Here is a 218,577-nt window from a genome sequence, read left to right as displayed (position 1 = left end):
CCGCGGCGGCGCCGACGTGATCGAACTCGGCCTGCCCTTCTCCGAACCCATCGCGGAGGGGCCGACGATCCAGAGCGCCATCGTCCGGGCCCTGGAGAGCGGGATGACTCCCGACCGCTACTTCGAGTTCGTCGAGGACCTCGACGTCGACGTCCCGCTGGTCTGCATGACCTACTACAACCTGATCTACCAGTACGGTGAGGGCGAAGGCCCGCGACCCTTCGTCGAGAAGGCCGCCGACGTGGGGCTGACCGGGTTCGTCGTCCCGGACCTCCCGGCGGAGGAGGCCGACCCCCTGCGAGCGGCCTGCGACGAGTTCGACCTCGACCTGGTGTTCATCGTCGCGCCGACGACCCGCGGCGAGCGCCTCGACCGGATGCGCGAGCAGGTGTCGGGCTACGTCTACGTCCAGGCCCGGCTCGGGACGACCGGCGCGCGCGACGACGTGAGCGACCAGACCGACGAGAGCCTGGCCCGCATCGACGACTGGGCGGTTCCGAAGGCCGTCGGCTTCGGGATCAAGGAAGGCGACCACGCCGCACGCATCGTGCGCGCCGGCGCGGACGGGATCATCGTCGGCTCCGCCCTGGTCGACATCGTGGCCGAGGGCCACGAGAACGGCGATTCGGTCGAGACAGTGGCCGACCGGCTAGAGGCCAAGGCTCGCGAACTGAAAGCGGGGGCCGTGCGGGGCGCGGCCGAGAGCGCCGAGGCCGACGGCGACTGAACGGCGACGTTTCGCGGCCCTGACACGGCCCGGCGGGTGATTCCTGCGGTGTCAAACCGCCGCGAGTGACGGCGCTCACAGGAACGGCCTGTCGCAGTCTCGCAACGCTTATGTCTGTACTTGCCACACCTCCCCATATCATGAGCACGGGGAACGCAGCGCGCCTGGCCCGCATCGGGACAGGGGGACGTCACCTCATCGTCCCCATGGACCACGGCCTCACACTGGGAGCCGTCAAGGGCCTCAAGGACATCGAATCGACCATCGACGCGATCACCCGGGGCGGGGCCGACGCGGTCCTCACCCAGAAGGGCGTCGCGGGACGCGTTCACGAGAACAAGAACGAGGCTGGCTACATCTGCCACCTCAACGGCTCGACGGTCATCGGACCGGACGAGAACGACAAGCGCACGACCGGGACCGTGGAGGACGCCATCCGCGCGGGCGCCGACGCCGTCTCCTTCCACATCAACGTCGGCTCGACCTACGAGCGCGAACAGATCGAGGAACTCGCCGCGGTCACGAGCGAGGCCGACCGCTACGGGATGCCCGTCCTGGCGATGACCTACGCCCGCGGCCCGGACATCGACCCCGATTCCGAGGACTACAACCAGGCCGTCGGCCACGCCGTCCGCCTGGGCGAGGAACTCGGCGCGGACGTGGTCAAGACCGGCTACACGGGCGACGCGGACAGCTTCCAGCACGTCGTCGAGTCGACCAGCCTGCCGGTCGTCATCGCGGGCGGTGCGAAGGGGACCGACCAGGAGACCCTCGAGATGGTCCGCGGGGCGATGGACGCGGGCGCGGCCGGCGTCTCGATGGGCCGGTCCATCTTCCAGCACGACGACCCCGAGGCGATCACGCGTGGCGTGGCGGGCGTCATCCACGACGACGCGAGCGCCGAGGAGGCCGCCCGCGAGGCCGGACTGGCCGTCGAGGCCTGAGAACGTACCTTTTTCGTCGAGTCGCGGTGGTTCGAGAGACCAGTGGCGTCTCTCGTCGTTGCGGGAAATCGGAACGTTCCCGCCTGCAGCCAGAAATCGGAGACGTCTGGGGACATCACGAACGAGCGCGTAGCGCCTTTCGACCGACTTCGCGTCGCGGATGCTGAGTAACCCACCGATGGTGGCACAGAGCAGCTCACACACCCGTTCTTCGCTCCTCTCAATTCGATCAGTACAGTGTGTTGCTTGACCGGAGCCATCCGCCGTGACGTTGTTTCTCCGAGGTGCTGTTCGACGAATTACTAGCAGTCGAGAACCACGCAAACGACGACCGCCGCAGATAATCACTCGTGATCGGTAGCGTCAGTGGCATCAACACCGTCGAGATGTTCTCGCAGAGCCAAATCGATCCCGGCGCGAAGTCGTTCGGACGCTTCGACGTCCGAAATGTCGTGTGCGTCCGCGAGGGCTACTAACGTCGTTCGCCGAGGGACCCTGAAATACCCCTCCTCGACGGCGGTCGTGAGGAGGTCCGTGTCTGTTTGGGTCGATTTCATGCGAAGGAATAGTCGCTCTGGTCGGCTACTTCTGCGTGGTCGTCAACCCATTCGAGCAGCGGACGAGTTTCCTCGAACCGTGGCCCTTTGGCGACTTCTCGGGCGTCCTTTTTCCGCTCGATGTAGCCGTACTGTTCGAGTTTCGGCAGGTGCATGTGGTACAGGGCCGCGCGCATCTCCGTGACGGTGTCCTCGTCGACGGCCTCCGGGGTGCTGTCGGTGTGCCAGGCGGCGACCCGAGTGGCGAGACGGTCTATGGAGACTGGAGCCTCCTCGTCGAGGTAGTACAAGACGTACCGACGAAGGGGATCTGACAGTGAAGTGAACGTCTTGGTTACCGCCTCGGTCGTTTGGGCCATATCGTGGAAAGCGCATGCTACCGTTAAGCTCTTTTTTTTTCATATATATTATAAATTTGCAATATCCAACTCAAATCGGCTTCTGGTGGATATATTGAGATGGGTTTGCGAGAAGAGCGGCGGTGGCTCTAATAAATTTGGATTTTTCAAGTGATATCCCGATTATCCTTGATCGGTGACCGAGCCATCGTCGGCGTCGTCGTCCTGGCGCGCGTCGGGTTCCGGACGTGGATAGAAGTGGTCCCATGACTGGACCTGCGTCTCGGAGATAATCTCAGAACTGTTGATCGTCAGGCCCAGGTCCGCCAGTTCGTTGCGGATCTCTTCGATTTCCCTGACCGTGTCGGCGACGACCTCGACGTGGACGTTCCGTTCGCCCCCAAGCAAATCGCGGGTGGTCACCACACCGCGAACCTCGAGGATCTGGTCCGCCAGCGATTCCAGCTCATTTGGATTGACCGTACAGACGAACATCACGTGGAGGGGGTAGCCCGCTTGCTCGTAGTTGATTTCGGGGTAATAGCCCCGAATCACGCCCCCGTCTTCGAGTTTATCGAGTCGATTCCGGACCGTCGTGGAGGTCACATCCACCTTCTCGGCGATCTCCGTATCGGTCTGGCGGGCGTTGAGTTGGAGTTGGTGCAGGATACTTCGGTCCACCTCGTCGAGTGGGTTGTCGTCCATACCGTGTCCTTGAACGGGACGACTGAAAAGTCCGTATGGGCCCGTCACCGGCATAGCGTGACGTAGTCCGTCCGATACCTTTGCACGCACACTGGGCAGTCGAGTCATCCTCGGCGGTCCTGAAACCAACCACCTTCCGAACTGTTCTCTGCTACCCTGGCTCCCAACTGCAAGCACTGTGGAATGCATACTGCAGGCCAGCATCCGCGCGCCCCCGGCGCGCGGTTCACCGGAAGACGGTTCTGCTCGCACCTCCGGTGCTGCGCGGACTGCGACTTCCGAGCTCCCCTTCGTTCCCTGCGGTCACTCACGGGAACACTCCGAGCGAGCGCAGACGCTCGCTCGGAGGAGTTTTTCGCCCACGTTTTTACAAAAGGGGTGCGCGACCGAAGGGAGCGCACCCCTTGCAGTAAAAAGGTGGTTTAGAAGAGGAATCGCTTGTCCGTCTCGGCCGCCGTCTCGACCATAACCAGCTGTGCGTCCATGTACTGCAGGACGTTCTTCATGTCGGCGGTCACCTGCAGCGTCCCGCCCATGACGGCTTCGAGGAGGCCCAGGTCGCCGGAGAGCAGGCGTTTCCAGTCCTCGTACTCGCCGGTGAGGCGGACGCGGTGTGCCCGTTCGTCGACGGACTGCATCGTCGCCGTCTCGCGGCAGTCGCCGTCGACCATGTTGAGCCAGGCGTAGATGTGGCCCTCGTCCGTGACGTGCTCGTCGAGTTCGTCCACGAGCGCGTCGAGCACTTCCGGCATGATGTTGCGGAGGCCGGGCCAGACCTTCTCCGGGGATTCGGCGATCGGCGTCTCCAGCAGTTCCGCCGCCGCGCGGTCCTGGAGGGTCCCGGTCCGGGCCGCGATGTTGTCCTGGATCTCCTCGGGCGCGGTCTCTACGACGGCTTCGAGCGTGCTGTCGGGCAGCGACCGGATGGCGTCGCCGAGGTTCCGCCACAGCTCTTCGGGCAGGTCGTTGACGGCGTTCTCGAAGATGGGCAGGTTGCGGATCTCGAAGACGAAGTCGCCGTTCCAGTCGGTCCCCCAGCCGTTCATCTCGTGGTCGAGCGCCTCGCTCTTGGTCAGCGCCTCGGCGTAGGTCTCGAGCCACGCCGTCGTCGGAAAGTACTCGTCCAGTTCGTAGTAGGTCAGTTCGTCGGCTGGCGTCCCCGTCTGTTGTGCACTCATGTGTCACCCTCCCCACGATCGCCGTGCGTGGCACCAACCGCGGCCCCGCCGGCGTCACAGTTTCAATCGCCACACGACGTATAATAAAGGCTCGTTCCCCTCGTATGAAACGTTTCTCCGATCCCTCTGGCGGGCGGCGCCGCGCGTTCGGTTCGCGCCCGCCGCTCGCAATCGACCGGTAGCTACCCTGCGAGGACGCTTATGCGTCTGAGGCCGCCGGTAGAAACTATGGGACCCGTGCAGGAAGACCAGGCCGAGGAAAGCGAGTCGGAGTCGGCAGCGCCGCGACCGGTGACGTCGCGACTCGAGGACCTCGCGGCCGTCGTCACGGACGCGGAGTCGCTCTGTATCGTCTGCCACGACAACCCCGATCCCGACTCCATCGCGAGCGCGCTGGCGCTCGAACTGCTCGCCGATGCCTGGGGCGTCCCGGAGATCGAGATCGCCTACGGCGGTTCGATCAGCCACCAGCAAAATCGCGCGTTCGTCAACCTGCTCGATCTGGACCTGGTCCACCTCGACAATACGGATCTGGACGCGTTCGACTGTATCGCCTTCGTCGACCACTCGATCCCCGGCGTCAACAACAGCGTCCCCGCCTCGATCACCGTCGACGTGGTCATCGACCACCACGACTTCCCGGAGCCGCCCGAGGCCGAGTTCGTCGACGTGCGCGACCGCTGTGGCGCGACCGCGTCGATCCTCGTGGGCTATCTCACCCAGAGCGACGTCCCCATCTCCGAGCCGGTGGCGTCAGCGCTCCTCTTCGCCATCCACCGCGAGCGCCTGGACTACGTGCGCTACCCGACCGCCGACGAGTACCAGGCCGCGCTCACCGTGTTCCGGCAGGCCGACGTGCCGCTGGTCGAGGAGATGTACGGGTCGGCCTTCACCCCCGCCATGCTCGACGCCATCGGCGAGGCGATCCGGAGTCGCACCGTCCGCGGGTCGAGCATGGTGGCGAGCGTCGGCCAGACCAGCGAGAGCGGCGCCATCCCGCAGGCCGCCGACTACCTCCTCAACCTCGAAGGGATCACGACGGTGCTGGTGTTCGGCCTCGTCGAGGAGACGATCCGACTCAGCGCCCGCTCGATGGACTCCAGGGTCGACATCGCCGACACGCTCGAGATCGCCTTCGAAGACGTCGGGCAGGTCGGCGGCCACGGCGACATGGCCGGCGGGCAGATCCCACTCGGCCTCTTCGCCGACCATGGCGAGGACGATCCCGACCTGCTGCGGTTCGTCTCCAGCCGGATCCGCGATCGTTTTTTCGACGTGATGCACCTCGAAGACGAGGGGTAGTGACGGCGACGTGTGTCGCCGGGCAAAGTGACGGCGGCGTGTGTCGCCGGGGATAGTGACGGCGAGTGTCGCCGGGGATAGTGACGGCGAGTGTTTCGCCGGGGATAGTGACGGCGAGTGTTTCGCCGGGCAAAGTGACGGCGGCGAGTGTCGCCGGGAGCCGTCATGTTCAAGCGGGGCGCCTGTGAGAGGGCACACATGACACGTTCCGTGTGGTTGAAAGCCGACGACGAGGTCGGCGACTGGGAGGCCCGCAAGCGCCGCGTCACGGCGGGCCTCGAGGCCGGCGTCGACTGGGTGCTGGTCGACGAGGCCGACGTCGAGCGCGTCCGCGAACTCGGCGAGGTGAACGTCGCCGCCTTCTCGAACGGCGACGTCCACGTCATGGACGCCGAAGCGAACGAAACCGACGCCGACGCGGTCGTCGTCGGCAAGGACGGCGAGGGCGACGGCACCGTCGACCTCCCCACCGACTTCTCCGGGTCGGCCGACCTCTCCTCGCTGCGATCGAACGGCGAAGGCCCCCAGGGCGGGTACGTCCGCATCCTGAACGAGGACTACGAGGCCTTCGCCGAGGCCGTCGCCACCGAGGCCGAGTACACGCTGGTCGTCGGCGAGGACTGGCAGATCATCCCCCTCGAGAACCTGATCGCTCGCATCGGGTCGGAGACCGACCTGATCGCCGGCGTCCAGACCGCCGACGAGGCCCGGACCGCCTTCGAGACGCTCGAACTCGGCTCGGACGGCGTCCTGCTGGACACCGACGACCCGGACGAGATCCGCAAGACCGTCGACGTCCGCGACGAGACCCAGCGCGAGTCCGTCGACCTCCAGTGGGCCGAGGTCACGACCATCGAGCAGACCGGGTCCGCCGACCGGGTCTGCGTCGACACGGGCAACCTCATGGAACACGACGAGGGAATGCTCGTCGGCTCGATGTCCCGCGGTCTCTTCTTCGTCCACGCAGAAACCGCCGAATCGCCCTACGTCGCCTCGCGGCCCTTCCGGGTCAACGCCGGCGCGGTCCACGCCTACGTCCGCACGCCCGGCGGCGAGACGAAGTACCTCTCTGAGCTCCAGAGCGGCGACGAGGTGCAGGTCGTCGACGTCGACGGCAACACCCGTGAGGCCATCGTCGGCCGCGTCAAGATCGAGAAACGACCGATGTTCCGGGTCCAGGCCGAGACCGAGTCGGGCGACCGCATCGAGACGCTGCTCCAGAACGCCGAGACGATCAAGGTGCCCACCCGCGACGGCCGCAAAGCGGTCACCGACCTGGAGGTCGGCGACGAGATGAAGGTCTACTACGAGGACACCGCCCGGCACTTCGGCGAGGCCGTCGACGAGAGCATCATCGAAAAATAGGGCGTTTCCCCGCGCCGCTTCAGTTCCGAACCCGTTTTTCCCAGCTCGCACGTAACCGACAGTGTTTCCGCTACCTCGGTGTTTTTGGCTGTTCGTAACGGATACTCGTTGATGGCACAGACGCCCCAGACCGAGCGAGCGGAACCGGACCTGTCCGCGGACGCGGACTGGAACTGCCTCTACGTCGACGGCGACTGGCACGGGCCGGGCGACCGTGAGGAGCTCTCGGTCACGGATCCCTCCACGCGCGAGGAGTGGACGCGGGTCCCGGCGGGGACCACGGCGGACGTCGACGACGCGTTCGCGGCGGCGAAACGCGCCCAGGAGCGCTGGGCCGAGAAGGCCCCCGATCAACGGGCACAACTCCTCCAGCGCGTCGCTGGCTTGCTCGAGGAGTACGAGGACGAACTGCAGGAACTGCTCGTCACCGAGTCGGGCAGCGCACAGCTCAAGAGCACCGTCGAGTTCCAGACGGCGGCGGCGGACGTGGCCGAGGCCGCCACCTACCCCTCGCGGGCCGGCGGCGACGTGCGCGAGTCGACCATCGCGGGCAAGGAGAACCTCGTCAAGCGCGAGCCGGCGGGCGTCGTCGCGGTGATCCCGCCGTGGAACTTCCCGTTGCACCTCTCGATCCGGGCGGTCGCGCCCGCGGTCGCGCTGGGCAACGGTGTCGTGATCAAGCCGGCCTCGGACACGCCGGTCACGAGCGGCCTCGTGATCGCCAAACTGTTCGAGCTTGCCGGCGCGCCCCCGGGCCTCGTCAACGTCGTCCCCGGCAGGGGCTCGGAGATCGGCGACCGCGTCGCGGGCCATCCCGACGTGGACGTGGTCGCCTTCACCGGGTCGACCGACGTGGGCCGGCAGGTGGCGAAGCAGGCCGTCGACACGCTGGCCTTCCCCGCGATGGAACTGGGCGGCAACGGCCCCAACGTCGTCCTCGAAGACGCCGACCTGGAGAACGCCCTCTCCGGGAGCGCCTTCGGGACCTTCTCTCACCAGGGACAGGTCTGCATCTCGATCAACCGCCACCTCGTCCACGAGTCGATCTACGACGAGTTCGTCGCCGGCATGGTCGAGAAAGCGGAGTTGCTCCCGAAAGGGAGTGCCCACGAGGGCAACATCGTCGGGCCGATCATCAACGAGTCACAGCGCGACCAGATCCTCGCGTACGTCGAGGAGACGGTCGAGCAGGGCGCGACGCTGGAGACCGGCGGCGGGACGGTCGACGTCGACGGCGTCGAGGACTCGCTGGTCGTCGAGCCCACGGTCCTCTCGGACGTCGAGCAGGAGATGACCGCGGCCTGCAACGAGCACTTCGGGCCGGTCGCACCGATCATCCCGGTCGAAGACGACGAGGAGGCGATCGAACTGGCCAACGCGACGGAGTACGGTCTGGCGGCGTCGGTCTGGTCGGGCGACCGCAACCGCGCCGAGGACGTCGCGGACGCCATCGACGCGGGGATGGTCCACGTCAACGATCAGCCGATCAACGAGGAGCCGAACGTGCCCTTCGGCGGGATGAAGGCCTCGGGGATCGGCCGGTTCCACGGGGACGCGATCATGCGCGAGCTGACGGAGACGAAGTGGATCTCGGTCCAGCGCGAACCGCGCCAGTTCCCGATGTAGGTCAGTTCTCCGCGTCGACGCTCCCCTGGAGTTCGGTCGTACACCAGTGACAGAACTCGAGGTCGGGGTCGACCTCGCGGCCGCAACTCGGACACTGGCCGCCCTCGGCGACGCGCTGGCTGGTCCGGTTGTTCCGCGAGGCCAGGACGTAGGCGTCGACCATGTTCATCCCCGTAACGGCCGAGAGCGCCACCAGCGCCTCGAGGGGCATCGCCTCGGACATCGCCATGAGCGAGTCGACGGTCAACGTCGACGGGTAGACCGAGTCGGGGATCAACAGCGACCCGGTCAGGACGATGAGGCCGAACCAGAGCAACGCCCGCACCCACTCCCGCAGGTAGACGTGACCCAGTCCGGGGTAGAGCAGACCCAGGACGGCGGCGAGTATCGGCCGTTTCCGGGAGCTTTCAGCCACTAGGTCGAACGTCCGTGTCGCGCGATTGAAAAGGTTCCGCCTTCGCGATCGCCGCGATCGGACCCGTGCGGCCCGCACGAGCCCGTTCCCGGCCGTTCAGTCGTCGGTCGGCCGCGCACTGAGGTCGTCCACGAGTCTCCGGAGCGTCGCCAGGTCGTACTGGCCGGGGGCGGTCGCGTCGGCCGGATCGACGGGCGCGTAGCCGATCTTCGAGCCGTAGAGCGGCGCGACGACCCGGGAGTGGCGACCGGGTTCGCCCATCGCCATCGTCGCGACGCGGTCGCCGCCGGCGACGGAGGCCCGGGTCGCCGCCAGCAGTTCGAGCACGTCGTCGGGCGAGCGGGCCGTCACGGCGAGTTTCCCCACGTCGCCGTAGTCGCAGGCCCGGTCGAGCAACTGCCGGAGCTTCGGCGGGTCGGGCGTCGTCGCGAAGTCGTGCGTCGAGACGATCACCGCCGCGTCGTGCTCGCGTGCGTGTTCGATCACCAGGTCGCCGTCGCCGTCGGCGGCCGTCTGCAGTTCCACGTCGACCGCCTCGACGAAGTCGTACTCGACGGCGGTCCGGAGCGCTGCCAGCCGATCGGCATCGTCCGCGGCCTCACCCCCCTCGAAGTCGGCGCGGTTGGTGGCGATCAGCGGCAACTCCCCATCGTACGCATCGAGCGCGGCCAGCGGCTCGTCAGCCAGATCCAGCCGGAACTCGACGGCGTCGGCGTGCTCGCGGGCGGCGGGCTCGTCCCCCAGGTCGGCCGTCGCCGCCGCCAGCACGAACGACTCGAAGTCCATACGCCCGGTAGGGCCGAGTCCGGACAAAAAGCTATCCACTCGACAGCCCGCGCTGCGGGCGATCCACGCCGGAACCGCGGTCCGGCACCACACCGAACCGCCGCTCAGTAGGGGTCGTGTGTCGCCAGATAGCGGTGACCGTCGGCGGTCTCGTCGCGGTCGACGTCGCTGACCGCATAGAGTTGCAGCCGTCGCTCGTGTTTCGTCGTCACGGGGAAGTCGTAGTTCTCGGCCTCGTAGCCCAGCGACTCGCCGGCGGCGCGACGGCGGTCGACGAACTCCCGGTGGGCGTCGAGTCGCTCTTCCGCCAGCCGCTCGGAGAGGGGCGGCACCCGCGCAGTGGCGTCGCCGATGGCCTCGGCGAAGGCGGGATCGAGTTCGTAGCCGACCGACTCGCGCCCGGCGACCATCGCGGCGACGGTCGTCGTCCCGGTGCCGAGGAACGGATCGAGAACCTGGTCCCCATACGTCGAGAACATCCGGATCAGCCGGAGCGGGATCTCGAGCGGGTAGGCGGCCGATCGCTCGCGTGCCCCGTCGTCGGCCGCGAGGCGCTGGTCCTCGCCGCGGATCTCCCACAGGTCCGAGAACCACTCGTTGCGCTCCTCCCAGAAGTACGCGCTCTCGTACCGGTCGTCGTCGCCCGGCGGGAACGAGCGGAGATCGCCGTTGCGGAAGACGAGGATGTGCTCGTGTTCGAGCGTCGGGTAGGCGTTGGGCGGCAAGGTACCGGAGCCCATGAACTTGCTCGGGCTGTTCGTGGGTTTGCGCCAGAGGAGTTCGGGGAGCGTGGAGAATCCCAGATCGCGCATCCGGCGCACGATCTCGACGTGGTTGGGCCACAGCTCGAACTCGCCGTCCACGGTGCGAGTCGCGTCGCCGACGTTGACGCAGGCGATCCCGCCGGGCGCGAGGACGCGTTCGAGTTCGCTCCAGACCGACTCGAGGACGTCGTGCATCAGCCCGAACGCGCGATCGCCGTCGCCGTCGGCCAGGGCACTCTCGATAGCGGGGTCGAGGTCGGCGAAGAGGTCGTCCCACTGCTCGACCAGCGGGTAGGGGGGCGAGGTCACCACGAGGTCGACAGCGTCGTCCGCGACGGCGTCCATCGACCGCGCGTCGCCGAGGACGACCCTGTGCTCGGTCTCCATGCGGGTGGGGACGCCCGGCCCCCTTTTCTAGCTCACGGAGACGGGGCGTCCGGGTCCTCCATCTTCGCCGCCATGTGGTCGAAGACCTCGCGGTGTTCCTCCTGGGGACTGAACAGGACGATCTCCGAGTCCTCGTCGACCGACACGCTGTGTCCCGGCGGCCAGTAGAACAGGTCGCCCGCCGCGTCCACTTCCTCGGTGCCGTCGGCGTACGTGACGTCCATCGCACCCGACAGCACGTATCCCCAGTGGGGGACCTGGCAGGTGTCGTCCTCGAGGCCCTCCAGTAGCGGGGCGATGTCGGTCCCGGCCGAGAACTGCATCCGCTCCGCGCTGAACTTCGTGAAGTCGCTCGCGTCCCCGAAGTCCGATTGCTGCTGGACGACCGCCGCGTCCGTGTCCATCACGGTCGGCATCTCAGTCGCTGGTTCGTGCATTCAGTTTCACCACTGCTACCGTATGCCACGCGGAGGAAAGAAAGGGTAGAGCCACTTGCGGGCGCTTGGCCACGACCTGCGTGCCGATTCTCGGCCCTCCTCAGGCCATCGGGAGGTCCTGCTCGGCCTCCAGCAGCTCGTGGTAGCGGTTGCGGATGGTGACCTCGGAGATGTCGGCGACCTCGCTCACGGCGGCCTGAGTCGTCTTCTCGTTGGTCAGCAGGGCGGCGGCGTAGACCGCGGCCGCCGCGAGGCCGACCGGCGACTTCCCGGAGTGGACGCCCTGCTCCTTGGCGTTCTGGAGGAGCTGGCGGGCGCGGTGTTCGGCCTCGTCGGAGAGTTCGAGCGACGAGGCAAAGCGCGGGACGTAGCTCTCGGGGTCGGCCGGCTTCACTTCGAGGCCGAGCTCGCGCACGACGTAGCGGTACGTGCGGGCGATCTCGCTCTTCTCGACGCGTGAGACGTCGGTGATCTCGTCGAGGCTGCGGGGCACGCCGGCCTGGCGCGCGGCGGCGTAGACCGAGGCCGTCGAGACGCCCTCGATGGAGCGGCCCGGCAGGAGGTCCTCGTCGAGCGCGCGGCGGTAGATGACCGACGCGGTCTCGCGGACGTTCTCGGGCAGGCCCAGCGCGGAGGCCATGCGGTCGATCTCGCCGAGGGCCTGCTTGAGGTTGCGCTCCTTGGAGTCGCGGGTGCGGAAGCGCTCGTTCCACTTGCGCAGGCGCTGCATCTTCTGGCGCTGTCGGCTGCCCAGGGAGTTACCGTAGGCGTCCTTGTCGCGCCAGTCGATGTTGGTCGAGAGCCCCTTGTCGTGCATCATGTTCGTGGTCGGGGCGCCCACCCGCGACTTCTCGTCTTTCTCGCTGGCGTCGAACGCGCGCCACTCCGGCCCGCGGTCGATCTCGTCTTCCTCCACCACCAGCCCGCAGTCTTCGCACACGGTCTCGCCGTGCTCGTTGTCCATGACGAGGTGCCCACTGCATTCCGGGCAGTCCACTTCCGTCTCCTCGTCCTCGGTCTCTGTCGTCTCCTCGGTCGTGCGCGTTCGCGCTCTCGTGTTCTCGCTCATTGGTACGAAGGCAAATGCTATCCGGGCAGGGTCCGACCTGAAAATTCCCGGACAGTCGTCGGTAGATTATGGGTTTCGGCGAAAATTATTTAAACGTTTCGGTAACCGTTTCTGATCCCCGGGTAACGGGGTCCAGATATCTGATTTCGTCTGTGCAAAAGGAGTATTAATATATTGTCATAGGATGGCACGGCCCGCGAGAGGGCGGTGGCGGTCACTCGACGGCGCGCTCGACGTGGTCGACGAGGCGGTCGGCGAACTGCTCGCCCGCCTCCTGGCTGAACTGGCTGCGCAGGTACCGGAAGGAGAGGTTGACTCGGCCCTGGAAGGTGGCGACGCCGATGGCGACCGGCGTCCCGCGCCAGGCCGGTGGCGAGAACCAGGGGCGCTCCTCGGCGTCTTCCTCCAGCGACGGCATCGCCGGGATCCGGCCCAGGTTCGACAGCATGGCCGTATCGAGCAGCCGCCGCCCGGGCCCACGGAGCAGGCGCGGGAGCTGGCGTTTCAGCTCCACCGGCAGCCCCGGCGGCAGCATCTCGAGCATCTTGTACATGGCCGCGGCGCGGTCGCGCTCCGTCAGTTCGTCCGTCTGCTCGGCGATCTCGCGCGCCGCCGTCATGTGGTCGGTCCGGTGTCGCGATCGGGTTTCGACGCTCTCGAACACGGAGTACATCGCGGCGACCTGGTAGAACCAGTCGTCGGGCCGGAGGTTGATCGGCATCATGACGCTGATCTTCCGCGCGGACTCACCGCGCTCCTCGTTCCACTCCGCGATGGCCATGTGCAGCGCGGCCAGCAACACGTCGTTGACCGAGACGCCGTCCGGCCGGTCGCCGATCAATCTGGCCGTCAGCTCCTCGTCCAGCGTCCGGCGGGTGAACCGCCAGCCGGGGTCGTCGTCGCCCCCGACTTTCGCGATGCGTGTGGGCGAGTCCACCGCGTTCTGGAGCTGTCTGGTCGCCGACCCGAGCAGGTTCAACCCGTCGTCGAGCGACGACGGCCGGAGGTCCTCCAGCATCGACCTGGACTCACGGAAGCTCACCGAGTCCTGCATCGGTTCCTCGCCGCGATAGGCCTCACAGAGCGCCTGCGCGATCCGCAGCGTGCCGACGCCGTCGGCGGCGACGTGGTTCATGCTCAACAGCATCCGATCGCCGCCGTCCATGCCGGCGCCCCGGACCACGAGCAGGCGGAAGGGCGGTTCCTCTGTCAGGTCGAATCGCCGGTAGTAGAGCTTGTTCTGGATCTCCTCGAGTTCCCGGCCCTCGCCGTCGATGGCCCCGACGTCGACCTCGTAGGTGTCATCCGGGATCTCCCAGACGTAGCGCGAGTCCGTGAGCTCCGTCGACCGCTGGCGCGCCCCCGCGATCGGGTGGACCGAGCAGGCGACGATCGCCGCCTCGCGCAGGCGATCGAGGTCGATGGTCGCCGTCGTCTCGATCTCGGCCTGGATGTTCCAGGGCTGGAACTCCGTTTCGATGTGCTGGACCGCCTCCTCGATCATCGAGAAGGGAACTGTCGTACTCACCGTCGTTCACCCCATCGAGCTCCCCACATACGACAGTCTTGGACGCTCCCCCACATAAATTCACATTTTTCGAGCGGAGAGGAAGGGCGGCCGGCCCATCGGCCGCGGACGCAACGCCCAAACCCCGGGCCACCAACCGACGACTATGCGCGTCGCAGTCGGCAGCGAGAATCCGGTGAAGGTCACGGCGACGAGACGAGCGTTTCCCGACACGGTGGTCGAACCGATCGGCGTCGACTCGGGCGTCCCCGAGCAGCCCCGCGGACGCGAAGAGACGATCACCGGCGCGCGGAACCGTGCCGGGGCGGCCCTGACGCAGACCGACGCCGACCTCGGCGTCGGTATCGAGGGCGGCGTCGCCCCAGTCGACGCCGCCGCTGGACACTTCCTCATCATGTGGGCGGCCGTCACCGACGGCGATCGGTGGGGCGTCGGGGCGGGACCGAGCCTCCGACTCCCCGACGACGTGGCCGAGCGCGTGGCCGCGGGCGAGGAGCTCGGGCCGGTGATGGACGACCTGCTGGACACCACGGGCGTCGCGAAACGGGAAGGTGCGGCCGGGATTCTCACCGGGCACGCGATCGACCGCGAGTCGGCGCTGGTCCACGCCGTCGCCGGGGCGGCTGGTCCCTTCCTGACCGACCGCTACTAGCCCTCCGTGGCGCCCTCGACGTCCTCGGTGTCGCTGCTCTCGCTGACGGCCGTCGTGAGCGAGACGTTGAGCCAGGCCATCGAGACGAGGCCGCCCGCGACCGTCACCAGGTTCTTCACCGCGTGATCGACGATCGAGATCCCCAGCACCGTCAGCACTGTCAGCTCGGGGTCGGCCGTCAGCCCGACGACGATGATCGTGAACGCGCCCTCGTAGAGGCCGATGCCGCCCGGCGACAGGGGCAACACCTTCGCGAGGTTGCCGACGCTGACGGCGAAGAAGGCGACGGCGACCAGATACGGGGTCACGCCGATGCCGAAGGCCGCGAACACGATCAGCGCCGTCACCACGTCGAGCGTCCAGATGACCAGGCTGCCGACCCCGACCCGGAGGAAGGCCCCGCGGTCGCTGACGACCCGCTCGACGTCGCCGACGAAGCGCTCGATCACGCCCGCGACGTACTCGGCGTAGGAGTCGCTGCTGAGCGCGCCTACCACCTGCCTGACGAGGTTCGAATCGCGGCGGGCGTTCACGACGATGACCGCGACGGCCAGGATGGCGGCAAGCCCGACGCCCGCGGCGACGCGCATCGCCGTCCCGGCCGCCGCGGCGGGGTTCAGCGTCTCCCCGCCGATGGTGACCGTCCCCACGTCGGCGGCGATGGCCGCGACGACCTCCTCGGTCCCGCCCGTCGCGACCAGGCCGACGAGGACGCTCCCGCCCAACACCGTGATCGCCAGCAGGTCGAACACCCGCTCGACGGCCAGCGACGCGAATCCCGTCGGGTAGGGGATCGACCGCCGCGCCTTCACGACGTAGGCCCGCACCGCGTCACCCGCCCGCGCTGGGAAGACCAGGTTTCCGGTCTGACTGATGAATATCGCGCCGGTCAGGAACCACGTCTCGCCCTCGTAGTCCAGGCGTCTGAGGATGTCGCGGTAGCGCAGCCCCCGCAGCGGCCAGGAGAGGAGGTACACCACCGCCGAGGCCCCGACCAGCGCCGGGTCGGCCCCGGCGATGGCCTCGAGGACCGCACGGGGTTCGAGGTACAGCAGCATGAGCCCCAGCGCGAGGAGGACGAGGATCGAACCGGCAGTCATGCTCACGCGGCGCGTGAGTCGAGGGCTCACGGTCAGTTGCCACCAGGTCCGCACGATCTGACTCCCCATGCCGAAGACGTCCCGCACGAGGTCGACCTTCGAGTCGCCCTTGGGCGTCCACTCGACGGGGAACTCCGCGACGCGGTAGCCCGCGCGCTGGGCGCGGACCAGGACTTCCGTGTCCCAGAACCAGTGCTCGTCCTCCACGTCGTCGAGGAGCGAGAGGAGGGCGTCCCGGTCGAAGGCCTTGAATCCGCACTGGTGATCCAGCAGGTCCGACCGGAGAAACAGCCGGACGAGCCCGTTGTACCCGCGCGAGGGGATCCCCCGTTTGGCCGGTCGGTCGGCATCGGCCCCGGCGACCCACCGCGAGCCGGTCGCGACGTCGTACTCCCCGGACCGCACCCGCTCGACGAGTTCCTCGAGGTGGCGCATGTCCGTCGCGAGGTCGGTGTCGAAGTAGACAAGCGTCTCGCCCGAACTCTCGCGGAAGGCGCGTTCGAGCGCCTTCCCACGGCCCAGTCGCTCCTCGCTGTGGACGTGGCGGACGCGGTCGTCTTCGGCGGCCAGCCGGTCGGCGATCTCGGGCGTTCGATCCTCGCAGCCGTCCTCTGCGACGATCACCTCGAAGGCGCCGGCCGGCAGGAACGAGGCGAGCGTCTCCAGCGTGACGCTCACGGTCTCCTCGATCGTGGCCGCCTCGTTGTAGGCTGGGAGGACGACGCTCACCTCCCGGTCCTGACTCATTGCCGGTCGTTCCACGAGCGCGCAAAAGTACCTTCTGTTAGCCCGCGAGCCCGCCCGGTCCGCGTCCGCCCGCCCGGAGCGCGGCACCGCCTCGCCGACGACCCGCCGTCAGGTTTTCCCGTTTCCGTGGCGCACTCACGTCCATGAACGAAGCGTTCGTCCAGTTGCGCTGTCCGGCCTGCGAGAAGGACTGGGAAGCGGCACCGACCGACCTGCCCGCGACCGACGCGGCCTTCTCCTGTCCCGACTGCGGCGACCAGCGCCGGACGGCGGAGTTCATGCGGACCGAGCGGGACCTGGAGATCCTCGAACAGTTCGAGACGGCCTGAAACCTCGGACCGGCGCCGTTGCGGTGGGCAGTACGGTTAAGTGGGCCCGTTTCGATTCGCTGGCAGGTACGACATGGCGCTGCGCCCAGGCCGGACGACCGAGGACGGCGGTACGGACGTCGGTCTGTGGCGACACCTCGGCCACGCGAGGACGATCGGCACCAGCGCGTTCGTCGGGCTGGCTGTAGTCTATCTCGTCCTGTTCGTCGGGTTCGTCGTCCGACTGCTCGCCGCGGCCGGATCGGCCCTCGGTCTCGGGGACCCGTTCTTCGGAGTGTCGCCGGTCGGCGCCGCCGCCGGCCTCGGGGGGCTGCTCGTCGCGCTCGCGCTCCTCCTGCTCGTGGGGGTCTTCCTGGTCGGCTTCTTCGCCGTCTTCGTCTTCGTGACCCTGCACGCCGCCGAAGTGGAGCTCGTGCTGGCGAGCACCGCCTCGCCGTCGATCGGCTTCTTCGGCGTCTTGCCCCTCTCTCCCACGGTGACCGAGACGGGCATCGCCCCGATCACGCCCGCGGCGCTCACCGTCCCGTTCTCGGAGCTGGGCCTCCTTCTCCCGCCGCTACTGCTGTGCTGGTACGGCTTCAGGATCGGCGGCGACGTCTCGGATCTGCGGGCACTGGTGCGCACGTCCCTCGCGCTCGTCGTCGGCTACGGGACCGTGACGCTCGTCGTCGTCCTCGGGACGACGTGGCTGTTCAACCTGTTCGTCGCGGATCTCGTCGTGAGACTGTTCTCGCTGACCCCGGCCGTCGACTCGGTCGCGCTGACCGTCCAGTTGCCGGACTTCCGGCGAACGCTGGTGCGGATGTGTCTCGGCTACCCCCTGCTGTTCGGCGGGACCGGCACGCTCGCCGGCGCACTCGTCGAACGGCTGGATGACGACGGTGACGGAAACGAGGCCGACTGAACAGCGCAGGGAGGGCCGCTAGTCGGCGCCTTCCGGCGTCTCGACCGTCGCGAACCGGTCGAGGTCGATCTCGGCGGCGACTTCGCCGACGGAGTCGTGGGGTCGATCGACCACGATGTCGCCGGCGGTCCCCTGACCGATGCCGGGGATCGCGGTCAGTTCGTCCAGCGACGCCGCGTTGAGGTCCAGAGGGTAGGGAACCCCCGAGACCGACCGGTAGCCGTGGCCGGTGATCGCCACGTCGATCGTCCGCCCGAGTTCGCGTTCGCCCGGAATCCCCACGAGCAGCGGGTACGTCCCCAGTTGCCGGCCGAAGGTCGTCCCGTCCTGGTGGTACTCCAGGTGGACGTCCGGTAACACCGTGCCCGGCGGCGCCACCCGCTCGAGCATCGGGTTGTCGATCGTCTCCCGGACCTCCTGCTTGTATTTCTTGAACTGTTTCTTGTGGTCGTTGGCGATCTCGGCCCCGGTGTCGGCCATGTCTGTCCCCTCGAAGGCCATCACCTGCCGGATGTTGACCCGCCGGAGCATCAGCCCCTCGTCGTACACCCGCTGCAGGAACCGCCTGTTGTGCTCGAAGGTCTCGGACCGTTCGCCCTTGAGTCCGTGGACGAGGTTGATCCCCGGCAGGAGTTTGGGCAGTCGCCGCGCCGCGTCGTCGCCGAAGTTCGGAGCCGTCTCCCGGTCGCCCCCCGGCCGGAAGCCCGCCTCCTCGTTGACGATCTTCACGGCCTCGAAACACTCGTCGGCGGAGACGTTGAGGTTGTTCTCCTCTTGCACCAGGGGATCCGCCGACTCCAGGCCGAACGCGGCCGTGTCGCCGGGCGTGTTGTGTTCTGCGATGACCCGGATGCCCTCCCTGGCCAACTCCTGCCACTTCACGACCGTGATGGGGTTCATGTTGTCCAGGTGCAGGGTGTCCAGATCGGGCGCGACCTCCCGGATCCCGGCGTACAGCGACCGGAGGGCGTCCGGATTGGGTTTCTCGCCGTCCCCGCCGTAGGCGAGGATGTCGGCCTGACGGCCGAGGCGGAAGTCGCTCACGCCGTGGTCGGCCAGCGCGGCCACCTCGTCGACGACGCTCTCCGGCGGCCGGAAGTCCGGGTCGCCGTACATCGGTTCCGTGCAGAACGAGCACCGATAGGGACAGCCCCGCGAGGTCTCCAGTTCCGCGAGGATGTAGTCGGGGTGGTTCGGGTGTTGCTCGACGACGAACGCGCCCTGTTTGGCCCAGCGGGTCTCCTCGGGGACGCCGCGGTAGCGGTCCTCGAACCCCTCCAGTCCGTTGCGGACGAGGTCGTAGGCCGCCGTCTCCACGTCGGCCATCGCGAGGAAGTCGAAGTCGAGGTCGTCGCGCGCCGTCTCCGAGGCGCCTTCGTTCTGCTCGCCGACGCCGAAACGGACGGGGCCGCCCATCACGGAGACGCCCTCGGCGGTCCAGGCGATGCGGCGGACCTCGTCGGGTTCGGCGGGCGTCCCCCCGACGTACTTTCCGGGGACGGTCATCCCGCCGACGTAGACGAGCAGGTCCGCGTCCTCGACGTCCCGCCAGCGCGATTGCTCGTCCCGCAGCGCGTCGATGGTGTGGTAGGTGATCCGCTCTTCCGGAACGCCGGCGTCCACCAGCGCCCCGGCGGTGTAGCGGGGGTAGGTCGAGATGTAGGGGGGAACGCCGAAGTGAGCCGGCTCGTCGACGTACCCGTCGACGATGGTGACGTCGATGGTGGCCGGATCGGTCATACGCGTTCGTTGCCGGTCGACGCGTATAACGATGACTGACTCGCCATACTCTTGGAACGGGCCCGCGAACCCCCCTTGCATGTCCGCTGCGGTCTCCTGGCGGTACGACTACGGTACCGAGCCGTGGCTCCGCTGGCTCGTCCGGGCCGGAATGGCTGCCCTGTTCGGGGTCTACGTGGGGTTGCTCGCCACGCTCGCGGTCGCGTTCGTCACGTTCCTCGTCGCCGGCGGGACCGAACTCCGGCTCTTCGTCGTCCTCCTCGCGCTGGTCGGCGGTCCCTTCTCGCTGCTCTACCTCCTGCCGATGCTCCGCGACCGGTCGCAGCGCCCGACGACGTTCACCGGCCAGGAGCGGGTGATATCGCCCCGGGAACAGGTCGCCTGTGCCGTCACCGGCGCGCTCGTCCTCGGTGGAGCCCTGCTGGTCGAACCCCTACTCGCCGCCGGTGTGTTCGTCGCCGGAGTCGCGGCGGGGGTCGCGGGCGTGGTCTGCTCGACGCGGGGCGAGATCGATCCCGAATCGGGGACCGGCGAGAACCGGTCTCGCGAGTGGGACCTCTCGCGCGTCACCGACTACGGAACGCGCCGGATCGGCCCGCTCGTCCTCGTCTCCCTCTCGGCGTCCGGGCCCGGGAGCTTCGGGACGGTCCCCTCGTGGCTCCTGGTTCCGGCGAGCGCGGCGGCGGAGGTGACGGCCGCGCTCGACGAGACCGTCGCGACGGCCGAGGACGAACCGGGGCGAGACCCGAACCCTGCGGTCCGGGCGGTCGCCGTGGCCCTGTCCGTTCTGCTGTTCGGGACTGGCGCCGCCGCTGTGACGCAACTGGGCGGCCCGGTCGGCTGGTGGGCCGGGGTTATCACGGGGCTGTTCGCCGTGCTCTTCCTGTTCGTCGCGCGGGAGGGCTAGACGTAGATGTAGCCCTCGACCGGGTTCCAGGGCCGATCCGGCTCGAAGTCGGCCTCGCGGGCGCGGTAGGCCGCGAGCGCGGCGACCGTCGCGTCAAGCGCGTCGCCGCCGGCGTCCTCGATCAACTCGGCGCGCACGCGACCGGCGAACGCCAGCGGCGTCTCCGCCTCCAGTCCCTCGACGATGGCGCGGCGGCGCTCGCGGGCGCGCTCGTTCCCTGACTTGTACTCGGCGGCGGGCAGGTCGCAACTCGCCAGCGTCGCGGCGGGGTAGACCTCACAGAGCGCCACGTCGCCGCCTTCCTGCATGGGCCGGACGGCGACCGCGTCAGTGCGCGCGAGCGGGGCGAGCACGTCCCGGATCCCGTAGAAGGTCTGCTTCCAGACGTGGCTGCCGTACGGCGAGAGCGCGCCGACGGGGCCGTCCGTCTCGCGGCGCAGGTCGGCTCGCTCGCCGTCGGTCGCCTCGCGCGCCCGGGAGCGACAGGTCTCCTGGAACCCGTCGGCGCCGGTCGCGACCGTGGCGACCCACTCGACGGCCCCCTCCCAGGAGTCGCGGTCGTGGATCGTCGCCGGGACGCCGAACGGGAAGTCGAGGCCGACCGTCTCGGTCTCCCGGAGGAACTCGACGAGTTGGCCGAGACAGGGCGCGCGCTCGGCGACGCCGAAGCGGTCCGCCGCGGAGCGGCAGGACTCGATCCGGAGGTCGCCGTCCGATACCGAGGCCTCGGCGATCCAGGTGCCGTGGCCGGCCTGGGCCGCGCCGCTGAAGTCGACGCCGTGGATGGACATGCCGGAACGTGGGCGCGACGGGCGCAAAAAGCCGGGGCATTGATAGGCCGGGCGACCCTAGGAACGTGTATGCCCAAAACGCTCGAAGTCCGGTGCACGAGCGGGGACTGCGAACTCGACATGTTCCAGCTACACTACACCTACGACATGCCCGACGAGGTGGGGGTCGCCGATTTCGCCTGCCCCTACTGCGGCGAGACGGACGACCTGGAGGAGATCGAACTATGATTCGGGAACTCGGCCGTTCCATCGGGACCACGGTGATGGAGACCGTCGGCCGCGCGGCCAGTCGCGTCCAGGAGCGCCGGCCGCTCCCGGTCGACCTGCTCGAGTCCGACGACGCCTACCTGGCGGTGTTCGACGCCCCCGGTGCCACCAGCAGCGACGTCCAGGTCCGGTTCGACGACAACGCCGTCGTGGTCCGGATCGACCGCTTCCGCGACTTCTACGAGGGCTTCGAGATGCTCGTCCCCGGCCGCGGCCTCTCGCTCGACGGCCGCGTCTCGCTGCCCGCTGACACCGTCGTCGACCCCGACGACGCCGACGCCACCCTGCGACGGAACGGGACGCTCGAGGTCCGCGTCCCCAAGGACGGCCGGGCCGCGCCGTCGACCGCCGGCGAGGAAACGCCCGTCGACGAGGAGTCGCCGTCCGACCCCGGAGACGCGACGGTGCCGACGACGGACGCAGACGCAGACGAGTAGACTCCCCGCTAGTCGACGGTCATCCCTTCCACGACCGCGAACGCTTCGTCCCCGTCGAACCGACGCGGGTCGAACGCGTCGATCCCGTCGTCACCGAGCATCTGCCCGGCGACGGTCCGCCCCAGCGCCGGAGCGCGCATGAACCCGTGGCCGTGCCAGCCCGCGGCGACGAACAGGTCCGATTCGAGTTCCCCCTGCAGCGGGTCCCGGTCCGGCGTCGCGGTGCAGAGGCCGGCCCAGGCCCGCCCGCTCCCCGCCGGCCCGTCGGCGTCGGATGCGAGCGCCGCGTCGACCCGGTCTATCGCCGACGCGACGAACGCGTCGTCGGCCGTCCGGTCCCAGTCCTCGGGGTCGAAGTCCCGCTTCTCCGTGCCGTCGCCGACCAGCAAACCGCCCTCGCGCGGACGCCGACGGCCGCCTGTCGGACGGCCGTCGTGCCCGCCCTCGCACACCTCGCGCGGACGCCAGTAGAACTCCTGCGTAGCGTCGTACAGCGTCGGAAGCTCGGCACTCGCCGGGAACGGGTCGGTCACGGTCGCCTGTACGCGGTAGGCCTTGATCGGCACGGCGACGCCCGCCTCGGCCAGCAGGTGACGCGTGTGCGCCCCTGCCGCGACCAGCACCGCGTCGAACCGCTCCGTGCCCGCGGCGGTCTCGACGGCCGGGTCGGTCTTCACCCTCGCCTCGGTCTCCGTTCGGATCGTCGCCCCGGCCGCACGCGCTCGCTCCGCGACGACGGCGGCGTACTCGGCGGGGTCGGCGAGCGCCGCGTCGCGAGCGATCGCCGCGACCGCCACGTCGTCGGTCGCCAAGCCGGGACACTCGGCGGCCAGCGCAGACGGGTCGAGGAGCGTCACGTCACGGCCCCGCTCGCGCATTCGCGGGACCTGTTCGCGGATGGCGTCGGCTCGCGTCTCGTCGCCGGTCCGGGCCAGCCAGACGTAGGGGTGGTCGGTGAACGCGAACCGGGTTTCGGCGGCCAGGTCGCGAAAGTGGGTCATCGCTCGACCGGCCACGGTTGCGTCGGTCCGGCCGGCGAAGGCGTCGTAACAGATGCCCGCGGCGCGGCCCGTGCTCTCGGCGGCGATCTCGTCCCGCTCGAACAGCGTCACGGCCGCGCCGCGGTCGGCGAGTGACAGGGCGGCGGTCACGCCCACCGCCCCGCCGCCGACGACGGCCACCGAGTCGGTCATGGTCGCACTCGCACCCGGTCGCACTTAGCCCCGGCGTCGGCGGACGGCGTCCGCGGCCCCGAAGACCGTCAGGGAGCCAAAGACCGCCAGACTCCCGATGAACAGGGCGGTCTCGGGGAGGTCGACGCCCGTCCGTGCCAGGACGCCGCCGACGGCCACGAGCAGTTCGTCGAGAACGACCAGGGGGAAGAAAAGCGAGAGCGCCAGCACGGCGGCCACGCCGAACGCGATCCGGCGCGCCCGCGCCTCGTCGACGTTCCCCCGGCGCTGGTGCCAGACGGAGTAGACGATGACCACGAAGCCGAGACAGAACACGGCGATCACGGCGATCCGGAACGCGACCCCGACGAACAGGTCGACGAGCCGCGCGACGGTGGCGGCCAGCTCGGGCACCCGCTGGAGATACCCGGCCACAAGCGTCAGCGTCACACCGACGAGGCCGACGACGCCCGCGACCTTCGCGCGGCCGCCCCCCCGACTCATCGTGTGAGAGCGTCGATTCCGCGCGCCGGGTAGCCGACTACGGTGTCGGCGCCGGCCTCGCGCAGCGCCTCGACTCGGCGAGCGACCGTCGCGGCGTCGCCCACCAGCGCGTAGTCCTCGACGGCACGCGCGAGCACCTCCCGTGCCCGCCCCTCGGCCGTCGCGTCGGTCGGGGCGCCGTCGGGAAGCGCCTCGCGGACGGGCTTTCGGCGGGCCGCGTAGGCCCCGACCGCGTCGAGGATCGCGTCCTCGTCGTCCGTCACGACGGTCGGGGCGTAGACGGCCAACGAACCCGAAAAGCCAGCCGCCCTGAGCCCGTGGAAGTCGCGCTCGGTCGACCGTCCCAGCAACTCGAACTGCGTCCCGCCGGCAGCGAGGGCCATCCGCTCGATGTTCTCGGTTCCCACCCACGCCTCCGGGTCGCGCTCGCGGGCGGCACCGAACCGGGGGGCCACCGCCCGCGACTGCTCCGTCTCCGTCAGGTAGGCCGGGTGGCCCGCCACCAGGATCCGACCGACGCCCTCGGGAACCCAGTCCCAGCGGCCGTCGTCACCGAAGAGGTCGAACCCGTCGGCGCGCACCGGGACGGTCACTCTGACGCTGCGATCCGACGCGAGGTCGGCCAGCGCGTCGGCGTCGGGCAGGTGCTCGACCCCCTCGTAGTCCACGATCACGTCGTGGTCGAGGGCGGCCGCTCGCGAGAGATCCGTCTCCGCGGGTTTGATCGCGACCGCGTCGATCCCCGTCGTCGCCAGGGCGCCCTCTCGTAGCATGATCTTCGTCGGCCGCGGTCGCCCGCGGCTCGGTTGTGCAAAGCTGTGGCGGAGAGCCGCAAAACGCTGTCGCTTCCCCGCGAGTCCACTCACTCCTTCCGTCGCTTCGCTCGGTCAGTCGATCGTTCCCTCGCGAGGTCTCACTCGCTCCGTCGTCACCAGAACGCAGAGCGTTCTGGTTGGCTCACGAGAGCTATGCTCTCGTGAACGCCGGCGCGTTGCGCCGGCTGCCAGAGGGACCTGTGGTCCCTCTCTGCTCGCGAGACCCCCGCGAGTTCGAGTGCTCCGTAATGGTCACATCGGGAGGTCGGCGTCCGGGTCGACCTCCCGGTCGGCCTCCGCCGGCATCTCCCAGTCGGTGGTCAACTCCAGCAACTGCACGAGGATGCGGGCGGTCGCGCCCCAGACGGTGTAGCCGTCGACGTGGAAGAAGTGCAGGCGAATGTCGCCGTAGTGGGGGTGGTCGCGCCGTTCGGACTCGTAGTTCGCCATGTCCGTCAGCGCCGCGACCGACAGCACCGCGATCTCGGCGACTTCGCGCTCGTCGGGCGTGTACGTCCGGTCCGGGATCGTCCCGACGAACGGGCGGACGGAGTAGCGCGTGACCGTGCGGATGTCGTCGATCCGGCCGACGATGTCCGCCTCCGACGGGTCGAGGCCGATCTCCTCGTTGGCCTCCCGGAGTGCGGTCTCCTGGAGGTCGGCGTCGCTTGGCTCCCGGCCGCCACCCGGGAAACTCATCTGGCCCGGGTGCTCGCCGAGGTGGTCCGCGCGCTTGGTGAAAAGCAGGTGTTCACTCCCGTCACGGACGATGACCGGCGCGAGCACGGCGGCCTCGCGCTCCTCGTCGCTCACTCCGGTCGCCCGGAAGTTCCCGACCCGCTCCAGGTCCATGCCCCCCAGTTTGGCCCGCGCGCTCTTAATTTGCGTGGGGTCAGTCGTGTGTCATGCTAACGCGTCGTCCAGTCGCTGCCGGGTCTCCCCGACGTCGACCGGCGCCCACACCTCGAGTTCGTAGCTCACGTCGAGCAGTTCCCGGATGCGCTCCTCGTCCCCGGCGTCGATGGCCTTCTCGGCGTCGGCCCGGAACCGGTTCTCGGCGGCCGTCGCCAGGTCCGCGCGGTCGACGCTTCGGTCGGGCACGTCCAGCATGTGCGGCAGGTCCGTCGCGTCGCCCGGGAGTTCCGGGAAGGCGACCGGCCCGGCGACCAGCAACGGCTCCTCGGCGTCGGCCGGCTCGACCGCGACGAGGTGGTAGGTCGCGAGCGCCGCCGCGACGTCACCGTCGAAGTACTCCGGTTCGACCTCCTCGCCGCAGCGATAGGCCAGTTCCGCCAGCGCCCGCCGCAGTTCCGTACTCGTCAGCGCGTCGAACAGGTCGACGACGCCGGCCAGCTCGTCGCCCGTCACGTCCATGTCGGAACCGGCGCGGGGCTCCCCCTTTAGCCTTCGCACGCCCGCCGCGACCGGTTACCGATCGGCTGCGCGGTCCAGCCCCCGCCGGGCCGCCCGCCGCACCGTCTCCGGATCGAGCGACGTCTCGGCCCACGCTGGCAACCGGTCGTCCTCGCCGGGCGGCGAGACGGCCTCGGCGTAGGTGGCGACCTGCTCGCGCTCGCCCGCGGCATCGAACTCGAACCCGTTGAACGCCGCGTCGGTCCCGTAGTGGTCCACGAGGTCGTCCGCCGTCTCCCGGTAGCGCTCACGCAGCCGCTCGTAGTCCGGGTCGACGCCGGCGTCCTCGACGGCGTGGAACAGGGCGGTCGCGACCTCGCGACACATGTCCCCCAGCCCCTGCGGGCCGCCGACGGCGCGATGGTCGTGCTCGTGGCGCCCGAGGTCGACCTGTGCGGTACCGGAAAAGCCCGCTGCGTCGAAGGCGTCGCCGAGCGTCCCGACCTCCAGTCCCCAGCCTCGTGGGGGCCGGAGCCGGCGTACGAGGTCGCTCGTGGCCGCGAACTCTCCGGCCAGCGCGTACCGGAAACTCGCGAGGTAGTCGACGATCGGCGCGTCGGCCTGGTCGCCCAGCGCCCGCACCAGCGGCGTGTAGAACAGCCGGAAGAGGCGGCCGTAGAGCCGCTCGTTCTCGACGCGGGCGTAGTAGCCCTTCGAGAAGTCGTAGCCGTTCGCGAGCGGGAAGAGCAGGCGGGGGACGTGGGCGCGTGAGTAGGTCGTCGCGTCGGCGTCGTGGACGGCGACGTACTCCTCCTGGGCTGCGAGTCCCAGCGCCAGCCAGACGTCACGACCCTTCCCGGCGGGGCCGTTCAGCCCGGCCTCGCCGAGTGCCTCCTGGACTTCTGGCGCGTTGCACCAGAGCACTTCCGGCCCCAGCTCGAAGGAGTCGAGCCAGCGCGCGACGGTGTCGACGCGGTCCTCGCTGGCCCGCAACGCGACGACGACGCGTGCGGGGTCGACCCGGTCGAGCGTCGTGAGCACGCGTTCGGCGGCGAGGCTGGCGTGCTCCCGCTCGGTCAGTGGGACGACGACGGCGGCGCTCTCGGTGGGGGCCTCCGGAACCCGATCCGCGAACGCGTGGAGCGTCGCCACCCGCTCCTGGACGTACTCCATTTGCCCATCGTTCGGACCGGTGCCGAAAAAGTCCGCCGCTCTCGGCCACACGCCGGGCGTCTGCGGTGCTGGTCGCCCGTACTCGTCACACGCGCGTCTGACACGTCGGCACGGGGTTTTTGGTGGGGCCGCAAGAAGGTCCGGTTATGGAATCCGTCCGCAAGGGGCTACGCTCGGGCGACATCGAGAAAGACACCTACGAGCGACTAACCTGTGCGGAGTGTGGGGAGCAACTCGGGACCAAGAACGATCCCGACGAACTCAACACCGTCAGGTTCTGTCCGAGCTGTGACCGTGAGTGGAAGAAAGTCGGGTGATCACTCGAAGACGTCGTCGAAGGCGTCGGCACCGAGCGGTTCGTGGGTCCCCGCCGCGACGTTCTCCGCGACGTGCTCCGGCGACCCCGTCCCGACCAGCGCGCTCGTCACGCCCGGCGCGCTCCGCGCGAAGTTGATCGCCCGCTGCGCCCGCGTCTCCCCGTCGAGTTTCGCTTCCACCTGTTCCGGCATCTCCGATGCCAGCCGGCCCTGCATGATGGACGCGCTCGTGAACACGTCCAGTCCCGCGTCGTTCGCGAACCAGAGCGCGCTCTGTGGCCCCGCCGCGCCCTCGTGTGATTCCACGGTGAACGCGTCGGCCATGAAGACGTTGAACGGCAACTGGATCGCCCGGAGGTGGGTCGCCTCCGTCCCCGCCCGATCCGAGGCCCTCCGCGCCCGCGAGACGACTTCCGGCAGCGAGAGGTAGCTGTCGTGGTCCGGCCCGACCCGGAACGACTCCCATGACGCCACGCCGTAGTGTCTGAGGTCGCCCGCCGCCGCCCGCTCCTCCAGTCGGACGAACGCCGCCTCGAGCTGGTCGTAGACCGCCTCGCGCGACCGGACCTCGAGTTGCGTCTCCGGGTTGTGGACGTAGTAGCAATCGATCGTCTCTACTCCCAGATTCTCGAGCGACCGATCCAGTTGATCGTCGAGGTAGTCGGGTGCGATGCAGTGCTGTCCCATCGCCAGGTCCTCGCGGTCGACGAGCCCCGGCTCGACGTACTCCTCGCGGATGAACCGTCCGGGGTCGTCGGGGCGCTCGCCGTCGAAGGGGACGAACCCGCCCTTGGTCGCGATCAGTACCGCCTCGCGATCGACGTCGGCCGCGTCGATGGCCGCGCCGACGACCCGTTCTGAGCGCTGGCAGCGGTAGTTGATCGCCGTGTCGACGACGTTGATCCCCGATTCGAGGGCGTCGACGAGCGCCGCCTCGTAGTTCTCGTCGGCCGCGTCGGTCGGATCGCCGAGGTAGGTGCCGACGCCGATCGACGAGACGACGCAGTCGCCGAACGCGCGGAAGTAGGTGCGGGCGAACCGCTCGTGATGGCGGTCGCGATAGTCCCAGGTTGCCTCGCGGGTAGCCATGTGCTCCGATTGGGTAGCCGGCGGTAAAGTCGAGGCGGTACTGTGCGGTCGCCATCGGCATCCGGCACGCGGAGCGTGCCGGTTCACTCGGCGCGAGAGAAACGAGCGCCGAGCAGTTTTTCCCCAAGTTTTTGCGAGGAGTGGTCGCGCGTAGCGCGACCCGACGAAGTAAAAAGTGGGTGTGTTAAATATCGCCTGACATCGCGTCGAACAGGCGATCGGTCAGTTCCGGCATCGTCAGGCCGGAGGATGGGCCCAGCCCCTCCATGTGATCGAGCGAGATCTGTCCGCCGCCCATCCGGGCGTGGCCGCCGGCCTCCGCCATGGGGATGTCCTCGACGGCCGATCGGAGGGTCTTGCCCATGTGGACGCGGTCGTCCCGGGAGCGGCCGGAGAGGTGGACGGTCCCCTCTTTCTCCCCCGCCACGACGACGGCGGTGACCCCTTCCAGCCTGAGGAGTTCGTCCGCGGCCTGCGGGATGGCGTCGGCGTTGTCCACCGAGCCGACGTTTGCGAAGGCGAAGGCGTTGCGCACCTCGCGGTTGGTGATGGCGCGGGCCTTGACCTCCAGCACCTCGGCGTCGACCTCGGGGTTGGCGATGCGGTCGAGGACGTCCTCGTCGACGCCCTCGAAGAGGTATGACGCGGCCTCGAACTCGGCGGCCGAACAGCCCTTGGTGAGGCTCTTTGTGTCGGCCTGGATACCGTAGACGAGGCCGGTCGCGAGGTCGGTCGGAAGCTGCATCGTGCCGGCTTCGTCGTCGGGGTCGCTCGGCTCCCAGTTCAGGTCCTCGAAGTACTCGGCGAGGATCGACGCGCAGGCGCCGTTGTCGGTGCGGACGTCGGTGAAGTCGGTTCCGGTGCCGTCGCCGGGGTGGTGGTCGATCACCGCGAAGGGCGAGACGCCGTCGGCGCCGGAGAACCCGCGGGCCGCGTTGTGGTCGACGAGGACGACGTTCTTGCTCGTCAGTTCGCTAGCGTCGTCGACCCGCTCGAAGTCCAGATCGAGGACGGTCTCGAAGGCGCGGTTCTCCTGGTGGCGGATCTGCCCGGAGTACTGCATCGTCGCCTGGGTGTCGACGGATTCGGCCAGTGTCCGGACGGCCATCGCGCAGGCCATCGCGTCGGGATCCGGATTCGGGTGCATCAGCACGGATATCTCGTCGCGATCGGCCAGCAACTGTTTGAACGTCGCGCCCTTCGGTCGTCGGAGGCGGGCGACGATCCAGCCGGCGACGCCGAGTACGACCAGCGCCGCGACTGCGAGGACGACGAGCGGCGGATCTTCGAGGGCGACCGCCGCGGTGGAGTCGACGACCTCGGGGACCCCGACGCCACCCGCGGCTGCAAGCGGCATACTCGCGTTGTGTCACGCCCGACTACCAAGAATGTTCCCCATCAGCACACGGCACGGAATACGCCACTACGGTGCCGTGTGCGTGTCCCTCCCCCGCGTTCTACGCCGACCCCCCGCGCCGATACGCGTCGACCGCGGCCCGGTATCCCTCCCGGTAGGTCGGGTACGCGAACTCGTATCCGAGTTCCCGGAGCCTGTCGTTCGAACACCGCTTGCTCGTCTCGATCCGGCGTCGCGCTGCGTCGGATAGCGAGTCGTCGGCCAGCCGTTCGGCTTTCGTCCGCTTCGGCGGGTCCGGTACGCCGCACTCCGCCGCGAGCCAGTCGGCGAACTCCCACTTCGAGACGGGCTCGTCGTCGACCACGAGCACCGGCTCACCGCGCGCGGCGTCGCGCTCGAGCAGGTAGCGCACCACCCCCGCCGCGTCGTCGCGGTGGACCATGTTCAGGTACCCCTCCGTCACCGGTCCATCGACGTACCGTCCCAGCCGATAGCGGTCGGGCCCGTAGAGGCCAGCGAACCGTGCGACGGTCCCGTCGATGCCGTACTCTGCCGCCACGTCGATCGCGATCCGTTCCGCCTCGACGAGCACCTCGGTCTTCGGCGTCGTCGGGTCCAGCGGTGTCTCCTCGTCCACCCAGTCGCCGTCGTGATCGCCGTAGACCCCCGTGCTCGAGGTGTAGATCAGTCGATCCGGTGCCTGGTCGCGGGTCCCGAAGGCGTCGATCGCCGTTCGCAGCCCGTCGACGTAGATCTCACGTGCCGCGTCGGCCCCGCGTCCGCCCGAACTCGCCGCGAACACGACGGCGTCGGCATCCGGAACTCGCGTCAGTTCGTCGGGGTCGGTCACGTCCGCTCGCACGCTCTCGAAGCCCGCGGCCTCGATCGCCTCGATTCCCGCGTCGGAGCGGCGGACCCCGATCACGTCGTGGTCGGCTGCGAGCTGCCGGCCCAGTTCGAGGCCGACGTAGCCACAGCCCAGGATCGCCACCCGCATTGTCACTTCCGGCTCTCGATGAAGCCGTGCAGTAGTGCGTACTCGTCGATGGTCATCGGGTGGCGGCCCTCGACTTTCTGCTGGATCTCCTTGGCTTCGAGCCGGCTGTCGATCCCCGACTGGATCGCCTCCACGTCGAGGACCGCGCTGCTCATCCCCATCAGGAGCACGTCGCGGGCGTCCGCCTCCAGGAAGTCGGCGTCGGGCCGGTCCGGGTCGGTAGCGAGGATCGCCGCCGCCTCCTCGAGGGTCACCTCGGGGGAGTCGCCGTCGACCAGCGCCTGCAGCGTCCCCTCGTCGACACCGGTCTCCTCGGCGACGGTCCCGACGCCCTGCTCCTCGATGGTCTCGGCCAGTACCGACTCGTAGGCCGCCAGCAACTCCTCGGGGTCGCGCTCCCCGGGATTCTCGAACGCGTCTCTGAGCATGCCGACGGATAGGACGTCCCAACACAAATGGCTGTCAGTCCGTCCCGCGAGGGTTCGCTCACGGAGACGAGGTCGGTTCGTCCGCCCGCCGGTCTGGCCAGGACTCCGGAACCGACGGCTCGCCCTCCCCGTCCGCTCCGGCGGCCTCCCAGTCCGACCAGCTTTCCGACCGCTCGTCCGGAGTCCCGTCCTTGTCGCCGACGCCCTGTGGACCCTGTGGCACCGCGATCGCGACCGCCGTCCGAGATTCGAACGAGATCCGCGGTGCGCGTCCCAGTACCTCTGCCGCGCCGTCGCCGTCGTAGTCCACGGTGGCCGCGCCGCCGTCCCTGACGTACGTGAGCGCCCCGCCTGGGCTCCCCGCGGCGCCGGTTCCGGCTCGAACCGCGAAGCGGTCGTAGCCACCCCGGACCTGGACGATCCAGACGTTCGTCGTCGTCCACCAGGCCGGGCCAGCAGGGACGAGCGGCAGTCCCGCCGGGACCCGGTTCACGGACCGCGTCAGTCGGTCGTCGAGCCTGTCAGCGATCCGCTCTCCCGCCTTCCGTGTCCCCTTCTCACCGGCGTCGGATACTCGGTCACTGACCTTCCGGCGGACCAGTTCCGACGTGTCGTTGACTTTCTGCCTGGCGATCTCCGTGCTCCCGTCGGTCGCCCGGCGGTGCAAGAGCGATCGGAGGTGCGCCCGGACCAGCGTGCGATTCGTCTCGTCGTCGACCACTGCCCGCTCGGCCACGGCCTCGGCCGCGGAGCCGTTCGTCACCGCGAGCGCCGTCGCCCCGGGCCCGTCCCACCGCTGGAGGGCGTCGGCTACGATCCGTCGCCGGTCGGACGCCGTCTCCCCGACCCCCATGCTCGCGAGTGAACGCCTGAGCCGCTCGCGAGCCGATTCGAGCTCCCCCTCGACTTCCGTTTCGAGAGTCTCGGACTCGCGCTGGAGGACCGCTTCGAGGGTGCCGTTATCCGTCGGTACCTCCCGGGCGGCGCGCGCTGCCCAGAGGGTTCGCGCGGCGGTTCGGAGACCGACCGTCTCGTTCGGACCGCCGGCACCGATCACCGCGTCCGCGACGTGCCCGTGGGGTGACGCGAACAGGTTGACGTTCCGTGCCCCCAGCGGCCTGATCCGGGTCCCGTTCGGGAGCGAGTCGACGTCCTCGGGACCGACCTCGGCGACCGTCAGATACGGCGGCGCGCCCTCGACGGATCTGATTTCGAGGCCGTCGACACGCGTCTCGTCCCTTTCTCTTTCGACGCCGCTACGGTTCCCCAGCGCGTCCCGCAGGAGGTCGGTCGAGCCGACGCCGACAGCGTCGAACGCATCGTCCAGATTCCGGCCCCGCCGTTCCTGGCGTCGTTCCCGCGCCGCGAGCCGCGCTCGCGTCCGTTCGATGTACATCCCGCGGGCGGCGAATCGGGCTTTCTCGGCGACGCTGTCGTACGTCGCGGGCGGGTCGACCAGTCCTCCGAGCGTCCGGTGCAGCTCACCTGCGGGGTTGGCCTCGAAGGTGCCCACGCGACCGCGCCGGACGGACGCGGAGACGTTCGCGACGCGGTCGCTGAAGCGGACGAGGTCCGCGCGGAGCCTCTGGCGGATTCCCGCCGGTACCGGCCCCCGAAGCGTTCGTTTCCCCGTGATGTTCCGGTCCTCTCGGACGGCGAGCGCCGCGAGTCGGTCCCGGCCGCCGCGCCGGTCGATCAGTCGGGCGCGCGCCCGGTCCTCGATGCTCGCCAGATTCGGCCCGTCGAAGGGGCCTTTCCCGGACTCGTGGACGGTCTCGATCTCTCGGTCGGGTGCGTAGTCGCTCCGCGCGTGGCGACCCACCAGCGCCACCTCGACGTCGAAGCGGAAGGTATCGCTGGCCCGCGTGACCGTCGTCTCGTTGCCGTGGACCCAGCGACAGATCTTCGTCCGTTCCTGGGTCACCCGCCGCCCGAACGAGGCGAACGCGTGCCAGCCGACGGGCGCCGACAGCGCCGCGCTCCGGTTCCCCCTGACCTCGGGGTCGTCCCCCGCGACCCCTTCCGAATCGAGCCGCCAGAACCCCTCCGGCGCGATGCTGTAACAGGGCGGGAGCGAGCCGCCGGTTCTGTCGACGTCCCGGATCGTCTCGACCTCGGCGCTGTACACCGACTCCAGCACATCCGAAAGGCGCTCCCGAGACGTGGCGTGAGCCAGCGCCCGGTCGGCTGTGCCGTCGACGCCGACAGTCATCTCGTCGCTAGCTCGCGGCCCGCCCGTCGCGGTATCGAGGCTCGGGATCTCGACCGGGACGTTCGGGCCCGATCGCTCGTCCCCGAAGATGGCGTCCACGTCGGCCCCGGAGGCGCCGGCGCCGCGGAGGAGGTCGGTCGTTCCGACGCCGAGGAGCGCCCGGCGCATCGCACGCCGACCGGACGCGTCGCTCCGTCCGAACAGGTGACGCTGTTCCCGGAGAATCGCTCCGTTGGTCATCAGCTCGACGTGGCGGTTGGCGAGCACGTTCTCGACGACCGCTCCGCCCGTCCCGTACTGGGCGTAGCCGCGCGCCCAGACGACCCCGTAGAGCCGGCCGGTCAGCCGTCGCGTGAGCCCCGGCCGGGCCAGCCCGGCGTCGAGACGCTCCTCGAATCGACCCACGCGCTCGTGGACGGCCAGGACTGGCGTCCGGACGACGACGGTCGGGCTCATCCGCTGCCGCACGACGGTCTCGTTCCCGCGGCTGGCGGTCACCGTGACGTTCTCGACGCGAACGCGCAGCTTCGTTCGATTCTCGGTCACCGACTCGACGCGGACGCGCTCGATCGCGCCACGGAGGTCGCTCGCGTTCGGCGTCGCCGGGAGCGACGCGGTCGCTGTCACGTCCTCGCGGCTGGCGGTCACCTCGTCGAGGCGCTCCCTCGCCCGCAGATAGATCCGGAGCCGCAGGGCATCGCGGAACGACGAGTCGGCGTCGAGGACCCGCCCGGCGGACGTGTTCGCGGGGGCGAGCACGGGGTCCCGCGCGGCGTCGTCGCTGGCGTCCACGACCGCCGCCCGGAGCTCGGTCTGTGTCTCGCCGACGACCCGTTCGACGGCGACGTCGGTCGCGGGTTCGGCGGCCGGTCTGTCCGGCTGGAGTCCGACGAACAGGCCGACGCTCCCCACCAGGACGACCACGCCGACGAGCGCGAACGGGAGCCATCCCCGGTCGTCGTCGGCGAACGATCGGTCGGGACTCATGGCGACCACGTCCTGACGGTGATCCTGACGCGTCCCACCGACACCGCCTCCGCGGCGGCGTCGGGCGACCGGTAGCGCGTTCGCAGGTCCGCGGCCAGCGTCTCGCCGAGCGCTCGCTCCAGTTCGGCATTGGCGCCCGTCGCGTCGTCCGCGAGCGCCCGCCCTGTCGCGTTCGTCCCGAGTAACCGCCCCAGCCGTTCGTACCGGTAGGTGACGAGTTCCTCGACCGGGTAGTCCGCGAGCAGGGCGCTACGGGTCCGATCCGGCGGGAAGAGTCCGCGGACGACCCGCTCGGCGACGATCGATCCGAGGCGCTCGAAGGTGGTGTTCGAGTCGGTTTCCGCCAGTCGGCGGGCGTCTTCCCGCGCGGACGGGAACCCGCTCGCGACCGTCACGGTCTCGGCGTGGACCTCGGTGTCCGGCGGGGGCGTGGGACCGACGGCGAAGACACCTCGAACGGGTGCGTCCGGATACGGTTCCCAGCGAGCACGGATCCGTGCGAGGTAGTCGCGCTCGCGAGTCAGGTTCCGCGTCGCGTTCGTGACGACCCGCTGGTAATCCGCTCGCGTGTGCGCGACGCGCTGCCCCCGAACGCTGAGATTCCCCAGCGTCGCGGTGGCCAGGTGGCTCGCGAGCGTGCCGTGAGACGTCCGGCGGAACGTCGCGCCCTCGGTCACCGGGAAGTCGACGACGCGAGAGGACGCCCGTCGCGCACCCGGCGCGAGCGTGTATTCGACCGACGCAGTGCTCGTGGTGAGCGCGTCGGCGACGCCGTCGGCCGCGTCGTCGGCCGCCGTCGGTGGCGGACTCGTCCCCAGCGTGAGCGTGCCGACGGCGGCCCCGACGAGAAGCAGGAAGAGCGCGGCGTCGAGCACGGTGCTGGTCGCGCGCATCACCAGACCCTCACCGTGAGCCTGCCGGGCCGGATCGTCCCGGGGCGGAGCCTGACGCTCGCTCGCGTGCTCGCCTGTCTGGCCGACTCTGGCGGTCGCGGGCCGATTGCCCAGCGTCGGTCTCCGACCCGCAGCGTCGCGTTCAGGGTTCGGCCGTCCGGTGCGTGCTCCGTCGACTCCCGCAGCCGTTCTGGATCGATCACGCCGGCTTCGGAGATATGGTCCTCGACGGCCGACAGCGTGGGCTGGGCGACGTTCCGCGGCTGGGTGCCCGGGAGCGCGTCCTGGACTGCGCCGGTGTAGATCGTCAGTCCCACGCCGACCGCGAAGACGGCCACGATGGCGGCGATCGGCTCCACCTGTCCCCTACACGCCGACGAGCGTGACATCGATCCCCTCCCAGGAGAGCCGACGGACGACGAGCCGCCCGTCCGTCTCGCGCCACGTACGCGTTCGATTCCGTGCTGATTCGGCGGCCGTCGCCAGCGCCGAGGCGTTCTCGAAGACCACCGCCGGCGGTGTGCCACGGAGGACGGCTGCCAGGTCGGTTCCGGTCCGGACCGGCGTGACGGGGCCGTAGGCGACCGACGCGTGCGTGGTTCCGCCCTCGTTCCGGAACGCCAGCCGCCGACTGCCGAGTTTGACGGCCGTCGCATCGAGCGCGTGCTCGCCTGTCGCGTTGTGCGGACTGGTGGCCACGGCGTCGACCGTCGCCGCCGCGCGTTCGGCGTCCGGCGGGACCGTCGACGGCAGCGAGATCGCGACACCGAACGCGACTGCGCTGGCGGTCGCGACCCCGAGCCAGAGATACCAGGTGTCGACCGGTGCGTCGAACATGGACGGGCCTGGTCCCGTTCCGGTACTTAAGCATTCAGACGAAGAGGCCGACCGCGTGGATCGCGGCGAGATAGGTGCCAGTGGCGACCAGCAGCGCCCAGCCGACGCGGTAGCCGACCAGCGAGCGGTCGAGGCCGTGGGCCAGCCCGGTCGAGAGCGTCGTCAGGATCGCCGCCAGGACGAGGGCGTACGCGCCCACGGCGAGGCCGAGGCCGGCCGTTCCGTACCCCGGCGCGGTGCCGAACGCCGCGCCAGCGTCCATCCCGGAAGCCAGCGCGACGGTCGCACCGGCCACGAGCGGCCCGAAGAAGGCGGCCGTGTTGGCCAGCGTCCCGGTCACGGACCCGATCTCGCGGCGCGCCTCTCGTTCGACCGCGGCCAGTTCCTCGACGTTGTCCGCCATGGCGACGATGGCCCCACCTGCCGGTCGCCCCTCGCTCGCCGCCAGCGCGAGCAGCGTGGCCGTGCTCCGGGCCCGCGTGCTGGGGACGGTCGCGAGCGCCCCGCGTTCGCCGAGGAAGGCCTCGCGGACCCCGATCTTGAGCCGGCGCTGTCGCCTGGCAGCGTCGGTTAGCACCGTTCCCGTGGCACCGCCGACCTCCTCGGCCGCGGTCGCGACCGCGCGCTCGACGGCCTCGCCCTCCTCGACCCGGCGCCCGATCTGGTAGAGCGCGTCGGCCAGTCCGTCCTCGACCGCCCGGACGCGCTCGCGAACGGCCGTGATTGGGCGGTAGTATATCACGAGCGCGGCCCCACAGCCGCAGCCGACCGCTGCCAGCGGCCCCGTCCACGGGGCGACGAGGCTGCGTGCCAGGACCCACGCACCGGCCCCGGCAACGATTCCCGTAGCTGGCGCGGGCCAGCGACGACTCGGCACGTCGGGGTGCTCTCGACCGACCGCAGGGGGCGGAAACGTGACCGGTCGCCGGATCAGTATCCAGCCGCTCGCGGCCACGAGCACGGCGGGCAGGAGTAGGTCGTAGAGGGCGACGATCGCGGCCAGTGGGACGGATCCACCGGTCATCCCGACCGCCGGGAGCATCGCCACCAGCGCGAGCGGGAGCAGGACGCCGAATGCGTAGAGTCCCGTGGTGGGGCCCTGTAGCCCGGCGGCGAACTCGGCCATCCGGTCGCGGGTCCCGTCGAGCACCGCCGCCATCCCGCGGTCGAGTGCCCGGCCGCGCTCCCCCTCGGGGGCAGTGCCCGCCGATTCGACGAGCAGGAGGCTCCGCCGCAGCGCAGGGAACCACTCGTCCCACTCCGCGGTGAACGCGGGGAACCCGGACCCCGCGCGGCCGGCGGCGCGGCGGACGTGTTCGCCCAGGCTGTCCGCCAGCGGTCCCTGACCGGTCTCGGCCGCGAAGGCCGCCGCTGTCTCCGTCGCGGGCGAGATCCGCATCCGGAGGACCGCGCGGCTCACGAGCGCCGGCGCTTCCCCGAGCGCGCGTGTCCGCCGGGCCGTCGCGAGCACCTGCGGGCCGGCGTGGACGGCGTGGACGACCCCGAGAGCGAGGGCCCCACCGCCAGCCAGGACCAGCGGCGTCGTTCCCGCCGGCGCGAGAACGGTGGCGAGGACGACGAGTGGCACGCACAGCAGCGCCGCCCCGTACCCGGCCCTGACCACCGTCTCGGGGGACAGGTCGGACCCGACGAATCCCAGCGCCCGGTCGAGGTTGGCGCTCCCTTCGGCGTCCCAGGGGTAGAGCCGTGCGATCAGTCGGACGGCTCGTTCGAGATCGCCCGTCATCACTCTCGCCGCCGTGCGTGGGCCGCACAGACCGTTCCGGGCTCGGTTCGGCCGCTGTCCGCGAGCTCGGACAGCCAGCGCGCCCGGTCGTCCATTCGATCCCGGACGGCCGCGTAGCGCTCCGTCGAGCGGGCCAGGCCCTCGAGCAGGCGACTGTTTCCGCGGTCGATCCGACCGGTCGGGACCAGCTCACCGTCGGCGAGTTCGAAGAGGGGCTCGAAGACGACGCCGTCACCCTCCCGGGTCACGACCTCTTCGATCCGTTTGACTCGGCGGGCGCGGCCGGCTGGAGATTCGTAGGGTTCGAGCGTCACGAGCAGGTCGGTCGCGCCGAAGGATGACTCGGGGACGCCGAGGTCGGTCACGACTCGCTCCCGGACGGCCCGGCCGCCGTCGCCGTGGATGGTTCCGAGTACCGCGCTGCCGCTCGCGCCGACTCGCATCGCTTCGTAGAGGACGCCGGCCTCCTCGCCGCGGACTTCGCCGAGCACCAGCGCCCCCTCCCCGAGCCGGAGGGCCGTCCTCAGGGCGGCAGCCGGGGTGAACGCCGCCCCGTCGCCGTCCCCGACGCGGAGGGGCTGCACGTCCCGGCCCGTCTCCTGCAACTGCTCGACGGGTAACTCCGGCGTGTCCTCGATGACGACCGTCCGGGTTTCGGCCGGCAGTTCCCACAGCAGGGCGCCAAGCAGGGTGGTCTTGCCCGCACCGCGGGTGCCGGCCAGCAGCGTCGCGGCGTCGCGCTCGACGGCCAGCGAGAGGAGCGCGGCCGCCTCGGCCGAGAGGGTCTCGTTCGCCACCAGCGCCGGCAGCGTCCACGCCTCGCGCTCGTGGGCGCGGAAGGCGAAAGCCACGCCCTCACTGACCGGTTCGGTGACGCCCGCGACCCGGACCCGTCGGTCCCCGACCGTCGCCGTCGCGTCCAGCGACGGGGTCGCCCGGGAGAACGCCCGCCCGCTCTCCCGGCGGAAGCGCGAGGCCAGCGCCTCGACGCCGGCGTCGGTGAGCCGGACGTTCGTCGTCAGCGTCTCGCCGTCGACGTGGGCGCGGATCCGGTTGTGCGTCGCGGGTGCGGTCACGAACACGTCGGAGACGCGCTCGTCGGCGAAGAAGTCCGCCAGGACGCCGTACCCCCGGGTGTGTTTCTCGAGGACGGCTCCCAGCTGCCGAACCGTCGCACCGGTCTCGGGTCCGGTCGCGTCCCGGCCCACGACGCGTCTCACGGCCCGACCCGGTGCCCGCTCCCCGCCTGACACCGCGCCGCTGGCCAGCCGGTCGTAGGCCGCCGCCAATCGCTCGGTCGACGCTGCGTCGAACCCGTGTTCGAGCGGTTCCAGGTGGTAGGTTCGCCGCTCGCTCGACGGCTCCTCGTAGATCCGGACGACCGCGCCGGTGTCGAGTTCTCGTCGGGAGACGAACTGCGCCGTCGGCGGCGGCTGGAGTCGCACCCGCGACCGGCCGATCGTCGGCCCCACTGCGGGGGCGAGCAAGTCCTCGTAGCCCTCGGCCCGGGCGGCCAGTTCCGACAGTCCGGTCTCGGCCGCGAGTGTCGCGACCGGCCCCGCTCGCCCGGTTGCGGCCCGGGCCGCTTCAAGCGGGTCACGGAGCGCCCGATCGGCCAGCGACTCGTCGTGGAACGCGGCGGCGTCCGCGAAGCGTCCCGCGGCGACCAGTGCGGCCGCCGCGTCGTCCTCGTAGGCCCGTTCGAGGCCCGCGGCGCGCGTCAGCACCGTCTCGGCGTCTCGGTCCCGGAGCGCTGCCACGACCGCTGCCCGACAGGCCGGTTCGGTTCCGAGTCGGCCCTCACCCGGACAGTCGTCGGCGTCCACCGCGAGCCGGTCGCCGTCGAACGACGCGTCACAGCGACAGGCGTCGTTCTCGTCGGTGCCGCGAACGCGACTGAGCACTCCCATGGCCGTCGCTCGTCCCGTTCCCGGACTTAAACCTCCGGGAGCCGGCGGACACCGACGACCGGTCGGTCGTCGCGCTCGAGGAGCGTCAGCGCCAGCCGGTGCTCGCCCGGCGATTCGAGTACCAGCGGCTCCGCGACGAGGTCGCCGTCCCGGAGCCAGGCGATCCGGATTTCGGGGAGACGCCTGGTCGCCGTCGCTCCCTCTGCGACTCGCCACGCGAGGTCCACGCCGGTCCGATTCGACGACGCCGAGCCGTCAGGGATTCCCCCGATGGCGAGGACGTCGACGCCGGCTGCCGTCCGGGACCTCGCGGGGAGGTCGACGGTGACGATCCGTCGAGCACCCGGCGACCCGGTCGTGGCGCTCTCGCGCTCGCGCAGGTCCGCGACCGCCGTCTCGAGTCGGTCGGCCTCGGCGGCGAGCTGTCCCCCCGTGCGCTCTCGGGCCGCGCTCTGGACCCCGGGTGCGCTGGCCGCCAGGAGCGCCGTCGCGAGGAGCACCGCCAGGACGGGCCGGAGCATCACAGCGCGTCGCGCAGTCCCGCGAGCAACCCGTCGCCGTCGTCGCCGTCCGTTTCGGACGGGGTGGCGTGTGAGTCCCGCGGCCGTCCGCGTGCGGAGCGGTGTCGCTCTCGGGCTGGGTCAGGTCCGGGTCGCCCGCGCGCAGCATCTCGGCCCCGCTGGTCGCTGGTTTCGGTGATCCGTCGTGCCACCTCGCCGGGCGTCTCCTCGCGACGACCCTCGTCGGTTCGCTCGTCCACCGTGTGTTCCTCGCGCGGGGGTGTCTCCCGTCCGCTGGGCCCGGGAGTCGAATTTCTGGCCGGGTCCGCGCTGCCGTCCGGTCGGCGGTCGCCGGATCCGTCGACCCGTTCTTCGAGGGCCTCGGCCTTCGCGAGCGCCGCGTCGGCTCGCCGTTCGACGTCCCGGTTGACGGTGCGCACGTTCCCGACGTATCCGCGGACCGCCTGGACGCTCGCCGCCAGGTCGTCCAGCCGGGATTCGAGTTCTTCGACCCGGTCCGTCAGGGAATCCAGTTCCCGGCCGTGGTCGGCCGCCCCCGCGACCCCAGAGAGGTCGGCCTCCCCGTCGGCCAGCGCCCGTTCGACCGCTTCGAGCCGCGCCTCGATGTCCTCATCGACCATGTGTGCGGCTGCTCCCGTCCCGGTATTTGAAGGCTCGGGTCCCCCAGGGGCTCCGATCTGGGGCCGGTCAGGTGCGACCCGTGGACGCTTTTTTCACCCAACCTTTGATTAGTCGCCCACACGTCTGTGGCGATATGAAAGTCGTCCTGATTGGTGTCGGACAGGCGGGGGGCAAGATCGCCCAGGCCCTCGCCGAGTTCGACTACGACCGCGGGTTTGGGGCGGTACAGGGGGCCTTCGCCGTCAATACGGCCCGCGCGGATCTCCAGAACCTCGAGATAGATACGATGCTGGTCGGCCAGGACCGGGTGAAAGGCCACGGCGTCGGCGGCGACAACGAACTCGGCGCCGAGATCATGCAGGCCGAAGCCACCGAGGTCATGGACGAACTCGACGGCCGGGTCACCAGCGAGGCCGACGCCGTCTTCGTCGTCGCGGGGCTCGGCGGCGGCACCGGGAGCGGCGGCGCGCCGATGCTCACGCGCGAACTCAGCCGCGTCTACACCATGCCGATCTACGGCATCGGCGTCCTCCCCGGACGGGACGAGGGGGCCATCTACCAGGCCAACGCCGGCCGCTCGCTCAAGACCTTCACCCGCGAGGCCGACTCGGTGCTCGTCATCGACAACGACGCCTGGAAGTCCTCCGGCGAGAGCGTCGAGGAGGGATTCTCGGCCATCAACGACCGCATCGCCGAGCGCGTCGGCCTCCTGCTCGCCGCCGGCGAGGTCGTCGAGGGCGTCGGCGAGTCCGTCGTCGACTCCTCGGAGATCATCAACACGCTCAAAAACGGCGGCATCGCGTCGCTGGGCTACGCCTCCGCGAAGGCCGACGAGGACGCCGGCGAGAACATCAACGCCATCACCTCCACCGCGCGGAAAGCCCTCCTCACCGGGACCAGCCTCCCGCAGGCGGTCAAAGCCGACAAGGCCCTCCTCGTCATCGCGGGCCACCCCGACCGCATCGCCCGGAAGGGCGTCGAACGCGCGCGCAAGTGGCTCGAAGAGGAGACCGGCAGCCTGGAAGTCCGGGGCGGCGACTTCCCCCTTTCGAGCGACCGCATCGCCGCCCTCGTCCTCCTCGGCGGGGTCGAGCGCTCCCAGCGCGTCCAGGAGTTCATGGACCGCGCTCGCGAGGCCAGCAAGCGGCAAGAGGAATCGGCGGGCACAGCGAAGGACGCCTTCCAGAACGACCAGCTCGACGACCTGATGTAGTCAGGCCTCGTCGACGGGCGTGTACGTCTCCGGGTTGATGTCGGTCACGTTCGGCGAGCCCACGGCGAGGACGACCCCGCCGTCCGCGCTGGTGCAGACGTGCCCGTGACCGACCCCCGGCCCGGCCGCGAAGAAGGTCCCCTCCTCGGCGACGACCGTCTCGGTCTCCCCGGCGTCGCCGAGTTTCACCTCGAACTCGCCGTCGAGGACGTAGTACAGTTCCTCCTGGTCCTCGTGTTCGTGGTGGACCATCTCCTCGCCCTCCTCGAAGTACCAGAGGCTGGCGACGAGGTTCTCGGTCCCGAGTTCGGCCTGCACGCGGCGCACGTCGGGGTCGAACATGCCGTTCAGCGCCTCGTCCAGGTCCACTTTCGGTATCTCCTCGGTGTCGACGACTGCGTACTCCATGCACCGTTGACACCGGCGAGTAACAGATTCGTTGTCCCTCTGCAATGGGGTCGCTTATGGGCCCGCCGGCGCGCGGCATCGAAAAGCATAATCAGCGGCCCCGAGAACCCCCACGCATGGCTGAGGACGAGGAATCCGACGAGGACGAGGCGCCCGCCGTCGAACTCGGTGACGGCGAGTCCGTCGAGGGCGTCCCCCTCGCGCAGGTCTCCGCGCGGCTCATGTGGGGTATCGAGAAGAGCTACGTCCGAAAGCGCGAGGGCGACACGACCATCCGGACGCCCGACGGGCCCCGGGACCTCGGCGACGTGCTCGACGAGGTCGACCTCGCCTACTTCGAGAAGCGCCAGGAGTTCGAGGACGCGGTCCGCGACGTGATCGGCACCGGGCCGGTCCCGACCGCGGAGTGACGCCCTGTTCGCAGGTCGAGTCACCTTTTTCCCCGCCGCCAACTGATTATCTACGATGACGCTTCCGATAGACCCCAGTCTGATCGCGTCCGGTGACATCGGCGAGAAACGCGCGACCCTGGAGATGGACCACGAGGCGGCGATCGAACACACGCGCGAGACGTTCGCCGACGCCGGGTTCGGCGTCGCCGTCGAGTTCTCCGTCTCGGACATGCTGGCCGAGAAGATCGGTGCCGACCGCGACCCCTACTACGTGCTGGGGGCCTGCAACCCGGAGGTCGCCGACCGCGCGCTCGACGAGTGTATCGAACTCGGTGGGCTGATGCCCTGTAACGTGATCGTGCGCGAGGTCGAACCCGGGACACAGGAGGTCTACCACCTCTCGATCATGCGCGTCGCTTGCCTGATCGGACTGGCCGACGACGACGAAGCATGGGCCGACATCGTCGCGACGACGGGCGAATTCGTCGACGAAGCCTTCGAGAACCTCTAGGAATTCTCGCTGTCGCCGGTCTCGGCCGACTCCCGGCCCGCCCGTTCTGACTCGAGATCCGCGATCCGTTCTTCCAGTTCTTCGATCGTCTCGTCGCGGCGGAAGTACACTACTGCGCCGGCGACGATCAGCAGCGGCAGGCCGAACACGACGATGCCGACGAGCAAGATCACCAGCAGTTCCGGCGCGCCCGGCACGCCGGGGACGACGAGCGGGGACGAGACCAGGGCGGCGAACGACGACGGGACCATACGCGGCGGTACTCCCGGCGGGCGTTTCACTCTGTCGACGGGAGGGCGGTTTGGTCGGCGCCGTCCACGCTACGGCCACCGATCCGTCAGAAGTCCGTGATCTGTGCCTGCAGGCCCGAGACCATCTCGGACTTCCGGCGGAGCTGGGCCAGCGACACCGGGAAGTGCGGCGCGAGTTCGGTGAGCGCGTCGCGGAAGCTCTCGGCGACGCCGAGTTCCTGATCGAAGGCGTGGCGGATGCCCTCCCGGATCTGCCAGACGCCGACGGGGGCCCAGTACTCGGGCGTCGCGTGGCGGACGACGAACACCTTCGCCTGGCGGTCCCGGTCGCTGAGGTGTTCGAGGACCGCCAGTCGGGTGGCGTAGTAGGCACCGGAGGTCTCGTCGACGTAGGACGTGCGGCCCTCGTAGCCCTCGCTGTCTGCGGCCATGTACATCCCGGCGTCGGGGTCGGGGTTCCAGATGCTTCCCGGCGCTTTCAGCTCCACGAGCTCGAATTCCCAGTTTCCGGGGGTCATGATCACCCAGTAGGTGTTGCCCATGTACTCGTTGATCCGGACCTCCGTCTGGTCGATGGAGGGGCTGTTCCGGACGGTCCCCCGGAGGTACTGGCCCACCGTGTCGTCGACGGCCGTGATGGACCAGCGGGTGGGGACCAGCCGGCGATTGGCGCCCTGGCCCAGCGCGCCGGCCGAGAGGATGGTGTTGATCTCGTAGACGTCGAACCCCCGGCGGTAGAGGTAGGTCATCGCGCCGTCGGCCCGCCAGTCGTCGTCTTCGAGCGTCTTCTCGACCTCCAGGGGAACGGAGGGGTTCTCCGCGAGTTCGGCGTCGCGAGCGCGGGCCCGCGGGCCGCGGGGTGCGCCGATGTCGTCGAGGTCAACGTCCAGATCCGGCTGGCCGTCGAGGCCGATCTCGACGTCGACGGGCGTGTCGGCGATGGCCACCTCGCGCTGGACGCCGACGAAGCCGTCCCAGACGTCCTCGACGTTCACGTTCGATGAGCGGGTGGAGTTGAGCAGGCCGGTCCGGCGCTGGAACACCTCGTCGATGCCGTACCCCTGCTGGTACCAGTCGCCGCTCGTCACGTAGTCGGTCGGGTCGGTGTCCGGGCCGGCGACGGGGGAGAGCAGGCCGGTCGAGACGTCGGGGTAGTTCGAGCGCCCGACGAAGATCTCGGGCGCGGTCGACCCGAAGAGGGCGTCCCCCTGCACCGTCTCGTCTATCTGGCGCTCGACGTCGTCCAGGTACTCCGTGATGGCGTAGGACTTCTCCTCGGCCAGCCGCCGCAGGTCGGCCGACTCGTCGCGCTGGAAGTCCTCGATGAACTCGTCGAGGCGCATCTGGTTGGGCTTGGGGGCTCCGGGCTATGAATCTGTCCCGTTTCGGGGGCCCCGAACCGAGACTAGAACTAAGAACCCGCCATCCCTCTATCCACTGACATGGTGCTGGGTGTCTCGTGGCTCGTGCTCGCCCACGCCGCGACGGGGCTCGCCATCCTCGGGCTCTTCGCGCCGGTCTGGACGTTCAGGGAGCGGCCGGGCGCCCAGCTCTGGGCCGGCGTCGTCGCGCTGATGGCGGCGACGACGTTCGCCTTCGGGGCCGCGCTCCTGGTGTTCGATCCGGCGCTCCGGGTCGTGATGGAGGCCGTCTCGCTCGCGGGTCTGGTCTGGACGGCGCTGCTCTTCCTCTGTTTCGCGCTGGCGTACACGGGCCGGGCCCATCTGCTCCGGAGCTGGTGGCTGCGCGGCCTCGTCGTCGTCCAGGGCCTCGGGACCGCACTCTTGCTCTCGAACCCGAGTCACCACCTGCTGTGGACCGACTTCCGACTCGATCCCGTCTTCGGCGCCGCGGCGGTGGCGTACGCCGCCGAACCCGGACTCTACGTCCTCGCCGGCGTCACCTACCTGACCGTCGGCATCGGCATCGTCATGCTCGTCGAGACGGTCGCCAGCTACGGGCCCGCCTACCGTCGGCAGGCCATCGCCATCGCGACGACGCCGCTCTTTCCAGTGGGCGCGAGCCTCGTCTGGCTCCTCGAGATCGGGCCGTACCCCCAGCTGAACCTCATCGCGCTCTCCTTTCTCCCCCACCTCGTGCTCGACGTCTACGCCCTCTTCGGCCGGGACATGTTCGACCTCCCGCCGGGGTTGCGCCGGGCCGGCGAGCGCGCGGCGCTCGACGACCTCGGGAGCCCGGTGTTCATCGTCGCGGCCGACGGGCGGATCATCGAGACGAACTCCGCCGTCGAGCGACTGTTCGGACTCGACACGGCGGCCGCGCTGGCCCGACCCCTGAGCGACCTCCTGGGCCCGGACGTGGAGATGACGGCGGGCGAACAGCGGGTCGAACTGCGCGCCGACGGCGAGCGCAAGACCTTCAAGCTCGTCTTCTCGCCGTTCGAGACGCGGAGCGGGCTCCACGGCGGCTACACCGTCATCGCCCAGGACGTGACCGCCGAGATCCAGCGCAAACAGCGTCTCGAGGTCCTGAACCGCATCCTCCGGCACAACCTCCGGAACGACCTCAACGTCGTCCAGTTGCACGCCCAGGAACTGGAACTGTCGCTGTCGGACCCCGAGTCGCGCCGCCACGCCGCGGCCATCGAGGACGTCTCGAGCGACCTCGTCTCCCTGGGCGAGAAGGCCCGCTGGGCGGCCCAGGCCCTCGAAGCGGTCAGTTCCCACCCCGTCACGATCCGGGACCTCCTCGAGGACGTCGTCGCCGACGTCGGCGAGACGTACCCGGACGCGAGCGTCGAACTCGACGTGCCGGCGGACGCGACGCTCCACACCGATCCCGAGGTGCTGACGCTCGTGTTCACGAGCGTGCTGGAGAACGCCATCGAACACAACGACGGCGACCCGAGCGTCACGATCACGGTCACGGACGACGGCGCCGATTCGCTCCGGGTCCGGATCAGCGACGACGGCCCCGGCATCCCCGCCCACGAGCGCCGCGTGATCGAGGACGGCGGCGAGACGGCGCTCGACCACGGGAGCGGCGTCGGCCTCTGGCTCATCCACTGGGGCGTGACGCTGCTGGGCGGCGACGTCTCGTTCGAGGTCGACGGGGACGGGACGACCGTGGCGATCAGGCTCCCGACCTCTGGCGATCCGGACGGGACCTGACCGGCGAAAACGGCGGGTGGGCGTTAGCTGTGGATTCCCATGGCTTCGATCTGTTCCTGGTAGCGATTCCGGATGGTGACTTCGGTGACCTGGGCGACGTCTGCGACCTCGCGCTGGGTCTTCTTCTCGTTACAGAGCAGGGAGGCGGCGTAGATGGCCGCGGCGGCGTAGCCCGTCGGGGATTTCCCCGAGAGCAGGCCCTTCTCGGCCGTGGTATCGATGATCTCGTTGGCTTTCGACTGGACCTCTTCGCTGAGGTTCAGTTCCGAGCAGAACCGGGGGACGTACTTCTGGGGGTCGACCGGCTCCATCTCGAGTCCCAGTTCCTGGGAGATGTAGCGGTAGGTCCGCCCGATCTCCTTGCGCTCGACCCGGGAGACCTCCGAGATCTCCTCCAGACTGCGTGGGATCCCCTCCTTCCGACAGGCCGCGTAGAGGGCGCTCGTGGCGACGCCCTCGATGGAGCGGCCGCGGATGAGGTCCTCGCTCAGCGCCCGCCGATAGATCACCGACGCGACCTCGCGGACCGACCGCGGGACCCCGAGCGCCGACGCCATCCGATCGATCTCGGAGAGGGCGAACTGCAGGTTGCGTTCGCCGGCGTCCTTGGTCCGGATGCGCTCCTGCCACTTTCGCAGCCGGTGCATCTGGCTCCGCTTCTTCGAGGAGATCGACCGCCCGTAGGCGTCCTTGTCCTTCCAGTCGATGGTCGTCGTCAGCCCCTTGTCGTGCATCGTCTTCGTCGTCGGGGCGCCGACGCGCGATTTCTCCTGGCGTTCCTGATGGTTGAACGCCCGCCACTCCGGGCCCGGATCGATGTTCTCTTCCTCGATCACGAGGCCGCAGTCGTCACAGATCAACTCGCCGCGGTCGGCGTCCTTGACCAGGTCGTCCGACTCGCACTCCGGACACGCGCGGACCCCCTCCTGGTCCCGGGATTCGGTCTCGGCCGAGGCATCGCGCTCGCGCTCCCGCTGACGGGTGGACCGTGTCATCGCACTTTTATAGTAGTACCACGAGACGGCTTAAATCCTTGGACAAATACTTTATGGTTCGTCCCGCGTGCGTCTGACGCTCGTTCCGGGCCGCTGCCCGCCGAATCTGGGGTCACGGGCGGTTTCCACTGGCGTCGGACGCGGCCGACGCCGACCACAACAGGTAAACCCGATCACCGGCGAGTCATCGCCAATGCCGGTCATCGAGTGCGACGTCGCCGCGGCCCGCGAACGGCTGGTCGAGGCCGGCGTCGACGTCCAGGAGGGCAACACCGAGCACGAACGCTGGCGGGCGTCCCACGGGGGCGCGACGGCCGTCGCCTACGACGGCAAAGTCGTGATCCAGGGCGACTCGCCCGCGGTGATCCAGGGCCTGCTCCGCGAGGACGGGGGTCGCGCGCACGTCTACTTCGACGGGGCCGCCCGGGGGAATCCGGGGCCCGCCGCCGTCGGCTACGTGATCGTCACCGGCGACGGCATCGCCGCCGAGGGCGGCGAACGGATCGGCCGCGCGACGAACAACCAGGCCGAGTACCAGGCGCTCATCACGGCCCTGGAAGTCGCCCGCGACCACGGGTTCGACACCGTCGAAGTACGGGGCGACTCGGAACTCATCGTCAAGCAGGTCCGCGGGGAGTACGACGCGAACGACCCGCAACTGCGCGAGCACCGGGTGACCGTCCGGGAACTGCTCGCCGGCTTCGACGACTGGTCGCTGTCGCACGTCCCGCGGGAGATAAACGACCGCGCCGACGACCTGGCGAACGAGGCCCTCGACGATGACTGACGAGACCCGCGATCCGGACCGGTCCGACGTCACCGACGTCGCCGTCGACGACGCTACGGACGTCGAGGAATCGACCGCCGGAGAGGGCCCCGACGACGCCGGGGATGCGGCCGACGTCCCGCCCGAGATCGTCGACGAGGTGGAGCGATTGACCCGCCTCGCCGACGACGCAGTGGACGACGCCGAGGCCGAGGCGTACCGGGAGCGACGCGCGTCGCTGCTCGACGAGTACGAGTACCGGGCCCGGGTGCGAGAGGACGACGCCCACGACACGCTGGTGCTCCACCCCGAGGAGTGGCTCGAGGACGGCGTCGCCCGCCTCGAAGCGATCGAGGACACCGACCGCGGGATCGAACGACCGCTGGGCGGACCGGGTGACGGCGAGGACTGGGAGGCGATCGACGACCGCAACCGCGAGATCGCCGCCGCGGTCGCCGAGGCACACGGCACGGTCCACGGCGAGAACGCCGCGGCGCTGGCCGACTTCATGAGCAACCATTACGCGAAACCGATCGACGCGGCGACCGAAGAAGAACTGGCGGAGTTCGTCACCGACTACTTCCGGCGGAACGCGTGGCCGAGCGACGAGCAACGCGACCTGGTCGATCGCTCGGTAGAACTGGCGCGCGAGACCGCTGACTCCCTCAGCGGGCCTGATCGATGAGCGCTTCGAGTTCGTCGGCGCGGCCGTCGTCGGTGACGAAGCGACCGAACACCCACGAGAGCTGATCGAGCAGGACGTCGTGACCTTCCTCGGTCAGGGCGTACTGGTTGGTCCGCTTGTCGAGTTCGCTCTTCTCGACGAGGCCCATCTCGACGAGGTCGTCGAGGTTCGGGTAGAGCCGCCCGTGGTTGACCTCCGAGTCGTAGTAGGACTCGAGTTCGCGCTTGATGGCCAGCCCGTATCGGGGCTCCTCGCTCAGGATGACCAGCACGTTTCGCTGAAACGCCGTGAGTTCCCGTGCGACCTCCAGGTCCGCGTCTACAGTTTGTGACTCTGACATGCTTAGCTAAATGTCACCACGATATTTAACGCTTGTCAACTCAGATCGAATTGTCGGCGTTTCGCCCCCAGCGTCCTGTGATTCCTCCGGACTATTCCGTCCCGGAATGAACAGGTCCGTGCGTCGGTCGTGTGATTCCATCGCCCTCTTGTCTGATTTGTTATTAGTATTCGGTACAAGCCAGTGATGGGCTTCCGGAGCGGTCGTGACCGATACCTACGACTCGGTACGGATTACGAAAGTACTTTTTGGCCGCCTGTCGCACGGGCAGGTGATGACGAACCTCTGGGAAGACCTCGAAACCGGGCCGAATCCGCCCGAGGAGATCCACGCGGTCGTCGAGTGTCTCAAAGGCGAACGCAACAAGTACGAGTACGACAAGGACGTCCCGGGAGTCGTCCTGGACCGGGTGCTCCACAGCAACGTCCATTACCCCTCCGACTACGGTTTCATCCCGCAGTCGTACTACGACGACGAGGACCCCTTCGACGTGCTCGTCCTCGTCGAGGACCAGACGTTCCCCGGCTGCGTCATCGAGGCTCGGCCGATCGCCCTGATGAAGATGGACGACGACGGCGAGCAGGACGACAAGGTCATCGCCGTCCCCACCGAGGACCCGCGCTTCGACCACCTCCAGAACCTCTCCGATATCCCCCAGCAGACCCTCGACGAGATCGACGAGTTCTTCGCGACCTACAAGAACCTCGAGGAAGGCAAGGAAGTCGAGACGCAGGGCTGGGAGGACAAGGGGGCCGCGATGGACGCCATCGAACACGCGATGGACCTCTACGAGTCGGAAGTCTAACCCAGCTTCCCCGCTTTCTTGGGATCCTCGGTCGTCGATGAGCGGTCGCCCTGCTCGTCGAGTCGGTCGCTCCCCGATCGGATCACCTCTCGGACGCCCTCGAGGAGCTTTCTCGGGAGCTGACTCAACAGCCAGGCCGTCGGAACCGGGTCCGAGGCCGAGACGAACGTGTGATCGGCCCGGACTACGTCGGCGAGAAACGGGGCGAGCGCGCGGACGTTCCGGTCGCGGAGCTGGTGGCCCAGCCACTCGACATCCTGTGTCGTCCGCCGCTGGACGACGTCGGTCCGGTAGTCGCCGTCGTGAGAGACCCACTCGCCGCACAGCTGTCGGTAGTGGAGCCAGGGGAAGTCGACGCCGCAGTTGATCGCGAAGGGGAGCGACCCCCAGTAGCGGCCGTTGACCTCGATGAGGACGTACTCGCCGTCGGGGCGCTGCATGAACTCGACCTGCGCGGGGCCAGTCCAGTCGAACGCGCCGATCACGCGCTCGGCGTAGCGTCGCATCTGGGGGTCGTCGACGACCCCGAGCAGCGCGGAACTCCCGCCCGATGGAGGAACGGTGCGGAGCCGACGCTCCTGGAAGTGCGCGCGGACGTCGCCCTCGTCGGCGAGGACCACCGTCGTCGTCGTCTCGCCGGGGACGTACTCCTGGACGATGGGCGGCCAGTCGCGCAGTTCCGGTTCCTGCGCGAGCAGCGAGCGATAGGTCGCCGTCAACTCGGCCGGGGAGTCCGCGTAGTTGCTGTCGCCGACGAGGTGGGTCGAGTACTCTCCCTCGTCGTTCCAGTAGGTCTTGCTGCGGGGTTTGACTACGACCGGGTAGGACAGGTCGTCGGCGATCGCCTCGACTTCCTCGATCGAGGACGGGGCGTGGGTCTCCGGACACGGGACGTCGACGCCGCGAAGGCGCTCGAAGAGACTGGCCTTGTCGAAGACCGTGCGGAAGGTGTCCCACTCCTCGACGGCCGGGACGGTTCCCGTCGCCGCGACCTCCTCGCCGTGTTTCGAGAGCAGGAACGTCATCCAGTCGGTCGGCCCGAACACGAACTCGTGCTCGGCGTCCTCGAGGTACGTGAGGAGGTGATCGAGAAATTCCCGGGCCCCATCTGCCGGACTGGGGTAGACGTACCGCCCGTCGCTGTGCCGCGAGAGCATCCCCAGCGTCGGCGCCTCGGGGCCACCCGCCACGACCCGGACGCCCTGTCGGCCCAGCGACCGCACGATGGAGAGTCCGCTCTGTTGCTGCGTGGTCAACACGAGCACGCTGCCAGTGGCCATACCCACTCGCGGACGCACGGCCGGATTAGTATTCGTTCGTTGTCCGGTGCAACGATGGCGCCCTTCGCTCGCCTGCCCGACACGACCCCGTTACGACCGTTCTACGCCTGACAGGAACCAGCGACCCGAACGCCGGCGTGCGCTGGCGGTCGGCGGTGTGCGGGGCACCGCCGACGAACACGCAGCGTATCCGCACGCGGGAAGCAACCTACCCGAGATCGCGGCAAGGGAAACCGGGACCGTGTCGTACCAACCCGCATCCAGCAGGCCGGTTCCCGGCCCGCGCCACCCGACCGATCGCCGTCCCCGGCGATACCCCAGGGTTATCACCGCCCCCACCGGCCATGTATTATGATTATGGGTAATTATTAGGGCGTGGGGCTCCCATTCTAGGTGTGATGGCGACCGAACAACGGCCAGTCGGCCTCTCCCACGTGACGGTGATCCCCGAGAACTTCGACTCTGCGGGCGAGCCCGCCCCAGCGGACGACGAGGCCCGCGAGTAAGGACAGGTTTTGCCGGTGTCGCGGACGGGGGTCTGTATTCCACCGCGAAAAGAAGCTTCTTGTGCCCGGTCCCGGTAACGAGCGGTATGGGTCTGTTCGACCGGCTTCGTGGCGACGACGGTCCCCGTGTTGCCTTCTTCGGCATCGACGGGGTCCCGTACAGCATGCTCGCGGAGCATTTCGACGAGTTCGAGAACCTCGCGGCGCTGGCCGAGGAGGGCAGCGCCGGGGCGATCGACAGCATCGTGCCGCCCGAGTCCAGCGCCTGCTGGCCCTCGCTGACGACCGGCGTCAACCCCGGGGAGACCGGCGTCTATGGCTTCCAGGATCGAGAAGTCGGCTCCTACGAGACCTACGTCCCGATGGGTCGGGACGTCCAGGCGACGCGCATCTGGGACCGCGTCCACGACGCCGACCGGCAGGCGACCGTGATGAACGTCCCCGTGACCTTCCCGCCCCAGCGCGACGTCCAGCGGATGGTCTCGGGCTTCCTCTCGCCCGGCATCGACAAGGCGGCCTACCCTGACGAACTCCGCGACCACCTCGAAGAGATCGATTACCGGATCGACGTCAACGCCAAACTCGGTCACGACGAGGACAAGTCGGAGTTCATCGAGGACGCCCACGAGACCATCGACCGCAACCACGAGGCGTTCAAGAACTACGTCGAGGAAGACGACTGGGATCTGTTCTTCGGCGTCTACATGACGACCGACCGGGTCAACCACTTCCTGTTCGAGGACTACGAGCACGACGGCGAGTACAAGGAGGAGTTCCTCGAGTTCTACCGGAAGGTCGACCGCTACCTCGGCGAGATGCGCGACCTGCTGCCCGAGGACGTGACGATGGTCGTCGCCTCGGACCACGGGTTCACCACGCTGCACCACGAGGTCCACTGCAACGAGTGGCTCGCCCGGAACGGCTGGCTCAGCTACGAGGACGACGACCACGAGGAACTGGGCGACATCGCCGAGGAGACGAAGGCCTACTCGCTGATCCCCGGCCGCTTCTACATCAACCTCGAGGACCGCGAACCCCGCGGCAGCGTCCCCCAGGACGAGTACGAGGCCGTCCGCGACGAACTCCAGGCCGAACTCGAAGCGCTAGAGGGACCGGACGGCACCAAAGTCGCCGAGCGCGTCGTGACCAAGGAGGACGCCTTCCGCGGCGACCACGCCGACATCGCCCCCGACCTGGTCGTCGTCCCGAACCACGGCTTCGACCTCAAGTCCGGGTTCAAGGGCGACGAGGACGTCTTCGGGAAGGGTCCGCGTAACGGGATGCACAGCTTCGACAACGCCTGCCTGTTCGTCGACGACCCCGACGCGCGCATCGAGGACGCCGACCTGCTGGACATCGCGCCGACGCTGATGGACCTGCTCGATCTGGACTACGACCGGACGGCCTTCGACGGGTCGACGCTGCTGTCCTGAGCGGCGGCTCGTCCCCTCGTTCTCACCGGACGACCGTCACCGGCACCGGCGACCGCCGGAATATCTTCTCCGCGACGTTGCCGATCACCAGCTGGTCCGCCACCGAACCGCCGTGACTCCCGATGACGACCGTATCGTAGTCCCCGGCGGCGTCGAGGATCGCCCGTGCCGGGTGGCCGGTCCGGACGTCCACGTCGACCTCCATGTCGTGTTCGGCCGCGATTTCGCCGGCCCTGTCGGCCACCGCTTGCCCGTGTTCTTCGGCCACTTTTTGCATGTCGTCGGCCAGGGCTATCGCCACCGCCTCTCCCCACATGAACGAGGGCTCGCCGACGACGGTCAGCACGGTGATCTCGGCGTCGTCGTGCACGTCGAGTGCGTATTCGAGCGCCCGTTCGGCCATCTCCGAGTCGTCCATCGGAACGAGAACGCGCATGTCTCCCCCTTCGACCAGCACGGGGAAACCCCTTGGGTCACAGCAGGAAGGCAAAGAGGAGATAGGAGCCGACGACGGACAGCACCGGCGAGAGCACCCACAGCGTGACGATTCTGGCCGTGGCGGCCGGGTCGAACAGGCTCTCGGCGCTCACTTCCTCGGGCGCCTCGGCACCGATCTCCGGGACCGCCACGTCGTCGGGAGCCTCGGTCGGTGCCTCGGCCGCTCCCGTGGCCAGGTCGCCGACGGTCGGGCCCGGTGACTCCTCGGCCGCCGGCGAGGCGGTCAGCGACCCCGTGGTCAGATCCGTCCCGCTATCGTCCCGGGGCTTCGGGTTTGCCAATTCGACGATGGTCGCCGTCCGGCTGGCCCGGCCCCAGCCCAGACCGATGATACAGCAGGTCGTGCTCACGGCCAGGCTCGCCGGGATTCCCAGCTGTGAGAGGACGGTGATGATGGTCGCGCCGACCAGCGAGACGATCAGCGCCGCCAGGATCGGCAGGTCGGTGATGTCGTCGCCGACCGTCGCGAGGGTCCGCCGGGCGATGGTGAACCCACCGAGGCCGATGGCGCCGACCGCCAGCAGGATGCCCTGTCCCATCGTGATCGACCCGTTCCCGACCAGCGGCGCGACGGCGTTGGCCGCGTTGGACGCCCCGGCACTGAAGCCCATGTAGCAGGCGATCACCAGCACCAGTGCGGCCCCGACGAGGTCCCGCGGCGCTGCGTTCTCGTTGAGCCCGGGCCGGGGGATGGTCCCCGAACGGTCGACGCGAAGCAACGGATCGCGCATCCGGCCGAAGGAGAGTCGGGCGTCGAGGTGTGGATAGAGGTACCGGCCGATGACGCCGCCGATGGCGAAGCCGATCAGGGGGGCGACGATCCACGCCGAGACGATGGTGAACATGAGTTCGGCGTTCAGCGTCCCCGTCGCCAGGCCGAGGCCCACGATGGCCCCGACGGCGGTCATCGACGTCGAGGCCGGCACGCCGTAGATGTTGGAGACGAGCAGGGCCAGACCCGTGAAAAAGAGGACGCCGACGCTGGCGGTCGGGGAGAACTGCGCGGCGGGGACGATCCCGTCGCTCATCGTGTCGATGACGTTCCGACCGACCGTCCACGCGCCGGCGAAGGCGAAAATCGTGAACAGCCCCGCGGCGGTCGTCTTGCGCACGATCCGGCTCCCGACCGCCGGGCCGAAGGCGACCCCGGTCGAGGAGCCCCCGATGTTGTAGCCGACGAACGCGGCCACCGCGATTCCGACGAGGACGAGTGTCGAGACCATGTTCGTGAGAATCCCGTTAGGGGTTGGTATCGATACACGACCGTGCCCCTTCGGTCTGTCGCCGGTCACGACGTCCCGAGCAGGCCCACGGTGTGCAGAGCACAAAGGGTACGATATCTGAACAAATATAGTCGCGGTGGAACGTCCGCTCCTCGGTCCCCCCATATCGTCTTTTGTGGTACTACGGTGCCTCTATCCTGGATATAAGAATTATCAGACTGGAGTTTGTGATATCCACTCGGCAACTTATGTCAGACAACAGAGTTAATGCGCTCCGAGGCTTCTAGATGCCCGTTATGCTCGAAGAGATACGACGCGTGAACCGGGAGACGCGCGTCCAATACGCCCTCATGTTCATCTTCGGGGCGCTCTGTATCGGCGTCGCGTTCGCGCCGCTCGAAGAAACCATACGCATCACGACCGTCGGGACGCTGTTCGGGTTCACCGCTGGTCTGTGGGTTTCACACCTCGTCCAGGTGCTCCGGCGTGCCGCCGAGGCGAAAAAGGCCGACGTCACGGGGGTGTCTGGCCAGTGAGCCAGCGAGAACGATCCGGGGACCGACCCGATTCACCGCCAGACGCGGCGGCCGACTCGGCGTTCCTCGACGGCATCGAGTTTCTCACCGGGAAAGACCCCAATCTCGGCTCGTTCCTCCTCGTCGTCGGGATGGTGACCTGCGTGTTCATCGCGCTGTTCCAGTTCACGCTCCCGCCGCCGGTCTCGCACCTGCTCACGGCCGGCGTGATCTTCGTCACCGTCCTCAGTGCCGTCTTCGGGTCGATTCTCGACGGCCTCGGCTACTTCGAGCGGATCGCCGCGTCCGCCCCGCCGGAGGCTGTCGACCGTCTGCCGGCCGCCAGGCCGTGGGTTCCCGCGGAGGGACGTTCTGCACCCCTGCCGCCGTTGATAAACTTCGACGCGGAACTCCGGGCCTACGCCGACATGTACGATGGGGCCCTCCCGAGTGAGTTCGACGCGTTCGTCAGCGACTACCTCCGTTTGAAGACCAACACGCAGAACCGTGGGACCATCGCCAGCGACCTGCGGGCCGACCTCAATCCGATCGGCACCCTCTTCGAGGACGGCTCCGAAGGGGACAGGATATACGAGGACATTTCAGACCGACTCTTCCGGTACATGAGCTCCAGGAGCGACCATCTCACGCTCGAGCGAGTCACGTTCTACGACGGGGATGGCAACGAGGCCGACGTGACGGCACTCCAGAGCCAACTCGCACAGGTCGAACTCGGCGTAACCAACGAGGGTGAAGCAGCCGAGGTGGAAGCCACTGTCACGTTGCAGGACGCCGACGACGCTCCCATCATCAGTCGGACCTGTGACGTCGGCCTCGTCAGACCAGGCGCCACGAAAGCCGTCGACGTCGACATCTTCGTCCCCGCAGACGCCGAGCGCGCCAGCACGACCGTCCGGATCACGGGCCCCGGACGGACCGTTGCGGGGGCCTGAGACCGCTACGCTGCCGTTCTCCCCGGTACCCAACTGCCCGGTCGCGATGCCTGACGGCGGCGCACCCGTTCGTCTGCCGGGCGTCTGACGGGTTGTTTTGTGGATCGGTCACGTACCCGCCCGTATGACCAACATTGCGGACGTCTACGACGGCGGCGTGGGCGGCGTCGCGGGCCGACGGCAGCGAGCCGTCGGCCTCTCGCTGTTCGGCGTCGGGGCGGCGATGGTCGTCGCCGCGATCCTCGTCGCGACGACCGGCCTCGCCGACCTGTTCGGGCTGACGACCTTCGGTGCGCGGGAACTCGCCGGCGTGCTCGCTGGCCTCGGGTTACCGGCGGCCTTCCTCGGTAGTTTCGTCCTGCTCCCCGCCTCCCGTCGCGCACGGGCGGCGGCGGTGATCGGCGCGAGCCTCTCGGTGTTCGGCGTCGTCCTCTTCCGCGAAGCCTACCCCTACCGCTGGGTCGGCGCGACCGGTGGGACGGACCTGACGCTCCCCGTCGTGGTCGTCTACTTCCTGGGAACCAGCACCCTGTTCTGGTGTCTGTTCCTGGCCGTCGCGAAGTTCAAGACCCGGACCGACCCCGGCGGCACAGTACGAATGGAAGTCACCGACGAAGGGACGACACGGATCCTGGAAGTCACCGGCTCGGTGCCCGGCCTCGGCGGCGTCGGCCTGTTCGGTAACGAACCCGACGGCGAGGTCGAGACACAGACCAACCGCGCTGACGAGGGCGACGTCCTCTACAGCCGCGAGGAGCCCGAGACGCCGGTCGGTGCCCAGCAGGCCGCCAGTGACGGGGGCGCAGCGACCCAGAGCGCAGACGGGATGGCCGACGCGGAGCCGGTCCCCGACGAGGTCGTCGAAGCCGCCTCGACCCGCGGCCAGCCAGACCCCTACTGCGGGAACTGCGAGCACTTCCAGTACGTCCGCGTGGACGGCGAGATTCGCCCGGCCTGTACGCTCCACACCGAGGTCATGTCGGACATGGAGTCCTGCGACGACTGGCAGGCCAACAACTGATCAGTCCGCCGTCGTCCCGTCGGCCGTTTCCCCGTCCGCCGCGTTCTCGTCTGATTTCTTCGTCCACTTCGTCTCGACGTCTCGATTGGCCACGATCAGACGGTCGCCGCTCTCCAGGTCGAAGCGGCTCTTCCGGAGCCCGATGTCGACGACGACGCCCGTCCCCGCGCCCATCGTGACGGTGTCGCCCGGATTGAAGTCCGGATCCTTGAGCAGATAGACGCCGGCGACGGTGTCCTCGATCATCTCCGAGAGGGCGTAGGAGACCCCCAGGGCGATGAACCCGACGGCGGTGCCGAGACTCGCCGCGAGTTCACCGAGGCCGACGACGTTCAGCAGTGCGAGGCCGGCCCCGAACCAGAGGAAGATGCTCGCGATCAGGACCGCGAGATCCACCACGAGTCCCTGGTCGGCGGGCGTCGTCCGGGAGAGTACCGACCGGAGGACGGTCGTGACGATCTTGATAGCCACGTACGCGAGGACGAGGAAGAGTGCGCCGCCGAGCAGCCGGGGGATCGCGGCGACGAGGCCGGCGGCGAACGACTCGAGCGATCCGACGAGCAGGTCCGGGAGTTGCGCCATCTGGCTCACGGGCGTGACGAGCGACGGCAGCCCCAAAGCCGTTTCCCGGCTGCGGGATCCGAGGGGGTTTTAGGGGCCGATACTGTATCCGGAGCATACCAATGGAGTTCTGTGACGAGTGCGGTTCGATGATGAAAACCGACGACGGGATGTGGATCTGCGGGAGCTGTGACTTCGAGAAGCCGCGAGACGCCGCGAACGAGGCCGCAATGACGTCCACGCAGGCCCAGGAGGAAAGCGAGGTCGTCGACACCTCCGAGGTCGACGCCGAGGACATGGGGCCGACGACCGGGGCCCGCTGTCCGGAGTGCGGCAACGACCGCGCCTTCTGGGAGATGAAGCAGATCCGCGCCGCCGACGAGAGCGAGACGCGATTCTTCACGTGCACCGAGTGTGACCACAAGTGGCGTGAGGACGACCACTGACGGATGAGCGGTGACGGGACTCCCCGGGTGCCAGCGGACCACCTCGACGGGTGGGCCGTCACCGATCGGTCGAGCGAGACGGTGTTCGAGTTGCCCGTCGCACGCGTCGTCGGCCACACCGCCGTCTACGACGACGAGGACCTCCGGTCGACCGTCAACGGACTCACCGCTGGCGCCGTCGACCGGATGTGGCGCTTCTTCTTCGCGACCCGCCTCGAGTTCACCCCGGCGCTCCCACCGACTATCGGCCCGGCAGCCGTGTTCACCACCGTCCGCACGCAGGCCGACGCCGTATTCCGGGACCGCCTCCGCGAGCGCGGGTTCGGCGACGTCTCGAAGGCCGGCCACGAGCGCATCAGGGTCGAGACCGGCGACCGCGCCTCCCTCCAGGCCTACGAGGCCGCCATCGAGACCAGCGTCGTCGACGTCCCCGTCGAGGGGTACCTCGCCGTCTGGTCGACCGGGGGCGAGTTCCGCCTGGCCGGCGGCGCCTACCCCGCCGCGTCGCTCGACGACCTGCTCGGCATCTCGATCCCGGGCATCGACATCGATCCCGCCTCCTTCCGCGAGGAACTGCTGAACCTGGTCAGAGTCGTCCGCTAGGGGTCCCTGACCGCCGCGCGGAGCACCCCGCCCGCGAACAGTTCGGTCCGTCCGTCGGCGAGTCGCCGACTGACGCGTCCGGGATCCGCTTCGGCCCCGAGCAGCGCGACCTGTGTCTCGCCGACGTACACCTCGGCGGTGTAGCCGCCCGCAGTCAGCGTCGCGTCCAGTCGCTTCAGGGTCTCCTCCTCGGTGCGAACGATCCGGACGGCCTCCCGCAGCCTGTCGATCCGGATGTGGACGGGCCCGGCCACCGACGGCAGGTGCAGGCGCGCGTCGTCGAGGTCGACCAGCAGGTTGGCGACGACTTCCACCGTCGGCGCCGTCGCGAGCGTCAGCGCGCCGTCGACGACACCCGCGAGTCCCCGTCTCTCTGGCTCCGTCATCCTCACTCCCGTCGGGCGAACGTCAGGAACCCGGTGTGGCCCACGCCCGCAGTGGATGGGCGCGACCCCCGGTCGTCGAAGTCCATCTCCCGCTGGATCGTCTCCAGCGTCTCGATCCCGCTCAGTCCGGCCTCGCGCGCGGTCCGCGCGACGTCCCGGGTCCCCTCCACGAACGGCGAGTAGACCGCCAGATAGCCCCCCGGCGTCAGGAGATCCACGGCGTGCTCGACGACCGCCGGCGCGTCCTCGGTGTCGAGCGTCAGCACGTCCACCGGGCCCACGTCGAGGTGCTCGGTCACGTCCCCGGTCCGCACGTCCACCCGGTCGTCGACGCCGGCCAGTTCCATGTTCTCGCGGGCCACCTCGGCGAATTCGGCGTCCTGTTCGTAGGTCACGACCTCCGCACCGGCCCGCCCGAGGTAGGCCGCCAGCACGCCGGTCCCCGTCCCGGCGTCGAGGACCCGATCGCCTTCGGAGACGCCCGTGTGGCCCATGATCAGCCCGATGTCGCGGGGCATCATCGGCGCGCCCGTGCGCTCGAAGTGGTTGAAGCAGTCCGGGCCCCGGAGTTCCCGCACGGTGAAGGGCTCGCCGAGGTGCGTCGAGACGACCTCTCCCGCCGCGGCGTCGTCGGGCACTTCGAGGATCCCCAGATCCGTCTCGAGGGTCTCGCCCCGTTCCAGGAGGTACTCGCGGTCGTCGTGGACCAGGAGCAGCGCCACGCTACTCCAGGCGCTCGACGGCCGCCGCGAGGTCGCCGTCCTCGGCTTCGAGGGCCTCACGCGCGTCGTCTTCGCTCACGCCCGCCCGGTTGGCGACGATCTCGATGTCGGCGTCCGGAATCCCACCGCTGCCGCCGTCGTCGGCCGCCGTCACCTCGCCCGCCGCGCCGCCCTCACCGGGCGCGCGACTCTCGGGCGTCCCGATGACCTGGTAGGTCTCCTGGCCCTGGGCGTCCATCCGCTGGACTTCCGCGTCGGTGAAGACGAGTTCCTCGTCCGGCGTCCGGATTATGACCTCCTGCGCATCGAGCTCCTCGATGTCGATGCCGAACTGGTCCATCATCTGTTGCATCTTCTGCGGATCGAAACCGCCGCCTCCTCCGAACATACCCGGAGGCTCGCGCCCCCGGCTGAAAACCCCTTCGGCACCCACTTCGTCCGTTCGTAGGTGCGCGCTGCGCACCTCGTATGCTCAGGGGCGCGAAGTCGTTCGAAAGGCGCGAAGCGACTTTCGTGATCACGAGAGAGCTCCGCTCTCTCGGACGACGCCCGTTCACATGGTATGAGGGACCTTCGGTCCCTCACTATCGCAAAAACGTGGGGAAAAAGCCGGACGCGAGCCGTCGGCTCGCGTCCGGCACAATACGTAGCAACTACCGCCTCCGCGCCGCCACCGCACAGTACGGCACACCGCTCAGCTCTCGGCGACCGATTCGTCGCCCTCGGCCGCACCCACGCCGTGCCGGACGAACACCGCCATCCCCGTCCCGAAGTCGAGCATGTCCTCGCCGGCGAGTTCGGCGCGACCGACCCCGAGGAGAGTGTCGTCGTCGCGCACGACCGCCACTTCGTCGCCCGGGCGGACGCCCGGATCCGCGCGCTCGACGAACTTCGCGAAGGCGTTGCGTCCCTCCCGGACGAACGGGTCGCTGTCCTCGCCGACCACGACCCGGTGGGCCGGCTCGTCCAGTGCGTCGAGCAGCCGTCGGGCCCCGGCCGCGCTCAGCGTGAACCGGCCGTCGACGGCGTAGGTGACCAGTCGACCCTCGTCGGCCAGTACCTGCTGTGGTCGGCCGGAACTCGTCCGGTAGACCTCCAGGTCCTCGTCGGCGGGGAACAGCGCCGCGCCGGCGCCCGCGCCGAACTGGTAGTCCGCGATCCGGCGGAGCATCCGACCGTCCTCGTCGTCCATCTGATCGGGCCTTCCGGGCCAGCGATTAAACACCTTCCGCCCGCCGCCGAAGCTGTGGGTTACGGTACCAGTGGGCGTTCTAGTGTGTGCCTTTCACGTGGCGTGGTGCCGGTAGCGGGCGGTTTCGGGTAGATTTATAGGCGAGAATTACATACCCCGCGGTACATGCTTTCACGAACGACGCAGATCGCGGTCGGTGCGGTCCTGCTCCTGGTCGGGTCGGCGCTGATCCTCGGGGTCGGGCTCCAGCAGGTCGAACTGCCCGGCGCCGTCGGCGGGGTCGCCGCGATGGTCATGGCAGTCGGCACATTGCTGCTCGGCACGTCCGAAGGCGGGCGGCCGGTCTAGAGCAGAAACGTCTCCTGTTCTTCGCTGAGATCGCGGAAGGCGTCGGCCGCCTCGATCAGCTCGTCGGCGGTCGACTCGCGGAAGGCCATGATCTCGACCTTGCAGCCCTCGTGTTTCAGGTGCCGACAGAGTCGCGAGAAGTCGCCGTCGCCGGTGCAGAGCACGACGGTGTCGACGTGGTCGGCCAGCGTCACGGCGTCCAGGCTCATCCCCACGTCCCAGTCGGCCTTCTTCGAGCCGTCGCCGAAGGTCTTGATGTCCTTGATCTTCGTCTCGAAGCCGATGTCGACCAGCGCCTCGAAGAACGTCTCCTCGTCCTCGGCCTCGGCGCGGATCACGTAGGCGATGGCGCGGGTGAGTTCGCGACCGTCGACTCCCTCCTCGAGGAGCGAGGCGTAGTCGATGTTTCGGGTGTAGAGGCTCCGGGCCGTGTGGTAGAGGTTCTGCGCGTCGGCCAGCATGGCCACGCGTTGCCCGGGATGCACGTCGGTCATGCGAGGACGTAGCGGTCGGCGTAGTATAAATACTGGTACGTGTCCCGCTGACAGTGACTCGGCCCAGACCGCGCGGACGCGTTGCTCCGTCTCGAAACTTCTAAGTCGTCTCGTATCGGTGTCACGCCTATGCAACGGGCCACTCCGGGTCGCGCTGGCGTCTCCGTCAGCTCCTGGTGTGGCGCGGTCCGTTCTCGGGGCATTGCGAAACCCAAACGCGCGCGGTAGGCTCACGGCGGGCGTAGCGCCCCGTCGCGGGCCGTCCTCGTTGTCTCGCGCGCGAACTATCACACCCCAGCGATCACACCACGACACACCACAGCCATGACACACGACACATTCACCGGCGTGTTCCCCGCGATGACCACGCCGTTCCACGAGGACGAGAGCATCGACTTCGAACGGCTCCGCGAGCACGCCCAGTGGCTCGAGGCCCGCGGCGTCGACGGCGTCGTCCCGATGGGCACCACCGGCGAGAGCTCGACGATGTCCCACGACGAACACGTGGAGGTCATCGAGGCCGTCATCGACGCCCTCGACGACGTCCCGGTCATCGCCGGCTCCGGCAGCAACAACACCCGCGAGGCCCTGGAACTTTCCGAACGCGCCGCCGACGCCGGCGCCGACGGCCTCCTCCTCATCTCGCCGTACTACAACACCCCCGAGCCCGCCGGGATGGAACACCACTTCCGCCAGGTCGCCGACGCCGTCGACCTGCCCCAGATCATCTACAACGTCCCCTCGCGAACGGGCCGCAACATCGCCGTCGAGACCGCGGTCAACCTGGCCGAACACGAGAACGTCGTCGGCTACAAGGCCGCCTCCGGCGACATGAACCGCATCACCGAAGTCATCGAGCGCACACGCGAGGAGAACTACGCGGTCCTCTCGGGCGACGACGCGATGACGCTGCCCATTATCGCCACCGGCGGGAGCGGCTGTATCTCCGTCTCCGCGAACATCGAGCCGGCCCGGACCTGCGCGATGGTCGGCGCGGCCATCTCCGGCGACTACGAGCGCGCCAGGGAGTACCACCACGAACTCGGCGAGCTCTTCAGGGTCCTGTTCACCGAGACCAACCCGATCCCGGTCAAGGAGGCCATGGCGATCCGGGGCCACTACGACTCGCCCCGGATGCGCTCGCCCCTCTCTCGCGCGACCGACGAGACGCTCGCGGCGTTGCGCGAGACGCTCGACGACCTGGACGACGGGTCGGCCCCCGAACCGGCGGAGGCCCAGCGATGACGCGGGTCGCGGTCAACGGCGCCGCGGGACGCATGGGCCGAACCGTCGTCGAGACCGCGGCGGACCGCGACGACGTCGAGGTGGTCGTCGGGTTCGACGTCGACGGCCCCGACGAAGTCCAGGGCGTGCCGGTCGTGGACGCGGCCGAGACCGCCGACGCGCTCGCCGAGTACGAGCCTGCGGTGGTCGTCGACTTCACCGTCCCGGAAGCCACCCGCTCGCTCGCCGACGCCTGCGCCGAGGCTGGCGTCGGGATGATCGTCGGCACCACCGGCTTCGACGAGGACGGGTTCGCCGCACTGGACGAGACCGCCGAGTCGGTCCCCCTCCTGAAGGCCACCAACTTCGCCCGCGGGATCCACGCGCTCCTGCGCGCGATCGAGGAGGCTCTGCCAGCGGTGCCCGACTACGACCTCGAACTGATGGAGACCCACCACAACGGGAAGATCGACGCCCCCTCCGGCACGGCCAAGACCATGCTGGAGACCGTCCAGGCACAGCGAGACGTCGAGCCGGTCTACGGTCGCGAGGGCCACGCCCCACGCGACGAGGACGAGATCGGCGTCTTCGCCCGCCGGGCCGGCGACATCCGCGGCGAACACGAACTGATCGCGGCGGGCAACGACGAGGTGCTCTCGCTCTCCCATCACGCCGAGGACCGGAGCGTCTTCGCGGCCGGCGCGCTCGACGCGGCGGTCTGGATCGAGACCCAGGACCCGGGCCGGTACGACTTCGGGGACGTTATCGGGGACGCCTGAGGAGTGTCCAGTATGAGTCTGCAAACCGACATCGAAGCCCTGTGGAACCGCTACGACGACGGCCTCACCGCCGAGGACGCGACGGCCGACGACGCCGACACGCTCGACGCGTTACTCGAAGCCCTCGAAGGGGGCGAGGTCCGCGCCGCCGAACCCGCGAACGGGGACTGGCAGGTCAACGAGTGGGTCAAGCAGGGCATCCTGCTCAACTTCGGCCTCCGACAGATCGAGGCCCGCGAGTACGGCGACGTGGCTTACCACGACGTGCTCCCCCTGCGCGACACCGCCGACATCGGCGACCGTGGCTCCCGCAACACGCCGGACGGGACGGTCATCCGCCGCGGTGCCTACGTAGGCAGCGACGCGATCATGATGAGCCCCTCGTTCGTCAACATCGGTGCCCACGTGGGCGACGGGACCCTCGTCGACTCCTGTGACACCGTCGGCTCCTGCGCGCAGATCGGCGAGAACGTCAAACTCGGCGCCAACACGCTGATCGGCGGCGTCCTCGAACCGGTCGAGAACGACCCCGTCATCGTCGAGGACGGCGTCTCGCTGGGCGCGGGCTCTCGCGTCACCTCCGGCTTCCGCGTCGGCGAGAACTCCATCGTTGGTGAGAACACGCTCCTCACACCTCGGATCCCGGTCTACGACCTGGTCGAGGACGAGGTCCTGTACGGCGAACTGCCGCCGGAGCGCCGTGCCTTCGCCCGCTACGTGGAGTCTTCGGTCAGCGACGAGGACCTGATCCCGGGCGCGGCCTACAAGCCCGCCGTCGTCGCGACGGACATCGAGACCGAAACCCTCGAAGGCACCGAGCGCGAAGACGCACTGAGAGAATGAGGTCCGGGCCCGCGGTCCGCCGGCTGTCCGACTGGGACGCCGAGCGACTGCGCGCCCTCGCCGGCGAGTACGAGACGCCGCTGTACGTCCTCGATCTGGACCGGGTGCGCGAGAACGCCGCTCGGCTCCGGGCCGCCTTCGACGCGGAAGAGATCAGCTACGCCGCCAAGGCCAACACCACTCGCCCGGTACTGGAGACGATCGAGTCCACGGGCGTCGGGGCCGAATGTGCCTCCGCGGGCGAAGTCGAACGCGCGCTCGCCGCGGGGTTCGGTGGAGGAGACGTGCGGTACACGGCGGTCAACCCGCCGGACGAGGACCTCGATTACGTGGTCCAGGCCGCGACCGAGCACGACCTGATCGTGACGATCGGCGCGGCGGACACCCTCGATCGGCTGGCCGAACGGGGCTTTTCGGGTCGGCTCTGCATCCGGGCAAACCCCGGGGTCGGTGCCGGCCACCACGAGAAGGTCTCGACCGGCGCGGCGCCGAAGTTCGGGGTCCCGCTGGATCGCGTGCCCGAACTCGCGAGCGAGGCGGTCGACCGCGGGTTCGACCTCGTGGGCCTCCACGCCCACGCCGGCAGCGGCATTTCGGGCGAGGACCTGCAGGCCCACCGCGAACTGGTCGCACGGATGGGTGACCTGGCGCGGACCGTGATCGACGAGGTGGGACGTCTGGAGTTCGTCAACGTCGGCGGCGGCCTCGGCGTCCCCTATCGCGAGGACGAATCGCCGCTCGATCTGGAGGCGGTTGCGGCTGCGACCAGGGAGGCGTTCGGCGACGTCGAGGCGACGCTCGGTATCGAACCCGGTCGCTATTTCGTCGCGGACGCGGGTGTGCTCCTGACTCGGGTGAACACGGTCAAGCCGACGCCCGAGACGACGGTCGTCGGCGTCGACGCCGGGATGACGACCCTGGTTCGCCCGGCGATGTACGACTCCTACCACGCGATCCGTTCGCTGGCTCCCGACGCGGGCGCGCGGGAGACGACCTCGGCGACCGTCGCCGGCCCGATCTGCGAGACGGCGGACGTGCTGGGCGAGGATCGGTCGCTCCCCGACCCCGAGCGCGGGGACCTGCTCGCGGTCGGTAACGCGGGTGCATACGGGTACGAGATGAGCAGCAACTACAACTCCCGGCCGCGGCCGGCGGTCGTCGCCATCGACGGCGAGACGGCTCGGCCCGCTGTCCGGCGGGAGACGGTCGCGGACATCACAGAACTGGAAACATGGTCCAAGTAGCGAAGTACCACGGGACGGGCAACGATTTCATCATCGTCGACGCGACGGAGACGGTTCCGGATCGACGGGCGTTCGCCGCCGAGCTGTGCGACCGAGAGACCGGCCTCTCGCATCCGAACGCGCGCAAGCGGGGCGCCGACGGCGTCCTCTTCCTGGCGCTCGAATCGGAGTACTCCCCGCCGCGGGTGGTCATGACCCTCGTCCAGCCGGACGGTAGCGTCGCCGCCATGTGCGGCAACGGCGCCCGCTGTGCGGCGAAGTGGGTCGCCGAACGCGTCGGGGCGAACGAGGTCATGATCGACACGCAGGCCGGCACGCGCCGCGCCCAGGTCGGCGACCAGGGCGTCACCATCGAGATGGGCGCGCCAGTGTTCGACCCCGATCGGGTCCCGGTCGTCGGGGACGAACCGCTGATCGAACGCGAGGTCGAGGGCCTGACCGTCACGGCGGTCAACACCGGCGTCCCCCACGCCGTCGCCTTCGTCGACGACGTGACGACGGTCGACGTCGAGGCGGTCGCACCCGCGGTTCGGGACGCCGACGTGTTCCCGGAGGGGGCGAACGTCAACTTCGCCGCACCACGCGCGGACGGTTCCGATGCGGACGGCACGGTCAGAGGCTTCGACCAGCGGACCTTCGAGCGCGGGGTCGAGGCCGAGACCGACTCCTGCGGGACCGGCGCGGTCGCCATCGTCGCGGTCGCCGAGCGCCTCGGGAAGGTCGAACGGGGCCAGCGCGTCCCCGTCCACCCGCCGGGCGGTCGGCTGGTCGTCCAGTTGACCGAGCGAGACGCCCTGCTCCAGGGCCCCGTCGAGCGCGAGTACACCGGAACCGTCACCGTCGTCGATCCGACGACGTTCGACGTCGAACTCGACGGCGTCACCGGTGACGACTGATGACGTTCGACCCCCTCGCCTTCCACGAGCGAGCCGTCTCGATCCCCTCACACGAGGACGTCACCGAGATGCGCGAGTTCCTCGTCGAGACGCTCGAATCGGCGGGCGCGGACCCCCGCGTCGACGACGCCGGCAACACGCTGGCCACTCGCGAGGGGGCCGAGGGCGACGACAGACCCCATCTCGTCCTCAACACGCACATCGACACGGTGCCGCCCCACGTCCCCCTCGACGTCGACGGGGACGTGGTCCGCGGGCGGGGCGCCTGCGACGCGAAGGGGCCGCTCGCGGCGCTCCTGTCCGCCTTCCTCGGGGCCGAGATCGAATCGGGGACACTGACGCTCGCGATCACGCCCGACGAGGAGGTGTACTCGACGGGTGCGGCGGCACTCGACCTGGACGCGGACAGTTATATAGTGGGCGAGCCGACGGGGCTGGACGTCTGCACCGCCGCGAAGGGCCGCTTCGAGGGGACCGTCACGATCCGCGGGACGGCCGCCCACGCCGCCGAACCGGAGAGCGGCGCGAACGCGATCCGTGCCGTGGCACCCGTCCTGCAGGCCATCGAGTCCTACGACGAGACGGTCGGGCCGCCGGAACACGACTCGCTCGGACGGCCGACCCTCGAACCCACGGTGATCGAAGGCGGCGAGGCGACCAACCAGATCCCGGCGGCGTGCCGGATCACCGTCGACCGGCGGAGCGTGCCCCCCGAGACCCAGCAGGGCTTTCGCGAGCAACTGGAGGCCCACCTCCAGGGATGGATTCCGGACTCGATGACCCTGTCCTTCGAGTACACCGAGCGCGAGACGCCGTTCCTGGAAGCGTTCGCCACGCCTGCGGATGCGGACGTGGTCCGGGCGCTCCGGGAGGCCGGCGCGGGCGAGGCCCGCCCGTTCGGCGCGGCGACCGAGGCCTCCTACTTCGCGAATGACGCCCCGACCGTCGTGTTCGGCCCCGGCGATCTGGCAGACGACGAGGGGGCGGTCGCCCACGCCGAGCGCGAGTACGTCCACCGGTCTGACGTCGAGCGCGCGGGCGAGATCGTCACGGCCGCCGTCGAATCGCTGCTCTCCTGATTCCCAGCGCTGATACTCTACGGCATTCGGCCGGCAGACGCCCGTCAGACGCCGCGTAAACGTTTTTGTCGGCCAGTCGGAGAGGTAGCGTATGGCGACTGCACGCGGGCGGCGGTTCGACGCGGAGTCGATCGGACGAGCGGGCGCGCTCGTCGCGACCTGTACCCTGATACTCACGGCGAGTTTCGTCGGGCTGGTGGCGCTCGTGTCGGGCGAGACGGCCGGCCTGAGCCAGCGACTGCCGGTGTACGTCCTCGGGATGGCGACGGCGTTCGTCGGCGCGGTGCTGTTGACGGAGGCCCAGGGACTGGACGGGCGCACAGTCATCGCGGCCGCCGGCGCGACGGCGCTCGGGACCTTCGTCGTCCTGACGCTTGGCGGCGAGGGCGTGCTGCACGCGATCCAGAACCCGGAGGCGCTGGTGACCTCCCACCTGCTCTTTTACTTCCTCGCGGCGGGGATGATCGCTACCGGCTTCGGGTACTGGGGCATCAACCACTGGAACGAACTGTCGATCCGGTCGCAGAAGAAGAGCGGTTTCGGCCGCTAATCAGCCGAGTAGCGCGTTCAGCAAGCGGGACTCGACTTTTCTGAGGATCTCGCCGACGGTGCCCGGCGCCACGTCGACGGCGTCGGCGATGTCGTCGTAGGTGACCTGCCGGGGCGTGTCGTAGTAGCCCATCTCGACGGCGATCTCGGCCACCTCGCGCTGGCGGTCGGTGAGCCGTGAGAGGAGGCGTTCGTTCTCGGGCGCGTAGTCGCCCAGTTTCTGAAGTTCGACGGAGATTCCGTCGGGGACGGCGTTCATGGCCTCGCGGATCTGGCCCTCGTCGCCGACGACGGTCAGCTTGATGCCGCCGTTGCTGGCGAACTCGATGGGGAAATCGGGGACGATCTGGAACTTGTGGGGCAGTTCGAGCAGGCCGGTGAGCATCTCGTTGGATTCGAGGTGGGCGTAGGTGATGATCCGGTCCTGCATCGGCGACACCTGGTAGGTGATGAGTTCGGGGACGTACTCGGCGGCGAACTCGATGACCTCGCGGTCGCCGCTCAGCTCGTACATCGTCGTCACCGTGCCGTCGTCGAGCAGTTCCATCTGGAGGATGCGTTCGTTCTTGATCCCCGGCGCCTGCTGGATGCGCCGTTCGATGGGGTGGATCCACCCCCGTTCCGGCGTCAGCAGACCCTCGACGTAGCGCATTTGCTCAGTGATTGCGCCCGACCAGCATATGCGTTTGGTACCGCGTCGGTCCAGTTAGTCCTCGATCTCGTCGACCAGTTCGCTCCCGACGCCGACGTAGCCGGTCGGGGTCAGCGCGGTCAGTTCCGCCCGCACGTCCTCGCTCACGTCAAGATCCGCGAACAGGTCCCGGAAGTCCTCGATGGTGACCCGCCGGCCGCGGGTCAGGTCCTTCACGCGCTCGTAGGCGTCGGTGTGCCCCTCCCGCCGGAGGATGGTCTGGACGGCCTCGCCGATGATCTCGGGGGTCGCTTCCAGTTCGTCCCGCATCACCTGCTCGTTGGGAACGACCTTCCCCAGACCCGTCTCGCACTTCCGGTAGCCGATCAGGCAGTGGGAAAGCGCCGCGCCGACGTTGCGCTTGACCGTCGAGTCCGAGAGGTCCCGCTGGAGCCGCGAGGTCGTGACGTAGTCGGCCAGGAAGACAAGATCCGAGTTGGCCTTCGAGAGGTTCCCCTCGCTGTTCTCGAAGTCGATCGGGTTGACCTTGTGGGGCATCGTCGACGAGCCGGTCTCGCCCGCGGCGGCCTCCTGTCCGAGGTATCGGTCCGAGACGTAGAGCCAGACGTCCAGATCCAGATCGAGCAGGACGTCGTTGGCGCCGCGGAGCGCGTCGAACAGCGCCGCCAGGTCGTCGCAGGGGTTGACCTGCGTCGCCAGGGGGGTGTGCTCGAGTCCCAGCCCCGTCACGAACGACTCGGAGAAAGCCGGCCAGTCCACGTCGGGGTAGGCGGCGTCGTGGGCCGCGTAGGTGCCCGAGGCGCCGGCGAGTTTGCCGGAGAGCCCGTCAGCAGCGGCTTCGATCCGCCCCAGGGCTCGGCCCAGGCGGGCGGCGTAGACGGCCATCTCCTTGCCGAACGTCGTGGGGGTCGCCGGCTGGCCGTGCGTACGGGCGAGCATCGGCAGGTCCCGGTGTTCGCGGGCCATCTCCGCCAGCGCGTCCCGGACGTCCCGGAGCGCGGGGACGAGCACGTCCTCGACGGCGGGCTTGACCAGGAGGCGCTGGGCCAGGTTGTTCACGTCCTCGCTGGTGAGGCCGAAGTGGATCCACTGGGCGGCGTCGAGACCCTCCGGCAGGTGTTCCCGGACGAAGTACTCGACGGCCTTGACGTCGTGGTTGGTGGCCGAGTAGCTCTTCCAGCCTTCCGTCTCGAGTGCCTTGACGATTTCAGCGTCCTCGTCGTCGAACTTCTCGTAGAGCGCGCGGAGGTGCGCGCGCTGGCCGTCGTCGATTGCGAGCGGCGTGGCCTCGAGGTCGGCGAGTGCGATCAGGTACTCCACCTCGACGCGGACGCGAGCGCGGATCAGCGCGGCCTCGCTCGCGTAGGGGACGAGCGGCTCCGTGTAGCGAGCGTACCGCCCGTCCAGCGGCGAGACGGCCGAGAGCGGACTGCGATCTGTCATACCTCCGGATGGGCGGCAACGGCCCATAGGGGTGTCGAAGCGGGCCGCCGACCACGATCCGGTGCGCGCGCCGCCGGTCGGAGACGTTCCGGGACCACCGTCCCCGGAACTATGTCTTCCACAATCTATCGTTCGGCATCTTATATCGAACAGTGTACGGTGAAATCAACGGAGTTAGAAACAATGATAAGTGCTCGGCAGTAGGTCTCGATGGGGTTACGGACACCCCGAGTGCGGTTCACTCCCCTCTCTCTCGTTCCCGCTCCCCCCACACCTCCGTCCCCTCGTTTCCGTTCGACGCCAGCGACGCCGACAGTGAGCGATTCGCAACGCCTTTGCGCCCGGCCCGCCCCCCTCCGCACATGAAGCTAGCGGGCATGGCCAGCAATCGCGGCCGCAATCTCCTGAACGTTCACGACCTGGCGCCCGGCGGGGCGGAACTCGCCGTCGTCCTCACGAACAGCGAGGACGCGCCGGTCGTCGAGGCGGCCACCGAACGGGACATTCCGACCGAGACCGTCGTCCGGGGCGAAAACGAGAGCCGACGCGAGCACGAAGCGCGCGTCGTCGAGGCCCTCTCGGGCTACGACGTCGACCTCGTCTGCCTCGACGGCTACATGCGCGTCCTCTCCGACACCTTCCTCGACCCGATGCCGACCACGCTGAACGTCCACCCGTCCCTGCTCCCCGCGTTCCCCGGCACGGACGCCTGGGGCGACGCGCTGGAGTACGGCGTCGACGTCGTCGGCTGTACGGTCCACGCCGTCACCAACGCCGTCGCCGAGGACGGCTCTCTCATCGAGGCGGAAGTCGACGGCGGCCCCGTCGTCACCCAGGAACCGATCCCCGTCTACGAGGGCGACGACGTCGAGACGCTCAAAGAGCGCGTCCTCTACCAGGGCGAGATGAAGGCGTACCCGCGAGCGGTGAAGTGGTTCGCCGAGGACCGCGTGGACGTCGACTGGGACGCGAACCGGGTCAGCGTCGCGGACGACGACGGCGGCCAGTTCCCGGCCCGCCGACTCACCAGCGAGGACCGCCACGCCGACCTGCGCTACGGGGAGAACCCCCACCAGGACGCGGCCCTCTATGCCGACCGCACCTGCGAGGAAGCCAGCGTCGTCGGCGCCGACCAGTTGAACGAGGGCGCGAAGGGGATGTCCTACAACAACTACAACGACACCGACGCCGCCCTCAACCTGGTCAAGGAGTTCGACGAACCGGCCTCGGCGGTCATCAAGCACACCAACCCCGCCGGCTGTGCGACGGCCGACTCGCTTGCCGAGGCGTACGCCGACGCCCTGTCGACCGACGCCAAGAGCGCCTTCGGCGGCATCGTCGCGCTCAACCGCGAGTGCGACGAGGCGACCGCCACCCAGATCGTCGACTCGTTCAAGGAGGTCGTCGTCGCCCCCGGCTACACCGACGACGCCCTCGAGACGCTCTTCGAGAAGGAGAACCTCCGCGTCCTGGACGTCGCGGACAGCTACGACGTCTCCGAACCCGTCACCGAGAAGGACCTCGTCGGCGGGACCCTCGTCCAGGAGCGTGACACGCAGGCCCCCGAGCGCGAGGACCTGGAGGTCGTCACCGACCGGGAGCCTACGGACGAGCAGATCGAGTCCATGCTGTTCGCCTGGCGGACGATCAAACACGTCAAGTCGAACGCCATCCTGTTCGCGGACGGCACCGAGACCGTGGGCGTCGGGGCCGGGCAGGTCTCCCGGGTCGACGCCGTCGAGATCGCGAAGATGAAAGCCGAGCGAGACGCCGACGGCAAATCGGCCGACGGCGCCGTGATGGCCTCGGACGCCTTCTTCCCCTTCCCGGACGGCATCGAGGCCGCCGCCGAGGCCGGCATCGAAGCCGTGATCCAGCCCGGCGGGTCGGTCAACGACGACGACGTGATCGCGGCCGCCGACGAACACGACATGGCGATGGTCTTCACCGGCAGTCGGGCGTTCCGCCACGACTGAATCGTGGCCGAGCCGCGGCCCCGGGTCGTTCCGCTTCACTTGCAGGGACAAGCGGTTTGTGACTCTGCCCGGACGTAGATCCATGTCCGACGGTGGCGCCGACCGAGAGGAGGGCGTGAACTTCGAGACCATCGACCCCGTCCTCGACGACATCGACTATCCAATCGAGATGGCGGAGTTCGTGGCCGAGTACGGCGACCAGACCATCGAACGGACGAACGCCGACCCCATCACGATACAGGAGGTGTTCGCCGGCACCGGCGAGGACACCTTCGAATCAAAGGAGGAGGTCCGCCAGAGCGTCCTGAACCTGATGCCAAGCGACGCCGTCGGCCGCGAGGGGTACTCCGACCGCGGTGGTTCCAGCCCCGATGCAACCGAGGTCGACGAGGACGAGTCGGCGTAGCACCACCTCGAATCGGGCCGGTTCCCGGATTGCCCCCAGACGGAGCGGACTGGCCCGACCGTTCGGGTTCTGTCGGCCGCCGATCAGGCGTACGCCGACAGGTCGGTCATCTCGTAGCCGACGATGAGCTTCATGATCTCCTCGGTCCCGTCGGGGATGGTCATGGTCTGGGCGTCGCGGTAGTAGCGCTCGAGCGGGTAGTCGGTCGAGAGGCCGTTACCGCCGTACAGTTCGACGCCGTGGCGGGCGGTCTCGACGGACTTGTCGCAGGCGTAGCCCTTCGCCAGCGAGGAGTACATTCTCGATTCTTCGTCGGCGTTCGAGAGCTTCTCGACGGCCTCGTGGGTCAGGAGGCGCGAGGTCTCGACGTTGGCCTTCATCTTGTAGAGGCGGTTCTGGACGAGCTGGTGCTGGGCGATGGGCTTGCCGAAGGTTTCGCGATCCGTGGTGTACTCCAGGGCGTCCTCGTAGGCGGCCTGCTGGATGCCCACGGCCATCGCGGCCATGCCGGTCCGCATGAACGAGAAGATGGCGTTCAGCGGCTTGTGGCTGAGGAACAGGTCGACCATCTCGTTCGGGAAGGGCAGCGCCTCCGCGAGGTCGCCGTGTTCGAGGATCAGGTTGCGGATGGCGTTCGAGAGCTTGTTGTCCTCGGGCACGCGCACGTCGTCGAAGAACATCTGGCCCGTCGGCGACCCCTTCCAGCCGAGTTTGTCGAGTTTGCGGGTGTCGAACGGCGAGTTCTCCTGGTCGACGATGAACATGTCCTGGGCGTCGTTCTCCTCGTCCCAGGCGACGATCATCGTCAGGTCACAGATCTGGGCGTTGCTGACCCAGGTCTTCTCGCCGTTGATGACGTACTCGTCGCCGTCTTTCCGTGCGACGGTGTTGGGCTTGCTGGAGTGGCTGCCCGATCCGGGTTCGGTGACGCCGAGCGCGCCGATGGCCTCGCCCTTCTCGAGTTTGTCGCCCAGCGCGTCGCGGGTCTCCTCGCTGGCCCAGTTGGCGAACATCGCCGGGAACGACATGTTGAGCATGACGTTCAGGCTCGGCCAGACGCGGGCGATCTCCTCGGAACCGATGACGTAGTACGAGAGGTCGCCGAAGTAGTCCTGGGCGGTCTCCTTGTCGAAGCCGATCCCCAGTTTCCGGAGGTCCCGCAGGTAGCCGACGGCCTCCTCCTTGGTCATCTCCTGTTTGTCCAGTTTCTGGACGTCCGGTGCGATCTCGGTCTCGAGGTAGTCCCGGAGCGAGTCCCGGAACATCTCGTGTGTCTTGTCGAATTCCATGGTATCGTCTCCCCCGTGGCGTCTCGACGCGCGACGCGTCGAACTGCCGGGTTAGACACTCGTTGTCGTGCAACCGCGTAATGCCTGCCCCGTCACATACGAGGGGGCTTTATACTCGCCACCCGGCCCCAAGCGTAATGCACTGGCCGTCGTATGCTCCGGCATGCAGCGACCCGACCTCCGGGGCCGCCTCCCCGACCCGCTCGCCAGCCGCCTCCCGGGCGGGGATTCCGACGCGGACGACGACCCGACCGAACCGACGATCGACGACGTGACAGTCCAGGCGAGCGACGGCGGTGATAGCGACAGCGGGAGCCGACTGCCGACGCTCCTGACCGTCGCGGGCCTCGGCCTCGCCGCTGTCGGGGTCGGGCTGCGATATCTGCAGGGTCGGGGTGACGAGTCCTCGACGGACACTCCCAGGGCCGACGCCGGGTTGCCCGGGTCGGACGAGGACGTGGCCGGTGGCACCGTCGAGATCGTCGGCGAGGCCGACGCCGAAGCCGGCGAGACCGATCCCGAAGCCGGCGAGACCGATCCCGAAGCCGGCGAATCCGCCGCCTCCGCGAGCGAATCCGAGGCGGCCGCTTCGACGGACGACACCGGTGACGTCGAGGCGGAGTCGGGGACCGCCGCGGGGACGACGATCAGAACGTTCGAGGCCGACCGGACCACCGATGCGGACGAGCAAAGGGGGACGGAGGCCGACGGCACGACGCGCGACGAGACGACGCGGGAGGGACCGCCGCGGATCGCGCCGCTGGTCGGGATGGCGGCGCTGGTCGCGATGCGACTGGTCGTCGAACGGGTGCGAAAGAGAAGCGCGTAAACCGACGTGGAGTCCCAGGTTCAGGTCGCAGATCGATCCGGGAGCGCCCGGACCGGTCGGAGAGGCGTGCCGACGTGCCCGATCAGCTCGGGACGTTGTCCGTGATCTCGCCCATGACGGAGGCGAGCTGGGTGCCCTTCTGGACCGAGCCGTCGAGCTCGTACTGCTGCTGCATGAAGCCCTGCACCGGGTCGATGCCGCCGGTGATGAGGCCCGTCAGCGTGTCGGCGGGACCCGAGAGCGTCAGGTCGGCGTCCGAGACGGTCCCGGAGCCGCCCGTGATCGTCTCCTCGCCGGCGTCCACGTCGAGGTGGCCCTCCATCGGGCAGTCGTCGGCCTCGAAGTTCGCCGTGATGTCCGCGGCGATCTGGTCTTTGATCTCGGGGTTCTCCTCGACGAGCATGTTGACGCCCGTCCAGAGCAGGTCCTGGAACTGGTCTCCCGCTTCGGGCTCGTCCTCGTAGAAGGCCGCGATGTCGATGTCGCCCATGCGGCCGATGACCTGTGCGAACAGGTCCGGGTTCTCGCTGATGAGCTCCTCTTCCTGACCCTCGATGTCGTCGAGCAGGTCCGGCAGGTCCTCCTTGAGCTGTGCTTCGTCCTTGTCGAGCGTTGCTTCGACGCGTGTGATGAGTTCGTCTGTCATAGTTTCGCCCTATCCCCACCGGCACCCTGTGGCCGATGGCTACCCATAGGTATCCCGGCTATCCCCGTAGGGGTACCCCATCGCATGTGAGGCGGCTTTATATGCGGTCGTCCGAAACGTCCGATTTGTTGCAAAACACGTGGGAAATTTACCGCTCGGTCGCGCTGATAGCGGCGATCACGTCGAAAGAAAATATCTGGTATCCGACAGTCAGAACAGGAACCGCTTGTCCAGGCCGCTGGCCACGTCGGTCATCGACAGGGCGGCGTCGGAGTACTGGAGGATCTTCTGCATGTCCCCGTCCAGTTCCAGTTTGCCGGACATGATCGCTTCGACGACGTCCAGGTCGCCGCTGACCAGGTCGACCCACTCGTCGAAGTCACCGGTCAGGACGAACCCGTAGTCGCGTTCGTCCAGGCTCCGCATGGTCGCCGTGTCGTAACAGCCCCCGTCTTCGAGGCCGATCCAGGCGTAGACGGTGCCGTCGTCGGTGACGTTCTCCTCGAGTTCGTCGAGCAGGTCGTCCATGATGTCCGGCATGACCCGGCGGAGTCCCGGCCAGACCTTCTCGGGCGCCTCCGAGACGCTCGTCTCGAGCAACTCAGCGGCTGCGCGCTCGGGCAGCGGCCCCTCGCGTGACTCGATCCCCTCGCGGACGTCCTCCGGAGCGTCCTCGAGGACGGTCTCGAGCGTGTCCTCCGGGAGCTGGGTGATCCCCTGTTCGAGGGCCTCCCACACCTCCTCGGGCAGGTCGTTCACCGTCCGCTCCTCGATCGGCAGGTTCTCCATCTCGAAGACGAAGTCCCCGTTCCAGTCGACGCCCCAACCGGCGCCGGTCTCCTCCAGCTCCTCGCTGTCGTCGAGCGCCTGTTGGTACCTGTCGAGCCATGCCGTGGTCGGGAAGTAATCGTCGAGTTCGAACTGCTGTCCCTGTGTACTCATGATATCACTCCCGTCGTGCGGTCGCGTCCCCCATCGAGCGTCCGCCAACGGATCCACCCCAACGAACACCGACCATCCCGAAAGTACTGGCCCCGTCTATCTGAGGTCGTTTAAGTCCGCTACCGCGGGGCGGCGGTTCTACGTATAAACGCCGGTCCGCCGATACGAGGATACTGAAACCCGATGCCAGCGAATCTAGAGGATGTCGCCGCCGAACAGGTCGCTCTGCGTGTCGGTCTCGACGCTGCAGTCCGATTCGGGGTAGGCGACACAGAGCAGTGCGAACCCGTCTTCCTCCTGGGAGGGGTCGAGGGCTGCGCCCTCGCTCTGGTCGATCTCGCCCTCCTGAACCGTTCCGACGCAAGAGGTGCACTGGCCCATCCGGCAGGAGTAGGGCAGTTCCAGGCCCGCCTCCTCGGCGGCGTCGAGGATGTACTGGTCCTCGTCGACGCTGAGCGTGATCTCCTCGCCCTCGTGGACGAGGTCGACCTCGTACTCGCCACCGTCGGTGGCGGGCTCGGGCGCAGCCTCGTCCGGCGTGTCTGCGCGTCCGCTCATAGTTCCTGGCGCAGCTTGTACATCTCCAATGCCTCGAGTCGGGGGTCGTTGTTGGTGTCGACGTTGTCGCTCGCCGCCGCGCCGGCGACGCCCTCGTTGTTGGCCCGGCCGGTGCCGGAGTCGAGGATGTAGGCCACCTCTTCCTGGAGTTTCTCGGGCGTCATGCCGAGTTCCTCGGCCGCTTCCTCGACTGCCTCTTCGATCTCCTCGTCCGACGCCGTGAAGTCCGCCCCTTCGATGTCTGTGAGTGCCGTCATGATCAGTCACCCGCCATCTTCTGCGAGTAGATGTGGTCGTATTTCTCGATGACCGCTTCGTAGTCGCTGCCCTGTGCCTCCTCCATCGCGTCGGCGGAGGCGCTCATGAACTCGTTCGCGCTCCCGGCGTCCAGGTCGAGCGTGTCGAACATCATGTCGCCGGCCAGGCGCGCACCGCGGTTGACCAGTTCGGAGAAGTCCACGTTGAGCGGGTCACCCACCGACTCGGTGATGAAGTACGCCGTGTCGGTGATGTAGCCGATGTCCTCGATGGCCTGCTCCCAGATGGCGTTCTCGACGCCCTGGTACTCCGGGATCCCCTCTCGCTCCTTCTCGATGAGTTCGTTCAGCACTTCGAGGCCGAAGGTAATGTGTCGGCCTTCGTCGGTGCTGATGAACTGGAAGCCCTTGTTGAGCAGCGTCAGCGGCGCTTCCTGCATCATCCGGTTCTTGGCGAAGTACCCACCGCGGGCGAGGATGCCCTCGACGCCGATGTGGTAGTTCGTCGCCGCACGCGCGATGTCGGTCGGGTCGCCGCCGTCGGCGGCCTGTGCCTGGAGCGTCCCCTGGCGCTCGAACATCTTCCCGGCCCCGCAGGCCTCGGTCCGCGGGATCTGGATGCCCCCGCGGCGCGTATCGAGTTCGTACTGCGGGAACTTGTCGACCATCACGTTCGTCAGGTACAGGTCGAAAAACTGCGTGTGCTTTGCCTCCTCCAGCGCCAGCGCGGAGGCGAACATCTCCTTCTCGATGGACCGGTCGAACCACGGCGAGGACACCGTCTTCATGATGCGACGCGCGTCCTGTGCCACCGCGTGTTCGCCGTCGATGAAGTACGAAATGAGCCGCGCCCACTGCTCTTTCTCGTCGTCCTCGAGCGAGTTCCAGACTTCACGGTCCCCCTCGAAGCCGACCTTGTGCATCAGCTTCTCCGCGTCCCAGGTCCCCAACTCGACGGACTTCTGATACAACTCGTAGTACGTATTGTCGGTGTCGATCCGCCCCGCCTTGATTTGATCGGTACTGGCGTCCATACCCGTGTCACCGTACGACAGACGCATCCATACATATACCCCCGATAATGTGGGGATATTTTTAAGCAGCGGGGAAATGGCGGATGCAGCCGTTGAGAACCCGATACGTCCGGCCGTGCTGATAAGTGTCACGGGACGGGATCGCCACGTGCCGGCGAGTCTTTCATCATCGAACGGGAGAGTAAGCGCCCCTGTCGCCCGGTACCGGGCCACTCACCTCACATCACGGGCGAACCCCTTTTGTCCTCCTGGTTAGAACTGACGCCCATGCGGGAGTTCAATATCGTCCTCCGTGCGGAGGACGGCACGTACAACCCGCTCGACGAGGCCATCGTCGAGCACCCTGAGTTGTCCCGCGAGGCCGCGCTACATTTCGACCTGATGCCGGACGGGACGAGCGTCCTGCTCTACCACATCGACGGCGACGCCGAGGACCTCGAGGCCATCCTCGCCGCGGAAGACAGTGCGCTCTCCTACGACGTGTTCGAGGTCGAGGGGGACGGCCTCCGCGCGCACGTCCGCTTCGCGGCGAACACGGTCCTGTCGGCGATGATCCAGTTGATGGACGAGTACGACCTGATCGTCGACCCGCCCGTCGATATCGACGACGAGGGCGGGCTCCACATGCAGGTCGCGGGCGAGTTCAAGAAGATCAGGGAGGCCGCCCAGATGCGGCCCGGGCAGCTCGATATCGAACTCGAAGAGGACGACTCGGGGGGCGTCGACCGCGTCGACGTCACGACCATGCTGACAGAGCGCCAGCTCGAAGTGCTCGAGGTCGCCCTCGAGAAGGGGTACTACGAGATTCCCCGCCAGGCGACCAACGAGGACATCGCCGCGGACCTGGACTGCTCGACCAGCACCGTCGGCGAACACCTCCGGAAGATCGAATCGCGCATCATCTCCCAGGTCGGCCCGGACTGAGAGTCCGACAGTCTAAAGCGCGCTGCAGCGCTCGGTCGCCGTATGGAGTTCCACGACGCGGCGAACTTCTTATTCGACCTCCGGCGGTATCCGCCGCGGCCCGGTATCGCGGCCACGCGGGACTTTCTCGCCCACCTCGACGACCCCCAGGAGTCGGTCCGGGCGATCCAGGTCGCCGGCTCCAACGGGAAGGGCAGCACGGCGCGGATGACCGAACGCGTCCTCCGTGAGGCCGGCCTCGACGTCGGCATCTACACCTCTCCGCACCTCGACGACGTCCGCGAACGCGTCCGGATCGACGGCCACAAACTCACCGAATCAGCCCTGGTCGAGTTCGTCGAGACGGTCGAACCGTACGTCACCGAGCGCGCGGCCGACGGCGAGGCGCCCACCTTCTTCGAGACGCTGACGGTCCTCGCGCTCTGGGCCTTCGACCGCGCCGACGTCGACGTCGCCGTCCTCGAGGTCGGCATCGGCGGCGAACACGACGCCACGAGCGTCGTCGACCCCGTCGCCAGCGCGGTCACCACCGTCACCCTCGAACACACCGACCTGCTGGGCGACACCGTCGCCGAGATCGCGCGCGACAAGGCTCACGTCGCGCCCGCCGACGGGCCACTCGTGACGGGGGCGACCGGGGACGCCCGCGCGGCGGCCCGCGACGTCGCTGGCGACCTGCTGACCGTCGGCACCGACTCGGCCGAGGACTGTACCGTCGCCTACGGCGGCCGCGAGGGGCTGGAAGCCGCTGTTTCCCTCGAAGGCGACGACTGGGCCGTCGAGACCAACCTCCCCTTGCTGGGCGAACATCAGGCCCGCAACGCTGGCGTCGCCGCCGAACTGGCCCGGCAGGTCACCGACGTCGCGCCCGCGGATATCGCCCGGGGCCTGCGCAACGCCCACTGGCCGGGCCGCTTCGAGGTGATGGGACGGGACCCCCTCGTGGTGCTCGACGGCGCGCACAACCCCGGCGGCTGCGCGGCCGTCGCCGAGACCCTCGACTCCTTCGACTACGACGACCTCCACCTCGTCGTCGGCGCGATGAGCGACAAGGACCACCGCGGGATCGCCGCGGCGCTCCCCGAGCCCGACCGCGTGATCGCCTGCGAACCGGATCTCGACCGGGCCGAGGCCGACGACGTACTCGCGCGCGCGTTCGAGTCCGAGACCGACGCGACCGTCGAGACCCGCAGCGACGTGGCCGGTGCCTTCGAGACGGCCCGGAACGCGGCCGGCCCCGACGACTGCGTGCTCGTCACAGGCTCGCTCTACTGCGTCGCCGAGGCCCGGACCGCCTGGACGCGGCCGAAGATCCCGAAACGCGTCGACTCCGTGGCCGAGGCCCGCGAGGCGCTCGACCGCGCACACGTCACCGACGCCGGCGCCTGGCGGATGGGCGGGAAGGGCGTCCACCGCGTCCTGCAGACCCGCGTCCAGCCCCGACAGGCCCGGTACCTGAAGGAGGAACTGCTCTCGCTGGGCGGGGAGTGCGCCGTCTCCGGACTGGCAGACCAGGACCGCGAACTCGTCGACGTCGTCGCGATGGGGACGCTGGCGCAGTTCAAGCGCCTCGTCGCCAAACTCGACGACCAGCCCTACGGCCTCTCGCCGCTGGCCGACGAACTCCGGACGGCCCTGGAGATCGAAGGTCACGGGCCGGAGTCGCGGGGCTACCCCTGGGAGGACGGCACGGCCGTCATGGGCATCCTCAACGTCACGCCCGACAGCTTCCACGACGGCGGGGAGTTCGACGGGAGCGACGAGGCCGTCGCCCGCGCCGAGGAGATGGTCGCCGCCGGCGCAGACATCGTCGACGTCGGTGGGGAGTCGACCCGCCCCGGTGCGGACCCGGTCCCCGCCCAGGCCGAGATCGACCGGATCGTTCCGGTGATCGAGCGGATCGCCGATCTCGACGCGATGATCGCCGTCGACACCCGGAAGGCCGACGTCGCCCGGGCGGCCCTGGACGCGGGCGCGGACCTCCTCAACGACGTCTCGGGCCTCGACGATCCGGAGATGCGCCTGGTCGCGGCAGCGCACGACGTCCCCGTCGTCGTGATGCACAGCCTGGACGCGCCGGTCGACCCTGCCACCGAGCGAGAGTACGACGACGTGGTCGCGGACGTGCTCGACGAACTGACCGAGCGAATCCTGCTGGCCGAGAAGGCCGGTCTGGACCGGGAACAGATCGTCGTCGACCCCGGACTTGGGTTCGGCAAGTCCCCCGCGGAGGACTTCGAACTGCTGGGCCGGATCGACGAGTTCCGGGGCCTGGGCTGTCCGATCCTGGTCGGTCACTCTCACAAGTCGCTGTTCGGGCAGATCGGTCGCGGGCCCGACGAACGCGGCGCAGCGACCGTGGCGGGGACGGCCCTGGCCGCCGAGCGCGGGGCCGATATCGTCCGGGTCCACGACGTGCGGGAGAACGTGGCCGCCGTCCGGACCGTCGCGGCGGCCGACGACCACGACCCCACCGGGGAGTGAGCGCTGGGCGGTCCGCCGCCCCGCGACGAGCGGTGGATCGCCGGCCTGCTCCACGCCCCTGCGCCCCGTTCCGCCTTTTCGACTCGCGTTTTCGGCCGTGCTACTTTAACAGGTCCGCTGGACGACACGAACGAGATGCAGCGGAGCGACGCGACCGAGATCTGGCTCGACCGGTTCGCCCGCCGGCTCGGCTGCGGGTGGCTCGCCGACCGACTCCCGGGGGACCTGCCGCCGTCGTACGTCTACGCGATCGTGACGGTCGGCCTCCTCTCGATCGCCCACACGACCTGGAAGTACTTCGCCGGCTATCCGATGACCTACGTCAGGAACCCCTACATGCTCGCTCAGCCGGTCGTGCTGTTCGCGGCGGTGTACGGGTCCCGGCGGCTCACCATGCGCGCCCGCCGCGCGCTGGACGAGATGGCGGTCGCCGAACGCGCGTCCGACCCGGACGCACTGTACGACGTGGTCCCCGAGTGGCTGCCGTGGCTGTTCTTCGTGGTCGGTGCGGTGTTCGGCCTCGTTCGCGCCGTCGTCGCCGTCGGGCTCCCGACGATCGTCGAGACCACGGGGTATCCGGGGCTGGTCGCCTGGCTGGTGATCAACCCGTTCGTCTTCACGCCCATCGGCGCGCAGTTCCTGGCCGTCTACCTGTCCGTCGAGGTCCGCCTGCCCTGGCGGCTCTCGCGCTCGGACGTCGGCATCGACTTCCTGGACCCCGAGGGACTGGGCGGGCTCAGGCCCGTCGGCGAACTGGTCAAACACGCCTACTACTACCTCGCGGTCGGCCTCGTCGCGTTCGCGCTCGTCCTCTACTCGCCGTTCGTCGACACGCCGCTCTACGGCGCGACGGCGTTCACCGGCGCGGTGTTCACCGCGGCCTGGGTCGTGACGATCGCCAGCGTCGCCTTCGCCGTCCTCGTCCTCCACCGGTTCATGCACCGGGAGAAACGCGCCGAGTTGCGCCGGCTCACGGCGTTGGTGAACGACAGTGTCGAGGACCGGTGGGACGTCGCGGCGTTCTCGATCCCGGACGAGCGCCGCGAGGAGGTCGAACGTCTCCGCCACCGGATGGACATGGTCAGCGCCACGAACGAGTACCCCGCCACGTTCAACATCTGGTCGCAACTGCTGCTCAGCATCGCCATCCCGAAGGCCGTCCAGTTGCTGCTGGCGGGTCTCTGACTCCCGTCGCGGCCTCCCCGCTCCCTCAGAACAGCCCCTGTGCTTCGCGCAGGTCCCGATAGCACTCGAGGTAGCGCTCCAGGACCTCCTCGTGATCGAACCGGTCCATCGCGGGGTCCCGGTCCAGGCGCTCCATCCCCGCGGCCTCCTGGATCGCCGCGGTCAGTTCCTCGTCGTCGGTGACGCGGAAACTCCGGCGGTAGGTCTCGATGAGTTCGTGGGCGCTCGAGTCGGCCTGGTACTCGACGATGCCGATGCAGCCACAGGCCAGCGCCCACAGTAGCTCGGTCGCGAAGTTCTCCCGGAAGGCGGTGTGGACGAACGTGTGCGCACCGCGGTAGAGCGCCACCCGCTCCTCGCGGTCGAGGTTCCCGGCGAAGGTCACCCGGTCGTCGATGCGGAGGTCTTCGGCCTGCTCCTCGGCGGCCGCGCGCCGTGGGCCGTCGCCGACGATGGTCGCCGACCAGTCTCGGCCCCGAAGTTCCGCCAGCGCGAGCAAAAGCGTCTGGACGTTCGCGTCGGCGTCCAGTTCGCGCGCGTAGACGATGTCCGCGTCGTCGACGGGTTCGGTGTCGTCGATCAGCGACGCGTCGATGCTCTCGGGGACGACCCGGGTGTTCTCGCCGGTCGCGCCCAGCTCGCGGACGGTCGTCCTTACCAACTCGGAGGGGGTGATCACGGCGTCCGGCGCTCGCGCGGCGTAGGACGTCACTCGCGAGTCGCCGAGGTCCTCGTCGCCGAACCACTCGACCACGAGCGGGGCGCGGGACGGGACCGAGGCGAGTTTCGCTGCCGCGACGGCGGTCGGCGGTTCGGGGACTGCGTGGATCACGTCCGGCCGGTCCAGCGCGACGACCCACGGAATTCGCGTCGCGAAGGCAGCGCTATCGGGCGTCAGCGTGACCCCACAGTAGGTGATGCCCTCGTGTTCGATCCGCTCCTCGTAGCCGTCCCACCACTGGGCGCAGTAGACGCGGACGTCGTGTCCGCGAGCGTCGAGGTTCGTCGCGATCCGGTGGAGGCGTTCTCGGCCCTCCGTGGGCTCGTGGAACACCGTCCGCTCCGACACGAAGGCGACCCGCATAGGCAGGCTGACACAGCCACCGCTCAAAAATCCCTGTCCTTCGTCCGACGCTGATTCGGGCCCGTCGGGAGGGCGGCTCACATAAAACGTAAAGCCCGCCCCGCCGACCGACGGACATGCACGACCTGGAGCGGTACCTCAACGTCCGCAGCGCCTACGGCGCGTCGAACGGGCCCGAGGGGACCGTCGCCTTCCTGATGGACGCGACCGGGACGCCGCAGATCTGGACGCTCGATGAACCGGGCGCCTGGCCCGAGCAACGCACCTTCTACGACGAACGAGTCACCTTCTGCACGTGGTCGCCCGAGCGCCGCGAACTCGCCTTCGGCATGGACGAGGGCGGCGACGAGTTCACCCAGCTGTTCCGCCTCGACGCCGAAGACGGGACGATCCACCCGCTCACCGCGACCCCCGACGCCATCCACTACTGGGGCGGCTGGTCCCACGACGGCGACCGGATCGCCTTCGCCGCCAACCGCCGCGACGAGTCCGTCTTCGACGTCTACGTGCAATCGCGGACCGAGCAGGGCGAGGACGCCCGGCTGGTCCACGAGGGCGACGGCTGGCTCGCGCTGGCGGGCTGGAGCCCCGACGACGACCGCCTGCTGGTCACCGAACACGCCTCCTCCTTCGACAAGGACCTCTACGTCCTCGATCTGGATTCGGGCGACCTGGAGCACGTCACGCCCCACGAGGGCGACGTGCGCTACAACAGCCCAGCGTGGGGGCCCGAAGGCGATGCGATCTACTGCTGTACCGACCGGGACAGCGACACCCTCAGACTCGAGCGGCTCGACCTGGACACCCTCGACTTCTCGGTCGTCGAATCCGGCGGTGAGTGGAACGTCGACGGGATTGCCCTCGACGACGATACCGGCCGGTTCGCCTTCTCCCGGAACGTCGACGGCTACACCGATCTGACGGTGGGCGAACTCACGGGACCGACCGAGTACGAGACCCGGCCCGCGCCGACCCTCCCGGGGGGAATCGCCGGCGGGGTCAGCTTCGACCCCGACGCGGAGCGCTTCGCCCTCTCGGCGTCGAGCCGCTCGGTCAACACGAACGTCTACGTGAGCGAATTCGAGACGGGCGAGACCGGGCGCTGGACGGAAGCGTCGACCGCGGGCATCCCCCGCGACTCGTTCCGCGAACCGGAACTGGTCCACTACGAGACCTTCGACGGCCGGGAGATTCCGGCCTATTTCACGTTGCCCGAAGCGGGAACCGCCGACTCGGCCGACGGCGACGCCCTCCCGGTCATCGTCGACGTCCACGGCGGGCCGGAGAGCCAGCGCCGGCCCTCCTTCTCGGGGCTCACGCAGTACTTCCTCTCGCGGGGCTACGCGGTCTTCGAGCCCAACGTCCGCGGATCGACGGGCTACGGGAAGGCCTACACCCACCTCGACGACGTCGAGAAGCGGATGGACTCGGTGCGGGACCTCCGGGCGGGGGTCGACTGGCTCACCGACCGCCCGGACGTCGACCCGGACCGGATCGTCGCCAAGGGCGGCTCCTACGGCGGCTTCATGGTGCTCGCTGCGCTGACGGAGTACCCCGACCTGTGGGCTGCCGGCGTCGACGTGGTCGGCATCGCCAGTTTCGTCACCTTCCTCGAGAACACCGGTGCGTGGCGGCGCGAACACCGCGAGGCCGAGTACGGCTCCCTCGCCGAGGACCGGGAGTTCCTGGAGTCGATCAGCCCCTTGAACCGGGCCGACCGGATCGAGGCGCCGCTGTTCGTCCTCCACGGGGCGAACGACCCGCGGGTACCGGTCGGCGAGGCCGAACAGATCGCGGACGCCGTCGCGGACCGGGGCGTCCCGGTCGAGAAGCTGATCTTCGAGGACGAGGGACACGGCATCTCGAAACTGGAGAACAAGATCGAGGCCTACACCGCCGTCGTCGACTTCCTCGACGAACACGTCTAGAGCGCAACGTTTGTAGTCCGGGACGGTGACCCGGGAACGATGGCAGCCATCGAGACGACCGGCCTGACGCGGCGCTTCGGCGACGTGGTCGCCGTCGATGACGTGCACCTGACGGTCGCAGAGGGGGAGGCCTTCGGCTTTCTCGGGCCCAACGGCGCGGGGAAGTCGACGGTGATCAACATGCTGCTCGACTACACGCCGCCCACGGCGGGGGAGGCGCGAGTGTTCGGGCTGGACACGCGGCGGGAGTCGGTCGCGATCCGGGAGCGCGTTGGGGTGCTCCCGGACGGCTTCTCGCTGTACGACCGGCTCTCGGGCCGTCGGCACCTGGAGTTCGTGATCGACGCCAGGGACGCCGACGACGACCCGGACGCGCTCCTGGATCGGGTGGGACTCGACCGCGCGGCCGCGCGACGCAACGCCGGCGGCTACTCCAAGGGGATGGCCCAGCGCCTCGTCCTCGCGATGGCGCTCGTGGACGATCCCGAACTACTGATCCTCGACGAGCCCTCGACGGGGCTGGATCCCAACGGCATCCGGCTGATGCGCCGGCTCATCCGCGAGGAGGTCGACCGGGGCACGACCGTCTTCTTCTCCAGCCACATCCTGGATCAGGTCGAGGCGGTCTGTGACCGCGTGGGGATCATGAACGAGGGCCGACTCGTCGAGGTCGCGTCGCTCGCGGACCTCCGGGAGAAGACCGGCCTGGGCTCGACGCTCGAGTTGACCGTCGACGCCGTTCCGCAGGTCTCCCTCGCGGACGTCGAGGGGGTCGGCGGCGTCACGACCGACGGGCGCACCCTCCTGATCTCCTGCACCGATCCGACGGCCAAGGCCAGGGCCATCAACCGCGTCGAGGCCGCCGGCGCGACGGTGCTGGATCTGGAGACGACGAACTCCTCGCTCGAAGAGCTGTTCGCCACGATCACCGCGTCGGGGACGGACGCGGACGAGGCGGACGGTGGAGTCGCGGAGGGGGAGGACTCCGCGGAGGCGGCGCCATGAGCGCCCGGCGGATCGGCGTCCTCGCCTGGAAGGACTTCGACGAGGCGATCCGCTCGCGGACGCTCTGGGCGTCGAGCGCGTTCCTCGGCGCGCTGCTGGGATTCGTCGTGCTCACGACGCTCATCCGGCCCGCGCTGTCCGCGCGGGAGTTGCTCTCGCTCTTCGCGGTCCCGGTCGTCTGGTTCGTCCCCATCGTCTCGCTGGTGGCGGGCTACGTCTCCGTCGTCGGCGAGCGCAAGTCGGGCAGTCTCAAACTCCTGCTGGGGGTGCCGGTCAGCCGCGCCGACGTCCTGCTCGGCAAGATCGTCGGGCGCAGCGGCGTCATCGTCGTGAGCGTCGCCGTCGGCTTCCTCGTCGCCGCGGCCCTCTCCCTCGTGGTCATGGGCTCGGTGCCGCTGGTGGGCCTCTTCGGCCTGTTCGTCGCGACCGCGGTGCTCGGGCTGGTGTACGCGAGCCTCGCCGTGAGCGTCTCCGCGCTGTCGACGACGCGTAACCGGGCGATGATCGCCGCGATCGGGCTCTACGCCCTGTTCAACCTGGTCTGGAGCGGTGTGACGCGACTCGTCGCCTCTCCCGTCACAGGTGCGTTCTCGCCGACGGGCGCCCCGGACTGGTACCTGTTCGCCCGTCTGCTCAGCCCGTCGGCGGCCTACGCCCGCCTGCTGCACGGCGTGGTCGGCGTCGACGTTCCGATCCCCGATCTGGGCATGGACGGCATCCCGGTGATGGCCCTGCTCGGGGCCCGCGAGAGCGTCCCGGTCTACCTCTCCGGGTGGGCCATGCTCCTCGTACTCGCGGCCTGGATCTGCGTCGCCGCGGCGGTGAGCTACCTGCGATTCCGCGACGCCGACCTCGGCTGACCACCGGTTCCGGTCGACTCACCGCTCGATACCGTCCGACTCCCTTCCCGCGTCAATCCCGTGTTGTGTCGTTCTGCAGGGGTCGAAAAGATGTGACGGGTTTATTCCCGGACGGTCGTTCGATTGATGCATGAACCTCGCCGGTCGCTCCCGGGACCACGTCGAGAGCCTGCTCTCGGCCCTCGACGACAGCTACGAGTCCTTCCCGGTCACCCAGACGACGGTGAGCGTGCCGTCGGAGACGTACGACCCCATCGCCCGGAAGTGGCGACAGGAGGTTGCGCGAGCGGACGTCCACGTGCGCAACGACGCCGGAGAGGTACTCGTCAGCACCGACGAAGAGGGGCCACGCGCGCCGAGCGCGATCGTCGCCGCGGGGGAGTCCCTGGAGGAAGGCGCGCGGCGAGCCGTGACCCGGTCGCTGGGCGTGGAGTGTCGACTGGACGGGCTGGCCGGGGTCACGATCGCCGGCGTCCAGCACGAGGACGACGCGGACGCGAATCCGATCTACCGGCTCCTCGTGGTGTTCACGGGCCAGCGCGTCGCAGGGACGCCGTCGCGGGCGTCGGAGTGGCGGGCCGAGCCGCCCGACAGTCAGTTGCTCATATGACGCCGGTCGCCCGCGCCGCCTCGCGGGCCGCCGGTTCGCTCACGCCGTCGCCCAGTATCGTGTAGCGGTCGCGGATGCGGTGGGCGGTCGTCAGCGCCTCGATCACCGTCTCCTCGTCGATCCCTAGCTCCGCCGCGGTCGTGGGCGCGCCGATCCCCGCCAGCGCGTTCCGGATGGACTGCCACTCGGCCTCGCCGCTGTGGAGGTACTCCGTGATGATCGAGCCGACGCCGACCTGGTGGCCGTGCAGTGCGGCGTCCGGCGCGAGCCGGTCGAGCTGGTGAGAGAAGAGGTGTTCGGCCCCGCTGGCCGGCCGCGAGGTGCCCGCGATGGACATGGCGACGCCCGAGGAGACCAGCGCCTTGACGACGACCCAGGCCGACTCCTCGAGCCCTCGCTTGACCGAGTCGGCGTTCTGGACGAGCATCTCCGCGGTCATCTGCGAGAGCGCCCCCGCGTACTCCGAGTACTCGACGTTTTTCAGCCGGTGGGCCAGCTGCCAGTCCTTGACCGCCGTGTAGTTGCTGATGATGTCTGCACAGCCCGCGGTCGTCAGCCGCCAGGGGGCCTCGGCGAGGATCTCCGTGTCGGCGACGACGGCCAGCGGCGGTTCGGCGGCGACGCTGTGGCGCGTGTCGCCCTCGGGGACCGACCCGCGGCCGCTGACGATGCCGTCGTGGCTGGCCGCCGTCGGCACCGAGACGAATCCCAGGCCCAGTTCGTCCGCGGCCATCTTCGTGATGTCGATGACCTTCCCGCCGCCGACGCCGATCAGGAAGCCCGCCTCCTCGGCGCGGGCGGTCTCGATCACCCGCTCGACCTCCTCGAAGCTGGCCTCCTCGATGGTCGTCAGGGCGGGGTCGGTCCCCTCCGCCGCGAACCCCTCGACGACGCGGTCGCCGGCCACTTCCTTCGGCGTGGGACTGGTCACCACCAGCGGCCGACCCGTGAGGTGCAACTCCGTGACGGCGTCGACCGTCTCGTCGAGGACGCCGTGCCCCACCACGACGTTCCGGGGCAGGCGAATCCACGAAGACTTCTCGAACATACTCGCACCTGTCGGCCCACGGATTAATGGTTTCCCCCTCCCGCGGTCGGGGAATCCGGGTGGCGCCCCGCACTCACAGCGTGTCGAGCACGCCCAGCACTCGCTCCTCGTCCGCCCGCGCCGGGCCGTACTCGCTGCCGTCGCGGTCGCTCTCCAGGTACTGGTCGACCGTCGCCGCGAGCGCCGCCTCGTGTGGCGTCGAGTCCCAGCCGAGCCCCGCCAGTTTGGCGGTCGAGACGAGATGGGGATAGTCGCGATAGAGCGGGAACTCGCCCGGGTCGATCTCGCCGGTCGCTAGCTCGCGCGGCCCGGCGTGGACGATCTCGACCGACTCGCCCAGTACCGTGGCGACCCCCTCGACCAGTTCGTCGAGCGTCGTCGCCCGCCGGTCCCCGACGTTGTACGCCTCGCCGGGCTCGCCGTCCTCGGCGACGATCCGGAGCGCCCGCGCCACGTCTTCGACGTAAACCCGGTGCCAGACGTTCGTCCCGTCGCCCGGGACGAGCACCCGGTCGTGCTCCGAGACGCGCTCGATCCAGTAGTCCACCCGGCCGGTGTAGTCGTGGGGACCGTAGATATTGCAGGGTCGGACGCTCATCGCGTTGCACCCCTCGGCCGCGGCGTCGAAGACCGCACGGTCGCCCTCGGCCTTTCGGGGGCCGTAACTGGCCGTCGAGTCGTCGGTGGCCTGCTCGTCGGTGCACTCACAGAGTGCAGTCTCGCCCTCGCGTTTCGGGATGGCCTCCTCGCCGTAGGCCGCTCCGCTGGAGACGTAGACGTAGGCCGCGGCGTCGTCGAAGATCCGGGTCGCCGTGCGGACCTCGCGCGGGTGGTAGGCCACGCAGTCGATCACCAGGTCCGGGTCGACGGCGCGGGCGGCCGCCGCCAGGTCGCCGTCGTCCGTTCGATCCCCCTGCACGTGTTCGACGTCCGTGTCGGCGAAGGGGTTCTCGTGGTCCCCGCGGTTGAAGATCGTCACGTCGTAACCGTGGTCGCGCAACTCGGTGACGGTGTGGCGACCGACGAACCGCGTCCCCCCGACGACCAGCGCCTGCGTCATATCCAACTCCACGACGGCCCGGGTGAAAAAGTTCGGTCCACGAACCCCATCCCGGCACCGCCGGGACCGGATTCGGTATCGGCTTTCAACACACGGCCAACCTTTTATCGGCGCTCTACCGTTTGTTCCGGCGGTTACGTCTCCGGGCGTTCCGGGCGCCGTTCCAGTGATGAGGCTCCAGCACACGCCGTACACGGTCCCACTGATCGCGAGTGCGTTGCTCGCCGTCCTCAGTGCGTATTACGTCCGGCGCCAGAGCGACCGGCTCTCGGCGAGCATGTACGCGTGGGCGATGGTGGCGATGTTCCTCTGGGCCGCGGGTTCTGCGGCCGCGCTGACCGTAGTCGACCCGCTCGTGACGCGCGTGCTGGTGGGGGCCGTTCTGGGCTTTGCCGCGCTGACGACAGCGACATGGTGTCTGTTCTGTCTCAGCTACAGCGGCTACGAGCGGTGGCTGTCGTGGCCGCTCTTTACCGCCTTCGGCGTCGCGGTCGCGTCCATCACCGCGCTCACCGTCTCGAACCCGCTCCACGACCTCGTTTTCGTCACACAGACGGTCGACCGGACCGGCGACTGGGTCAGTATCGGACACCAGTGGGGCCCCGGTCTGTGGCTCTCCATCCTGATCGTCTACGCCATCCACGCGCTCACCCACGTCGTCCTGTTCAAGAAGTTCCGTCGCTCACGCAACCTCTATCGAACCTTCACGTTTCTCCTGCTGGTGGCCAGCCTCACCATCTGGCTCGCGAACGTCCTCTCGGTGACCGGCTACAGCCCGCTTCCGCACATGATGTTCGTCCCGCTGGTGTTCCTGTTCTGGGGCGTCCTCGGCCTCGTCGTGCTGGCCAGCAGGCGGTTCGTGCGGTCGCTGCCGGTCGACAGGTTCCTCCAACTCCTCAACCCGCGATCGGGTGACGTCGTCCCGCTGGCACGGGATTTCGTCGTCGAGGAGATGGACAGCGGGGTCGTCATCCTCGACGCGACCGACTACGTCGTCGACGTGAACAAGATGGCAAAGCAGATGCTCGGGACGCGGACGCGCCTCATCGGGAAGGCGATCGACGAGGTCGTCGACCTCGAGGAGTACTTCGAGGACGGACTGCCGGCAGGCGAGAGCCGCCAGCAAAGCTGGGTCGAGAGTGCCGACGGCGGGCGCTACTGTTACGACGTCAACGTCTCGGCGATCACCGGCGAGGACGGCCGAACCGTCGGCCGCGCCGTCGTCATGAACGACATCACGAATCAGAAGCGGCGCGAACAGCGGTTACGGGACCGGGAGAGTGAACTCCAGACGCTCAAGCAGGTCCTCTCGCGGATCATCCGACACAACATCCGCAACGACGTCAACGTCGTGCAGGGCAACGCCGAGTGGATCGCCGAAAACGCCGACAGCGACGACGTGGTGGCACGCGCCGACCAGATCGTCGCCACTGCCGAGGACCTCGCGACCACGAGTCGCAAGACCCGCATCGTCGACCGCGTCGTCGGCACCGACACCGACCTGATCGAGATCGACCTCGAATCCCTGCTCGCGGACACGCTGGCCGACATCAGGGTCGACTTCCCCGATGCGACCGTCACCACCGACGTGCCGTCTGGCATCTCCGTCCGCGGGAACGCGTACCTCTCCGCGGCCATCGAGAACGCCGTCGAGAACGCCATCGTCCACGATCCGGGTCCGAACCCGACGGTCGAGATCGAGGTCCTGGCCGACGACGAGACCGTCACCCTCAGCATCCGGGACGAGGGGCCCGGCATCCCCGGACAGGAGATGGAGGCCCTCGAGAGCGGCGAGGAGACCGAGTTGATCCACGCCAGCGGGATCGGGCTCTGGTTGATCGACTGGATCGTGCGCAACTCCGGCGGGTCCGTCACCTGGTCGAACACCGAGTCGGGTGCGATGACGCGCATGGAACTGCTGCGGGCCACCTGAACGGCCGCCGGGCAAAATACTAATATCGATACAGGTTCCAGACGTAGTTGTATGCCCCCTGAAGATCCCTCCGAGAACGGCTGTCCGAAGTGCGGGCACGACGACGCCGAGGTGGACAAGATCACGACCACCGGCGGCGGGTTGAGCAAGATGTTCGACATCCAGAACCGCGGCTTCCAGACCGTCTCCTGTACGAACTGTGGGTACACGGAGCTGTACAAGTCCGACGCGGGCACGAGCAACCTGCTGGACGTGTTCATGGGCTGATGGCCGCCGGAAGCGGCGTCGTCCTGCTCGTCCTCGCGTTCGCCCTCGTCGCGCCGGTCGCGCTGTGGCTCCTGATCGAGTCCGAGACCGACGACACCGACGTGATGGATCGGCGGCGCGCCGAGGACTCGGCCCGCGCCGACTCCCGGGCGACAGCCGAGCGACGGGTGGACGACCGAAGGGAGTCCACCGGCCGAGCGAACGGCGACCGCAGTGAGCCGTGAGCACCGGGCCCGGCGAGACACCGACGACGAGCACGACGGGTTCTGACCCGGAATCGGGCCCACTCTGTGGGCCTCGTGAACGGTTCTGCCACAGCGTTTACAACTGACGAGTGACACGTGCCCGACGCAATGTCCGACAAGACCGACAAAGCGCTGCAACGCGTCCGGGACACGTTCGACACCGCGACGGAAGAAGCGGAGCAGTTGAGCGAGTCGGCGAAGCAGGACGTCACGGAGGCTATCGACGACCTCGAAGCGCGCATCGAGGACCTCCGCAACAGCAGCTAACGCCGTCGGTCTATTTTTTGCGGTAAGCAGTCGAAAAGATGCTCGGTAGCCGTTGTTGCGGTGAACGGCAAGCACAGCACCCGCGAGCGCGTCGGCGACGCGCTCGCGGCTTTTTCGCCCACGTTTTTGGCGAGGGGGTCGCCCCGCGACCCCCTCGCGAAAAAGGTGGTTAGTCGTCAGCCTGCCCCGCCGCGGGTTCGCTGACGCCCGCACTGGGGGTGGCGGCCTCCGGCGGCTCGGTCCGCACGTCGGCCTCGTCGTCGTCGGCGATGATCTCCGCGTAGGCGTCGGGGAGGACCTTCACGAAGTTGTCCAGTTCGTCCTCCCAGTTGTCGAGGACGTACTGGCCGCGGTCGGAGTCGGTGTAGGCGACGTGGTTCTCGATCAGCCGGCGGAGCATCGAGCGGTCGCGCTCGTCGAGCGTGTCGAACGTCGAGACCATCCCACGATTCACCTTCTCGGGGAAGTCGCCCTCGCGGTCGAGGACGTAGGCGACGCCGCCGGACATGCCGGCTGCGAAGTTCTTTCCGGTGTCGCCCAGCACGGCGACGGCGCCGCCGGTCATGTACTCACAGCCGTGGTCGCCGACCGATTCGACGACGGCGCGGACGCCGGAGTTGCGGACGGCGAAGCGCTCGCCGGCCTGGCCGTTGACGTAGAGTTCGCCCTGGGTCGCCCCGTAGAGGGCGACGTTGCCGATCAGGGTGTTGTCCTCGGGCTCGAAGGGCGCGTCGGCGGGCGTGTTGACGATCATCTTCCCGCCGGAGAGGCCCTTGCCGACGTAGTCGTTTGCCGTGCCGGTCAGCTCGAAGGTGACGCCGTCCTGCAGGAAGGCACCGAAGCTCTGGCCGGCGACGCCCTCGAAGTCGACGCGGATGGTGTCGCTGGGCAGGCCGGGCGTGCCGTGTTCCTGCGAGATCCGGTTCGAGAGGGTCGCGCCGACCGTCCGGTCGACGTTGTCGATGTCCATCGACAGGGAGGCCGGCTCGCCCGTCTCGATGGCGTCGCCGATCTCGTCCAAAATCGCCCAGTCGAGCTGTTTGTCGACCTCGTGGGTCTGCTCGCGGGTCTTGTAGCGGTCGTCGTCGCCCGCGGGCTCGGCCAGGATCGAGGAGAGGTCGAGCTTCTTGGCCTTGGGGTGCTCGACGTCCGTGCGCTGGCGGAGCAGGTCGACCCGGCCGATCATCTCGTCGACGGTCTCGAAGCCGAGTTCGGCCATGATCTCGCGCAGTTCCTGCGCGACGAAGGTCATGTAGTTGATGACCTGTTCGGGCTGGCCGGGGAAGCGGTCACGCAGCTTCTCGTTCTGGGTGGCGACGCCGACCGGGCAGGTGTTCTCGTGACACTGCCGGGCCATGACGCAGCCTGAGGTGACCATCGAGGCGGTCCCGAAGGCGTAGCCCTCGGCGCCAAAGAGTGCGGCGACGGCCACGTCGCGGCCGGTCTTCATGCCGCCGTCGGTCGAGACTTTGATCCGCGAGCGCAGGTTCGTCGCGCGGAGCATCTGGTTGGCCTCCGCCACGCCCAGTTCCCAGGGAAGGCCCGCGCTCTTGATCGAGGTCTTCGGCGACGCGCCGGTCCCGCCGTCGTGGCCCGAGATGTGGACCACGTCGGCGTTGGCCTTCGCGACGCCGGCGGCGATGGTCCCGATGCCGTCCTCGGCGACGAGCTTGACGTTGATGTCCGCGTCGGGGTTCGCCGCCTTCAGGTCGTGGATCAACTGCTTGAGGTCCTCGATGGAGTAGATGTCGTGCAGCGGCGGCGGGGAGATGAGGCCCACACCGGGGGTCGCGTACCGGACGTGGGCGATCATCTCGTTGACCTTCTTCCCGGGCAGGTGGCCGCCCTCGCCGGGCTTGGATCCCTGGGCCATCTTGATCTGGATCTCCTCTGCGGCCGAGAGATAATCGGAGGTGACGCCGAAGCGCCCGGAGGCGACCTGCTTGGTCGTGCACTCCTTCTCGGTGCCGAAGCGCTCTGGCGGTTCGCCGCCCTCGCCGGTGTTGGCGTTAGCGCCCAGCCGGTTCATGGCGATGGCGTTGTTCTCGTGCATCTCCGGGGAGAGGCTCCCCAGGGACATCGCCGCCGTCTCGAAGCGCTCGACGATGTCCGAGATGGGTTCGACGTCCTCAATCGGGATGGACTCGCGGTCCTCGGCGTCGAACTCGAGCAGGCCGCGCAGCGTCTGGAGGTTCTGGTTCTGGTCGTTGATCTTCTCGGCGAACTCCTCGTACTTCTCGTAGTCGCCCTGGCGAACGGCCTGCTGGAGCGTGCCGACGGTCTCGGGGTTCCACTGGTGGTGGATGCCGCCGGTGCGGTGCTCGAACTCGCCCTGGCGTTCGATCTCGGGGTCCTCGCCGAAGGCGACGTCGTAGCGGGTCCGCAGGTCCGATTCGAGGTCCTCGATCTCGATGCCCTCGGTGCGGCAGGTCGTCCCCTCGAAGTACTCGGCGACGAAGTCCGAATCGAGGCCGACGGCCTCGAAGATCTGGGCGCCCTGGTAGCTCTCGACCGTCGAGATGCCCATCTTGGCCATCGTCTTCAGGAGGCCGTCCTCGACGGCGCCGACGTAGGCCTCGATGGCGGAGTCGAGGTTCGCGCCGTCCGGGCCGGCGACGAGGTCCTCGATGGTCTGGTAGGCCAGGTAGGGGTTGACCGCGCCCGCGCCGTAGCCGATCAGCGTCGCGAAGTGATGGACCGTTCTGGGGTCGCCCGATTCGAGGACGAGGCCGACGTGATTGCGGAGGCCGTTGCGCACGAGGTGGTGGTGGACGCCGCCGACCGCGAGCAGGCTCGGGATCGGGATGGCGTCCTCGCCCGCGCCGCGGTCCGAGAGGACGATGACGTCGTGCTCTTTCGCGGCCTCGTCGGCCTTCTCGCGGACCTGCTCGACGGCGGTTCGCAGGTCGTCGTCGGGGTCGTAGGTGATGTCGACGACCGCCGTCGACATGCCGTTTTCGTCCAGGTCCTTGATCGCCGTCGTCTCCTCGTCGGTGAGGATCGGCGAGTCCACGACCAGCTGGCGGGCGTGGGCCTGGCTCTCGGAAAGCAGGTTGCGCTGGTAGCCCAGCCGGGACTCGAGGGAGGTCACCAGTTCCTCGCGGATGTAGTCCAGCGGCGGGTTCGTGACCTGTGCGAACAGCTGCTTGAAATAGGTGAACAGCGTCCGGTTGTGGTCCGCCAGCACCGACAGCGGCGTGTCGTCGCCCATCGAGCCGACGGGGTCCTTCCCCTTCTCGGCCATGGGCTGGATGAGGTGGTCGACCTCGTCGTAGGTGTAGCCGTACAGCGCCTGGAAGGAGCGCAGCGCCTCCACCTCTCCCTGGGGCGCCGTCTCGTGGTCCGCGATGTCGTCGAGGTGCACCTGTTCCTCGTCGACCCACTCGGCGTACTTCTCGTCGGTGAGCGACTCGAAGACCTCGTCGTCGGGGACGACGCGGCCCTCGTCGGGATCGGCGAGGAACAGCTGGCCGGGCTGGAGCCGGCCGCGCTCCTCGATCTCGCTCGGGTCGTGGTCGAGCGCGCCGGCCTCGCTGGACATCACGAGGCGGCCGCTCTGGAGGATGTCGTACCGGCAGGGGCGCAGCCCGTTGCGGTCGAGGACCGCGCCGACGCGTTCGCCGTCGGTCGCGGCGACCAGCGCGGGGCCGTCCCACGGCTCGACGAGCGAGGCGTGGTAGTCGTACCAGTCCCGGCGCTCCTGGGAGACCATGTTGGCCTCGCCGCGCCAGGCCTCGGGGATGAGCATCCGCAGGGCGTGGGGCAGGTCCCGACCCGCCTCGAGCAGGAGTTCGAGACCGTTGTCGACGCTCGCGGTGTCTGACTGCTCGGGGTCGTCGATGATCGGCTTGATCTTCTCGATGTCGTCCCCGTAGTCCGCGTCCGCGAGGTCCGTCTCGCGAGCGCGCATCCAGTTGATGTTGCCCTGGATCGTGTTGAACTCGCCGTTGTGGATGATGTTGCGGTACGGATGTGCGAGGTGCCACGCGCCGAGCGTGTTCGTCGAGAAGCGCGCGTGGACCATCGCGAACGCGGAGGTCATCCGCTCGTCGGTGAGTTCGGGGTAGTACGCCGGGAGCTGTTCGGCCTTCAGGAGGCCCTTGTAGACGACCGTCTTCCGGTCGAGCGAGACGACGTAGAAGCGCTCGGCGCCCGCCGGTTGCTCGTCCTCGACGGTGTTCTCGACGACCCGTCGCGCGACGTAGAGGCGCTTGTCGAACTCTTCTTCGTCGGCGTCGTCCGTCGGCCGGACGAACGCCTGCTCGACGCGGGGTTCGGATTCGACGGCGGTCGCGCCCAGCGAGTCGTTGTCCGTCGGGATCGTCCGCCAGGCGAACACCTCGAGTCCTTCGGTTTCGAGTTCCGTCTCGAACAGGTCCTTCAGTCCCGCGGCGGCTTCGTCGTCGTCGCGAGGGAGAAAGAGCGAACCGACGGCGTACTCGCCGCGCGGCGGGAGGTCCGCGTCCAGTTCGTCCGCGAAGAACTCGTGTGGCGTCTGGAGGAGGATCCCCGCACCGTCACCGGTGTTCTCTTCGGCCCCCGTCGTCCCGCGGTGTTCGAGGTTCTCGAGCAGTTCTAGACCGTCGGCGACGACGTCGTTGGCTCGACCCCCGTCGAGGTCCATGACGACGCCCACGCCGCAGTTAGACCGTACGTCAGTAGGGTCCGCGAGCCCGGCCTCGCTCGCAGACTCATCAGTAGTCCGTTGCCCAACCATACACGGTAGTTCGACTGCCGCGTTAAGAGACTGTCCCTCAAGGGCTAAGGGTCTGTTAAACTCAAATAAGGGCATATAAACACATTCTCCATAATACTGATATTCTATCGGGAGACCTCGCCGTGCGCGGCCCTGGCGTCCGCTCCCGTCAGTTCGCCACGATTCACAATTCCAACCGTTTCACGTTCGTTGGGAGACGGGTTCGCGGATCGTCCCGAAAAGAGCGGATTTCGCCGGCAATATGCGCCGGAATAATCGACGTCCGTTCAGTAACTTTTCGCGAAGTATGCGGTTTCGACAGCGTCGTCGCCACAAATCGCACATTCGTCGCCAGTGGGTTCCGCGTCGCGGTCCATCGGGACCATCACGATCTCGGCGGCGATGGCGTCCTTTATCGGTTCCTCGCAGTCCTCGTCGCCGCACCACGGCGCTTTGACGTAGCCGCCGTGCTGGCCGAGGGTGCCCAGGATCTCCTCGCGGCTCTCGGCTTCGCGGACGTTCTCCTCCAGGTTCTCCTCCGCGGCGGCCTTCAGTTTCGCGAACACCGTGTCCAGATGCTCGTCCACCGCGTCGGCCAGTCCGTCGCGGTCGGCGGTCTCGCTCTCGCCGTCCGGGCGGTGAACCAGCGTGACCTCCTCGTCCGCGACCTCGTTGGGACCGACCTCGATCCGGAGGGGGACGCCCTTCAGCTCCCACTCGTTGAACTTGAAGCCGGGGTTGCGCTCGTCGCGGTCGTCGAGGTGGACGCGGAACTGCTCGTCCAGGTCGAGCGCGAGGTTCTCGGCGTACTCGAGCACTTCCTCCTTGGTGTCCTCCTGCCAGATCGGGACGATCACGACCTGTTCGGGTGCGAGCGCGGGCGGGAGAACCAGGCCCTGGTCGTCCGAGTGGGTCATCACCAGCGCACCGAGCGAGCGCCAGGACAGGCCCCACGAAGTCGTGTGGGCGGTCTGTTCCTCCTCGTCCTCGTCGACGTAGGTCACGTCGTAGGCCTCCGCGAAGGAGGTCCCCAGGTAGTGAGAGGTAGCGCCCTGGACGGACTTCCCGTCGGGCATGAGCGCCTCGACGGTCGTCGTCGTGTGCGCGCCGGGGAACTTGTCGTGGTCGGGCTTGCGACCGCGCAAGACCGGGATGCCGAGGACCTCCTCGTAGAGCTTCTCGTACTGGTCGAGGCGAGTCATCGCCTCGTCCCATGCTCCGTCCTCCTCGGCGTGGGCGGTGTGGCCCTCCTGCCAGAGGAACTCCTTGGTGCGGAAGAAGGGCTTTGTCTCGGTGGCCTCCCACCGCACCACGGAGCACCACTGGTTCACGCGGTGGGGCAGGTCGCGGTGGCTCCGGGTCCACTTGGCGAGGAAGGGCGTGATGATGGACTCGCTCGTCGGGCGGACGGCCAGTCGCTCCTCGAGTTCCTCGTAGCCGCCGTGGGTGACCCATGCCACCTCGGGGTCGAAGCCCTCGACGATGTCTTTCTCCTTCTCGAGGTAGGACTCGGGGATGAACATCGGGAAGTACGCGTTGGTGACCCCGGTGTCCTTGAACCAGGCATCGAGGTGATCCTGGAGGCGCTCCCAGAGCGCGTAGCCGCGGGGCCGGGTGATAATGAACCCGCCCATCGGCGCGTAGTCGGCGAGTTTGGCCTTCTGGATCACTTCCGCGTACCACTCACCGGTCGCGTGCTCCTTGCTCTCGGTGATCCCGAGATCCTGCGTGTCGCTCATACACGGTAGTCCGACACGGGAGTAATAAACCCGCCCGGTCCGCACCCGGCTCCGACCGAAGTACCTGCTAATTACACCGCAAAAATAAATAAAAGAATACCCCATAGAGAAACCAGTATGAGCCACACTGGCACACCCACCCCACCCGAAGCCGTCGACGCTCGCTTTCGAGCGATCGCCGACCACCGGCGCCGGTTCCTGCTCTACTATCTCCGGGAACACGGAGATGCGACGCGGCGGGAACTGGCGGACGTGCTGACCGGCTGGCTCGCCGCGGTCACTGGCAGCGACGCGGACGCGCGAGGTCGCGAGCGCATCCACATCGCACTGCAACACGTCCATCTCCCGAAACTCGAGGCCGAGGGCTTCGTCAGTTACGACGCGGACACCGGCGTCGTCTCGGTCGAGGCGGTCCCGGCGTGGGTCGACCGGTGCCTCGACGAGGCCTTTCGGATCGAGGTCGCCACCTCTGAGGAACCACCGCAGTCGCTCCGGGATCTGGTGGGCGGATGACCCAGTCTCTCCGGGGGTTCGTCGACGACTTCGCTGCCCGCCGGCGGACCGTGACCGTCTACGCCGACGCCCCCCCGGACGATCTCGAGACGCGCTTCCGGGACTGGAACGTCGATGTCAGGTTCGACCGCCTGCCACCTGGTGCCGGCCCCGGGTTCGTCACCGTGCGCGAGGGCGAGCGTTTCCTCGGGAGCGTCACCCTCGAGACGGTCGCCACGCTCTTCGAGCCGCCCGCTGGACTGCTCGACCCGGAGCCCGCCGCGACCGGCGCGCTGGAGCCGCTGCTCGAACTCCTCGACGACACGCTCTTTCGGTCCTTCGAGCGTCGTCACCTGCTGGCCGCGACGCGCGAGATCGAGGACCGCGCCTGGCGTGTGGGCGAGGGAGAACTCCACGTGGGCTTTCAGCGTCCGGCCGCGCTGTCGGCCCAGCGGACGGTGTACGAACGTCTCGCCGAGAGCGACCTCGACGTCCACGTCTACACCGACGTCGAGTGGGACGAACCCTCTATCCCAAACGTGACCGCCCACGCCGAGTCCGACGGTGAACTCGGCCAGTACTGGTTCGTCGCGTTCTCGCCGGCCGGGTCCGACGCGCGGTCACAGGCGTGCGCGCTGATCGCGTGGGAACGAGAGCCCGGCGCCTACGACGGGTTCTGGACGTACGACCCCGATCGCGTCGCGGCGCTGGTGACCCACCTCCGGACGGCCTACGGCGACGACTGAGGCCGGGCCGAGCGACCGCGCGTCGCCGCTCGATCAGCTGACTAATAAATGGCCCTCTATATCCGGCGAAGGTTAGACCCCGGAAGCGTCTGTTGTATCGTGTAGCCCGATGGCTGAGGGGGCCATCGGGACTGACCCGTGGAATGGGATCCGGTTCCCTGGCGACGGTACCTGGGGGGGTACTGGGGGATTCCGGTGGGGTTCCGAGGGTGGCACCAGTTCGCGCTCGCCGTTCTCTGTCATTCGATGGTTCCAGCGCCACGGCCGCTCACTCGCTGACGAAGGGGCTCTCCGTCTCCGTCCACTCCCAGCCGGGCAGTCGCGTCTGGAACCCGGCGGCCAGTGCGGCGTCGAGGTCGTCGGCGCCGGCGGCGTCGCCCGGGTCACCCTGCGCCAGCACGTCCGCGTAGTGGAAGGTCGCCTCGCCGAGCAACCGCAGGGGCTGGTTCCCGGCGAGCATCCCTGCCAGTTCGCGGCCGAGCAGTTCGTCCACGACGAACCCCGGATAGTCGCCATCGACGTCGAGATCTCTGAGCAGTCGGACCAGGGCGGCGACGTTGACCGCGAGGTCGCCGTCGGCGAACACCTCGTCGGCCGCCCGCTGGTACTGCTCGACGGTGACGTCACCAACCTCGACCCCGAAGTGTTCGCCGAGATCCGATCTGACGGTGTTTATCAGCGCGACGATCGTCGGGGCGCGCTCGCGGACCCACTCGTGTTCGGCGGCGACGATGGCGGGTGAGACCTCCATGGGGGACCGCAGGGCGTCGAATACCTACTGCTTTGCGAAGGCTTTTATAATGAAGAGGCAAAAGAGCGGTTACAGGCCGGTTTTCCGGACTCACCGTCCAGCGACGAGTTCGGACCGCACGTAGCGGATCGACCACCGATATCGGAAACCACTATGACCCTTACAGGAGACAGCCTGTGTCCCGCCGCGCGGGAGTGGGTGGGGACGTCCCCGACCGACAACCAGCGACGTCACGTTCGGACGCAGGAGCGCTTTTTCGTCAGTTTCGAGCTATGAGCACGGTAGACAATCAGTTAGACGAGTTGAAAGCAGCGATCGTCGACGAGGTTCCGAGCGACATCTCCATCTCGGACGTCCAGTACGAAGGCCCGGAACTCGTCGTGTACACGCGCGATCCCAAGAAGTTCGCCCAGAACGGCGATCTCATCCGGCAGCTGGCCAGCCAGTTGCGCAAACGCATCACGGTCCGACCGGACCCGGACGTGCTGTCGGTCCCGGAGAAGGCCCGCGAGCAGATCATGGCGGTGACCCCGGAGGAGGCCGGGGTCACCGACCTCGACTTCCACGCCGACACCGGTGAGGTCGTCATCCAGGCCGAGAAACCGGGGATGGTGATCGGTCGCCACGGTTCGACGCTGCGTGAGATCACCCAGAAGGTGGGGTGGACGCCCGAGGTCGTCCGGACGCCGCCCATCGAGTCCTCGACGGTCTCGAACGTCCGGAACTTCCTGAAGCAGGAACGCGACGAACGCCGGGACATCCTGGAGCGGATCGGCCGGCAGATCCACCGCGAGGAGATGTCCGACGACGAGTGGGTGCGGATCACCACCCTGGGCTGTTGCCGCGAGGTCGGGCGCGCCGCGTTCATCGTCTCGACGCCGGAGACGCGCGTCCTCGTCGACTGCGGCGACAAACCCGGCGCCGAGGACGAGGTGCCCTACTTGCAGGTTCCCGAAGCGCTGGGCGCGGGCGCGAACTCGATCGACGCGGTGGTGCTCACGCACGCCCACCTCGACCACTCTGCGCTGATCCCGCTTCTCTTCAAGTACGGCTACGACGGCCCGATCTACTGCACGGAGCCCACGCGCGACCTGATGGGCCTGCTCACGCTCGACTACCTCGACGTCGCCGCCAAGGAGGGCCGGACGCCGCCCTACGAGAGCGAGATGGTCCGCGAGGCGATCAAACACACCATCCCGCTGGAGTACGGCGACGTGACCGACATCGCCCCGGACATCAAACTCACGCTGCACAACGCGGGTCACATCCTCGGCTCCTCGATCGCCCACTTCCACGTCGGCGACGGCCTCTACAACGTCGCCTTCTCCGGCGACATCCACTACGAGGACACCCGCCTGTTCAACGGCGCGGTCAACGAGTTCCCCCGCGTCGAGACGCTCGTCCTCGAGTCCACCTACGGCGGTCGCAACGACTACCAGACCGACCAGAAGGACTCGGAGCGCAAACTCAAGCAGGTCATCCGCGACACCCACGACCGCGGCGGGAAGGTCCTGATCCCCGCCTTCGCCGTCGGGCGCTCCCAGGAGATGATGCTCGTCATCGAGGAGGCGATGCGCAACGGCGACATCCCCGAGATGCCAGTCCACCTGGACGGGATGATCTGGGAGGCGACGGCCATCCACACCACGTACCCCGAGTACCTGCGCGACGACCTGCGCGATCGCATCTTCCACGAGGACGAGAACCCGTTCCTGGCCGACCAGTTCAACCACATCGACGGCGGCGAGGACGAGCGCCGGGAGGTCGCCGACGGCGGCCCGGCGATCATCCTCTCGACCTCCGGGATGGTCACCGGCGGGCCGATCATGTCCTGGCTCGAACACCTGGGCCCCGACCCGGACACCACGCTCACCTTCGTCGGCTACCAGGCCCAGGGCACCCTCGGCCGCCGCATCCAGAAAGGCCAGGACAAGGTCCCGATCGGCAACAGCCGGGGGCGCGGCCGGTCGGACTCGCTGACGCTGAACTGCGACGTCGAGACCGTCGACGGCTTCTCCGGCCACGCCGACCGCCAGGGACTGGAGAACTTCGTCAAGACGATGAACCCGCGCCCCGAGAAGGTCCTCTGCGTCCACGGTGACGAGTCCTCGACGCAGGACCTCTCCTCGGCGCTCTACCACGAGTTCAACATGCGGACCTTCGCGCCGAAGAACCTGGAGACGTTCCGCTTCCTCTGAGGCCTTCGGCCGTACCTTTATATCCCGAACCGCGACCAGCCTCGCCCGTGACCTGACCGCGGCCGCGGAGCGACCGAGGCGGGAGCGCGACACACCGCTTCGCGGTACCCCCCGTGTCGCCTGCTCGCCCCTCCACGACCCCGGGACGACGGTCACAGCGGTTTCACCCGCTCTCCCCTGTCCCCGCTCGATCGGTCCCGAGCCCCTGACCCGGCCAGCGACCGTCGAGCGGGGACTCCCTCTCCTGCGTCCCGAAGCGTCCGACTGCACCGACTGTCAGTCCGCCGTCTCCACTTCCGACGGATCGACGACCTCGCCCGTCGACGGTTCGACGCCCACCTGATCACAGAGATCAGCCATCGGACACGCCTCCGGATCGTCGAGACAGTCCGGCTTGCGGGCCGAACAGTGCTCGCGCCCGAACTGGATCATCGCGGTGTGCCCGAAGCCGCACTTCTCGCCCGGCACGTCTCGCTCCAGGTGCGCCCGAACGCCCTCGTGGTCCGCGTCCGCCGGCGCCAGTCCGATCCGCCGGGCGATCCGGTGGACGTGGGTGTCCACGGGAAAGACGCCCTGCCGACCGCCGGCGAACAGCAGCACGCAGTCGGCGGTCTTCGGGCCGACGCCGGTCATCTCCAGCAGGGCGTTTCTGACCACCGTCGGATCTTCCTCGCGGACGAACTCGTCGAACCCCGCCTCGCCGCCGTACTCCTCGCGGATGCGCCCGGCGATGTCGACGATCCGTTCTGACTTCTGGTTGTAGAGGCCCGCCGAACTGATCGTCTCGGCGACCTCGGTCTGATCGGCCTCGGCGAGAGCGTTGGCCAGGTCGCCACGAGAGCTGTACCGGTCCATCAGCGAGTCGTGGGCCGGCTGACTGGCCACGTCGCTCGTATTCTGGCTGAGGATCGTCCGGACGAGACACTCGAAGGCGTCCCGGCCGCCGTAGGATTTCTGCCAGTACAGTTCGCCCAGCCTGTCGACGACGGCTTCGGCGCGGGTCGCAGGCGCGTCGGCGTCGAAGGTGTCGGCGTAGCCCCCGCCCGCCGCACCCCCGCTGATGTTCTCCGCCGGCTCGGGGTCCTCGGACATACCCAGGCTAGGGATCGCCGGGCAAAATGCGCACCGGGATCGACGCGCGACCACCGGTCGGACGCCTCGTCCCGGTCACTCGACGGTCAGCGTGACGGTCAGGTCGGCGCCGTCGGCCAGCGCCGCGACGAGGTCCCGGTCGAGATCGGCCGCCGCTGCGTCGGCGTCGACGAGCACCGTGCGGTCGTCCACGTAGTCGCTCGTCCGACCGACGGCGCTCCGGTCGTTCTCGAAGGAGAGGTCGGGGTGGCCGCGACCGGTGACGGTCTCCGTGGAGCCGCCGGCGGCGAGTTCGACGGTGATGGTCGCGTCGCCCGACTGGCAGGCATCGAGGAACGCGGGATCGAAGTCTGCCGGGGTGCGGTCGGCCTCGACGCCCAGAATGCAGTCGCCGGCGGGCGTGAGGTAGTCGTCGCTCGTCACCTCGAACGTGCTCGCGTGCTGGGCCGAGACGTTCTCGTGCCCGCGTGCGCGAATGACTTCTTCCATAGCCGGCGTTCCGGCCGGCCCCACTTGAGGGGGTCGCTTCGCCGTCGCGTCAGCGGGCGACGGTGATCGTGACGGCACCGCAGGCGCACTCGTAGGCCCGGCGCTCGCCGTCTTCGGTCCGGAAGGTCAGCTGGCACGCGCCGTCGTGGAGTTCCCGATCACAGCCGCGGCAGGTACAGGACAGTTCCTCGATCATACACTCGAATTCGGCAGCGAGGGGTATCAAGGCGAGCCGTCCGCGGAGTGAAAGTGAAAGTGGTCGCCGGCGAACAGGTCCGCGCCTTCGAGGGTCGAGTGTCGCGTAAAGGATATGGCAGAGGCGGACGCCCGGACACGTATGCTGGGCGAGTGGACCGGGACGTCGGTCGAGCCGGGGGCGGGCAAACCCGAGCCGGACGTGTGGACGCCCGTGGAGGTACCGGGCCGTCCGCAGGTCTTTTCGGGCGCCGACGCCGCCGCGTATCGCTCCGTCTTCGACGATCCCCGGTCGGGTGACGAGGAACGCGCCGTCGTCGAACTCCGCGGTCTGTTCGCCCACGCCAGGATCTGGCTCAACGACGAACTCGTCGGCGAACACGACGCGTACTTCCGGCCGTTCCGCCACGCCTTCGAACCCGACGAGGAGAACGAACTGATCGTGGTCTGTCGCGCCCCCGAGGACCGCTTCGGCGGCGTCCACGACACCGACCTGGTCCCCGAATCCGATCGCGTCCCCGGCATCTGGTGGGACGCCTCGATCGAGACGTATTCCGGGACCTTCGTCTTCGACCTGGACGTCGCCCCCCGGCTGGTCGACGGCGACGCAGAGATCGACGTCCGGGCCGTCGTCGAGACGGACACGGACCTCGACGACCGCATGACCTTCTCGCTGCGCCCCGAGGGCGAGTTCCAGAGCCGGGGCATGATGGACCGGACGACCGTCGAGGCGGCCGCCGGGGAGCAGGCCGTCGTCGAGCACACGATCGAGGTCCGCGACCCGTCGCTCTGGTGGCCGCGCGGTCACGGGCCCCAGCACCGGTACGCGGTCCGGGCGAAACTCGGCGACGAAACCCGGACGGTCGTCACGGGGCTGTGCTCGATAGCGCGAGACGACGACGGCCTCGTCATCAACGGCGAGCGCGTGCCGGGTCGCGGGGTGACGCTGCTCGACGGGACGCCCGAGGACGTCGAGCGGGCAGTCGCGGCCAACGCCGCCCTCGTTCGGATGCACGCCCACGCGCCCGAACCGGGGGTCTACGAGGCCTGTGACGAGGCCGGCCTGCTGGTCTGGCAGGACCTCCCGCTGACCGGGCCGGGCGCGTTCGACGCGGAGCGCGGGCGGGACGTCGCCGCCGCGATCGACCGGACCTACGGGCGACACCCGTCGCTCGCGGCCTACAGCGTGCACGACGACCCGGTCGAGTTCTGCACGGACCCCCTGGGATCGGGCGCGATCGACCGGCTCCGCCTCCGCTGGCGGGCCTGGCGCACCAGCTACGACCGCGGGCCCGCGGACGCCGTGGCCGCGGCGTTTCCCGAGGATCGAATCGTCTTGCCCGTGGTCGGGCCGCTGGGGAGCGACGCCGACGCGACCGCGCTCTACCCCGGGTGGGACTACGGGGAATCGGGCGACGTGGCGTGGCTCCGGGACACGTTCGGCGTCGGCGACGTGATCGGGGAGTTCGGCGCCGGCGCGTTCGGCTCGGTCGTCCCCGAGGACGTACCGGGGTTCGACCGGGCGAAACACGACGCCCGCGTCGAGGAGGGGGTCGACACCTCCCAGCGCTACCAGGCCGGCGTCGTCAAACGGGTCGCCGAGAGTCTCCGCAGGGATGGAACCGCGTTGTTCGCCGCCCACACGCTCCGGGACGTCGACGAGGCGGGGATGGGCCTGCTCGAACGGGACGGGACAGAGAAGGCCGCCTTCGACGCGTTACGCGACGCGTACGAGCCCGTACAGGCGACGCTGGTGACGCCCGTAGCCGGCGAGCACTCGGAGATCGCGGTCTGTAACGACGGCACGGCTGCCGTGGACGCGACCGTCGAGTGGGTCGCCGGCGACGCCGAGGGCGAGGCCGAGGTCGCGGTCGATCCCGGTTCCACGGCGACGGCGGGCACCGCGGATCTGCCGGGAGACGCCGACGCAGCGACGCTCACGCTCGAGCTTTCCAACGGCGTCGTCGAGAACAGCTACGACCTGCGCTGATCGCGGTGCCGCGGTCGGCGAACGGGGTGCGGTATCGACCCTGCCGGCTCGGTATGGGTGACCGTACCGTGGTGCCGTCAGGCGTTTGGTAGTCGGTTCCGCGGGGGGTGACGACCGGAATATTTAAATTGTCGTCACCAATACTATCACCTACCAGAACGCCTCCAGCGTTCCGGCAGTATCGTGCGACGCCCGTAGAATGACAGGGAACCCTACTTATCAGGTGCTGGCCGACGCCACGCAGTGGCGACTGTCGCGAGCTGGAGCGGTAATGGCATAGAGGTGTAACCATGGCAGAGTCAATCGACGAAACTGACAACATCGAAGTAACAGACGACGACATCGAAAACAAATCGAAAGGCGAACTTATCAAACTCGCCGGACAACTCCGCGACCGACGGAACGAGCTGAACCAGCTCGCCTCGGAGCGGGCGTCCAGCCGAGACGACCTGAACGCGAAGACGCGCGAGAAGGTCGACGAGGCCCAGGAGCACCGCGAGAAACGCGACGAGCTCAACTCGGAGGTCCAGGAGCACAAGGAAAAGCGCAACGAGCTCAACGCCGAGGCCAACGAGCTGTTCGACCAGGTCGAGGAGATGAAGTCCGACCTCGAACTGGACGAGGGCAGCTCGATGGACCAGCTCAAAGACGAGATCGAGGATCTGGAGTTCAAACAGCAGACGGAGGTCCTCAACCCGGAAGAGGAGCGGGAGCTCATCGAGAAGATCGAGGACAAACGCGAGAAGCTCCAGGAGAAAAAGGAGAAGCTCGATCAGACCGGTGACGTCGAGGAGATCAAGGAGGAAGCCGAAGAGATCCGCTCGGAAGCCTCCCAGCACCACCAGAAGGTGACCGAACTCGCGGACGAGGCCCAGAAACATCACAACCAGATGATCGAGGCCTACCGCGAGGCCGACGAGATCCGCGACGACGCCGACGAGATGCACGAGAAGTTCGTCGAGGCCCAGGAGGCGGCCGACCAGCACCACGAGGACTTCGTGACCGTCCAGAAGCGCCTGCGCGAACTGGACAAGAAGGAAGAAGAGCAGGAACGCAGCAAGCGCGAGGAAGAGCAGGAGGCCGCGCGCGAGGAGGCCGAGGAGATCTACCAGAAGTTCAAGGAAGGCGAGACCCTCGACACCGAGGACCTGATGAAGCTCCAGAAGACGGGGCTGCTCTAGACGGCTCGCTGATTTGCAGTTTTCTCGATTCGCGACGTCGGGGAGCGACTGCCTCGGCCGCGTCGACCGCAGGGTGACGCCGGCGGGGTACCGGACGGTTTTTTGGCCGCGCGACACCGAAGCCCGAGCATGACAGATGGACGGAGGCGACTGCGGGGGATCGGACGCGTCGTCCTCGCACTCGTCGTGGGGGTCGCGGTGATCGCCCTCGCCTGGTTCGTACTCGTCGCGTACCCGCAGGACCTGACGACGTTGCTCGGGGTGGTGCTCGTGCTGTCAGTGGCGCCGATGGCGGTGCGGGTCGGGAGTTCGCTCGCGGACAGCATCTTGCCGGGGTACAACGTCGCGGAGGTGGCCGTCGAGGGACCGATCACCCGCTCTGCGGGCGGCGGGATCGCCTCGCGGCCGACCGGCGCCGACGCGGACGCGATCGTCGAGCAGATCGAACAGGCCGACGCGAGCGCGGCCGAGGCGCTGCTGGTGAAACTCAACACGCCGGGCGGCGAGATCGTCCCGAGCGAGGACATCCGGCTGGCCGCCGAGCGCTTCGACGGGCCGACGGTCGCCTACGCCACGGACGTCTGCGCCAGCGGCGGGTACGACATCGCGAGCGGCTGCGACGAGCTGTGGGCGCGGCGGGGGAGCATCGTCGGGTCCATCGGCGTCATCGGCTCGCGGGTCAACGTCAGCGACCTCGCCGAGGACCTCGGGATCAGCTACGAGCAGTTCACCGCCGGCGAGTACAAGGACGCGGGCCTCCCGCTCAAGGACCTCGAGGAGGACGAACGCGAGTACCTGCAGGGGATCGTCGACGACTACTACGACGACTTCGTCGAGACCGTGGCGGCGGGTCGGGACATCGACCCCGAGCGGATCCGGGAGACCGAGGCACGGATCTACCTCGGGACGGAGGCGGACGAACTGGGTCTCGTCGACGAGGTCGGGACGCGCGAGGACGTCGAGGAGCGACTCGAAGCGCGCCTGGAGGAGCCGATCGACGTCCGCGAGTTCACGCCGTCGCTGGGGCTGCGGGACCGCCTGCGCAGCGGTGCGCAATCGACCGCGTACGCGTTCGGGGCGGGCGTCGCGAGCGCGTTCCGCGGTGGCGACGGGTTCGACTTCCGTCGTTGACCCGCCTGCAATGTTTTTTATCCGTCGGTGTCCCAACAGTCGAACGTGACCACGTTGGTGGCGTGTATCGACCGGACGGGGGACCTCACGGCGGAGCCGCCGGTCGTCGGGTGGGAGGCCGTCCAGTCGCTCGTGACGGACCTCGGGGTGGCCGATCCCGAGGACAGTCGCGTCAACTGCGTCCTCGAGGCGCTCCGGGTCACTCGCGACCTCCGCGACGAGGGCGAAGACGTCGTCGTGGCCGTGCTCTCGGCGGTGGGCGACTCCGTGTCGGCCGACCGGCTGGTCGCGCGCCAGACCGACCAGCTGGACGACGAGTACGACCTCGAATCGGCCATCGTCGTCGTCGACAGCGCCGAGGACGAGCGGCTCGTGCCGATCGTCGAGAGCCGGGTGCGCGTCGACGCCGTCGACCGCGTCGTCGTCCGCCAGGCCAGGGACATCGAGTCCACCTACTACCTGCTCAAGCAGTTCCTGGCCGACGAGGAACTCCGGAAGACGATCCTGATCCCGCTCGGCGTCGCCTTGCTCGCTTTCCCCGCGCTGATGACGCTGGCCAACAGCCCGGCGGTCGCCGCGGGGGCGATCGCCGCGGTCATCGGCGTCTTCTTCCTCTACAAGGGGCTGGGCATCGACTCCGTGCTCGCGTCGCTGCCGGGGCAGATCCAGAACGCGCTCTACTCCGGGCAGGTGTCTCTGGTCACCTACGTCGTGGCCGTCGGGCTGGCGCTGATCGGCGTGTTCGCCGGCGCGATCGGCATCTCGGCGACCGAGAACGATGTCCCGTTCATCCTCGCGACGCGGTTCGCCTTCGACAGCATCCCGTGGGTGACCGCGGCCGCCTTCGCCGCCAGCACCGGGCGGCTACTGGACGAGATCCTCCGCCGGGACCGGGTCCACAGCGCCTACGTCAACCTCCCCTTCGTCGCGCTCGCGGTCGGATTGGTCGTCCGCGGCTTCTCCGCGTACTTCCTCGAGACCGCCGAGGTGTTCCCCGCCTTCTCGATCCCGGCGATGGACCTGGGGATCGTCTCGATCCAGGGCTTCACGCTCGAACCGCGCGTCCACCTGCTTCTCTTCATCCTCGCCGGAGTATTCGTCTCGCTGGTCGGCGTCCGCTTCTCCTCGTACTTCAACGGCGTCGAGGAGGAGGTCGTCGAGGGACAGTAACGCCGCCGACTCGGACCGGTGTGGATTTAGGCGACCGCCGACAAGCCCCGGGCATGGCAGCCGAGGGCGCGTGGGTCGGTCTCTTCTCGGGCGGCAAGGACTCCTCGTGGGCGCTCTACCGGGCGCTCGAACGCGGCCTGCCGGTCGAGCGCCTCGTGACCGTCCACCCCGAGGGCGACTCGTACATGTACCACGTCCCGGCGACGGACCTGGCCGCGCTGGCCGCCGAGAGCGTCGGGATCGAACTCGTCGGCGTGGAGCCAGCGGACTTCGACGCCGAGGCGGCCACCGATTCGGGGGTCCAGGGCGACGCGGAACTCGAACCGCTGGAGGCCGCGCTCTGGGAACTGGATGAGGACCTCGACGGCGGTCTCGCGGGGGTGACCGCGGGCGCGGTCGAGAGCGAGTACCAGACCAGCCGCATCGAGGCGATGGCCGACCGGCTCGGCGCCGAGGTGTACGCGCCGCTCTGGCAGGAGGACCCGCGCGAACTGGCCGACGCGATGCTCGACGCCGGCTTCGAGATCCGGATCGTCCAGGTGGCGGCCTACGGGCTGGACGAGTCCTGGCTCGGCCGGACGCTGGACCGCGATGCACTCGCGGAACTCGAAGCGCTCAACGACGAGTACGGCGTGCACATTCTGGGCGAGGGCGGCGAGTTCGAGACGCTGGTGACCGACGGCCCGCACATGGACCGCGCGATCGAACTGGAGTACGAGCCGGTGTGGGAGGGGTCGCGTGGGTACGTCGAGATCGAAGACGCCTGGCTGGCCTAATTAGCCGCTCGAGCCGTCGTACTCGCGCACCCACTCGAGGACGGGCTCCAGCCGCTCGCCGAGTTCCGCTCCTTCCGGCGTCAGTTCGTACTCGACGCGGGGCGGGATCTCGTCGTACTGCTCGCGCCGGACGAGCCCAGCAGCTTCCAGTTCGTCCAGCCGCGTCGAGAGCGTCGACGTGCTCGCGCCCGGCAGGTGCGACTCGATCTCGCCGAACCGCGCCCGCCCGTGCATCGCGACGATGCACACCAGGTCCATCACGTACTTCTTCCCGAGCAGTTCCATCACGTCCGACAGCAGGCAGTAACACCCGCCGTCCTCCAGGTCACAGCTGATCTCCGTCATGAGTTCGAGTCCTCGCAGTTGGTCCTATACTTTGGACTTCACAGCTTAATAACTTCGGTCTTCGAAGTAATGGTGGCGGAATCCATGACCACGAACACTGACGCGATACGGATCGAACCGACGACGGACGCGGCGACCGTCGAACTCCCCGAGCGACTGGGCGACGCGATCGCCGAATTGTACGGCGTCGACGGGGTCGAGACCGCGGCGGACTTGCTGGGCGCGGTGACTTTCGCCGTCGAACCCACGGCCAAGGACCCGCTGGGCCCCGAAGACCTCTGCACGACCGAGGAATCGCCCCACGTCCTGACGGCCGACGGCGAGCGCCAGGCCTACCAGTGCGTCTACGACCCGATGATCGTCCCCTTCCTCACCGGCGAAGCCGGCACCGTCACCTCGGAGTGTCCGACCTCGGGTGAGACGGTCCGCTTCGAGGTGACGGCGGACGGCACCGTCCACGCGACGCCCGAGACGGCCGTGTTCTCCTTCGGCGTCGACGCGACGGCCTCGGGCGATCCGCCGTACGCGCCCGAGGAGATGTACGGGTACACCTGCCCGTACGGGAACGTCTTCGTCGACCGGGACGCCTACGGTGAGTGGGCGGCCGAGAGCGACGCCGTCACCGCCCCGTTGCCACTGGAGTACGGGCTGGCTATCGCGAGCGAACTCGCCGGTCGGATGACGGCGACCGCCGAGAAGTAGCGGCGGAATCGGACGTCAGCCGTTGGTGATCTGGGTGTGCGCGCCGATGAGCGCGCCCGCGAGGTCCAGATTCTCGACGTGGGTGTCCTTGTCGATGATGGAGTCGCGAATCTCGCAGTCCTCGATGACGGCGTCGGGGAAGACGACCGCGGACTCGACGGTCGAGTCCCGGACCTCGGCGCGGGGGAGGACGTGGACGTTCTCGCCGATCGTCGAGCCCTCGACGGTGGCGCTCTCGGCGACCAGTTGCCCGCCGTCGAGTTCCCAGGCGACGGCCTCGAGGTAGCTCTCGGGCGTGCCGATGTCGTACCAGGCGTCGTCGAAGGTGAAGGCGTAGACGTCGTCGCGGGACTGGAGCCACTGGAGGAACCAGCCGGGCTCGTCGGGGTTGTTGCCGCCCTCGAGGTACTCGGCGAAGCGGATGCTCTCGGCGGGGAAGGCGTAGCAGGCGATCGAGACCAGCGTGCTGTTGGGCTCGTCGGGCTTCTCCTGGAAGTCGACCACGCGATCACCGTCGAGTTCGACCAGGCCGTAGGATTTGGCCTTCTCCCGGGACCCGACGTCGTAGGCCGCCAGCGTCGGTGACGATTTTTCCTCGAAGTAGTCGAGAAAGTCGGAGACGGAAAAGCCCATGAGGTTGTCGCCAGCGATCACGAGCAGGTCGTCGTCGACGTCCTCGCGCTCGACAAGCTGGGCGAGCGCACCGACGACGCCGAACTTCTCGTCTTCCTCGGTGGTCTCCTCGATGGACAGCTGGGGCTTCTCGTAGCCCTCCTTCTCGACGTGGGCCTCGAAGTCGGGGCCGAAGCGCTCGTTCGTGCTGACGTAGACGTCGTCGATCCGGTCGTCGGACTCCAGTTCGGTCAGAATGCGATCGATGACGGTCGTCTCCCCCACCGGGAGGAGCATCTTGGGCCGATGCTTCGTGACCGGCCACAGCCGCGTCGCGTAACCCCCGGCGAGAACAACAGCTTCCATGCGCGGTGGGTCGCCCTACGGGGCTAAGTTCTTTTTGGACCGCCGTTTGACGGGTGTACGCCGCCTCCCCGGCGCCGTCACCGGTTGCGCCGTCCAGAAGAAGTATGTGAATTGGACCCAAACGACCGGCATGCGCGAGGCGAAGACGGACCGGACGACCCGCCAGCGCGTGACCGACCGACTCCGCGAGGAGCCGATGGCCGCCGCCGCCATCGCCCGGGAGTTCGACATCGTGACGAGCACGGCGCTCACCCACGTCGAGCACATCGCTCAGTCGCTCGAACACACCGACGAACAGTTGCTGGTCGCGCCACCGACCTGTCGCGACTGCGGGTTCGAGGAGTTCGACGACCTGGTGAATCGCCCGAGTCGGTGCCCCGAGTGCAAGAGCGAGGACGTGGGGGAACCGATCTTCCGTATCGAGTGACAGTCACGAGTAGCAAACTATAGGGCGTTCAACGGGGATACGGGGAACGTGCGCGGGACACTGGGCGCAACCGTGCGGACGGCGCTCGTGGTCGGGGGGATCACGGTGCTCGTCGCCGGTATCGTGACGCTCGCCTTTCCGTCGCTGCTGACCGGCCTGCTGGAGAGCGGGCAGGAGGAGCGACTCCCCCAGCAACGCGGCCAGACGCCCGGCTGGGGCGGTGACACGCTGCTGGTCTCCTTCGTCGGCATCGTCGGTGGACTGACCGTCACCGCCGCCGGCCTCGCCGTTCCCGGCCGCTCGCCCTACCGACTCCTGCGCGAGCAACCGTTCACCAGAGCGCAACGGGTCTCGGTCCTCCTCGGGGCCTTCTTCGTGGTCGGACTGCCGGCGCTGCTCGCGGCCGGTCTCACCTTCGGCGACTCCATCTTCGTGTTGCTGGGGACCGTCGTGCTCGTGTTCGTCGGCGCCCTGATGGTGCTCGTGGGGACCGCTCGCGGCCTCCAGGTGAGCCAGAACCGGCGTCCCGATCAGAACTCGTAGTTCGACTTCGAGGACAGGTCCAGATCGTCTTCCTCGCCGGGCCCGACGCCGACGAAGTCGTAATCCGCGTCGGTCAGGTAGACGGCGCCCTCGCGGACCTCGACCTCGACGCCCTCAAGGTACGCCCCCTCGCACGGGCCGTAGGTACAGAGGCCGGAATCGCCCTCGAAGTAGGCCCCGTGGTTCGCGCAGACGACTTCCCCGTCGCGCATCGGCGCGCCCGATCCCTTGTCGAGTTTGATGTGCGTGAAGTGCTGGCAGTAGTTCAGCCAGCAGGCGATCTCGCCCGCGTCGTCTCGCGGGTCGTCACTTCGTTCCTCCCCGCTCGCCGGTTCCGAGGACTCACTCCGTTCGTACGCGTCTCGCTCGTCCTCGCCGTCCACGATCCGGAGCAGGATCGCCTCCCGCTCCTCGTCCCCGTCCAGATCGCGGACCCGGAACAGGAAGGTCGAGTCCGTCGGCACCTCGTCGACGGCCGCGATCCGGCTGTCCTCGTCCATACCGGATCGTCGAACGTCCCGTGTTTCAACGCCTCGGTTCGTCGCGGTTGCGGCGGTCGTTTAAACCGGACGCGAGAATTGGGGCGCTACCTTAACGGGGGAGACCCGCGACAGCCCGGTATGTCCGAACTGCTGCTCTACGGCTCCTACGGGTACACGGGGGAACTGATCGCAGAGGTCGCGACCGAACGGGGGCTGGACCCGACGCTCGCCGGCCGTGACGAGCGCGAACTCACCGAGCAGGCCGCCGAGTTAAACTGTGAGATGGCTGCCTTCGACCTCGACGACGTCGACGCGGTCGCAGACCGGCTGGCGGACTACGACGTCGTCCTCAACTGCGCCGGCCCGTTCGTCCGGACCTACGAACCGATGGTCGAAGCCGCACTCGAAGCCGGGACGCACTACCTCGACATCACCGGCGAGATCGACGTGTTCGAGGGCGTCGCCGGGTACGACGACCGGGCCACCGAGGCCGACGTGATGCTCATGTCGGGCGTGGGCTTCGACGTGGTTCCGACGGACTGCCTGGCCGCTCACCTCGCGGAGCGACTCCCCGACGCCACCCACCTCGCGCTGGCGTTCAAGGGGCTGGCCGACATCTCGCCGGGGACGATGAAGACGATGCTGAACTACGCCGGCGACGGCGGGTACGTCCGCCGGGACGGCCTGCTCGAGTCGGTGCCGACCGCCTACCGGACCCGGCGGATCGACTTCGGCTCGGGGGAGCGCTCGGCGGTCACCATTCCATGGGGCGACGTGGTGACCGGGTACCACACCACCGGCATCCCCAACATCGAGGTGTACATGGCTGCCCCCGAGCCAGCTATCTGGGCGATGCGAGGCTCTCGTCCCCTCGCACCGCTGCTCGACGTCGGCCCGGTGAAGTCGACGCTCCAGGGGCTCGTCGATGCGGCCGTGTCAGGCCCGGGCGAGCGCACCCGGGAACGAGGGCGAGGGTACGTCTGGGGGGAAGTGACCGACGCGGACGGCAACCGCGCCGTCTCGCGGCTGGAGACGCCCGAAACCTACAAGCTCACCGTCGAGTCGTCCCTGGAAATCGCAGAGCGCGTCCTCGACGGCGACGCCCCCGCCGGCTACCAGACGCCGGCCGGCGCCTACGGCGCGGATCTGGTCCTCGAGATCCCCGGCGTCGAACGCGAGGACGTGGTCTGAGGCCGCCGCCTCGGCTCACTCGTCGCGCTGGTAGTGCCGCCGCTCGACCCGCTCGTCGAACAGCCGAGTCAGGAGTTTCGTCATCGGCCCGGTCCCGATCTCGATGCCGTCGACGCTCGCGATCGGTCTGATCTCCCAGGTCGTGTTCGTCAGGAACGCCTCATCGGCCTCGCGCACCTCGTCGACGCCGTACTCGCCGGTCTCGACGCGGAACTCCTCCTCGCGGGCCAGGTCCACGACCACGTCACGGGTCACGCCCGGCAGGACGTCGCAGTCCTCGCTGGGGGTCTTGAGGACGCCGCCGTCGACGAAGCAGACGTTGCTCGTCGCGCCCTCGGCGACGGCGTCGTCGGTCGTCCGGAGGAGCGCCTCGTCGGCCCGGAACTCGTCGGTGGCGGCCCGGCGGAGTTCCAGCCGGGCGCGGATCCCGTTCAGGTAGTTGTGCGTCTTCGCGGCCGCGGGGACCGCCGCGTCGGGCGTCCGCCGGGTCTTGACCGTCTGGACGACGGCGGGATCGTCCCAGGGCGTCGTCCCGTCGACGCCGCCCCGGGGGAGCTCTTTGACGATCACGACCACCGTCGGGTCCACGTCCGGATCGGGCGTCAGTTTCCCGGGCTGGACCCCTCTGGAGACCGACAGCCGGACGTAGGCGTCCGCGAGGTCGTTGGCGTCGAGGGTCGCCCGGACGCGCTCGCGGAGGTCGTCCGGGACCGCGTCGGCGAACCCGAGCAGGTCACAGGTGTTTCTGAGCCGGTCCTCGTGGGCCGCCCACTCGAAGACCGTGCCGCCGTAGGCCCGCAGCGTCTCGAAGGCCGCGTCGCCGTACATGAACCCGCGATCGCGGACGCTGACGGTGGCCTCGTCGGCCGGGACCAGTTCGCCGTCTACGTGGTAGGTGTATGCTGACATCGGGTACAGAAATTGGCGATCAGTCGCTTGCCCGCGTCGGTCAGGATGCTCTCGGGGTGGAACTGCACGCCGTAGTGGGGGCGCTCGCGGTGGCGCACACCCATGACGACGCGCGGTTCCGTCCCGCTCTCGACGGTCCAGGCCGTCTCTTCGAGGACGTCCGGCAGGTCGCCGCGCTCGACGGCCAGCGAGTGGTACCGCCCCACCTGGAACTGCTCGGGCAGGTCGGCGAACAGCCCGCGGCCGTCGTGTTCGATGGTCGAGGGCTTGCCGTGGACGACCGCCTCGGCGTGGCCGACGGCCGCGCCGTTCGCGGCGCAAAGCGCCTGGTGGCCCAGGCAGACCCCGAGCGTGGGAATCGAGAGGTCGGTGAAGATCGGGACCGAAACGCCCGCGTCCTCCGGGGTGCCGGGCCCAGGCGAGACGACGATCCCGTCCGGGTCGAGGTCGCGGATCTCGTCGATCGTGACGGCGTCGTTCCGGCGGACGAGCACCTCGCCAGTGCCGTCGTCGGCCCCTCCATCGTCCGCGACGCCCCACTGGGGGTCGGTCAGGACCTCGCCCACGTCCCCCGACTGCGTCGGGGTGCCCGGTGACGTGATGACGTCACCGATGTACTGGACGAGGTTGTAGGCGAAGGAGTCGTAGTTGTCGATCACGAGGACTCTCACGACTCCACCTCGCCGTCGGACTCGGTCTCGCCGGCCGACTCCGCCCCGTCGGCCGATGTGCGCTCGACGGCCAGATCGCCCCGCCGGCCGAGCGCCTCGTCGACCGCGCTGACGAGGGCCCGCGCCTTGTCGAGGGTCTCCTCGTACTCCCTATCTGGCTCGGAGTCGTGAACGATCCCGGCACCGACCCGGAGGTGGTACTCGTCGCCGTAGCGCACGAGCGTCCGGATCACGATGTTCAGCGTCGCTCGCCCGTCGAACCCGAAGATCCCGACGCTCCCGGTGTAGGGGCCGCGGCGCGTGGCTTCCACTTCGTCGATGATCTCCATCGTCCGGGGTTTGGGCGCCCCAGTGATGGTCCCGCCCGGGAATACCGCCGCGATGGCCTCGGCCAGGTCCGCGCCCTCCCGGAGTCGCCCGCGGACCTCGGAGACGAGGTGCATCACCTCGCTGTAGCGGTCGACGCGCCGGTAGTCGGTCACGTCGACGCTGCCGTACTCGCTGACCTTCCCGAGGTCGTTGCGCTCCAGGTCGACGAGCATCGCGTGCTCGGCCCGCTCCTTCTCGTCGGTCAGGAGGTCCCGTTCCAGCCGCTCGTCTGCCCCCGGCGTGTCGCCCCGGGGCCGGGTGCCCGCGATGGGTTCGGTCACGAGTCGGTCGCCCTCACGTTCCAGCAGGAGCTCCGGGCTGGCGCTCACCAGGTCGACGCCCGGGAACTCCACCAGCGCGGAGTAGGGCGCGGGATTGACTCTCCGGAGCGCGTCGAACGCCTCGACCGGGTGGACGGCCGCGGGAGCCCGGAGGCGCTGGGAGACGTTGGCCTGGAACGTCTCGCCGTCGCGGACGTACTCCTTGACCCGCCGGACGCGGTCGGCGAACGCCGCCCGCCCGCAGTCGCTCTCGAACCGGGCGGTCTCGGCGTCGACCGGCGGCGACCCCACCGACGGATCGCCGGCCGTGGCTCGCTCGATCAGGTCCTCTGCCCGTGCGAGCCCGTGATCGTACGCCGCGTCGACCGATCGCCCTCGCTCGCCGTCGGGATCGACCCGCGGACAGGCCGTGACCCGCAGTTCAGTCTCCTCGCCGCGCGGTTCCTCCCACGACGCGAGTCGGTCGTACAGCGCCAACTGCAACCTCGGGAGCTCGCGGTCGCGCTCGGCGTCGCTCGGGAGCGCCTCGAGGTCGCGGACCAGGTCGTAGGAGAGCCAGCCGATTCCGCCGCAGGGGTAGGGCACCTCGCAGTCGCCGCGGGCGAGCGATTCCGCGGCCAGGCGCTCGCCGAGTGCGGCCAGCGCCGGGCCGTCCCCAGGGTCGACGGTCACCCAGTCGATCGGATCGACGCCGAAGTAGCCCCAGCCGGACTGCCCGCCCGTGGTTTCGAGGTACGTGCCCCCGTCACCGTCCCCGGTGCGGGCGCGTCGGTAGGCCTCGAAGGGGTCGGCGACGGTGACGCGGCACTCGACGGGGACGCGCGTCCCCGGGGCGACGCCGTCGGCGACGCGTCGAAAGGCGGCCCTGTCGGTCGCGACCGTCGGCGTCGTCATCTACCCGCAGAGAGTGGATACAGGAGTAACCGTTTTGCGGTTCTACTCGTCTTCGCCGCGTGCGCGGGCGATCCAGCGCCCGACGCGCTTCTCCGAGAGGTCGGTCTGGTCCGCCACGTCCGCGGCGTCTGCCGCTGCGAGGTCGCCGACCGACTCGATCCCGATATCCGTCAGCGTCTCCGCGTAGGACGGGCCGATGCCCTTGATCGTGTCCGTGGCCGCGTCGGCGTTCTCGAGGTCGAGGTCCGCATCGTCTGCCTCCACGTCGGCGTCCGCGTCCTCCGCGTCCGCATCGACGTCTGCCTCGTCCGCTTCCACGTCGGCGTCCGCCTCAGTATCGGCTTCGGGTTCGGTATCCGCGTCCGACTCGTCGGCGTCCGCGTCCAGACCGTCGTCCGCCTCGACGTCCGGTTCAGTTGCGTCTTCTGCTTCGTCCTCAGGTTCGCCGGTCGCGTCGGGGTCGCTTCCCGTGGCCGGGGTCGATGCGGCTTCGGTGTCGGCTGACTCGGTCGCGGTCGCGTCGTCTGTGCCCTTGACCGCGGCTTCGGTCTCTGCGTCGGGCTCGGGTTCGTGTTCGACCGATACGTCGACGTTGTCGGGCGCGGGCTCGGCCGTCCCGGACGCCGTCCGCGAGCCGGAACCGCCGAGTCCGATGACCGACTTCAGTATCTTGAACAGCCCCATGGTCGGATATAGTCAACCCGCATACTTAAAGACGCTCCCGTAGAACGACGTTCATTTTTTCGACGGGTGCGTCGCGGTCAGTCCAGCGCTCGAACGCCTCGACGCCCTGGAACAGCAGCATTCTGGCCCCGTCGACCGTCGTCGCCCCGGCCGCGGCCGCGTCCCGCAGGAGCCGCGTCTCGATCGGGTCGTAGACGGCGTCTAACACCCCGAGGTCGGCGTGGAGCGCCTCGGCCGGGACCGGCGACCGGTCTTCCTTCATCCCGACGCTCGTGCAGTTGACGAGCACGTCCGCGTCCGATACGAGATCCCCGAGCGCGTCGAGGCCGTGCCCCGTCGCGTCCGGCACCTCGGCGGCGAGGTCGTGGGCGGTCTCCTCCGTTCGGTTGGCGATATCCACCGTCATCCCCTCGTCTGCGAGGCCGAACGCGACCGCCCGACCCGCGCCGCCGGCGCCGACGACGACCGCCCGGCCGTCCAGTTCGACGCCGCCCGACCGCAGCGCCCGGGTCGCACCGACCGAATCGGTGTTGTAGCCGGTCGGCGGATCGGTCGCGAAGTCGATCGTGTTGACCGCGCCGATGCGCTCGGCCAGCGGGTCGGGATCGACCGCTGTAAGCACGTCCTGCTTGAACGGAATCGTCACGTTCAGGCCCGACACGCCGAGCGTGGCGGCGGCCTCGACGGCGGCCGCCCCGGCGTCGGCTGGCGGCTCGAATGTGACGTAGCGCGCGTCGATGCCCAGGTCCGCGTAGGCCGCCTCGTGCATCGGCGGCGACAGCGAGTGGCCCACCGGGTTCCCGATCAGTCCGTACACGTCCATACCGGCGACGAGTCGGGGGACCGGCATAATCGCACCGCTCCCGCCGCGGTGGGCCTGCCCGCAGGCGTGCCGGCCGACCGGCGCGACGGGTGTCGGTGTGCCGTCGTCTCGGAGAGGCCCCGATTGGCAACCTTTTCCTGCCGGTGGCCGTTGACTCGGGGTAGTGACGGGACTTCGCCATCCGCTCACCGCGGTCGCGGCGACGGTGTCGCTGACGCTCCCCTGGGTCGCCGTCCGCGTGACGGGAACGGGGCTGGGAACGACGACGACGGTGCTTCTGAGCGGCGTGGCCGTCCTCGGCGCCTCCTTTCTGCTCGCCTGGGGCGCGGAGACCGCGGAGAAGGACGTCCCGCGATCGTTCGCCATCGCCGTCCTCGCGGTGCTCGCGGTCGCCCCGGAGTACGCGGTCGACGCCCTCTACGCCTGGAACGCCGGGGCCGGCGGCGCGACGGCCGAGGCCTGCGCCGGGCTGACGGCCGCCCAGGTCGAGGCCCAGGCGACTCCCGTGGCCGCCGCCTGCCACGACGCCAACCTCGCCATCGCCAACATGACCGGCGCGAACCGGATCCTCATCGGGATCGGCTGGGCCGGCATCGCCGTGTTCACCGTCTGGCGCGCGGTCAAGACGAAGGACACGGCGGTAAAGCAGCGCGACGGTCGGCTGCGCGACGCCGTCCGGCTCGACGACGACATCGCGACGGAGATCACCTTCCTCTTCCTCGCGACCGCGTGGGCGTTCGCCGTCCCCTTCGGCGGCGGCATCGGCCTGTTCGACACCCTGTTCCTCGTGGGCCTCTACGTCGCCTACATCGGGCTGATCCTCAAGTCCGACGTCGAGCAGAGCGATCACACCGTCGGCGTACCGCGGTACCTCCAGGGGTGGGCCCGGCCCTGGCGACCGCTGGCCGTCCTCGTCCTCTTCGGCTACTCCGGGGTGATGATCTTCACCGCCGTCGAGCCCTTCGCGCACGGCCTCGAACTGATCGGGCTCGAGAACGGGATCCCCGAGTTCTTCATGATCCAGTGGGTCGCGCCGCTGGCCAGCGAGTCACCGGAGCTGATCGTCGTCGCGGTGCTGGTCAACAAGGCCCGCTCGACGGCCGGGTTCAACGCGCTCATCTCCTCGAAGCTCAACCAGTGGACGCTCCTGATCGGGACCATCGCGGTCGTCTACTCGATCGCGCTGGGCGCGTACGGCACGCTCCCCTTCGACAGCCGGCAGGCCGCGGAGATCTGGATCACCGCCGCCCAGTCGTACTTCGCGCTGGCGATCCTCTGTAATTTCGAGATCTCGATCCGGGAGGCGATCGCCCTCTTCTCCCTCTTCATCTCCCAGGTCGTCCTCGAGTTCGCGCTCATCAGGGACGTCCTGACGCTGCCGATCTCGAGCGAGGAACTCCTGCTCGCCTACACGGGCCTGTACCTCCTGCTCGGGACGGCGCTGTTCGTCCACCGTCGCAGCGCGCTCCGGCGGCTGTTCGGGCTGGCCGGTGACGCGGTCCGGACCGCGTTCGGCCGCGACCCCCGCTATCTCGAGGGGGCCGACTGATGCTCGGCGTCGTCGTCTCCCGTGCCGACCGGGCCTCGGAACACGTCGGCGAGCACCTGCTCGACCTGCTCGACTGGGACCGGATCGACCCCGACGACGGGGACGCGGTCGCCGCCTACCGGGCCGAGGGCGCGGAACTCCGCGAGTTCGAGGACTGGCACCTCGAACTCGACGGGATCGCCGGGGCGTTCGAGGCCGACCTCGACCTCCTGGTCTTCGCATCCCGCCACAGCGGTGAAACGGGGCCGCTGCTCACCGCCCATCACACGGGCAACTTCGGACCGGCCGAACACGGCGGCGAGCCGAACGCCCTGGCGCGGGCCTGTCCGCACGCACACAGCGAGGTCCTCGAGGCCCTCGAAACGCACGCACCAGCGGACTACGACGTGGGGATGGAGTGCACCCACCACGGGCCGACCGACGTGGGCGTCCCGTCGATGTTCGTCGAGGTCGGTAGCGGCGAGCCCCAGTGGGAGGATCCGGCCGCCGCCGAGGCCGTGGCGCGGGCGATCCTCGACCTCCGCGGGGTCGCGCCCGACGCCGACCCGGAGCCGGCCACCCCGGCTGCGACGGGCGAAACCGGCCCCGAAACCGTCCGCCGCCACCTCGTGGGGTTCGGCGGCAACCACTACGCGCCGCGGTTCACCCGGATCGTCCGCGAGACCGACTGGGCGGTCGGCCACCTGGCCGCCGACTGGGGACTGGACGCGATGGGCGACCCGGCCCAGAACCGGGACCTCGTCGAAGCCGCCTTCGCGGAGAGCGCGGCCACCCACGCCGTGATCGACGGCGACCACCCCGACCTCGCCGCCGAGATCGAGGCGCTGGGATACCGAACCGTCGGCGAGACGTGGGTGCAGGAGGTGACCGGCGTCCCCGTCGCGCTCGCCACGCGGCTCGAGGCGGCGCTCTCTCCGGTCGCGGAGGGGCTCCGCTTCGGCGACCCCGCTCGCGACGCCGCGCCCGACGCGGACTTCGAGACCGTCTCGCTCCCCGAAGCGCTGTTCGAGGCGGCCCAGGGGGTCGACCAGGATCGATCCAGGGCCATCGTGGCCGAGCGGGCCCTGGCATTCGAGACCGACGAGAACGGCAACCGGGTCGCGGGCGACGCAGCCCTCGCGTCCGGGGAAGCGTACGAGGCGATTATCGACGGTATCGTCTCCCTACTGGAGGCGGGGTACGACGCGGTCGAGCGGCAGGCAGACGCCGTCGTCGTCCGGACCGAGACGTTCGATCCCGGGAAGGCGAAGACGCTGGGCGTCCCGGAGGGCCCGAAGTTCGGTCGCCTGTCAGCCGGCGAACCCGTGGAAGTCAACGGACGGACGATTCCGCCCGCCGAGGTCCGCTCGCAACGGGAGGACCGCTTTCCCCTCTGAGTTAATTACTCCCTACCAGACCGCGCGAAATGTGTGACGAGCGTCTGACAGGAGGGGAAAGATAATTAATGCTGCTCTGCAATTTCCCCTTTAAATATGGACTCCATTATTAACGACGCCATGGAGGAGAGCGAGGAGGAGCCGGCACAGAGTCCGGAGGAACCGGAAAACAGCGGGACCGCGTCCGCCGAAGACGTCTCGACTTCGGGACAGATGTCCGACGAGGAACTGGCGAGCGTCGTCAAGGACCTCGAGACGAAGATCACGGTGGTCGGTTGCGGCGGCGCGGGCGGCAACACGGTCACCCGGATGATGGAGGAGGGCATCCACGGCGCGAAACTGGTCGCCGCCAACACGGACGCCCAGCACCTCGCGGACGAGGTGAAGGCCGACACGAAGATCCTCATCGGCAAGAAGCGCACCGGCGGCCGCGGCGCGGGCTCGGTCCCCAAGATCGGCGAGGAGGCCGCTCAGGAGAACATCGAGGACATCCAGCAATCCATCGACGGCTCGGACATGGTGTTCGTCACGGCGGGTCTCGGCGGCGGGACCGGTACCGGCGCGGCCCCGGTGGTCGCCCAGGCCGCACAGGAGGCCGGCGCGCTGACCATCGCCATCGTGACCATCCCCTTCACCGCGGAGGGTGAGCGACGGCGGGCCAACGCCGACGCGGGCCTCGAACGCCTGCGCGCCGTCTCCGACACGGTCATCGTCGTCCCCAACGACCGCCTGCTCGACTACGCGCCCTCCATGCCGCTGCAGGACGCCTTCAAGATCTGCGACCGCGTGCTGATGCGCTCGGTCAAGGGCATGACCGAACTGATCACCAAGCCCGGCCTCGTCAACGTCGACTTCGCCGACGTTCGGACGATCATGGAGAACGGCGGCGTCGCCATGATCGGCCTCGGCGAGTCCGACTCGGAGAACAAGGCCCAGGATTCGATCAGATCGGCACTCAGATCGCCCCTCCTGGACGTGGAGTTCGACGGGGCCAACTCCGCCCTCGTGAACGTCGTCGGTGGGCCGGACATGTCCATCGAGGAAGCGGAGGGCGTCGTCGAGGAGATCTACGACCGGATCGATCCGGATGCGCGGATCATCTGGGGCGCCAGCGTCAACCAGGACTTCGAGGGCAAAATGGAGACCATGATCGTCGTCACGGGCGTCGAGAGCCCACAGATCTACGGCAAGAACGAGACGGAGGTCGAACAGGCAGCCGAGAACCTGGGCGACGACATCGACTACGTCGAGTAACGCCTCCGAGCGCTCTCTTCTCGCCGCTGGCTCACTCGTCCGACGGGGCCAGTACCAATAGATAGAAAAAGGACCGGTGGTTACACCCGGACATGCAAGTACCGTACGACCTCACCTCCTACGTTCGGGTGCTGAAACTCGCGAGCACTCCGTCGTGGGAAGAGTTCTCCCAGATCGCCAAGATCGCGGGGGCCGGGATCGTCCTGGTCGGCCTGCTGGGCTTCATCATCTTCCTGCTCATGAGCTTCATCCCCGCCTAACATGGGTATCTTCGCAGTCAAAACCACGGCCAGTCAGGAGCGCACCGTCGCGGACATGATCATGAACCGCGAGGAGCCGTCGATCCACGCCGCCCTCGCACCCGACAGCCTCACCAGCTACGTGATGGTCGAGGCCGACGACCACGCCGTCTTCGAGCGCATCTCCGACGAGATCCCCCACATGCGCGGGGTCGTCCAGGGGAAGAGTTCGATCGCCGAGGTCGAGCACTTCCTCTCGCCGAAACCCGACGTGGAGGGGATCGCCGAGGGCGACATCGTCGAACTCATCGCCGGCCCGTTCAAGGGCGAGAAGGCCCAGGTCCAGCGGATCGACGAGTCCAAGGATCAGGTCACCGTCGAGCTGTACGAGGCGACGGTCCCGATTCCCGTCACCGTGCGCGGGGACCAGATTCGCGTGCTGGACTCTGAGGAACGCTAACGCGTTCCACTGAGCCCCCGCTCACTTCGTTCGCGAGGACAGCGAGGAGCGGTGAGCGAAGCGATCCGCTCCTCGGAACAGTCGAGCGGGGAGTGGAACGACCCGCGAGACGCAGAAGAGCGCTAGCGTCCGCGACTCGTTCTTTGCGGTCGTCCCGAGCGTCGACCAGCGAAGCGAGCGCCGGGAGGGTGTGAAGAAACGTCGGTCGGGAGTCCGGTGGACCGAGAATCAGGTCAGCGCCCGGTGCCTTCGAGGCGGTCGATGACTTCGTTGATGTCGGCGGTCTCTTCGATGGCCTCTTTGACCTTCTCGCGGCGGCGGACTTCGTCGCTGGTCGCGTCGTAGGCGCGGACGTACTCGGCGCGGCTGTGTTCGTCGAAGGCGTGACGGATCGCGAAGTAGCCGTCGGGGAGGACGGTCCCGCAGACCTGGCACTCGATGCGGTCGTGTTCGGTGGCCTGGTGGATGATGAGGTCCTCGACGCGCTCGTATCGGTCGGTGTCGCCCTCGATCGCGCACTCCCAGTGTGGCATCGATCCGACAGTGTCCCGGCATCGATAAAAACGTTCGCCAGGCTCGGCTGCGCGAAACCAGAATCAATATGAGCCGACCGCCGAAATCCCCGACGACAAATGGCTGGTGGGGCGAGCGACGACGGGTTCCGGGTCGACATGCACGTGAAGATCCTCGACGACGAGGTAGTCCGCCGGGCGAAAGCCCGGGGGCTGGACGCGCTGGTTTACGCGCCACACTTCACCCGGCTGCCGGATATCCGCGAGGCGGCCGCGCGCTACTCCGACGACGAGTTGCTGGTGGTCCCCGCCCGGGAACTGTTCACCGGCGACTGGCGCTCGCGCCGACACGTCCTCGCCGTCGGCCTCTCCGACCCGGTGCCGGACTTTCTGACCCTCGAAGGCACCATGGCGGAGCTCCGTCGGCAGAACGCCGCCGTCCTGGTGCCCCACCCCGAGTTCCTGACGGTGAGCCTGGATATCGAACAGATCCGGGAGTACCGCGAGCAGATAGACGCCGTGGAGGTGTACAACCCCAAACACTGGAAGCGGGACAACCGGCGGGCCCTCGAGATCGCCCGCGACACGGGCCTGCCGACCTTCGCCTCCTCCTACGCCCACCTGCCGAAGACGGTGGGCGAGGTGTGGACCAGCTTCCGGGAACCGATGGAGAGCACGGAGGACCTCGTGACCGCGTTACAGGCGGGGGCGCCGCGGCGGATCTTCCACCGCGAGGGGCTCGATCACCGACTTCGAAAGACGGCGGAGTTCGCACACCTGTTCTGGGAGAACACGTACAAGAAGTTCGACCGGATCTACCTGCAGGGAACCGAACCGACCCACCCGGGACACATCTTCTACCGCGACGAGTTCGACGACGTCCGGCTGTACTGAGCGGGAGGCAGTGAGCGCCTGGACTGCGACTCACAGACCGAAGGCCCGCGTCCCGTGTTCGATCAGTTCCGGCGGGACGTAGGCGGGTGCGAAGACGAGCAGGAGCGCCACGACGAGTAGCTCGAACCCGGTGACGGCGAGGGTCATCGGGGTGGCCCACTTGCTGGAGGTCGAGACGCCCACGGGGAGGGAGAACTCCTCCTCCCAGGGGTACAGGAGGGCCAGTCCGCGCTTGCTGCCGAGCAGGTCGAGCACGTAGTGGGTCAGCACGCCCAGCCAGACGTACTGGAGGTTGTCGAAGACGAAGGGGTAGGCCACGAACACGCCGAGGACGAGGAAGTTGTGCAGCGTCTTGCGGTGGCGGCCGAAGGCGGTGTCGACGTCGGGGAAGAGCGCGCCGAGCGTGACGGGGACGGAGACCTCGGCGATTGTCTGGAAGGTCCCGAAGTCGCCGGCCGGTTCGAGGATGTAGCCCAGGCCGATGCTCAGGAGCACGGCGTTCAGGACGTGGCCCGCTTTGTTCATCCGTCGGGGAGGATGGGCAGGCCGTTCAAACCGTTTTCGAAAATCGAGGGACGGCGTCGGACGGACGTCCGCCGTCTCCGGGTCGTGCGGGCCCGATCAGTCGCCGCGATCGGCGACGTGACTGGCGAGGTCCGACAGCGCCCGCCGGGCCGCTCGCTCGCGGACCGTCGCGCGGTCGCCCTCGATCCGGTAGCGGTCGACCGTCGCGCCCGACTCCCCGCTGCCCCACTCGCCGGCGAAGGCGACGCCGACGAAGGTAGTGCCGACGGGTTTCTCGGCGGTCCCGCCGTCGGGCCCGGCGACGCCGGCGGTCGCGAGTCCCCAGGTCGTCCCCGCCGTGTCGCGGACGGCCCGCGCCAGTGCTCGCGTGGTCTGCTCGCTGACCACGCCGTGTTCGTCCAGCGTCTCGCGATCGATCGCGAGCAGTTCTCGCAGGGAGTCGTAGGAGTAGGGGACGAGCGCCCGGTCGAGGAAGTCGCTGGCGCCCGGTTCGGCGGTCAACAGCGCCGCGACCAGCCCGCCGGTGCAGCCCTCGGCGACGGCCACGGTCTGGCCGGCCTCGCGGAGTCGGTCCCCCACGGTCTGTTCGACGGGTGGGTCCGACGCGTACTCGCGCATATCCAGGAGATTGCCCGCGCAGTCAATGAAGGCCCCGGTCGCTCAGTCCACGAGGTCGCGCGTGTCCAGGCGAAGGGGTTTCTCCTTGCCCTCGGCGGCGACGTACAGTTCCGGCCCGTCGTGCCAGAGTTCGGTCACGTCGAGGATCCGCTCGGTCGTCCAGCCCTGGATGCGCATGACTCCCTCCTCGTCGATCTCGATGAACGTCCGGGGCGACTCGCCGGTCTGGATGTCCCACTCCTCGCCCCCCACCGAGAAGGAGTCGCCCGACCCGGACTCGGTGCTGAACACGCACTGGTACTGCGTCCGTGATTCCTCCGCGCGCTCGTGGTCCACCCGCGAGTACGTCTCGAAATCGAGACCGAGATGCCGGCACCACTTCTCGAAGTAGTTCCTGTCGAACCGCTTCGTATCGTGGTCCTCGTCCGGTTTCCACAGGAAATGCCGCTCCGACGGCTTCCGACCGATCGAGGGGGGTTTCATGACTGATAATTGTGACGCCCATCGGATATAAACCCATTCGCCGCGGAATTACATTACTGTCTTACAGGTTCTCGATCGCTGTGGAAAGACACAGGTTTCGGGGCCGTCGTGTGGGGGTATGGACTACGAGCGGCCGCAGTTCTTTCGGGTGATGCAGTACGCGGACGCGGCGTCGGGGGACGTCGTCGACATGGTGAGCGGGAACCCGGACTGGGAGCCACCGGAGGCGCTCCGTGACGGTCTGGCCGAGTACGCCGAGGCCGAACCCGACCGATTCCAGTACCCCGCCAGCGAGGGGCTCCGGGCGCTCAGGGAGGAGATCGCGGCCCGCCGCGGCGTCGACGTCCGGCAGGTGCTCGTCACGAACGGCGCTGGGGAGGCCAACCACCTCGCGTGGGCCGCCGCGCTCGCTCGCGACGCCGGCGACGAGGTGCTCCTCACCGATCCGGTCTACCCCTACTACGCCGGGCGGACGAACCTGCTCGGCGGGACGCCGCGGTACGTCGACGTCGAGGAGGATGGCCGGCTGGACCCCGACGCCGTCAGGGCCGCGGCGAGCGACGACACGGCGCTGATCGCGGTCAACACGCCGAACAACCCCACCGGCGCGATCTATCCAGAAGACGCCCTCCGCGAACTCGTCGACGTCGCCGAGACCTACGACGCCCTGCTGGTCAGCGACGAGGTGTACGATCACTTCGATTACGAGGAGGCCTTCGCGAGCGCGCTGGCGATCGACTCCGACCGGCGGATCGTCACCAACTCCTTCTCGAAGTCGCTCGCGATCACCGGGTTCCGCGTGGGCTACACCGTCGTCCCCGGCCCGCTGGTCGACGGGTTCCGCACGCGGCACATGCTGACCAACGTGACGACCAGTCGGCCGGCCCAGTACGCCGTCCTGCGCGCGCTCCGGGAGACGCCGCCGGACTACTTCGCGCGCAACCGCGACCTGCTCCGCTCCCGGATCGCGGCGTTCACCGACGCGCTGGACGAGGCGGGGGCCGCGTACACGACGCCCGAGGGGAGTTTCTACGTCATGGCGCGCTTCGAGGGCTTCCCCGGGACGATGGCGAACGTCGAGCGGCTGATCGACGAGGCGGGCGTCGCCGGGATGCCCGGAGCAGCGTTCGGCGAGTCGCGGACCGACTGGTTCCGGTTCGCCCTCGTCACCCCGCGGGTCGAGACGGCCGCCGAGCGCCTGGCCGACTACTTCGACTGAGGGCGAATCCGGAGGTTCATACCCGAGGAGGTCCCCACCTGTTTCCAATGAGCGATCGCGAGGGCGCCGGGGCGTCGGCGGCGGAGGGAGACGCCGATGCGGAAGCCGACGAACCCGCCTGGCGGCGGTACTTCGGCTACGACGAACCCTACGAGAACCAGCCCGACGCCGTCGAGTCGGCCATCCAGGTCGGGCGCGCGAACGGCTACCTCGCGATGGAGGGCCCCTGTGGGACGGGGAAGACGATGGCCGCGCTGACGGCGGCGGCCACCCTCGTCCGCGAGGACGACTACGAGAGCGTGGTGGTCGTCACGCCCGTCAAACAGCAACTCGACCAGTTCGTCGAGGACCTCCGGGTGATCAATTCCGGTCTGGATCAGCCCCTCGACGGCATCGCCCTCGTGGGGAAGCGCGACCTCTGTCCCTACGGCCGCGAGGACGTCTTCCCCCGGGACGCGAGCGTCCACGACCGCTGTGAGGACCTCCGGGAGGACACCGCCCACCTCGTCGAATCCGACGGCGGGAGCGAGGCCCATCGCCCGGCCGCGGCCGACGCCGCGGTCCCCGGTGACGGCGACGAGGACGACCAGTGGTGGGACCCCCAGCGCGCGAGCGACCTGGCCAAGGCCGCCCGCCGCGACCCCGAGCAGTTCAACACGATGGCCGACGACCGCCTGGAGACCGCCGGCGTCGAGTCGCCCTACCGGAGCGAACAGCCCCGCGCGCCCGAGGAGATGGTCGACGGCGACGACCCGCCGCTGTTCTGCCCCTTCGAGGCGGACTGGTACGCGCGCAACAAGGGCTCGCCCGTCGACTTCACCGACGGCGAGGAGAACGTCCTCACCTCGGAGCAGTTCCTGCCCGAATCGGTCGTCCACGGCACCTGTCCCCACCGCGCGATGAGCGTCCTGCTCGGCGAAGCCGACGTCGTCGTCGGCAACTACAATCACCTGTTCGACCCCAAGTCCCGCCCGCTGCTCTCGGCGGTGCTCGACGAGAACACCTTCGTGATCGTGGACGAAGCGCATCGGCTGGAGGGCAGAGTCCGCGACCTGCTCTCCGATCGGGTCGGTCGCCACACGCTCGTTCGCGCGCGCAACGACTGCAACCAGTTGCTCCAGCTACGGGGTCAGAGCCGCGAACACGAGCGCGAGGTCGACGACCGCCTGTCGAGTCACGACGTGCCCGTCGAGGCCATCGAGACCGCGCGGGACTTCTACGACGACCTCGTGCGCTGGCTCGACGACCGGGTGACCGACCACCTCGACGACGAGTTCGGCCGCGGCTGGGAGCGGGACCTCGACTCCCTGCCCGAGGAGGACCTGGAGGTCCCCCTGCGCGATCCGGAGGCCGAGGAAGTCGACGACCTGACCGAGTGGGCCGAAAGCCAGGACTACACGGGTGGCCTGTGGCGGTCGCTGGCTGGCGTCGGGACCGCGATCGAGACGACGCTGGACGAACTCGGCGAGAACCGCCAGTGCGTGGCCGCGGCGGTCGGCGCCGTCATGGGCAACTGGTACGAGCGCGACCACGTCACCGCCTTCCGCGAAATCGAACTCGAACACTCCCCCTCCGAGAAAGGCGCGACCGCGAACCCCTGGCAGGAGGTCTACACCGCCGGCCTCCTGCTCTACGACTGCATGCCCGCGGAGGCGCTCAGGGGCATCTTCGACGAACTCGGCGGCGGGGTCCTGATGAGCGCGACGCTGGAACCGCTCGACGTGTTCACCAGGGTCTCGGGACTGGACGCCATCGAGCGCACGGGGACCGGCGGCCTCGCGGCCTCCGACGAGGACCCCGGCCGGCCGGTCCAGACCAGATCCTACGGCCTCGGCTTCCCCGAGGAGAACCGGGCGAGCTGGCAGGTCGACGCGACGGCCTACACCGCCCGCAACCGCGGCGACCCGGTGCGCGACCACGATAACCGCGTCCGCGACGAGTACGAGCAGGTGCTCCGGACCGTGGCGCGCAGCCCCGGCAACGTCATGATCGCCATGCCGAACTACCAGGAGGCCGCCTGGGCCGGCGACTACCTCCGCGAGGTGGTCGAGAAGCCGGTCCTCGTCGACGAGAGCTCCAGCAACGAGGCCACCGAGGAGCTGAAGCGAGAGTTCTTCCGCGGGCCCGGAAAAGTCCTCGTCACGAGCACGCGCGGGACGCTCACCGAGGGCGTCGACTACGACGGCGACAAACTCCACGCCTGCGCCGTCGTGGGCATCCCGCTGGTCAACATCGGCTCGCCCCGCGTCCGCGCGGTCCGGACCGCCTACGGCCGCGCGTTCGGCGACGACGTGGCGTTCGAGTACGCCCTGACGGTCCCCGCGGTCAGGCGCGCCCGCCAGGCCATCGGCCGGGTCATCAGGGGCACCGAGGAGGAGGGCGTCAGGCTCCTCGTGGGGGAGCGCTACGGCCCCGACGCGGTCCACTCGGTCCACGAGTACCTCTCCCCGGCCGAGCGCCGGGAGTTCGTCAGGATGACGCCGGACTTCCTCGCCTCGCAGTTCGAGTCGTTCTGGAGCGAGCGGACCGCTCCGGAGTGACCGCGGGCGATTCACGCACCCGGTTTCGGTGGCAACTCGCGAGTGTGTTTCAGAAAGCATATGTAGGCCGCTACCTCGGATTCAGTCGGATGCCTGAGTGTCAGAACTGCGGTTCTTTCGTGACTGAGGCGTACGTCCGGGTGTTCACGCCCGAGACTCTCGACGCACCGCGTGTCTGTCCCAACTGCGAGGACAAGATCAGGGACGGCAACGACGTCCGCGAGGCCCGATCCTCGCGGTCCTAGCCCACCTTCCGTTCTCTCTCGCGGTCTCCGATCGACCACGCTCGCCAGCGACCGCTCAGCGCTCGGTCCGCAGGCGGACTTCGATCCCGTCCGGGTCCGCACTGTCGAGTCGGCCGTCCCGGCGCGTCGTCCCTACGTCCCGTGCCGTGAGGCGTCCCTCGACGGCCGCGAGCGTCTCCTCGTCGGGCACGACCAGTTCGAACCACGCCAGGCCGCGCTCGCCGGCGGGCTCGGACCGGCCGCGCCAGGTGTTCAGGCCGACGTGGTGGTGGTACTCGCCCGCGGCGAGGAAGAGGGCGTCGTCGGCCCACTCCTGTCGGACGTTCAGGCCGAGGCCGTCGACGTAGAAGGGCCGGGCGGCCGCCAGGTCGGTCACCTCCAGGTGGACGTGGCCGACGGTCGTTCCCGTCGGTGCGCGGTCGTCTCCGGCGGCCGCTGCAGACAGTTCGTCCAGCGGGAGCGGGCCGGTGTCCATCTGCACGCGGCCGTCGTCGTCGATCGGCCACGCCTCCGCCGGGCGGTCGCGGTAGATCTCGACGCCGTTTCCCTCCGGGTCCGAGAGGTAGAGCGCCTCGCTCACCCGGTGGTCTGACGCGCCGTCGAGTCGCCACCGGCTCTTGACCCGGTCGAGCGCGTCGCCAAGTGCGGTCCGCGAGGGGACGCGAAAGGCGGTGTGGAAGAGTCCGGCCGCAGCCTGGTCTCTGGGGGCGGTGCTGGCGTCTTCCCGGAGGACGAGCAGGGGATCGCTCCCGTCGCCGAGGACTGCGCGGTCGCCGTCGGCGTCGTCGTCGCGCTCGTGGACTTCGAGCCCGACCACGTCGCGGTAGAAGGCCAGGGTTTCGTCGAGGTCCCCGACGGTGAGGGCGACGCGTCCGACCCGAGTGTCCTCGGGGAGCGCGGGGGCTGGCTCGGTCATGTCCCAACGAGGGCGTCGCGGCCGAAAACGGTGTCGGCGGGCGAAGGTCGCGACCCCGACACCGCCGGACCGACGGGTACACAAGTCCGCCGCCGAACCCACTGGTATGGACATCGAGGTCGAGCCCGTCGAGGAGATCGACGACGCGGCCGTCCCGACCGGCGTCGACGCGGCCGAGTACGTGCTCTACGGCGGGAAAGGCGGCGTCGGCAAGACGACGATGGCGGCCGCGACGGCGCTCGCGAGCGCCCGCGACGGCACCGCGACGCTCGTCGTCTCGACCGACCCGGCCCACTCGCTGTCGGACACGCTGGAGACGGAGATCCCGGCCGAACCCGCGCGGATCCGCGAGGAGATTCCCCTCTACGCCGCCGAGATCGACCCGGAGGACGCCGTCGGCGACGGCCCCTTCGACGCCGAGGGCGGCCTCGGCGGTATGGGCGGTCTCGGCGAACTGCTCGGCGGTGGCGGTCCGATGGGTGGCATGGGACAGGGCGGAATGGGCCAGGAAGGCACGGGACAGGGTGGTGCTGGAGCCGGCGCGAACGCCGGTGAGGGACCCGGTGCCGGACCGAACGCAGCGGGTGCGGCCGAGGCCGACCCCCTGGCCGGCCCGATGCCGGGCATGGACGAGGCCGCGGCGATGCGACTCCTCCTCGAGTACATGGACGACGAGCGCTTCGACCGCGTGATCGTCGACACCGCGCCGACCGGGCACACCCTCCGACTGCTCGAGTTGCCGGAACTGCTGGACTCGATGGTCGGGCGCCTCCTCAAACTCCGCCAGCGCATGAGCGGCCTCTTCGACTCGCTCCCCTTCGGCGGGAGCGACGACGACGCGGGGGCCGACATGCAGGACATGGAGCAACTGCGCGAGCGCATCGAGCGACTCCGGGCGGTCCTCCGGGACCCGGCCAAGACGGACTTCCGGATCGTGATGGTCCCGGAGGGGCTGAGCGTGATGGAGTCCCAGCGGTTGCTCGACCGACTGGAGTCGTTCGGGATCCCGGTCGAGACGGTGGTCGTCAACCGCGTCATGCAGGACCTGACCGACGTGGCCGACGTGGAGGGCGACTGGTTCGTCTCTCCCGATCTGGAGGATTGTGAGTTCTGTCAGCGGCGGTGGCAGGTCCAGCAGGAGGCGCTTCGCGACGCCCAGGACCTCTTCCGGGGCCACGACGTCAAGCGCGTGCCCCTGTTCGCCGACGAGGTGCGCGGAGAGACACTCCTGCGCGTCGTCGCGGCCTGTCTCGACTAGTCGATCAGTCGCGAGATCCCGACGCCCATCCCGACGATCGCGAGGCCGAGCACCCCGTTCAGGACGAGGCCGATCTCGCGGCCGACGACGAGGTTCTGGATGCCCAGTCCGACGAACACCGCCCCCACGAGCACGTGAACCGCCAGCACCGCCGTCGACAGGTCGAGGTCCATACCCGAAATTCCGTCGGGGTCCGCAAAAAGTCGACCGAAACCCCCTCGACCGATCCGGGCGTTCTCAGGCCCCGTCGACGACCAGCACGTGCAGATCGTTGACGTTGGTCCCCGTCGGACCGGTGTCGACGAGCGCGTCCCGATCGGCCAGGAAGCCAGCCGCGTCGTTGTCCGCGAGCGCCTGCCCGGCCGCCTCGTCGTCGGCGACCGTCTCGGCGTCCACGACGGCGCCGGCCACCTCGCTCGCGCCGTCGAGGCCGTCCGTGTCGACGGCGGCGAGGACCGCGCCGTCGGGCAGCGAGCGCGCCGCGCTCAGCGCGAACTCGCAGTTGGGGCCGCCGCGGCCGTCGCCCCGGACGGTGACCGTCGTCTCCCCACCCGAGACGACGACCGCCGGCGGTTCCACGGGGTCGCCGCGCTCGACGGCCTCGGTCGCGACGGCGGCGTGCGTCCGGGCCACCTCGCGGGCCTCGCCCTCGATGCCGGCGGCCAGGACGAGCGACTCGTGGTCCGCCTTCTGGGCGGTCTCCCGGGCCGCGTCGATGGCCGTTCGGCCGTTCGCGAGGACGTGCGTGCTCGTCTTCTCGAAGATCGGGTCGTCGGCGGTTGGCGTCTCGTCGATCTCCCCGTCAATGCCCCGTTCGATCCGGTCGGTGACTGCCTCTGGGGCGTCCACGTCGTACGCCGAGAGGACCTGCCGGGCGTCGGCGAAGGTCGTCGGATCGGGGACCGTCGGCCCGCTGGCGATCACGCCGGGATCGTCGCCGACCACGTCGGAGAACAGGAGGGTGCAGACCGTCGCGGGGTCGGCCGCGCGGGCCAGTTGCCCCCCTTTGATCGCAGAGCAGTGTTTCCGGGCCGCGTTGACCGCCTCGATGGGCGCCCCGGCGTCCAGGAGCGATTCGGTCACCGACTGGAGGTCGGCGAGGTCCAGTCCATCGGCCGGCGCGGGCAACAGCGCGCTCCCGCCGCCGGTCAGCACCGCGAGCACGAGCGTCTCGTCGTCGGCCGCGTCCGCGGCGTCGCGGACAGCCTGTGCGGCCTCGACACCGCGCTCGCTGGGGACCGGGTGATCGCCCTCGCGGACGGTGACGCACTCGGTCTCGACGGGGTCGTTGGTGACGACGACGCCCCCGTCGAGGCGGTCGCCGAGCACGTCTTCGAGAGCCGCCGCGACCTGGGCGGCGGCCTTCCCGCCGCCGAGGACGACGACCTCGTCGAACGCGCCGAGGTCGAACAGTTCGTCTTCGACCCGTAGCTGGTCGCCCTCCAGGTGGAGGCGGTCGCCGACGACCCGGTGGGGATGTGCGGCCGCGATGCCCGCTTCCACGCAGTCGAGCGCGAGTTCGTGCGCCGGGCTCGGGGCCAGCGCCTCGCGGTCGTCGATCACGGTAGTTTCCCCGCCAGTCGGTACACGCCGTCGCGGATCCGGTCGGGGACGAACCGGAAGAGGACGGAGTACTTCGCGACCTGGCCGACCGGGTAGCGCGGTTCGGGGTCGGGCGAGCAGGCGGCCTCCAGGATCGTCTCGGCGACGTCCGTCGGCGGGATCGAGAGCGCGCTCGCGCCGCCGAAGGTCTGGCCCTCCTCGTAGAAGGCGTAGATCGACTCGTAGGCGCCCGAGCGCTCGGTGCCGTCGTCGAGTTCCTCGTCCGCGCGGTCGCCGAAACTCGTGTCGACCGGCCCCGGTTCGATCAGGACGGCGTCGACGCCGTAGTCGTCGACCTCGGCGCGCAACGCGTCGGTTAGTCCCTCCAGGGCGAACTTCGAGCTGTTGTAGACGCCCATCCCCGGCGTGGCGATGCGGCCCGCGACCGAGGAGACGTTCACGATGGTCCCGTCGCCCTGCTCGCGCATGTGCGGCAACGCTTCGCGGATCAGCCGGTGGGGACCGTACACGTTGACGTCGAACTGGTCGTGGACGCGCTCGGTCGGGACGTCCTCGACGGGCCCGAACTGCGCGTAGCCGGCGTTGTTGACCAGGCAGTCGAGACGCCCCTCCTCCTCGATCACGCGCTCGATGGCCGCCTCGGCGTCGCCCTGTACCGTCACGTCGAGTTCCAGCGTCTCACAGCCCGCCTCGGCCAGGTCGGCGACGTCGTCGGTGTCCCGCGCCGTCGCGTAGACCGTCCAGTCCTCGTCGAGAAACGCCTCTGCGCTCGCGCGTCCGATCCCCGACGACGCCCCCGTGATCAGCACCGTCTTCGCTGTCATACCCGACGAATCGCTCGCCCTGCTGTTAAATTACCAGCCTTTCGCCCGGATAGGCAGGCTATTGGGGCCGGAATCCCTGCCCCTGAAACATGTATCTCGCCGACGAGACGTGGCCCGACCTGGGCGCGTACTTCGAGGAGGAGTCGCTGGCCATCGTGCCACTGGGCTCGACAGAACAGCACGGCCCCCACCTGCCCGAGGGGACCGACCACCTGATCGCCGAAGCGCTGGCCCGCGAGGTCGCCGAGCGCACGGGCTACCTCTGCACGCCCACCATCAACGTCGGCGTCTCGCCCCACCACCGCCAGTTCCACGGGACGATGTGGGTCGATCCGTCCGTCTTCCGGGACTACGTCGAGAGCTTCTCCCGCAACCTGACCTACCACGGCATCGACCGCATCGTCTACGTCAACGCCCACGGCGGCAACGTCCAGCACCTCCAGGAGGTCGGCCGCCGCCTCCACGAGACCGAGACCGCCTTCGCCGTCGAGTGGATGTGGGACGAGTCCATCCCCGACCTCGTCGACGACCTGTTCGCCCAGAACGGCCCCCACGGCGGCCCGAAGGAGACCGCGATGATCATGCACATCGCCGAGGAACTCGTCCACGCAGACCGTCTCGAAGACGCCCGCGACGGCGGCGTTCCGAGCGTCGACGAGGCCGGGACGATGAAATTCGGCGCGCGGACGTTCTACGACGCCGCCGACAACACCGACAACGGCGTGCTCGGCGACCAGACCGACGCGACGCCGGAGAAAGGCGAGGAACTCTTCGAAGCCGCCAGCGAGCAACTGGTGAAACTCTGCGAGTGGATCGACGACCAGCCGTTCGACGATCTGATGCCCGAGCCGCACGTCCGCGACCGATAATTCCCTTCAGTCCTGGAGTTCGGCCTTCAACTCGTCGGCGTAGGCGTCGGCCAGCCGCGTCGGCTCCGGGAGCTTGTACCCCGCGGAACACGCCAGGACGAGGTCGGCCGCCGTCTCGGCGCTCACGCGATGGCCCGGGCTCACGATCAGCGGGTTGATGTACTGGTTCGGCGAGTCGTACTGGCGCGACTGGACGGCGTAGCCGATGACGGTCCCGTCCGGCGCGGTCACCTTCTCGTTGGCTTCGATGGGGACGCGCTCGCCCTCGGCCAGCCCCTCGGTCGATTTCCGAGCGTCCCCGCAGAGCAAGTTCTTCGCGACGCCGACACTGGGCAGATCGAGCATCACGCCGATGTGAGTCGCGATCCCCGCCTCCCGGTAGTGGATGCGGCCGCTCCCGTCGAAGAGTGCCATGTCGGGGTCGACCGACAGCTCCCGGAACCCGGCCAGGATCGCGCCCCCCTCGCGGAAGGACAACAGGCCCGGAATGTACGGAATTTCGGTCGGCGCGACGGCGTGGGCGCGTTCGATCACCTCCCCAGCCTGGAGGGCGACGAGCGCCGAGACGGCCCGCCCGTCGTCCAGAAACGCCTGATCGACGCCGACGACGACCGGTGCGGCCGCCTCTGGATCTGCGCCGTCTTCGTCGCCGAGTTCCCGCTGGCCGGACTCGCGAGCGGGCCAGACTCGCTCGGGATCGAAGTCGAAGTCGTCGGAAAAGACCGCCTCCTCGGCGAGGTCGATCTGGAGAGCTTCCATCTCCGCCCGGTCGAGACTCGCGTCGGGGACGAACTCGGGGCGGACTGGCTCCATCGGTCAGAACGGGCCGCGGCCGCCTGGCCCACCGGGACCCCCTGGACCGCCCGGACCGCGGCGCATGCCGCCGCCGAGCTGGAGCTGGGAGGGCGCGCTGAGTTTGTCTTTGACGCGCTGGCCGTACAGCAGGCCGATCACGAGGCCGACCCCGTGAGCGACGTGGGCGATGCCCCCTCCGTAGGCCCCGAAGATGCCAAACACGGTGAGGCCGGCGTAGCCGACCGTGAGCACCCACAGCGGGACGGGGAGGATGAAGTAGAGGTACACCTTGATGTTCGGGTTCAGGACTGTGAGGACGCCCATGATCGCGAGCGCAGCGCCGCTGGCACCGAGCGCCCCCGTCGGGATGCCCTGATAGGCCTGGATCGCGATCTGACCGAGGCCGGCGAGGATCCCGCTCCCGAGGAAGAGGAGTGCGAAGTCGCGGGAACCGATGTACTCCTCGACGATCCGGCCGAAGAAGTAGATCACGATGCTGTTGCCAGCGATGTGATAGAGCCCGCCGTGCGAGAAGATGGACGTGACCCAGGTCCAGACGTACTCGGGGTGCTGCGGAGAGATGACGAACACCGCTTCCCAGAGCGAACTCGACGGCGGATAGCCCAGCGCCGGGAACACCAGCAGCTGAAACGCGAACGTGATCCACATGATGCCCAGAAACAGGTACGTGACGTTCCCGCGGAAGTACCCGAGCGTGCTCCCGGGGCCGGTATCGATGCCGAGTTTCGCGAGGATACCGCCGCCGCTCGCCGAACTCCCCCACCCGCCACCGCCGCTGCCGTCGACGGAGTCGTCGAAGCCGCTGTCGAACACGCCGCCCGGGTCGGACCAATTCTCCAGGCCCGGACAGCCGTGGTTCTCGGGGAGGCGGTGATCGCCGCAGTAGGTCCCCCCGCAGTGGCGACACTGGTACGGCATGTTCTCCTCTCTCCCACACTCGTCGCACTTCGCCATTACGGCGGGGTAGGAATCCGCCCCGGAAATGTCTTCCCCCCTGCACGCCCGCCGTTCGCCCGACACGGGGCCGGTCCGGGACTGTTTTGTCCGTCGCGCTCCCATCGTCGTCCGTGCAGGAGTTCCAGCGCAAACAGCTCCTCGAGCGCATCGGGCGCGACGGCGCGACCGTGGGCGCGGACATCCCCGACGAGATCACGGTCCAGGGAGAGACCCTCGACCTCCGCGCCTTCGTCTTCGAGATCAAGCGCCGCGACACCGTCCCGAAGGGGGAACGCGATCGCGTCGAGCGAGCCAAGAAGAACCTCCGCCGCGAGCGTATCCAGCGCAAGGAACTGATCGAGGACGGCGACATCAGCTTCGAGGAGGGCGAGGAACTCGCACGCGCGATCATCGGGATCGACCGCGCGCTCAACGCGCTTGAGAGTCTGGGCCCGACCGATCTGGAACGCGAGGCGAAGGCCCAGGAGACCCAGGACCGGAAACGCTGGACGAAGTTCCTCAAGAAGGCGCTGGGCCACGACGACGACAGCAGCGGCGTCGGCGTCGGTCGTGGGCGGTGAGCGACTGGCCTGGCGCCGGGCGCACCGGGAATTGATAGGCCGGGCGCGCCAACGAGCGGGCAATGAGCCGCAACGCGGAGGTGGCGAGCCTCCTGGAGGAGTTCGCCGACCTGCTGGAGGCCAGAGACGTCGAGTACAAGCCCCGCGCGTACCGGCGCGCGGCCGAGAACGTCCGGGCCAGCCCCGCCGCGATCGAACACCTCGCGACCGACGGCGAGGACGGCGTCCAGGAGATCGAGGGGGTCGGCGACGCCATCGCCTCGAAGATCGTCGAGTACGTCGAGACCGGCGGAATCGAGGAACTGGACGAACTCCGGAGCCAACTGCCGGTCGACATGGCCGCGCTCACGAGCGTCGAGGGCGTCGGCCCGAAGACCGTCGGAACGCTCTACGAGGAACTGGGGATCGAGACGCTCGACGACCTCGAAGGCGCCGCCGAGGCCGGCGAGATCCAGGCGATCTCCGGCTTCGGCGAGAAGACCGAACAGAACATCCTCGAGGGGATCGAGTTCGCCCGCGAGGCCCACGAGCGGGAACTGCTCGGCGAGGCCCGACCGTACGGCGATCGCGTTCGTGAACACCTGGCCGGCGTCGACGCGGTGGGGGAGGTCGAACTCGCGGGGTCGATCCGGCGCTGGCGGCCGACGATAGGCGACGTGGACGTGCTGGTCGGCAGCGACGACCCCGACGCGGTGATCGACGGCTTCACCGGCTGGGACGCCGCCGACACCGTGATCGAGGCGGGAACGAAGAAGGCCAGCCTCCGGGTCGACGACTTCCGCGTCGACCTCCGGGTGGTCGATCCCCCGGAGTTCGGCGCCGCCCTCCAGTACTTCACGGGTAGCAAGGACCACAACGTCGCCCTCCGGAACCGCGCCATCGACCGCGACCTGAAGATGAACGAGTACGGTATCTTCGACGTCTCGGCCGTGGACGATCCGGACGCGGACCAGCGCGCCGGCGAGCGCGTCGGTGGCGCGACGGAGGCGGAGATGTACGAGGCCCTCGACCTGCCGTGGATGCCGCCGGAACTCCGGGAGAACCGCGGCGAGATCGACGCCGCGGCGAACGGCGATCTCCCCGACCTGCTCGCCGAGAGCGAGGTCCGCGGCGATCTCCACACCCACACCGAGTGGTCCGACGGGGGCAACACCATCCGGGAGATGGCCGAGGCCGCCGCGGAATTCGGCCACGACTACCTGGCGATCACCGACCACGCCACCGGCCCGGGGATGGTCGGCGGCGTGGGCCTCGACGACGACGAGTTGCGCGAGCAGATCGACGCCATCCGGGCGGTCGACGACGAGGTCGCGGTCGACCTGTTCGCCGGCGTCGAGGCCAATATCGGGGCCGACGGCTCGATCTCCGTGGGCGACGACGTGCTCGCCGAACTGGATCTTGTCGTCGCCTCGCCCCACGCCGGCCTCGACGGCGACGGGACCGACCGACTGGTGACGGCCGTCGAACACCCGGAGGTGAACGTGCTGGGTCACCCGACGGGACGAATGCTCAACCAGCGCGGCGGCCTGGACGTCGACGTCGAACGGCTGGCCGCGGCGGCCGCCGACGCCGGGACCGCCCTGGAGGTCAACAGCGATCCGCGGCGGCTGGACCTCGACGGCGCGAGGGTCAAACCCGCCATCGAGGCCGGGGCGTCCATCGCCATCGACACGGACGCCCACCAGCCGGGGACCTTCGCGTACGTTCGCTACGGCGTGCACACAGCCCGCCGCGGCTGGGCCGAAGCCGGGGACGTGATCAACACGCGAGACGCCGACGGCTTGCGCGACTTCCTGGGGCTGTGATGGATCGGGACAGCGGTGCTGCTGGGGGGCAAAACTCCGAACCGGTCCGATCCGGCGATCGGCTCGTGCTGGACGTGATGCTCGGGAAACTCGCGACCTACCTGCGGATGTGCGGCTTCGACGCGGTCTACGCGCTGGACCGCGATCTGGAGGCCGACGACCGGATTCTGGCCCTCTCGCGGGCGGAGGGCCGCACCCTGCTGACCAGGGATCGCGGCCTCGCCGCGCGCACGGACGATTCGGTGCTGCTCACCGAACGGGAGCCGGTCGAACAGCTCCGGGAACTCCGCGACGCCGGCTTCAGACTCGAACTCGGCGACCGCCCGGTCCGCTGTAGCCGGTGCAACGGCGTCGTCGAGCCCCTCACCGACGACGAATCCACGCCGGGGTACGCGCCCGATCCAGCCGAGACGCCGGTCTGGCGCTGTCGCGACTGCGAGCAGTGCTTCTGGAAGGGGAGCCACTGGGCGGATGTGGGGGAGACCCTCGCGTCGCTCGAGGACTGAGGATCGGTCGGTCGGGTTAGTACCGATCCTGGAAGCCGGCGACGGCGTCGTAGAGCGCGTGGCGGCGGTCCTCGAGGTGGACGTAGTGTGTGCCGCCGGCGATCTCGACGTACTGGCTCGCCGAGTCGGGGACCGCCAGGTCGTCGTAGAGCGCCGTCGCGTCGGCCCGCGTCGAGGTCGAATCGCGTGACCCTCGGATCACGAGCGTCGGGGCCTCGATGGCCGCCGGATCGTAGCCGGGATCGCCGTCGACCGCGTCGCGCAGGTCCAGCAGCGTGCCGTTCGGCGCGACGATCTCGTCGTCGCCCCGGCCCTGCCCGGACTCGAAGAGCGTTCGCCAGAAGGCGTCGAACACGGGGTCCTCGTCGCCGCTCCCGCCGCGATACGAGGCGGCGTCGCCCGGTAACTGGCTGTCCCACCGGCGTTTCGCCTCCGCCCGGGAGAGCGTCCGGGAGGCTCGCGGCGGGTCGCCGAGGTCGAACCCCTCGACGAGTTCCCGTCCGGGACGGTAGACCGGCGCGTGCAACGTGGCCGAGGCCACCTCGGGGTCGTGGTCGGTGAGCAGGCGGCCCGAGATCATCGTCCCCCACGAGGTCCCGACGAGGTGGACGGGGCAGTCCACCCGGTCACGGACGGCGGCCAGGGCGTCTCGGAGGTCGGCGGCCGCGACGTCGGCGCGGACCGGGGGCTCGGCGGCCGTCGGGTCGCCATCGAGCGCGGCCGGGCGTTCGCTATCGCCGTAGCCGCGCACGTCCAGCGCGAAGGCGGCGTCGCCGTCTGCGGCGACCGCGCGGAGCCAGGAGTATTCCGGCGCGCCCCGCGGCGCGAAGTTGGCGCTGCTCGCGTAGGTCGCGCCGTGGACGAACAGGACCGCCCGGTCGGGATCGGTGGCCGACTGCTCCCACAGCCTGAGCCGCGTTCCGTCCCGCGCCGCGACGTCGTGAGGTTCGAGAGCCATACCCGGCCAGCGGGTCGTAGACCCTTATTCTTTCGGCGAGCGGCGCAACGAGGCGCGGCCTGCTCACTCGAACTCCGGTTCGCGGTCCTCGACGAAGGCGGTCATGCCCTCCTCCTGGTCGGCGGTGCCGAACAGCCCGCTCCAGACGCGTTTCTCGTATCGCAGGCCGGCTTCGAGGTTGGTCCGGTGGACCTGGTCGAGCGCCTCCTTGGCCGTCCGGAGGGCGAAGGCGGGTTTCGCGGCCAGTTCGTCGGCCATGTCCCGGACGAACGAGTCGAGCTGGTCGTGGGCGACGACGTCGCCGACGAGGCCGAGGCGGTCGGCGTCCTCGGCGTCGACGCGGTCGCCGAAGAAGACCATGCGCCGGGCCGTCTCGTCGCCGACGAGGCGGGCGAGCCGCTGGGTGCCGCCCCAGCCGGGGACGATCCCGAGGTCGATCTCGGTCTGGCCGAGCACGGCGCGCTCGCTGGCCACCCGCAGGTCGGCGGCGAGCGCGAGTTCGCAGCCGCCGCCGAAGGCGTAGCCGTTGACCGCCGCGATCACCGGTGCCGGGAAGGTGTCGACCCGGTTGATGACGGCGTGTCCGCGCTCGGCGTAGGCCTGGGCCGCCTCGACGCCCATGTCTTTCATGTAGGCGATGTCCGCGCCGGCGACGAAGGCGTCCTCGCCGGCACCGGTGACGACGAGGACGCGCGTGTCCTGCGCTTCGGCTTCGTCGAGGGCCTCGTCGAGCGCGTCCAGGGTCTCGACGTTGAGCGCGTTCAGGCGGTCGGGGCGGTCGATCGTGATGGTCGTGACGCCGTCGTCGTGGTCGAGGGTGACTGTGTCCCAGTCCATGGCTCTCCTCCGGCCGGCGCGGAGATAAGCGCTGGCCCGCGCGTCGGCCGGCTGACAGCGCAGATGCAGAACACCAAAATACGTCCTCGGCGTAGCCGGGTTCGATGACGCTTTCGGACGAGGCCCGCGAGCGACTCGCGGACGTCGTCGCGCTCCAGCCGACGAAGAACGCCGAGCTCCAGGACAGGTGGGACCTGGAGAGCGGCAGCGACGTCCACCAGTACCTCGAGGACGAACTCAAGGACTACTACTACCGCGACGAGAACAGCCTCATCTGCGCGACGGAGGCCGCCAACGCGATGGTCGGCGCCGACGACCCCGAAGGCGAACGGATCGTCCGCGTCCCGCCGCTGCAGGCCGCCGTGATCGAGGTCCTCGCCGGCCCCGAGGAGCGCTCCCAGAGCGTCGTCTCGGTCCTGCACGACCTCCGCGAGACCGGCGAGGACCCCGAGATCGACGACGTGCGGTCGGCGCTCCGGAGCCTCTCAGATAAGGGGATCGCCGAGCGGATCAGGCGCACGGTCCCCACCTACCGCCTGGCCGTCGCTCGCGAGGAGTTCACCGTCGAGGAACTCGACTGATCGCCGACGCCTCCGCTCGCCTTCCGGGGTCACGGCGATTCCGTCGCCGCTCGTCCGTTCGGGGCCCCGCCGGTAGCGGCCCCCGCTCAGAGGCCCGGGTGTTCCGGGAGTTCGTCACCGCACCGGCGGCAGTACCGCATCGGCGCGCGTGACTCCTGTCCCTCTCTACCGACCGTCACCTTTCGGCCACAGTTCTCGCATTCGATCTTTGCCATAGGTCACCTCCCGGCGTCGCCGACGCGCGCCGGCGACCGAGATGCTCCCGGTACGACGGCCACCGTGATAAAGACACGCACGCCACGGTTCGCTGTCGTGTTCACAGCCCCGGCCGCCGACGCCGCCGCTGGCCCTCGAGCAGTCGCTTGAGGGCTTTCCCCGGCCCGCCGGCGATCGGCCAGTCCCGCTGTCGCCAGGTCGGCGGTTCGGGGGTGAACTCCCCGCACGATCCGGCGCACTCGCCGGCCGTCTGGTGACAGCCCTTGGCCGCACACCAGGGGAGCGCGTCGCCGGCCTCCGTCCGGAGGCGGAAGTGCCTGCAGTCCGGACGCATGGTGTCCGCGTACGCGCGCCACCCTCGCTCGTAGGCGCGCTCGGCGATCTCGCGGCGCTTGCCCGCCTTCCACGCCGGATCGGCGTACTCGAACCGGGCCGCCGAGGCGTCGTGATCGGCGCCTGTCGGCCGGTCGGTGATGCGGGTACCAGGCTCGCCGGGCGCGAGCGTTCGGGGATTCCAGGCCACGTCGACCGCCTGGTCTCCCGCGGGGCCGTTGGCGGTCGGATCGACCGTCAGGATGCCGGCTTCCACAGGTAAATCTTCGAGCAGGGCTGGTTCGACTCTCCCGCCGGTCCGGGCCGTGGCCACCCAGACCTCGTCGGCCAGCCCCAGCGCCACGTCGCGTTCGATCTGGGGTGCCAGCGTCCGCGCCGCCGCGCGGTCGAGGTCGGGTTTGTTCTCGATCGCGACGATCCGCTCGATCCAGTCGGGATACGGCTGGAAGCGGCGCAACTCGATCCGGCCGTTCGCGCCGCTCCGTTTCTCGATCAGGTCGCGGTCGGCGGCCTCGTGGACCGCCTCGCGGACGTACCGCCAGGGGTAGCCCGGATCCGGGAGGGCGTCCTGATACCACGCCCACTCGGCCGGAGCGTTGCGGACGACGTGGAGGAGGTCGGAGTTCAGGCCCTCGGCGCCGAAATCGGCCCGGTCTCGGAGTGCGTCCCGGTCGGCCTCGACGACGACGGTGTCCCACCGCCGGTACTTCGTCCCGAGCTGTCGGGCGATCAGGGGGACCGTGTCCGCGTCGCCGTCGCCGACGGGCGGCCAGTTGCGCTCGGCCCACTGACAGACCCGCAACTCGAAGACGAACTCCGGCTCGGTGCTCGTCACAGCTACCCCGAACACGACGGACCACCAAAACGTTGTCCTCCGGTCGAGAATCGTTCCGGCCCGAACGTCGCGTTCGACGCGTTCCGGTTGATTTCGACGACTTCCATTCGGAACAATTACGTAATAGACGTATGACACGACGAACACGATGGAACGACATCCGGAACCGGCGCTCGGAACCGCAGACAAAGTGACCTTTCAGCGCATCCTGGCGTATCTGGTCGACGGGACGATCGTCGGGGGCGTCTTCGGGTTCGTCTACCTGTTCGTCGGGCTTCTCGGCGGCGGTTCGATGCTTCTCTCCGGTGACCCCACGGCCGCGTTCGACGCGTTTACCGGCATCGGCGGCGTCCTCTTCCTGCTCCTTTTCCTGTTCGCCTTCCTGCTGTACAAACCGCTGTTCGAGGCTGCTATCGGCTACACGCCCGGGAAGGGGGTCTTCGGGCTGGTCGTCGCCAAGGCCGACGGCGGGCGGTGCACGCCGGGCGCGGCCGTGATCCGTCACCTGCTCCGGATCATCGACTTCCTCTTCGTCTATCCGCCGTACGCGATCGGACTATTCAGTATCGGCCTCACCGAGGACAAACAGCGCCTCGGCGACCTCGCGGCGAACACGGTCGTCGTCAAACGGGCCTGAGCGAATCCCTGGACCGGCTCAAAAGTCCGTCTCCTCGTTCAGGAACTCGTGGGCCTGTTCCAGGATCTCGCGGGGACCGTCCTGCGTGACGGTGTTTATCGCCTGATCGTAATCGCGCCACTGCATGTCGCGATGTTCGTTCGAGAGCTCTGCGCTCGCCTCGAACGACTTGGCGACGAACAGGTGCACGGTCTTGTGGATCGTCTTGCCGTTCGCTTCGAACACGTAGTCGTAATCTTCCCGGAAGCCGTCCAACAGCCGGAAATCCGCGATTCCGGCCTCCTCTTTCACTTCGCGTATCGCAGTCTGCTGGAGTTCCTCCTCGCCCTCGACGCCGCCCTTGGGGAATTCCCAATCGCCGGGGCGGCTCTTGAGCAGGAGGTACTCCCTGCGGCCACGCGTATCGCGAAAGAGGATGGCTCCCGCGCTCGTGGCCTCCATCATTACCCTACGATATTCGACCAGTACTTAAGAGAATATCGGAGCCCGAACCGGTTCCGACCGGCGGCAGAGAGATGGGTTTTTCCCCGTCGGCGTCATCGACCCGCTATATGCCGTTCGTCACGAAGCTCACGCTCGAAAGCGGCGATCGTCACCTCCTCGAGGACGTGGTCACCACGATCAAGGAGGCCGCCGCGCGCAAGGGCGTCGAACTGAAAGGGCCACACCCCCACCCGCCGGTGGACAAGCGTGTCCCGCAACTGAAGTCCCTCGTCGACGACGGCGCCCACTTCCAGCCCTGGGCCTACACCGTCTACACCCGCACCATCGAGATCGTCGGTCACGACGAGTTCGCCCGCTCCGTCGCCGAACGGGACATCCCGAAGGAAGTCCACGTCTCCGCCGAGATCGAACAGCGGAGCCAGACTACCTGAGGCCTCTCTCCGACCTTTCTCCCGCTCCGTCTCTCCCGTTGGCGCCGGGACACGAGTTAAGTCGTTCCCGCTGCTCGGTCCGGTATGAACCACGTCGATCGCGACCGTCTCGTCGCCCTCCGCCGCGAGTTTCACCGCCGACCCGAACCCGCCTGGCGGGAGTTCTGGACCACCGCCCGCGTCGTCGAAGCACTCGAATCCATCGGCGTCGACGACCTCCTCGTGGGCCCCGAGGTCCTCGACGCGGACGCGCGGATGGCCGTGCCCGACGACGACGAACTCGACGCCTGGCTCGACCGCGCCCGCGAGACGGGGGCCGACCCCGACATCCTCGATCGCCTCGCCGGCGGCTACACCGGTGCCGTCGCCGTGCTGGAGGGGAACCGGGACGGCCCGACGGTCGGGCTCAGGGTCGACATCGACGGCCTCCCGCGGGCCGAGTCCGAGAGCCCCGACCACCAGCCAGCGGCCGACGGCTTCCGCTCCGAGACGGGTGCGATGCACGCCTGCGGGCACGACGCCCACGCGACCATCGGCCTCGGCGTGCTCGAAGCCCTCGCGGACCGTGACTTCCCCGGCCGGCTGAAAGTGCTCTTCCAGCCCGCCGAGGAGGTGGTCGGCGGCGCGGCGCCGATGGCCGAGAGCGGCGTCGTCGACGACGTCGACTACCTGCTGGCGCTCCACATCGGCCTGGACCACCCCACCGGCGAGGTCGTCGCGGGCGTCGAGGGCTTCCTCGCGGTCAGTCAGTTCCGCGCTGAGTTCGCGGGCGAATCGGCCCACGCGGGCGGCCACCCCGGCCAGGGCCGCAACGCCGTGCAGGCGATGACCGCAGCGGTCCAGAACCTCTACGCCATCCCCCGGCACGAAGACGGCGCCACCCGGGTCAACGCCGGCGACGTCGGCGGCGGGACCGCCACCAACATCGTCCCCGAGTCGGCGTATCTCGCGGGCGAGGTCCGCGGCGAGACCACCGACCTCATGACCTACATGCGCGAGCACGCCGACCGCATCATCGAATCGGCCGCGACGATGCACGATTGCGAGGTCGAAATCGAGACGGCGGGCCAGGCCCCCAGCGCCGAGAACGATCCCCAGGTGGTCGACGTGGTCCAGGCCGTCGCCGGCCGGACCGAGGGCGTCGAGTCGGTCCTGCGTCACGACGACCTGGGCGGCAGCGAGGACGCGACCTACCTGATGGACCGCGTGCAGGACCACGGCGGAAAAGCCGCCTTCGTGTGCGTCGGCACCGACCACCCCGGCGGCCACCACACCGCAACCTTCGACGTCGACGAGGACTCGCTTCAGATCGGGGTCGCGGTCCTCAGGGACGCGCTCCTCACGCTCGGACGCGAGGCTCCCTGAGCCGCGACTGCGGAAAAAGGCGGTCGTGTCTCCCTCAGTTCTCCCAGGTGTTCAGCGTGAACGTCGAGGAACTGCCCGGGTCGTCCCAGACGATCTTGACGGTCGCGCCGTCCAGTCGGAGACCGTCGTCGGAAGCCAACGGATCTTGGCCGGCTTCGAGCTTGACAGTATCTCCGCCGGAGACCTTGCTGTCACTGCCCCCGACACCGTCGAACTCGTCCCACTGGTACCGGTCGTTCAGATCCGAATAGCTACCGCCCCCCGACGTGTCGTACGTCTCCGCATCAGACACCACGATGTCGAGGTTCTTCGCGGTGATCGTGTCACCGCTGTCGTGGCTGATCTTCAGCGTGTCCACCCGATAGTTTCCACTCGAATGCATCTCCTGATCGTAGTCGAAACTCGTCGCCACCTGCGGCGTGCTGTTGCTGTTGTCCTGCCCGATGCCGATGAAGAATGTGGCTGCCGTCGCCGCCAGCAACACCGTGATCGCGACCATCAGCACGACGCCGATGACCGGCGACACTGCCGAATCGTCCGTGAATAGTCCTTTGACGTTCATTGTTGCCCCCACCGGGTGCGGCGCCCCACCGTCGAGCCCGTTTTCGCCCCACGTGCCCACGTCGGCACCGCCCCGTCGTGTTCGCTTCTTTTTCAGTTTGGACTGATAAATCTTGAGCGGCGAACCACCGGTAGTTTAAGGCAAATACGGATTGTTGCCGTCGAGGGACAGGTCAGTACTTCGCTTCGGCGCCGGTCGTCTCGTAGATCTCGTCCATCAGGTCGTCGCGCTCGCTCCGCCAGGATTCGAAGCCGTCGGGGGACGCGGGGTAGGTCTCGTAGTGGTCGAGCAGGCGGTCGGCCAGGCCTTTGGTCTTGTAGAGGTCGTAGATGGTCTTCCAGTGGCCGAAGGTCTTGATCGCCGTCTTGACCTTCAGCGGGAGGCTCACGTCCGTCGAGCCCTCGTAGAGCGCCTCGGCGAGCTGTTCGCCCGGCATCGCGGCGAGCAGCGCCATCAGGTCGTCCAGATCGTAGGCCATCGTGAAGATGTTGTAGACGTCCAGCGCGGCGTAGCGCCCGCCGAAGTGGTCCATGATCCGGCTGTTGTACTCCCAGAGCGCGCCCTCGTCGAGGTCGCCGTCGCCGATGGCGTCGATCGCCTCTTCGGCGGCGTACTGGCCGGCGTAGGCCGCGCCGGCGATGCCGCCGCCGGTGGTGGGGTTGACGTGCCCCGCGGCGTCGCCGACGGCCATGAAGCCGGGGGCGACAGCCGAGTCGTAGGGGCGTCGGGTCGGCAGCGCCGCGCCGAGTTTGTCGGTGACCGTCGCGTTCGAGAACTCCGGCCGGTTGCGGACGTCGCGCTTGAGGTCCTCGACCAGTTTCATCGGCTCTTCGTTCATCTGGAAGCCCAGGCCGACGTTGATCTCGGTCGGCGTGCGCGGGAAGTACCAGAGGTACCCCGACGCACGCTTCGTCGGCTTGAACACGAGCGCGTCCGACCAGTCGACGGGTTCGTCGACCTCGATGATCTCGCGGTAGCCCGAGGAGAACTGCGAGTACCGGACGTTCGTGTCGAAGGTCGCCTCGTCGAGGTCGGCCTTGTCCTGCAGGATCGACAGCGCGCCCGCGGCGTCGATGGTCACGTCGGCCTCGTAGGTGACCGGGTCGCCGCGCCGCCGGGCGGTGACACCGGTCACGCGCCCGGACTCGTCCTGCCGGACGTCCTGCACGACGGTGTCGTAGTGGAACTCGACGCCGGCCTTCTCGGCGCCCTCGATGACAAGGCGACCGTACTCCCACCGGTCGATGACGGCGAGTTCGCCCGGCACCGGGATGTCGAGAATCGCGTCCTCCGAGGGGATCTCGAACCGACCGTGGTCGACCACGGTGTTCGTGAACGCCGGTTCGATCTGGGACTTGGGGATGCTCTCCGGGAACTGGTCGGCGCCCTTGAGCGCGTCCCCGCAGGCGATGTGGCCCGCTTCCGCCTCCGATTTGCGCTCGACGACGGCGACGTCGAGTCCCTCCCGTGCCGCGGTCGCGGCCGCGTAACATCCCGCCGTCCCCGCCCCCACGACGACGATATCGTACGTTCGGGTCCCGCCGCCGGCACCCGATCCGCCGGCGTCGGTCTCCTGAGTAGCCATGTGCGCCCCTGATTGCCCCACCGAGAAAACTCTTTATTCCCAATTCGTCCCCTGCGAGGCGACGGATTCGGGGATAAAGACCTTTGACAGGTGGCACCGAATCGGGGGGCATGACCGACTACACCGTGGAATTCGCGGGGACGGGGGAACGGATCACGGTCTCGGAGACGGACACGATCCTCAGACGGTGCATCGAGGAGGGGATCGCTCAGGAGTACTCCTGCCGGGTCGGGATGTGTCTGGCGTGTTCTGCGAAGGTCCTCGAGGGGGAGGTCACGCAGCCGGCAGCGCACGGACTCACCGACGCCGAGCGAGAGGAGTACGCGCTGACCTGTATGGCTCGACCGCAGTCCGATCTCGTGCTGGATCGAGGGGAGTATCCGCCGAGTATCGAAGAGGACGCGGACGGGGTCGTGGAAGTGGCGGGGGACGACTAGGGTGATTCGACCGAAGGGAGAATCTCCGAATTTGCGAACGGCGAACGGAGTGAGCCGTGAGCAGGGAGACGCGAACGGAGTGAGCGTCTCCGAATTATCGAACGGCGAGCGAAGCGAGCCGTGAGATAGGGGACGCAAACGCAGTGAGCGTCTCCGTAATATGAAACCGTGAGCGACGGGATCAGTCCCGGTTCGGTGAGTCGGTCGATCGAGCGTCCTCGTCTTCGCGGTCGGTCCACGTGATCGGTTGGCTGGACGAGTCGTGGGACTGGCGATCTGACTCGTCCGGGTCGTCTGTGGTCGGGATCGGTTCCTGATCGGACTCGTCGTCGGGGTCCCGAGGCGGGGCGAATCGGTAGACCACGTCGTCGACGACGGTGACGAACTCCCGGCGGGACTCGTGTTCGATGACGCGGCGGTCGCTGTCGATGGCGACGTCGACGAGGCCTTCGAGCGAGTCTACCTCGACGGTCGGTTTCTCTCGCGTCTCGCGGGGGAGCCGTCCAGTGGTGATCCACTCGTCGTATTCCGAGCGGTCCCGCTCGAACGTCAGGGTGGCTCGCTCGCGATCGTCCAGGGCCAGGCGGCCGCGGTATCGCAGGTGGCCGAGGGAGAGCAGGCCGAGCAGGCCGAGCACGGCCGCCGCGGGCCCGCCGAATCGTTCGAGCGGGCCCGGCGAAACCTCGACCCTGACCTCCCGGGGCGGGCCGCTCGTCTCGTTCGTGACGGGCCCGGGGTCGGCCACGCGGTAGACGCTCCCGTCGGGGTCGACGCCGAGGCGGTACGTCTGGCTGCGCGCCGTTGGCTCGCCGTTCACGGTTCCCTCGGCGGTCACGGTCGTCACGAACGCGATCTCGAGCGAGCCGGGCGTGCGCCCGACCGACTCGTCGTACCGCCGAATCTCGTCGATCAGTTCGGTGACGTTGCCGGAGAACCGAACGTCGAGTTCTTCGGTCGGGGCGAGCACGGCGCTCGTCCGGTTGACCTCCCGGCGCACGCGCCAGTACTCGCCTGTGTCGCCGCCCGAGTCGTCGACGGACCGAAACACGGTGTCGACCGTCGCGGTGACCGAGAGGTTCCCGTCGCCGGTCGCGGAGTAGGTGTACCGGAACCGGCCGTCGAGGACCGGCGTTGTCCGGGTGAAGTACGTCGACCTGTTGGCGAGGCGTTCGCCCTCGGCGAACACGGGGCCGTCGACGGCGACGTCGGCGCCGTGATCGAACTCGCCGACGAACGTCGCGGTGGGGCCGGGTCGCTGCTCGACGGCGGTTTCTGTCGTCCCGTAGGCCTGATAGGAGAGCCAGCCGCCGGCGAGCGTCAGCGCGAGGAGGAGGAGCACGAACAGGACGAACCGCCGGTCGAGGACGGACCTGAGGCGACGGTTCCAGGCACTCATCGTCTACCCACAGAGAGCCGTCGGTGTAAACCGTTTGCCCCGCTACAGTTCGCGTAACGAGACGGTGGTCGATCGGGCACCCGCGGATCGCCGCGGTGTCGCTCGTCCCGGCGCTGCCGGTGTGGGGCGCGACGCCCTGGAATCTGTTCGTAATCGAGGTGGTTCTGGGGTGCCGAGCCCCCCTCGAACGTGAAGGCCCGAAAATAACCGGGTGCGTCCGGAAAACGCCCCGTTCCGGCCATGTCCCGCGTGACTAATCATGCGGATTTAAGCCACGGGGGATGAGAAATAAACGTAGATGTCAGACGCAACCGAGCTCCCGGAGCAGCCGTGGTTCGCCGAGTACGAACAGTTCGGCGTGCCGAAGACGCTCGAACCGTACCCCGATCAGCCGGTCCACCAGTTCCTCTACGACTCGGCCGAGGAGTACCCCGAACAGGGTATCGTGCAGCTCGGCCAGAAGTACAACTATCCCGAGGTCGTCGAGGACGTCGAACGGCTGGCGACCGCGCTGCGCGAACGCGGCGTCGAAAAGGGCAGCCGCGTCGCGACGGTGCTCCCGACCTCCGCGCAGTTCATCATCGCGGAGAACGCCATCTCCCGGGCGGGCGGGGTCCACATCCCGAACGACTTCCTCGACGCAGAGGAGGACCTGATCTACCGGCTCGAGCAGGGCCAGCCCGAGGTCCTCATCGGCCAGGACAAGCACCGGGACCTCATCGAGAGCCTGCAGGAGGAGCTCGACCTCCCGGACGTGATCCTCACCTCCGTCGACGACTACAGCGAGGACCCGCCCGAGACACACGAGGACGTCGAGGGCGTCGAGTGGCTCACCGACGTGATCGAGTCCACCGAGCCGAACCCGCCCGAGGTCGAGTTCGACGTGGAAGACGACGTTCACACGCTCCTCTTTACGGGTGGCACGACCGGCCTCCCGAAGGGCTGTCAGCTCACCCACCGCAACCTCACCGCCAACGCGCTGCAGGCCAACGCCGCCCAGTCGCGGATGGCGGACATGATGCGCGGCAGCGAGGGGGCCGTCATGGCCCTGCCGCTGTATCACGCCTACGGCTACTCCGTCCAGCACTCGCTGATCGAACTCGGCCTCGACGTTCTCACGGTACCGGACGCCCGGGACACGGAGATGATGGTCGAGTTGATCGAGGAGCGCGAGCCGCTGATCATGATGGGCGTCCCGACCCAGTTCATGGAGATCGTCAACGAGGACCTCGACCAGGACGTCGTCGGGCTCTCGGGGTCGGCCCCGCTGGCGACCGAGACCAAAGAGAAGTTCGAGGAGAAGTCCAAGGGCGTCTCCCAGGGCTACGGCCTCTCGGAGATGTCGCCGGTGACGCACTTCAACACCCGCGGGCTCCAGGACATGCTGCTCGGCGAGGACACCCGCGAGGAAGGGTTCGACATGCCGACCATCGGCGTCCCGGTGCCGGACACGGAGGTCAAACTCGTCGACGTCGACAGCGGCGAGGAGATCCCGCTCCGGAAAGCCATCGACGAGGAACTCGAGGGCGAGATGCTCCTCAACGGTCCCCAGCGGATGAAGGGCTATCTCGACGAGAGCAAGGACCCCTTCGACGACGACGGGTTCGTCGCGACCGGTGACGTCGCGAAGATCGACTCCAAGGGCCGGTTCTACATCGTCGACCGCGTGAAGAACATGATCAACGTCTCCGGGCTGAAGGTCTACTCCGAGGAGGTCGACGAGGTCCTCTTCTCCCACCCAGGCGTCCACCGCCCGGCCACCATCGGCGCGTCGGACCCGGACCGTCCGGGCAGCGAGATCGTCGTCATCTACGTCGAGGAGGATCCCGACTACGACGGCGACCTCACCGAGGAAGACGTCCGCGAGCACCTCGAGGGGAAGGTCCCGAAACAGGCCATGCCCGAGGAGGTCCACATCGTCGACGAGATCCCACTGACCGACGTGGGCAAGACCGACAAGCAGGACCTGAAAGGTCGACACGAGTAACTCGAATCGCCCCGCTCGATTCGTCGCGGCGGCGCCAATGCACGTTTTCTCCGGCACCGAAGCCGTTAGCTACGACAAGTCGAGGGGAATCTATTTAGTCTATCGTGATGGCAAACTCACATATGACCGACGGGAGCGAACACGCGAACGGCGGTGAGACCGCGGGCAGTATCGACTCGACCGGCGGGTCCGAGGTGATCAGATGGCGCTGACGGAAGCGTTGCTGGCGAACAAGCTCCAGGTCGCGTTGACGAGCGTCGCCGTGGTCGCGGTCGGCGGCGCGGTGACCTACGTCGCGCTGACCGGCGGACTGTTGGGCGGTAACGAGATGCTGAACGCAGTGCCCGGCGAGGCGGAAGCGGTGGTGCACGTCGACGGCGACGTGACCGACGACGAGCGGACCAGGGAACTGGTCAACGAATTCATCGACTTAGAGAAGGCGACCAACGAGAGCTACGACGGGCCGGACGATTACGAGGAGTCGATGGCCGAAGCCCAGAACGAGAGCAACCTCTCGATCGACGGCTTCCACAGCATGACGTACTTCTCGAAGTACGGGAGCGGCGAGGACGACGAGGGCGAAGACGGGGCGGACGACGGCGACGACGAGAGCCGTGACTACGAAGCCGTAGTGATCGACTCCGACTGGAACACGGAGGACTTCGTCGAGTCGACCGCGGACGGCGCCGAGTACGAGGAGCGGACCTACGAGGACTACACCCTCTACCGGGTGAACCAGAGCGACGATTTGGACGACGAAACCAGCGCCGAGACCGACGTCGAAGCCGAGGCCGAGACCGGCGTCGAATCGGACGGTGGCTTCGAGTCCGAGGGCGAATTCGAGACCGAATCCGAGTTCGAGGGCTGGGACGACGACGAGTACGAGGAGTTCGACACGGACGAGGACGAGGGCCCGACCTGGATCGCGGTCCTCGGCGACGGCCGGTTCGTCTCCGGTAGCGAGGAGGCGGTCAAGGACGCCGTCGACGTCGATCGCGGCGCGGCCGACCCCGTTGGCGACGAACTCCGCGAGGCCTTCGGCTCTGCACGGGACGGCCACATCCGGTTCGCAGTGACGGTCCCCGAGGACGCCGGCGAGGGCAACTACACCGAGCAGGCAGAGAGCGCGGCGGCGATGACCGGCGTCTCGGTGCCGGACAACGTCAAGCGCCTGCAGGAGCTCGCGGACGTCGACTCGGTCTCTGGCGCCTACTACACGACCGACGAGAACATCGGCATCGAGTACCGGATCGCGGCCCACGACGAGGGGACGGCCGACGACCTCCGCGCCATGCTCGACGGCAGCATGACCTTCGCGGAGTACGGCGTCCCGCCCAACGAGACGGCGGCGCTGTTCGACGACACCACGGTCGAGCAGGACGGCTCGGACGTCGTCGTGACCTTCGAGCGCTCGCCCGCCGGCCTCGCGGACGCGTTCGAGGCCCTCGCCAACTACTCGGCGAACCTCACGAGCGCCCTGGGCCCGTCGAACGGGACCGGCTACGGGTCGGGCTACGGCGACGGATTCGGTGAGGACGATGGGTTCGGCGAGGACGACGGATGGGGTTCGGACGGCGAGTACGAATCCGGCAGCGAGTACGACCCCGACGAGGAGTACACGCCCCGAGAGGAGTACACTCCGTACGAGGAGTACGACCCCGAAGACGGCGACTACGCCACCCCGGACGAGGAGGACACCGCCTGGGAGTCCGACTACGCGATCGATCGACCTGACCAGGGCGCCCCGACGGGCGCCAGCCCACCAGCCTGAAGACCCCGGGATCCGATGTCAGGTCGTCGATGACGATTCCGTCGCTGCTGCGAAAGGAGGTGCTCTGGTCGCGGCACCGGCTCGCGACCCTCTGTTTCTTGCTGCTGTTGCTGCCGGCCTTCTTCGCCATCACGACGCTCGCGTTCGGGACCGTCGTCCCCGAGGACACCCCGATCGGCATCGTCGCGGAGGACGACACCGTCACCGACGAGGAACTCCGGGCCGTCCAGGGTGGACTGGCGCTGTATTCGGAGCCGCGGCTGTACGAGGACCGGGCCGGGGCCAGGCGCGCGCTGGAACGAGAGACGGTGTACGCGGTCCTCGAAGTGCCGCCCGGGTTGCTCGACGAGTCGACGACGAACGCGACGCTGACGCTCGTGGTCGACGGGAGCGTCGTGCCGTTCGAGGAGCCATCGAAGGTGATTCAGAGTGTGGCGAGCGCGTATCTGAACGCAAACCTCGACGGTGACGTGACCGTCGAGCGCGAGGTGGTCGGCGAACCCCACACGCTCTCCGAGTACCTCATGCCGACCTTCCTGCTCGGGGTCGTCGTCCTGTTCGCGTTCGCCTACCTGCCGTACAACCTGGCGCGCGAACGCGCGGTGCTCGACAGGCTCCTGGTCGAGTCCTCGCTCGACGCGCTCGTCGCCGCGAAGATCGGCTACTTCGCCGCGCTCATGCTCGTCCCGACGGCCGCGTTCGCGGCGGTGGCCGTGGCGCTTGGCTACTCGGTGACGCTTCTCTCGTCCGGGGCCGTCGCCGTCCTCCTCCTGACGTTCGTCTCCCTGGCCGCGATCAGCACCTCCATCATGCTCCTGACCGACTTCGGGACGCTCGGGCGCTTCAGCAACGTGGCCGTGATGCTGGGCGCCTTCTCCTTCTCCAGTCTGGTCTACCCCGTCGGTTTCTTCTCGCCGATCCGCCGGGAGATCGCCCGCGCCATCCCGCTGCACTACTCGATGATCGTCACCCGGAGCCTGACGCTGAAGGAGACGTCCCTGGCGCTGTACGGCGACTACGTCCTCGGGCTCGTCGGCTTTGCCCTCCTGACCGTGCTCGCGCTGAAACTCTCGATCGAGCGGTACGAGCGAACGCTATGACGGGACGAACCGACGCCGACGCGAACGCGACGCCAGACGAGGAGGTGGCGGCACCGGCGCTCGCGATGCGAAACGTCACGAAGACCTACGGCGACGTGACGGCGCTCTCGGGGGTCGATCTCACGGTCGCGCCCGGGACGATTCACGCGCTGGTCGGTCCCAACGGCTCGGGCAAGACGACGCTGTTCCGGATCGCGCTCGGGCTCACCCGGCCCTCCAGCGGGACGGTCGACGGCCCCGCGGGCGGGATCGGGCCGGGGTTCCAGCGAGCGAACGTCTACCGCGACCTCAGCGTCGCGGAGAACCTCGACGTCTTCGGCGCGATGACCGGCGGGGTCGACGAGGACTGGCGCGAGCGACTCGTCGAGACGCTCCGGCTGTCGCGGGTACTGAACAGGCGGGTCGGCGATCTCTCGGGCGGGTTCCGGCAGAAACTCGACCTGGCGCTGGCCATGCTCGCCCGGCCGCCCGTGGTCTTTCTCGACGAACCGCTCGGCGACCTCGACGACGTCTCGCGGGCGAACCTGCTCGACCTGCTCGCGGCGTATCGCGACGACGGCAACGCGGTGGTCGTCTCGACGCATCACGTCGACGCCTTCGCGGACGTCCTCGACCGGCTGACCGTCCTCCGGGACGGCACCGTTCTCCTCGACGAGGACCGGACCGACGTCGACCTCGGCGAGCACGACTCCCTGCAGGCGCTGTACGTCGCACGCACGCTCGCGGCCGACGGCGAGTCGGCGGACCTCATTTAAGCACCCATAATACTGACCCAATTTAAATAGCCTGAGATCTGCCGCAACGGGGATTTGTGTGGGACTGGCATTTGACGTGGTGTACTATGACACAGGTGGAGGACTCGAGCCGGGACATGCGTCTGGACCCGGATTCGTTCGCGCAGGGGTATTTCAAAAACGCCGTCTATCGCCACTGGGATCCGTACGCGATCGAGGGGCTAAAGGCGGACAAGGAACAGATGATCGAGACCGCGCCCGAGGAGGACGAGTTCGACACGCTCCGGAAGTCGATCGCGCGCTTCGGTGCCGGCGAGGAGGCGGTGACGGAGGACCTGATGCCGCTGGGGCTGGTGCTCGACGATATCAACGACCAGATGTTCCTCTCCAGTCAGATCTACGAGGAGGCCAAACACACGCAGTTCTTCGACCGCTACTGGCGCGAGGTCATCAACCCGGCCGAGGAGGCGCTGGGCTTCGAGGAGACGCGGCCGACCGACCAGCGGTTCTTCAACGACCACTACGTCGCGCTGTTCGACAAGACCGAGGACGCCATGGAGCGACTCCTCGACGACGACTCGCCCGAGGCACGCGTGAAGGCCTACTGCCACTACCACCTCGTGGTCGAGAGCGTCCTGGCCCAGACCGGCTACTACGGCTTCCAGTCGGCCTTTTCCGACAAGGGGTCGGACGAGGTCGCCGTCAAGGACTGGCCCAACGCCGATGGCCTGGTCACGGGCGTCGAGAAGATCCGCAGCGACGAGGGCCGACACGTCGGCTTCGGGATGAACAAGGTCCGGGGCTACGTCCAGTCTGGCGAGGTCGACGCGGACGTCGTCCAGGAGACGCTGCAGGACCTCATGCCCCACGTCGCCGGCACCTTCAGCGACCTGACCGTCGGCATCAACCCGGCACCGCTGGTCGCGTACTCCCGGGACAAACTCACCCGCAGGATCGAGATCATCACCGACGCCGACGCCGAAGTGCCGGAGGTCGACGAACTGGTCAAACTCGACACCGACGAGGGAGCCGCCGCGGACTGAGACGGGTCGCTTCTTCTTTCGAACTCCCTCTCCGATCAGGCGTCAGGATAGTCTTCGGCCCAGGGGTTCGCGTCTTCGAGCGCGGCCGCGATGCCGAGCAGGTCGGCCTCGTCGTACCGCGATCCGACGATCTGGAGTCCCACGGGGAGGCCGTCGTCGGTGAGGCCTGCCGGTGCGGCCACGACCGGGTGGCCGGTCAGATTGAACGGCCAGGTGAGGCCCCAGTCCATCGGTAGCCCGCCGGCGCGCTCGCCGTCGATCTTCGAGGGATAGGGTTCGTCGTGGGTCAGCGGCGGCGTCGAGAGCGTCGGCATCACCAGTGCGTCGTGGTCGGCCAGCACGGCCTCGACCGCGTCGTACAGCTCCGTCCGCACCGCGTTGGTCTTCAGGTAGTCGACGGCGTCGTACCCGTCGCCCATCCGGACGGTCTGGACGAAACTGCTGGAGAGGTCCGCGGCGTCCTCGCCGGTCACGTCCACGCCGAACTCCTCCTCCAGGTGGTGGGCCATGACCGCGAACAGTGGCGTCGCCTCCGTCCCGTAGGCGTAGTTCAGGGTGCCCTTGTCCGGCCCGTCCACGTCGGCCTCCGTGACCGTCGCGCCAGCCTCGGCCAGCGCGTCGAGGGCGTCCCGACAGATCGACGTGACGGACGAGGCCACCGGGAAGGTGTCGAGATCCGGCGTGAACGCGACGTCGAACTCGCTTGCGTCGCGGTCGGTCGCGTCCGTGTAGTCGGTCTCGGGCGGGACGACGCTGAAGGGATCGCTGTCGTCCTGGCCGACCAGGACAGTGAGCATGAGCGCGAGGTCGTCGACGGTCCGGGCCATCGGCCCGAAGACCCCGACCGGCGAGTGCGAACTGAACGCGTCCGGCCGGTTGTCCATCGGAACGAGGCCGAACGTCGGCTTGACCGAGACGACGTGACAGCACGACGCGGGGTTCCGCAGCGACCCGCCGACGTCCGAGCCGGTCGCCAGCGGTGTGAGCCCCGCGGCGAGGGCCGCCGCCGATCCGCCGGAGGAGCCGCCGGCGTTGTACTCGCCCTCGGGGTCGAACGGCGTCGGCGTCGGCCCGACCAACTCGTTGTACGTCCGCATCGTGTGCCCCAGTTCGGGCGTGTTGGTCGTCCCCAGCGGGATCGCCCCGGCTTCTTCCAGTCGTTCGACGATCACGCTGGACTCCTCGGCCACGTTGTCGGCGAGCGGCGCGAGTCCCATGGTGTGGGGAACGCCATCGATCTCCATGTGGAGGTCCTTGATCGCGACGGGGACGCCGTGGAGCGGGCCGAGGTCCTCTCCGTCTTCGACCGCCGCCTCGGCTTCTCGGGCCTGTTCGCGTGCGCGATGTTTGAGGACGTTCACGTAGGCGTTGAGTTCGTCGTTGCGGTCGTCGATCCGCTCGAAGAACGCCTCGACCACCTCGACTGGCGATACCTCCCCCGTCCGAATCGCATCCGCGAGGTCAGTCGCGGACCGGAACGCTATCGACATACTCCAGCGGGGTGCGGAACCGGATTAATACCTTTGCCTAGTGGCTGCTCTCAGGCGCTTAATCATCCGCGCTCGCTTCCTCTCCCTCGCTCCGGTGGGCCTGTGCGGCGGCGCGGATGTCCTCGGACACCGCGGGCACGTCGTCGACGTCGATGCCACCGGCAGCCTCGATGTCCTCGATCGACATGGGATAGGTCCGCAGGTCGTAGTGAATGTCGATGCCGGCCTTCGCCCCCTGGCCCATCGCGACGGGGATCTGGTTGTGGCCGGGGATCACGTCGCCGACCGCGTACACGCCGTCGACGCTGGTCGCGCCGTGGTCGCCGACCGCGATGGTCCCGTCGTCGTTCAGCTCGACGCCCAGTTGCTCGGCGAGGTCCGTGTTGTACTCCGAGCCGTACATGGCGAAGCCGCCGCGGTACTCCCGGCGGGAGCCGTCGGCGAAGGTCAGGGCTTCGAGCCAGCCGTCCTCGCCGTTGTGGACCTCGGTGACCTCCTCCTCGACGATGTCGACCGGGTGCGCGCGGACGAGTTCGTCCGTCTCTTCGCTCCAGGTGGGCTCGTCGCCGTTCAGCAGGACGTCCACCTCGTCGGTGAAGTTGAGCATGATCATGGCGACGTGGGCGGTGCTGTCGCCGTGGCCCATCACGTACACCGGTTCGTCGACGAACATGTACGCGTCGCAGTGGAGGCAGTAGTGCAGGCCCCGCCCGGTCCGCGGTGCCGGCGGGTCTGGACGGCCGTCGGAGAATCCGGTCGCGAGGACGACCCGGTCGGCGACGGCCGTGACGTCGCCGGCTTCGAGCCTGATGCGTCCGTCCTCGGTATGCTCGGCCTCGCTCACGAAGTCCCGGTGGTAGTCGGCCCCGTACCCCTGGATCTGTTCGATCGCGGTCTGCAGGAGTTCGTTGCCCGAGACGTCTTCCGGGATGCCGATCACGTTGTGGGTTTCCTGCATCATCGCCGCGCGGCCGCCGCCGCGATTGATGACTGCGGTGTCGTGGCCGAGTCGGGTGGTGTACAGCGCCGCTGTCAACCCCGCCGGACCACCGCCCACGACGACGACTTCGTACTCGCGTTCCTCGCTCATTGGTATCGCTCTGTAGTCGTCCGAGACACTAAACTGTCTGGTTACCTGCCGGTTATCGTGTTCTCGTCCCATGGACACGCCCCGCCGACGTGACGAACCCACCGACTGCGCGGCTGTGGTGACAGCTACCATACATCACAGCTAGCCGAGGCCACAGGAAGGACAGGCCATATATGACTGGGGAACGTATATCCCGACGAACAGACCCGGTGTCAGCCGACCGCCACTCATTCAAATCATGACAAGCCGTGTATTCAGACTCCATTCGACACTCGAATTGCCGCTCGAAGACGTGTACGAGTATTTCGAAGACCCCGATCTCCCGGTGGAGATGGAGGACATCGACATCACTCGTCGCAACAACACACTCATCATCAGCGCTGTCGCGGCCGACGAGAGCATGAGCAAATACACGCCGACGGCGCAGCTCAAGGCCAGCATCACCGAAAACAGGGTATACGAGGAAGAACCCGAGGACCGACCCGGGGGCCCCGGCGGTGGCGGTCCGCAGTGGGGCACCCTCGAAGACGAAGAAGAAGAGATCGAGTCCGAACTCGTCGAATACGCCTGTTTCAAGGGCGACCGCGAAACCGTTCTGCAGAACACCGCGCTCCAGTACCCGATGTTCGAGGTGCTCTGTGGCATCGCCGGGATCGCCGAGAAGGGAACGCTGACCGCCGTCGTCGCCGTCGACGGCGAACTCCGCGCGACCCGCATCGTCGACGGCGAAGACCGACCCGCCTCCGTCAACGTCGTCGAGGAACCCCGAGAGGACGAAGGGGAAAACGGCGTCAACTGGCGGGACAACAAGTTCATCAGCTGAAGCCGGAGCCGCCGACCCGCCGTCCGCGGACGCTTCTACCGACCGCCTGCCGTCTCAGCGACTGCCACTGCCGTCGTTCAGGACCGCTGGCGGAAGGACAGGACCGTGCTCAGACCCTGGCCGTCCACCTGTTCGGTCGTCACGTTCATCGTCAGCACGTCGTCCTCGTCGACGACGTCGTAGGCGATCGCCTCGAGGTCGCTGGCGCTCTCGCCCTCGGTCAGTAACACGACTTCGACCCGATCCCGGTTGACCGAGACGTCGTCCACGTCGTACCCCGCATCCTCGAACGCCGACCGGAGGTCCGCTTGCAACTCGCTCATACCCGCCCGTACGGAAGCCACCCTTATAATACAGGGGCCGATTCGCCGGCCGGCTCCGCCGTGGGACCGATTTCCACACCGCCGAAATCCCGAAAAACACTTACCGGGCATAATTATATCTCATTACACCATGGCAGCATTCCCCGACTACCTGGACGTCGACTACGAGGACGGCGACGGCGAGGATCCCGCCGACTACGCGTCCATCGAGGACAAGATCGAGAAGGCCATCGAGGTCACCCGCGAGGGCCTCGAGCAGTACGAGAACCCGGCCGTGATGTGGACCGGCGGGAAGGACTCGACGCTGACGCTGTACTTCATCAAGGAGGTCGCCGAGAAGTTCGACCTGGAAGTCCCCCCGGCGGTGTTCATCGACCACTACCAGCACTTCGACGAGATTCACGACTTCGTCGACCACTGGGCCGACGAGTGGGACCTCGAAGTCATCTACGCCCGTAACGAGGACGTCGGCGACTACGTCGAGGCGAACGACCTCGAACCCGGCGACGACATCCCGGTCGACGCCCTCAGCGAGCACAACCAGCACCACGTCCGCGACATCCTCGAGTACGAGGAGGACGACTTCCCCTTCCTGCTCGACACCTACGTCGGCAACCACCTGCTGAAGACCGTCGCGCTCAACGACGCCCTCGAGGAGTACGAGATCGACGGCGTCATCTCCGGCGTCCGCTGGGACGAGCAGGAGGCCCGCGCCGACGAGACCTTCTTCTCCCCGCGTCACGACCCGGACATCTACCCGCCCCACGACCGCATCCAGCCGATCCTGCAGTTCGACGAACCCGCGGTCTGGGACGCCTTCTGGGGCTTCGTCGTCCCCGACACCGTCGCCGGCTACCCCGACGACGGCTACGTCCCCGAATCCGGCGACGACCTGCCCAACGACCTGACCCAGGACGACATCCCCGTGAGCCCGAAGTACTTCGCCGGCTTCCGCTCGCTGGGTAGCGAAGTCTCGACCGACAAAGCCGCCCAGGAGCCCGCCTGGCTGCAGGACATGGAGAACACGACCGAGCGCGCCGGCCGCGCCCAGGACAAGGAGGACCTGATGGAGCGCCTGCGCGACCTCGGCTACATGTGAACCTTTTACGTCGTCGGGTTCGCGCCTGACGGCGCGAACCACTCTCTGCTCACGGGCCGCGGAGCGGCCCGTTCGCATGGTATGAGGGAGCTTCGCTCCCTCACTACTTGAAAAACGTGGGCGAAAAAGCCCTCCGCGCTCCCTTCGGTCGCGCGGAGTGTGCCCGCGAGTGACCGCAGGGAACGAGGGGGCGCTCGGAAGCCGCAGTCCGCGCAGCACCGCAGGTGCGAGCAGAACCGTCTTCCGGTGAACCGGCGGCCTTCGGCCGCCGGATGCTAGCCGCTCAATCCACCGCCCAGCGACCGCTACAGCTGCAGCACTTCGACCAGGTGGCCGTCTGGATCCTGCAGGAAGCAGATTCGAGTTCCGCTCTCGGTCGTCTGCGGGTCGCTGATCGTCGGTACATCCTCGGGAAGATCCTCGTAGAACGCGTCGAGGTCGTCGACTTCGAGTCCCAGGTGTGAAGCGCCGGGCTGGTTCAGTTCCGCCCTCGGCTGGCCGTCCCCTTCGGGTTGGTACGCGACGAGTTCGACGCGAGCGCCGCCGGCGTCGAGGTGTGCGAAGTCGGCGGCCGCGCCCGGAACGCCGACACCGGTCGCGAACTCCTCGCCGCCGACCGAGAACCGCGACAGCACGTCCAGTCCGAGAACGTCCCGGTAGAACTCGATCGCCCGGTCCAGATCGGCGACGGTCAGGCCGACGTGGTGAGCACTGAGATCCTGCATGGCTGGACGATCCGAGACCCGCGACGAAAATCGCTTCGCTACTTCTCCCGCACGGTCCCGCCACCGAGTCCCTCCCACGCGACCCGATAGCCGAGGCGCGAGAGGATCGCGCTGGCGTCGTCGATACCGTACTCGTCGAGAACCGCCTCGGCGGCCGCGAGATCCATCCCCTCCGAAATATTGCCTTCGAGAGAAGAAATTACCGACGGTCGGATCAGCGTTCGACCGACTCGGGCGTGGTCCCGAAATTTCTTGCCTTCGAGGGCAGAAACGCTGACGCCGTGGCGGTCGGCCAGGCTTTCGAGGTCGATCACGTCTTCCTCGGGGACGAGATCGTCGGGCAGCGAGGCGGCGGCGTCGGTAGTGAGGTCGTCCTCGTAGCGCCGGAGCGCCCGTCTGACGTCCTTGAGCCGAACGGTGCTCGAGTACGGGATGGCCCGATGGTCGCGGGCATCGATCTCTTCGCCCACCCCGAGGCTCTCGTCGACCGCGACGAGCATCTCGACGTCCTCGACCGCGGCGAGCCTCTCGAGTTTCTTCTCCACGTACTCGGGCGTCCAGAAGCCCATGATCTCGAAGAAGACCCGGAAGTCCGCGAACTCGTAGTCGAAGGCGAAGTCGGGGATGACGACGTGGGCGCCCGCCGCGAGCGGTTCGGGCTCCCTGACCAGTTCCCAGTCCAGATCCAGCGACCGGAACCGGGTCGCGAAGTCGGCCTCGACGCCGCTGTCGAAGGTCATCTCCGTCACCGGCTCGGCGTCTGGCACCGACACGTCAGCGTCGGTGAGGCGCAGTTCGCGCTCTGTCCCGCGGTCGTTGATGGTCGCGGTCAGTTCCCACTCGACGGTACCGGCGACGGTCCTGAGGAGGCGCGCGAAGCGGGTTCCGTACCGCCGGCTGGTCCGGAACAGCGCGTCGGGTCCGGTGACGACCACCTCTCGGCCGTCCTCTGTCCGGCGGATCTCGTACATGAGCCGCAGCCGTTTGACCGCCGAGACGACGGCCCTGGGGTCCGAGGCGCGGATCCGGACCTCGGTGGCGTCGAACAGCGCCGTCTGCGCCAGCGAGAGGTTGTACTGGGCCACCAGCTCCGCGGGCTCCCAGCGCACTGCGAGTTCGGTGAGGACCTGATTCTGCTCCCGGTCGGCGTACAGCGACTCCTCGATCTCGTCGGGGGTACAGTCGAGGCGGGCGGCAGCGTTCTCCAGAGCGTGACCTCGTTCCTCCGGGGTGACGACTCCGACCCCTGCCGCGGCGGCGAACGCGGCCTCGCGTGCGCGTCGTGGGTCGACCGGGGCGCGGGTCTCGAAGGTCGCCTCTCGCTCGACGAGCTTGGCGAATCCCCGGACGAGTTTGAAGTCGCTGGCCTCGCGTTCGAGTGCCGCGAGCGCCTCCTGGAGCGCGGTCCGGGGCTGCTCCAGGTGGCCCTGAAAGGTCCCGATCACGCGGGCGGCCAGGGCCTCGTCCTCCCCGTCGGCGAACCGTGGCTGGTAGCCACCGCCTGCGCGCGAAACCCGGAGCAGGTCCTTCGTCAGCACGATCGAGTGGTCACCGCGGAGGGACAAAAAGCCGGCCAGTCGCCGGCGGCGGGAGAGAGAAGATTGATGCCGCGTGCCGGTTCAGTGACCTGTATGCAGCGCCGACAGGTACTGTGCGTGCTGGTGGTCCTCGCCGCGCTCACCGCCGGCTGTATGAACGCGCCGCGGCCCGTGCCGGAGCCCCAGTCGGGGATCCCGGACGACGACGGTTCGACTGAGCCGACGACTCCCACGGAACCTGGCTTCCCGGTCCCGGAGTGGACGACCGCCCCGGCCGACGACGGGAACCGGACCCTCGTCGAGATGCGGGTCCGGAACGGCGCGGACTGGCGACGCGGCGTCAATGTCACCGTCTCCCGAACCATCGGGGACGAGATCGTCAGCGGATCGACCGAACTGACCCTCGACGGAAACGAGACGCAGACAGTGCAGGTCCACCTCGAAGTGCCTTACGAGCGCTTCGAGGAGGGATCGGCGCTGGACTTCGTGCTCGACCCCAGGCCGGCGGGCGTCTAGCGTCGCCGGCGCGCGACGCGCTCCTCGGCCGTCTCCTCGCTGACGATCTCGTAGAGCAACGCTCGACCGGTTCCCTGTCCGACCTCCCGCTCTCCACCCGTCCCCTCCGGCGAGTCGCCATCCTCCTTCGGTCGGAGGATCCGGCCCAGCCGCTGGGTGAACTCTCGCTCGCTCCCGCTGCCCGAGAGCAGGACGGCCACGTTCGCGTCGGGCACGTCGATGCCCTCGTTGAGGACGTTCGCCGTCGCGACGGTCGAGTACGTCCCCGCGCGGAACCGCGAGAGGATCTCCCGTCGCTCCTCGGCCGGCGTCTCGCCGGTGATCGCGGGCACGAGAAAGCGCTCCGAGAGCCGGTAGACCAGGTCCGTGTGGGCGGTGAAGACGATCACTCGGTCGTCGCGGTGGCGGTCTAGCAGCGCGGCCAGTTCCTCGACCTTCCGGTCGGCGTTCATCATGATCTCGCGGGCTCGTTGCTTCGCGAGCAGGGCGTCTCGTGCCTCGGGATCGCTCCCCGAGCGCTTGACGAGTTCCTGGTAGTCGCTACCGCTCCGTAGCTGGATGTCCGAGCGGGCGAGGTAGTCGGTGAACGTCCCCTGGTGGCGCTCGTAGGCCTCGCGCTCCTCGGGAGTCAGCGCCACTTCGAGCCGCTTGACGTCGTACCGTGCGAGGTGGTCGCCCGCGAGGTCGTCGACGTCGAGCCGGTAGACCAGCGGGCCGACGAGTTCCGCGATCACCTCGTGGGCGCCGTCCGGGCGCTCGAAGGTGGCGGTGAGGCCCAGTCGGGCGGGCGCGGCGAACAGTCGGCCGATGTCGCGGTAGCCCTCCCCGCCGAGGTGGTGGACCTCGTCGAAGACGAGGAGGCCGAACCGGTCGCCCACGTCGTCGGCCCGGAGGTACGCCGAGTCGTAGGTCGCGACCGTCAGCGGTTCGAGGACCTGTTCGCCCCCGCCCAGTTGCCCGACCGGCACGTCGAACTCCCGCTCGAGTTCTCGGCGCCACTGTTCGAGCAGGTCGATAGTCGGGACCACGACCAGCGTGGGCGTCCCCAGCCGTTCCATCGCCTCGATGCCGATGACCGTCTTCCCGCTGCCGGTCGGGAGTTCGAGGACGCCCCGTGGCGCGAGGGCCGCGATCCGGTCCGAGCCACTCGCCCCGTTATCGGTCCCGGACTCGTCTGCGGTGTCGAGCCAGGCGTCGAGCGCGTCGCGCTGGTACGCTCGAAGGTCGTAGGTCGACCGCAGATCGAGGGGGGCGAGGTCCAGCACGCGGTCCTCGAACGCGACGCCGCGGTCGGCGAGCGCCCGGCGGATCGGGTGGTACTGGACTGCCGGGGCTCGACCCGTCTGTGAGCGGGGATCGCGTTCGACGCCCGGCAGGTCGGCGGGGATCTCACCGGCCAGCCGGATCGTCCCGTCCTCGAACGTCAGCCTCAGCACGCCGACGGCTACGCCCGGCGGCCGAATGAACCCACCGCCTGAAGGCGATGCGTGGGGCCCGAGTCACCCGACCCGTGTCGACGAAACCATCAAATGTTGCCGACACGTAGGGACACGTATGCCCTGGGTCGACCCCCACGAGACCGACCCCGAGACGTGGGGCGGTTCCGCCGCGGCGGCGAACCGGCCGTGTACGCCGGTCTACGAGCGGGCGCTGTCCACGCGGCCGCCGTTCGAGCGGACCGACAAGCTGGTCCTGCACGGGCCGGCGGTGACGGAGGAGTTCCGGACCCGCGGGTACGAGAGCGTCCGGGTCGACTACCATCTCGCCGTCGAAGCCGACGGGCGGGTGAAGTTGCTCGCCCGGGGGCACCTCTGGGGCGGGGACGAACCCCACCAGCGATTCCGGGCCCAGTACCGCCGCGAGTCCGAACCGACCGACACCGTGCCGTTCGACGAGTACCTCGCGTGGACCCGCTACCAGTTCGGGACCATCGACGTGGAGGACGGCACGTTGTCCTTCGAACCCGAGGGCGACCGCGAGGAGGAGACGCGCCGGCTCGACTGGACGGACCTGTACGCGTCCGCCCGGCTGCGGATGGCGGAACTCGAATTGATCCGAAACCCCGGCCTCGCCCGGTACGCGCTCAGGGATCTCGGGGAGTGGCGGGACGTCGAGGACGCGCTGCGGTACAATCCCGATGCGTTCGCGGTCGGTCCCTGAACCCCCGGTCGCCGCGCCGACGACCGATTTCTGAACCCTTTTACCCCTCGCCCGGCACTGTCCGACCATGAGCGAGCAGGACGCCTCTGGAACGGACGACGCCGACGAGCCGGGCGCCGACGACGCGGCCGACGGACGGACCGCAGACGAGGCGTCAGCCGACGGCACCGCCGCCGACGAGTGGGAACCCCTCGACGAGGCGGCCGAGGACGCTGGCGACGGCGACGCCGAGGACGGCGATGACGGGAGCGAGGGGGCCACCGACGACGGTGAGGCCTTCGAGGCCGGCGGAGACCTGCTCGAACGCGTCGAGTCCACGGACCCGGAGCAACTGGCGAACGAGATCGCCTCGCTCCGGATGCGCGTCGACGAGTTGGAGACCGACCTCGAGGAGCGCGAGGCGGAGACCGACGAACTGGAGTCGAAGCTCGCGCGGACGAAGGCGGACTTCCAGAACTACAAGAAGCGGATGAAGAAACGGCGCGAGGAGGAGAAACAGCGGGCCACCGAGGACCTGGTCGAGCGGCTGCTCGACGTGCGCGACAACCTGGCACGGGCCCTCGACCAGGACGAGGGCGCCGACATCCGCGACGGGATCGAGGCGACGTTGCGGCAGTTCGACGAGGAACTCGAACGCGAGAACGTCGCCGAGATCGATCCCGAGCCGGGCGAGGAGGTCGACCCCCAGCGTCACGAGGTCCTGCTACGGGTCGAGTCCGACCAGCCGGCGGGGACGATCGCGGAGGTCCACCGACCGGGCTACGAGATGGGCGAGAAAGTCATCCGCACGGCCCAGGTCACCGTCAGCGAGGAGTAGCCCGCCGGAGCCGACGACCGGTCGGATAGCGCGACGGTAAAAGATTCCCGGTGGCGGTCGCTGGTCGCCCGCCAGAACGCCGCTCGCGCGGGGATCGGTCGGTCTGTGGGCTCTGGGATCTAGCAACTTTTAACCGATTCAGACCGGTAGGTGGGAACAACATGGCGAGCAACAAGATTCTCGGTATCGACCTCGGTACCACCAACAGCGCCTTCGCGGTGATGGAGGGGGGCGACCCGGAAATCATCGTCAACAGCGAGGGCGAGCGGACGACGCCGTCGATGGTGGCGTTCACCGAGGACGGCGAGCAACTCGTCGGGAAGCCGGCGAAGAACCAGGCCGTCCAGAACCCCGAGAACACGATCCAGTCCATCAAGCGCCACATGGGCGAAGACGGCTACACCGTCGAGATGGACGGCGAGGACTACACGCCCGAGCAGGTCTCGGCGATGATCCTCCAGAAGATCAAACGCGACGCCGAGGAGTACCTGGGCGACGAGATCGAGAAGGCCGTCATCACGGTCCCGGCCTACTTCAGCGACCGCCAGCGCCAGGCGACCAAGGACGCCGGCGAGATCGCCGGCTTCGAGGTCGAGCGCATCATCAACGAGCCGACCGCCGCGTCGATGGCCTACGGGCTCGACGACGAGTCCGACCAGACGGTTCTCGTCTACGACCTGGGCGGCGGCACCTTCGACGTCTCTCTCCTCGATCTCGGCGGCGGCGTCTACGAGGTCGTCGCGACCAACGGCGATAACGACCTCGGGGGTGACGACTGGGACGGGGCCATCATCGACTATCTGGCCGACGAGTTCGAGTCCGAACACGGCATCGACCTGCGCGACGACCGGCAGGCCCTCCAGCGGCTGACCGAGGCGGCGGAGGAGGCCAAGATCGAACTCTCCAGTCGGAAGGAGACGACCGTCAACCTGCCCTTCATCGCGGCCGACGACGACGGTCCGAAGGACCTCGAACAGAAGATCACGCGCGCGAAGTTCGAGTCCCTGACCGAGGACCTGGTCGAGCGGACGGTCGGGCCGACGGAGCAGGCCCTCGAGGACGCCGGCTACAGCCAGTCGGACATCGACGAGGTCCTGCTGGTCGGTGGCTCGACGCGGATGCCCCAGATTCAGGAGAAGGTCGAGGAGCTGACCGGGCAGGAGCCCAAGAAGAACGTCAACCCAGACGAGGCCGTCGCGCTCGGTGCGGCCATCCAGGGCGGCGTCCTCTCGGGCGACGTGGACGACATCGTCCTGCTGGACGTGACGCCCCTCTCGCTCGGCATCGAGGTCAAGGGCGGCCTCTTCGAGCGCCTGATCGAGAAGAACACCACCATCCCGACCGAGGAGTCGAAGATCTTCACGACCGCCGCGGACAACCAGACCTCCGTGCAGGTCCGGGTGTTCCAGGGCGAGCGCGAGATGGCCGAGGAGAACGAACTCCTCGGTGAGTTCCAGCTGACCGGCATCCCGCCGGCGCCGGCCGGGACGCCCCAGATCGAGGTCGGCTTCAACATCGACGAGAACGGGATCGTCAACGTCGAGGCAGAAGACAAGGGCTCGGGCAACGCCGAGTCGATCACCATCGAGGGTGGCGCGGGCCTCAGCGACGACCAGATCGAGGAGATGCAGCAGGAGGCCGAGGAACACGCCGAGGAAGACCAGAAGCGCCGGGACTTCGTCGAGGCGCGCAACGAGGCCGAGTCCGCGATCCAGCGCGCGGAGAAGCTCCTCGAGGAGAACGAGGAGGAGGTCGACGACGACCTCAAGAGCGACATCGAAGCGGAGATCGACCGCGTGCAGGAAGCGCTCGCGGAGTACGAGAACGTCGACAGCGAGGAACTGGAGACGGCGTCGGACGCCCTCCAGTCGGCGACGGAGAGCCTCTCTGAGGAACTCCAGGAGATCGGCAAGCAGATGTACCAGCAGCAGGCCCAGCAGGCCGCGGGCGGCGCGGGTGCCGGCGGTGCCGGCGCTGCGGGCGCAGGTCCCGGTGCGGGAGCCGGTCCGGGGCCGGGCGGTGCCGGTCCGGGTGCGGAGGGCGGCGACGAGGAGTACGTCGACGCCGACTTCGAGGACGTCGACGAGGGCGACGACGAGTAACGCGAAGAGGCGGTCGCGTCTGCTCGTTAGAGCGGTTCGCTGACGGCGTCTTCGGGCGGCGACACCGACCGAGGGCTCGCCGCGACTCGGTCGCCGCGGGGTCTCGGAAAGCGAGCGTCTCGAGTTTCGGAACGGCGACCAGACGTCGCTACGGGCAGCCACCGCCCGGGCGAGCGGGCTACTGGCCGGTGAATTCGGGGTCGTCGTCCTCGAAGAACGCGGCGTAGCCGCGGGCGAAGTCGTCGGTTTTGGCGACGTCGGCGAGGGCCTCGGTCTCTGCGGCGAGCTGTGATTCGAGGCTGGTGTCGAAGCTCTCGGCCATGAGGCGTTTGTTCTTCCCGAGGGCTTCGGTGGGGCCGGCCGCCAGGCTGCGGGCGAGTTCGTCGCGTCGCGCAGCGAACTCGTCGGTGGGAACGACGTCTGTGGCCAGCCCCATCTCGAGGGCGTCGTCGGGGTCGATGGGTTCGTCGAGCAGGACGATCTCCTGGGCTTTCCGGAGGCCGAGGAGTCGGGGCAGGAAGTACGTCGCGCCGCCGTCACCGCTTAGGCCGATGCGGGGATAGGCGTACTCGAGACGGGCGTCCTCGGAAAGCAGGACGATGTCGGGGAGGACGGCCATGCTGAATCCGGACCCGGCGGCGATGCCGTCGATGGCGCCGAGGATAGGCACCTCCGCCTGGTGGAACTGGACGATGGCCTCGTGGAGGCGGCCGGCGATCTCCCGGAGGTAGGTGGCGTCGCTGGCGTCGCCGGCGAACTCCGAGAGGTCCGCGCCGACGCTGAAGAACGGGCCCTCGTGGGTGAGGACGAGACAGCGCACATCGGGGTCCTCGCCGACGGCGGCGGCGAGGGAGACGAGATCGTCGGTCAACTTCATGGTGACGCCGTTGCGGTCGGCGTTGGTGTCGAGCGTGACGGTGGCGATGCCGTCGTCGCGGTCTACGCGTAAGGTCTCGTACGAGGCCATTCACCCGGGATACAGAGGGGTGGATCATAGAGGTTTGCGTGGCTCTGGCGCGCTGAGGGAGACGACGGGGCAGACGCGGGAGGACTGGTGCGGGCGAGGTCGGTGTACGGCCGGTTTCAGGTGAGCAGGTGCTCGCAGTCGGCACCGGTGCCCAGGACGGGGCGGGCGATCTCTTCGGCTGGGGGTGTCGGCCTGGAGGGCCTCGACGGCTGGGCGGACTCCGTCGACGATGACGCCGGTGACGTAGTCGTCCTCGGCGAGTTCGCGTTCCCAGGCCGACTTCCAGTTGCCGATGTGAGCGTCTCGCCGAGCCTGCCCGGTGATCTCCCAAACTGTCGCGAGGTCCTCGGTGCTGAACGACGACGCGTAACGAGAGCCGCCGTCCCTGCGGATCGGGAGCGCGTAGCTCTCGCGGTGAGACAGGAAACGAGCGTGAGCGAACTTCTCGCGGGCGCAGGATCCACGAGTTCCGGTGTTTGAGAAGGCGACCAGCGGGAGCTTTGTGACTCGGACGCGGGGTTCCCAGTCCGGTCGATCGGTACCGGGCCGGTAATAACTGGACACGCATATACAGGAGAACATTTTTCGTTGTCAGGAACCACTCCTGAAACGATGGACGGACGGGGGATGATGGTACGGGCGAGTGTCCGGGTAGTGGCGACCGCGAAGTGGCTCGTGTACTGCGGGACGATCGCGCTGGTCGGTGGGGGCAGCGTCTTCGTCCTGACTGCCCAGTGGCTGGGGCTGCCGGTTTCGCGGGTGCTCCGGGAGACGCCGCTGCTGGGGGCGGTCTCGCCGTCGCTCGCCGCGGTCGGGGTGTTGGGGGTGGCGGCCGTGCTCGTCGCCGACGCGGATCTGCAGTCGTGACCGTGCGGGCTCCCGGACCCGTTCTTTTCAAGTGGCTCAACCGAGTAGGGTGGCACAACGAATGAGCGAGGACTTCTACGACGCACTCGGTGTCTCCCGGGACGCCGACGAAGACGAGATCAAGCAGGCCTATCGGGAGAAGGCACGGGAGTATCACCCCGACGTCAGCGACGATCCCAACGCCGAAGAGAAGTTCAAGAAGGTCAAGACGGCAAAGGAGGTGCTGACCGACGACGAGAAGCGACGCGCCTACGACCAGCTCGGCCACGACCGCTTCGAGCAGGCCCAGAAACAGGGCGGCTTCGACGGCGGGGCCGGCGCACGCGGCCAGCGCGGCGCGGGCGGTGATCCGTTCGGGCAGGGCGGTCCGTTCGGCGACATGGGCGACATCTTCGAGCAGTTCTTCGGCGGCGGTGGCGGACGGGGCGGCGCCCGGCAGGGGACCGACCTCCGGACCGAACTGTCGATCACGCTGGAGGAGGCCGCGAGCGGCGTCGAGAAACAGCTCGTCATCACCAGGCCCGAGAACTGTCCGGACTGTCACGGGGACGGCCACCCGCCAGACAGCGACTCGCGCACCTGTCCGGAGTGTGAGGGCCGCGGGCAGGTCACCCGCGTCCAGCAGACGCCGATGGGGCGAGTGCAGCAGACGACGACCTGCCGGCGCTGCGAGGGCGAGGGAACGCTCTACAGCGACACCTGCGATACCTGTCGCGGGAAGGGGCAGGTCCGCGAGGAGGTGACCCTGTCGGTGGAGGTGCCGCCGGGGATCCGGGACGGCCAGACCCTCCGGATGGAGGGCGAAGGCGCGCCGGGCGAGGGCGCGGGCCCGAGCGGCGACCTGCTGATCGAGGTCACCATCGAGGACCACCCCGAGTTCGACCGCGAGGGCGAAGACCTCTACCACGAGTACGCCGTCTCCTTCCCGCAGGCCGTCTTCGGCGACTCGGTCGAGGTGTCGACGCTCGACGGGTCGGTCGAACTGGAGATTCCCCAGCACACCCAGAGCGGCGAGGTGTTCCGCCTCGACGGGAAGGGGATGCCCAAACTCCGCGGGCGCGGGAACGGCGACCTGTTCGTCCGCGTCCGCGTCGTTACGCCCGAGAGCATCAACGCCGAGCAGCGCGAAGCCCTCGAAGCGTTCGCCGAGGCCGGGGGCGAGGAGGTCGACGTCGATCAGGGCTTCTTCGAGCGGCTCAAGAACAGCTTCTGAGTCGCACGCTCGGCCCCGTCCCCTGGAGTCTCGGCGTAATCTGGCGCCCGGATAATTCCGCTTGGATTAAACTTAATATTATGAAAAAATTATGTCTCGGTGGCGCGGGGTCGGTATCGGTCATCGGATCGTTATTGCGGAACCCCACCTTCCCCCCTTGGCGACCTCGCGCCGATTCTCCGCGGGGCAGACGACTTAACCGTCCCCGGCCGGTAGCGCCGGTATGGACGTCATTGGCGACCTCGTCGCGCGCGAGCGCCGGGTGAAGGAGCCGCTGGTCGACGGGTCGGGCTCCCAGCCCTACACCGCCCACAAGTTCTGCACGGACGCCTGGAAGGCGGCGAGCCTGTTCCGGTACCACGGCGTCGGTCCCGGTCGCGGGGTCGCCGTGGCCGCCGATCCGGTACCGCAGGCGCTGCTGTCCGTGTTCGGCGGCGCCTCGCTCGGTGCACCGGTGCGGGTCGGGCTCCCCGAGGACCTCGACGCCCGACTGGTCGTCGCGCCCGCCGAGACGATCGCGGACCTGACTGTCGAGCCGGGGACGAAACGGGTCGCCTACGGCGAGAAGCCGGCGGACGCCGACGTGATTCACTTCGAACGGGATAGCTGGAGCGAGAATCCGACGATGCCGCCCGGTACCGTGTCACCCGAGCAGCCGGCGCTCGTGACCGATCGCGGGACGTACAGCCACGCCGACCTCGTGGCGGCGACCGAGCGAGTCGTCGACGAGCACGGGCTGACCGACGGGGACGCCGTCGCGGTTCGCGCCCCACTGGCGAATCCCGGGACGCTCGTCGCGGGCGTGTTCGCACCCATCTCCGTCGGCGCGCGGGTGTTGCTGCCCGGGAGCGACGAGTCGCCCACGCTGGCGGTCGGCGAGGACGGGTCGGTCCCGTCGGTCGATCCGGACGACGTGCTCGACTGATCGCGTCCCGGTCGGCTGGGCGGGGTTACCCGAGGGCGGTCACTGGGCGGACCCGTCGGTGACGGCGGTCACCGTCGGCTCGTCGGTGACGAACTCGAACCTGGCACCGCCGGACGCGGAGTCGGTCACTCGCAACTCCCAGCCGTGGCCGCCGGCCACGTCGTCGACGACGGAGAGGCCCAGGCCGGTGCCGCGATCGCCAGTGGAGAACCCGTCCTCGAAGACGCGCTCGCGGTCGTCGGTCGGGATGCCGGGCCCGTCGTCGGCGACGAAGACGCCGCTGGCCCGGTCGTCCTCGAAGGTGCCGACCCGGACCGTGACGTCCTGGCCGCCGTGTTCCACGGCGTTGCGGAACAGGTTCTCGAAGGCCTGTGACAGCCGGGACCGGTCGGCCTGGAGGACCTCGTCGTCGACCACCGAGAGGGTGGCGTCGGCCGCGTCGACGTGCTCCCACGCCTCGTCCGCGACGGCTTCGAGCGAGACGGGGTCGCGGCGCAGGTCGTCGTCCCGGGTCAGCGAGAGGACGTCCTCGATGATCTCCTCCATGCGGTCCGCGTTTGCCGCGATGGTGTCGAGATGCGGGGTCACGTCGTCGCTCTCGCGTGCGATCTCGACGCGACCGCCGATGACGCTCAGCGGGTTGCGCAGGTCGTGGGAGACGACGCTGGCGAACCGTTCGAGCCGCTCGTTCTGGCGCTTCAGTTCCCGCTCGCGGCGCTTGCGATCGGTCACGTCCCTCACGATGATCGTCTGTCCGACGTGGCGGTCGCGCGCGTCGGTCAGGGGGAACGCCTCGACCGCGTACTCGCGGCCCTGGAAGGCCGTCTCGAACTCGAGGTCCTCCTCGAACCCGGCGATGTCGAGGTACTGGTCCAGGACTTCGGGATAGTCCGTCAGGACGTCGTCGACGCGTTCGCCGACGAGTCGCTCGTCGGGGCCGACGTCGAGGAAGCGCCGCCCCTGCGGGTTGACGTCGATGAGTCGGCCCTCGCGGTCGAGGGTGAACACGCCGGCGCCGAGGTCGTCGATGACGCGGTGGCGGCCGACGGGCGCGAGGTCCAGGAACCGCGCCCTGAGAACGGCCCAGACGAACGCCGCCCCGGTGACGGCGAAGGCGATCGGCGTCGTGCCGGAGGGGACCAGCCCGACCGTCCGGAGGACGTGTCCGACCCAGGGGACTGTGACGGCGACCAGAATCGCGCCGGTCTGGTAGCGGTAGGCCACCGCCGCGTCGAGCGCGAAGCCGAGGAGCATCACGGTTCCGACCCCGAGCAGCGCGTAGGTGAAGAGCGTGTTCGCGAGGAACGCCGGTCCGGGATCGATGACGTAGCCGGTCGGGCCCATCGGATCGAGCCCACCGATCTCGAAGAAGAGGCCGTGGACCGGGTTGGTGAGGGAGAGAACGGTCGCGACGACCGGCACGACCGAGAGCGCGAGGAGGTACCGCGGCCGGATCCACGCCTCGCGATCGGTGTACTCGAGGACGAAGACGAAGAAGCCGACGACGACCAGGTTCGACGCCGGCACGATCAGCCGGTTCGCGAGCAGTGCCGTCGGCGTCGCGCGCGCGAGCGTCCCCACGAGAAGTGCCCCGATCCAGCCGAGTTCGCCGACCATGGCGACACAGAGCGGCAGCGCGCCGATCCGGTCCCGGTTGACCCAGGTGTAGTACGCGAGGAACGCCGAGAGCGCGCCGGCGAGAAGCAGCGCCGCCTGGTAACTCGCCAGCCAGGTGGGCATGGGTCCACTGGCGGACCCGGCCGCGTAAGTGTTCGTCCGCGATTCTCAGTTGTTGTAACGCGATCCTATCTGGCGTCCTCGATCTCCTCGAGCGCGGCGGGGTTCTCGATCGAGGACATGTCGCCCAGGTCCTCGCCGGCGTAGGTCGCCTCGACGGCGCGGCGGATGATCTTGCCCGACTGGGTCTTGGGGAAGTCGTCGACGAACAGGACCTCGCGCGGTCTGAAAGGTTTGCCGAGTTCCTCGCCGACCTGCGCCCGGATCTCCTCTCGGAGGTCGTCTTCCTCCTCGGTCCCCTCCTCGACGATGACGTAGAGGACGACCGCGGTGCCGGTGGTGTCGTCGGCGACCCCGACGGCGGCGGCCTGGTTGACGGCCGCGTGGTCCATCGCCGCGCCCTCGACTTCGGCGGGGCCGACTTTGCGGCCGGCCACGTTGAGGGCGTCGTCGGCCCGCCCGTGGAGGAACCAGAAGCCGTCCTCGTCCTTCTGGGCCCAGTCGCCGTGGTCCCAGAGGTCGTCCCAGGTCGACCAGTACTCCTCGAGGTAGCGCTCGTCGCCCGACCAGAGCGACTTGGTCATCGAGGGACAGGAGTCGCGGGCGACGAGGTAGCCCCGCTCGTGGTCCTCTTTGATCGACTCGCCGTCGCGGTCGACGACGTCGATGTCCATGCCGAGTCCGGGGCCACCCAGTGTACAGGGTTTCAGCGACTGGGTGGGCAGTGGCATGAGGAAGCAGCCGCAGATCTCGGTGCCCCCGCTGATGTTGATGACCGGAGCGTCGCCGCCGCCGACGTTCTCGTGGAACCAGATCCAGGACTCGGGGTCCCAGGGCTCGCCCGTCGACCCGAGCAGGCGGAGGCTGGAGAGGTCGTGGCCCTCGACCCAGTCGTCGCCCTGCTTGCGGAGCGCGCGGATGGCGGTGGGCGAGATGCCGAACTGGGTGAGCTTGTGCCGGTCGATCATCTCCCAGAACCGGTCGGGGTTGGGGTAGTCCGGCGCGCCCTCGTACATGAAGATGGTGCCGCCGAAGGTGTGGTTGCCGATGAGCGTCCACGGCCCCATCATCCAGCCGATGTCGGAGACCCAGCAGAACCGATCGGATGGCTTGAGGTCGAAGCCGAAGTGCAGTTCCTTGGGACACTGGACCTGCACGCCGGCGTGGGTGTGGACGATCCCTTTGGGCTTGCCGGTCGTCCCCGAGGAGTACAGCAGCATCGACTCCTGGTCGCTCGGGAGTTCCTTCGTGTCGTAGGCGTCGTCCTGCGTGGCGACGGCGTCGCCCCACCACTCGTCGCGCCCGTCGGTCCAGGGGACCTCCGCACCGAGTCGGTCGTAGACGATCACGGACTCGACGTCGGTGTCGGCCTCCTCGATGGCCTCGTCCGCGGTGCCCTTGAGGGTCACCTCGCCGCCCCGGCGCTGGAAGCCGTCGCCGGTGAACAGCACCGAGCACTCGGGGTCTTCGAGGCGGGTAGCGGTGGCGTCGACGCCGAAGCCGGAGAAGATGGGGACCGCGATCGCGCCCACCTTGAAACAGCCGTAGAGGATCGAGGTCACCTCGGGGACCATCGGCATGTACAGCCCCACGGTGTCGCCGGTCTCGATCCCGCGTTCCTCGAGCGCGTTGGCGACCTGGTTTGCCTCCCGGTGAAGTTCGTGGTAGGTCTGTTCTCGCACCTCGCCGTCCTCGCCCTCCCAGATGGTGGCGACCTTGTTCCGGCGCTCGTTGTCGAGTGCGGCGTGGCGGTCGACGAGGTTGTGCGCGAGGTTGAGCTCGCCGCCGGGGTACCAGTCGGTGAACTGCGGTCCCTTCGAGTCGTCCCGGACCCGGTCGTAGTCCTCGTAGAACTCGATGTCGAGGTAGTCGACGAGTTCGTCCCAGAACCAGTCGACGCCGGATTCGGGAACTCCCTCGATCTCGGTCGTCGTCCGCTCGATCAGTTCCTCGTAGTCGTCGACGTCGTAGGTCTGCATGAACTCCCAGACGTTCGTGGACTCGACGAACTCGCGGCTGGGTTCGTGGACGATCTCGTCCATATCGGCGAGTGAATCCGAAGTCATCTGTCCTACCCCACGGCCACCCACGGCAAAGTAGTTTCCACCGTTCCAGTCGATTTCCCCGCCGCCTGCCCCCGATCAGGGCCCGGTACCTGTCGGCGCTCGAACGAGTCCTCGGGACGGGCCGTCCGTCCCCGCCGTGACGTCGAACCGCCAGGATTCGCCGTCGAGTCTGCGGACCGCCGACAGCGACAGCGCGGTGCCGGGGAACCGGCCGAGGAGGTCGACCGCGATGGGCAGCGTCGGCAGCGACGCCGACCGTGCGGCCAGCGCGTAGTCGCTGATCGTCACCGTCCAGGACCCGCGGTCGCCGGCCGACGCGCCGTCGCGGTCGATGGCGTACTCGCCCACGAGGTCGAGCCGCTGCAGTCGCCCGAAGGTCGCGTCGAGCGGCCGGTCGGCCCCGGCCGGTTCGGCGAGGTCGTCGGCCGCGCTCCGGAGGACGGCGGCCTGCTGGCCGTCGGACAGGCGCGCGCCCAGCTCGAAGGAGAGGGTGCGAAGCAGGTGCAGGCAGAGCTCGTCGGGGTCGTCGATGGCGTCGGCCGTCTCGCAGTAGACGTCCATGATCGACGACTCCAGGTCGGCGTACCCCACGGCCGACAGCGTCTCGAACACCGCGGCGGCCACGTCGTGACAGAAGCCGGTCAGCGTCCCCGGTTCGCCGCCGCTGGTCGCCGGCGCGACTGTCCGGGTGTCCCCGTCCGTTCGCTCGCAGGCGATGAAATCGTAACACGGGGCGCGCGGGTCCCACCGACGCAGGACTGCACGGTAGGCTGCGGCCGCCTCCGCCCCCTGCTCTGCGGTCCCCCGGTCGGGAAACCGTTTCCCGGCGACCGGGACGGGACAGACCCCCGTTCGACCGCACACGACCCAGTAGCTACCCCCGTCGACCGCCAGATCCTCGATCCGGGCCCGGATCTTCGTGAGCGTCTCGCCGACCATTTTAGGCTCACCTAAATCATACACGTGAAAATAGATTTCGGTCCGGCGAGTCGGGGCGATGCCAGACGGCACCGCCTCGTCGTCTGGTTGGTGGACCCGACCTGTCGAGATTAACTGCCCGGTTTAATCTTATCTTTTTGGCCAGACGGCGTTACGGACGTGCAGGTGTACTGAACGATATCACTGCAAATGGACATGGTCGAGGACGACTGTCCATACATCGATACGACGGTCGCCAACGACGTGTCCTTCCTCGCGAAGCAGTGGGACTTCGATCCGGCCGCGGAGGAACTCGAGACGCGAATCGCGGTCAAGGATTCGGACTGAGCCGTCCCGGCACAGTCGGATCGCCCACGGGAAGGGCAGCCAACGTTTTTAGCCGACCGAAGCCAAGACCCGGACATGTACGTCCGGGACGCGAAAAACCGTGAGGAGGTCTGGCTGCTGGATCACATCGAGGACATGGGCCTGGACGAGACCGCCTTCCGGTCGCGCGACTACGTCATCGCCATCGACGAGGAGACGAACCAGAAGGCGGGCTTCGGTCGCGTGCGCGTCCACAAGACCGACGACGCGGACGTCTGTGAACTCACGTCGATCGGCGTCCTCGAGGACTGGCGCGGGCAGGGCGTCGGCGCACACGTCGTCGAGCGACTCATCCAGAAGGCCGGCGACGACGGCTTCGAGACCGTCTACTCGCTCACCGGCGAACCCGACTACCTCCGGCAGTTCGGGTTCGAACCCATCGAGGCGGGCGACCTCCCCGAGAAGCTCCAGGAGCGACTCGAAGCAAAGCGAGAGGCGACGGCCCCCGACGCGGTCCCGATGGCCCTCCCCACCTCCGAGTTCCGGATGCCCCAGAAGTTCCGGCAGGCGTTCAAACGCGCGGCCGCCGACGAGGGGGCGGACGAGCCCCAGGAGGGCCCGGAGGACTTCGGCATCGACCCCGACGAGGCCACCTACAAGTACGACACCGGTCGGTGAGCAGGGTTACTCGCGACCGCCGTCCGCGGACGCCTCGTCGGCGTCGGTCCTCGACAGCGGGTCCGGTTCGCGTTCGTCCGTCCCGTCGACCGGCGGGCGCTCGTCGACCGACCCGACGCCGGCGACCTCGAACCGCGCGCCACGTGACTCGCTCTCGACCGCCTCGATCTCCCAGCCGTGGGCGGTGACGATGGTCTGGACGATCGCGAGACCGAACCCGGTGCCGTCCTCGCCGTTCGAGTACCCGTTCTCGAAGATCCGGTCGCGGTCTGCCTCGGGGATACCCGGCCCGTCGTCGGCCACGTAGAACCCCTCGTCGGTGGGGCCGACGGTCACGGTGACGTCGGATCCGCCGTGTTCGACCGAATTTCGAAAGAGGTTCTCGAACGCTCGCTGGAGGCGTGCCGGATCGGCGAGCAACGCCCGGTCCTCGACCACTTCGAGGGTCGCCTCGCCCGTCGCGACGTGATTCCAGGCCGCGGTCGCGACCGCGGCCAGCGACGTCCGCTCGGTCTCCGTGACGCCCTTGCCTTCCCGGGCCAGCGTCAGCACGTCGTCGATGATGCGGTCCATGCGTGCGTGGGCCCGCTCGACCCGCTCGAAGTGCTGGCGGTCGCCAGTCTCCACCCCGAGTTCGAGCCGGCTCGAGGCCACGCTCAGGGGATTCCGGAGGTCGTGGGAGACGACGCTCGCGAACTGCTCGAGCTGTTCGTTCTGGCGTTCCAGTTCCCGCCGGCGGCGTTTGCGCTCGGAGATGTCCTCGATCACGAGCAGCCGGCCGATCCGCTCGTCGCGCTGGTTCGCGAGCGGGGACACCTTCACCTGGAAGTCCCGCGGGCCGACGGCCACCTCCATCTCGTCGGTCCCCTCGGTCCCGGAGAGGTCCTCGAACGCCTCACGGAGCGTCGGGAACTCCGCGAGTCCCTCGGTGACGGGGCGGCCGATCAGCGGCTCCGTCTCGCCGAGCAGTTCCCGTCCGCGGGGATTGACGCCGACGATCCGGTCGGTCCGGTCCACCACGACCACGCCCGCGTCGAGGTTGTCCACGACCGTCCCGCGCGCGACGGGGACGACCTCGAGGAAGTCCTGGTAGAAGATGGCCCACCACAGCGCCACGCCGGTGATCGCGAACCCGACGGGCGTGACGTCGACGCTGACGGCCCCGGACACGAAGAGGGCGTTCCCGATCCAGGGCGCGACCAGGCCGACGAACAGCCCGACGGTCTGGCGCTGGTAGATCTCCTCCGAGCGGACCGCGAAACTGACGTACATCACCGCGGCCGCGACGAGGAGCACGTACGAGTAGATCGTATGAACAGTGAACAGGGGCCCGAACTCGTAGGCGAACCCGTAGTAGGTCCCGGGATCCACCGCGCCGAACCGCAGGAACTGGTCGCGGAGCGGGGGCACCCAGACGGCCACGTTCGCCAGGATCGGCTCGACGAGCAAGAGCGCGGCCGTCGTGCGAGTGACGTGCTCCCCGCGACCGGAGTACTCGAGCGCCAGCAGGAAGACGAACATCACCGAGAGCGTGACGCCGACGTACTGGGCCCGCGCGACGGCCGCGCCGGTCGGGGTCCCGGCGGCGGCGATCACCAGCGCGGTCGTCGCGATCCAGAAGAGGACGGCGAAGAACAGGCCGACGAGCGGTTTCGCGCCACGTCGCTCCCGGCGTCGCCAGGCGTACGACGCGACACCCACGCACAGCAGCCCGCTCACGGCGAGCACCGCCTGATAGGCGAGTTCGTGGGTGCTCATCGCCTCCAGCATTACTCCCGTTCTGACAAATACGCTCGGACCGCTTCGGTGGTCGAACCGCGACCGTCGACGGCGCAACCGTGACCGCTCAGACAACGCTTTTACACGGCGGTATCGTTCCCTCTGGCATGTTCGACGACGAGGACCTTCAGGAGATCCGCTCGGGGAAGGCCGAGTGGGACGAGGAGTCGGTCGCGCCGACCGTCGAGCGGTTCGGTGAACGCGAGGACCGATTCACCACCGACACGGAGGGACAGACCGTGGAACGCCTCTACACGCCCGCGGACGTGGCGGATCTGGACTACGACGAGGACCTCGGGTTCCCCGGCGAGGAACCCTACACCCGCGGCGTCTACCCGACGATGTACCGCGGCCGCCTCTGGACGATGCGCCAGTACGCCGGCATGGGGACCGCCAGCGAGACCAACGAGCGGTTCAACTACCTGCTCGACGAGGGCCAGACCGGCCTCTCGATGGCCTTCGACCTGCCGACCCAGATGGGCTACGACTCCGACAACACGATGGCCGCCGGGGAGGTCGGCAAGACCGGCGTCGCGATCGACTCGCTGTCGGACATGGAGACGGTGTTCGAGGGGATCCCGCTCGACGAGGTCTCGACGAGCATGACGATCAACGCCCCTGCCTCGGTGCTGCTCGCGATGTACATCGCCGTCGGGGACCAGCAGGGCGTCGACCGCGAGCAGTTGCGGGGCACGATCCAGAACGACGTGCTCAAAGAGTACATCGCGCGCAACACCTACATCTACCCGCCCGAGCAGTCGATGCGGATCATCACGGACATCTTCGAGTTCTGCGCGGCAGAGGTCCCGAACTTCAACACCATCTCCATCTCCGGCTACCACGTCCGCGAGGCCGGCGCGACCGCCGCCCAGGAGATCGCCTTCACCCTCGGGAACGGCATCGAGTACGTCGAGGCGGCCATCGAGGCCGGCCTGGACGTCGACGAGTTCGCCCCCCAGCTGTCCTTCTTCTTCGCCTCCTACAACAACATCCTCGAAGAGGTCGCGAAGTTCCGCGCCGCGCGACGGATGTGGTACCAGATCATGGAGGAGCGCTTCGACGCGCAGAATCCCAAGTCCAAGCAACTCAAGTTCCACACCCAGACCGCGGGCTCGACGCTGACGGCCCAGCAGGTCGAGAACAACGTCGTTCGCGTGGCCTATCAGGCGCTGGCCGCGGTCCTCGGCGGGACCCAGAGCCTCCACACCAACGGCAAGGACGAGGCGGTCGGCCTGCCGACGGAGGACAGCGTCCGCACCGCTCTCCGGACCCAGCAGATCCTGGCTCACGAGTCCGGCGCCGCAGACACCATCGACCCCCTCGGCGGGAGCTACTACGTCGAGAGCCTGACCGACGACCTCGAGGAGGAGGCCTTCGCGCTCCTGGATCGGATCGACGAGAAGGGCGGGATGCTCCCGGCCATCGACGACCAGTGGGTCCAGCGCCAGATCCAGGACGTGGCCTTCGAACGCCAGCGCGAACAGGAGGAGGGCGAGCGGATCATCGTCGGCGTCAACGAGTACCAGGTCGAGGAGGAAGACGACGTGGACATCGAGGAGGTCGACGAGACGCTCGAAGCCCAGCAACAGGAGACCGTCGCGCAGGTCCGCGAGGACCGCGACGACGAGGCCGTCGAGGCCGCCCTCGACGCCGTCGGCGAGGCCGCTCGCGGCGACGAGAACCTGATGCCGTACCTGATCGACGCTGTCAAGGCCTACGCGACGACCGGCGAGATCTGCGACGCGATGCGGGATGTCTTCGGCGAGTACCAGGGCGGCGGGATCTGAGGCGCCGGCGCCAGGTCGTGTTTTTTGGTTCCATCCCGATGAGCGACAGGATTAAGTGCGTGTGTAAAGGACCCTTTACTGTAAAGCGAGCTTTACGGAAACGACGCTTTACACCGCCCTGAAACCCATGTCCACGACACATCCGATTCAGCGAGGACAGAAGTACAAACGAGCGATCCTCGGGCTCTTCGCGGTAGCCTTTGCCGGGTTCATCGCCGGACTGGTACTCGATCAGATGGTCGCTGGACTGGCCGTCTACGGCGTCGCTGCGGTCGCGGGAGTCGCCCTGACGCTCTACGTCCAGTTCGGGAGTTCCGTCCGGTTGCTCGACGAGCGGGAGCAGCGGATCGAGGAGCGGGCGAGCCACGCGGTCATCAACCTGTTCGCCTACGTCGGCGTCCCGACCTTCGCCACGCTCTTCCTGCTCGAAGCGACCGGGTACTACGAGTTCGGGCCGACCGTCTCGGGCGTTCTCTACGCCTTTTCGGCGATCTACCTGGTCTGGGGCCTGCTCTTCACGCTGCTGCGCTACCGGACATGAAAAACGACCTGCGCGAGCGCCGCGAGGAACGCGGCCTGAGCCAGGCCGACCTGGCCGCCGAGGTGGACGTGACGCGCCAGACGATCAACTCCATCGAGCGCGGCCGGTACGATCCCTCCCTGGAACTGGCCTTCGACCTGGCCGGGTACTTCGACTGCCGGATCGAGGACGTCTTCGATCCGGAGTAGTCCCCGCTGGCGCTACGGCGTGACCGCCATCATCACCTCGTCGACCGGCTCGCCGTCGATCCGGTAGTGGTCCTCGCGGACGGCTTCGACCGCCCCGCCGTGGGCCTCGAAGAACTCTATCGCACCCTCGTTGGTCGCCGGGAAACTGTTGTACACCTTCGCGAGGTCCATCTCCGCGGCCCAGTCGAGGCCGTGATCGAGCAGGCGGCTCCCGATCCCGTGCCCCCGGTGGGCCTCGACCAGTCCGATGGTCAACTCCGCGGTGTGGCGGAGCTTGTCGATCTCCGGGATCTCGAGGTGGACCCAGCCGACCACCTCCTCGCCCACGGTGGCGACGAAGAACACTCGCGACTCGAACTCGTTGTGCCGCAGCAGCGACTCCTCGTAGTCGAGTTGCTGGGCGACGCTCTCGGCCTCGATGTAGGTGCCCTCGGCGGCGACCTGCCGGAGCGTCCCGACGATGCCCGCGATGTCGTCCTGCCGCGCCGGACGGATCGTCACCGTGACGCCGTCGACCTCGTACCGCTCGGCCGTGCCGGGGTCCATCGCGATCTCGAGCTGTCCGTCGCGCTCGGTCAGATATCCGTCCCGCTTGAGCATCGCGAGGTGGTGCCCGAACCGCCGGTGCTCGAAGCCCAGGGCGGCGCGCGCTCGCTCGGGTTCGACGCGCCCCTCCCGCTCGACGTACTCGTAGATCCGTTGCCTGTCGTCGTCCAGTCGCCCCGGTCTCGGTGCCTCCATACCCAACGGTCGCGGCGAACCGTCTTAGTAATTGACGACAGGTACCACGCCACACACATGCCGCCGTCGCAGGGCTGATTGTCCCGCCACGCCCATTCGGGGTATGCAGTTCGATCACGCGGGTATCGCGACCGACGACGCCGACGCGCTCGCCGACCAGTACGCGGCCCTCTTCGACGCGCCCATCGCCCACGAAGAGCGGTTCGACGGCATGGACGTGGTCTTCCTCGACCTCGGGAACGGCTTTTTCGAACTCCTCGAACCGGTCGCCGACGAGGGGCCCATCGCGAACTATCTGGACGGAAACGGCCCCGGCATCCACCACCTCGCGCTGGCGAGCGACGACGTCGCGGCGGCGCTGGATCGCGTTCGCGAGGCCGGCGTCGAAGTCATCGACGAGGAACCCCGGACGGGCGCCTGGGGTCACGACGTGGCGTTCCTGCACCCGAAGTCCACGGGCGGGATCCTGCTCGAACTCGTCGAGCACTAGGCGGTCGCCGTCTCGACCTCGACGGACTCGCGGACGCAGTGGATCTCGAAGCGCGCGCCGCCCTCGTCGCTCTCGGCGACCGACAGCTCCCAGCCGTGGGCGCCGACGATGTCCCTGACGATGGCCAGCCCGAGTCCGGTTCCCGCCTCGTTTGTGGTGTAGCCCTGCTGGAGGACGTCCTCGCGATCGTCTTCGGGGATCCCCGTGCCGGTGTCCTCGACGTAGAAGCCGATGCTCTCCGTGAGGGGGCCGACCCGGATCGTCAGCTCGCCGTCGTTGTGTTCCACTGCGTTGCGAAAGAGGTTCTCGAAGACGTTGAGCAGGCGGTCGGGGTCGCTCTCGAGCCGGAGCGAGACGTCGACGTCGAGGGTCGCGCGGTCGGTGTCGACGTTCTCCCAGGCCTCGGTGGCGACCTCGCTCACGTCGACGGGCTCTTTCTCGGTGATCGCCTTCCCGGAGCGAGCCAGCGTGAGCGCGTCGTCGATGATGTCGCCCATCCGCTCGTGGGCGGTCTGGATCTCGTCGAGGCTCTCCTCGTGGTCGTCGTCGAGTTTGACGTCGAGCAGTTCGACGCGGCTGGCGGCGACGTTCAGCGGATTGCGGAGGTCGTGGGAGACGATGCTGGCGAAGCGATCCAGCCGCTCGTTCTGGTGTTCGAGCTGCTGGGTCTGCTGTTCGAGGTCGCGTTTCTGCTGGCGGAGTTCCTCTTCGCGCTCGCGGAGCTGGTCTTCCCGTTCCTTCTGCTCCGTGACGTCGTACAGCAGGACGCTCTGCCCGGCGAAGTCCCCCGATCCGTCTTCGATGTCCGAGATGTTGACGTCGTAACAGCGCTCCTCGGTCTCCGAGACGGGGACCCAGATCTGGTCGCGACGCCCGCTCAGGAGTTCCCCTTCCTCGTAGTCGTCCCAGTACTTCCCGAGGTCGATGACGTCGAAGACCGGTTTCCCGACCACGCGGTTTTCGAGGCCGAGCATCTTCCTGGCCGTGGAGTTGATGTCGACGATCCGGCCGTCCTCGTCGAGGATCATGACGCCGCTGTCGATCTCCTCGATGACGAAGTCACGCGCCAGCGGCAGGACGTCGTCGAACCGCGAACTGATTCGCGAGAAGAGCCTGTTGATGGGGAGCAACTGGGCGAACCGGATACTGACGAACAGCAGCAAACTGACGGCGCCCCAGAAGAGGAAGGACAGCGGGACGATCATCATGTGGGGGAACGGGCTCAGCCCGGCGAAGGTGATCATGTTCCCGGTCCACATCGAGAGCCCACCGAGCGCGAGCACCAGGCTCAGCCGCCGGTAGAGGTTCCGGGAGTGGACCGCCTTCCGGAACAGCAGGACGGTCGCTGCGAACATGCACATGTAAGTCAGCCCGATGTACATCCAGACGACCGGTCCCCAGTCGTACCCCAGCAGGACGGTCGAGCCCTGCTCGACCAGCCGCGCGTTCCGGAGGATCAACCCGTGACTGTCGGTGGTCAGCGTCAGCGGAACGTACCCGAGCGGAACGATGAACAGCCCGATCCGGACTGGCCGGGGAACCCGGTCGTAGTTGCCCGTGTAGGCCGCCGCGAACAGGAACCAGAAGACACAGAGGTACACCGACGTCGGCAGTAGCACCGCCATAAAGAGGAGTTTCAGGTGTCGCGGCTCGCTCGCGACGGTGAGTGCGAGCGACAGCGACCAGACGGTGATCGCGAGCATCACCGCGACGTACCAGATGGTCCCACGTCGGTCGCGCTTCGTGTACCCCATGTACGCGGCTGCCGTGGAGATTACCGCCACTAGCAACAGGGCAGGCACGTAGAGACTGTACTGAAACATGAACGTGAATCGTACACTGTCCCCGCCACGACAGTGTCTCTTGATTGGACCTGTTTCTGGATGGAGTAAAAGCTATCTCCTGTGTTATCGGCCGTGATAACGAATTAGTTCCAGTCCGCGGCCCTGAACTCGCCCTCGGGGTGCATCCGCGCGGGCGGCTCGGCGAACCAGGCCGCGCCGTTGAGTTCGCCCGGCTGGATCGCGAGGTGCCCGCCCTCGTAGCGACCGTCGAAGAAGACCCACAGGGTGTGGAGCCGCTGGTCGTGCTCGCCCTTCGAGACGCTGACCCTGCGGCGGATCAGGAAAGGTTCGACGATCCGGCAGTCGACGCCCGTCTCCTCGCGGACCTCACGGACGGCGGCCTCCTCGTAGGACTCGCCGCACTCGCGACCCCCGCCGGGGAGCCCCCAGTGGGTGGACCCGCGCGAGAGGATCATCAGCACCCGCCGGGACTCCTCGATGTCCGTCGGCCGCGACTCCGAGAGCGGGGCCGTCTCCGGTGGCTCGCGGACGATCCAGACGTAGCCCCCGCCGGTGTATCCCTCTTCGGCGAGGTCGCGCAGCTCCGGGAACACGTCCGCGGGCACCACCTCCTCTTCCTCCCGGACCGGGACGTCCCCGTACTCCGACAGCAGTCGGTCCTGCCGGCGTTCGACGTCCGTCCGGTTCACCTCCCGAACCATCGCCTTGGCCGCACAATTTCCGTTCGCACTGAAAGATCCTCCGACCCGCCAGTTCACGACCGTCAGGGGCACAGCGTGGCGAAGGCGTCCGCCTCGGCGCGCTCTACGGTCGAGAGGTGGCCCAGGTCGGGGTAGAAGTGCGCGTCCGCGGTCGGGATCTCGTCCGCGAGGTAGAGCCCCATCGCCGTCGGGACGACGGTGTCTTCCTTCCCGTACCAGAGCCACGTCGGCACGTCGATCGCGCCGAGATCGATGCCCCATTCTCGGCCGAAGATCGCCGTCTCGGTCACCAGCGGGTCGAGCCCGTGGTGACGCCGCGACTCGACCATGCTCGCGTGCACCACCTTCCCGAGGTCGCCGCGCCAGACCGGGGCGTCCGCCGGCGCGGCGTTCTCCGCCATCGAGTCGAGGAAGGCCTCGCGATCCGCGAGCGCCTTCCGACCGCCGAGCCACAGGCCGAGCTCTGTCACCGGCGGCACGAAGCGCGCGCTGTAGTACCACAGGCGCTCCCGGAGTCCGACCGATTTCATCGGACCGAGGCCGCAGACGACGCCCGCCCGGTCGACTCGCTGGTCGAGGAGCGCGGCGCAGGCGACGGCGTAGGGCCCGCCCGCCGAGACGCCGAGTACGGGAAACGTCTCGAGGCCGAGTTCGTCGGCCAGGTCGGCCACGTCGGCCGGCCAGTCAGTCAGCGTCCGGTCGGGGTCCGGATCGGAGACGCCGAACCCCGGCCGCTCCGGCGCGACGACCCGGACGCCCTCCTCGCGGGCGACCTCGTCGAACGCGGCGGCGAACACCCGGGAGTTGGGAAACCCGTGGAAGAGGACGAGCGGGTCGCCGTCGGAGTCGCCGACCTCTGCGTACCCCAGGCGCCGCCCGTCGCGGAGGGTGATCGTCTGCGGGTTCGCGGCGATCTCGGCGGCCAGTTCGAGGGCCGGCCTCTCTCCTTCCTTTGGCGTCGTCTCCCCGTCTTCGCCACCGAGCCACTCGCTGACGGCGTCGCGTAATCCCATACGTCAGCTACCACCCGCACCGTGGAAAACGGTTCGGACCGCGTTGCTGGTGGACTACTCGTAGTACTCCAGGTAGAGCGCGATAGATTTCAGCCCGAGGTAGATCCCCAGCGGGATGCCGACGAGCGCGTGCCCGATGGAACTGTCGAGGAACCCGACCAGCGCGCCGACGAGACCGCCGAGGAAGCTCCCCAGGCCGCCCAGCAGCCCGCCGACGAACCCGAAGGCGCTCCCGATGATCCCGGTGGACTCACCGCCCCCGGTGCCGGCGGCCGTCTCGATCTGCGACCCGTTGGCGCCGCTATCCGTCCCGTCGGTCGCGGCCGTCCCGTTCTCCTGGACGGCGAGCCCGCCCGCGCCGATAGCCAGGGCCGGGCCCGAGACGATCGACAGGAGGAGGCAGCCGACGAGCAGCGCTGCGGTGAGCCGACCCGCGAAGCGCGACGACCGACGTACACTCATCACTCCAGACACCGACCGGTGGGCGGTTAAATCCCACCGGCGTTTCGACGGGTGTTCCACCGCTCTCCCGTCGGTATCGGTCGCCCTTCGGCGAGTTTAGCCGAAGTTCTCGACTTTCGCCCGGTCCGGGTCGCCGCCGGCGGCGTCGATAGCCGTCGTCGCGGCGTCGAGGAAGTCGGCGAAGCCGTAGACGAACACCTGCTCGCCCTCGGCGCCGGTCAGCACGTCCGCGACGGCGTCGGTCATCTCGTCGTCGGCCGCGAGGGTGTGGACCGCGACGCCCTCGGCGGCGAGCGCGTCGAGCGCGTCCCCGTGGATCGGGTCGTCGTCGCGGTAGACGATCGCGGCCTCGTTGCCGTCGGCGAGCGCGCGCCGGGCGATCCCGATGGCGGGGCCGACGCCTGGCCCGCCCGCGAGGATCACGGACCGGGGCTCGTCCTCGTAGTAGGCGTTGCCGTAGGGACCGGAGACGGTCATCTCGTCACCGGCTTCGAGGTCCGCGAGGATCGGCCCCAGTTCGCCGTCCGGGTCGATCTCCACCGTGACCTCGAAGGTGTCGGTCACGTCCGGCGAGGAGATGGTGTAGAAGCGACTCTCGCGCTCGCCGTCGACCTCGGCGACGAGCTTGACGAACTGTCCGGGTCGGGCTTCGAAGTCCAGGGGTGACTCGAAGGCGATGGCGACGGCCTGTTCCCCGACCGAGGAGACGGCAGCGACCGAAATCGATTCGTCTTCCATAGTCCGAACGTCGACCCCTCATCGAAAGGTGCTTTCGGTCCGGAGAGAACTGGACGTTCAGTCACCGAACTGACCGGTAGAGCGGCCGCAACGCCGATTGCAGAAGGCTTTTGGGTCGCCGCTGGGTAGCTGCTCGCTAGCATGCCCGAGGACCTCAACTGGGCCATCGGCGGTGAAGCTGGCGACGGGATCGACTCTACGGGCAAAATCTTCGCGCAGGCTCTGTCCCGTGCCGGTCGCCACGTCTTCACCTCCAAGGATTTCGCGTCGCGTATCCGGGGCGGATACACGGCGTACAAGGTACGCACGTCGGTCGATCGCGTCGAGAGCGTCGTCGACAGGCTCGACGTCCTGATCGCGTTGACCGAACGAACCATCGACGAGAACCTCGAGGAACTCCACGAGGGCAGCGTCATCATCTACGACGGCGAGCGGACCACGATGCAGGACGTCGAGATACCCGACGAGATGATCGGGCTCGACGTCCCGCTGAAGTCGCTCGCCGAGGACGCCGGCGGCGCCATCATGCGCAACGTCGTCGCCCTGGGCGCCGCCTGCGAGGTGTCGAACTTCCCCATCGAGAACCTCGACGAGTCCCTCGAGAAGCGCTTCACGGACAAGGGGCAGGCTATCGTCGAGAACAACAAGAAGGCCGCCCGCCTCGGCCAGGAGTTCGTCGCCGAGGAGACCGACCACGAGTTCGACTACGACGTCGAGACCACGGATAACGACTACGTCCTCCTCAACGGCGACGAGGCCATCGGCATGGGCGCCATCGCCGCCGGCTGTCGCTTCTACTCGGGCTACCCCATCACCCCCGCGACGGACGTGATGGAGTACCTGACCGGCCGGATCGACCGCTACGGCGGGAAGGTCGTCCAGGCCGAGGACGAACTCGCGGCGATCAACATGGCGCTGGGCGCCGCCCGCGCCGGCGCACGAGCGATGACGGCCACGTCCGGTCCCGGCATCGACCTGATGACCGAGACCTTCGGCCTCGTGGCGACCAGCGAGACGCCGCTGGTGATCTGCGACGTGATGCGTTCGGGTCCCTCGACCGGGATGCCGACCAAGCAGGAGCAGGGCGACCTCAACCAGCTCCTCTACGGCGGCCACGGCGAGATCCCCCGGTTCGTCGTCGCGCCGACGAACATCTCCGAGTGTTTCTGGAAGACCGTCGAGGCGTTCAACCTCGCCGAGAAGTACCAGACCCCGGTCTACCTGGTCGCGGACCTGGCGCTCGCGGTCACCGAGCAGACGTTCCCGCCCGAGGCCTTCGACATGGACGAGGTCGAGATCGAGCGCGGGAAGATCGTCGACGAGGGCGAGATCGAGTCCTGGCAGAACGAGGACGGCCAGTTCCAGCCCCACTTCCCGACCGCCGACGGCGTCAGCCCGCGGACCTTCCCCGGGATCGAGGGCGGCGCGCACATGACCACCGGCCTCGAACACGACGAACTCGGCCGGCGGACCGAGGACACGGACGTCCGCATCGAGCAGGTGGACAAGCGCGAACAGAAGGTCCAGACGGCCCGCGAGGAGGAGGACTGGGACTACCGCGAGTTCGGCGACCCCGACTCCGGCAACCTGGTCCTCTCCTGGGGGTCGAACGAGGGCGCCATGCGCGAGGCGCTCGGCTTCCTCGAGGAGTCGGGCACCGACGTGCGCTTCATCTCGGTGCCGTATATCTTCCCCAGACCCGACTTGTCCGAGGAGATCGAAGCCGCCGACGACGTGATCGTCGTCGAGTGTAACGCAACGGGCCAGTTCGCCGACCTGATCGAACACGACGCGCTCACCCGCGTCAAGCGCGTCAACAAGTACAACGGCGTGCGGTTCAAGGCCGACGAACTCGCAGAGGAAATCGAAGAGAAATTCGCGGAATCAGCCGAGATGGAGGCATAATAATGAGCTCCGACATCCGATTCACGGACTTCAAGTCCGACAAGCAACCGACCTGGTGTCCCGGCTGCGGCGACTTCGGGACCATGAACGGCATGATGAAAGCCCTCGCGAACACCGGCAACGACCCGGACAACACGTTCGTCGTCGCCGGCATCGGGTGCTCCGGGAAGATCGGCACCTACATGCACAGCTACGCGCTCCACGGCGTCCACGGCCGCGCGCTCCCCGTGGGCATCGGGACGAAACTCGCCAACCCGAACCTCGAAGTGATGGTCGCGGGCGGCGACGGCGACGGCTACTCCATCGGCGCGGGCCACTTCGTCCACGCCGTCCGACGGAACGTCGACATGACCTACGTGGTCATGGACAACCGCATCTACGGTCTCACCAAGGGGCAGGCCTCCCCCACCTCGCGCGAGGACTTCGAGACCTCGACCTCTCCCGACGGCCCCAAACAGCCCCCGGTCAACCCCCTCGCGCTCGCGCTGGCTGCCGGCGGGACCTTCATCGCCCAGTCCTTTAGCTCGGACTCCCAGCGCCACACCGAGATCGTCAAACAGGCCATCGAGCACGACGGCTTCGGCTTCGTCAACGTCTACAGCCCCTGCGTCACCTTCAACGACGTCGACACCTACGACTACTTCCGCGACACCATCGTCGACCTCTCCGAGACCGACCACGACCCGAACGACTACGACGACGCCAAGGCCGCCATCCTCGACGCCGACAAGGAGTACCAGGGCGTCATCTACCAGGACGACCAGTCCGTCCCCTTCGACGAACGGGAGGGCCTGACCGAGTCCATGGCCGACATCCCCGAGGGCGCGCCCGAGGACGCGATGGACCTCGTGAGAGAGTTTTACTAAACCACCTTTTTCGCCGGGGGGTTCGCTCCGCGAACCCCCCGGCCAAAAACGTCCCCAGAAATCGGAGATTTCTGGTGGGCTGCGCAAGAGCTTCGCTCTTGCGAACGTGGGCGAAAAAGGCGGCGCGCGCCGGCGGCGCGCTCCGTACAACACCTTGCCCGCCCAGCAACCGCACCGCGAACTCCCCGCCCCGCAACGGCCGCAACTACCCTGAACGCACCACTCCTATGCGTTCGCGAGGATCAACTGGATCGCCTTCGGAATCGCGATACTGAGGAGCAACTGCGACCAGATGCTGAACGTCGCCGGGTACTCGCTGGTCGCGCTCACGCGCTCGATGCGTTCCCGGAGGTCTTCGACCTCGTCCCGGGCGTCCGCTGGAATCTCGTAGTTCTTCACGTCCCAGGGGTTCTCGATGTGCTCGCGAATCTGCCGTTCGAGTCGCTGGATCTCCTCGCGCTTTTCCCTGTGCATGAGCCGGTGGAGCGTGAACACCGCGAAGGCGACGGTGGCGACGGTCCCGACCCAGACGGCCGTGAAGATGACGCCGGCGGCCGCCGACACCGTCCACGCCGAATCCACGAACGGCGCGTAGGTGATCAGCGCGTACCCGACCAGTCCGACGACGAGGTAGTAGTAGGCCTTCTTGATCAACTCGCCCAGCGGCCGCATCCCGCCGACGCCCTGCGGATCGAGGAAGTGGATCCCGACCGTCGACTTCGAGAGCCGCCACGGCGCGAGGAACTCGATGGTGACGTAGACGGTGAAAAACTGCACGACGATCGGGAGGAAGACGAACGGGAACAGGACGAAGTTCGCGAACATGTCGGTCACGCCCCACCCGCCCATGTCGAGGACGGCGCGGGTGAGTTGCAGGGCCGCACCGACGGCGAAGAGCGCCCACGGGAGCCACTACGGCACGGGATCGAGCAGGGGGTTCGGATCGTCGGCGCGTTCTGCGATCGCCATCTCCGCCATCACCGCGTCGTACTCCGCCTGGAGCGTTCGGGCGCCGTACACCGCCGCGAACAGGAGGACGGGCTGGAGAACGAAGTACGGATTCGTCCGGTAGATCAGGGGCACGCCGTTGGCCAGGTTGTACGAGATGGTCAGCGCGTTCGAGCCGAGGACCGTGACCAGGGCGTACAGATACGACGGCGGGAGATCGCCGGGAACGTGCCGAGCCAGCCACCCGAACCCCAGGAGGCTCGCGAGATCGTCGAGCCAGAGGTCCCGGTCCGCCCTATCCTCGATCCCCGTCGCCACTTCGCCGGTGTCGTTCGCCCCGTCCCGGACCGAATCGGCGTCCGCGTCCATGGCCAGCGGTTGATCACCGAAGCGGCAAAAAACTGCGAACGTATCGTCACTCGAAACCCGTCCGCCTGTCGTCGCCCGAATCGTCGCCACGTTTTACGTCGGGCGGCCCGCTGTGCTTGGACATGGATGCAGACTCGGTCGGGGACGTCCTCCACCTCTTCTCGAAGCGCCGGGAGGTCTTCGAGTGTCTCTGTGACGAGCAGTTCGACAAACAGGCCGTCCAGAAGCGGATCGACGCGTCGCGACCGACAGTCGACCGTGCGTTCCGCGAACTGGAGGCGGCCGGCATCCTCGACTCGACGGGGACGGCCTACGACCTGACGAACTTCGGCGCGCTCTGCTGTGCCGAGTTCGAGCGCGTGACCGGGACGCTCGGGACGCTCACGGCGATGGCCGACCTGCTGGCTCACCTCCCACGCGAGGCCGACTTCGACCTGCGAATGCTCGAGGGGGCCGCCGTTCACTACGCCGAGGATCACGCACCTCACGAACCCCTGATGGAGGTCCTCGACGTGGCGGTCGCCGCCAGCGAGATCGCGGGCTACTCCAGCGTCATCACGCCCCACTACGTCGACGCCTTCCACTCCCTGCTCGTCGAGGAGGGCACCCCGGCGCGCCTCGTCTTCTCAGAGGGCGTCGTCGAGACGGGCATGGAGAACTACCCCGAGCGCTTCGGCGAGATCGTCGACGCGCCGAACGCGACCGTCTACGAAACCGAACACGACTACACCTACGGTGCCATCGTCGGCGACGGGCGCGTCGCCGTCCCCGTGGGCGACGACCGCGACCGCCTCCTGGGCGTCGTCACCAACGACACCGTCGACGCCGTCGCGTGGGTCACCGCCTTCCTCGACGACGTGATCGCCTCCGACCGGACGCGGGAACTGTAACGCGACGGTCGCTCGCGCTCGATCGATCTCCGATCGACGATCACGGACTGATCGACGCTCGCGATATAATCCTATGGGCGCGTCGGTCCTACCGGGTGACGATGGACCGAACCCCCGTCCGGGAACTCTCTGGCTTCGGGGACCTCGACACGGGAGCGGCGCTCGACGCGCTCGGCGACCAGCGTCGGCGTGCAGTCGTGCGGGCCCTGGCCACCGCTCACTCCCACGTGAGCGTGCGGGAGCTGGCGAGCCAGCTCGCGGCGATGCCGAACGCTGGGACGCGTGATCCGGACCGGACGGTCGTGGAACTGCACCACCGGACGCTCCCGAAACTCGACGGCCTCGGGATCGTCGCCTACGACGCCGAGGCGCGCGTCGTCGAACCCCGCGAGCCGGTGGCGGACCTGCTGTCCCTCGTCGAGCACGTCGAGTTCACCAGTCGCGAGCGGTGAGTCGGGAGCCGACTCAGTCGAGGTCCCGCTCCATCTCGACGTGTGGGATGCCGGCTTGCTCGAAGGATTCGCCGACGCTCTGATACCCGAGTTCACGGTAGAACTCCTCGACCCGGACCTGCGCGTGCAGGACGAGCCGCTTTAGATCACGGGCCCGGGCCTCGTCGTGGACCGCAGCCATGAGCCGACGGCCCCAGCCGTCGCCCCGGCAGCGGTCACGGACGGCGACCCGTTCCACTTTGCCGGTCGCGTCCCCGACCGCCCGGAGCCGCGCGGCGCCGACGGGGTCACCGTCGTCGTAGGCCACGAAGTGAGTCGCCTCGTCGTCCTTCCCGTCGAGTTCCAGGTCCGGGTCGATGCCCTGCCCGTCGACGAAGACGGCGAAGCGGACCGCCAGCGCGTCCGCTCGCTCGCGATCGGTCTCCGCGACCGCGACGCCGGATCTGGCCATGCCAGCCCGTGACGCGCCACCGAGAAAAGCGCGGTGGCTACGCTTTCCGGATCTGTTCGGCGACTTCCTCGACGCCGTCGTACGTGTGGTCGACGATGGCCTCCATGTTGAGGAAGCCGTGGATCATCGACTCGTGGTTGCTGTACTCGACGTCGACGCCGGCCTCGGCCAGTTCCTCCGCGTAGGCGTGGCCCTCGTCGCGGAGCGGGTCGTACCCGCAGGTCAGCACGAAGGCCGGCGGCGTCTCGGCGAGGCGGTCCCGACGGGCGTTCAGCGGGAACGCCCACGGGTGGTGGGCGTCGATCTCGTCTTCGATGTAGTGCGTGACGAACCAGAGCATGTCCTGGGCGGTCAGGAAGAAGCCCTCGCCGTTCTCCGCCCGGGAGAGCATCGGGTCCATGTAGGTCGTCGCGGGGTAGAGCAGGACCTGCCGGTCGATGTCGGGCATCCCGCGCTCGGCGGCCATCAGCGAGACGACGGCGGCGAGGTTCCCGCCCGCGCTGTCGCCAGCGACGACGTGCGTCCCGGTGTCCGCGCCCCACTCGTCGGCGTTTCGCTGGGCCCACTGGGCGCCGGCGTAGGCGTCCTTGATGGGTTTCGGCCACGGCGCCTCGGGCGCCTTGCGGTACTCGACGGAGACGACGACGGCCTCCGCCCGGTTGGCCAGCATCCGACAGAGCGGATCGTGGGTCTCGATGTCACCGGCGACGAACCCGCCACCGTGGAAGTACGTCACCGTCGGGTGACCGTCTCCAGCCGGGGCGTATACGCGACCGGGAATCGGGTCCTGGCCGTCCTCCGGGCCCGGAATCTCGACGTCTTCGACCGTCGCCACGTCCTCTGGCTCGGCGGTCGAGAGGTTCGTCATCACCGACAGCTGGTTGCGCGAATCCTCCGGCGTCCCTTCCGACAGCGAGATGTCGTAGTCGTTGAGCAGGTCGAGCATGTTCTCGACGTGCCCGTCGAGTTCCCCCCGTACCGGCTGATCTTCGAACATAGCGAACTGTTCACACTGCTTCGGTCATGAAGCTTCCACCACTCATCTGTGCCTCTTTTTGAGTTGGTTGCCGAGGACGTCCCAGATGCGGACGGTTTCGCCGCGGATAGGGTCCTTTTTTACGAGTTGACGTGAAAGGGGGACACAATGAGTGCGCAGTACGAACGCGTCGTACGGGGTGACGCGGTGGGGGCCGCGGTCACGAACCCGACGCAGACGTGCGCTCGTCGCCAGAAGTCGTCGGTCGCAGAACCAGATGGGGGACAGGGGAACGGTCACCGCGGGGCTCTCCCGGAGGTGTCGAGCGCGTGACCGATCACTACGACGTCGTGGTCGCCGGCGCAGGACCGGCCGGCGCACAGTGTGCCAGAGACCTCGCCGCCCGGGACTACGACGTGCTCGTCCTCGAGACCGAGGCCGAAGCCGAGTTCCCGCGCCAGAGCAACAAGTCGACGGCCGGCACGTTCCCGTCGATGATGGCGTCGTTCAACGTCCCCGGCGACGTCGTGATGAACTACACCGACAGCGTGGTGCTCGAATCGCCCAACGAGCACTACGTCCGCGAGCAGGCCGGCGCCGTGCTCGAGTTCGCGGAGTTCAAGCAGTGGCTCGTCGCGGACGGTCGCCGGAAGGGCGCCGAGTACCGGTTCGACTCCCGGGTCGCCAATCCGATCACGGACGGCGGCGAGATCGTCGGCGTCGAGTACGCCGGCGGGCAGGAAGTGTACGCCGACATCGTGATCGACGCCACGGGGCCCGCCGCGCCGATCGCTCGCGCGCTGGGCGTCAGCGATCTCGAGCGCAACAATCAGGCCATCGGCATCGAGTACGAGTTCGAGGGGCTCGCGATCGACCACGACGAGTACGCCGACCTGACCGACGCCATGATGCTCCGCCTGGACCACGACCTCGCGCCGGGCGGGTACTCCTGGATCTTCCACACCGGCGAGGACACGGCGAAGGTCGGCCTCTGTTACATCCAGAACGAGAGCCACAAGGGCTACGCCCGCGAGGACTTCGGGATCGACGACTACCTCGAGTACTGGCTCGACACCGACCCGCGCTTCGAGACCGCCTCGAAGATCGAGGGGAAGATGCACCGGGGCTCCGCCCACATCCAGATGCCCGGCCGGATGAGCACAGACAACTTCATGGCCATCGGTGACACCGTGCCGACGATCGACCCGCTGTGGGGCGAGGGCATCCACAAGTGCATGGAGTCGGGCCGCGTCGCCGCGGTCACCGCCGACAAGGCGCTCACGCCGGCGAACCCGGATACCTCCGCGAAAAACATGGCGACCTACGACGACCTGTGGCACGAACGGGTCGCGCCACGGATCCGCGAGCGGTTGCTGATGACCCAGTTGCTCTACCTCGCGCCAAACGACCGGTACGACCGGTTGATGCGTGACCTCCAGCGGGCCGACGACGACACGCTCCAGCAGGCCAACAAGGGGAGTCCCATGGCGATCCAGCGGCTCATTCACGCCTCGGACCTGCCGATCCTGGCCGACTTCGCTCGCCAGCGCGTCGACGCCACCTCGGCCGGCAACCGCAACGGCGCGGTCGCCGCCATCGCGAAACTGTTCCGGAACTGAACGGCTCCTCGCCGATTTCCCAACGGTTTTCCACGGTCGGATCGTTGCTCCGGTGACTATGACTCAGGAGCGACTGGACCCCCAGAGCGTCCCCCACGCCAGCGGCATGCCGATGCTCGGTCTCGGCACCTGGCAGAACGACGACGCCGATCAGTGCGCCGAGAGCGTCCGGACGGCACTGGAGGCGGGCTACCGGCACATCGACACCGCCCAGGCCTACGGCAACGAGGAAGCCGTCGGTCGCGGCATCGCCGAGGCCGACGTCGACCGCGAGGAGGTCTTCCTCGCCACCAAGGTCTGGATCTCGAAGCTCGCTCACGACGACGTGCTCGAGAGCACCGAGCGCAGCCTCGAGAAGCTGGGCGTGGACACGATCGACCTGCTGTACGTTCACTGGCCGGCCGGGGAGTACGACCCCGAGTCGACCATCGGCGCGTTCGACCAGCTCTACGACGAGGGCAAGATCGAGCGCTTCGGCGTCTCGAACTTCGAGCCCGACCACGTCGAGGAAGCCCGCGAGCACGCCGAGATGCCGATCTTCGCGAACCAGGTCGAGATGCACCCGCTGCTCCCCCAGGAGAATCTCCGCGAGTACGCGGCGGACGCGGACCTCGAACTGGTCGCGTACTCGCCGCTGGCTCGCGGGGCCGTCATGGAGAACGAGACGATCGCAGACATCGCCGACGCCCACGGCGTCAGCGCCGCGCAGGTCAGCCTGGCGTGGCTCCGCGAGAAGGGCGTGACCGCCATCCCGAAGGCGACCGGCGAGGCCCACCTCCGGGACAACCTGGAGAGCGTCACGCTCGAACTCGACGCCGAGGAGATCGAGCGGATCGACGCCATCGACGTGACCGACCGCCGCGTCCACCCGGACTTCGCCCCCGACGCCTGGTGATCGGTCGGCGGGGCCGCCGCCGGTTCGGGTGCCGACGCGGCGACCGCCTCACTCCACCCACACCGTCTTGCGGTTGACGAACTCCGTGATCCCCGCGCCCGAAAGCTCGCGGCCGTAGCCCGAGTCCTTGACGCCGCCGAAGGGCACGCGCGGATCGGACTTGACCAGCTGATTCACGTAGACACAGCCCGCGTCGATCCGGCGGGCGACGCGCTCGCCGCGTTCGCGGTCCTCGGTCCAGATACTCGCACCGAGGCCGAAGCGCGTGTCGTTTGCCTTCCGGATCGTTGCTTCCTCGTCTGTGACTTCGTAGACGGCGGCGACGGGGCCGAACGTCTCCTCGCTGTCGACCGGACACCCCTCGGGTACGTCGGTGACGACCGTTGGCGGATAGAAGGCCCCGTCGCGGTCGAGCGGTTCGCCGCCGGTCACCACCGTCGCACCCGCTTGCGCGCTCGCTTCGACCTGTTCGTGCAGGTCCTCGAGGAGGTCCTGGCGGGCCTGTGGGCCGACGTCGGTGGCCTCGTCCATCGGATCGCCGACGGTGAGGGACTCGACTTCGTCCAGGAAGCGGTCGAGGAACGCGTCGTAGACGTCGGTGTGGACGAGGAAGCGCTTGGCGGCGATGCAGGACTGCCCGCCGTTCTGGTTGCGCGCCCACGCCCCGGTCTCGGCGGCCGCGTCGAGGTCGGCGTCGTCGAGGACCACGAACGGGTCGCTGCCGCCCAGTTCCAGGACCGTCTTCTTGAGGTGCTCGCCCGCGGTCGCGGCCACGGCCCGGCCGGCCGGTCCGCTCCCGGTCAGGGTTGCCGCGCGGACGCGGTCGTCGGCGAGGACGTCCTCGACGAGGTCCGAGGGGATCAACAGCGTCTGGAAGACGCCCTCGGGGAAGCCGGCCTCGCGGAACACCGCTTCCACTATGAGCGCACAGCCGGGGACGTTCGAGGCGTGTTTCAGGAGGCCGACGTTGCCCGCCGCCAGATAGGGCGCGGCGAACCGGAACACCTGGTAGAGCGGGAAGTTCCAGGGCATCACCGCCAGCACCGGCCCGAGCGGCTCGTGGACGGTCTTGACCGTCGAACCCGGCGGGCTCGGGTGGTGGTCGGCCTCGAGGTAGGTGCTGGCGTGCTCCGCGTAGTGGTCGCAGACCCAGGCGCACTTCTCGACCTCGGCGCGGGCCTGTTCGATGGGTTTGCCCATCTCCCGGGTCATCGTCTCGGCGTACTCGTACTCGTTCTCCCGCAGGACCTCGCCGGCGGCAACCAGTAACTCCTCGCGCTCCCGGATCGAACGATCCCGCCACTGCTCGAAGGCGTCGGTCGCCTGCTCCAGCGCCGTACGGACGTCGCTCTCGGTATGTTCCTCGTAGGTATCGACTCGCTCGTTGTGCGCGGGATCGATCACGTCCATGGCGGTCAGATACGTGGGTCCACGGGATGAAAGCTCAGCCGATTCCCTTCAGCCCGGACGGACCGTCCGTTTTTCGAAACCGGTCGCTGGAGCTGGTCGGCGGGCGACCAGCCAGAATGATTATACCCCCGCCGTCGTAACCCCGCGCACATGGCAGCGGGACGCGCGTCGGGCGGCGTCGTCGACGAGATCCGCTTCGATCTTCGGCGGATGCACGAGACCTGGATGGAACTGTTCTTTCCGCGCCAGCGCAACGCTTCGCGGTCGGTCCTCGGGAAGTGGGAACCGACGACCGCCCGCGAAAAAGTCACGTACAACCTCTGGTACTTCCTCGGGGTGCCGATCATCGCCCTGCTCTACCCTCTGGCCCTCATCGGGGTGATCCTCAGGTTCCAGAGCCGGCGCCTCGACAGCGCGGCGCTGCGACTGGGGACCGTCGGCGTCGTCGTCCTGTTCGTCCTGCTGTGGGGCGGCCTGACGGCGGCGTCGTACGTCCGGTTCGACGGGCTGACGGAGGGCTTCTTCGCGGTCGCGGCCGCCTCGATCGTGGCCGTCGTCGCGTCGATGCTCGCCGTGGGCTTTCGCGTGGTCGGGGGCCGAGTGACCACCGTGCTCTTCGCCTGGCCGTTCGCGATGACGGCGGTCTTCCTGCCGCCGGTCGTCGCGGCGCTCTATTCCCCCACCGTCGCCTCGGCGGTCTTCCCGACCAGCGAGAACATCGCCATCTGGCTGCTCGACAACCCCCTGGCCTTCGCCGACGTGAACACGTACCTGCGGACCCGGTACGACCTCGAGGGCCTCGCCGTCGCCGGGATGTGGTTCGGCATCTCGGTACCCCTCGGGTGGGTGCTGGGATTCCTGGTCACGCTCGCCGACCTGGTCCGGCCGACCGCCGACGCCGGCGACGACGACTGAGGCGGTGTCCAGGGCCCGGAACGCAATCCTGAACTTCTTCCCGTCCTCGGTGTCACGTATGGAGTTCGACCTGCCGAAGACGGTGGCACTGTTCGCGGTCCTGATCGCCGTCGGCGTCGGGGCGCTGATCGCCGCACCGATGATGCGCCCAGGCACCGTACTGATGATGGTGCTGCCGTCGATGCTCGTCTTCGGCGCGATCTGTCTCGCAATCGGCGTCAAACACGGGGAGTACCGCGCCGGGCGGTATTAGAGATCGCGGCGTCGTCCCTTCGGGATCTGCGATCGCAGTTCGCCGTGGAGGTAGAGCCCGACGCCGAGCGGTTCACGGTCGCCGGCGAGCTCGTGGGCGGCGATCAGGTAGCCCCAGTCGCCGTCCCACGAAATCTCCTGATCTTCGCCGGCCACGAACGCTTCGGCCCGCTCGCGCGTGAGTTCGATCACGTTCTCCGTCGCCCGGTGGCCGAACCGCTGGACGGCGTTGGTCGTCGGCTTCCAGTGATCACCGCGGGTCCGCAGGACGCTCATCCCGAGTCCTTCGACCCGGACGGGGGACTCGGTGTCGGCGTGGAACGCCCAGACCTTCCCGCGGCCTTTCTCCCAGAAGGAAAACTCCGCCAGGAACTCCCGCGAGATACCGAACCGGTCGCGCCACCAGTCCAGCAGTTCGTCGCGGGTCGGCTGGTCCTCGTGGACCCGGTCGTTCGGGTCGGTCGGGAGACGGACGAACGTCTGGCCGTCGTGCTCGCTGTTATTCATCCGGTCACCTCCAGTTTCGCGCAGAAGAAGCCGCCCGTGTCGTTGTGGTGGGGGTAGATTCGCTTTGCCCGCCGGACCGACTCGTCGAAGCGTTCCCCGTCCCACTCGGTCACGCCAGTCGCGTGGTCGAGGGGGAGGTCGTACTCCACGAGGTGGCAGGGTTCGGCGTCGAGGACGTGATCGAGGACGGCCTCGTTCTCCTCGGGCGCGAACGTGCAGGTGGAGTAGACGACGTGCCCGCCCTCGCGGGTGGCCTGGACCGCTCGCCGGAGGATGCCCTTCTGGGTACCCGCGATGCCCTCGACGTGCTCGATGGTCCACTCGTCGAGGGTGTCGGGGTTCTTTCGAACTGTGCCCTCGCAGGAACAGGGGGCGTCCACGAGCGCGGCGTCGTAGTCCTTCGACTCCCAGGGTTTCAGCGAGTGGTTGCGGGCGTCCTCGCGCGTGACGGCGACGTTCGTGACGCCCAGGCGTTCGGCGTTCGAGCGCAGCGCCGAGATGCGGCCGAGGTTGTTGTCCGTCGCCACCAGCAGACCCCGGTCGTCCATCAGCGCCGAGAGTTGCGTGGTCTTGCTGCCGGGCGCGGCGCAGGCGTCCCACACCCGGTCACCGGGAGCGGGGTCGAGGACAGTCGCGGGCACCGCGGACACCTCCTCCTGGCCGTGGAGCCAGCCGTGGTAGTACGGCCAGTTGGCCCCCGGCTGGTTCTCGGGGAGCCTGAACAGCCCGGGGTGCCACTCGCAGGGATCGACCTCGATTCCCGCCTCGGCGAGGGCCTCCCGTGCGCGGTCGGGGTCGGTCTTGATCGTGTTCACCCGGACCACGGACGGGAGCGGGCGCTCGCAGGCGTCGCGGAACGCCTCGAAGTCCTCGATCAGCGGTTCGTACCGGTCCAGTACCTCCATCGCTCGGGGGTTGGCGTCCGGCTGTAAAAACGTCGGCTATTCGGGGTAGCGAGGCCGAACGAAGTGGGGCCTCGTTACGGGCGAACGGTGAGCGAAGCGAGCCGTGAGCCGCGAGGTGTGAGCGCCTTGGAACGGCCTCGCTACTCAGTACTCCTCGCCGCGCAGATCTTCGAGGTGGGCCTGCAGGGCCGGGAACTGCTCGACGGCGGCGAAGCCGTACTCGGCGCCGCCGTAGAACGATTCGGGGAGTTCCGTGTCGACGAGGACGTGCTCGGCGTCGCCGTCGACGTGATTGACCTTGTCGATCGGAACCAGTCGGACGCTCTCCTCGTCGGCTCGCACGCAGACCACCAGGTCGTCGCGAAACAGGACGGCGTCGAACGCCTGCGGCTCGTACTCCGAGGTCGTGAACAGCGTGATCGATCCCATACCGGACCTGACGCGCCGGAGCCACAAAACCTTCCCGCGCGAACGTATCCACCGCCTGCGATTCGGGCAGCGCACTTCGGTGGGCCCGCGGGTCACGAAGTCGCCGGCTTCCACGCGACACAGAGGCTCCCGCCGAGCACGCCGAGCAGCAGGCCGACGCCGAGCCCCCCGAGCGCACCGAACACCGAACTGAGCGAGAGGACGATGGCTACCGCTCCCAGCTCGCTCGTAAAGGTCGGCCGGACGCGGGCGGCCACGCCGGTGAGGACGAGGCCGACGCCGATAGCGAGTCCGACCATCGGCGCATCGCCGGCGCCGATGGCGCCGAAGACGCCGGCGAACTGGAGGGGCACGGCTGCGATCACGAGACCTGCGAGGGCGACGACGATCGGACCGATCAGGGGGCGGTTGTCCGGGGCCATATGCGACGATCCACGTTCGGCCTGAAAACGGTGTTCGAACCGGACGGCTCCGGTCAGGCGTAGTCGGCGAGGGGTTCCTCGATATCGAGCAGGTCGGCGCTGCGGGTCCAGAGTTCCCGCTGGGCCGCCTCGTCGCGCGCCTCGGGGGCCGGGCGGCGCTGTCGGCAGCGCGCGAAGTACTCGCCCGTGACGCCGTCGACTTCCGGCGAGGCGGCCAGGTAGGTGATCGTCGCGGCCCCGTCCTCCGGCGAGTCGGTCATGGGGATCTCGCCGAGCAGTTCCCCGAACTGCTGGATCGGGCCGGGCAGCGCCCGCGAGAACTCGCTGCCGGGGATGATGCCCGGGTGCAGCGAGTTCGAGGTCACGTCGCTGCCGGCGCGGTCGAGCCGACGGGCCAGTTCGTTCGAGAAGTGGACGTTGGCCAGTTTGGACCGGCAGTAGGCCGCCCACTCCGAGAACGGGGTCGGCTCGATCAGCGTGTCGAGGTTCATCGAGGAGACGCGGTGGCCGATGGAGGCGGTCGTGATCACACGCGCGTTCGGCGACAGCGTGTCGAGCAGTCCCGTCGTCACGAGAAACGGCGAGAGGTGGTTGATGTGGAAGGTCTTCCCCACGCCGAGTTCCGTCCGCGCGTCGTCGTCGAACAGGCCTCCGGCGTTGTTACAGAGGACGTCGATCTCGTCGACGGTCTCTTGCACCTCCGCGACCATGTCGCGTACCGCCTCGACCGACGCGTAGTCGGCCGACACGAACCTCGCGTACGACCCCAGATTCTCAAGTTCGTCGACCGCACTCATGCCGGCCGCTTCGTCGCGACCGTGGACGATCACGTCGGCGCCGAGCCGTCCCATCGCCAGGGCCGCATGTCGGCCGAGGCCGTTCGTCGACCCCGTGACCAGGACCGTCTGCCCCGTCATGTCGACGTCCTGTACCCCCGCTTTCACTTCCGGATCCCGTTCCCCGAGGATCATTACCGATCGTTCGACCAGCGGTGCACATAATATTCGCGGTATTCCGCCGCTGTGAGAACCCGTTGCACCGGGCTTCGCGCCGCGAGGCGTCTACTGGCTTCCTCGCCCGCGGGGTTTTACTCGCTGCCGCCCCACCTGCCGGTATGGCACACGTGGAAGTCCACGACGACCGCACGCTGGAGTCGCCAGTCCTCGTGGAGGGCCTGCCGGGCGTCGGCCTCGTCGGCAAGATCGCGACGGACCACCTCGTCGAGACCTTCGACATGAGTTACTACGCCGCCTGTCGCTGCGAGGGGTTGCCCGACGTGGCCGTCTATCACGAGGGCGAGCGCGCGGTGGTCCCGCCCGTCCGGATCTACGCCGACCACGACCGGAACCTCCTGGCCCTCCAGAGCGACGTCCCGGTCTCCCCCAACGAGGCCAGCGAGTTCGCGGCCTGTCTCTCCGGCTGGCTCGCCGAGCACGACGTCCTCCCCCTGTACCTCAGCGGCATGCCCACCGAGAAAGACGGGCGGCCGGAACTCCACGGGGTCGCCACCGGCGACGCGGGATCGATACTCGAACGCCACGACGTCTCGGCCCCGCCACGGGGCGGGTTCGTCAGCGGCCCGACCGGCAGCCTGCTGTCCTACGCCGAAGACCACGGCCTCGACAGTCTCGGTCTCGTGGTCGAGTCCAACGCCCAGTTCCCGGATCCAGAGGCCGCCCGCGTGTTGCTCCTCGACGCCATCGGCCCGATCGCCGACGTCGAGGTCGACACGCAGAAACTGGTCGACCAGGCCGAAGAGATCGCAGACGCCCGCCAGCAACTCGCCCAGCAGATGAGCCAGGGCACCGACGATAGCTCCCAGGCCAAGCCCCTGGGGATGTTCCAATGAGTCTAAATTTTTCCACCGTCGCTCGCGGTCCGACGAGCGGACCGCTCGCTCGGGCAAAAATTTAGTACAAAAATCAGCCCTCGATCGGTCGGCGCGCTCCGCTGTCGCGCGCCTCAATCACTCGGGCTGCGCTCGCGCGCCGGCGGCGCGCCCGCGATTCCAGACAGTCCTCGGCCGCTCTGCACCGCGCCGCACTGCACGTCCCGTCCCGCTCCGCAACCTTGACCCGCCTGCCGGTCCCACACTCGCCCATGACCGATGCAGCCGACGCCATCGACGCGTTCCTCGACGAATCGGAGACCATCCTCTCGGAGTACGACGATGGCTACATGGACGCCGACGCCGCGCTCCGGCGGCTCCGGGTCGAGATCGACCAGCTCGACGAGGTCCGCAACTGACCGGTAGCGACCGAACAGGCAGTCGGGAACTACCGACAAGTCGGTCCCCGTGGTAGCCGCCGTCGTGATCGACGACGCCGACATCGTCCTCGTCGACGCCGCTCGCACGCCCCACGGCACACTGCTCGGGGGGCTCGCGGACGTGGACGCCGTGGAACTCGGACGCACAGTATTGAACGGGCTGGTCGAACACACGGGCGTCGATCCGTCCCTGATCGACTGGGTCTGTCTGGGCAACGCCATCCAGGCCGGGGTCGGCCAGGTGCCCGCCCGCCAGGCCGTCGTCGAGTCCGACCTCCCGCCCGAGACGCCCGCGACCACCGTCAACGAGGCGTCCGGCTCCGGCCTGCGGGCGATCGCGCTCGCGGCAGACCGGATCGCGGCCGGTCGGGCGGACTTCGCCGTCGCCGGCGGGATGGAGTCCATGTCGAACGCGCCCCACCTGCTCCGCGACTACCGGGGCGGTCGCCGCCACGGCGACGGTGAACTCGTCGACTCGATGATCTACGACGGATTGTGGGACGTCAACGAGGACGCCCACATGGGCGATCTGACCGAGGGGATGGTCGAGCGCGAGGGGATCGGCAGGGACGAACAGGACGAGTACGCGCTCCGGAGCCACCGCCGCGCCGCGGAACGGATCGAGGACGGCGTCTTCGACGCGGAGACGGTGCCGGTGACGACCGAGGACGGCCTGGTCGAACGCGACGAGGGGCCGCGTCCGGACTCGACGCTGGAGTCGCTCGGGTCGCTCCCGCCGGCCTTCGGCGAGGACGGCACGATCACGCCGGCGAACGCCTCCAAACTGGCCGACGGCGCCGGCTGCGCGCTGCTGACGACAGAGGAGACCGCCCACGACCACGGCTTCGGCGTGATGGCCGACCTGGTCGACTACGCCGTCGCCTACCGCGAACCGGCCGAGTTCAACGAGGTGGTCGCCGACGCGCTCGAACGGCTCCTCGACCGCAACGACCTGACCGTCGAGGACGTGGATCACTTCGAGATCAACGAGGCCTTCGCCGCACAGTCGGTTTACGTCCGGGACGCCTTGGAGATCCCCCAGGAGCGACTCAATCCGAACGGCGGGGCGGTCGCCTTCGGTCACCCCATCGGCGCCAGCGGCGGGATGCTCGTCACGTCGCTCGCCTACGCCATGGAGCGCGAGGACGCCACCCGGGGGGTCGTCGGCATGTCGATCGGTGGGGGCGGGGGGATCATGGCGCTGCTCGAACGCTGATCCCGGCGCCCGACGTGTGCGGCGGCGGACCTGACCGGGGTCGGACCTGACCCGATTTCGACTTATACGGGCGTCTAAGTGGCTTCGCGCCCAATCCGTGGGTATGACGAACGACGAAGTGATCGACCTGCTGCAGCGCGCGTACGGGGACGAGATCGAGACGGTCATGAACTACCTGACGAACTCGATCGTGCTGGACGGCGTGAGCGCCGAGGAGGTCAAGGCGAGCCTGCAGGGGGACCTCCAGGAGGAACTGGGCCACGCCGAGATGCTCGGCCAGCGGCTGAAACAGCTGGACGCGCGCCCGCCGGGGTCGGCGACGTTCGAGGCCCACCAGCACTCGCTGCAGCCGCCAGAGGACTCGACGGACGTGCTGAGCGTCATCGAGGGCGTCCTCGACGCCGAGAACGACGCGATCGAGACCTACCGCTCGCTGGTCCACGCGGCCCAGGACGGCGACGATCCGGTGACCGAGGACATCGCGGTCACCATCCTGGCCGACGAGGAGGCCCACCGGACGGAGTTCCGCGGGTTTCAGAAAGAGTACCGCGGCGACTGAACAACCGCCTTTTTCCACCTCGGGTCGCTCCGCGACCACTCGGTGCAGAAACGTCTCCAGAGATCGAAGATCTCTGGTGGGCTCCCGAGAGCGTCGCTCTCGCGAACGTGGGCGAAAAAGGCTGACCTCGCTTCGTCGCCGGCGCGTCGCGCCGGCTGCCTGCGGGACCTTCGGTCCCGCTCTGCTCGGCCAGTGAACCGCGCTCGCTCCGCTCGCGCGGACGGTCGCTCTCTTATTCAGTGCGACGCCTCGCTCCCCGGAAAATCCACTACCATTATCGGGGTCGGTACCCGGGAGTAGGGTATGACGGACTTCTCACACCGGATCGAGCAGGTGTCGATCTCGGGCATCCGCGAGGTGTTCGAGGCCGCGGGCGAGGACGCGATCAACCTCGGGCTGGGCCAGCCGGACTTCCCGACCCCCGACCACGTCCGCGAGGCGGCCGTGGACGCCATCGAGGCCGGCCAGGCCGACGCCTATACCTCCAACAAGGGGACTCGCGAACTCAGGGACGCCATCTCGGCGAAGTACGACCGCGACTACGACCTCCACGTCGACCCCGAACACGTCATCGCGACCGCTGGGGGGAGCGAAGCGCTCCACATCGCCCTGGAGGCCCACGTCGACCCCGGCGAGGAAGTGATCTACCCCGATCCGGGCTTCGTCTCCTACGAGGCGCTGACCCACATCGCGGGCGGCGAGCCGAAACCGGTCCCCCTGCGCGAGGACCTGACGATGGACCCAGCGGCGGTCGAAGAGGCGATCACCGACGAGACGGCCGTCTTCGTCGTCAACTCCCCCGCCAATCCGACCGGGGCGGTCCAGTCGCCCGACGATATGCGCGCGTTCGCGCGGATCGCCGACGAACACGACGTGCTCTGTCTCTCCGACGAGGTGTACGAGCACATCGTCTTCGACGGCGAGCACCGCTCGCCCCTGGAGTTCGCCGAGACGGACAACGTCGCCGTCGTCGGCGCGTGCTCGAAGACCTACTCGATGACCGGCTGGCGACTGGGCTGGATCACGTCGAGCGACCGCCGTATCGAGCGCATGCTGCGGGCCCACCAGTACGGCCAGGCCTGCGCCACCGCGGCGTCCCAGCACGCCGCCGAGGCCGCCCTCTCGGGGCCGCAGGACCCGGTCGAGGAGATGGTCGCGGCCTTCGAGGAGCGCCGGGACGTGTTGCTCGACGGGCTGGCCGACATCGGCCTCGATTGCCCGACGCCGCGCGGGGCGTTCTACGCGATGCCCGAGGTTCCGGAGGGGTTCGTCGACGAAGCCATCGACCGCGGGGTCGTGATCGTCCCCGGCGAGGCCTTCGGCGAGCACGGGGCCGGGCACGCCCGGATCTCCTACGCCGTCGACGTCGAGACGCTGAAGGAGGCGCTAGAGATCATGGACGCGGCGGCGCAGGCGGTCTGAGCCGGCCGCGACCGGATCGACTGTCATCCGTTTGCGAACACGTTTTATCCGGTTCGAGAGCGACGAATCGGACATGGCAATCGCCCGCCACGGCAGCGGCCCCGCTGCCGCCGTCGGCGCGCTCACCTCGCAGATCCACCCGGTGTTCATGCTGCCGCCGCTCGCGTCGTCGCTGTTCGGCGCGCTCCTCACGGGAGTCGAGTCGCTCCCGTTCGCGGGCCTCCACGTCACCGCCGTCTTCGCCGGCCTCTATACGGCCCACGTCAAGGACGGCTACGTCGACTTCTACCATCGGGGCGAGGACGACGACCACCCGCTCACGGCCGGGGGATGCTGCCTGGCGATGGCCGGGTCGACCGTGCTCTTCGGAACCTGCCTCGTGGCGATCTGGCTGCTGGTCGGGCCGTGGGCCGCCCTCCTGACCGCGCCCGGCTGGGCGATCGGCTACTTCCACGCGCCGCAACTCGACACCAATCCCGTGACCGCGACCGTCGGGTACCCGTCGGGCATCGCGCTCGCGCTGCTGGGCGGGTACTACGTCCAGGCCGGAACGCTCTCTCCGGTCGTCGTCGCCTTTGCTGGAACCTTCCTCGTCGTCCTCTCGGGGATCAAGGTGATCGACGACGCCCAGGACTACGCGTACGACCGGTCGATCGGGAAGCGAACGGTCGCGGTCGTCCTGGGTCGCGAACGGGCCCGACGGACCGCGTTCGCGCTCATGACCCTCGGGCTGATCGCGGTCCCCGCCTTCGCCGCGGCGGCCGTCTTCCCGCCGAGCGCCGTCGCCGCGCCCGTCGTCTTCGGCCTGGTCGCGCTGGTGGCCTGGCGCGCCGACGACACACTCGCCACGATGCTGTTGATACGTGGCTCGTACCTCTTTCTCGCCACCCTGATCGCCGCGACGTGGTTCCGGCCGCTCGTCGCGTAAGACCGCTCGCCCCCTGCGACCGGAATCGCCGCGCTGACGCTCGCGCGCCGGAATTCGTTGCGGACAGCGAGCGGCTGAAACGATCAGATCTGTTATAATGGCCGGTCTATAGCCGGCGACACGTACACCGGTGCGTGGCCGTTTCACTACGTCAAGGGATACCGTAACATGACGACGTTTCAGACCGCGGTGAACGAGTCGCTGGAGGTCACGGAAGGGGAACTGGAATCGCTCGTGGTCGCGGCCGACGCGATGTCGCTGGGCTATCGCGTGCCGACCCTGGACGACAGGGAGGCCGTCAAGGAGCAGGTCGCGGCGGTCGCGTCCGCGTTCCTGCTGGCCGTCCGTGACGGGGCCGGGCGGCCGGAGCTGACGGTCCACATCTACGAGGGGAGCGCGCCGGTGCCGACGGCCTCCTACTGCATCGACGCCGACTGGGCGCGCTCGTGCGTCCTCGGCGACAGCGGTCACAGCGAGTACCTCCAGCGCGTGCTGGACACGCTCTCCTCCCGGGAGCAACTCGCCGCCGGGAAAGTCTCGTTCGTCGAAGCCTGACCGGGTGCGACGGGGTGGGGACCACGCACGCGGCGTCGGTTTCTTTCGGCTGGGGACCGCACGTAGCCACATGGCAGCCGCCAGCACGGACGACCCGTCGAGCCGCTCGCTCCCGGACATCGGCGTCTTCGGCCGGTACACGTACCTCGTCACCGAACTCCTCTGGGGCGCCGTCGCCGTCGCACTCCTCCGGTACGCGAGCGCCTTCCGCGCCGCCGGTCGCGTCGTCGCCGTCGTCTACCTGCCCGCCTACCTCTGGGATCGCTACACACTCGAGGTCGGCGTCTTCGAGATCCCGCTCCGGACTGGTATCGAACTGTTCGAGATCCCGATCGAGGAACACGTCTTCATGATCCTCGTGCCGTCGCTCGTCGTCGGCATCCACGAGTCCATCGAGAAAATCCGCTCCCGGAAGTGACCCTCCTCAGCTCGCCGTCGAGACGATCTTCACCACGTCGCCCTCCTCGAGTTCGTGGTCGTCGCCGATCTTCCGGCCGGCTTTCGCGTCGACTGCGTGGAGGTAACCGTCCCCGATGTCCGAGTGGACGGCGTACGCGAGGTCTGTGGGGGTCGAGCCCTCGGGCAGCAGGAAGGCGTCGGGGAGGACGTTCCCCTTCGCGTCGGTCCACTTGCTCTCGTTCTGGACGGGGTAGGCCGTCAGGTGATCGAGGAGGTCGTAGACGGCAGTGTCCAGCGCTGTCTGGACGCCTGTGCCGCCCCACTCGGCCATCACGTCGCGGATGCGTTCCAGGCCGGCTTCCTGCTGGTCGCTCACGTCGCCGGTGATCTCGAAGTCCGAGTCGCCGGGGTCGTAGTCCACCACACCCGCGTCGGTGCCATTGCGCAGCGCCAGTTCCCCGTCCGCGGTCGCGGGGACGACGTACTCGGCGGCCTCGCGGAGGCGCTCGACGTTGCCCTCCGGCGCGACGTCGGCCTTGTTCGCGACGACGACGATGGGCTTGGTCCGCTGGCGGATCTGCCGGGCCAGCGCCTCTCGGTCCTCGTCTGTCCACTGGATCGGGTCCTCGGGGTAGTCGAGTTCCCGGAGGGTACGCGCCACGTCGAGTTCGGTCGCGCCGACGCCGGTGAGCATCTCGGAGAGGGTCTCGTCCAGATCGAAGTCGGGCGAGCGCGATTCGCGCTCGACGGACTCCCAGTTGCGCGAGACGATGCTCGCCAGCCAGAGGTCCATCTCCTCCTCGACGAAGTCCACGTCCTCGACGGGGTCGTGTTCGCCCACCTCCACGGGTTCGCCCTCCTCGTTGGTGCCCCCCGACGCGTCCACGACGTTGAGGATGGCGTCGGCGTTCGAGAGTTCGTCCAGGAACTGGTTGCCCAGCCCCCTGCCCTCGTGGGCACCGGGGACGAGGCCGGCAACGTCGAGCAGTTCGACGGGGACGTAGCGTTTCCCGCCTCGGCAGTGCTCGTCGCCGCAGCGCTCGTCGCGTTCGAGGCAGGGACAGTCCGTCCGGACGTAACTGACGCCGCGGTTGGCGTCGATGGTAGTGAAGGGGTAGTTTCCCACGTCGACGTCGGCCCTGGTGGCCGCCTTGTAGAACGTCGACTTGCCAGCGTTTGGTTTGCCGGCGAGTGCGACCGAAAGCATGCCCCGAGATACCCGAGACGGGTGGAAGGGGCTTTCGGTCTACTCGACGACGCCGGCCTCGTGGCCGTTCTCGCGGTAGTCGTCGCCGTCCGAGTCGGACGAGACGTCCGACCCGGCGTCTCCCTCGGATGCAGTCACACGCTCTCCGTCGGGATCGTCGTCAGCAGTCACACGCTCCGGATCGGACGCCTCGTCCGATCCGGACACAGTCACACGCTCTCCGTCGTCGGCCGACTCGGCGTCCGAATCCGACGCGTCGTCGGCCGCCTCGGCCGTCTCCTCGGCGGCAGTATCCTCGTCAGTGGCCGACTCATCGTCAGCGGTCGACTCGTCCTCGTCGTCTACCGCCTCCTCTGCCGCGTCGCCGTCGTCGCTCCCATCGGCGGTCGATCCCTCGTCCGCCGACGCCTCGGTCCCCGACGCTCCAGTTTCGGGGTCCGACTGGATCATCGTCATCTCACCGCGCGCACGGATGGATCCCTCGACGGTGGCGTCCTCGTGCAGGGCCACGTCGGTCGCGGCGATGTCGCCCCAGACGGTCACGTCGCGGTCGACGCTGACGGTCCCCTCGCGGGTGGTCACGTCGCCCTTGATCTCCGTGCCCTCGCCGACGTGGATGTCGGATTTGGCGCGGAGGCTCCCGAAGACGATGGTGTCCTCGCCCACGGCCAGCCGTTCGGCGCGGACGTTGCCGTGTAGCCGGCAGTCGTCGCCGATGGAGGCCGGCGTCGAGACGCGCCAGGCGTCGTCGTTGACGTTGCTGTTCCGGGGCAAGAGGACCGGGTCGTGGGCCGACCCGTCCTCGCCGAGCACCTCGGAGACGACCTCGTTCGCGGTCTCCTCCTCGCCGAAGCGAAGCAGGTGCGAGAGGTAGACGAACAGGAAGACGATGGTCGGCATCGGGTTGCGGATGACGATCCAGCCGTTGGCCTCGAAGCCCTCCTCGATGTCGACCTCGTCGCCGATGTCGAGGTCGCCCGAGACCATGAGCTGGCCGCCGACGTGGACGCGCTCGCCGATGTAGGCGTTCTCGCCCACGAGGACGTTGCCCGCCACGTCGCTCCACATGTCGAGCCGACAGTCGCCTTCGGCCTCGATGTCGCCGCCGAAGCGCACGCGCTCGCCCGCGATGACGTTGTGCCCGCGGACGCCGAACTCGACGGTGCTCTGGCCGCCGACGATCACGTCCCCGTCCGTCACGAGGTCGTGCTCTTCGACGGTCGTCCCGTCGGGAATCTGCAGTTCGTCCAGGAGATCCGAGCGCAGCGGCACACCGGAACAACTGTCGGCCCAGCTATTAAACTCGGGGGCGACGTCTGACGCCCGTCTGACGCGGCCGCGAGCGCAGTTACATCGCGCAGTTTTTGAGCGCCGACGGCGTACCGCCCGGGCATGACGGCTCTTTCCTTCGACGAACAGGGCGTCGACGTGGTCTACGAGGGCACCGAGTTCCGACTCGAGAAGGCCCTCATCGAGGATGCCATCGGCAAGTCCTACCCCGACGTCACCGATCACGAGGTCCTCCAGATCGTCGCCGAAGACCCGGCGCTGTCTGGCGAACCTCGCCGGATCGCCGAGATCCTCGCCTGAACCGAGTCGGTAGAACTAAATTCCGCGGGCCGAATCGTTCCACAATGTCAGACCTCGTCGAGAAGTTCGATCACCCGTCGTGGTTCACCGTCGGTGGGACGATCGCCGGCTACGGGATCATCCTGCTCGTGATGACGCTCCTGCTCTTTCTCGTACCGTTCCTGATCTTCTACCTGCTGTAGCTGGACCGACGCGCTGATCAGTTGTTTTCGTCGTCTGTCGCAGGCATACCACGCATCCTCTCGGTTGCAT

At 68.5% G+C, this 218,577-nt stretch carries 232 protein-coding genes (1 of these 232 cut by a window edge); 116 read left to right on the top strand and 116 right to left on the bottom strand.

The window, feature by feature from the left end; translation table 11 throughout:
* Together trpA and U5918_RS04965 are read left to right on the top strand one after the other, a co-directional pair.
* On the top strand, positions 1–727 hold the 3' portion of the coding sequence (gene trpA, locus U5918_RS04970) for a tryptophan synthase subunit alpha (protein WP_335999929.1). Its footprint begins 119 nt before the window's first position; the window shows 727 of its 846 coding nt (coding positions 120–846); the start codon falls outside the window, past its left edge; it ends in the stop codon at positions 725–727.
* Positions 728–867: 140 nt separating this feature from the next.
* Positions 868–1,671 carry a 2-amino-3,7-dideoxy-D-threo-hept-6-ulosonate synthase gene (locus tag U5918_RS04965; RefSeq protein WP_335999928.1) on the top strand — a complete coding sequence of 268 codons (804 nt, stop codon included), beginning with the start codon at positions 868–870 and terminating at the stop codon, positions 1,669–1,671.
* A gap of 344 nt (positions 1,672–2,015) precedes the next feature.
* Here the strand turns inward: U5918_RS04965 and U5918_RS04960 are convergent, their stop codons facing one another.
* The 4 genes from U5918_RS04960 to U5918_RS04945 all read right to left on the bottom strand — a co-directional run bounded on the left by U5918_RS04960 (position 2,016) and on the right by U5918_RS04945 (position 4,449).
* Positions 2,016–2,228: a helix-turn-helix domain-containing protein gene (locus U5918_RS04960; RefSeq protein ID WP_335999927.1), complete on the bottom strand. Its 213-nt coding sequence runs from the start codon at positions 2,226–2,228 to the stop codon at positions 2,016–2,018.
* Positions 2,225–2,587 carry a DUF7344 domain-containing protein gene (locus U5918_RS04955; RefSeq protein ID WP_335999926.1) on the bottom strand — a complete coding sequence of 121 codons (363 nt, stop codon included), beginning with the start codon at positions 2,585–2,587 and terminating at the stop codon, positions 2,225–2,227. The genes U5918_RS04960 and U5918_RS04955 overlap by 4 nt, the downstream gene beginning before the upstream one ends.
* Positions 2,588–2,749: 162 nt before the next feature.
* Entirely contained in the window at positions 2,750–3,271 is a 522-nt protein-coding gene (locus tag U5918_RS04950) for an Lrp/AsnC family transcriptional regulator (RefSeq protein ID WP_335999924.1), read from the bottom strand.
* A 422-nt stretch (positions 3,272–3,693) separates the two neighbouring features.
* Entirely contained in the window at positions 3,694–4,449 is a 756-nt protein-coding gene (locus U5918_RS04945) for a hypothetical protein (protein WP_335999923.1), read from the bottom strand.
* Positions 4,450–4,677: 228 nt separating this feature from the next.
* Between U5918_RS04945 and U5918_RS04940 the strand changes: the two genes are divergently transcribed.
* The 3 genes from U5918_RS04940 (at position 4,678) to U5918_RS04930 (ending at position 8,742) form a co-directional block, all read left to right on the top strand.
* Positions 4,678–5,751: a DHH family phosphoesterase gene (locus tag U5918_RS04940; RefSeq protein ID WP_335999922.1), complete on the top strand. Its 1,074-nt coding sequence runs from the start codon at positions 4,678–4,680 to the stop codon at positions 5,749–5,751.
* Positions 5,752–5,949: 198 nt separating this feature from the next.
* A complete protein-coding gene (locus U5918_RS04935) occupies positions 5,950–7,116 on the top strand; it encodes a 3-dehydroquinate synthase II (RefSeq protein WP_335999920.1) in 1,167 nt (388 codons plus the stop codon).
* 111 nt (positions 7,117–7,227) lie between these two features.
* Positions 7,228–8,742 (top strand): aldehyde dehydrogenase family protein, encoded by a 1,515-nt coding sequence (locus tag U5918_RS04930; protein ID WP_335999919.1) that lies wholly within the window; start codon positions 7,228–7,230, stop codon positions 8,740–8,742.
* 1 nt (position 8,743) lies between these two features.
* Here U5918_RS04930 and U5918_RS04925 read toward each other — a convergent pair whose 3' ends face one another.
* From U5918_RS04925 to U5918_RS04900, 6 genes are all read right to left on the bottom strand, one after another.
* Positions 8,744–9,157: a zinc ribbon domain-containing protein gene (locus U5918_RS04925; RefSeq protein ID WP_335999917.1), complete on the bottom strand. Its 414-nt coding sequence runs from the start codon at positions 9,155–9,157 to the stop codon at positions 8,744–8,746.
* A gap of 96 nt (positions 9,158–9,253) precedes the next feature.
* A complete protein-coding gene (locus U5918_RS04920) occupies positions 9,254–9,943 on the bottom strand; it encodes a type I 3-dehydroquinate dehydratase (protein ID WP_335999915.1) in 690 nt (229 codons plus the stop codon).
* A gap of 104 nt (positions 9,944–10,047) precedes the next feature.
* Positions 10,048–11,094, bottom strand: a complete 1,047-nt coding sequence (locus U5918_RS04915) for a DNA-methyltransferase (protein ID WP_335999914.1) — start codon at positions 11,092–11,094, stop codon at positions 10,048–10,050.
* Positions 11,095–11,126: 32 nt separating this feature from the next.
* On the bottom strand, positions 11,127–11,531 hold the full coding sequence (locus tag U5918_RS04910; protein WP_335999913.1) for a cupin domain-containing protein: 405 nt from the start codon (positions 11,529–11,531) through the stop codon (positions 11,127–11,129).
* A 100-nt stretch (positions 11,532–11,631) separates the two neighbouring features.
* Positions 11,632–12,600, bottom strand: coding sequence for a transcription initiation factor IIB (locus U5918_RS04905; RefSeq protein WP_335999911.1), 969 nt, complete (start codon positions 12,598–12,600; stop codon positions 11,632–11,634).
* Between the two features lie 214 nt (positions 12,601–12,814).
* Positions 12,815–14,128: a wax ester/triacylglycerol synthase domain-containing protein gene (locus U5918_RS04900; protein ID WP_335999909.1), complete on the bottom strand. Its 1,314-nt coding sequence runs from the start codon at positions 14,126–14,128 to the stop codon at positions 12,815–12,817.
* Positions 14,129–14,273: 145 nt separating this feature from the next.
* Between U5918_RS04900 and yjjX the strand changes: the two genes are divergently transcribed.
* A complete protein-coding gene (gene yjjX, locus U5918_RS04895) occupies positions 14,274–14,780 on the top strand; it encodes an inosine/xanthosine triphosphatase (protein WP_335999907.1) in 507 nt (168 codons plus the stop codon).
* Here yjjX and U5918_RS04890 read toward each other — a convergent pair.
* On the bottom strand, positions 14,777–16,627 hold the full coding sequence (locus U5918_RS04890; RefSeq protein ID WP_335999906.1) for a flippase-like domain-containing protein: 1,851 nt from the start codon (positions 16,625–16,627) through the stop codon (positions 14,777–14,779). The genes yjjX and U5918_RS04890 overlap by 4 nt on opposite strands.
* A 143-nt stretch (positions 16,628–16,770) precedes the next feature.
* On the opposite strand from U5918_RS04890, the gene U5918_RS04885 reads away from it, so the two are divergent.
* Both U5918_RS04885 and U5918_RS04880 read left to right on the top strand, forming a co-directional pair.
* The gene (locus U5918_RS04885) at positions 16,771–16,956 is read left to right on the top strand and encodes a DUF7836 family putative zinc-binding protein (RefSeq protein WP_335999904.1); all 186 of its coding nucleotides are present in this window, start codon (positions 16,771–16,773) and stop codon (positions 16,954–16,956) included.
* A gap of 73 nt (positions 16,957–17,029) precedes the next feature.
* Positions 17,030–17,860, top strand: a complete 831-nt coding sequence (locus U5918_RS04880; protein WP_335999903.1) for a hypothetical protein — start codon at positions 17,030–17,032, stop codon at positions 17,858–17,860.
* 18 nt (positions 17,861–17,878) lie between these two features.
* Here U5918_RS04880 and U5918_RS04875 read toward each other — a convergent pair whose 3' ends face one another.
* Entirely contained in the window at positions 17,879–19,600 is a 1,722-nt protein-coding gene (locus U5918_RS04875; RefSeq protein ID WP_335999902.1) for a radical SAM protein, read from the bottom strand.
* Positions 19,601–19,679: 79 nt separating this feature from the next.
* On the opposite strand from U5918_RS04875, the gene U5918_RS04870 reads away from it, so the two are divergent.
* Positions 19,680–20,507, top strand: a complete 828-nt coding sequence (locus U5918_RS04870) for a hypothetical protein (protein WP_335999901.1) — start codon at positions 19,680–19,682, stop codon at positions 20,505–20,507.
* On the opposite strand, the gene U5918_RS04865 is transcribed toward U5918_RS04870, so the two are convergent.
* Entirely contained in the window at positions 20,504–21,298 is a 795-nt protein-coding gene (locus U5918_RS04865; RefSeq protein ID WP_335999900.1) for a DUF429 domain-containing protein, read from the bottom strand. The two genes, U5918_RS04870 and U5918_RS04865, sit on opposite strands and share 4 nt — an antisense overlap.
* Before the next feature lie 69 nt (positions 21,299–21,367).
* Here U5918_RS04865 and U5918_RS04860 point away from each other — a divergent pair, with 69 nt between their 5' ends.
* Both U5918_RS04860 and U5918_RS04855 read left to right on the top strand, forming a co-directional pair.
* Complete coding sequence (locus U5918_RS04860; protein WP_335999899.1) at positions 21,368–21,526, top strand: DUF7559 family protein; 159 nt, start codon at positions 21,368–21,370, stop codon at positions 21,524–21,526.
* Positions 21,523–22,002 carry an Hsp20/alpha crystallin family protein gene (locus tag U5918_RS04855; protein ID WP_335999898.1) on the top strand — a complete coding sequence of 160 codons (480 nt, stop codon included), beginning with the start codon at positions 21,523–21,525 and terminating at the stop codon, positions 22,000–22,002. The genes U5918_RS04860 and U5918_RS04855 overlap by 4 nt, the downstream gene beginning before the upstream one ends.
* Positions 22,003–22,010: 8 nt before the next feature.
* Here U5918_RS04855 and U5918_RS04850 read toward each other — a convergent pair whose 3' ends face one another.
* The 6 genes from U5918_RS04850 to U5918_RS04825 form a co-directional block, all read right to left on the bottom strand.
* Complete coding sequence (locus tag U5918_RS04850; protein ID WP_335999897.1) at positions 22,011–23,195, bottom strand: NAD(P)/FAD-dependent oxidoreductase; 1,185 nt, start codon at positions 23,193–23,195, stop codon at positions 22,011–22,013.
* A 24-nt stretch (positions 23,196–23,219) separates the two neighbouring features.
* Positions 23,220–23,678 (bottom strand): hypothetical protein, encoded by a 459-nt coding sequence (locus tag U5918_RS04845; RefSeq protein ID WP_335999896.1) that lies wholly within the window; start codon positions 23,676–23,678, stop codon positions 23,220–23,222.
* Positions 23,675–24,454, bottom strand: a complete 780-nt coding sequence (locus U5918_RS04840; RefSeq protein WP_418771360.1) for a DUF7388 family protein — start codon at positions 24,452–24,454, stop codon at positions 23,675–23,677. The genes U5918_RS04845 and U5918_RS04840 overlap by 4 nt, the downstream gene beginning before the upstream one ends.
* A gap of 291 nt (positions 24,455–24,745) precedes the next feature.
* Positions 24,746–25,345: an NUDIX hydrolase gene (locus U5918_RS04835; RefSeq protein WP_335999893.1), complete on the bottom strand. Its 600-nt coding sequence runs from the start codon at positions 25,343–25,345 to the stop codon at positions 24,746–24,748.
* A gap of 51 nt (positions 25,346–25,396) precedes the next feature.
* Positions 25,397–25,867: a DUF7109 family protein gene (locus U5918_RS04830; protein WP_335999892.1), complete on the bottom strand. Its 471-nt coding sequence runs from the start codon at positions 25,865–25,867 to the stop codon at positions 25,397–25,399.
* A 54-nt stretch (positions 25,868–25,921) separates the two neighbouring features.
* The gene (locus tag U5918_RS04825; RefSeq protein ID WP_335999891.1) at positions 25,922–27,019 is read right to left on the bottom strand and encodes a glycosyltransferase family protein; all 1,098 of its coding nucleotides are present in this window, start codon (positions 27,017–27,019) and stop codon (positions 25,922–25,924) included.
* 146 nt (positions 27,020–27,165) lie between these two features.
* On the opposite strand from U5918_RS04825, the gene U5918_RS04820 reads away from it, so the two are divergent.
* Complete coding sequence (locus U5918_RS04820) at positions 27,166–27,336, top strand: HVO_0758 family zinc finger protein (RefSeq protein ID WP_335999889.1); 171 nt, start codon at positions 27,166–27,168, stop codon at positions 27,334–27,336.
* On the opposite strand, the gene U5918_RS04815 is transcribed toward U5918_RS04820, so the two are convergent.
* From U5918_RS04815 to U5918_RS04760, 12 genes are all read right to left on the bottom strand, one after another.
* Entirely contained in the window at positions 27,337–28,425 is a 1,089-nt protein-coding gene (locus U5918_RS04815; protein ID WP_335999887.1) for an aldo/keto reductase, read from the bottom strand.
* A gap of 184 nt (positions 28,426–28,609) precedes the next feature.
* Positions 28,610–29,782 (bottom strand): DHH family phosphoesterase, encoded by a 1,173-nt coding sequence (locus tag U5918_RS04810; RefSeq protein ID WP_335999885.1) that lies wholly within the window; start codon positions 29,780–29,782, stop codon positions 28,610–28,612.
* 100 nt (positions 29,783–29,882) lie between these two features.
* On the bottom strand, positions 29,883–30,779 hold the full coding sequence (locus U5918_RS04805) for an SDR family oxidoreductase (RefSeq protein WP_335999883.1): 897 nt from the start codon (positions 30,777–30,779) through the stop codon (positions 29,883–29,885).
* Positions 30,780–30,781: 2 nt separating this feature from the next.
* The gene (locus U5918_RS04800) at positions 30,782–31,207 is read right to left on the bottom strand and encodes a DUF5791 family protein (protein ID WP_335999882.1); all 426 of its coding nucleotides are present in this window, start codon (positions 31,205–31,207) and stop codon (positions 30,782–30,784) included.
* A gap of 58 nt (positions 31,208–31,265) precedes the next feature.
* Positions 31,266–34,406: a DUF7286 family protein gene (locus tag U5918_RS04795; protein ID WP_335999881.1), complete on the bottom strand. Its 3,141-nt coding sequence runs from the start codon at positions 34,404–34,406 to the stop codon at positions 31,266–31,268.
* A complete protein-coding gene (locus U5918_RS04790) occupies positions 34,403–35,299 on the bottom strand; it encodes a DUF7284 family protein (protein WP_335999879.1) in 897 nt (298 codons plus the stop codon). Before U5918_RS04790 ends, U5918_RS04795 begins: the two co-directional genes overlap by 4 nt.
* Positions 35,299–35,688, bottom strand: a complete 390-nt coding sequence (locus U5918_RS04785; protein ID WP_335999877.1) for a DUF7285 family protein — start codon at positions 35,686–35,688, stop codon at positions 35,299–35,301. Before U5918_RS04785 ends, U5918_RS04790 begins: the two co-directional genes overlap by 1 nt.
* On the bottom strand, positions 35,666–36,136 hold the full coding sequence (locus U5918_RS04780; RefSeq protein WP_335999875.1) for a DUF7283 family protein: 471 nt from the start codon (positions 36,134–36,136) through the stop codon (positions 35,666–35,668). The genes U5918_RS04785 and U5918_RS04780 overlap by 23 nt, the downstream gene beginning before the upstream one ends.
* A gap of 34 nt (positions 36,137–36,170) precedes the next feature.
* On the bottom strand, positions 36,171–37,883 hold the full coding sequence (locus U5918_RS04775) for a type II secretion system protein (protein WP_335999874.1): 1,713 nt from the start codon (positions 37,881–37,883) through the stop codon (positions 36,171–36,173).
* Positions 37,883–39,793 carry an ATPase, T2SS/T4P/T4SS family gene (locus U5918_RS04770; RefSeq protein ID WP_335999873.1) on the bottom strand — a complete coding sequence of 637 codons (1,911 nt, stop codon included), beginning with the start codon at positions 39,791–39,793 and terminating at the stop codon, positions 37,883–37,885. Before U5918_RS04770 ends, U5918_RS04775 begins: the two co-directional genes overlap by 1 nt.
* A gap of 26 nt (positions 39,794–39,819) precedes the next feature.
* The gene (locus U5918_RS04765; protein WP_335999872.1) at positions 39,820–40,314 is read right to left on the bottom strand and encodes a DUF7311 family protein; all 495 of its coding nucleotides are present in this window, start codon (positions 40,312–40,314) and stop codon (positions 39,820–39,822) included.
* Entirely contained in the window at positions 40,314–40,934 is a 621-nt protein-coding gene (locus tag U5918_RS04760) for a DUF7310 family coiled-coil domain-containing protein (RefSeq protein WP_335999871.1), read from the bottom strand. The genes U5918_RS04765 and U5918_RS04760 overlap by 1 nt, the downstream gene beginning before the upstream one ends.
* A gap of 134 nt (positions 40,935–41,068) precedes the next feature.
* Between U5918_RS04760 and U5918_RS04755 the strand changes: the two genes are divergently transcribed.
* Entirely contained in the window at positions 41,069–42,148 is a 1,080-nt protein-coding gene (locus tag U5918_RS04755) for a tubulin/FtsZ family protein (RefSeq protein ID WP_335999870.1), read from the top strand.
* On the opposite strand, the gene U5918_RS04750 is transcribed toward U5918_RS04755, so the two are convergent.
* Positions 42,149–42,556: a cupin domain-containing protein gene (locus U5918_RS04750; protein WP_335999869.1), complete on the bottom strand. Its 408-nt coding sequence runs from the start codon at positions 42,554–42,556 to the stop codon at positions 42,149–42,151.
* A gap of 116 nt (positions 42,557–42,672) precedes the next feature.
* Here U5918_RS04750 and U5918_RS04745 point away from each other — a divergent pair, with 116 nt between their 5' ends.
* Positions 42,673–42,966, top strand: coding sequence for a DUF5789 family protein (locus U5918_RS04745; protein WP_335999868.1), 294 nt, complete (start codon positions 42,673–42,675; stop codon positions 42,964–42,966).
* A gap of 55 nt (positions 42,967–43,021) precedes the next feature.
* Positions 43,022–43,459, top strand: a complete 438-nt coding sequence (locus U5918_RS04740; protein WP_335999867.1) for a DUF302 domain-containing protein — start codon at positions 43,022–43,024, stop codon at positions 43,457–43,459.
* On the opposite strand, the gene U5918_RS04735 is transcribed toward U5918_RS04740, so the two are convergent.
* Both U5918_RS04735 and nreA read right to left on the bottom strand, forming a co-directional pair.
* Entirely contained in the window at positions 43,456–43,710 is a 255-nt protein-coding gene (locus U5918_RS04735) for a Sec-independent protein translocase subunit TatA/TatB (RefSeq protein WP_335999866.1), read from the bottom strand. The two genes, U5918_RS04740 and U5918_RS04735, sit on opposite strands and share 4 nt — an antisense overlap.
* A gap of 86 nt (positions 43,711–43,796) precedes the next feature.
* Positions 43,797–45,053 carry a DNA repair protein NreA gene (nreA, locus tag U5918_RS04730; protein ID WP_335999865.1) on the bottom strand — a complete coding sequence of 419 codons (1,257 nt, stop codon included), beginning with the start codon at positions 45,051–45,053 and terminating at the stop codon, positions 43,797–43,799.
* 99 nt (positions 45,054–45,152) lie between these two features.
* On the opposite strand from nreA, the gene U5918_RS04725 reads away from it, so the two are divergent.
* Positions 45,153–46,841 (top strand): histidine kinase N-terminal 7TM domain-containing protein, encoded by a 1,689-nt coding sequence (locus U5918_RS04725; RefSeq protein WP_335999864.1) that lies wholly within the window; start codon positions 45,153–45,155, stop codon positions 46,839–46,841.
* Positions 46,842–46,864: 23 nt separating this feature from the next.
* Here the strand turns inward: U5918_RS04725 and U5918_RS04720 are convergent, their stop codons facing one another.
* Positions 46,865–47,836, bottom strand: a complete 972-nt coding sequence (locus U5918_RS04720) for a transcription initiation factor IIB (protein ID WP_335999863.1) — start codon at positions 47,834–47,836, stop codon at positions 46,865–46,867.
* A 193-nt stretch (positions 47,837–48,029) separates the two neighbouring features.
* Between U5918_RS04720 and rnhA the strand changes: the two genes are divergently transcribed.
* Together rnhA and U5918_RS04710 are read left to right on the top strand one after the other, a co-directional pair.
* Complete coding sequence (gene rnhA, locus U5918_RS04715; RefSeq protein WP_335999862.1) at positions 48,030–48,623, top strand: ribonuclease HI; 594 nt, start codon at positions 48,030–48,032, stop codon at positions 48,621–48,623.
* Complete coding sequence (locus tag U5918_RS04710) at positions 48,616–49,287, top strand: DUF7108 family protein (RefSeq protein WP_335999861.1); 672 nt, start codon at positions 48,616–48,618, stop codon at positions 49,285–49,287. Before rnhA ends, U5918_RS04710 begins: the two co-directional genes overlap by 8 nt.
* Here the strand turns inward: U5918_RS04710 and U5918_RS04705 are convergent.
* A complete protein-coding gene (locus U5918_RS04705; RefSeq protein WP_335999859.1) occupies positions 49,268–49,627 on the bottom strand; it encodes a PadR family transcriptional regulator in 360 nt (119 codons plus the stop codon). The two genes, U5918_RS04710 and U5918_RS04705, sit on opposite strands and share 20 nt — an antisense overlap.
* A 274-nt stretch (positions 49,628–49,901) precedes the next feature.
* Between U5918_RS04705 and U5918_RS04700 the strand changes: the two genes are divergently transcribed.
* The gene (locus U5918_RS04700; protein WP_335999858.1) at positions 49,902–50,432 is read left to right on the top strand and encodes an inorganic diphosphatase; all 531 of its coding nucleotides are present in this window, start codon (positions 49,902–49,904) and stop codon (positions 50,430–50,432) included.
* On the opposite strand, the gene U5918_RS04695 is transcribed toward U5918_RS04700, so the two are convergent.
* Positions 50,429–51,712, bottom strand: coding sequence for a carboxylate--amine ligase (locus U5918_RS04695; protein ID WP_335999857.1), 1,284 nt, complete (start codon positions 51,710–51,712; stop codon positions 50,429–50,431). The two genes, U5918_RS04700 and U5918_RS04695, sit on opposite strands and share 4 nt — an antisense overlap.
* Positions 51,713–52,304: 592 nt before the next feature.
* On the opposite strand from U5918_RS04695, the gene U5918_RS04690 reads away from it, so the two are divergent.
* The gene (locus U5918_RS04690; RefSeq protein WP_335999855.1) at positions 52,305–53,651 is read left to right on the top strand and encodes an alkaline phosphatase family protein; all 1,347 of its coding nucleotides are present in this window, start codon (positions 52,305–52,307) and stop codon (positions 53,649–53,651) included.
* A gap of 22 nt (positions 53,652–53,673) precedes the next feature.
* Here U5918_RS04690 and U5918_RS04685 read toward each other — a convergent pair whose 3' ends face one another.
* The gene (locus U5918_RS04685) at positions 53,674–54,087 is read right to left on the bottom strand and encodes a universal stress protein (protein ID WP_335999853.1); all 414 of its coding nucleotides are present in this window, start codon (positions 54,085–54,087) and stop codon (positions 53,674–53,676) included.
* Between the two features lie 37 nt (positions 54,088–54,124).
* The gene (locus tag U5918_RS04680; protein ID WP_335999850.1) at positions 54,125–55,372 is read right to left on the bottom strand and encodes an inorganic phosphate transporter; all 1,248 of its coding nucleotides are present in this window, start codon (positions 55,370–55,372) and stop codon (positions 54,125–54,127) included.
* A gap of 287 nt (positions 55,373–55,659) precedes the next feature.
* Between U5918_RS04680 and U5918_RS04675 the strand changes: the two genes are divergently transcribed.
* The 3 genes from U5918_RS04675 (at position 55,660) to U5918_RS04665 (ending at position 57,861) form a co-directional block, all read left to right on the top strand.
* A complete protein-coding gene (locus U5918_RS04675; protein ID WP_335999848.1) occupies positions 55,660–55,908 on the top strand; it encodes a hypothetical protein in 249 nt (82 codons plus the stop codon).
* Positions 55,905–56,840: a hypothetical protein gene (locus U5918_RS04670; RefSeq protein WP_335999846.1), complete on the top strand. Its 936-nt coding sequence runs from the start codon at positions 55,905–55,907 to the stop codon at positions 56,838–56,840. The genes U5918_RS04675 and U5918_RS04670 overlap by 4 nt, the downstream gene beginning before the upstream one ends.
* 124 nt (positions 56,841–56,964) lie before the next feature.
* Positions 56,965–57,861, top strand: coding sequence for a cell division protein CdpA domain-containing protein (locus tag U5918_RS04665; RefSeq protein WP_335999844.1), 897 nt, complete (start codon positions 56,965–56,967; stop codon positions 57,859–57,861).
* Here the strand turns inward: U5918_RS04665 and U5918_RS04660 are convergent, their stop codons facing one another.
* Entirely contained in the window at positions 57,862–58,443 is a 582-nt protein-coding gene (locus U5918_RS04660) for a mechanosensitive ion channel domain-containing protein (protein WP_336003292.1), read from the bottom strand.
* A 101-nt stretch (positions 58,444–58,544) separates the two neighbouring features.
* Here U5918_RS04660 and U5918_RS04655 point away from each other — a divergent pair, with 101 nt between their 5' ends.
* Positions 58,545–58,868 (top strand): transcription factor S, encoded by a 324-nt coding sequence (locus tag U5918_RS04655; RefSeq protein WP_335999842.1) that lies wholly within the window; start codon positions 58,545–58,547, stop codon positions 58,866–58,868.
* 3 nt (positions 58,869–58,871) lie between these two features.
* The gene (locus U5918_RS04650; protein ID WP_335999841.1) at positions 58,872–59,471 is read left to right on the top strand and encodes a DUF6517 family protein; all 600 of its coding nucleotides are present in this window, start codon (positions 58,872–58,874) and stop codon (positions 59,469–59,471) included.
* Here the strand turns inward: U5918_RS04650 and U5918_RS04645 are convergent.
* The 4 genes from U5918_RS04645 to U5918_RS04630 all read right to left on the bottom strand — a co-directional run bounded on the left by U5918_RS04645 (position 59,468) and on the right by U5918_RS04630 (position 61,771).
* A complete protein-coding gene (locus tag U5918_RS04645; protein WP_335999839.1) occupies positions 59,468–59,857 on the bottom strand; it encodes a hypothetical protein in 390 nt (129 codons plus the stop codon). The genes U5918_RS04650 and U5918_RS04645 overlap by 4 nt on opposite strands.
* Positions 59,858–59,859: 2 nt before the next feature.
* A complete protein-coding gene (locus U5918_RS04640) occupies positions 59,860–60,579 on the bottom strand; it encodes a tRNA (adenine-N1)-methyltransferase (RefSeq protein WP_335999838.1) in 720 nt (239 codons plus the stop codon).
* Between the two features lies 1 nt (position 60,580).
* Positions 60,581–60,967 carry a nascent polypeptide-associated complex protein gene (locus U5918_RS04635; RefSeq protein ID WP_335999836.1) on the bottom strand — a complete coding sequence of 129 codons (387 nt, stop codon included), beginning with the start codon at positions 60,965–60,967 and terminating at the stop codon, positions 60,581–60,583.
* Between the two features lie 306 nt (positions 60,968–61,273).
* Positions 61,274–61,771 (bottom strand): PUA domain-containing protein, encoded by a 498-nt coding sequence (locus tag U5918_RS04630; RefSeq protein WP_335999833.1) that lies wholly within the window; start codon positions 61,769–61,771, stop codon positions 61,274–61,276.
* 165 nt (positions 61,772–61,936) lie between these two features.
* Here U5918_RS04630 and U5918_RS04625 point away from each other — a divergent pair, with 165 nt between their 5' ends.
* On the top strand, positions 61,937–62,119 hold the full coding sequence (locus U5918_RS04625; RefSeq protein ID WP_335999831.1) for a DUF8178 family membrane protein: 183 nt from the start codon (positions 61,937–61,939) through the stop codon (positions 62,117–62,119).
* On the opposite strand, the gene U5918_RS04620 is transcribed toward U5918_RS04625, so the two are convergent.
* A complete protein-coding gene (locus U5918_RS04620) occupies positions 62,116–62,613 on the bottom strand; it encodes a LabA-like NYN domain-containing protein (protein ID WP_335999830.1) in 498 nt (165 codons plus the stop codon). The genes U5918_RS04625 and U5918_RS04620 overlap by 4 nt on opposite strands.
* Positions 62,614–62,937: 324 nt before the next feature.
* Here U5918_RS04620 and dapA point away from each other — a divergent pair, with 324 nt between their 5' ends.
* The 7 genes from dapA to U5918_RS04585 all read left to right on the top strand — a co-directional run bounded on the left by dapA (position 62,938) and on the right by U5918_RS04585 (position 69,228).
* The gene (gene dapA / locus U5918_RS04615; protein ID WP_335999828.1) at positions 62,938–63,858 is read left to right on the top strand and encodes a 4-hydroxy-tetrahydrodipicolinate synthase; all 921 of its coding nucleotides are present in this window, start codon (positions 62,938–62,940) and stop codon (positions 63,856–63,858) included.
* Positions 63,855–64,616: a 4-hydroxy-tetrahydrodipicolinate reductase gene (gene dapB / locus U5918_RS04610; protein WP_335999826.1), complete on the top strand. Its 762-nt coding sequence runs from the start codon at positions 63,855–63,857 to the stop codon at positions 64,614–64,616. The genes dapA and dapB overlap by 4 nt, the downstream gene beginning before the upstream one ends.
* Positions 64,617–64,628: 12 nt before the next feature.
* Positions 64,629–65,459, top strand: coding sequence for a 2,3,4,5-tetrahydropyridine-2,6-dicarboxylate N-succinyltransferase (locus U5918_RS04605; protein ID WP_335999824.1), 831 nt, complete (start codon positions 64,629–64,631; stop codon positions 65,457–65,459).
* Positions 65,456–66,703 carry a diaminopimelate decarboxylase gene (gene lysA, locus U5918_RS04600; RefSeq protein WP_335999822.1) on the top strand — a complete coding sequence of 416 codons (1,248 nt, stop codon included), beginning with the start codon at positions 65,456–65,458 and terminating at the stop codon, positions 66,701–66,703. The genes U5918_RS04605 and lysA overlap by 4 nt, the downstream gene beginning before the upstream one ends.
* Positions 66,691–67,599: a diaminopimelate epimerase gene (gene dapF / locus U5918_RS04595; protein WP_335999821.1), complete on the top strand. Its 909-nt coding sequence runs from the start codon at positions 66,691–66,693 to the stop codon at positions 67,597–67,599. Before lysA ends, dapF begins: the two co-directional genes overlap by 13 nt.
* On the top strand, positions 67,599–68,678 hold the full coding sequence (locus tag U5918_RS04590; protein WP_335999819.1) for a M20 family metallopeptidase: 1,080 nt from the start codon (positions 67,599–67,601) through the stop codon (positions 68,676–68,678). Before dapF ends, U5918_RS04590 begins: the two co-directional genes overlap by 1 nt.
* Before the next feature lie 91 nt (positions 68,679–68,769).
* Positions 68,770–69,228, top strand: a complete 459-nt coding sequence (locus U5918_RS04585) for a hypothetical protein (protein WP_335999817.1) — start codon at positions 68,770–68,772, stop codon at positions 69,226–69,228.
* On the opposite strand, the gene U5918_RS04580 is transcribed toward U5918_RS04585, so the two are convergent.
* Positions 69,229–69,879 (bottom strand): helix-turn-helix domain-containing protein, encoded by a 651-nt coding sequence (locus tag U5918_RS04580; protein WP_335999815.1) that lies wholly within the window; start codon positions 69,877–69,879, stop codon positions 69,229–69,231.
* Positions 69,880–69,933: 54 nt separating this feature from the next.
* On the bottom strand, positions 69,934–71,322 hold the full coding sequence (gene purB, locus U5918_RS04575; protein WP_335999813.1) for an adenylosuccinate lyase: 1,389 nt from the start codon (positions 71,320–71,322) through the stop codon (positions 69,934–69,936).
* 362 nt (positions 71,323–71,684) lie between these two features.
* Here purB and purH point away from each other — a divergent pair, with 362 nt between their 5' ends.
* Together purH and U5918_RS04565 are read left to right on the top strand one after the other, a co-directional pair.
* On the top strand, positions 71,685–73,298 hold the full coding sequence (purH, locus tag U5918_RS04570) for a bifunctional phosphoribosylaminoimidazolecarboxamide formyltransferase/IMP cyclohydrolase (RefSeq protein ID WP_335999812.1): 1,614 nt from the start codon (positions 71,685–71,687) through the stop codon (positions 73,296–73,298).
* A gap of 82 nt (positions 73,299–73,380) precedes the next feature.
* Positions 73,381–73,704 (top strand): DUF5789 family protein, encoded by a 324-nt coding sequence (locus U5918_RS04565; RefSeq protein WP_335999810.1) that lies wholly within the window; start codon positions 73,381–73,383, stop codon positions 73,702–73,704.
* 83 nt (positions 73,705–73,787) lie between these two features.
* Here the strand turns inward: U5918_RS04565 and U5918_RS04560 are convergent, their stop codons facing one another.
* Entirely contained in the window at positions 73,788–74,993 is a 1,206-nt protein-coding gene (locus tag U5918_RS04560) for an acyl-CoA dehydrogenase family protein (RefSeq protein ID WP_335999809.1), read from the bottom strand.
* A 163-nt stretch (positions 74,994–75,156) separates the two neighbouring features.
* On the opposite strand from U5918_RS04560, the gene U5918_RS04555 reads away from it, so the two are divergent.
* Complete coding sequence (locus tag U5918_RS04555; RefSeq protein ID WP_335999808.1) at positions 75,157–75,822, top strand: hypothetical protein; 666 nt, start codon at positions 75,157–75,159, stop codon at positions 75,820–75,822.
* 82 nt (positions 75,823–75,904) lie between these two features.
* On the opposite strand, the gene U5918_RS04550 is transcribed toward U5918_RS04555, so the two are convergent.
* The 5 genes from U5918_RS04550 to U5918_RS04530 form a co-directional block, all read right to left on the bottom strand.
* On the bottom strand, positions 75,905–76,468 hold the full coding sequence (locus U5918_RS04550; protein WP_335999807.1) for an SCP2 sterol-binding domain-containing protein: 564 nt from the start codon (positions 76,466–76,468) through the stop codon (positions 75,905–75,907).
* A 210-nt stretch (positions 76,469–76,678) separates the two neighbouring features.
* On the bottom strand, positions 76,679–77,410 hold the full coding sequence (locus U5918_RS04545) for an SCP2 sterol-binding domain-containing protein (protein WP_335999805.1): 732 nt from the start codon (positions 77,408–77,410) through the stop codon (positions 76,679–76,681).
* Between the two features lie 195 nt (positions 77,411–77,605).
* Complete coding sequence (locus tag U5918_RS04540; protein WP_335999804.1) at positions 77,606–77,968, bottom strand: 2Fe-2S iron-sulfur cluster-binding protein; 363 nt, start codon at positions 77,966–77,968, stop codon at positions 77,606–77,608.
* On the bottom strand, positions 77,965–78,225 hold the full coding sequence (locus U5918_RS04535) for a hypothetical protein (protein WP_335999802.1): 261 nt from the start codon (positions 78,223–78,225) through the stop codon (positions 77,965–77,967). Before U5918_RS04535 ends, U5918_RS04540 begins: the two co-directional genes overlap by 4 nt.
* 2 nt (positions 78,226–78,227) lie before the next feature.
* Complete coding sequence (locus U5918_RS04530; RefSeq protein WP_335999801.1) at positions 78,228–79,259, bottom strand: ribonucleotide-diphosphate reductase subunit beta; 1,032 nt, start codon at positions 79,257–79,259, stop codon at positions 78,228–78,230.
* A gap of 267 nt (positions 79,260–79,526) precedes the next feature.
* Between U5918_RS04530 and U5918_RS04525 the strand changes: the two genes are divergently transcribed.
* The 3 genes from U5918_RS04525 (at position 79,527) to U5918_RS04515 (ending at position 83,852) form a co-directional block, all read left to right on the top strand.
* On the top strand, positions 79,527–80,183 hold the full coding sequence (locus U5918_RS04525) for a helix-turn-helix domain-containing protein (protein ID WP_335999800.1): 657 nt from the start codon (positions 79,527–79,529) through the stop codon (positions 80,181–80,183).
* Positions 80,184–80,225: 42 nt separating this feature from the next.
* Complete coding sequence (gene folP / locus U5918_RS04520) at positions 80,226–82,667, top strand: dihydropteroate synthase (RefSeq protein ID WP_335999799.1); 2,442 nt, start codon at positions 80,226–80,228, stop codon at positions 82,665–82,667.
* A gap of 135 nt (positions 82,668–82,802) precedes the next feature.
* The gene (locus U5918_RS04515) at positions 82,803–83,852 is read left to right on the top strand and encodes a hypothetical protein (protein ID WP_335999796.1); all 1,050 of its coding nucleotides are present in this window, start codon (positions 82,803–82,805) and stop codon (positions 83,850–83,852) included.
* Between the two features lie 25 nt (positions 83,853–83,877).
* On the opposite strand, the gene U5918_RS04510 is transcribed toward U5918_RS04515, so the two are convergent.
* Positions 83,878–84,936, bottom strand: coding sequence for a glycosyltransferase family 4 protein (locus U5918_RS04510; RefSeq protein WP_335999794.1), 1,059 nt, complete (start codon positions 84,934–84,936; stop codon positions 83,878–83,880).
* Between the two features lie 116 nt (positions 84,937–85,052).
* Here U5918_RS04510 and U5918_RS04505 point away from each other — a divergent pair, with 116 nt between their 5' ends.
* From U5918_RS04505 to U5918_RS04490, 4 genes are all read left to right on the top strand, one after another.
* The gene (locus U5918_RS04505; RefSeq protein ID WP_335999792.1) at positions 85,053–86,864 is read left to right on the top strand and encodes a S9 family peptidase; all 1,812 of its coding nucleotides are present in this window, start codon (positions 85,053–85,055) and stop codon (positions 86,862–86,864) included.
* Between the two features lie 39 nt (positions 86,865–86,903).
* Positions 86,904–87,869: an ABC transporter ATP-binding protein gene (locus tag U5918_RS04500; protein ID WP_335999791.1), complete on the top strand. Its 966-nt coding sequence runs from the start codon at positions 86,904–86,906 to the stop codon at positions 87,867–87,869.
* On the top strand, positions 87,866–88,729 hold the full coding sequence (locus U5918_RS04495; protein WP_335999789.1) for an ABC transporter permease subunit: 864 nt from the start codon (positions 87,866–87,868) through the stop codon (positions 88,727–88,729). Before U5918_RS04500 ends, U5918_RS04495 begins: the two co-directional genes overlap by 4 nt.
* 130 nt (positions 88,730–88,859) lie before the next feature.
* A complete protein-coding gene (locus U5918_RS04490; protein ID WP_335999787.1) occupies positions 88,860–89,339 on the top strand; it encodes an NUDIX hydrolase in 480 nt (159 codons plus the stop codon).
* On the opposite strand, the gene U5918_RS04485 is transcribed toward U5918_RS04490, so the two are convergent.
* Both U5918_RS04485 and U5918_RS04480 read right to left on the bottom strand, forming a co-directional pair.
* The gene (locus U5918_RS04485; protein WP_335999785.1) at positions 89,332–90,387 is read right to left on the bottom strand and encodes an NAD(P)-dependent glycerol-1-phosphate dehydrogenase; all 1,056 of its coding nucleotides are present in this window, start codon (positions 90,385–90,387) and stop codon (positions 89,332–89,334) included. The two genes, U5918_RS04490 and U5918_RS04485, sit on opposite strands and share 8 nt — an antisense overlap.
* A 73-nt stretch (positions 90,388–90,460) precedes the next feature.
* On the bottom strand, positions 90,461–91,447 hold the full coding sequence (locus U5918_RS04480) for an NAD-dependent epimerase/dehydratase family protein (RefSeq protein WP_335999784.1): 987 nt from the start codon (positions 91,445–91,447) through the stop codon (positions 90,461–90,463).
* A 169-nt stretch (positions 91,448–91,616) separates the two neighbouring features.
* On the opposite strand from U5918_RS04480, the gene U5918_RS04475 reads away from it, so the two are divergent.
* The 4 genes from U5918_RS04475 (at position 91,617) to U5918_RS04460 (ending at position 94,159) form a co-directional block, all read left to right on the top strand.
* Positions 91,617–93,380, top strand: coding sequence for a histidine kinase N-terminal 7TM domain-containing protein (locus U5918_RS04475; RefSeq protein WP_335999783.1), 1,764 nt, complete (start codon positions 91,617–91,619; stop codon positions 93,378–93,380).
* Positions 93,381–93,431: 51 nt separating this feature from the next.
* Positions 93,432–93,647 carry a zinc ribbon domain-containing protein gene (locus tag U5918_RS04470; protein ID WP_335999782.1) on the top strand — a complete coding sequence of 72 codons (216 nt, stop codon included), beginning with the start codon at positions 93,432–93,434 and terminating at the stop codon, positions 93,645–93,647.
* On the top strand, positions 93,647–93,871 hold the full coding sequence (locus U5918_RS04465; protein ID WP_335999781.1) for a DUF8143 family protein: 225 nt from the start codon (positions 93,647–93,649) through the stop codon (positions 93,869–93,871). Before U5918_RS04470 ends, U5918_RS04465 begins: the two co-directional genes overlap by 1 nt.
* A 129-nt stretch (positions 93,872–94,000) precedes the next feature.
* Complete coding sequence (locus U5918_RS04460) at positions 94,001–94,159, top strand: hypothetical protein (protein WP_335999780.1); 159 nt, start codon at positions 94,001–94,003, stop codon at positions 94,157–94,159.
* Positions 94,160–94,328: 169 nt separating this feature from the next.
* On the opposite strand, the gene gltB is transcribed toward U5918_RS04460, so the two are convergent.
* Positions 94,329–98,876: a glutamate synthase large subunit gene (gene gltB, locus U5918_RS04455; RefSeq protein WP_335999779.1), complete on the bottom strand. Its 4,548-nt coding sequence runs from the start codon at positions 98,874–98,876 to the stop codon at positions 94,329–94,331.
* Positions 98,877–99,142: 266 nt separating this feature from the next.
* On the bottom strand, positions 99,143–100,594 hold the full coding sequence (gene proS, locus U5918_RS04450; protein ID WP_335999778.1) for a proline--tRNA ligase: 1,452 nt from the start codon (positions 100,592–100,594) through the stop codon (positions 99,143–99,145).
* 117 nt (positions 100,595–100,711) lie between these two features.
* Here proS and U5918_RS04445 point away from each other — a divergent pair, with 117 nt between their 5' ends.
* A complete protein-coding gene (locus U5918_RS04445; protein WP_335999777.1) occupies positions 100,712–101,107 on the top strand; it encodes a DUF7344 domain-containing protein in 396 nt (131 codons plus the stop codon).
* A complete protein-coding gene (locus tag U5918_RS04440) occupies positions 101,104–101,832 on the top strand; it encodes a DICT sensory domain-containing protein (RefSeq protein WP_335999775.1) in 729 nt (242 codons plus the stop codon). The genes U5918_RS04445 and U5918_RS04440 overlap by 4 nt, the downstream gene beginning before the upstream one ends.
* A 268-nt stretch (positions 101,833–102,100) precedes the next feature.
* Here the strand turns inward: U5918_RS04440 and U5918_RS04435 are convergent, their stop codons facing one another.
* Positions 102,101–102,583, bottom strand: coding sequence for a DUF7984 family protein (locus U5918_RS04435; RefSeq protein ID WP_335999773.1), 483 nt, complete (start codon positions 102,581–102,583; stop codon positions 102,101–102,103).
* A gap of 272 nt (positions 102,584–102,855) precedes the next feature.
* Between U5918_RS04435 and U5918_RS04430 the strand changes: the two genes are divergently transcribed.
* Positions 102,856–104,781 carry a beta-CASP ribonuclease aCPSF1 gene (locus U5918_RS04430; protein ID WP_335999771.1) on the top strand — a complete coding sequence of 642 codons (1,926 nt, stop codon included), beginning with the start codon at positions 102,856–102,858 and terminating at the stop codon, positions 104,779–104,781.
* Positions 104,782–105,057: 276 nt separating this feature from the next.
* Here the strand turns inward: U5918_RS04430 and U5918_RS04425 are convergent, their stop codons facing one another.
* The 3 genes from U5918_RS04425 to U5918_RS04415 form a co-directional block, all read right to left on the bottom strand.
* The gene (locus U5918_RS04425) at positions 105,058–105,873 is read right to left on the bottom strand and encodes an endonuclease III domain-containing protein (RefSeq protein WP_335999769.1); all 816 of its coding nucleotides are present in this window, start codon (positions 105,871–105,873) and stop codon (positions 105,058–105,060) included.
* 75 nt (positions 105,874–105,948) lie between these two features.
* Positions 105,949–106,362, bottom strand: a complete 414-nt coding sequence (locus tag U5918_RS04420) for a DUF371 domain-containing protein (protein WP_335999767.1) — start codon at positions 106,360–106,362, stop codon at positions 105,949–105,951.
* A 49-nt stretch (positions 106,363–106,411) separates the two neighbouring features.
* The gene (locus U5918_RS04415) at positions 106,412–106,558 is read right to left on the bottom strand and encodes a hypothetical protein (protein ID WP_335999766.1); all 147 of its coding nucleotides are present in this window, start codon (positions 106,556–106,558) and stop codon (positions 106,412–106,414) included.
* A gap of 114 nt (positions 106,559–106,672) precedes the next feature.
* Here U5918_RS04415 and U5918_RS04410 point away from each other — a divergent pair, with 114 nt between their 5' ends.
* From U5918_RS04410 to U5918_RS04390, 5 genes are all read left to right on the top strand, one after another.
* Positions 106,673–108,547, top strand: a complete 1,875-nt coding sequence (locus tag U5918_RS04410; RefSeq protein WP_335999765.1) for a glycoside hydrolase family 2 protein — start codon at positions 106,673–106,675, stop codon at positions 108,545–108,547.
* Between the two features lie 290 nt (positions 108,548–108,837).
* Positions 108,838–109,728, top strand: a complete 891-nt coding sequence (locus U5918_RS04405) for a coiled-coil protein (protein WP_335999763.1) — start codon at positions 108,838–108,840, stop codon at positions 109,726–109,728.
* Positions 109,729–109,857: 129 nt separating this feature from the next.
* On the top strand, positions 109,858–110,859 hold the full coding sequence (sppA, locus tag U5918_RS04400; protein ID WP_335999761.1) for a signal peptide peptidase SppA: 1,002 nt from the start codon (positions 109,858–109,860) through the stop codon (positions 110,857–110,859).
* A 45-nt stretch (positions 110,860–110,904) separates the two neighbouring features.
* Positions 110,905–112,029, top strand: coding sequence for a DUF373 family protein (locus U5918_RS04395; protein WP_335999760.1), 1,125 nt, complete (start codon positions 110,905–110,907; stop codon positions 112,027–112,029).
* Between the two features lie 53 nt (positions 112,030–112,082).
* On the top strand, positions 112,083–112,805 hold the full coding sequence (locus tag U5918_RS04390) for a diphthine--ammonia ligase (protein WP_335999758.1): 723 nt from the start codon (positions 112,083–112,085) through the stop codon (positions 112,803–112,805).
* Here the strand turns inward: U5918_RS04390 and U5918_RS04385 are convergent, their stop codons facing one another.
* Positions 112,806–113,150, bottom strand: a complete 345-nt coding sequence (locus U5918_RS04385; protein WP_335999756.1) for a winged helix-turn-helix transcriptional regulator — start codon at positions 113,148–113,150, stop codon at positions 112,806–112,808.
* Between the two features lie 84 nt (positions 113,151–113,234).
* Here U5918_RS04385 and merB point away from each other — a divergent pair, with 84 nt between their 5' ends.
* On the top strand, positions 113,235–113,852 hold the full coding sequence (gene merB, locus U5918_RS04380; RefSeq protein WP_335999754.1) for an organomercurial lyase: 618 nt from the start codon (positions 113,235–113,237) through the stop codon (positions 113,850–113,852).
* A gap of 15 nt (positions 113,853–113,867) precedes the next feature.
* On the opposite strand, the gene U5918_RS04375 is transcribed toward merB, so the two are convergent.
* Complete coding sequence (locus tag U5918_RS04375) at positions 113,868–114,830, bottom strand: NDP-sugar synthase (RefSeq protein ID WP_335999753.1); 963 nt, start codon at positions 114,828–114,830, stop codon at positions 113,868–113,870.
* A gap of 130 nt (positions 114,831–114,960) precedes the next feature.
* On the opposite strand from U5918_RS04375, the gene U5918_RS04370 reads away from it, so the two are divergent.
* Positions 114,961–115,257, top strand: a complete 297-nt coding sequence (locus U5918_RS04370; protein WP_335999751.1) for a transcriptional regulator — start codon at positions 114,961–114,963, stop codon at positions 115,255–115,257.
* A 48-nt stretch (positions 115,258–115,305) separates the two neighbouring features.
* A complete protein-coding gene (locus tag U5918_RS04365; RefSeq protein ID WP_335999750.1) occupies positions 115,306–115,800 on the top strand; it encodes a hypothetical protein in 495 nt (164 codons plus the stop codon).
* On the opposite strand, the gene U5918_RS04360 is transcribed toward U5918_RS04365, so the two are convergent.
* Positions 115,788–116,300 (bottom strand): Rieske (2Fe-2S) protein, encoded by a 513-nt coding sequence (locus U5918_RS04360; protein WP_335999749.1) that lies wholly within the window; start codon positions 116,298–116,300, stop codon positions 115,788–115,790. The genes U5918_RS04365 and U5918_RS04360 overlap by 13 nt on opposite strands.
* 120 nt (positions 116,301–116,420) lie before the next feature.
* On the opposite strand from U5918_RS04360, the gene U5918_RS04355 reads away from it, so the two are divergent.
* Positions 116,421–117,473 carry a saccharopine dehydrogenase family protein gene (locus U5918_RS04355; protein ID WP_335999747.1) on the top strand — a complete coding sequence of 351 codons (1,053 nt, stop codon included), beginning with the start codon at positions 116,421–116,423 and terminating at the stop codon, positions 117,471–117,473.
* A gap of 15 nt (positions 117,474–117,488) precedes the next feature.
* Here the strand turns inward: U5918_RS04355 and U5918_RS04350 are convergent, their stop codons facing one another.
* The 5 genes from U5918_RS04350 to aroE are packed head-to-tail and all read right to left on the bottom strand — an operon-like array spanning position 117,489 to position 122,104.
* Complete coding sequence (locus U5918_RS04350; RefSeq protein ID WP_335999745.1) at positions 117,489–118,382, bottom strand: aminotransferase class IV; 894 nt, start codon at positions 118,380–118,382, stop codon at positions 117,489–117,491.
* The gene (locus U5918_RS04345; RefSeq protein ID WP_335999743.1) at positions 118,358–119,053 is read right to left on the bottom strand and encodes an anthranilate synthase component II; all 696 of its coding nucleotides are present in this window, start codon (positions 119,051–119,053) and stop codon (positions 118,358–118,360) included. The genes U5918_RS04350 and U5918_RS04345 overlap by 25 nt, the downstream gene beginning before the upstream one ends.
* A complete protein-coding gene (pabB, locus tag U5918_RS04340; RefSeq protein WP_335999742.1) occupies positions 119,050–120,597 on the bottom strand; it encodes an aminodeoxychorismate synthase, component I in 1,548 nt (515 codons plus the stop codon). The genes U5918_RS04345 and pabB overlap by 4 nt, the downstream gene beginning before the upstream one ends.
* A 42-nt stretch (positions 120,598–120,639) precedes the next feature.
* The gene (locus tag U5918_RS04335) at positions 120,640–121,281 is read right to left on the bottom strand and encodes a helix-hairpin-helix domain-containing protein (protein WP_335999740.1); all 642 of its coding nucleotides are present in this window, start codon (positions 121,279–121,281) and stop codon (positions 120,640–120,642) included.
* Positions 121,282–121,306: 25 nt separating this feature from the next.
* Positions 121,307–122,104 (bottom strand): shikimate dehydrogenase, encoded by a 798-nt coding sequence (gene aroE / locus U5918_RS04330; protein ID WP_335999738.1) that lies wholly within the window; start codon positions 122,102–122,104, stop codon positions 121,307–121,309.
* A 163-nt stretch (positions 122,105–122,267) separates the two neighbouring features.
* Here aroE and U5918_RS04325 point away from each other — a divergent pair, with 163 nt between their 5' ends.
* From U5918_RS04325 to U5918_RS04305, 5 genes are all read left to right on the top strand, one after another.
* Positions 122,268–123,653: a sodium:calcium antiporter gene (locus U5918_RS04325; protein ID WP_335999736.1), complete on the top strand. Its 1,386-nt coding sequence runs from the start codon at positions 122,268–122,270 to the stop codon at positions 123,651–123,653.
* Entirely contained in the window at positions 123,653–125,029 is a 1,377-nt protein-coding gene (locus tag U5918_RS04320; protein ID WP_335999734.1) for a D-aminoacyl-tRNA deacylase, read from the top strand. Before U5918_RS04325 ends, U5918_RS04320 begins: the two co-directional genes overlap by 1 nt.
* Before the next feature lie 96 nt (positions 125,030–125,125).
* A complete protein-coding gene (gene ftsZ / locus U5918_RS04315) occupies positions 125,126–126,283 on the top strand; it encodes a cell division protein FtsZ (protein WP_335999732.1) in 1,158 nt (385 codons plus the stop codon).
* Between the two features lie 92 nt (positions 126,284–126,375).
* Positions 126,376–126,543: a protein translocase SEC61 complex subunit gamma gene (locus U5918_RS04310; RefSeq protein WP_335999731.1), complete on the top strand. Its 168-nt coding sequence runs from the start codon at positions 126,376–126,378 to the stop codon at positions 126,541–126,543.
* Between the two features lies 1 nt (position 126,544).
* Positions 126,545–126,982, top strand: a complete 438-nt coding sequence (locus tag U5918_RS04305) for a transcription elongation factor Spt5 (RefSeq protein ID WP_335999730.1) — start codon at positions 126,545–126,547, stop codon at positions 126,980–126,982.
* 233 nt (positions 126,983–127,215) lie between these two features.
* Here U5918_RS04305 and U5918_RS04300 read toward each other — a convergent pair whose 3' ends face one another.
* Positions 127,216–127,515, bottom strand: coding sequence for a DUF7565 family protein (locus U5918_RS04300; protein ID WP_335999729.1), 300 nt, complete (start codon positions 127,513–127,515; stop codon positions 127,216–127,218).
* A gap of 99 nt (positions 127,516–127,614) precedes the next feature.
* Between U5918_RS04300 and U5918_RS04295 the strand changes: the two genes are divergently transcribed.
* Positions 127,615–128,388 carry a PHP-associated domain-containing protein gene (locus tag U5918_RS04295; RefSeq protein WP_335999727.1) on the top strand — a complete coding sequence of 258 codons (774 nt, stop codon included), beginning with the start codon at positions 127,615–127,617 and terminating at the stop codon, positions 128,386–128,388.
* A 30-nt stretch (positions 128,389–128,418) separates the two neighbouring features.
* Here U5918_RS04295 and U5918_RS04290 read toward each other — a convergent pair whose 3' ends face one another.
* The 3 genes from U5918_RS04290 to U5918_RS04280 form a co-directional block, all read right to left on the bottom strand.
* Entirely contained in the window at positions 128,419–128,913 is a 495-nt protein-coding gene (locus U5918_RS04290; RefSeq protein WP_335999726.1) for a metal-dependent hydrolase, read from the bottom strand.
* A 96-nt stretch (positions 128,914–129,009) separates the two neighbouring features.
* On the bottom strand, positions 129,010–129,531 hold the full coding sequence (locus U5918_RS04285; protein WP_335999723.1) for a CinA family protein: 522 nt from the start codon (positions 129,529–129,531) through the stop codon (positions 129,010–129,012).
* A 42-nt stretch (positions 129,532–129,573) separates the two neighbouring features.
* Positions 129,574–130,014, bottom strand: coding sequence for a hypothetical protein (locus U5918_RS04280; protein WP_335999722.1), 441 nt, complete (start codon positions 130,012–130,014; stop codon positions 129,574–129,576).
* A gap of 118 nt (positions 130,015–130,132) precedes the next feature.
* On the opposite strand from U5918_RS04280, the gene U5918_RS04275 reads away from it, so the two are divergent.
* From U5918_RS04275 to U5918_RS04265, 3 genes are all read left to right on the top strand, one after another.
* Positions 130,133–131,233 (top strand): pyridoxal phosphate-dependent aminotransferase, encoded by a 1,101-nt coding sequence (locus tag U5918_RS04275; protein WP_335999720.1) that lies wholly within the window; start codon positions 130,133–130,135, stop codon positions 131,231–131,233.
* Between the two features lie 47 nt (positions 131,234–131,280).
* Complete coding sequence (locus U5918_RS04270) at positions 131,281–133,773, top strand: ATP-dependent DNA helicase (RefSeq protein ID WP_335999719.1); 2,493 nt, start codon at positions 131,281–131,283, stop codon at positions 133,771–133,773.
* 89 nt (positions 133,774–133,862) lie between these two features.
* Positions 133,863–134,018 (top strand): DUF7563 family protein, encoded by a 156-nt coding sequence (locus tag U5918_RS04265; protein WP_170845305.1) that lies wholly within the window; start codon positions 133,863–133,865, stop codon positions 134,016–134,018.
* Between the two features lie 55 nt (positions 134,019–134,073).
* Here U5918_RS04265 and U5918_RS04260 read toward each other — a convergent pair whose 3' ends face one another.
* Entirely contained in the window at positions 134,074–134,934 is an 861-nt protein-coding gene (locus U5918_RS04260; protein WP_335999717.1) for a VOC family protein, read from the bottom strand.
* A gap of 106 nt (positions 134,935–135,040) precedes the next feature.
* Here U5918_RS04260 and U5918_RS04255 point away from each other — a divergent pair, with 106 nt between their 5' ends.
* On the top strand, positions 135,041–136,192 hold the full coding sequence (locus U5918_RS04255; RefSeq protein WP_335999714.1) for an ArsA family ATPase: 1,152 nt from the start codon (positions 135,041–135,043) through the stop codon (positions 136,190–136,192).
* Here the strand turns inward: U5918_RS04255 and U5918_RS04250 are convergent.
* From U5918_RS04250 to U5918_RS04240, 3 genes are all read right to left on the bottom strand, one after another.
* Positions 136,189–136,365: a hypothetical protein gene (locus U5918_RS04250; RefSeq protein ID WP_335999712.1), complete on the bottom strand. Its 177-nt coding sequence runs from the start codon at positions 136,363–136,365 to the stop codon at positions 136,189–136,191. The genes U5918_RS04255 and U5918_RS04250 overlap by 4 nt on opposite strands.
* 64 nt (positions 136,366–136,429) lie before the next feature.
* Positions 136,430–137,755 (bottom strand): glycerate kinase type-2 family protein, encoded by a 1,326-nt coding sequence (locus U5918_RS04245; RefSeq protein WP_335999711.1) that lies wholly within the window; start codon positions 137,753–137,755, stop codon positions 136,430–136,432.
* Positions 137,752–138,579, bottom strand: a complete 828-nt coding sequence (locus U5918_RS04240; protein WP_335999710.1) for an SDR family oxidoreductase — start codon at positions 138,577–138,579, stop codon at positions 137,752–137,754. Before U5918_RS04240 ends, U5918_RS04245 begins: the two co-directional genes overlap by 4 nt.
* A gap of 89 nt (positions 138,580–138,668) precedes the next feature.
* On the opposite strand from U5918_RS04240, the gene U5918_RS04235 reads away from it, so the two are divergent.
* Entirely contained in the window at positions 138,669–139,448 is a 780-nt protein-coding gene (locus tag U5918_RS04235) for a creatininase family protein (protein ID WP_335999708.1), read from the top strand.
* A 6-nt stretch (positions 139,449–139,454) separates the two neighbouring features.
* On the opposite strand, the gene U5918_RS04230 is transcribed toward U5918_RS04235, so the two are convergent.
* Both U5918_RS04230 and U5918_RS04225 read right to left on the bottom strand, forming a co-directional pair.
* The gene (locus tag U5918_RS04230) at positions 139,455–140,261 is read right to left on the bottom strand and encodes an endonuclease V (protein WP_335999706.1); all 807 of its coding nucleotides are present in this window, start codon (positions 140,259–140,261) and stop codon (positions 139,455–139,457) included.
* A 3-nt stretch (positions 140,262–140,264) separates the two neighbouring features.
* Positions 140,265–141,218 carry a rhomboid family intramembrane serine protease gene (locus tag U5918_RS04225; protein ID WP_335999704.1) on the bottom strand — a complete coding sequence of 318 codons (954 nt, stop codon included), beginning with the start codon at positions 141,216–141,218 and terminating at the stop codon, positions 140,265–140,267.
* Positions 141,219–141,331: 113 nt separating this feature from the next.
* Here U5918_RS04225 and U5918_RS04220 point away from each other — a divergent pair, with 113 nt between their 5' ends.
* From U5918_RS04220 to U5918_RS04210, 3 genes are all read left to right on the top strand, one after another.
* A complete protein-coding gene (locus U5918_RS04220) occupies positions 141,332–141,781 on the top strand; it encodes a DUF5788 family protein (protein ID WP_335999702.1) in 450 nt (149 codons plus the stop codon).
* Positions 141,782–141,843: 62 nt separating this feature from the next.
* The gene (gene polX, locus U5918_RS04215; protein WP_335999701.1) at positions 141,844–143,586 is read left to right on the top strand and encodes a DNA polymerase/3'-5' exonuclease PolX; all 1,743 of its coding nucleotides are present in this window, start codon (positions 141,844–141,846) and stop codon (positions 143,584–143,586) included.
* Entirely contained in the window at positions 143,586–144,092 is a 507-nt protein-coding gene (locus U5918_RS04210) for a Mut7-C RNAse domain-containing protein (protein WP_335999699.1), read from the top strand. Before polX ends, U5918_RS04210 begins: the two co-directional genes overlap by 1 nt.
* Before the next feature lie 16 nt (positions 144,093–144,108).
* Here the strand turns inward: U5918_RS04210 and U5918_RS04205 are convergent, their stop codons facing one another.
* Complete coding sequence (locus tag U5918_RS04205; RefSeq protein ID WP_335999697.1) at positions 144,109–145,050, bottom strand: alpha/beta hydrolase; 942 nt, start codon at positions 145,048–145,050, stop codon at positions 144,109–144,111.
* Between the two features lie 63 nt (positions 145,051–145,113).
* Positions 145,114–145,887, bottom strand: a complete 774-nt coding sequence (locus U5918_RS04200) for an enoyl-CoA hydratase/isomerase family protein (RefSeq protein WP_335999695.1) — start codon at positions 145,885–145,887, stop codon at positions 145,114–145,116.
* A gap of 104 nt (positions 145,888–145,991) precedes the next feature.
* On the opposite strand from U5918_RS04200, the gene U5918_RS04195 reads away from it, so the two are divergent.
* Positions 145,992–146,468 carry a DUF5797 family protein gene (locus U5918_RS04195; protein ID WP_335999694.1) on the top strand — a complete coding sequence of 159 codons (477 nt, stop codon included), beginning with the start codon at positions 145,992–145,994 and terminating at the stop codon, positions 146,466–146,468.
* Positions 146,469–146,784: 316 nt separating this feature from the next.
* Here U5918_RS04195 and U5918_RS04190 read toward each other — a convergent pair whose 3' ends face one another.
* Entirely contained in the window at positions 146,785–147,852 is a 1,068-nt protein-coding gene (locus U5918_RS04190; RefSeq protein WP_335999693.1) for a DUF5787 family protein, read from the bottom strand.
* Positions 147,853–148,000: 148 nt separating this feature from the next.
* Here U5918_RS04190 and U5918_RS04185 point away from each other — a divergent pair, with 148 nt between their 5' ends.
* Complete coding sequence (locus U5918_RS04185; protein ID WP_335999691.1) at positions 148,001–148,489, top strand: RDD family protein; 489 nt, start codon at positions 148,001–148,003, stop codon at positions 148,487–148,489.
* Between the two features lie 18 nt (positions 148,490–148,507).
* Here U5918_RS04185 and U5918_RS04180 read toward each other — a convergent pair whose 3' ends face one another.
* Complete coding sequence (locus U5918_RS04180) at positions 148,508–148,933, bottom strand: bis(5'-nucleosyl)-tetraphosphatase (RefSeq protein ID WP_335999688.1); 426 nt, start codon at positions 148,931–148,933, stop codon at positions 148,508–148,510.
* A 107-nt stretch (positions 148,934–149,040) separates the two neighbouring features.
* Between U5918_RS04180 and U5918_RS04175 the strand changes: the two genes are divergently transcribed.
* Together U5918_RS04175 and U5918_RS04170 are read left to right on the top strand one after the other, a co-directional pair.
* Positions 149,041–149,364, top strand: a complete 324-nt coding sequence (locus U5918_RS04175; protein WP_335999686.1) for an uS10/mL48 family ribosomal protein — start codon at positions 149,041–149,043, stop codon at positions 149,362–149,364.
* An 84-nt stretch (positions 149,365–149,448) separates the two neighbouring features.
* Complete coding sequence (locus U5918_RS04170; protein WP_335999685.1) at positions 149,449–150,729, top strand: amidohydrolase; 1,281 nt, start codon at positions 149,449–149,451, stop codon at positions 150,727–150,729.
* Between the two features lie 34 nt (positions 150,730–150,763).
* Here the strand turns inward: U5918_RS04170 and U5918_RS04165 are convergent, their stop codons facing one another.
* Together U5918_RS04165 and U5918_RS04160 are read right to left on the bottom strand one after the other, a co-directional pair.
* On the bottom strand, positions 150,764–151,291 hold the full coding sequence (locus U5918_RS04165) for a type IV pilin N-terminal domain-containing protein (protein WP_335999684.1): 528 nt from the start codon (positions 151,289–151,291) through the stop codon (positions 150,764–150,766).
* A gap of 172 nt (positions 151,292–151,463) precedes the next feature.
* Entirely contained in the window at positions 151,464–152,876 is a 1,413-nt protein-coding gene (locus U5918_RS04160) for a geranylgeranyl reductase family protein (RefSeq protein ID WP_335999683.1), read from the bottom strand.
* Between the two features lie 110 nt (positions 152,877–152,986).
* Between U5918_RS04160 and U5918_RS04155 the strand changes: the two genes are divergently transcribed.
* Complete coding sequence (locus U5918_RS04155) at positions 152,987–153,313, top strand: 2Fe-2S iron-sulfur cluster-binding protein (protein WP_335999682.1); 327 nt, start codon at positions 152,987–152,989, stop codon at positions 153,311–153,313.
* A gap of 181 nt (positions 153,314–153,494) precedes the next feature.
* On the opposite strand, the gene U5918_RS04150 is transcribed toward U5918_RS04155, so the two are convergent.
* Positions 153,495–154,709, bottom strand: coding sequence for a DUF5305 domain-containing protein (locus tag U5918_RS04150; protein ID WP_335999681.1), 1,215 nt, complete (start codon positions 154,707–154,709; stop codon positions 153,495–153,497).
* 298 nt (positions 154,710–155,007) lie between these two features.
* On the opposite strand from U5918_RS04150, the gene U5918_RS04145 reads away from it, so the two are divergent.
* The 5 genes from U5918_RS04145 to U5918_RS04125 all read left to right on the top strand — a co-directional run bounded on the left by U5918_RS04145 (position 155,008) and on the right by U5918_RS04125 (position 161,344).
* Entirely contained in the window at positions 155,008–156,696 is a 1,689-nt protein-coding gene (locus tag U5918_RS04145; protein ID WP_335999680.1) for a class I adenylate-forming enzyme family protein, read from the top strand.
* A 202-nt stretch (positions 156,697–156,898) separates the two neighbouring features.
* Entirely contained in the window at positions 156,899–158,467 is a 1,569-nt protein-coding gene (locus U5918_RS04140) for a hypothetical protein (RefSeq protein WP_335999678.1), read from the top strand.
* A gap of 29 nt (positions 158,468–158,496) precedes the next feature.
* Positions 158,497–159,567: an ABC transporter permease gene (locus tag U5918_RS04135; RefSeq protein ID WP_335999677.1), complete on the top strand. Its 1,071-nt coding sequence runs from the start codon at positions 158,497–158,499 to the stop codon at positions 159,565–159,567.
* Positions 159,564–160,322 (top strand): ABC transporter ATP-binding protein, encoded by a 759-nt coding sequence (locus U5918_RS04130; RefSeq protein ID WP_335999676.1) that lies wholly within the window; start codon positions 159,564–159,566, stop codon positions 160,320–160,322. Before U5918_RS04135 ends, U5918_RS04130 begins: the two co-directional genes overlap by 4 nt.
* Before the next feature lie 86 nt (positions 160,323–160,408).
* Positions 160,409–161,344, top strand: a complete 936-nt coding sequence (locus U5918_RS04125) for a ferritin family protein (RefSeq protein ID WP_335999674.1) — start codon at positions 160,409–160,411, stop codon at positions 161,342–161,344.
* Between the two features lie 35 nt (positions 161,345–161,379).
* Here U5918_RS04125 and U5918_RS04120 read toward each other — a convergent pair whose 3' ends face one another.
* Both U5918_RS04120 and U5918_RS04115 read right to left on the bottom strand, forming a co-directional pair.
* Complete coding sequence (locus U5918_RS04120) at positions 161,380–162,834, bottom strand: amidase (RefSeq protein WP_335999673.1); 1,455 nt, start codon at positions 162,832–162,834, stop codon at positions 161,380–161,382.
* Positions 162,835–162,892: 58 nt separating this feature from the next.
* Complete coding sequence (locus tag U5918_RS04115) at positions 162,893–163,924, bottom strand: NAD(P)/FAD-dependent oxidoreductase (protein WP_335999672.1); 1,032 nt, start codon at positions 163,922–163,924, stop codon at positions 162,893–162,895.
* 238 nt (positions 163,925–164,162) lie between these two features.
* Between U5918_RS04115 and U5918_RS04110 the strand changes: the two genes are divergently transcribed.
* Positions 164,163–164,747 (top strand): DUF7110 family protein, encoded by a 585-nt coding sequence (locus U5918_RS04110; protein ID WP_335999671.1) that lies wholly within the window; start codon positions 164,163–164,165, stop codon positions 164,745–164,747.
* 77 nt (positions 164,748–164,824) lie between these two features.
* Here U5918_RS04110 and U5918_RS04105 read toward each other — a convergent pair whose 3' ends face one another.
* On the bottom strand, positions 164,825–165,070 hold the full coding sequence (locus U5918_RS04105; protein ID WP_335999670.1) for a hypothetical protein: 246 nt from the start codon (positions 165,068–165,070) through the stop codon (positions 164,825–164,827).
* 130 nt (positions 165,071–165,200) lie between these two features.
* Between U5918_RS04105 and U5918_RS04100 the strand changes: the two genes are divergently transcribed.
* Complete coding sequence (locus tag U5918_RS04100; protein ID WP_335999669.1) at positions 165,201–166,169, top strand: phosphoadenosine phosphosulfate reductase family protein; 969 nt, start codon at positions 165,201–165,203, stop codon at positions 166,167–166,169.
* Between the two features lie 305 nt (positions 166,170–166,474).
* On the opposite strand, the gene U5918_RS04095 is transcribed toward U5918_RS04100, so the two are convergent.
* Both U5918_RS04095 and U5918_RS04090 read right to left on the bottom strand, forming a co-directional pair.
* Entirely contained in the window at positions 166,475–166,894 is a 420-nt protein-coding gene (locus U5918_RS04095; protein WP_335999668.1) for a VOC family protein, read from the bottom strand.
* A 38-nt stretch (positions 166,895–166,932) separates the two neighbouring features.
* Positions 166,933–168,432: a DUF790 family protein gene (locus tag U5918_RS04090; RefSeq protein WP_335999666.1), complete on the bottom strand. Its 1,500-nt coding sequence runs from the start codon at positions 168,430–168,432 to the stop codon at positions 166,933–166,935.
* 93 nt (positions 168,433–168,525) lie between these two features.
* Here U5918_RS04090 and U5918_RS04085 point away from each other — a divergent pair, with 93 nt between their 5' ends.
* Positions 168,526–168,948 (top strand): hypothetical protein, encoded by a 423-nt coding sequence (locus U5918_RS04085; protein WP_335999664.1) that lies wholly within the window; start codon positions 168,526–168,528, stop codon positions 168,946–168,948.
* On the opposite strand, the gene U5918_RS04080 is transcribed toward U5918_RS04085, so the two are convergent.
* Positions 168,945–170,384, bottom strand: coding sequence for a DEAD/DEAH box helicase family protein (locus U5918_RS04080; protein WP_335999662.1), 1,440 nt, complete (start codon positions 170,382–170,384; stop codon positions 168,945–168,947). The genes U5918_RS04085 and U5918_RS04080 overlap by 4 nt on opposite strands.
* Positions 170,385–170,502: 118 nt before the next feature.
* On the opposite strand from U5918_RS04080, the gene U5918_RS04075 reads away from it, so the two are divergent.
* From U5918_RS04075 to dnaK, 3 genes are all read left to right on the top strand, one after another.
* Positions 170,503–171,108, top strand: a complete 606-nt coding sequence (locus U5918_RS04075) for a hypothetical protein (RefSeq protein ID WP_335999660.1) — start codon at positions 170,503–170,505, stop codon at positions 171,106–171,108.
* Positions 171,109–171,175: 67 nt separating this feature from the next.
* On the top strand, positions 171,176–171,925 hold the full coding sequence (locus tag U5918_RS04070; RefSeq protein ID WP_335999658.1) for a nucleotide exchange factor GrpE: 750 nt from the start codon (positions 171,176–171,178) through the stop codon (positions 171,923–171,925).
* Between the two features lie 161 nt (positions 171,926–172,086).
* The gene (gene dnaK, locus U5918_RS04065; protein ID WP_335999656.1) at positions 172,087–174,027 is read left to right on the top strand and encodes a molecular chaperone DnaK; all 1,941 of its coding nucleotides are present in this window, start codon (positions 172,087–172,089) and stop codon (positions 174,025–174,027) included.
* 178 nt (positions 174,028–174,205) lie between these two features.
* Here dnaK and U5918_RS04060 read toward each other — a convergent pair whose 3' ends face one another.
* Positions 174,206–174,994 (bottom strand): enoyl-CoA hydratase/isomerase family protein, encoded by a 789-nt coding sequence (locus U5918_RS04060; RefSeq protein ID WP_335999654.1) that lies wholly within the window; start codon positions 174,992–174,994, stop codon positions 174,206–174,208.
* Between the two features lie 612 nt (positions 174,995–175,606).
* Between U5918_RS04060 and U5918_RS04055 the strand changes: the two genes are divergently transcribed.
* The 3 genes from U5918_RS04055 (at position 175,607) to U5918_RS04045 (ending at position 177,999) form a co-directional block, all read left to right on the top strand.
* Positions 175,607–175,861, top strand: coding sequence for a hypothetical protein (locus tag U5918_RS04055; protein WP_335999652.1), 255 nt, complete (start codon positions 175,607–175,609; stop codon positions 175,859–175,861).
* Positions 175,862–175,922: 61 nt separating this feature from the next.
* Entirely contained in the window at positions 175,923–177,074 is a 1,152-nt protein-coding gene (gene dnaJ, locus U5918_RS04050; RefSeq protein ID WP_335999650.1) for a molecular chaperone DnaJ, read from the top strand.
* Between the two features lie 223 nt (positions 177,075–177,297).
* Entirely contained in the window at positions 177,298–177,999 is a 702-nt protein-coding gene (locus U5918_RS04045; protein ID WP_335999648.1) for a hypothetical protein, read from the top strand.
* 39 nt (positions 178,000–178,038) lie between these two features.
* On the opposite strand, the gene U5918_RS04040 is transcribed toward U5918_RS04045, so the two are convergent.
* The 3 genes from U5918_RS04040 to U5918_RS04030 form a co-directional block, all read right to left on the bottom strand.
* On the bottom strand, positions 178,039–179,739 hold the full coding sequence (locus U5918_RS04040; RefSeq protein WP_335999647.1) for a histidine kinase N-terminal 7TM domain-containing protein: 1,701 nt from the start codon (positions 179,737–179,739) through the stop codon (positions 178,039–178,041).
* Positions 179,740–179,804: 65 nt separating this feature from the next.
* A complete protein-coding gene (locus U5918_RS04035) occupies positions 179,805–181,802 on the bottom strand; it encodes an AMP-binding protein (protein WP_335999645.1) in 1,998 nt (665 codons plus the stop codon).
* Between the two features lie 75 nt (positions 181,803–181,877).
* Positions 181,878–182,741: a DUF7551 domain-containing protein gene (locus tag U5918_RS04030; protein ID WP_335999643.1), complete on the bottom strand. Its 864-nt coding sequence runs from the start codon at positions 182,739–182,741 to the stop codon at positions 181,878–181,880.
* A 195-nt stretch (positions 182,742–182,936) separates the two neighbouring features.
* On the opposite strand from U5918_RS04030, the gene U5918_RS04025 reads away from it, so the two are divergent.
* The gene (locus U5918_RS04025; protein WP_335999640.1) at positions 182,937–183,068 is read left to right on the top strand and encodes a hypothetical protein; all 132 of its coding nucleotides are present in this window, start codon (positions 182,937–182,939) and stop codon (positions 183,066–183,068) included.
* A gap of 75 nt (positions 183,069–183,143) precedes the next feature.
* Positions 183,144–183,725, top strand: coding sequence for a GNAT family N-acetyltransferase (locus U5918_RS04020; protein WP_335999639.1), 582 nt, complete (start codon positions 183,144–183,146; stop codon positions 183,723–183,725).
* 6 nt (positions 183,726–183,731) lie between these two features.
* On the opposite strand, the gene U5918_RS04015 is transcribed toward U5918_RS04020, so the two are convergent.
* Complete coding sequence (locus tag U5918_RS04015; protein WP_335999637.1) at positions 183,732–185,483, bottom strand: histidine kinase N-terminal 7TM domain-containing protein; 1,752 nt, start codon at positions 185,481–185,483, stop codon at positions 183,732–183,734.
* A 128-nt stretch (positions 185,484–185,611) separates the two neighbouring features.
* Here U5918_RS04015 and U5918_RS04010 point away from each other — a divergent pair, with 128 nt between their 5' ends.
* The 3 genes from U5918_RS04010 (at position 185,612) to U5918_RS04000 (ending at position 188,020) form a co-directional block, all read left to right on the top strand.
* Positions 185,612–187,291 carry an acyl-CoA mutase large subunit family protein gene (locus tag U5918_RS04010; protein ID WP_335999635.1) on the top strand — a complete coding sequence of 560 codons (1,680 nt, stop codon included), beginning with the start codon at positions 185,612–185,614 and terminating at the stop codon, positions 187,289–187,291.
* 127 nt (positions 187,292–187,418) lie between these two features.
* A complete protein-coding gene (locus tag U5918_RS04005) occupies positions 187,419–187,832 on the top strand; it encodes a DUF2178 domain-containing protein (protein WP_335999634.1) in 414 nt (137 codons plus the stop codon).
* Positions 187,829–188,020 carry a helix-turn-helix transcriptional regulator gene (locus tag U5918_RS04000; protein WP_335999633.1) on the top strand — a complete coding sequence of 64 codons (192 nt, stop codon included), beginning with the start codon at positions 187,829–187,831 and terminating at the stop codon, positions 188,018–188,020. The genes U5918_RS04005 and U5918_RS04000 overlap by 4 nt, the downstream gene beginning before the upstream one ends.
* 12 nt (positions 188,021–188,032) lie before the next feature.
* Here U5918_RS04000 and U5918_RS03995 read toward each other — a convergent pair whose 3' ends face one another.
* Positions 188,033–188,761: a GNAT family N-acetyltransferase gene (locus tag U5918_RS03995; protein ID WP_335999632.1), complete on the bottom strand. Its 729-nt coding sequence runs from the start codon at positions 188,759–188,761 to the stop codon at positions 188,033–188,035.
* Between the two features lie 103 nt (positions 188,762–188,864).
* Between U5918_RS03995 and mce the strand changes: the two genes are divergently transcribed.
* Complete coding sequence (mce, locus tag U5918_RS03990; RefSeq protein ID WP_335999631.1) at positions 188,865–189,251, top strand: methylmalonyl-CoA epimerase; 387 nt, start codon at positions 188,865–188,867, stop codon at positions 189,249–189,251.
* Here mce and U5918_RS03985 read toward each other — a convergent pair.
* The 5 genes from U5918_RS03985 to U5918_RS03965 all read right to left on the bottom strand — a co-directional run bounded on the left by U5918_RS03985 (position 189,248) and on the right by U5918_RS03965 (position 193,970).
* The gene (locus U5918_RS03985; RefSeq protein ID WP_335999630.1) at positions 189,248–191,074 is read right to left on the bottom strand and encodes a histidine kinase N-terminal 7TM domain-containing protein; all 1,827 of its coding nucleotides are present in this window, start codon (positions 191,072–191,074) and stop codon (positions 189,248–189,250) included. The two genes, mce and U5918_RS03985, sit on opposite strands and share 4 nt — an antisense overlap.
* Before the next feature lie 104 nt (positions 191,075–191,178).
* Positions 191,179–191,757: an NUDIX hydrolase gene (locus U5918_RS03980; RefSeq protein WP_335999628.1), complete on the bottom strand. Its 579-nt coding sequence runs from the start codon at positions 191,755–191,757 to the stop codon at positions 191,179–191,181.
* Positions 191,758–191,819: 62 nt separating this feature from the next.
* A complete protein-coding gene (locus U5918_RS03975) occupies positions 191,820–192,770 on the bottom strand; it encodes an alpha/beta fold hydrolase (protein ID WP_335999625.1) in 951 nt (316 codons plus the stop codon).
* 54 nt (positions 192,771–192,824) lie between these two features.
* Positions 192,825–193,232: a hypothetical protein gene (locus tag U5918_RS03970; RefSeq protein WP_335999623.1), complete on the bottom strand. Its 408-nt coding sequence runs from the start codon at positions 193,230–193,232 to the stop codon at positions 192,825–192,827.
* A 96-nt stretch (positions 193,233–193,328) separates the two neighbouring features.
* Positions 193,329–193,970, bottom strand: a complete 642-nt coding sequence (locus tag U5918_RS03965; RefSeq protein ID WP_335999621.1) for an FAD-dependent oxidoreductase — start codon at positions 193,968–193,970, stop codon at positions 193,329–193,331.
* Between the two features lie 141 nt (positions 193,971–194,111).
* On the opposite strand from U5918_RS03965, the gene U5918_RS03960 reads away from it, so the two are divergent.
* Together U5918_RS03960 and U5918_RS03955 are read left to right on the top strand one after the other, a co-directional pair.
* On the top strand, positions 194,112–195,875 hold the full coding sequence (locus U5918_RS03960; protein WP_335999619.1) for a 2-oxoacid:acceptor oxidoreductase subunit alpha: 1,764 nt from the start codon (positions 194,112–194,114) through the stop codon (positions 195,873–195,875).
* A gap of 2 nt (positions 195,876–195,877) precedes the next feature.
* The gene (locus U5918_RS03955) at positions 195,878–196,741 is read left to right on the top strand and encodes a 2-oxoacid:ferredoxin oxidoreductase subunit beta (protein ID WP_335999617.1); all 864 of its coding nucleotides are present in this window, start codon (positions 195,878–195,880) and stop codon (positions 196,739–196,741) included.
* Between the two features lie 225 nt (positions 196,742–196,966).
* Here U5918_RS03955 and U5918_RS03950 read toward each other — a convergent pair whose 3' ends face one another.
* Positions 196,967–197,575, bottom strand: a complete 609-nt coding sequence (locus tag U5918_RS03950; RefSeq protein ID WP_335999615.1) for a hypothetical protein — start codon at positions 197,573–197,575, stop codon at positions 196,967–196,969.
* A gap of 78 nt (positions 197,576–197,653) precedes the next feature.
* Positions 197,654–198,058 carry a hypothetical protein gene (locus tag U5918_RS03945; protein ID WP_335999614.1) on the bottom strand — a complete coding sequence of 135 codons (405 nt, stop codon included), beginning with the start codon at positions 198,056–198,058 and terminating at the stop codon, positions 197,654–197,656.
* A gap of 122 nt (positions 198,059–198,180) precedes the next feature.
* Here U5918_RS03945 and U5918_RS03940 point away from each other — a divergent pair, with 122 nt between their 5' ends.
* Both U5918_RS03940 and U5918_RS03935 read left to right on the top strand, forming a co-directional pair.
* Entirely contained in the window at positions 198,181–198,948 is a 768-nt protein-coding gene (locus U5918_RS03940; protein ID WP_335999612.1) for a helix-turn-helix transcriptional regulator, read from the top strand.
* A 101-nt stretch (positions 198,949–199,049) separates the two neighbouring features.
* Positions 199,050–199,400, top strand: a complete 351-nt coding sequence (locus U5918_RS03935; protein ID WP_335999610.1) for a DUF7344 domain-containing protein — start codon at positions 199,050–199,052, stop codon at positions 199,398–199,400.
* A gap of 13 nt (positions 199,401–199,413) precedes the next feature.
* Here the strand turns inward: U5918_RS03935 and U5918_RS03930 are convergent, their stop codons facing one another.
* A complete protein-coding gene (locus U5918_RS03930; RefSeq protein ID WP_335999609.1) occupies positions 199,414–199,851 on the bottom strand; it encodes a GNAT family N-acetyltransferase in 438 nt (145 codons plus the stop codon).
* A 37-nt stretch (positions 199,852–199,888) separates the two neighbouring features.
* Positions 199,889–200,848, bottom strand: a complete 960-nt coding sequence (locus U5918_RS03925; RefSeq protein ID WP_335999607.1) for an alpha/beta hydrolase — start codon at positions 200,846–200,848, stop codon at positions 199,889–199,891.
* A 308-nt stretch (positions 200,849–201,156) separates the two neighbouring features.
* On the opposite strand from U5918_RS03925, the gene U5918_RS03920 reads away from it, so the two are divergent.
* The gene (locus U5918_RS03920; protein WP_335999605.1) at positions 201,157–202,446 is read left to right on the top strand and encodes a digeranylgeranylglycerophospholipid reductase; all 1,290 of its coding nucleotides are present in this window, start codon (positions 201,157–201,159) and stop codon (positions 202,444–202,446) included.
* Between the two features lie 58 nt (positions 202,447–202,504).
* Complete coding sequence (locus U5918_RS03915; RefSeq protein ID WP_418771149.1) at positions 202,505–203,341, top strand: aldo/keto reductase; 837 nt, start codon at positions 202,505–202,507, stop codon at positions 203,339–203,341.
* A 48-nt stretch (positions 203,342–203,389) separates the two neighbouring features.
* Here U5918_RS03915 and U5918_RS03910 read toward each other — a convergent pair whose 3' ends face one another.
* The gene (locus U5918_RS03910) at positions 203,390–204,751 is read right to left on the bottom strand and encodes an NAD-dependent succinate-semialdehyde dehydrogenase (RefSeq protein WP_335999603.1); all 1,362 of its coding nucleotides are present in this window, start codon (positions 204,749–204,751) and stop codon (positions 203,390–203,392) included.
* A gap of 150 nt (positions 204,752–204,901) precedes the next feature.
* Here U5918_RS03910 and U5918_RS03905 point away from each other — a divergent pair, with 150 nt between their 5' ends.
* Complete coding sequence (locus U5918_RS03905; protein WP_335999601.1) at positions 204,902–205,666, top strand: hypothetical protein; 765 nt, start codon at positions 204,902–204,904, stop codon at positions 205,664–205,666.
* 58 nt (positions 205,667–205,724) lie between these two features.
* Complete coding sequence (locus U5918_RS03900; RefSeq protein WP_335999599.1) at positions 205,725–205,919, top strand: DUF7333 family protein; 195 nt, start codon at positions 205,725–205,727, stop codon at positions 205,917–205,919.
* On the opposite strand, the gene U5918_RS03895 is transcribed toward U5918_RS03900, so the two are convergent.
* The 5 genes from U5918_RS03895 to U5918_RS03875 all read right to left on the bottom strand — a co-directional run bounded on the left by U5918_RS03895 (position 205,916) and on the right by U5918_RS03875 (position 209,152).
* Positions 205,916–206,425, bottom strand: a complete 510-nt coding sequence (locus U5918_RS03895) for a DUF7122 family protein (protein WP_335999598.1) — start codon at positions 206,423–206,425, stop codon at positions 205,916–205,918. The two genes, U5918_RS03900 and U5918_RS03895, sit on opposite strands and share 4 nt — an antisense overlap.
* Complete coding sequence (locus U5918_RS03890; RefSeq protein ID WP_335999596.1) at positions 206,422–207,330, bottom strand: RsmB/NOP family class I SAM-dependent RNA methyltransferase; 909 nt, start codon at positions 207,328–207,330, stop codon at positions 206,422–206,424. Before U5918_RS03890 ends, U5918_RS03895 begins: the two co-directional genes overlap by 4 nt.
* A gap of 144 nt (positions 207,331–207,474) precedes the next feature.
* Positions 207,475–207,759, bottom strand: a complete 285-nt coding sequence (locus tag U5918_RS03885; RefSeq protein ID WP_335999594.1) for a hypothetical protein — start codon at positions 207,757–207,759, stop codon at positions 207,475–207,477.
* 92 nt (positions 207,760–207,851) lie between these two features.
* A complete protein-coding gene (locus U5918_RS03880; protein ID WP_335999593.1) occupies positions 207,852–208,181 on the bottom strand; it encodes a DUF6114 domain-containing protein in 330 nt (109 codons plus the stop codon).
* A gap of 53 nt (positions 208,182–208,234) precedes the next feature.
* Positions 208,235–209,152, bottom strand: a complete 918-nt coding sequence (locus tag U5918_RS03875; protein ID WP_335999592.1) for an SDR family NAD(P)-dependent oxidoreductase — start codon at positions 209,150–209,152, stop codon at positions 208,235–208,237.
* A 143-nt stretch (positions 209,153–209,295) separates the two neighbouring features.
* Here U5918_RS03875 and U5918_RS03870 point away from each other — a divergent pair, with 143 nt between their 5' ends.
* The 8 genes from U5918_RS03870 to U5918_RS03835 all read left to right on the top strand — a co-directional run bounded on the left by U5918_RS03870 (position 209,296) and on the right by U5918_RS03835 (position 215,547).
* Positions 209,296–210,030, top strand: a complete 735-nt coding sequence (locus tag U5918_RS03870; protein ID WP_335999590.1) for a proteasome assembly chaperone family protein — start codon at positions 209,296–209,298, stop codon at positions 210,028–210,030.
* 251 nt (positions 210,031–210,281) lie between these two features.
* Positions 210,282–210,428: a hypothetical protein gene (locus U5918_RS03865; protein WP_335999588.1), complete on the top strand. Its 147-nt coding sequence runs from the start codon at positions 210,282–210,284 to the stop codon at positions 210,426–210,428.
* 49 nt (positions 210,429–210,477) lie between these two features.
* The gene (locus U5918_RS03860; protein WP_335999587.1) at positions 210,478–211,665 is read left to right on the top strand and encodes a thiolase family protein; all 1,188 of its coding nucleotides are present in this window, start codon (positions 210,478–210,480) and stop codon (positions 211,663–211,665) included.
* A gap of 103 nt (positions 211,666–211,768) precedes the next feature.
* Positions 211,769–212,224, top strand: coding sequence for a ferritin-like domain-containing protein (locus tag U5918_RS03855; protein WP_335999586.1), 456 nt, complete (start codon positions 211,769–211,771; stop codon positions 212,222–212,224).
* A gap of 303 nt (positions 212,225–212,527) precedes the next feature.
* Positions 212,528–213,646, top strand: coding sequence for a pyridoxal phosphate-dependent aminotransferase (locus tag U5918_RS03850; protein WP_335999585.1), 1,119 nt, complete (start codon positions 212,528–212,530; stop codon positions 213,644–213,646).
* 73 nt (positions 213,647–213,719) lie between these two features.
* Positions 213,720–214,574 carry a UbiA family prenyltransferase gene (locus U5918_RS03845; protein WP_335999583.1) on the top strand — a complete coding sequence of 285 codons (855 nt, stop codon included), beginning with the start codon at positions 213,720–213,722 and terminating at the stop codon, positions 214,572–214,574.
* Between the two features lie 168 nt (positions 214,575–214,742).
* On the top strand, positions 214,743–215,129 hold the full coding sequence (locus U5918_RS03840) for a DUF8159 domain-containing protein (protein ID WP_335999581.1): 387 nt from the start codon (positions 214,743–214,745) through the stop codon (positions 215,127–215,129).
* Between the two features lie 70 nt (positions 215,130–215,199).
* The gene (locus tag U5918_RS03835) at positions 215,200–215,547 is read left to right on the top strand and encodes a lycopene cyclase domain-containing protein (RefSeq protein ID WP_335999579.1); all 348 of its coding nucleotides are present in this window, start codon (positions 215,200–215,202) and stop codon (positions 215,545–215,547) included.
* Between the two features lie 6 nt (positions 215,548–215,553).
* Here the strand turns inward: U5918_RS03835 and U5918_RS03830 are convergent, their stop codons facing one another.
* Together U5918_RS03830 and U5918_RS03825 are read right to left on the bottom strand one after the other, a co-directional pair.
* On the bottom strand, positions 215,554–216,735 hold the full coding sequence (locus U5918_RS03830) for a redox-regulated ATPase YchF (protein ID WP_335999577.1): 1,182 nt from the start codon (positions 216,733–216,735) through the stop codon (positions 215,554–215,556).
* A gap of 39 nt (positions 216,736–216,774) precedes the next feature.
* On the bottom strand, positions 216,775–218,007 hold the full coding sequence (locus tag U5918_RS03825; RefSeq protein WP_335999576.1) for a polymer-forming cytoskeletal protein: 1,233 nt from the start codon (positions 218,005–218,007) through the stop codon (positions 216,775–216,777).
* Positions 218,008–218,127: 120 nt separating this feature from the next.
* Between U5918_RS03825 and U5918_RS03820 the strand changes: the two genes are divergently transcribed.
* The gene (locus U5918_RS03820; protein ID WP_335999575.1) at positions 218,128–218,325 is read left to right on the top strand and encodes a DUF5800 family protein; all 198 of its coding nucleotides are present in this window, start codon (positions 218,128–218,130) and stop codon (positions 218,323–218,325) included.
* A gap of 44 nt (positions 218,326–218,369) precedes the next feature.
* Positions 218,370–218,507 (top strand): hypothetical protein, encoded by a 138-nt coding sequence (locus tag U5918_RS03815; RefSeq protein ID WP_335999574.1) that lies wholly within the window; start codon positions 218,370–218,372, stop codon positions 218,505–218,507.
* Positions 218,508–218,577 lie beyond the last annotated feature (70 nt).

The sequence above is a fragment of the Halorientalis sp. LT38 genome (genome assembly GCF_037031225.1).
GTDB classification, from domain to species: Archaea; Halobacteriota; Halobacteria; order Halobacteriales; family Haloarculaceae; genus Halorientalis; species Halorientalis halophila.
This window is presented reverse-complemented; position numbering and strand designations above follow the sequence as displayed.

What these genes read in the sequence shown, in the direction of transcription:
- U5918_RS04745 (WP_335999868.1), top strand. Translation starts at nt 42,673, where the DNA reads ATGGCTGAGGACGAGGAATCCGACGAGGACGAGGCGCCCGCCGTCGAA.
- U5918_RS04130 (WP_335999676.1), top strand. Translation starts at nt 159,564, where the DNA reads ATGACGGGACGAACCGACGCCGACGCGAACGCGACGCCAGACGAGGAG.
- U5918_RS04010 (WP_335999635.1), top strand. Translation starts at nt 185,612, where the DNA reads ATGTTCGACGACGAGGACCTTCAGGAGATCCGCTCGGGGAAGGCCGAG.
- U5918_RS04105 (WP_335999670.1), bottom strand. Translation starts at nt 165,070, where the DNA reads ATGAGCGAGTTGCAAGCGGACCTCCGGTCGGCGTTCGAGGATGCGGGG.
- U5918_RS04735 (WP_335999866.1), bottom strand. Translation starts at nt 43,710, where the DNA reads ATGGTCCCGTCGTCGTTCGCCGCCCTGGTCTCGTCCCCGCTCGTCGTC.
- sppA (WP_335999761.1), top strand. Translation starts at nt 109,858, where the DNA reads ATGACAGATGGACGGAGGCGACTGCGGGGGATCGGACGCGTCGTCCTC.
- U5918_RS04155 (WP_335999682.1), top strand. Translation starts at nt 152,987, where the DNA reads ATGACCGACTACACCGTGGAATTCGCGGGGACGGGGGAACGGATCACG.
- U5918_RS03830 (WP_335999577.1), bottom strand. Translation starts at nt 216,735, where the DNA reads ATGCTTTCGGTCGCACTCGCCGGCAAACCAAACGCTGGCAAGTCGACG.
- U5918_RS04360 (WP_335999749.1), bottom strand. Translation starts at nt 116,300, where the DNA reads ATGGACGAGGACAGCCGGATCGCGGCCGTCGACGAGGTGCCGACGGAC.
- U5918_RS04760 (WP_335999871.1), bottom strand. Translation starts at nt 40,934, where the DNA reads ATGGTCGATGAGGACATCGAGGCGCGGCTCGAAGCGGTCGAACGGGCG.
- U5918_RS04460 (WP_335999780.1), top strand. Translation starts at nt 94,001, where the DNA reads ATGTCCGACAAGACCGACAAAGCGCTGCAACGCGTCCGGGACACGTTC.
- U5918_RS04850 (WP_335999897.1), bottom strand. Translation starts at nt 23,195, where the DNA reads ATGACCGACTCGGTGGCCGTCGTCGGCGGCGGGGCGGTGGGCGTGACC.
- U5918_RS03865 (WP_335999588.1), top strand. Translation starts at nt 210,282, where the DNA reads ATGACCGATGCAGCCGACGCCATCGACGCGTTCCTCGACGAATCGGAG.
- U5918_RS04110 (WP_335999671.1), top strand. Translation starts at nt 164,163, where the DNA reads ATGACAAGCCGTGTATTCAGACTCCATTCGACACTCGAATTGCCGCTC.
- gltB (WP_335999779.1), bottom strand. Translation starts at nt 98,876, where the DNA reads ATGGTTGGGCAACGGACTACTGATGAGTCTGCGAGCGAGGCCGGGCTC.
- U5918_RS04960 (WP_335999927.1), bottom strand. Translation starts at nt 2,228, where the DNA reads ATGAAATCGACCCAAACAGACACGGACCTCCTCACGACCGCCGTCGAG.
- U5918_RS04290 (WP_335999726.1), bottom strand. Translation starts at nt 128,913, where the DNA reads ATGAACAAAGCGGGCCACGTCCTGAACGCCGTGCTCCTGAGCATCGGC.
- U5918_RS04485 (WP_335999785.1), bottom strand. Translation starts at nt 90,387, where the DNA reads ATGTTCGAGAAGTCTTCGTGGATTCGCCTGCCCCGGAACGTCGTGGTG.
- U5918_RS04335 (WP_335999740.1), bottom strand. Translation starts at nt 121,281, where the DNA reads ATGGGGCTGTTCAAGATACTGAAGTCGGTCATCGGACTCGGCGGTTCC.
- U5918_RS04765 (WP_335999872.1), bottom strand. Translation starts at nt 40,314, where the DNA reads ATGCTCCGGCCCGTCCTGGCGGTGCTCCTCGCGACGGCGCTCCTGGCG.
- U5918_RS03970 (WP_335999623.1), bottom strand. Translation starts at nt 193,232, where the DNA reads ATGAGTGTACGTCGGTCGTCGCGCTTCGCGGGTCGGCTCACCGCAGCG.
- U5918_RS04965 (WP_335999928.1), top strand. Translation starts at nt 868, where the DNA reads ATGAGCACGGGGAACGCAGCGCGCCTGGCCCGCATCGGGACAGGGGGA.
- U5918_RS04475 (WP_335999783.1), top strand. Translation starts at nt 91,617, where the DNA reads ATGAGGCTCCAGCACACGCCGTACACGGTCCCACTGATCGCGAGTGCG.
- U5918_RS04555 (WP_335999808.1), top strand. Translation starts at nt 75,157, where the DNA reads ATGCAGCGACCCGACCTCCGGGGCCGCCTCCCCGACCCGCTCGCCAGC.
- U5918_RS03925 (WP_335999607.1), bottom strand. Translation starts at nt 200,848, where the DNA reads ATGTTCGAAGATCAGCCGGTACGGGGGGAACTCGACGGGCACGTCGAG.
- U5918_RS04630 (WP_335999833.1), bottom strand. Translation starts at nt 61,771, where the DNA reads ATGGACGACGAGGACGGTCGGATGCTCCGCCGGATCGCGGACTACCAG.
- U5918_RS03915 (WP_418771149.1), top strand. Translation starts at nt 202,505, where the DNA reads ATGACTCAGGAGCGACTGGACCCCCAGAGCGTCCCCCACGCCAGCGGC.
- yjjX (WP_335999907.1), top strand. Translation starts at nt 14,274, where the DNA reads ATGCGCGTCGCAGTCGGCAGCGAGAATCCGGTGAAGGTCACGGCGACG.
- U5918_RS04145 (WP_335999680.1), top strand. Translation starts at nt 155,008, where the DNA reads ATGTCAGACGCAACCGAGCTCCCGGAGCAGCCGTGGTTCGCCGAGTAC.
- U5918_RS04525 (WP_335999800.1), top strand. Translation starts at nt 79,527, where the DNA reads ATGCGGGAGTTCAATATCGTCCTCCGTGCGGAGGACGGCACGTACAAC.
- U5918_RS04390 (WP_335999758.1), top strand. Translation starts at nt 112,083, where the DNA reads ATGGCAGCCGAGGGCGCGTGGGTCGGTCTCTTCTCGGGCGGCAAGGAC.
- U5918_RS04845 (WP_335999896.1), bottom strand. Translation starts at nt 23,678, where the DNA reads ATGAGTCGGGGGGGCGGCCGCGCGAAGGTCGCGGGCGTCGTCGGCCTC.
- U5918_RS04095 (WP_335999668.1), bottom strand. Translation starts at nt 166,894, where the DNA reads ATGCAGGATCTCAGTGCTCACCACGTCGGCCTGACCGTCGCCGATCTG.
- U5918_RS04690 (WP_335999855.1), top strand. Translation starts at nt 52,305, where the DNA reads ATGGGTCTGTTCGACCGGCTTCGTGGCGACGACGGTCCCCGTGTTGCC.
- aroE (WP_335999738.1), bottom strand. Translation starts at nt 122,104, where the DNA reads ATGGACGTGTACGGACTGATCGGGAACCCGGTGGGCCACTCGCTGTCG.
- U5918_RS04040 (WP_335999647.1), bottom strand. Translation starts at nt 179,739, where the DNA reads ATGCCCACCTGGCTGGCGAGTTACCAGGCGGCGCTGCTTCTCGCCGGC.
- U5918_RS03910 (WP_335999603.1), bottom strand. Translation starts at nt 204,751, where the DNA reads ATGGACGTGATCGATCCCGCGCACAACGAGCGAGTCGATACCTACGAG.
- U5918_RS04785 (WP_335999877.1), bottom strand. Translation starts at nt 35,688, where the DNA reads ATGTCACGCTCGTCGGCGTGTAGGGGACAGGTGGAGCCGATCGCCGCC.
- U5918_RS04800 (WP_335999882.1), bottom strand. Translation starts at nt 31,207, where the DNA reads ATGCTCAGAGACGCGTTCGAGAATCCCGGGGAGCGCGACCCCGAGGAG.
- dnaJ (WP_335999650.1), top strand. Translation starts at nt 175,923, where the DNA reads ATGAGCGAGGACTTCTACGACGCACTCGGTGTCTCCCGGGACGCCGAC.
- U5918_RS04935 (WP_335999920.1), top strand. Translation starts at nt 5,950, where the DNA reads ATGACACGTTCCGTGTGGTTGAAAGCCGACGACGAGGTCGGCGACTGG.
- U5918_RS04580 (WP_335999815.1), bottom strand. Translation starts at nt 69,879, where the DNA reads ATGCGCTACGTCGAGGGTCTGCTGACGCCGGAACGGGGGTGGATCCAC.
- U5918_RS04590 (WP_335999819.1), top strand. Translation starts at nt 67,599, where the DNA reads ATGACGTTCGACCCCCTCGCCTTCCACGAGCGAGCCGTCTCGATCCCC.
- U5918_RS04175 (WP_335999686.1), top strand. Translation starts at nt 149,041, where the DNA reads ATGCCGTTCGTCACGAAGCTCACGCTCGAAAGCGGCGATCGTCACCTC.
- U5918_RS04835 (WP_335999893.1), bottom strand. Translation starts at nt 25,345, where the DNA reads ATGGACCTGGAGCGGGTCGGGAACTTCCGGGCGACCGGAGTGAGCGAC.
- U5918_RS04875 (WP_335999902.1), bottom strand. Translation starts at nt 19,600, where the DNA reads ATGACCGATCCGGCCACCATCGACGTCACCATCGTCGACGGGTACGTC.
- U5918_RS04240 (WP_335999710.1), bottom strand. Translation starts at nt 138,579, where the DNA reads ATGACAGCGAAGACGGTGCTGATCACGGGGGCGTCGTCGGGGATCGGA.
- U5918_RS04870 (WP_335999901.1), top strand. Translation starts at nt 19,680, where the DNA reads ATGTCCGCTGCGGTCTCCTGGCGGTACGACTACGGTACCGAGCCGTGG.
- lysA (WP_335999822.1), top strand. Translation starts at nt 65,456, where the DNA reads ATGAGGTCCGGGCCCGCGGTCCGCCGGCTGTCCGACTGGGACGCCGAG.
- U5918_RS04685 (WP_335999853.1), bottom strand. Translation starts at nt 54,087, where the DNA reads ATGCGCGTTCTCGTTCCGATGGACGACTCGGAGATGGCCGAACGGGCG.
- U5918_RS04025 (WP_335999640.1), top strand. Translation starts at nt 182,937, where the DNA reads ATGGTCGAGGACGACTGTCCATACATCGATACGACGGTCGCCAACGAC.
- U5918_RS04415 (WP_335999766.1), bottom strand. Translation starts at nt 106,558, where the DNA reads ATGATCGAGGAACTGTCCTGTACCTGCCGCGGCTGTGATCGGGAACTC.
- U5918_RS04300 (WP_335999729.1), bottom strand. Translation starts at nt 127,515, where the DNA reads ATGCCACACTGGGAGTGCGCGATCGAGGGCGACACCGACCGATACGAG.
- U5918_RS04070 (WP_335999658.1), top strand. Translation starts at nt 171,176, where the DNA reads ATGAGCGAGCAGGACGCCTCTGGAACGGACGACGCCGACGAGCCGGGC.
- U5918_RS04015 (WP_335999637.1), bottom strand. Translation starts at nt 185,483, where the DNA reads ATGAGCACCCACGAACTCGCCTATCAGGCGGTGCTCGCCGTGAGCGGG.
- U5918_RS04635 (WP_335999836.1), bottom strand. Translation starts at nt 60,967, where the DNA reads ATGTTCGGAGGAGGCGGCGGTTTCGATCCGCAGAAGATGCAACAGATG.
- U5918_RS03815 (WP_335999574.1), top strand. Translation starts at nt 218,370, where the DNA reads ATGTCAGACCTCGTCGAGAAGTTCGATCACCCGTCGTGGTTCACCGTC.
- polX (WP_335999701.1), top strand. Translation starts at nt 141,844, where the DNA reads ATGAGCCGCAACGCGGAGGTGGCGAGCCTCCTGGAGGAGTTCGCCGAC.
- U5918_RS04320 (WP_335999734.1), top strand. Translation starts at nt 123,653, where the DNA reads ATGCTCGGCGTCGTCGTCTCCCGTGCCGACCGGGCCTCGGAACACGTC.
- U5918_RS04750 (WP_335999869.1), bottom strand. Translation starts at nt 42,556, where the DNA reads ATGGAGTACGCAGTCGTCGACACCGAGGAGATACCGAAAGTGGACCTG.
- purB (WP_335999813.1), bottom strand. Translation starts at nt 71,322, where the DNA reads ATGACAGATCGCAGTCCGCTCTCGGCCGTCTCGCCGCTGGACGGGCGG.
- U5918_RS04515 (WP_335999796.1), top strand. Translation starts at nt 82,803, where the DNA reads ATGCAGCGGAGCGACGCGACCGAGATCTGGCTCGACCGGTTCGCCCGC.
- U5918_RS04285 (WP_335999723.1), bottom strand. Translation starts at nt 129,531, where the DNA reads ATGCGCGAGTACGCGTCGGACCCACCCGTCGAACAGACCGTGGGGGAC.
- U5918_RS04230 (WP_335999706.1), bottom strand. Translation starts at nt 140,261, where the DNA reads ATGGAGCCAGTCCGCCCCGAGTTCGTCCCCGACGCGAGTCTCGACCGG.
- U5918_RS03975 (WP_335999625.1), bottom strand. Translation starts at nt 192,770, where the DNA reads ATGGGATTACGCGACGCCGTCAGCGAGTGGCTCGGTGGCGAAGACGGG.
- U5918_RS04465 (WP_335999781.1), top strand. Translation starts at nt 93,647, where the DNA reads ATGGCCGCCGGAAGCGGCGTCGTCCTGCTCGTCCTCGCGTTCGCCCTC.
- dapF (WP_335999821.1), top strand. Translation starts at nt 66,691, where the DNA reads ATGGTCCAAGTAGCGAAGTACCACGGGACGGGCAACGATTTCATCATC.
- U5918_RS04000 (WP_335999633.1), top strand. Translation starts at nt 187,829, where the DNA reads ATGAAAAACGACCTGCGCGAGCGCCGCGAGGAACGCGGCCTGAGCCAG.
- U5918_RS03905 (WP_335999601.1), top strand. Translation starts at nt 204,902, where the DNA reads ATGGCAGCGGGACGCGCGTCGGGCGGCGTCGTCGACGAGATCCGCTTC.
- U5918_RS03980 (WP_335999628.1), bottom strand. Translation starts at nt 191,757, where the DNA reads ATGGTTCGGGAGGTGAACCGGACGGACGTCGAACGCCGGCAGGACCGA.
- U5918_RS04350 (WP_335999745.1), bottom strand. Translation starts at nt 118,382, where the DNA reads ATGTCAGCATACACCTACCACGTAGACGGCGAACTGGTCCCGGCCGAC.
- U5918_RS04355 (WP_335999747.1), top strand. Translation starts at nt 116,421, where the DNA reads ATGTCCGAACTGCTGCTCTACGGCTCCTACGGGTACACGGGGGAACTG.
- U5918_RS03955 (WP_335999617.1), top strand. Translation starts at nt 195,878, where the DNA reads ATGAGCTCCGACATCCGATTCACGGACTTCAAGTCCGACAAGCAACCG.
- U5918_RS04185 (WP_335999691.1), top strand. Translation starts at nt 148,001, where the DNA reads ATGGAACGACATCCGGAACCGGCGCTCGGAACCGCAGACAAAGTGACC.
- U5918_RS04605 (WP_335999824.1), top strand. Translation starts at nt 64,629, where the DNA reads ATGAGTCTGCAAACCGACATCGAAGCCCTGTGGAACCGCTACGACGAC.
- mce (WP_335999631.1), top strand. Translation starts at nt 188,865, where the DNA reads ATGCAGTTCGATCACGCGGGTATCGCGACCGACGACGCCGACGCGCTC.
- U5918_RS04860 (WP_335999899.1), top strand. Translation starts at nt 21,368, where the DNA reads ATGCCCAAAACGCTCGAAGTCCGGTGCACGAGCGGGGACTGCGAACTC.
- U5918_RS04780 (WP_335999875.1), bottom strand. Translation starts at nt 36,136, where the DNA reads ATGTTCGACGCACCGGTCGACACCTGGTATCTCTGGCTCGGGGTCGCG.
- U5918_RS04020 (WP_335999639.1), top strand. Translation starts at nt 183,144, where the DNA reads ATGTACGTCCGGGACGCGAAAAACCGTGAGGAGGTCTGGCTGCTGGAT.
- U5918_RS04055 (WP_335999652.1), top strand. Translation starts at nt 175,607, where the DNA reads ATGGACGGACGGGGGATGATGGTACGGGCGAGTGTCCGGGTAGTGGCG.
- U5918_RS04805 (WP_335999883.1), bottom strand. Translation starts at nt 30,779, where the DNA reads ATGCGGGTGGCGATCCTGGGCTGTGGCTACGTCGGCCTCGAACTGGGC.
- U5918_RS04270 (WP_335999719.1), top strand. Translation starts at nt 131,281, where the DNA reads ATGAGCGATCGCGAGGGCGCCGGGGCGTCGGCGGCGGAGGGAGACGCC.
- U5918_RS04165 (WP_335999684.1), bottom strand. Translation starts at nt 151,291, where the DNA reads ATGAACGTCAAAGGACTATTCACGGACGATTCGGCAGTGTCGCCGGTC.
- U5918_RS04045 (WP_335999648.1), top strand. Translation starts at nt 177,298, where the DNA reads ATGGACGTCATTGGCGACCTCGTCGCGCGCGAGCGCCGGGTGAAGGAG.
- U5918_RS03940 (WP_335999612.1), top strand. Translation starts at nt 198,181, where the DNA reads ATGGATGCAGACTCGGTCGGGGACGTCCTCCACCTCTTCTCGAAGCGC.
- folP (WP_335999799.1), top strand. Translation starts at nt 80,226, where the DNA reads ATGGAGTTCCACGACGCGGCGAACTTCTTATTCGACCTCCGGCGGTAT.
- U5918_RS04755 (WP_335999870.1), top strand. Translation starts at nt 41,069, where the DNA reads ATGAAAGTCGTCCTGATTGGTGTCGGACAGGCGGGGGGCAAGATCGCC.
- U5918_RS04160 (WP_335999683.1), bottom strand. Translation starts at nt 152,876, where the DNA reads ATGGCTACTCAGGAGACCGACGCCGGCGGATCGGGTGCCGGCGGCGGG.
- U5918_RS04940 (WP_335999922.1), top strand. Translation starts at nt 4,678, where the DNA reads ATGGGACCCGTGCAGGAAGACCAGGCCGAGGAAAGCGAGTCGGAGTCG.
- U5918_RS03845 (WP_335999583.1), top strand. Translation starts at nt 213,720, where the DNA reads ATGGCAATCGCCCGCCACGGCAGCGGCCCCGCTGCCGCCGTCGGCGCG.
- U5918_RS03885 (WP_335999594.1), bottom strand. Translation starts at nt 207,759, where the DNA reads ATGGGATCGATCACGCTGTTCACGACCTCGGAGTACGAGCCGCAGGCG.
- U5918_RS03835 (WP_335999579.1), top strand. Translation starts at nt 215,200, where the DNA reads ATGGCAGCCGCCAGCACGGACGACCCGTCGAGCCGCTCGCTCCCGGAC.
- U5918_RS04625 (WP_335999831.1), top strand. Translation starts at nt 61,937, where the DNA reads ATGCTTTCACGAACGACGCAGATCGCGGTCGGTGCGGTCCTGCTCCTG.
- U5918_RS04435 (WP_335999773.1), bottom strand. Translation starts at nt 102,583, where the DNA reads ATGGAGGTCTCACCCGCCATCGTCGCCGCCGAACACGAGTGGGTCCGC.
- U5918_RS04500 (WP_335999791.1), top strand. Translation starts at nt 86,904, where the DNA reads ATGGCAGCCATCGAGACGACCGGCCTGACGCGGCGCTTCGGCGACGTG.
- U5918_RS04885 (WP_335999904.1), top strand. Translation starts at nt 16,771, where the DNA reads ATGAACGAAGCGTTCGTCCAGTTGCGCTGTCCGGCCTGCGAGAAGGAC.
- U5918_RS04115 (WP_335999672.1), bottom strand. Translation starts at nt 163,924, where the DNA reads ATGAGCGAGGAACGCGAGTACGAAGTCGTCGTCGTGGGCGGTGGTCCG.
- U5918_RS04710 (WP_335999861.1), top strand. Translation starts at nt 48,616, where the DNA reads ATGACTGACGAGACCCGCGATCCGGACCGGTCCGACGTCACCGACGTC.
- U5918_RS04310 (WP_335999731.1), top strand. Translation starts at nt 126,376, where the DNA reads ATGCAAGTACCGTACGACCTCACCTCCTACGTTCGGGTGCTGAAACTC.
- dapB (WP_335999826.1), top strand. Translation starts at nt 63,855, where the DNA reads ATGACGCGGGTCGCGGTCAACGGCGCCGCGGGACGCATGGGCCGAACC.
- U5918_RS04720 (WP_335999863.1), bottom strand. Translation starts at nt 47,836, where the DNA reads ATGACACGGTCCACCCGTCAGCGGGAGCGCGAGCGCGATGCCTCGGCC.
- U5918_RS04650 (WP_335999841.1), top strand. Translation starts at nt 58,872, where the DNA reads ATGAGCGGTGACGGGACTCCCCGGGTGCCAGCGGACCACCTCGACGGG.
- U5918_RS04200 (WP_335999695.1), bottom strand. Translation starts at nt 145,887, where the DNA reads ATGGACTGGGACACAGTCACCCTCGACCACGACGACGGCGTCACGACC.
- ftsZ (WP_335999732.1), top strand. Translation starts at nt 125,126, where the DNA reads ATGGACTCCATTATTAACGACGCCATGGAGGAGAGCGAGGAGGAGCCG.
- U5918_RS04910 (WP_335999913.1), bottom strand. Translation starts at nt 11,531, where the DNA reads ATGCACGAACCAGCGACTGAGATGCCGACCGTGATGGACACGGACGCG.
- U5918_RS03820 (WP_335999575.1), top strand. Translation starts at nt 218,128, where the DNA reads ATGACGGCTCTTTCCTTCGACGAACAGGGCGTCGACGTGGTCTACGAG.
- U5918_RS04915 (WP_335999914.1), bottom strand. Translation starts at nt 11,094, where the DNA reads ATGGAGACCGAGCACAGGGTCGTCCTCGGCGACGCGCGGTCGATGGAC.
- U5918_RS04060 (WP_335999654.1), bottom strand. Translation starts at nt 174,994, where the DNA reads ATGGCCTCGTACGAGACCTTACGCGTAGACCGCGACGACGGCATCGCC.
- U5918_RS04425 (WP_335999769.1), bottom strand. Translation starts at nt 105,873, where the DNA reads ATGTCCGAGGACCCCGAGCCGGCGGAGAACATCAGCGGGGGTGCGGCG.
- U5918_RS04250 (WP_335999712.1), bottom strand. Translation starts at nt 136,365, where the DNA reads ATGGACCTCGACCTGTCGACGGCGGTGCTGGCGGTTCACGTGCTCGTG.
- U5918_RS04255 (WP_335999714.1), top strand. Translation starts at nt 135,041, where the DNA reads ATGGACATCGAGGTCGAGCCCGTCGAGGAGATCGACGACGCGGCCGTC.
- U5918_RS04375 (WP_335999753.1), bottom strand. Translation starts at nt 114,830, where the DNA reads ATGGAAGCTGTTGTTCTCGCCGGGGGTTACGCGACGCGGCTGTGGCCG.
- U5918_RS04280 (WP_335999722.1), bottom strand. Translation starts at nt 130,014, where the DNA reads ATGAAACCCCCCTCGATCGGTCGGAAGCCGTCGGAGCGGCATTTCCTG.
- U5918_RS04535 (WP_335999802.1), bottom strand. Translation starts at nt 78,225, where the DNA reads ATGACGGCACTCACAGACATCGAAGGGGCGGACTTCACGGCGTCGGAC.
- U5918_RS04620 (WP_335999830.1), bottom strand. Translation starts at nt 62,613, where the DNA reads ATGACCGACGTGCATCCCGGGCAACGCGTGGCCATGCTGGCCGACGCG.
- U5918_RS04260 (WP_335999717.1), bottom strand. Translation starts at nt 134,934, where the DNA reads ATGACCGAGCCAGCCCCCGCGCTCCCCGAGGACACTCGGGTCGGACGC.
- U5918_RS04945 (WP_335999923.1), bottom strand. Translation starts at nt 4,449, where the DNA reads ATGAGTGCACAACAGACGGGGACGCCAGCCGACGAACTGACCTACTAC.
- U5918_RS04790 (WP_335999879.1), bottom strand. Translation starts at nt 35,299, where the DNA reads ATGCGCGCGACCAGCACCGTGCTCGACGCCGCGCTCTTCCTGCTTCTC.
- U5918_RS04905 (WP_335999911.1), bottom strand. Translation starts at nt 12,600, where the DNA reads ATGAGCGAGAACACGAGAGCGCGAACGCGCACGACCGAGGAGACGACA.
- U5918_RS03870 (WP_335999590.1), top strand. Translation starts at nt 209,296, where the DNA reads ATGGCACACGTGGAAGTCCACGACGACCGCACGCTGGAGTCGCCAGTC.
- U5918_RS03895 (WP_335999598.1), bottom strand. Translation starts at nt 206,425, where the DNA reads ATGAATAACAGCGAGCACGACGGCCAGACGTTCGTCCGTCTCCCGACC.
- U5918_RS04505 (WP_335999792.1), top strand. Translation starts at nt 85,053, where the DNA reads ATGCACGACCTGGAGCGGTACCTCAACGTCCGCAGCGCCTACGGCGCG.
- pabB (WP_335999742.1), bottom strand. Translation starts at nt 120,597, where the DNA reads ATGACGACGCCGACGGTCGCGACCGACAGGGCCGCCTTTCGACGCGTC.
- U5918_RS04420 (WP_335999767.1), bottom strand. Translation starts at nt 106,362, where the DNA reads ATGGAAGAAGTCATTCGCGCACGCGGGCACGAGAACGTCTCGGCCCAG.
- U5918_RS03930 (WP_335999609.1), bottom strand. Translation starts at nt 199,851, where the DNA reads ATGGCCAGATCCGGCGTCGCGGTCGCGGAGACCGATCGCGAGCGAGCG.
- U5918_RS04825 (WP_335999891.1), bottom strand. Translation starts at nt 27,019, where the DNA reads ATGGAGTACGTCCAGGAGCGGGTGGCGACGCTCCACGCGTTCGCGGAT.
- U5918_RS04120 (WP_335999673.1), bottom strand. Translation starts at nt 162,834, where the DNA reads ATGTCGATAGCGTTCCGGTCCGCGACTGACCTCGCGGATGCGATTCGG.
- U5918_RS04370 (WP_335999751.1), top strand. Translation starts at nt 114,961, where the DNA reads ATGCGCGAGGCGAAGACGGACCGGACGACCCGCCAGCGCGTGACCGAC.
- U5918_RS04445 (WP_335999777.1), top strand. Translation starts at nt 100,712, where the DNA reads ATGAGCCACACTGGCACACCCACCCCACCCGAAGCCGTCGACGCTCGC.
- U5918_RS04815 (WP_335999887.1), bottom strand. Translation starts at nt 28,425, where the DNA reads ATGGCTACCCGCGAGGCAACCTGGGACTATCGCGACCGCCATCACGAG.
- U5918_RS04195 (WP_335999694.1), top strand. Translation starts at nt 145,992, where the DNA reads ATGACGCTTTCGGACGAGGCCCGCGAGCGACTCGCGGACGTCGTCGCG.
- U5918_RS03985 (WP_335999630.1), bottom strand. Translation starts at nt 191,074, where the DNA reads ATGTTTCAGTACAGTCTCTACGTGCCTGCCCTGTTGCTAGTGGCGGTA.
- U5918_RS04540 (WP_335999804.1), bottom strand. Translation starts at nt 77,968, where the DNA reads ATGAGCGGACGCGCAGACACGCCGGACGAGGCTGCGCCCGAGCCCGCC.
- U5918_RS04830 (WP_335999892.1), bottom strand. Translation starts at nt 25,867, where the DNA reads ATGGACGTGACGGGCGACGAGCTGGCCGGCGTCGTCGACCTGTTCGAC.
- U5918_RS04275 (WP_335999720.1), top strand. Translation starts at nt 130,133, where the DNA reads ATGGACTACGAGCGGCCGCAGTTCTTTCGGGTGATGCAGTACGCGGAC.
- U5918_RS04565 (WP_335999810.1), top strand. Translation starts at nt 73,381, where the DNA reads ATGTCCGACGGTGGCGCCGACCGAGAGGAGGGCGTGAACTTCGAGACC.
- U5918_RS04810 (WP_335999885.1), bottom strand. Translation starts at nt 29,782, where the DNA reads ATGCCGCTTGCAGCCGCGGGTGGCGTCGGGGTCCCCGAGGTCGTCGAC.
- U5918_RS04125 (WP_335999674.1), top strand. Translation starts at nt 160,409, where the DNA reads ATGACACAGGTGGAGGACTCGAGCCGGGACATGCGTCTGGACCCGGAT.
- U5918_RS04035 (WP_335999645.1), bottom strand. Translation starts at nt 181,802, where the DNA reads ATGACTTCGGATTCACTCGCCGATATGGACGAGATCGTCCACGAACCC.
- U5918_RS04085 (WP_335999664.1), top strand. Translation starts at nt 168,526, where the DNA reads ATGCAGCGCCGACAGGTACTGTGCGTGCTGGTGGTCCTCGCCGCGCTC.
- U5918_RS04030 (WP_335999643.1), bottom strand. Translation starts at nt 182,741, where the DNA reads ATGGTCGGCGAGACGCTCACGAAGATCCGGGCCCGGATCGAGGATCTG.
- U5918_RS04005 (WP_335999634.1), top strand. Translation starts at nt 187,419, where the DNA reads ATGTCCACGACACATCCGATTCAGCGAGGACAGAAGTACAAACGAGCG.
- U5918_RS04550 (WP_335999807.1), bottom strand. Translation starts at nt 76,468, where the DNA reads ATGACAGACGAACTCATCACACGCGTCGAAGCAACGCTCGACAAGGAC.
- U5918_RS03850 (WP_335999585.1), top strand. Translation starts at nt 212,528, where the DNA reads ATGACGGACTTCTCACACCGGATCGAGCAGGTGTCGATCTCGGGCATC.
- U5918_RS04920 (WP_335999915.1), bottom strand. Translation starts at nt 9,943, where the DNA reads ATGGACTTCGAGTCGTTCGTGCTGGCGGCGGCGACGGCCGACCTGGGG.
- U5918_RS04225 (WP_335999704.1), bottom strand. Translation starts at nt 141,218, where the DNA reads ATGGCGAAGTGCGACGAGTGTGGGAGAGAGGAGAACATGCCGTACCAG.
- U5918_RS04795 (WP_335999881.1), bottom strand. Translation starts at nt 34,406, where the DNA reads ATGAGTCCCGACCGATCGTTCGCCGACGACGACCGGGGATGGCTCCCG.
- U5918_RS04880 (WP_335999903.1), top strand. Translation starts at nt 17,030, where the DNA reads ATGGCGCTGCGCCCAGGCCGGACGACCGAGGACGGCGGTACGGACGTC.
- U5918_RS04265 (WP_170845305.1), top strand. Translation starts at nt 133,863, where the DNA reads ATGCCTGAGTGTCAGAACTGCGGTTCTTTCGTGACTGAGGCGTACGTC.
- U5918_RS03960 (WP_335999619.1), top strand. Translation starts at nt 194,112, where the DNA reads ATGCCCGAGGACCTCAACTGGGCCATCGGCGGTGAAGCTGGCGACGGG.
- U5918_RS04890 (WP_335999906.1), bottom strand. Translation starts at nt 16,627, where the DNA reads ATGAGTCAGGACCGGGAGGTGAGCGTCGTCCTCCCAGCCTACAACGAG.
- U5918_RS04100 (WP_335999669.1), top strand. Translation starts at nt 165,201, where the DNA reads ATGGCAGCATTCCCCGACTACCTGGACGTCGACTACGAGGACGGCGAC.
- U5918_RS04950 (WP_335999924.1), bottom strand. Translation starts at nt 3,271, where the DNA reads ATGGACGACAACCCACTCGACGAGGTGGACCGAAGTATCCTGCACCAA.
- U5918_RS03840 (WP_335999581.1), top strand. Translation starts at nt 214,743, where the DNA reads ATGACGACGTTTCAGACCGCGGTGAACGAGTCGCTGGAGGTCACGGAA.
- U5918_RS04170 (WP_335999685.1), top strand. Translation starts at nt 149,449, where the DNA reads ATGAACCACGTCGATCGCGACCGTCTCGTCGCCCTCCGCCGCGAGTTT.
- U5918_RS04490 (WP_335999787.1), top strand. Translation starts at nt 88,860, where the DNA reads ATGAACCTCGCCGGTCGCTCCCGGGACCACGTCGAGAGCCTGCTCTCG.
- purH (WP_335999812.1), top strand. Translation starts at nt 71,685, where the DNA reads ATGAAGCTAGCGGGCATGGCCAGCAATCGCGGCCGCAATCTCCTGAAC.
- U5918_RS04865 (WP_335999900.1), bottom strand. Translation starts at nt 21,298, where the DNA reads ATGTCCATCCACGGCGTCGACTTCAGCGGCGCGGCCCAGGCCGGCCAC.
- U5918_RS04725 (WP_335999864.1), top strand. Translation starts at nt 45,153, where the DNA reads ATGGTGCTGGGTGTCTCGTGGCTCGTGCTCGCCCACGCCGCGACGGGG.
- U5918_RS04075 (WP_335999660.1), top strand. Translation starts at nt 170,503, where the DNA reads ATGCCCTGGGTCGACCCCCACGAGACCGACCCCGAGACGTGGGGCGGT.
- U5918_RS04150 (WP_335999681.1), bottom strand. Translation starts at nt 154,709, where the DNA reads ATGAGTGCCTGGAACCGTCGCCTCAGGTCCGTCCTCGACCGGCGGTTC.
- U5918_RS04495 (WP_335999789.1), top strand. Translation starts at nt 87,866, where the DNA reads ATGAGCGCCCGGCGGATCGGCGTCCTCGCCTGGAAGGACTTCGACGAG.
- U5918_RS04140 (WP_335999678.1), top strand. Translation starts at nt 156,899, where the DNA reads ATGGCGCTGACGGAAGCGTTGCTGGCGAACAAGCTCCAGGTCGCGTTG.
- U5918_RS04655 (WP_335999842.1), top strand. Translation starts at nt 58,545, where the DNA reads ATGGAGTTCTGTGACGAGTGCGGTTCGATGATGAAAACCGACGACGGG.
- U5918_RS04820 (WP_335999889.1), top strand. Translation starts at nt 27,166, where the DNA reads ATGGAATCCGTCCGCAAGGGGCTACGCTCGGGCGACATCGAGAAAGAC.
- U5918_RS03900 (WP_335999599.1), top strand. Translation starts at nt 205,725, where the DNA reads ATGGAGTTCGACCTGCCGAAGACGGTGGCACTGTTCGCGGTCCTGATC.
- U5918_RS04480 (WP_335999784.1), bottom strand. Translation starts at nt 91,447, where the DNA reads ATGACGCAGGCGCTGGTCGTCGGGGGGACGCGGTTCGTCGGTCGCCAC.
- dnaK (WP_335999656.1), top strand. Translation starts at nt 172,087, where the DNA reads ATGGCGAGCAACAAGATTCTCGGTATCGACCTCGGTACCACCAACAGC.
- U5918_RS03855 (WP_335999586.1), top strand. Translation starts at nt 211,769, where the DNA reads ATGACGAACGACGAAGTGATCGACCTGCTGCAGCGCGCGTACGGGGAC.
- U5918_RS04775 (WP_335999874.1), bottom strand. Translation starts at nt 37,883, where the DNA reads ATGACGGGCGATCTCGAACGAGCCGTCCGACTGATCGCACGGCTCTAC.
- U5918_RS04560 (WP_335999809.1), bottom strand. Translation starts at nt 74,993, where the DNA reads ATGGAATTCGACAAGACACACGAGATGTTCCGGGACTCGCTCCGGGAC.
- U5918_RS04210 (WP_335999699.1), top strand. Translation starts at nt 143,586, where the DNA reads ATGGATCGGGACAGCGGTGCTGCTGGGGGGCAAAACTCCGAACCGGTC.
- U5918_RS04205 (WP_335999697.1), bottom strand. Translation starts at nt 145,050, where the DNA reads ATGGCTCTCGAACCTCACGACGTCGCGGCGCGGGACGGAACGCGGCTC.
- rnhA (WP_335999862.1), top strand. Translation starts at nt 48,030, where the DNA reads ATGCCGGTCATCGAGTGCGACGTCGCCGCGGCCCGCGAACGGCTGGTC.
- U5918_RS04405 (WP_335999763.1), top strand. Translation starts at nt 108,838, where the DNA reads ATGGCAGAGTCAATCGACGAAACTGACAACATCGAAGTAACAGACGAC.
- U5918_RS03995 (WP_335999632.1), bottom strand. Translation starts at nt 188,761, where the DNA reads ATGGAGGCACCGAGACCGGGGCGACTGGACGACGACAGGCAACGGATC.
- U5918_RS04660 (WP_336003292.1), bottom strand. Translation starts at nt 58,443, where the DNA reads ATGGCGCAACTCCCGGACCTGCTCGTCGGATCGCTCGAGTCGTTCGCC.
- U5918_RS04295 (WP_335999727.1), top strand. Translation starts at nt 127,615, where the DNA reads ATGGCTGGTGGGGCGAGCGACGACGGGTTCCGGGTCGACATGCACGTG.
- U5918_RS04410 (WP_335999765.1), top strand. Translation starts at nt 106,673, where the DNA reads ATGGCAGAGGCGGACGCCCGGACACGTATGCTGGGCGAGTGGACCGGG.
- U5918_RS04770 (WP_335999873.1), bottom strand. Translation starts at nt 39,793, where the DNA reads ATGGGAGTGCTCAGTCGCGTTCGCGGCACCGACGAGAACGACGCCTGT.
- U5918_RS03880 (WP_335999593.1), bottom strand. Translation starts at nt 208,181, where the DNA reads ATGGCCCCGGACAACCGCCCCCTGATCGGTCCGATCGTCGTCGCCCTC.
- U5918_RS04470 (WP_335999782.1), top strand. Translation starts at nt 93,432, where the DNA reads ATGCCCCCTGAAGATCCCTCCGAGAACGGCTGTCCGAAGTGCGGGCAC.
- U5918_RS04955 (WP_335999926.1), bottom strand. Translation starts at nt 2,587, where the DNA reads ATGGCCCAAACGACCGAGGCGGTAACCAAGACGTTCACTTCACTGTCA.
- U5918_RS04305 (WP_335999730.1), top strand. Translation starts at nt 126,545, where the DNA reads ATGGGTATCTTCGCAGTCAAAACCACGGCCAGTCAGGAGCGCACCGTC.
- U5918_RS04645 (WP_335999839.1), bottom strand. Translation starts at nt 59,857, where the DNA reads ATGACGGAGCCAGAGAGACGGGGACTCGCGGGTGTCGTCGACGGCGCG.
- nreA (WP_335999865.1), bottom strand. Translation starts at nt 45,053, where the DNA reads ATGCGCCTCGACGAGTTCATCGAGGACTTCCAGCGCGACGAGTCGGCC.
- U5918_RS04385 (WP_335999756.1), bottom strand. Translation starts at nt 113,150, where the DNA reads ATGACGGAGATCAGCTGTGACCTGGAGGACGGCGGGTGTTACTGCCTG.
- U5918_RS04680 (WP_335999850.1), bottom strand. Translation starts at nt 55,372, where the DNA reads ATGGTCTCGACACTCGTCCTCGTCGGAATCGCGGTGGCCGCGTTCGTC.
- U5918_RS04675 (WP_335999848.1), top strand. Translation starts at nt 55,660, where the DNA reads ATGCCCGTTATGCTCGAAGAGATACGACGCGTGAACCGGGAGACGCGC.
- merB (WP_335999754.1), top strand. Translation starts at nt 113,235, where the DNA reads ATGACCACGAACACTGACGCGATACGGATCGAACCGACGACGGACGCG.
- U5918_RS04180 (WP_335999688.1), bottom strand. Translation starts at nt 148,933, where the DNA reads ATGATGGAGGCCACGAGCGCGGGAGCCATCCTCTTTCGCGATACGCGT.
- U5918_RS04135 (WP_335999677.1), top strand. Translation starts at nt 158,497, where the DNA reads ATGACGATTCCGTCGCTGCTGCGAAAGGAGGTGCTCTGGTCGCGGCAC.
- U5918_RS03890 (WP_335999596.1), bottom strand. Translation starts at nt 207,330, where the DNA reads ATGGAGGTACTGGACCGGTACGAACCGCTGATCGAGGACTTCGAGGCG.
- U5918_RS03875 (WP_335999592.1), bottom strand. Translation starts at nt 209,152, where the DNA reads ATGATCCTCGGGGAACGGGATCCGGAAGTGAAAGCGGGGGTACAGGAC.
- U5918_RS04440 (WP_335999775.1), top strand. Translation starts at nt 101,104, where the DNA reads ATGACCCAGTCTCTCCGGGGGTTCGTCGACGACTTCGCTGCCCGCCGG.
- U5918_RS04855 (WP_335999898.1), top strand. Translation starts at nt 21,523, where the DNA reads ATGATTCGGGAACTCGGCCGTTCCATCGGGACCACGGTGATGGAGACC.
- proS (WP_335999778.1), bottom strand. Translation starts at nt 100,594, where the DNA reads ATGAGCGACACGCAGGATCTCGGGATCACCGAGAGCAAGGAGCACGCG.
- U5918_RS03965 (WP_335999621.1), bottom strand. Translation starts at nt 193,970, where the DNA reads ATGGAAGACGAATCGATTTCGGTCGCTGCCGTCTCCTCGGTCGGGGAA.
- U5918_RS03945 (WP_335999614.1), bottom strand. Translation starts at nt 198,058, where the DNA reads ATGGACGCGGACGCCGATTCGGTCCGGGACGGGGCGAACGACACCGGC.
- U5918_RS04930 (WP_335999919.1), top strand. Translation starts at nt 7,228, where the DNA reads ATGGCACAGACGCCCCAGACCGAGCGAGCGGAACCGGACCTGTCCGCG.
- U5918_RS04545 (WP_335999805.1), bottom strand. Translation starts at nt 77,410, where the DNA reads ATGAGTACACAGGGACAGCAGTTCGAACTCGACGATTACTTCCCGACC.
- U5918_RS04510 (WP_335999794.1), bottom strand. Translation starts at nt 84,936, where the DNA reads ATGCGGGTCGCCTTCGTGTCGGAGCGGACGGTGTTCCACGAGCCCACG.
- U5918_RS03935 (WP_335999610.1), top strand. Translation starts at nt 199,050, where the DNA reads ATGGACCGAACCCCCGTCCGGGAACTCTCTGGCTTCGGGGACCTCGAC.
- U5918_RS04700 (WP_335999858.1), top strand. Translation starts at nt 49,902, where the DNA reads ATGACGAACCTCTGGGAAGACCTCGAAACCGGGCCGAATCCGCCCGAG.
- U5918_RS04430 (WP_335999771.1), top strand. Translation starts at nt 102,856, where the DNA reads ATGAGCACGGTAGACAATCAGTTAGACGAGTTGAAAGCAGCGATCGTC.
- dapA (WP_335999828.1), top strand. Translation starts at nt 62,938, where the DNA reads ATGACACACGACACATTCACCGGCGTGTTCCCCGCGATGACCACGCCG.
- U5918_RS04665 (WP_335999844.1), top strand. Translation starts at nt 56,965, where the DNA reads ATGACCAACATTGCGGACGTCTACGACGGCGGCGTGGGCGGCGTCGCG.
- U5918_RS04530 (WP_335999801.1), bottom strand. Translation starts at nt 79,259, where the DNA reads ATGGACGCCAGTACCGATCAAATCAAGGCGGGGCGGATCGACACCGAC.
- U5918_RS04695 (WP_335999857.1), bottom strand. Translation starts at nt 51,712, where the DNA reads ATGGCCACTGGCAGCGTGCTCGTGTTGACCACGCAGCAACAGAGCGGA.
- U5918_RS04235 (WP_335999708.1), top strand. Translation starts at nt 138,669, where the DNA reads ATGTATCTCGCCGACGAGACGTGGCCCGACCTGGGCGCGTACTTCGAG.
- U5918_RS04740 (WP_335999867.1), top strand. Translation starts at nt 43,022, where the DNA reads ATGACGCTTCCGATAGACCCCAGTCTGATCGCGTCCGGTGACATCGGC.
- U5918_RS04585 (WP_335999817.1), top strand. Translation starts at nt 68,770, where the DNA reads ATGGCGACTGCACGCGGGCGGCGGTTCGACGCGGAGTCGATCGGACGA.
- U5918_RS04705 (WP_335999859.1), bottom strand. Translation starts at nt 49,627, where the DNA reads ATGTCAGAGTCACAAACTGTAGACGCGGACCTGGAGGTCGCACGGGAA.